Consider the following 222,806-nt stretch of genomic DNA (forward strand, 5'->3'; position numbering starts at 1 on the left):
GTGATTGAAGGCGTCAGTTTTGTTCTTTCCAAATATCCGAAATTGATCGTGCTCGAAGATGACATGCTGAGCGCCACTGATTTCCTCTTGTTTATGAACCAGGCGCTCGATATTTACGCCGAGCGGGCAGATATTTTCTCAGTAACCGGCTACACCCCGCCTATCGACGTTCCGGAAGGTTACCCGCATGACCTGTACCTGGTGCCGCGGGCGAGCTCCTGGGGCTGGGGAACCTGGGCACACAAATGGGCGAAAGCCGATTGGCAGGTACGCGATTTCCAAAGCCTGAAAAATAATCCGGAACAGCGAAATGCATTTAACCAGGGTGGCGATGACCTATGGCCTATGCTTGCCAAGCAACAAAAAGGTGTGATCAATTCGTGGGCCATACGCTGGACCTATTCACAGTTTCAGAACAATGCATATGGGCTCTATCCTGTTCATTCCAAAATCAAAAACATCGGAACGGATGGCAGCGGTACTAATTTCACATTCAAATCGGGAGAATACGGTCACGAAATGGCCGAGGGTGGAGTGCAAATGCCTGCCGACCTGCTGCCCGACGAAAAAATGATCCGCGCGTTCGGCGAATATTACCGTTTGCCATTTCTTTTAAAAATTAAAAACCGGGTCAAATACGGCATTTGACCTATCATGCATATGTACTGGCTTCGCTACCTGCTCAAAGAACCTTATCATGCCCTCGGCACAGCCCGGAACCGGGAATTTATGGCGTTGCTATTTAAATATGGCAACAGCGCCCGCTTCAAGCTGACGGACGTGGCCTTCGGAGAGTTCAAACTGAAAGTCCCCGATACGATGTCGTTTCTCTGGCAGCATAAGGAGATCTTTGCAGACGAGTTCTACTATTTTGAGACTAGTCAATCTCAGCCTGTCATTTTCGACTGTGGCGCGAATATTGGAATGAGCGTTCTGTATTTCAAAAAGTTGTTCCCCAAAGCCAGACTGCTTGCCTTCGAAGCAGAGCCGGCCATTGCCTCATTGCTGCGCCAGAACCTTGAAAACAATGGCGTGAACGATGTTGAGATCATCGACAAGGCGGTGTGGACGAATGAGGATGGCATTTGGTTCGGTAGTGAGTCGGCAGACTCGTCTTCCATTTATTCCACTGCGCAAAAGCGAAAAATCGATTCCATTCGCCTGAAAGACTATCTGGACAAGGAGAGCCGTATCGATTTCCTGAAAATTGACATTGAAGGTGCCGAGATCGACGTGCTGCATGATTGCCGTAGTTCGCTAGCGCATGTGCAGCATCTTTTCGTGGAATTCCACTCCTACATTGGCAATGCGCAGGGGTTGGCTGATGTCGTCAAAGTTTTTGAAGAAAACGGTTTCCGTTATTATGTGGACACCAACCAGCACCGGCTCCGCCCATTTGTGAACCATCGCTATCGTGGTAACGACGTGATGGATTTGCAGTTGAATATTTTCGGCTGGCGGGAATAAGCGGTCATTACAGCCTGGAATCGACCATATCTTGCGGCAATACCGACTTCAAATCGAATATCACCGAATCCGATGCGGTAAATTCGCTGAATTCCATTGTCTTGAACTCCTGATGTGCTACGGCGAGGATAACAGCTTCGTAGGTACCCGAGGGCTTGTCCAGCAATGCAATATTGTATTCGCCCAATACCTGTTCCCCCGACGCCCAGGGATCATGCACCTCTACTTGCATTCCAAAATCGGTAAGCTCGCGGTAGACATCGATTACGCGCGTGTTGCGGATATCGGGGCAATTTTCTTTGAACGTAATGCCGAGGATCAGCACGCGACTACCTTCGATTTTATGCCCTTTGCGAATCATAAGCTTCACCAGCTTGTTAGCGACAAATACGCCCATCATATCATTTACCCTACGGCCGGAAAGAATTACCTGCGGATAATACCCCAACGACTCCGCCTTATAAGCCAGATAATACGGATCGACGCCAATGCAATGCCCGCCGACAAGCCCGGGTTTGTATTTCAGGAAATTCCACTTCGTTGCAGCGGCTTCAAGCACTTCGGTAGTGTCGATATTCATCCGGTCAAAAATCAGTGCCAGCTCATTCACAAACGAGATATTAACATCCCGTTGGGCATTTTCGATCGCCTTCGACGCCTCCGCCACCTTAATGCTGGACGCCAGATGCGTACCTGCTTCGATCACAGATGCGTATAGCTGATCGACAAAACGGGCGGTTTCCGGTGTCGAGCCCGATGTTACTTTTTTAATTTTTGTGAAAGTATTGATCTTGTCCCCCGGATTGATGCGCTCCGGCGAATAACCACAAAAAAATCCTTCGTTGAATTTCAAACCGCTTTCACGTTCCAGTACAGGCACACAATCGTCCTCGGTACAGCCAGGATAAACCGTGGACTCATAGATCACCACATCCCCTTTTTTCAGCATTTGCCCGATCATTCCGCTGGCTTTCAGTAAATGGGTAAGATTAGGTTTTTTGTAATGATCCACCGGGGTAGGAACGGTTACGATAAACACATTGCATTCCTGCAACGCAACTTCCTCCCATGAAAATGTAAGGTTAACAGCCTCCCGCAGATCCTGACGTGATATTTCTTTGGTCGTATCATACGCATCTTTCAGCTCCTGAATACGCCTTTTATTAATGTCGAAGCCGGTTACGGGATACTTTTTACTGAAAGCCACAGCCAGTGGTAAACCGACATAGCCTAGTCCGATAACGGCAATTCTGACATCTGATCCAGGTAACATGGAAGGTACTTTGTTGAATGTTCGGCCATAAAACTAGGCATATTTCAGCCTACCAAAAAATTATCGACGAACGCGTTACCAAAGCGAAATGTGAGCGTATTTGTTTAAAGCGACATCTAAACTCACCTTCAAAAAATGGATCTATTGGTCATTCAAAACAAAGTGTTTTCAATTCGTGGATACAATGTCATGCTCGATTTCGACTTGGCAGAGCTATACGAAATCGAGACAAGAACCTTAAAACAGGCGGTCCGGAGAAACATAGAGAGATTCCCGCAAGACTTTATGTTCGAGCTGACTGCGAATGAGCTTGCGTCTTTAAGATCACAATTTGTGATCTTAAAGAAAGGCAGGGGTAATCATGTGAAGTATCTGCCTTTCGCCTTTACGGAACAGGGAGTCGCTATGCTCTCAAGTGTTCTCAACAGCTACAAGGCCATACAAGTGAACATCACAATCATGCGGGCCTTTGTGAACATACGGCAGCATTATCTTGATTCCAAGGAACTTAAAGAGCGAATCGAGAAACTGGAAACGGAAATGCAGGTAAAGTTCTCCGACATCCACCAGGCACTCAGCTACCTGCTGGAACCACCTCAAAAGGAAAGAAGGCAGGTCGGTTTTAAACAGAAATCATTAAAGTAAAATGCCCAAGGACGAAGTGCTCGATCTCTAAGGTCACAAATTGTGATCTTAGAGAAATCAGGAACCACCACACTAAGATCAATGTGCGTAGGGATTGGGTGGAAAAATATGCACCTGGAACCCCTCCTGCTGCATTGCCTTCATAACTTGTTCAGAAGGCAGCTTCTTGAAAATAACGGCACACAAGACCTGTGACGGCATGAGCGAAGCCTTCACAAGGAAATTATGAAACGCGAGCTTTCGCTTGATCTTCCTGAATGCCGCCGAGGAATCATCCGCCTTTTCACGGCCATAAGACGGATGATAGTAGTTATTGTTGATACCCTTGAACGCGACCGCCGGCAAGCCGATCCCATTCGCGAGCTTGTCCATCTCCCGCTCCGACAGTTTGAAAACATAATTCCCAACCGTTTCGAAAGAATACCTGTTTTTCCAGTATTTCTGCAACGCCTTGGTGTCGAAGCGATCAAAAATATTCCGTAATGCCAACAGGAAGGGCATTTTCGAGATCGGATCGTGGGGCTCTACCAGGATCACAGCCTCGCGCGCAACCCGTAGCATCTCGTATACGCCCAGGTACGGACGCGGGAAGTGATGATAAGCTTCCTTGCAAAAGACGTAATCGAAGCTATTGTCGGCAAATGTCAAATGCTCCACATTCTCGACCGCATATTTGTCAATGAACCCTCTTTCCTTCGACAAGGGCAAAAATGTGCCGGCAATATCGCTCGCAGTGGCATCCAACCCCTTTTTAAAAAAATGATTAGCATCGAAGCCGTAACCGTCCCCGACCGTCAGCCACGATTTCTTTTCGTTCACAAACGGATCTGTCAGTTCCAGCATGCGCTTATGAATCCAATGGTTGATGGTCTGATGCTCGTTGTCGTATTCCCACAGCTCTATGGCTTTATTTTTTGCTTCCGGAGTCGCATATTGCAACTCATACCATTCTGAATGCGCCTCGTGACTTTTCTTTTCGCTTGACATTTTCGGGTTACTGATTTTGCGATAAAGATAGTTTCATCGAATAAAAATTATTTAAAGACAGAACTATTAATTTTGCCCCTCTAAAATGAATATCCGACCAAAACACGAATTATCGATAGCGATCAAATGGTACTTCAACTAAGTACTTTTCATTGGGAAGGAGGCGCCGGGGTCGCTGCGGCAAGGCTGCATCAGGCATTACTCAATGCCGGGGTCGATTCGCATTTGATGGTTTCGGAAATTTCCCGGCCCGGTCCTCAAACCGCTGCCTGGGCAGATTCCGCCTGGAAATCCCGAAAGGCCAGGGTGAATTTCGTCATGGAAAGGCTCAGCTTTCTTCCTTACGAAAAGGACAAATCGGTGCGTTTTGCCTTTTCTCCCGCAGCAATCGGAGCCGATATTACCGATCATCCGTTAGTAAAGCAAGCTCGCATTATTCATTTGCATTGGATCAATTTCGGGTTTCTTTCCCTCAAATCACTTGAAAAACTGTTTGCGCTTGGGAAGCCGATCGTCTGGACGTTGCATGATATGTGGGCATTCACCGGCGGCTGCCATTATAACCGTGGTTGCGAGCGTTATCTTTCGCATTGCTGCTATTGCCCATATCTCAAAAAGCCGGGCGAATATGATATTGCCTTTGCTCAATTCGAGAAAAAACAAGGGCTCTATAAAAGCGCTCCGGTAACGTTCGTCTCCCCCAGCCGGTGGCTGGATGCCCTGGTTCAAAAAGCAGGGTTGACTAATGGAAAACCGTCACTGACAATCCCCAATTGCATAGATACAGATTTTTTCAAACCCGGAAACCGTAACGAAGCACGAAGGACATTCGGATTGCCGGCTGATAAAAAGTTGCTCCTTTTTGCCGGTGCCAACACACAAGACCCTCGCAAAGGATATACCTATTTCCAGAAAGCCATGCAGGATCCCAACCTCGCTGATACGGAAGTAGTGATCCTGGGAAAAGGTAAAGAAGAAGATTTCAGGAATATGCCGGTGAAAACGCATTTTCTGGGTAAAATCTCGGATGCGTACCAAATGGTACAAGCCTACAATGCAGCCGACATGCTTATAGTACCTTCGCTGGAAGATAACCTTCCCAACACCGTAATGGAGGCGATGTCATGCGGCACGCCCGCGGTAGGGTTCGATACAGGTGGTATTCCGGAAATGATAGGGCATTTGGAAAGCGGCTTCATAACCGCGCCGAAGTCCGCTTCCGCGCTTTCCGAAGGTATTCAATGGCTATTGAAAAATAATGTTGATGGCTCCGTTTCGGAAAATGCACGTAAAAAGGTCTTGCAAGATTATTCGGAAGCAGTCGTAGCCGCGCAGTATGCCCAACTTTATGATTCCCTGCTCCATGGACAATAGCCCGCTGCTGACGATCATTACCGTTACTTTTCAGGCCGAAAAATTTCTCGGCCGCACGCTCGACAGTGTAAAAAATGCTATATCCAACGTGCCGAACCCGGCGCGATTGGAATACCTGATTATAGATGGCGGTTCCAAAGACCAGACACTCGCGATTGCCGCGGAGTATCGCTTTGTCTCGAAGATCATATCCGAGAAGGATAAAGGACTCTACGACGCCATGAACAAAGGTTTGAGACTTGCCTCGGGAAAATATGTTTGGTTTTTGAATGCGGGAGATGAGGCCTTTGACGGTCAAACGTTAGAACACCTTTTAATCTCGCTCGAAACCGGCGCGGCAGTTTACTACAGTGACGCCATGATGGTTCGCGAGAACGGTACCGAGGTCGGCCTGCGCAGTCACTTTACACCTCACACTTTACCTGAAAACCTTCGCTGGCAAGATTTCGCATTAGGCATGAAAGTCTGCCACCAGGCATTCATCGCGAGAAAGGATATAGCGCCTTTCTATGAGTACGAGAATCTCAGCGCGGACATCGACTGGGAAATCGAATGCCTGAAACGGGCCGAAACCGTACAATTTCTGCCTTTCGTTCTTTGTCGTTACCTTTTGGGAGGCCTGTCCGTCAAAAATCACCGTCGCTCACTCACCGACCGGTACAAAGTGCTTAGAAAGCATTTTGGATTTGTACCAACGCTCTTCAATCACCTGCGGATATTCTGGCGGGGATATTGGTTCGCACGGAAAAACGGAAAATACTGGTAAGCGCACCTGCTATTCCCACGTAATCCACGACTTCGCATCCTTGGCGCTTACCATGTCGTACGTTTCGTCTGACGTTTGGATCAGGTAAAAACCGCTGGCATCATAAAGCAACTTCGCCGACTCGGCCGCCGCTCCGCCCTCCGGAATCTTGCCATAAGTACCCGCTGGCGAAAATATCGCACGCCCGTCAGCTGTAAATGTAGGCGGGGCCGGAGCATGCCCATAATCAAGGAAAATACTTTCTCCGTCGTAAAAAATAGGCGCAAACAAGTCGTTTCGGGCACTTACGCCAGGCTGATAAACATAAAATGCGTATATCGATTCATCCGATTTAAGGTCAGCTACTTTGAATGCGTCATCCACTCCATTGACGTGGAACCCTTTTGCTGACCGCCAGTCTCCGCCCGATTCGATAGGTGTCTGCCACCATCTTTTTGCTGCCGCCAGATCAACCGAAATCGGCTTGATCGCACTCACGACAGTTCCCGTGGCTCCTCCGCCGGAAAAACCCAACTGTGTCGCATTTCCATTCCAGGTAATGTTACTGAATCCCGTGATCGTCTGCGAGCCGTTCACCAGCGGGGACACGAACGCAACGCCCGTGGGCGTAAGGTAATAACTCGTTGTAAACGTCTTCGGCGTACTGCCATTCAGCCAGGTAAGTTTAACATTCCGGGACTTTTGGTTAACAGTGATTTCGTAGGTATTGGCTCCAAGTGTAACACGCTTGAAGTAAGGGATATACCTGGCAATGTTATGAAACAGTAAAGCCTTGGCCAGATCGCCATTCGTATAAGCCGTTGCCTGCGCCTGCGTTGCCTTGGTGAGTACCAGGCGGCTCTGGTTCTTGCGGCCGACGAAAGCTATCCGCTCCGAAGTTACCGAATCACCGTAAATGCTGAATTCAAAATCGGATTTAAGCCCTTCGCCAAGTGTACCGCCATTCACCTCGTTGTCGGGATCTGCCAGCACATGCAGGTAAGAGTAAGTGTCAAATATCAATGAAGGCGTTTGCAGGGCTGCCAACCTGAAACTACTTTCTTTGGGTTTTGCGGCTGAGGCATCCGAGAAATCGGAGAACATAGTCACCCGGTTTTTATCATCAAATTTGAAATAAAACCCATAACTACCCCCACCTCCCGGATACATAACCGCATTCCAACCATAGGGAGCTTCTATAAGCTGTTTTTCGTATGAAGCCAGTGCCGCATTCAGACGCACATCTGCCGACTCCTCAAAAACGGTGTCGTCCTTGTTTTCGCACGAGAAGAAAACAGTGGTCAGAAACAGCAGGTATAAAAATGATCTCTTCATCTGGCATTAAAAAAGTTTATTCATCGAAGTCCGCACTCTTTTCTGCAGACTGTAAAAATCAATTTTCCACGTGTTCTTGTAATAGGCTACAATAATAGCCTCTTTTTGCCGCAATGCGGCCTGCGCTTGCGCCTTTGTTACACCATGCGGACTGGTTCCCTCGGGAATGGAGTTAACCAGTTTCTCAAAACCGACTTTTCCTTCGGTTAGCATCATTGCGATCATCTCCACAAAATCTTCATCAAAGGCGGAGGAGCTGTAAGCGGTAATGAAACCATCGCGACGTGCGTCCGAATCACTCCAGTTGATCCAGTTTCCTCCCTGGTAATAGGATTTCGATATGTTCTTATATTCTACCGGATACAATACTGTTTGGTGCAAAATGTGTCCGAATTCGTGGTGGATCGTGTGCAGGAACCAGTCTTTTACAAAAGACGAATCTCTTCCGGGATCATATCCCGCCATTCCTTTAATCTTGAAAAGATTCACTCCGTACAAAATCACCTTCCGGCCGCCTTCCGCGGTACCGAGTGTAATCGACCCCTCCGAATTATACTCATTACTTCCTGAAAGGATAAAAGATTTGGGGGAATACTTGTTGTAAAACACTTTGCCTGCTTCCTCGACATATGGATTCGTCCAGGCCTTCCTGATCGTACTCAAAAGAGGTATCACCTGAGCTTCGTCGGGCGGCACCAGGTTTTTAGTAATATTGCCAAATTCAAACTGGTTCCATTTGTACTGGGCCGAAATGTTATATGGAACCACCAGACTATCATGGATCCACCGATCGATCGGACCTTCTACCCAGGTAGGACCGCCAATGCCGGGGATATCGTCTACTTCACCGATCGAGTCTTCCTTACAAGACGTTAGCGTCGTACTGCACAAAATGGCAGCGACGGCGTAGAATGCAAAATGTTTGAATATCATTTTCATGGTTAAATGGCTTTCTTATCTGGGGTTCTGTGCTATACCTGAAAGTGCCGCTGTTTGCGGAATTTGCAGCACCCTGCGATTATCACCGGCAGGAACCGTGATCACCGATCCGGCCTTGGTTGTATGACTAACGGGAGCATTATAGCGCTGAAGATCAAACCAGCGCATACCCTCCTGTAAAAACTCAATACGCTTGAAATCCAGCACGGTGTTGACAATGTTATTTCTGAGATTGCTGGATCCATAGTAACTCGACATACTACCAGCTGTAACCTTATGGGTTGCAGCATTATAGTTGGCTACACGCTTGCTGATATAGGTATTGAGGTCTGTCAGGCACGCTGCCGTATTGTTGAGATACGCATTGGCCTCGATCCGGTTGAAGAGCACCTCCTCCACCGTAAACAAAGGTAACATCACATAAGGAAGCCCGATCTCCGCATTCACCGATTCTCTAACAAAGTATTCGGTCAGTTTCGGGATGAAATAATTGTTGTCGCCCCGGTAGTAAAGCGGGAATACCCAGCTCGCATTGCCAGCGATTATTTGCTCGCTCTGTGAAATCTCCTGCCATTTGGTATAGGTCAATCCATACCGGTAGTTTGCTACGTAGCGCCCGAAATTCGATCCCGTTTCGGCCAATAGCAAATTGGCATTCTGAGTCGCGCGGGAATAGGTATTGAATAGCTCGGCCGGCGACATACTGGCATAAGTCGTGTTCCACGGGCGTAAATTTTCTCCGAAGTTATTGCTCGGGAAAGCCGCATTGGCATACTGCACTACCTTCTGATAATCCTTTTTCACCAGGTAGAACCGGCTGGCAAATGCATTTGCGGCCGCCAGGTTGAAATGGTACTTCGGCACCGTATAAGTTCCGTCGCTTATCAGCGGCAAACCCTCGAGTAAATCCTTTTCGATCATTTGGTATACACCGGCAACGGTACCGCGCTCGTATTGCTTGATCACCACATCCTCGGGCACAGTCACGTAAGGAATACCAGGACTGTCATTGGCTTGCTGCGCATCAAAAAATTTGCAGTAATAGTTGACCAGCATAAAATGGGCGTAAGCACGGGCCAGCAACGCCTCCCCTTTCTGGGCACTGTAATTTTCAGGATCGGCAACCTTGCTGATAATGTCCAGCGCTTCATTTGCTACTGAAACGGCACGATAACATTCGGCCCAGTAATTGTCCGGGGAATCCTGCACGTCCACAGTCGCTTCCACTACTTCGAAAAGGAAAGATCCCCGGTTGGTCTTGTCATCCTGTCCCACGCCTTTGTCACCCACATTGTCGCTCATTGTCTCTCCAAACACCACGTAACTACCCTGTGGGTACGCGGTGGTAAGCAGTTGAGAGACCTGCTTGGGCGTATTAATGGTCGCCCGGGTACTGTCCGGTTCCTTGGACAGGAAATCCTCGCAACCGGCAAGTGCCAGTAGCGGGAGGATCAGTGCAACTGTTTTTAATTTTTTGATGGTAACCATATCTTTAAGATGAATCATCCTCAAACCTTTATAATGTCAGTTTCAAAGCAACCGTAAACTGCTTCTGGATCGGCTGCGCAACCCCACCCGAATTGAAAAATTCCGGATCCTGCCCTTTCAGCTTCTTATCCGAATAGATCAGCCACGGATTAATCGACGACACCTGAATGCTCGCAGCCTTGAAACCATAGCGTGTAATCACCTGCAATGGCAGCTTGTAGGCCAGCGAAACCGACTTCAACCGTATAAAATCACCCTTCGCAACGCGCTCGGTGGAATAGTTGTAAATGTTGTAAGGATAGGTACCTTGCAAATATTGTTGTTCAAGCTGATCCGCGATGGAAGGCGTCGCTCCAAGCTTCTCGTCGCCCGGTAATACCCAACGATCCAGAAATTCCTTCGGCATAGCGTCTAGATCGCTAAATGAGCTTTTATACAATGGATTGAGACGAATTTTATTCCCTGCCTGATAGGTAAAGAACACATTCAGTGAAAGCCCTTTGTAGCTTAGCGTATTATTGAACCCGCCCGTAAACGGAGGATCAACCGGGCCTTCATATTTGAGGTACTGGATATTCTGGTCCTGCAAATACACATCCGAGCTCACTTCCCCGTTCTCGTTCAAAAAGATCGGCACACCGGTTTTGGGATTCAAAGCGCGGTAGTCGATCGAGAAAAGGCTGCGTACCGGCTTACCCTCCACATTGGCACCTTCGGCCTTCACGAGGTCGAATATCCCGGGGCTATTATTTACATTCGTAATGAGCGTATGTGAATACCCGAACGTAATGCGCGAACGAAAATCCCAATCACGGTTCTTAAACAGCACGCCGTCTACCGAAAAGTCGGCACCGTAGGATTCCATATCGGCATAGTTGGCGATTTTGTAAATCTGCCCTCCTATTCCGGACGTCTTGATCTGGTCAATCAGGTCGAAACTATTGCGTATGTAGGCATCAAGCGTAAAATTGATTCGGTTAGCAAACAAACCGACATCGAGACCGACGTTACCACTGTACAATTTTTCCCAGGTCAGCTCGGTATTTTGCAGCGATGCGAGCTGTATCGCCGATTCTTTTTCATCCGCATAAGGTCGGCGTGTGATGATGCTTTGTAGTAAAACGGCTGCATTGGTAGCGGGACCGGTATCGGCAGAAAGCCCATAGCTCAACCGCAGGCGCCCCATACTCAGCCATTTTATATTTTTGAAAAAATTCTCCCGATCGAAATTCCACGATCCCGCAATCGTGTACGTAGGCAGCCAGCGCGCGATAGCCGACTTTCCAAAGCGGTTCGAGCCGTCGTAGCGAACGTAACCGGTAAGGTTGTACTTTCCGTCCAACGTGTAACCAAGACTTCCATAGAATGCCGCAAAACGCTCATAGTCCATTTGCATTCCGTAATACTGGAAATTGGTTTCGATGGTTTGCTTTAAAATGCGATAATCTACGAAAGGAGTGCCGCCCTGGTCGTACTGGAAACCGTAGCCCGTATTGTTCGAATTCTGGCGGTTGGTAAATTTCACCTCCTGGCCCACCAGCGCATTCACTTCGTGTCTCTCTCCCAACTTCTGGTTGTAGCGAAGGTTGTTCCGAACGTTATAAAACAACATCTGATCCTCGTTGCGGTTATAAAAACCTCCGCTCGGCAAAACCACCACCGGGTACGCATTGGGCACGTCAGGGTCGGTATAAAGGTATTTGTTGGCTAGTGCGATCGTGGAATTATCCGCTGCACGATAGGCATTGGCCATGTTGCTGTGCTCGGTAATGGTATGCTCCCGGCCTGTTTGTATATAGCGTAATGCGCCCAGAAAATCATAGCTAAGGTTGTCCGTGATTTTGTATGAAAGATTTCCCTGTAACTTGATGTCGGCCAGAGTCAGGTTGATCTTGTTGTTAGCCAGTTCCGAAATAATATTGAAAGGGGCGAAATTTCTGCGAAAGAATTCGAGATTACCATTCTGATCGTAAGCCGTGAGCGTCCGGCTGGTATTCAATGCGTAGCTGAATGGGTTAATATCAAAATCACGGTCATACTTACCTTCTACCGGGTTGCTCCGGCGGCTCAACGAGCCGGGCGCTTGCTGCCTCCTTACCGACGCCAGCGTAGTAAGTCCAATGCTCAGGCGGTCAGAGAGCTGATAATTGTTATTAAAATTTAGTGTATACCTCTTGACCTTGTCCGCGATCGTCCAGCCATTATCATCCAGATAACTTACTGACGCATAAGAACTCGATTTTTCAGTTCCGAACGAGACACTCAGCGAATGTTCGTGGATAAAGTTTTGCTTAAACAGTACGTCGAACCAGTCGGTATTGGCCCTGGCGTAGCCCATCAGAAAATTCCGCTTCGCTTGGGTGGAGTTTTCCAATGGGAAATTACCCTGGTCGTCACCTGTCATCAGGTTGTACATTTTACCGTATACGCCATAATCCGGCTTCGAGAGTATACTGGTATTTAAATAGCCCTTTCTTTCCAATTCACCCAGCACCGACATTTGCTGCGCCGAGTTCATGATGTTGAAATTACGGTAAGAAGGCACGAGCTGCGTGCTGAAATTCCCGGAATAAGTAATCACCGGCTTGCCACTTTTCCCTTTTTTGGTTGTAATTACAATCACCCCGTTCATCGCGCGGGCCCCATACAATGCAGCAGCTGCGGCGTCTTTCAAGATGTCGAAAGTCTCTATATCGTTCGGGTTAAGCCCTGCCACAGCTGAGCCCAGCAATGTCGTAGGGTCGCCGCTGGAAAGCTGGTCGTTGGAGATATTCACAATGTCTTCCTGCACAACGCCATCGATCACCCAAAGTGGTTTGTTGGCACCATTCAATGAGGTAGCTCCGCGGATACGGATTTTGGGTGCGGCCCCGAAGGTACCGGAAACATTCTGGATCGAAACGCCCGCCGCGCGGCCTTCCAGCATCCGGCTGACGTCGGGCAGACCATCGATCTTTACGTCATCGGTTTTAAGCGTCACCGCCGAACCCGTGAATTTGTCCTTATTGATTTGCTGAAAACCGGTTACGACCACATCCTGCAAGCCTACCGCATCTTCCACAAGTTCGATCGTCAAACTCCGGGCTGCTTTCACCTCTTTGGGTAAGAAGCCGATCATGCTGATCACGAGTGTAGCATTGTCGGAAACGCCCTGCAACAGGAATTCACCCTTTTCATTGGTGACGGTACCTTTCTGCAAGCCTTTCACCCGAACAGTCGATCCGATCAACGGCTCGCCCGTGCTGCTTTTTACGACACCTTTCACGTCGATGTCGGCAGCAAACGCCAGGGAAGAAAACGGAGAAGCGAAAACGGACAGGAAGAAAATACCCAGGAGCAACGCAATAAGCCGACTCAGGCCACTGATCCGATAGAAAAGATTCATATAAATAAGTATAAGTCTAACCCCAAATAACTGTCCGTCCGCCCGAAGCGGGTTTAAAAATTAATAGATTCAATAATACGTATTATCGCCCGAAAAGCGAAAACAATCTACCACCAGCGGTGACAAAAATTAAAACGACGCGAATTGCGTAAAAACAAAAGAATATACTCAATACGCACAAAATCCCGATACTGTTGAAGTGCGTAGCGCGATTTTGACAAATTATCTCACTAAAAACACTGCAAAATCGCATTTTATTGTCTGGGAAACGCGATTTAAGCGGTTTTAGGAGACATCTTTTTTCTTTTCTGTCAAAACCGAAGTAATGCGGTTCAATTCGTCGACTTTCGAAGCAAAATCACCTTTCAGCATATCACGGACCGCTTTGAGTTGCTCCATCGCCGTGTCGAGGTTGTCGGGCAGCGCTTCGCCCAGGACCTCTTTGAGCCGTTTGGCGAATGTGGGCGACATTCCATTCGTGGAGATGGCTACTTTGAGATTGCCTTTTCTGACGACGGAGGACAGATAGAAATCGCAGATATCCGGTGTGTCGGCTACGTTAGCGAGTATATGACGGGCGCGGGCTGTTTCCGATATTCGCTTGTTCTCGGACTTATCGTTCGTAGCCACGATCACCAGATCTTTTTCCAGCAGGTCGTCATCCCCGAACTTCCGTACAATTAGATTTATTCGGGAATTGGCTGCTGCAATGTTTCTGATTTCCTCGCGGATTTCAGGCGCAACGAGCGTCACGCGCGCGAGCGGGGAGTTATCGAGAACGGCCGTAATTTTTTCCAAACCCACGTAGCCTCCGCCCACAATGAGCGTGTGCAGGTTTTCGAGTTTCAGGAATATCGGAAAGAGATTGTTCATTGATCAAATTTACACAAATAACCCATTCATAACGAAGACACGAATGCCTTTATAACTATTCCAACATCACACTTTTTCTATCTGCTTCTTTCCCCGTACCTTTGCACCATGATCGCGATTACGAACCTCAGCTATTTCCTGGGCGACCGTGCATTGTACGACGGCGCTTCACTACATATCAAGCCAAAACAAAAGATCGGGCTTATCGGACTAAACGGTACCGGCAAGTCCACCCTGTTACGCATGATCAATGGAGAATTCCAGCCCGACGGCGGCTCGATCTCCAAAGCTGGCGACTGTACGATCGGCTTCCTCAACCAGGATCTGCTTTCATACCAAACCGAAGATTCGATCCTTTCGGTGGCTATGCAAGCATTTGAAAGACAGAATGTTCTCCAAGTGCAAATGGATAAAATCCTGCACGACATGGAGCATAACTATACCGATGATCTCGTGGACAAGCTCGCCCGCGTGCAGGAAGAATTTGAAGCGCTGGACGGCTATTCGGTACAATCCAAGGCGGAGGCAATCCTGGAAGGTCTTGGCTTTTCGACTGCCGACCTGAACCTGCCGCTACGGCAATTCTCAGGGGGCTGGCGGATGCGTGTGATGCTTGCGAAACTGCTTTTGCAAAAACCATCGCTCCTGATGCTCGATGAGCCTACCAACCACTTGGACCTTCCTTCTATCCAATGGGTGGAAAAATACACACAAAACTATGAAGGAGCGGTGATCGTCGTTTCCCACGACCGCCAGTTCCTCGACAATACCATTGATACAACCGTAGAAGTTTCGGGAGGAAAGCTCAATTACTACGCTGGAAATTATTCCTATTACCTGGAAGAGAAGGCACTCCGTAATGATATTCAACGTGGCGCTTACGAAAACCAGCAGGCTAAAATCCGTCAGACGGAGCGTTTTATCGAGCGTTTTAAAGCCAAAGCTACCAAATCACGCCAGGTACAGAGCAGGGTGAAAGCTTTGGACAGAATGGATATAGTGGATGAGGTAATGGACGAGAATGCGAAAGTACACTTCCGTTTCCAGTTCACGACCCAGCCGGGCCGCCATGTTTTCCAGTTGGAAGATGCCTCCAAGGCCTACGGCGACAAGGTGATCCTCGACGCTACCAATATCAGCATGGAGCGCGGCGATAAGATCGCGCTGATCGGCGCCAACGGTCGGGGTAAATCTACCGTGCTCCGCATTGTAGCCGGTACCGAACCTATCGAAGGCAAACGAAGACTGGGACACAATGTATCGTTTACATTCTACGCTCAGCACCAGCTCGAATCCCTCAACGTTGCGCATAACCTCATCGAGGAATTGAAATATGCCAACCCTACCAAGACCGAAACCGAGTTACGGACCGTATTGGGTTGCTTCCTTTTCACAGGGGATGATGTTTTCAAGAAGATCAAAGTTCTTTCCGGTGGAGAGAAATCGCGGGTTGCATTGGCGAAGGTACTGCTTTCACAGGCCAATTTCCTGTTGCTCGATGAGCCTACCAACCACCTGGACATGCAATCCGTCAATATCCTGATCCAGGCGTTGCAACAATATGAAGGCAGCTACATTGTCGTTTCCCACGACCGCTATTTCGTGGAAAACATTGCGAACAAGATCTGGTATATTGAAGATCATCAGATCAAGGAATATCCTGGCACGTACGAGGAATATGAAATTTGGGTAGAAGAACGCGGATTGCAATCGGCGGTGAGTGAAAAAGTACAAGTCAGCAGCGCTCCGCCGCAAAAAAACCAGCCTGCCCCGGCTCAGAATAAAAACAATGGCAAACCCCAGTCGAACGAGGACGCCCAAAAGTTGAAAAAAGCGAGAAAACAGATCGAAGAGCTGGAAGACACCATCAATAATCTCGAAGTAAGGAAAGCGGAAACCGAAGGCAAACTAGCCGATCCGGCGATTTACAATGACTCCGTTGCATTGGCTGAAATGAACCGGTTTTACACAGATATCAAGCAAAAACTGGAACAGAGTACGGAAGATTGGGAAAACCTGATGCTGGAAGTGGAAGAACTTTCGGGGAAATAGAAGGAATGTGAAGGGAGCCGGGTGGCTCCCTTTTTACTATCCCAAATCTTCGGTCTGCGCGTAGATGTCTACCATTTTTAGCGTCAGCCCAATATGACCAATTTCAATGCTACCTTCGATGTCATAAGATTCAGAAGATAAAAACCAAATACCCTCACTACCTTTACGGTATACCCGTGCCCCGATCTCCTGAGAATCGATCAGGACGTACTCTACCAAGGATTTCAAGCCCTGATAGAAGTGGAATTTTTTCCCTTGATCGTAGCCTTCGGTGCTCGGAGAAAGGATTTCCACTATCACTGACGGATTAAGCAAAGTGTCTTTTCTCCCATCGAGAAGTTCGGGTTTACCACACACAATCAGGTAATCCGGGTACGTGTATAAGGTATTTTCAGGAATATGGACACGCATGTCCCCAGACAAACCGCGGCATTGTTTGCCTTTCAGAAAAGCACCCACTTCCACCGAGAGGTTTTCCTTAATCTGCGTATGATTAAGGCCGGCCCCGGCCATCGCAAAAATCTCTCCGCGATAGTACTCGCTTTTGTACTCCGCGGCGCGTTCCAGTTCAAGATATTCTTCCTGAGTGTACATTTTGATCGCTATTGCTGTCATGGTTCTAATCAAAAATAGTTAATAATGTTCAAATCACCTTTTCCAAACTCTATGTACCTTACCGTAAAAAGTATCGTTAGTCATTTAAAAATTCCGAAATGCGTTTAGTACAGCTGATAATCCTTTTTCTCGTTTGCACACACGCCTACGCGCAGCCGCAAGGGCTTCGCCTGGAAGATTTTATTTATCAGGACAAGATCAAAACCGTGCTGCTGTACCCGGCTCTCGATGATCCCGAAAACCCTACCCGTCTGCTCACACCCCCTATTACACCCCTGAATAATCCGGCACCGCTGGTACTCGAGTTCGACGACATGACCGGCCAGCCGGAGGGGTACCGCGCCAAGATCATCCATTGCAATGCCGATTGGACCAAATCCAACCTGAACGATATCGAGTTTACCTTCGAATTCAACGAGTATCCGATCAACAGATACGACCAGTCATTCAGTACCAAAGTACCTTACACGCATTACCGTTTGGAATTGCCCAAATTGAAGTTGCCGGGGAATTATGTAATCTATGTTTTTTCAGACCGGGACCGTAAACTAATGTTCAGCCGGCGGTTCATGCATTATCAACCGCGCGTCAACATTACGGCGAAGGCACGTTTCTCGCAGGGAATAGAGCAGCAGTTTTCGGATCAGCAAATCGACTTCTCGGTGGATTACAAAGGCTACCAGCTCAATGCCCCGCAAACAGATCTGAAAGTGGTGATCCGGAAGAACTTCCGCTGGGACCAGGCGAAAACCAATTACAAACCGACCAACGTGCGCCCGTTTGATCAGCTCCTGGAATACACATTTTTCGACCTTGAAAACACGTTCCAGGGCGGAAACGAATTCCGGTATTTCGACAGTCGATCGTTGACTGGCCGGGGCTACGGAGTTAATGAAATCGAACGGACCGATGCATTCACGAAACTATTTCTCTTCCCCGATAAGCCCCGTGCTCACGTACCGTATATACAAATCGATGATTTCAATGGCCAGTACATTGTGGACCAGCGGGAATCAGGGCGCGGAAGTGTAGAGGCCGACTATACGCCCGTTGTATTCACCTTGAAGACCGAGGAAGATCCTGGCGCGACATTTTATGTAAATGGTGCTTTCAACCTCTGGCAGCTTACCGATCATAATAAAATGACCTATGATGTCACCGCACAGGCATATCAGGTTGAAATGATGGTGAAACAGGGTGTTATTAACTACGACTACACCATGGTTAAAGCGAATCAGAAGCCTGACGAATCTTATATTGAAGGAAATTTTGCTGCTACCGAGAACGATTATGATATATTGATCTATCACCGTCCGCCCGCCAGCCGTGCCGACCTGCTCGTCGGTTACCGCACCGTAGAATGGAACCGGCGGCGTTAACTGTTTAACGTTATGAAATCATCAGCAAACAGCGTGTACCTCACATCTAACCTGTCGATTACTAACGACGAGAATTACATTGTCGATTGCCTGGTAGATCATGATGAAATGCCGGTCAATTTCGATGCGAACCATGTGATCAGTTTCTACGTACAAACTGATCTTTACCTGGTACTCTATTTCCCGCAACTGGATGACCGTGGTTTTCAAATGTACATTGTGGAGGATTTTTCGCAGAATATCGACGATCTGGTATTCCTACGAGAGATGTTCATGCAGCTGATCAATGAAGGGCACAATCCCGAGCTTTTAAAGAAGGCCCATTATAAAGTAGACACCATTCTGCATATGGCCAAAACGCTTCGCGCGGTGATCCATAAAGATGCGCCCGATTATTACGAGGATTGATATACAAAGCAAAAGAGCGGCACGTGGCCGCTCTTTTCATATCTGAATCATATTATCAAACACTACACATTGAAGCGGAAGTGCATAATGTCACCGTCTGCGACAACGTACTCTTTACCTTCCACAGCCATTTTACCGGCTTCCTTCACGGCAGGTTCCGTTTTATATTGTTCGTAATCGGCGATTTTGATCACCTCTGCACGGATGAAGCCCTTTTCGAAATCGCTGTGAATTACGCCCGCAGCTTGCGGCGCTTTCCAGCCTTTCACGATCGTCCATGCACGAACTTCTTTGACGCCGGCAGTAAAATAAGTAATGAGGTTCAAAAGCGCGTAAGACGCTTTGATGAGCTTGCTCAAACCCGATTCCTTCAACCCATATTCACGCAGGAACATTTCGTGCTCTTCCGGATCTTCGATTTCCGAGATCTGAGATTCGATAGCCGCACAAAGTACGATCACATCCGCTCCTTCGTGTTTTACAGCTTCTCTCAGTTTCTCGGAATATTCATTGCCGGTCAGCATGGAGCCTTCGTCCACGTTCGCCACATAAAGCACCGGCTTTGCTGTCAGCAGTTGCAGGTCGCCAATCACCGACTCTCTCGTTTCCGCATCGATTTCAACGGCTCTCGCATTCTTGCCCTCTTCCAGCGTCGATTTATATTTTTTCAGCCATTCCAGTTCGGCTTTCGCTTTGGCATCGCCGGCACGAGCACCTTTCTCGGTTTTCTGAATCTTCTTCTCGATCGATTCCAGGTCTTTGAGCTGTAACTCCGCATCGATAATCTCCTTATCGAATACCGGGTCAACGCGGCCTTCCACGTGTACGACATTATCGTCGGAGAAGCAGCGTACCACGTGCACGATCGCATCTACCTCACGAATGTTGGCCAAAAACTTGTTACCCAATCCCGCTCCCTGGCTAGCGCCTTTTACAAGGCCTGCAATGTCCACGAATTCGATGATCGTAGGGATCACTTTCTGAGGGCCCACCAGCTTGGTAAGGGTATCCAGGCGTTCGTCGGGAACGGTCACAACGCCCACATTGGGCTCTATGGTACAAAAAGGATAATTGGCAGCTTCGGCTTTGCCGGTAGAGATGGCATTAAAAAGGGTGGATTTCCCAACGTTCGGCAATCCGACAATCCCACATTGAAGACTCATATTTGAATGGTAAGCAGTGAATGGCGGCCGCATGCCCGATCAGTAATGCAAAGCATGCCCGCCTGCTGAATAATAATTTTCGCAAAATTACTATTTAGCAGGTACAAAAACCAAAAGCCTTCGTAATCAATTGCGAAGGCTTCTATTCAATATCTAAATTTCTTAATCCCACTTAAGGTCCGACTCCCCTACCACGTCTACCTCGTCTCCTTTGGATTCGAATTGTGAGAAGTCAACCTCTGGCATCAGTTCTGTCTTCACATGATCCACCGCTTCTTTCAATGCCTCCACGAACTTATCGAAGTCCTCCTTGTACAAAAACATCTTGTGTTTTTCGTAGGTAAATCCGTCCCCCTGAGGGTGGCGACGGCTTTCTGTGATGGTAAGATAGTAATCGTTAGATCGCGTTGAGCGAACATCGAAGAAGTAAGTCCTTTTTCCCGCCCTGACCCTTTTGGAGTAGATTTGCTCTCTGTCTTCCACTATGTTTAGTTTTAAATAGGTTTCCAAACGCTAAAATATAAAGTTTATTGCTGCTTCCAAAAAAACCGGAACATATTAGCAATTTGTTAGTTGTAGGTTACAAGCACGTCCACAGACAGTGCTCAAATTAAGTACAACTTTTGCTGGTTTGTTTAGATCTTTTTACTAGTTTTGAAATTCGTGGGTTTTAAAATTGACCTGAAACACCAAAGGAAGATATGAGATAAGGGACTTTTACCTTATTATGTTTCACCTAAATCCAGAAAAATGACTTATCGTCGGATTCTGATTCTCACCATTTTAGCGTTTGCCGCGCTGTTACCGGAAGCCATGGCTCAGGTAAAACTCGGCAAAACGGAAACCGGGGCCGCCTCCTACTACGCGGCGCGCTTCCACGGCAGGAAAACCTCATTCGGGGAAGTACATAAAAGCAGTGAACTGCTGGCCGCCCATCGGAGCTATCCGCTCAATACCATGCTCGAAGTGACGAATCTGGATAATGATGAAAAAGTGATCGTGAGAGTCAACGACCGTGGTCCGTTTTCAAGACATCGCGTAATCGATCTTAGTAAAGAAGCAGCCCGCCTGCTCGGCATTCTCGCCAAAGGCGTTGCCAATGTTTCGGTAAGGGTTGTAGGAATGGAAGGAATGGTGCTCTTGTCACCCAACGAAGAAATCGACCCGAAATCGGGCAAAGTCATTTCGATGAGAAGTAAGTAAGCCTTGATGCTAACATGAGTGTCCGCCAACTGGATCTGGCCAAAGTCAGAGAATTCGGGAACCTGGAATTTCTTGCAAAACAGTTGGTAGAAGGTTTCATCACCGGTCTCCACAAATCTCCTTTTCACGGCTTCTCCGTCGAGTTTGCCGAACATCAGCTTTACAACACAGGCGAATCCACCCGGAATATCGACTGGAAAGTTTTTGCCAAAACCGACCGGCTCTACGTCAAACGCTACGAGGAAGAAACCAATCTCCGCTGCCATATCTTGCTGGACACTTCGTCTTCGATGTATTATCCCCAAGACAATCACGGCAAAATGACGTTCAGCGTGATGGCCGCTGCAAGTCTTACCTATTTGCTCCAGCGGCAAAAAGACGCCGTCAGCCTATGCACTTTCTCGGAACAAATTGAAGTACAGACTGCTGTAAAATCCACGCCCTCGCATGTGCACAAGATCATGCTCGAACTGGAACAGCAACTGCAGGCCAATCGACCGCTGTTGAAAACTTCGGTGGCCGACGTCCTGCACCAGATCGCCGAAAAGATTCATAAGCGCTCACTGGTGGTTATTTTCAGCGATATGTTCGACAATATCGAGGAAGCCGACAAAATCTTTTCCGCATTGCAGCATTTACGGCACAATCTGCACGAAGTACTGCTTTTTCACGTCACAGATCGTAAAACGGAGGAAAATTTCGCATTCGAGAACCGGCCTTACGAGTTTGTGGACCTCGAAACGGGTGAAAAAATCAAAGTCCAGCCGGAGCAGGTACGTGAATCATACCAGCAGTTCGTAGGGGATTTTTACCAAAAACTGAAACTGAAATGCGGGCAATACAAGATCGACTTCATCGAAGCGGATATTGCCAAAGGCTTCGACCCTGTACTGCTCGCTTATTTAGTGAAGCACTCTAAAATGCGGTAGCACCCTATTGATTCAGGAAGAGCGACATAAATAGCTCGTCCAAATGCGCAACGGGTATCACTTCGATTTTCCCCCTTTTCAGATCCAGGCCCTTGCTGTTGTATTTTGAAATGTAAATTTTCTTGAAGCCCAGCTTTTCAGATTCTGAAATGCGGCTGTCGATGCGGTTTACAGCGCGGACTTCGCCTCCTAGCCCTACTTCTGCCGCAAAACATACCGATGGCGGAATGAATTTATCCTCATAAGAAGAAACCAGTGACGCTATCACAGCCAGATCAATCGCGGGATCCTCTACCTTCAAACCACCAGCGACATTCAGAAACACATCCTGCACACCCAGCCTGAAACCTCCCCGTTTTTCCAACACAGCCAGCAGCATCTGCAACCGTTTCGCGTCGAAACCTGTACTGCTCCGTTGTGGCGTTCCATAGGTTGCCACGCTCACAAGCGACTGGATTTCCACCAGCAACGGTCTGTTCCCTTCCATCATCGAACCGATCGCAATGCCGCTGACTGGCTCATCGCGCTGGGAAATCAGGATTTCCGAGGGATTACTCACTTGCCGTAGACCATTTCCCTGCATTTCATAAATACCTAGTTCCGAAGTGCTCCCAAAACGATTCTTCATCGTCCTCAGTATCCGGTAAGTATTATGGCGATCGCCTTCGAATTGGAGCACGGTATCTACCATATGTTCCAGTACTTTGGGGCCGGCAAGCGAACCATCTTTGGTAATATGCCCTATCAGGAACACCGGAACACCCATTTCCTTGGCATACTTCATAAACTCCGCCGTACACTCGCGTACCTGAGACACGCTACCCGCCCCCGACTCGATGTAGGTCGATTGCATGGTTTGTATCGAATCAACGATCAGGATTTCCGGCTGAAAATCCTCTATTTGCCTGAAAATATTTTGAGTTTGGGTATCTGTGAGAATAAAGCAATTGTCGCTTTTGGCGGCCATTCGCTCGGCCCGCATTTTGATCTGCGCCTCGGATTCTTCTCCGGAAACATACAATACTTTTTTGTTGGAAAGCGTCAATGCGATTTGCAGCATCAGGGTCGACTTCCCGATCCCCGGTTCGCCGCCGATCAGCACCAGGGAGCCTGGCACGATACCTCCGCCCAATACACGGTTCAGCTCTTCGTCGAATGTGCGGATTCGCGGCTCATTTTCGTAGACAATTTCGGCAATCGCCCGCGGGCGGCTGGCCAGATTCACCGATTTCCACGAAACCGCTGTTTTCTTGTCTTCCTTTTCAATAACTTCCTGAACAAAAGTATTCCATTCGCCGCACGACGGACATCTGCCGACCCATTTTGGCGAATTATACCCGCATTCCTGACAAAAATATGCCGTCTTGGCTTTGGCCATAATAGAATAGTCTAATTTATATCCCCTTGGTGACTAACGTAATTCAGACGATATTAATCCAATTTTTGCATGTTTTGGCCACAAAATCAAAAAAAATGTAGGATAGGTATAGTTTTTTGCAAATTGGCGTTATTAACCTGTTTTACTTAAAAAATCATATTATCCATGAACATCCTGACAAAAGTGGCCTGCGCCTGTTTGCTCTGCATTTTCGCATTCTCAAATGTGCAGGCCCAGAAGAAAGGTTTTGCGTTTGGTATTAAGGGAGGGGTGAATTTGTCGCGGCTTACCATGGGCGACGTTTTCACTACACGTTACGATGATAATGGAAACCCGTATCTCGGATATGATGGCAAAGAGGTTCGGGATAACCTGAAAGAAAGTTTCAACACTAGAACCGGCGCGGTGGGCGGAATCTGGATGCGCTTCGGCAAGACCATATTTGTCCAGCCGGAAGTACTCGTTTCGACGAAAGGAGGTTCGTTCAAAATAATCCAGAATGACCAGGAAACACCGGTTGAAAAAACAATTAATGTCAAATACAGCAATATCGACGTTCCGCTACTGATCGGCTTGAAAGGCGGTCCATTCCGCATTCTCGCCGGGCCCGTAACTTCATTCCGCATCGGCGACAACCAGCGGTTGCGTGACGCATTCAAGTATTACACATCCGATTTAAACAATGCCATGTCCGAAGCGACGTTCGGCTACCAACTTGGAGCAGGCTTGGATCTAGGCAATTTTAGTCTTGATGTAAGAAAAGAAGGCTCTTTTACCAACCTGGCCTCATTTCAGGTAAGCGGCCAGCCCGTCAACGGCGGCGCCTCGTTGAAGCAGAAAGTGAGTTCCTGGCAGGTGACGCTGGGACTGAAGTTATTCTAATTTTGAATGATTGAATGACCGAATAATTGTCATTGAGTCAGAAGTGGTCATAAATGCCAGAAAAACAACACCTGACTTATGACTATACCTGACTTTTATTCTTCAATCATTCAAAATTCGGCTTCGCCGCCTATAAACAAAACGAGCAGCCTTCGATCGAGCGATGGCTGCTGTTTTTATGAATAACCCACTAATTTAATTCACCAAAATGTCTTTATGCGCTGATTCGGATGAGGTTGGTATGATCCAGAAGACCAGATACCTCTTTGATTTTCCGGCGCGATACGACAACCTCTTTACCGCATGAAAGTTTCAGCATGCGATCGTCTTCAAGGCGTTCTACCACGTAGTCAGCATTAACAAGGTATGATTTGTGAACGCGGAGAAATTTAGCGCTCAACTGCTCTGCGAGAGATTTCAAAGTTTTCGAAACCAGGTACTTTTTCCCGTTGTTCGTATATATGAATGTGTAGTTTCCTTCACCTTCTAGGAAGGTGATTACGTCGGGTGTCAAAAAGATCGTTCTACCCATCGATTGTACCGAAATATAAGAACGGCCGTCGTTGTATGATCTGTCTGACAGGCTGGGGCGAGTAAAGCTGGGAAAATTTTTCATGGTAACTACGCTAATATTGTTGTGATTTCTTGTTTCAAAATTAGCACATCGCGTAGTGTTCAGAAAATACGTAAAAGTACGCGCCAATACATAACTAATTATAAATCAGCTGTTTAATATTTAGGTAATATATAAAATGACGTAAGCAAACTTAGTAAAATGCGTAATTTTACGTAGTCCCAAAAACGTGTACTTTTCCAATAAACCGACCCCAATAAACGTAACTACGCCATTTGGCATCCGCCTGCGAGCTAACTTTCGTTATCTTTGCAGGAATTTCGGGGTCCTCAAAAAGAGCCTCCCGCCGCAACAGGCGCGGCGCAAGTCACCAATAACAACAAGCTTTTATGATTACCGAGCGGGTAAAGGAGTTAGTTTCTGAAATCGAACAGGCAACAGTTAGCACCAAGGAGCAACTGGAAGCTTTCAGGTTGAAATATATCAGTAAGAAAGGCGCAGTAACCGAGCTTTTTGATAACCTCAAAAATATTCCGCAGGAAGACCGCCGGGCCGTCGGGCAGGAATTGAATACGCTCAAAAACCTGGCACAAATACGTTTTCAGGATTTTCAGACGGCGCTCGAAAATTCGGCAGACAGCAACCCTGAAATGCTGATCGACCTGACCTTGCCCGTAACACCCAACTTGCAGGGAAGCCTCCATCCGCTAACCATCGTTCGCCGGAGGATCATCGAGATTTTCGAACGCATGGGCTTCAATGTGTCGTACGGGCCGGAGATCGAGAAGGATTGGTACAACTTCAGCGCATTGAACTTCGCAGATAATCATCCGGCGCGTGAAATGCAGGACACCTTCTTTATTTCCAAGAGCGAAGGAGATGTGAAGGACGACGTCCTCCTGCGTACGCACACATCCAACGTGCAGGTGCGCCTGATGGAACGTCAGAAGCCACCGATCCGCTCTATTATGCCGGGGCGTGTGTTTCGAAATGAGGCCATTTCGGCACGTGCGCATTGCGTTTTCCACCAGGTTGAAGGCCTGTATGTGGATAAAAATGTGAGTTTCAAAGACCTGAAAGATACATTATACCACTTCGCGAAAGAAATGTTCGGGAAGGATTCTACGATCCGCCTTCGGCCTTCCTACTTTCCATTTACTGAGCCAAGCGCCGAAATCGACGTTTCATGCTTTATATGTAAAGGAAAGGGCTGCAATGTTTGCAAGCATACCGGCTGGGTTGAAATCGCAGGTTCGGGGATGGTCGACCCTAACGTACTGGAAAACTGCGGCATCGACAGTGAAGAATACACCGGTTTCGCATTCGGAATGGGCATCGAACGGATCACGATGCTCCGCTATGGTATCAACGACCTTCGATTGTTTACAGAAAACGACGTAAGGTTCCTGCGCCAGTTCGAAGGAGCCTGATCTGGAATATTTTAAAAGCAAACGCCCTGAAATGATCACATTTCAGGGCGTTTGCTTTTAAAAACTGTATCAAAATCTTGTTTCGAGATAATAAGGAAGCATTTTTTTCCAGGCCCACCATTCGTGAGGAATGTCGCTTCCCCAGATATCCAGCTCGTGTGGCACATTCTTCGAAGTCAGGATTGACGATATATGTTTCGAATAGTCGGGTACCTCATATGCGCCCGAACCTGTAACAAAATGAATGTGACGGCTATCGCGGTACATTTGCAGATGCCATTCGGCTTTCAGGTTCTGCAGATAATGCACCGGAGAGTTGAAATACACATTATCATCATAATAGCCGTCGGTATACACGCTCAGGTCATAACAGCCGCTCATGGCAATCACCCCATGAATAGAATCCGGATGTTTGAAAAACAGATTAGCGGCGTGCAAGGCGCCGAATGAGGCGCCAGCAGCGATGATCTCATTCGTCGGACTGGAATCCTCCTTTATGAACGGCACCACCTCTTTGATCACGTAATCGTTGAAAGCCTGATGCCGGACCGCTTTGTCGTAACCATGCATGTAGGGATTCAGCCAGCTTTCTGCATTGATGCTATTGATACAGTAAACTTTTACCTTTCCTGAATAAATATAAGGCTCAATAGCGTCGATTAACCCATTTCGTTCGTATTCCAGGTAATCCGATGCTGCGGTGGGAATCATCAGAAGTGCAACTCCATAATGTCCGTAAACAGCAATTTCCATTTCTTTGTTAAGCGCCGGACTGAACCATCCGGTTATATGGCGTTGCATTGTTGAATCATTTAAGTTACTGACTATTTCAATTCAGGCAGTTCAAACAAGGTTTATCAAAAAAATACATAAACCGCTACCATGAACAGACTGCCAGTAACTGTTAATGATAACTTAATACAATACCCAGGTGTCCTTTCCGCCACCACCCTGCGAGGAGTTCACCACAAGCGACCCTTTGCGCAACGCTACACGGGTAAGCCCGCCCGGGATTACGTTAATATCGTCGCCATATAATATGTAAGGCCGGAGGTCAACATGCCGTCCTTCCGCATGCCCTTCGACCATACAAGGCACTCTTGATAGAGAAATCGTTGGTTGAGCAATATAATTCCGTGGATTGTCTTTTATTTTCTGACGGAAAAGTTCATGCTCTTCTTCCGTCGCCTTGGGCCCGATGAGCATTCCGTAACCGCCAGCCTCATTGGCTTCTTTTACAACCAATTGTGAGATATTCTCAAGAACATAATTCATATCTTCCTCTTCTCCGCAGATGTAGGTTCTCACATTGGGGATAATCGCCTCTTCACCGAGATAATATTTGATGATACGCGGCACATAAGCATATACCACCTTGTCATCGGCCACCCCCGTTCCAGGCGCATTGGCCAATGCGACACGCCCTTTTTTGTACACTTCGAATATTCCGGGAATACCAATCAGCGAGTCCTCGCGGAACGACTCCGGATCCATGAAAGTATCGTCGATACGGCGATAGATCACATCGACGATCTGTAAACCGTTGGTCGTCCGCATTTTAACATATCCGTCCGATACCACCAGGTCGCGCGCGTCCACGAGCTCTACGCCCATTTGCTGTGCCAGATATGAATGCTCGAAATAAGCCGAGTTGTAAATTCCGGGCGTAAGCACGGCCACGGTCGGATTAGGACGGTCGGCGAGGTGTTGCAACATCTGCAACAGGCGCGTCGGATAGTCGGATACGGGCCTCACACCTGTGCGCGCGAGCACATCCGGGAAAATCTGTTTCGACAATTCCCTGTTTTCCAGCATGTAGGAAACCCCTGACGGGCAGCGCAGGTTATCTTCCAGCACCATAAACGTGCCATCGTCACCTTTGATCAGGTCTGTGCCGGTAATATGGCACCAGATACCTTTCGGTGGTTTCAGACCGATGCAGGGTTTGAGAAAGCACTTGCTCGACTCGATCAATTCCCGCGGGACCACGCCGTCATTCAATATATTCTGGTCATTGTAAACATCGTCAATAAACATGTTCAATGCCTTGATACGCTGTTTCAGCCCTTTTTCAAGCCATTCCCACTCCGCATTCGACAGCACCCGCGGAATAATATCGATCGGCATAATGCGCTCGGTACCTTCTCCTTCAGAATACACATTGAAAGTAATGCCCATCGATAACAGCGCACGTTCGGTAGCAAGCTGGCGATTGGTAAGGTCCTCGTGCGTGAGGTTTTCAAATTTATTCTTTAAATGCTCATAGCCCGGACGTATTTCGCCACCCGGAGTAAACATCTCATCGAAGAAATTTTCTATTTGATAATTAGAAAATGAAAAATTCATACAATTCAAAATTTGAATAAGTCAATACCGATAGTTCACAGAACAATATATGGTCAATGTATGAATTAACAAAACAAATACCAACAAGCACCTACACCCGACTTTATCTTTAATTTCCCGGAAAAAGCCAAAAGCGACCTAAATAGCTGACGGTGACAAGTTACCAAAGAGCAACCGTTTGCGCATTTCCTTCGTATTAAAATCATGCCGCCCAACGTTATGGAATATTCTTTACCCATTCAGTAAACTTTGTTGCAAGTCAATGCTGTTAGCGTTTTCTTTGTAACCAGATTAAATGTCGGCTCCCCCACCGAATCACGTTCCCTATGCAAAAAAGTTGGTTATCCATATTAGGACTGGTCTGCGGATTAACCATCAACGCCCAAGCCCAGCATTTGCCTGGCACGGCCATGAGCAATTTTGCCGGAACGAACGCATTGTATCATAATCCGGCTTTTGTGGCCGACAGTCGTTACAGCTTATATGTAAACCTCGTCGGCACTCAGTTTTACACCGCCAACAACCACGTCAAATACGAGGCGCCCTACTCCTTCCTGAGCCTGATCACAGGAACCGTGCCCGCCAAATACTATAATGAAAGAGGCATGTTGCTGTTCCCCCGCTCCTACCTGGGCGAAAAATTGAATGGCAACAAGAAGTACATGAACGCCGGCGGCGATACACGCCTGCCATCGATCATGTTCAATATGTTCAAGGGACGCGTCGGTGTCGGAATTTCATCACGGGCCCGTTATATCCTCAATACCACGCAGGTAACCGAGCCATTGGCCCGCCTCATCAGCAAAACCACGCAGCTCAAAGAGTTGCAGGAGCAGGTCTATGAACATCAGTCAGGTCAGTTGCATTTGAACGGCCTTGGCGAGATAGCCCTTACGCTGGGCGGTACGGTTTTCGATGATGAAACGGATTACCTCAAAGTAGGTTTCACGGTCAAAAGATTGATCGGCCTGTATAATGCCCATGCTATTATCGAAAATTCATCGTACGATATTCAGCCCGATCCCGCCTGGGAAAACAAGCGGCAGTATATCAGCGTCAATGAAATCAACGTACGCTATGCGCTTACGCGCGACGAAGGTTTTCAGAACGTCAAGCCATCGCCTGCCTGGCTCCTTGGCGGCGCACCTCCGGGAAGCGGCTGGGGCTTCGACCTAGGGGCTGTTTACGAATACCGGCCCGACGTTCACAAAGCTACTTATCGCGAAAGAGGCGAACGCAAACGCGACGCATCGAAAAACAAATACCTCTACCGGATAGCCGTTTCGCTGACGGATATCGGCCGCGTTCATTTCAAGAACCCGGCTTATATCCTGCAACAGGAAACCCACACGACAAACAAGGAATTCAGATACGACACATTCCAGAAGCTCAAAGGCTCCGAAGGCATTTTCAATGCGATCAACTCTTCGCTGGATGGTGGCCAGCCGATCGCGCCGAATTTCAAATCGGTATTGCCGATGGCATTCCAGGCTAGCGTGGATTATAATGTAAAACCGAATGTGTATGTCAATGGCCTTTGGGTGCAGAACCTCATTCCACAGGGTGCATTTGGTATGAAAGCGGAGTCTTACATCGGCGTTACCCCCCGCTACGAGCACAAATGGTACGAAATATCGGTCCCTTTGTCGCTCATGAACCGCTACCGCTCTCCGGCAATCGGGCTTGCCGGTCGCATTGGGCCGCTTTGGATCGGCACCGACCACCTTACCGGGCTTCTGAACATCGGTAACCCGAGGTCGTTCAACTTGTATTTCGGTATTTCCGGCGGCCTTTTCCGCAAACCACCCGAATCCCAAAACCAATGCTGGCCGCCGCGGGATTCATGGATTCGCCGCATTTTTTCTAAACGATAAATTCCGCTTCAACGTTATCAGGGGATATGGTACGATTTTCCCGACCATTCCTAAAAAACAAATCCATGAGAGAAATACAAAAGACCAGGGAAGAATGGCAGCAGGAACTGACAGGCCAGCAATGCTTCGTTCTGTTCGACAAGGGTACCGAGCGGCCATTTTCACATCCTTATAATGACAATAAGGAAGAAGGCACCTACGTATGCGCAGCATGCGGGACACCGCTTTTCAGTTCCGAGGCCAAATATGATTCAGGTTCGGGCTGGCCGAGCTTCTTTATGCCCGTAGCCAAAGAAAATGTGGAAGAAATTGTGGATAAAAGTCATGGCATGATCCGCACGGAAGTGGTTTGCAGAACCTGCGGCGGACACCTCGGGCACGTTTTCAACGACGGCCCCAAACCGACAGGACTTCGTTACTGCATGAACGGAGCTGCATTGAAATTTCACAAAGCTGAATAGAATAAATCTTAGAAAAAGCCGGATTGAATCATATCTATCCGGCTTTTCTTATCTTTGACACATTACGAACCAAAACGTTTGATGGAAGTTATCCGATCGTTTTTTAACACAATCAGAACGTTGTTCCGGACATTCCGGTCGCGTCTCTCCACACTCATCAACAGGATTGCTTATAAAATCACTTCGCTTGTAACCGGTAAACCCAAAGCCGACGAGCTTTTTCATTCCTACCGGCAAAATAAAGAGTCGGTGCGCAACTGGTGGGAAGCCCATGTGGATACCAGCTCTAAATATTACCGCCCGATCGTAACAGTCTGGAAGACGATCGTGTACGGTATCGTGGCATTTGCGCTCTACATTTTCTGTGTGGAAACCAACTTCCTCTGGCTAATGGGCAGTATGCCCAGCGTGGAAGATTTGCAAAACCCGAAAGTGGCGCAATCATCGGAAATCTACACGGCCGACGGCGTCATGATCGGCAAGTTTTATACCGAAAACCGGACACCAGTTCCCTACAAACAAATTTCTCCAAACCTCGTCAAAGCATTGATCGCTACCGAGGACGCACGTTTCTACCGGCACTCGGGCATCGATTATAAAGCCATGGCCAGCGTGGCCTGGGGTATTGTTACCGGTGCTACGGATCGCGGGGGAGGTAGTACCATTACGCAGCAGCTCGCCAAAAAGCTTTTCAAAACACGTAAGTCGGGGGCACGCGGGTTACTGGGCTATGTTCCCGGCCTCGGCACATTGATTTATAAAACCAAAGAATGGCTTACGGCCATTAAATTGGAAAGGAATTTTACCAAAGAAGAAATCCTGACCATGTATTTCAACACGGTCGATTACGGGAACAATACCTATGGAATTAACACCGCTGCCAAATCCTATTTCAGCAAATCTCCCGACAGCCTGAACGTACAGGAATCGGCGGTATTGGTAGGGCTTCAAAAAGCGACCACGACCTACAACCCGATCCGCAACATGAAGCGCTCGCTCGAACGTCGCAATGTGGTGATCGACCAGATGCGCAAATACGGCTACCTGAGCGCTAAACAGGCCGATTCAATCAGTGCGTTGCCGATTGAATTGAAAACCAAATTCGAAACACCTTACGACGGCAATGCCAATTATTTCAAGAATGCGGTAGTTGATTTTGTCAAAAAATGGGGGGACGAAAATGGTTATGACCTCTACACCGATGGCTTGAAAATCTACACTACCATCGACTCGCGCATGCAGGAAGACGCCGAAGAGGCCATGACTCAGAAAATGAAGCAGCTACAACGCGTTTTCGAAGACCACTGGCGTAATCAGAACCCATGGCGAGACGAGGACGGCAACGAAATCACCGACTTCCTCCCGACCGTTGTAAAACGTACCAGTAAGTACCGCGCATTGGCCGCTAAATTCCCGAACAATCCCGACAGTGTGACCTACTATCTCAACAAAAAGGACACAATGACCGTCTACGATTGGAAAAACAGCGGGGAAATGAAAAAATACTGGAGCTCCATGGACTCGCTTGATTATTACAAGCGTATCCTCCGGGCCGGCATGATGGCGATGAACCCGCAAACCGGGCAGATCAAGGCCTGGGTGGGTGGTTTGGACTACAATTATTTCAAATATGACGCGGTGAAGCAGGGCAAAAGACAGCCCGGTTCTACCTTCAAGCCGTTTGTATACACGACCGCAATCGACGATTCTTCATTCAATATGAATCCCTGCGACGAGATCGTAGACAAGCCATTTGAGAAGACCTACGAAGAAGACGGCGAAGAGAAGATATGGAAACCGCGGAACGCGACCGGAACTTACACCTACGCTCCTATGACGCTCCGCCGGGCATTGGCACAATCCATTAACTCGGTTACGGCAGAACTTACCGACCAGGTGGGCGCGGCAAATGTGGTCCGCTATGCCAAGAAAATGGGGATTACCACGCCATTGAAAGCGGTTCCGTCCATCGGCTTGGGACCATTCGACGTGTCGCTTTATGATATGGTTGCGGCTTATGGTGTGTTCGCTAACAATGGGACCTATACCCAACCTATTCTCGTAACCAAAATCGAGGATAGCAATGGCAAAGTAATCGAGGAGTTTCAGGCAGAGCACCGTCAGGCGATCCGTGAAGAATCGGCGTTCCTGATGCTTCAAATGCTGCGTGCAGGTGTGGAAGAAGGCGGTGGTACTTCGGGAAGCATCCGGTGGAGGTTCAATGTGACGCTGAACGGCAACGAGCTGGGCGGCAAAACCGGAACGACATCCAACAACTCCGATGGCTGGTTTATGTGCGTCACGCGCGACCTCGTGGTGGGCGCCTGGGTAGGCGGCGACGACCGCAGCATTCACTTCCGGACCACCAATCTCGGTGAGGGGGCCAAAACGGCTTTGCCACTCGTAGGGGCTTTCCTCGAAAAGGTCTATAAAGACAAATCCGTCGAACCGGGGCCATTCCCGAAGCCTAGCTTTAAAATATCCAAAACATACAACTGTCCTACGCAATGGGCACCGGCTGTGAGTGACTCGCTTGGAATAGAAGGCGACACTACGCCGGCCAAACAGAACGAAGAAGATGAATTCCTGATCGGCCCCCCGCCGATTCCTTTGGATACTGCGAAGAGGAATTGAATTTAAGCTGTAAGCTTTAGGCTATAAGCTATAAGCGCGTCAAGTTTACAGCTTATAGCCTAAAGCTTACAGCCTAAACATCTACAAAGTCCCAATCTTATGCACCTCCTTGTACTGTATCCGGTATAAATTCGCATAAGCGCCGTCTTTTTCGAGCAGTTGCTCATGGTTACCTTCCTCTATGATCCTCCCTTTGTCGACCACAATGATCTTGTCGGCCTCCTGGATGGTCGATAACCGGTGAGCGATCACAATGGCTGTTCGCCCGTGCATTAAGTTTTCGATCGCGTGCTGAATCAATTCTTCCGTTTCACTATCAACGGATGACGTGGCCTCATCGAGCACGATGATCTTCGGCTCGTGCACCATCGCGCGTACGAACGAAATGAGTTGTCGCTGCCCTACCGAAAGCGTCGCGCCGCGTTCCATCACATTATAGGTATAGCCACCCGGCAAGCGCTCGATAAAATCATGCACTCCCACGAGCTTCGCAGCTTCGACTATTTTTTCATGCGTAATGCTTTCGTCGCCAAGCCGGATGTTGTTTTCAATAGTATCCGAAAAAAGGAATACGTCCTGCAACACCACCCCGATATGTTTGCGCAATGCATTCAGCTCATAATCATGCACCTCAACGTCATCGACGTAGATATTCCCTTTGTTAATATCATAAAAACGGGTCAGCAGGTTAATTATCGAGGACTTCCCTGCACCAGTGGCGCCCACAAAGGCAATGGTCTCTCCCTCTTTTACTTTAAAATTAATATCCCTTAAAACGTACTCCTCCTCATTGTAAGCAAACCAAACGTTTTTGAACTCCACATTACCCTTAATGGATTCGGGCGCAAATGTGCCTTCATTGGAAGTATATTCGTCGCTATCGAGCAGTTTTAGAATGCGGTCGGTACTGACGATCCCCATTTGCAGCGTGTTGAAACGGTCGGCGAGTTGACGGATCGGGCGGAAGAAGAGGTTGATAAACATCACAAATGCCGTAACCGTACCAAATGTGATCTCGGCATCCAGTATCTGTTTCGAACCGTACCAGACGACCAGACCGGTACCCGCCGCGGCAATTACATCCGCAACCGGATAATACACCGAGTAATAAAGGATAGACCGGATGTTCGCATTGCGGTGCACCTTGTTGATCTCCCTGAACTTCTTATATTCAATATCCTCGCTACTGAAAATCTGCACGATTCCCATTCCCGTAATGTGCTCCTGCACGAATGCATTGAGATTGGAAACGGCGGCACGCACCTCGTTGAACGAGTCTTTGATCTTTTCCTTGAAAACATAAGTACAGAAAAGCATCAGCGGGATCATCGAAAGGCTGATAACCGAAAGCTTCCAGTCGGTGTAGAACATCACGGCGATGATCAATACCAGTTGCAGAATATCCCCCGCAATGGCAGCCATACCGTCGCTGAATACATTGGAAAGGGTTTCCACGTCGGAAATGGTCCGGGTTACGAGTCGGCCGATGGGGGTGTTATCAAAAAATTTAAGCCTTAAACCGATGATCTTCTGATACAGCTGCACCCGGATATCGCGGATAATGTACTGTCCCAGCCAGCCCGACATATACGTATTCCAGAATTGCGCCAACCCCTGGAACAACGTCACCACCAACATCACGATCAGCATTACCGTCAGCTGCGAATAATCCCCGTTCGCGATCGGTGTGTCGATGGTGTACCTGATCAGCAGGGGCGTCAACGGTGCCAGTACTGCATTGAGCAAAATAATGGCAATAAGCAGATAAAACTGCTTCTGATAAGGTCGAACGAATGTGTATAGACGCCTTAGGGTGGGAAGATCGAATATCTGGCCGCTTTTGGTTTCCTGGTTCACCGGGTAGCTATTAGGTAATACAGTGGTTGTCTTGGATCAACAAAGCAAAGGTAGAAAATGTCACAAAGGGGATAAAAAATCTACCAATCGACGCATATCTTTTTCAAATACACTACATTAACGTTTTAAAGCCTCGAACTAGTCAAAATGGAGCTGTTTCTAAGTTTATGCCTGGGAATTGGTCTGAGCGCGAGCTGCGGATTCAGGATATTCCTGCCCATGCTGGTCGCCAATATCGCCGCCATGAACGGCTGGATCACGCCGGGAGAACAGTTCGGGTGGTTAAGCACCTGGACCGCCTTCTTCGCGTTGGGCACGGCCACCTTACTGGAAATCGCCGGATACTACATTCCATTTGTGGACAACCTGCTCGACACCGTTGCGACACCGGCAGCCGTGGTCGCCGGCACGTTACTAACCACCTCATTTATCGAAATCGACAGCCCGATGTTACATTGGGGATTAGGACTGATCCTCGGCGGCGGCACAGCCGGGCTGGTGCAGGCGGGTACGGGTATTTTGCGACTTCTTTCGTCCAAAACAACGGCTGGTCTCGGTAATCCGGTGGTTTCTACGGCCGAGAATGTCGCGTCATTCGGCTTGTCGGGCCTGGCGGTATTTCTGCCGGTCATCGCATTGGCACTGGTAGTTCTGCTGGCCGCGTGGCTTTTGAAACGGTTAATGAATTTGAAAAAGTCTTGATGCATGGTTTTCGTGTCTGATGCAATCCCAGTCCATTCGCTTCCCAAAACGCCCAGCCAGGTACCCGCATTAAAGATTTTCAGATTTAAAAATAGTACTGACGTTCCGCAGGAAGGGCCGGTATCGCTACCCATTACCCCGCTCCCGACCGACGCCCCGCACCGGCATACGTACTACGAGATCCTTTTCATCGAAGAAGGTCAGGGTTTTCACGAAATCGACTTTCATTCTTATAACATCCAGGGAGCCGGTCTCCATTTCCTGACACCGGGACAGGTGCATTTACTTACGTTTTCGAGCTCTTTCCAGGGGTATATCGTCGCGTTTTCGGAGGATTTTTACACGTTCTATAACCCGATGAACCCGTCGCTCTCGCAGTTGCCGTTCTTTCAGCCAGCGCGCAGGCAGCCTATTATCACGCTGTCGGACGGCGACAAGCATTATTTTCACAACATCCTCGAAAACATGGTCACCGATCATTTGAGCGCGGAGACCGACCAGGCGCTGATCGGCAGGTATTTAGGACTGTTATTACAAAAATGTGCTTTCCTGACCCAGCACAATGCGCAGCCGGCTGAGTCGCCTGCCCTTTCCGTTCCCGAACTCGCAGGTCGCTTTCAGGAACTGGTGGAAAAGAATTTCAGGCAAATGCATGAAGTCCAGCAATATGCCAGCCAGCTATCGGTCACACCTGATTACCTGAGTAAAATCATCAAAAAACACCTCGGCATTTCCTGCCAGGAATACATTCTTGACAAGCTGCTGCTCGAAGCCAAACGGCTACTGGTATTCTCCAATCTAAGCAGTAAGGAAATTGCCTATCACATCCACATGGACGACCCGTCCTATTTCAGCCGCATCTTCAAAAAGAAAACCGGTCTCACCCCGAACGAGTATCGCGAGCATGTTCGGAAAAGTACCATTTAATAGCAAATTTGTACCTTGCTATCGCTTTTTGCTGCAAATATCTTTGTATTATCCAAAATTAAAATGGCTAAATAATACTATCGATATCAGTTATGCAGATAAAAAACGAACTGACCACTGCTTCACTCCAATCCAAACTCGACCGTTTCTGGGAGGTTTCCGGCGAAAAAATCAAACTCATCAATAAGGAGTACGACAATTCAAAAGGAACCCCGGTTTTCACCGTGAATGGCAAATACACCCTCCGCGGCTGGACGGAATGGACGCAGGGATTCCAGTATGGCGCGGAAGTATTGCAATTTGATGCTACCCGCAACGAAAGCTACCTCGCCAGCGCGCGCAAGAACACCCTAGATTTCATGGCCTCGCACGTAGGACATTTCGGTGTCCACGACCATGGTTTCAACAATGTAAGCACGTACGGCAACTTGCTGCGCCTGATGAATGAAGGTGTAATTGCGGAAAACGAATGGGAACGCAACTTCTATGAGATCGCGCTGAAAGTATCCGGAGCGGTACAGGCGCGCCGCTGGACGAGCATTAAAAATGGCCAGGGTTTCATCCATTCATTCAACGGGCCGCACTCGTTGTTTGTCGATACGATCCGCTCGGTGCGCGCATTGATGGTCTCGCACCTGCTCGGACACAGCTACATGGGGGAAAATGACCTGAAAACCAGCCTGCTCGAACGCGGGACGCTACATTCCATCGCTACGGCCAACTACTCGGTTTACTACGGCGAGGGCCGCGATAGCTACGACCTCTGGGGCCGTACCGCGCACGAAAGCGTGTTCAATACCAATGACGGCAACTACCGCTGCCCTAACTCGCAGCAGGGCTTCTCGGGCTTCACCACCTGGACGCGCGGCCTCGCGTGGGCGATGGTAGGTTTTGCCGAACAGCTCGAATCGCTTGCCAGCTTCTCCGACGCAGAACTGGCACCGCTGGGCGGCCGCGCCGAAATCGAGCGCATTTACCTCAAAGCAGCACAAGCTACCTGCGATTTTTACATTGACAATACAGCATCCGACGGCATTCCATACTGGGATACAGGCGCTCCACAAATTCATAAACTGGGCGATTACACTTCCAGAACTTCCGATCCTTACAACGAATTCGAACCGATCGACAGCTCGGCCGCAGCCATTGGCGCACAAGGGCTGCTCCGTTTGGGCAAATATCTGAACGACAAAGGCCAGAACGAAGCCGGAAACCGCTACTGGCAAGCCGGGCTCACAGCCGTGGATTCACTTTTTGCCGAGCCTTATCTCTCAACTGATCCTACCCATCAGGGATTGATACTGCACTCCATTTACCACCGTCCGAACGGCTGGGATAATGTACCTGCCGGGCAAAAAATTCCAAATGGCGAGTCGAGCATGTGGGGCGATTACCACGCAAGGGAAGTAGCGCTTTACCTGCACCGGATCAACAAGGGGCTGCCTTATTACTCGTACCTCGGCGCAGTGAAATAACATTATTGTCTGCCTTCGACCGCCCGGGGCGCCGCGCAGAAGAATTAACGTTACTGTCAGCCTGAGCGAAGTCGAAGGCTCTTGTGCAAACGCCTTCGACTCCGCTCAGGCTGAAAGTAACAAAGCACAATTACCTAAAACCAATAAGTAACCACAATAAATTGGAAAACATAACACTCGACCGGTGCTGTATCCACACCATTACAACCAAGCCCTGGGGACTTTCGGAGGCGGTGGAAAACTACGCTGCCGCCGGCGTAAAAGGCATTAGCGTCTGGCAGAATGCGACGGAAGGGATCGGGCCGCACCGCGCGGGTGAGGTCATCCGCGCTGCCGGGTTGGAAATTGTCTCTTACGTACGCGGCGGTTTTTTCCCGCATACGAGCAGCGCCGGGCGCGCGCAGGCGATCGATCATAACCGCAAGCTCCTCGGAGAAGCCGCAGCTTTGGGAGCGCCCATGATCGTACTGGTGTGCGGCGCTTCTCCTGATCAGCCGCTGGAAACGTCGCGCAACCAGATCCGCGAAGGCATTGCTGCCATTTTGCCGCTGGCAGAGAAACTGGGTGTCAAACTCGCGATCGAGCCATTGCACCCGATGTACGCCGCCGATCGCTCAGCCATTAACACCATGGCGCAAGCCAATGATATGGCAGAATATTTCAAGTCACCTTTCGTCGGAGTGGCGGTGGATGTCTACCATTTGTGGTGGGACGCCGACCTCGAAAGAGAGATCGCACGCTGCGGGGCGAATGGCAACCTGCTCGCCTACCACGTCTGCGACTGGAAAGTAAATACCATCGACTTTTTGAATGACCGCGGCTTAATGGGTGAAGGATGTATTGATTTGAAAAAGATCCGGGGCTGGGTGGAAGCTACGGGTTTCAACGGCTTTTGTGAAGTGGAGATTTTCTCGAACATCCATTGGGCAAAAGACCAGCATTTGTTCCTCAGCGAGATAACCGAATCGTTTGTCAGAACGGTGTAATCGCAAATGGAGCTAAGCTCTTGCTTCGTGCAAATTATTCGCAGGCCTCTGGCCGGCATCAGTAAGCGTAACGTAAATCAAGTCGGCCGGAGGCCTCCAACATAGCGGGCACGAAGCAGGAGCTTCGCGCCATTAAACAAAAACAACAATGACAACACATACCATTGGCATTATCATGAACGGCGTAACCGGCCGTATGGGTACCAACCAGCACTTGCTGCGTTCAATCAAAGCCATTATCGAGCAAGGCGGTGTAAAAATCTCTTCCGACGAAGTGATCATGCCCGACCCGATCCTGGTAGGGCGCAACGAGGCTAAGCTGCAAGCGCTTTGCAAGCAATCGGGTGTGCAGAAATATACCACCGACCTGGATTCGGTGATGTCCGATCCGCATTACCAGATCTATTTCGATGCGCAGGTAACCGGTCGCCGTGCAGCAGCTGTAAAAAAGGCTATCAAGGCCGGAAAACATATTTATTGTGAAAAACCGACCGGTACCACTACCGAAGAGGCATTGGAGTTGTATGAACTGGCCACCAAAGCCGGTTTGAAAAATGGTGTGGTGCAGGACAAACTCTGGCTTCCGGGCATGGTAAAGCTGAAAAGACTGATGGAAGCCGGTTTCTTCGGAAAGATTCTTTCGGTACGCGGCGAGTTTGGTTACTGGGTATTTGAAGGAACCAGCATTCCGGCGCAGCGCCCTTCATGGAACTACCGCAAGGAAGACGATGGCGGTATCATCGTGGATATGCTCTGTCACTGGCGCTACGTGCTGGATAATCTGTTTGGAAATGTAAAAGCCGTTTCCTGCCTGGGCGCCACACACATTCCCGAGCGCGTAGACGAGAATGGCAATACCTATAAATGTACTGCCGACGATGCCTGCTATGCTACATTCGAACTGGAAGGTGATGTAATCGCGCATTTCAACTCATCGTGGACGGTACGTGTGCGCCGCGACGACCTGCTCACATTGCAAGTGGACGGCACACATGGCTCGGCTGTGGCCGGTCTGCGTGATTGCTACATCCAGCATTACGGCAATACACCTAAACCTGTTTGGAACCCCGACATCGCTCAACCGATCCCGTTCTTCGACGGCTGGTCGAAAGTGCCTGAGCAGGAGATTTACGACAATGCATTCAAAGCGCAATGGGAGCTTTTCCTCAAACATATTGTAAAAGACGAGCCATTCCCCTGGGATTTGAAAGCAGGAGCGCGCGGTGTGCAGTTGGCCGAAAAAGGTCTTGAAAGCTGGGAAAAACGCCAATGGGTTGACGTACAAGAACTATGAAAAAGACCGCATTAATCACCGGCGGAAGCCGGGGTATCGGTTTTGGCATTGCCAAAGCCCTTGCCAAAGAAGGATATAACCTGGCCATCAATGGCGTTCGCGACGAAGCGGGCGCTGCTGATGCGCTCAACGAATTGCGCGAACTGGGCGCAGAAGTAGCCTATTGCCAGGGAAGCATCGCCAGCGCGACCGACCGGAAAGCCATTATCGAAAAGGCCTATTCTGTTTTCGGGCAGATCAACCTGCTCGTCAATAATGCAGGTATAGCGCCGCGTGTGAGGCTCGACATTCTCGAAACCACCGTCGAGAATTACCAGGAAGTAATGACGACCAACCTCGAAGGCCCATTCTTTTTTACCCAGGCCATCGGCAAACGCATGGCGGCGGCCAAGCAGGACAACCATGCATTTGAAGCAGCGATCATTTTCGTAACATCCATTTCTGCCACAGTAGCCTCGATCAATCGTGGAGAATATTGTATTTCAAAAGCCGGGCTCGCCATGACCAACCTGCTTTTTGCTGTGAGAATGGCTGAGTACAATATCCCGGTTTATGAAATCCGTCCGGGTATTATTTCCACCGACATGACTTCCAAGGTACAGGAGAAATACGATAACCTGTTCCAGAGCGGCATTGCATTGCAACCCCGTTGGGGCACGCCCGAGGACGTGGGCAAAGCCGTTGCGTCATTAACCAGAGGTGATTTCCCCTACTCCACCGGCCAGGTGATCGGCGTGGACGGCGGGATGCTGATTGACAGGCTGTAAGGTGGGTCAAGTATGTCAGGTATGGTCAGGCGTAGTCACTGATAGTCAAGTATTGTCAAGAAATTGTCAGGGGTTGTTAGAAAGAATATGTATTTCTCAAGTGACTACACTTGACCACACTTGACAATACCTGACAATAAATGACTACACCTGACTTGACAATTCAGCGGTAAAAAAAGAATTGATTGACATTTATATTAACCCCAAGCCGACGGCTGACAGCCGAAAGCCGAAGTAAAACCTAACCCTATGTCAACAACAACCAATAATCCCCAACCTTCGCTGCTTTCGCAGTTGTTGCAAATACCTGTAATAGTGGCTGCATTGGGCTACCTGGTCGACATGTACGACCTTTTTTTGTTCAGTGTGGTGCGGGTGCCGAGTCTGAAAGCGCTGAACGTCGCTGACGATCAGTTGCTGACCGAAGGCATCAGTTTATTGAATTACCAAATGGCTGGAATGCTGATCGGCGGCGTGTTGTGGGGAGTGATTGCGGATAAAAGGGGCCGGCTTTCCGTTCTTTTCGGGTCGATTATCATGTATTCACTGGCCAACATTGGCAACGGCTTTGTCACATCGCTTGATCAGTACGCCCTTCTTCGCTTTATTGCGGGTGTAGGGCTGGCAGGTGAGCTCGGAGCCGGTATTACCTTGGTAACAGAGGTATTACCCAAAGAGATACGCGGATATGGCACCACATTGGTGGCTACCCTCGGGGTTTTGGGGGCGATTTTAGCTTACTTCGTCGCCGATTTATTTGCGTGGCGCATCTCTTATTTTGTAGGAGGCGGAATGGGTTTGCTACTTTTGGTATTGCGTTTCAATGTATTTGAATCGGGCATGTTCAAACATGCAAAGGAACGCTCGGTGGACCGCGGAAATATTTTCATGATCCTCACCAACGGGAAACGCCTCGGCAAATACCTGATGGCGATCCTTGTCGGTCTGCCGATCTGGTTCGTAGTGGGAATTCTCATAACCTTTTCGCCCGAATTCGGGGCGGCTAAAGGCATTGAGGGTATCAACGCAGGCAAGGCGGTGATGCTGGCTTTTTCAGGGCAGGTTGGCGGAGATATCGTCAGTGGTTTACTCAGCCAGTATATGCGCAGCAGGAAAAAAGTGATCAGGCTGTTTATCATGCTATCGCTTGCAATGGTAATCGGGTATTTGCTTATTCCGATGCAAGATTTGTTCTCCTTCTACTTGATTTGTACCTTGCTCGGGTTCTGCAATGGTTATTGGACATTATTTATTACCATTGCGGCAGAATTGTTTGGTACAAACCTGCGCGCAACCGTCGCAACGACGGTGCCCAATTTCGTACGCGGTGCGACTATCCCGCTGGCGGCATTGTTTGTGAGTTTCAAACCTGACCTCGGAGTGATCCAGGCCGGGCTGGCAATAGGTATAGCAACAGCCGTAGTGGCGTTGATAGCCTTATATTTCCTGGAAGAGACATTTACAAAGGATATGGACTTTGTAGAAAAAGAATAGTTTCGGTTTTAGTTTTAGTTAAAAGCGGCCCCCACAGATGGAGGGCCGTTTTTTTTTAACAGTTATTAACACTTTCCCAAGCAACACTCCTGTCCTGCCTTACGTCTCTTGGTTACATTTTTGAAAAATAGCCATGAGATACCGTTCAATTGCTTATGCTGGGAATCAACCACTTGTCCCACCCGAAATTCCGCTCGTGTACTTTGATTCACATCGTACGCGAGCATGCTTTTACCTTTGTCGTGTTCTGGAAATAGAACAAAATTTATAGCCATAAAAATAAAACAGCCATGAAAACAACAGTTAAAACCTTCATCTGCGCGTTTGCGCTCTTAGCCGCTTCTTTCACAGCCCAGGCGGGAGACAAAGAAGCCAAAAAAGCTTCCACTTTCGGAACAGGCATTTACGCCACCAAAACCGGTAAAATCAATGTCCTCGTCGACAAAGGCGCCACCGATTCAAAAACAACATTACTGCTCAGAGATGCCGAAGGAGTCGTGGTGTACCGTGAGACCGTTTCGAAAGACCACAAAAAATTCGGACGTACCCTGAATCTCGATGCCATGGAGCCCGGCAAATACAAGCTGGAAATTATCAGCGGCAATGAAGTTCAAGCCAAAACGTTCGAACTGGCCGACCAAAAAGTAGAACGTATCCTAACAGTTAATTAAGGTTCAAATACATAAGTATCCGGAGCGGCGCCTCCCCAATGCGGGAGGTGCCGCTTTTTTTGTATCCAAAATAATTATCCAGTTACCTTTTTCAGAATCGGCGTATCAATAGAAAGTCCAAAAACCGAAAGTTCACTTTTTAGTAGAACTTTTATTAAATTGTAGTGTCGGCCGATGCATATCGAAGGTAAGAGGAAGCTTACGCAGCTTAAAAAGAAAAATCTTGGTAATAAGCGTTTAATACAGGCTGTTGATCAATTGATCGACGACCTGGGGGGAGACGCAATAACATCTGTTGATGAACTACTGAAAATCAGAAAAGACGCAGACCGGGTTCACAGCAAAGGGTTATACTTCTTCAACTTACATGTCCACAGAACCCTGATTTTTATACATATTGGAAGAAATCGGGCTGAGGTTTTATGGGCTGGGACACACGAAGAGTATGTAAGGACTTTCAAAAACAACACAAACACGATAGAAAAATGGTTCAGGGCAAACACCACTTCGAATTAAGCGAACCTAATATCAAAAAAATATTAGACGCAGGCCGGATTGAAACCGAACTTGAATGTGAACAGGTGACGCTAGCTAAACGGTATTTAACGCTACAAGAGGAAGATCAGCCGGATCTTGGCGTGACAATAGAAGCATTGAGTAACATGATAATAGAATTTGAGGCGAGATGTTGGTCAGATGAAAACCTGGTAAGTGATGCACAAATGGAAGAGAGCGAAGCCGCGGAAATTCAGGCTGAAAAGGAGTATGCATTCCTCTGGAAGCGAAATAAGCTGATTCTCGACAGACTTCAAGCTCTTTCGTTAAGACAAAAAGACCTTGCCCTTCTTTTAAACCACAGCAAATCGTACACCTCCGAATTGCTGAATGGCATCAGGCCGTTTTCCACCAATGATCTGAAGTTGATTCATTTACTATTCGAAATCCCGCTTAAAGATCTCATTATTAACATTCCCTCACAGGAAACTTTAAGCCGGTTGGAAACCGCGATAGCAAAAATTTCGTCAGTGAATCCAAAAGCCAGATTGCTGCAGGAAACGCTGGCGAACCGTCCGGTAGCAAAGGGGTTCCTGCCGGAAAACTGGGATGAGGAGGAAACAGAGCCGGAAGATCACGCCGTCGAGTTAACACTTTCAAATAAATGAGCTACAAAATTTCAAGGAGATCAAAGGCATAATGCACTTTTTGCCTTTTGAATATTCAACTGAAAATCACTCATCTATATGGATACCCGTCGAGATTTCCTGCAAAAACTATCACTAGGCATCGGCGCAACAGCGTTGAGCGATTTACCTGTTTCGGCACGTGAGCTATATTCCGGCCCAAAAGCAGACAAGCAATTGCGCGTCGCGCTGATGGGGCTGGGCAGCTATGCGACCCGCGTGGCCGAAGCGATGAAGGATTGCAAAATGGCAACGCTCGTCGGGGCAGTATCGGGCACGCCTTCGAAGCTCGAAACCTGGAAGCAGAAATATAATATCCCGGAGAAAAATACCTACAACTACGAAACGGTAGGCAACATCAAGGACAATCCCGATATCGACATTGTCTATGTTACCACGCCAAACTCCCTGCACCACAAGCATGTGCTGCAAATTGCCGCTGCGGGAAAACATGTGATCTGTGAAAAACCCGTTGCCGATAATGCAAAGCAAACGCGGGAGATGATCGCCGCTTGCAAAAAGGCCGGTGTGAAGTTTTACATTGGCTATCGGATGCACTTCGAGCCGCACACGCGTGAGCTTATACGTATGCGCGAGGCCGGTGAACTGGGCAAGATCATGCATGTGAACAACTATATGGGTTTCAAATCCGGCGACCCGAACCAATGGCGACTGAAAAAAGCCCTCGCAGGCGGTGGGGCGATGATGGACGTAGGTATTTATGCACTCAACGGCGCCCGCTACGCGACGGGCGAAGAGCCTGTATGGGTTACGGCGCAGGAAACCAAAACCGATCCGGTCAAGTTCAAAGAAGTCGACGAAACGATTATGTTCCAACTCGGCTTCCCCAGCGGCATCGTGGCCAGTTGCGGCACCACTTATGCATTCAATAACTATGAAAGGTTGTACGTCGTCGGAGAAAAGGGATTTGTGGAGCTAAGCCCTGCATTCGGTTACGGTCCTATCAAAGGCCGCACCCACCTCGGCCCGATGAACCAGCCTGTCGTCACACACCAAACGCTTCAAATGGATGGTATTGCCGACATTATTCTCAACAACAAACCCGATCCGAACGTGAGTGGCGAAGAAGGCTTGAAAGATATGATCGTCGTGGATGCCGTCTATGAATCCATTCGCAAAGGCGGAGCTAAAATTATGCTGGCTGGAAAATAATAGGTATGCATCGTCCCAACATTCTGGTCATTTGCGGCAAGAATAAGCGCCGCAGCCGTACGGCCGAATATATCTTTAAAAACGACCAACGCTTCAATATCCGGTCAGCCGGATTGAGCCCTCAGAGCAACCGGAAAATCTCTGAGGGCGACCTCAATTGGGCCGACATTACGCTGGTAATGGAAGGCGATCACAAATCCAAGATCCGGAAACTGTATGCTCATCTGGATTTGCCGCCCATTCAAGTGCTCGATATTCCGGATGAATACGAGTTTATGGATGAAGAGTTGATTGAAATCCTCACAACGAAAATCAATAGTCTGCGGGAAACGCATTTAGAGATCTGAGGTAATGGAGTCGCGCGACCTACAATAGCCCCGGTTCACCAAAAAACAGTAAAGCAGCCCCCTATCCCGACTTTAATAAACTGACCCGGGTCGAATCAATACCAGGTCCGATTTTACTATGCAAAAATCCAAAATCATTATTCCCATGCTGGCGGGCCTTACCGCGCTGTTTTTTCCTGTTTTACTATCCGCACAAATCATGGATTCGAAATCAATCGTCGCGCCCGGAGCGCAGGTCGAGAAGCTGGGCGATGGGTATAAATTCACCGAAGGACCTGTTCCTGATAAAGACGGCAATGTGTTTTTCACCGATCAGCCCAATAACAAAATTATCCGCTGGAATGCCGAAACGGGTGCATTCAGCACATTTTCCGATAAAGCGGGCCGCGCCAACGGCATGTATTTTGATAAAAAAGGGAATCTGATCGCCTGCTCAGACGAGGAAAACCAGGTTTGGTCATTCGACAAAAAGGGCAACCCGACAGTACTGGTAAAAGACTACGAAGGCAAGCTGCTGAATGGCCCCAACGATCTCTGGGTCGATCCCAAAGGCGGCATTTACCTCACCGACCCACTTTACAAACGCGATTACTGGAAACGTGATCCCGCCATGCAGCAAGACGGTCAGCACGTTTATTACCTCAGTCCCGATCGCAAAAAGTTCATCCGGGTAGATGAAAAGCTGAAAAAACCCAACGGCATTATCGGAACCGCCGACGGCAAGAAACTTTACGTAGCCGACATTGGTGACAATAAAACTTATGTTTACGATATCCAGAAAGACGGGACATTGGCCAATCGTCAGCTGTTCGTATCCAAAGGATCCGATGGCATGATCCTCGACGAGGAAGGCAACCTGTACATTACCGGTGACGGCGTGACGGTGTTCGACAAAACAGGCACCCAAATCGCCCATTTCCCGGTACATAAAGGATGGACAGCGAATGTGTGCTTTGGCGGCAAAAATCGTGATATGTTGTTTATCACGGCTGAAACGGCAGTTTACGGGTTGAAAATGAAGGTTAAGGGCGTAAAATAACTTGATCCCACTTCTGTAATGGCGGAGTTTCCAAGACACTGGGAATTCCGCCATTCTTTTTGTGCCGGGTGCAACGGTTTGGGGCTGGATATCGTCATGGTCAAATACAACTACTCCATACTAGATCACCAACCGACTCGTTACTCAAACTAACCGCAATTCCGTCTATGCGTCTGATTTTTACGGCCTTTCTTTTTCTCCTCTACAATATTTCCGTTGCACAGAACCGCGTTACGATCAGTGGTTTTGTGCGGGAAAAAGGCAGCCAGGAATTGCTTCCCGGAGTAAACGTGTACATCGACAATACACCTTACGGCGCAGTGACAAATACCTACGGATTTTACTCGCTCACACTGCCTGCATCCGATTCCGCGACGGTCTCGTTCTCATTTGTAGGCTATGAAAAGCAGCAGAAACGCGTAACGCCCCGGACGGATACCGAGCTCAATATTTTTCTTCCTACCATCACACAACTCGAAGAAGTGGTCGTGTCTGCGCGCAAGCAGGAGGATTACGTCAGCCGGACGGTACAAATGAGTAAAATAGAAATCCCGATCCAGCAATTGAAAAAGGTACCAGCATTTTTCGGTGAAAAGGACGTATTGCGTGTCCTGCAACTCATGCCGGGGGTGCAGAAAGGTACCGAAGGACAAACGGGCCTGTATGTGCGCGGCGGCGGGCCCGATCAAAACCTGATTATCCTCGACGATGCGGTGGTTTACAATGCCAACCACCTTTTTGGCTTCTTCTCGATCTTCAATTCGGACGCGTTAAGGAGTGTGGAACTAACCAAAGGCGGCTTTCCGGCACGATATGGTGGCCGGCTGTCGTCGGTGCTGGAAATGAATATGAAGGAAGGCAGTAAGGAAAAATTGCATGGTGAAGGCGGAATAGGTCTGATCTCCTCCCGGCTAACCCTCGAAGGGCCTATTTCGAAGGGTAAATCCTCTTTCCTGATCTCCGGCCGCCGTACGTACATCGATTTCCTGGCTGCACCGCTAATCGCCCGGCAGCAGCGGGGCGAGGACAGCCAGGTAAAACCCGGCTATTATTTTTATGATTTGAATGCCAAGATGAATTACGATCTCGGCAGCAAGGACAAACTTTACATCAGCGGCTATTTCGGTCGTGACAAGTTCCATGCTAATGAAAAGAGCAGCACTTCCGAAACCCGCGCCGGCCTCGACTGGGGCAATGCGACCGCGACAATGCGCTGGAATCACGTGCTAAACCAAAAACTGTTTGTCAATACTTCCTTCATTTTCAGCAATTTCAAATTCGGTGTTTCCAGTTATTCCAAAGAACTGAACAATGACGGTTCTCTGGACGATGAGTTCAGCCTTGAATACGATTCGCGTATCCGCGACCTGGGCGTGAAAACCGATTTTGATTTTTACCCCTCCTCCAAGCACGCGGTAAAATTCGGAGGACAGGCCACTTTTCACAAGTTCGTACCCTCCGCGCTCGCAATTGCGGGCACTTTTACAGATAACCCCATCGAACGATCGGTAAAACCGGTTTATTCGCTTGAAGCAGGACTTTACATCGAGGATACCTGGCAGGCATTGGACGCGCTGAAAGTCAATGCCGGGTTGCGGTTAAGTACATTTCAGACCGAGGTGAAGACTTACGTCCGTCCCGAGCCACGCATTTCTGCGGCGTTGCGTCTTGCCGAGAACCTTTCCTTCAAAGCATCGTATGCCCGCATGAACCAATACGTGCATTTGCTTTCCAACACAGGCCTGGGCCTTCCCACCGATCTTTGGGTACCCACCACCGCGAAGGTTGCGCCCCAGCAATCCGAACAAATAGCCGCAGGGCTGGCCAAAGACTTCGAACACCCCGCGCTCACGGTGACGCTCGAAGGTTATTATAAAAAAATGAACAATATCCTTAACTATAAGGAAGGCTCTTCGTTCCTGAGTATTAATGGAGAGAATGCCAATGAACTGAGCTGGGAGGATAATGTGACCGCCGGCAAGGGTTGGTCGTACGGTGGAGAGTTTCTCGTTCAGAAGAAAACCGGAAGGTTTTCCGGCTGGATCGGTTACACATTGTCGTGGACCTATTGGAAATTCCCGGAGCTGAATTTTGGCAAAACATTCTTCCCGCGCTACGATCGCCGCCACGACCTTTCGGTGGTAGGGATATATGAACTGAGTAAGAGAATTACACTTTCGGCTACCTGGGTGTACGGTACCGGCAATGCATTGACGCTTCCGGTGTCGAGCTATCGGGCGGCGACGGATAACTTTGTAACGCGCATCACATCGGACGGCAAGCCCGCTATTAGCTGGTTTGGCCCGACCGTTAGCGAGTACGGGCAAAAAAACAGCTTCCGTGCCGAACCGTTTCACAGAATGGACATTGCCATTCAATTACACAAAAGGAAAAAGCGGCACGAGCGCACGTGGGAGTTCGGCGTGTACAACGCATACAACCGCAGGAACCCCTTCTTCTACAACATCGACGAAGAAATCGTTATCCTTCCTAATGTGATGCCGGCTACGCCCGTTCCGAAATACACGCTGAAACGCTATTCCCTGTTTCCTATACTGCCCTATTTCAGCTATAACTTTAAATTCTAAAAGCGGCCATGTTCCTCAGATATATCATTTCTCTATTCCTTACAATGTTCCTGGCGGCATGCGAATCGCTTGTAACGGACGTCGATAAGGGCGACCTTCCGCAAGTAGATTCGAAACTGGTGGTGCAATGCTTTATCTCTCCGCAGGCCACACGCATTAATGTGGTTGTTACGGAATCAGTTCCGCTCTTTGCCGAGCCGGGTCTAAAGGGCGGGGTTATCCCGAATGCGGTCGTTAAATTATCCGATGGAACGCGGGAGGCTGTGATCCCGTTCGACACGGCTAACCAGCTCTATTCCGCCGATAAATCAGCCCTCACCATTTTACCGGGGAAAACCTATTTCCTCTCAGTTGTCAATGGCATCAGGTCGGTAAATGCAACCTGCACGGTACCGGCGATTGCCGTGGTGCCGACCACCTACAAAATCGATACGTCCTATTCCGGCAGTTTGTCCGCACGCGACACTTCCCTGACCGTTAAATACAACTGGAACGATATCGCCGCGCAAACCAATTATTACCGGGTCCGCGCGTCGCTCGATCTGGAATACAGCATTCCGGAAGAACTCTCCGGTAGCGGCGAGTTCAAAGAGAAGAGGATCAGAAACCGGTTCAACTTCAACTGGGACGATACGATCGGCCGGAACGATTTCCGGAACGACGTGAATCTGGACGGAGCTGAATTCAGTTCCCCGATCGGCCGCGTGAATCTTCCCGACCCGCTTAATTACAGCGCCAATGGCACCATATACACCTCGTATCCCAAAGCCAAAATCATTTCTATTACCATGGAGGTGTACAATGCCGACGAGCATTATTTCAAATATCACCGCTCGGTGCAGACACGGGGTGATTCGGATAATCCGTTTGTCGAGCCGTCGCTGATCTATACCAATATCGAAGGCGGCCTGGGATGTTTCGGTGCCTACAATTCGGGGCAATTGGTGTATCGTCCCAAATAATCCGGTTTCTATATCATTCCGTTTCTACAAAATCTGGCAAACTGAGGTCAAAGTACCTCAATATGTACACCGCCGGATTCGCATTTTCACAGCGGAAAACGACTGTTCCGTAAGGCATGCTTTTTTCCCGAATGATGATCAAAATCGCTATCAGTTGTTCACTCAATCAGATCATCCATCTTAAAAAATAAACACTATGGACTTGCAGGGAACAGACCAGGATAAGGTTAAGAAACCGCATCCTTCCAACAAAAACATGAGCGAGCCCGATACGCTCATCGAAACGCTTGAAGATTTGCAGGAGCAAGGCTATACCTATGATTTTAACCTAACGGCCCATGCCCTGGAAGTACATAAAGACGACGGCATCTGCCTGACGTTATCCCCCGAGGATTTCGATATTGTGCAGGTTTATCGTTTCGAAGGGATGACCAACCCTTCCGATATGTCGATTTTGTATGCTATCGAGTCTAAGGACGGGCTGAAAGGGACGCTCGTGAGCAGCTACGGCGTGTATGCCGACGCAATGTCCAATGAAATGATCAAGAAACTGGATACGCGAAGCTCGCTGATCGTCCATCCGGACGACGACGACATGGCACATTGATTTGCCTCATATTATGAACGTGGGAAAAATGTTGCTTTGACCGCCGGTAAGGCAACATTTTTTCATCAAAAGCGCACTGACTATGGAAATGATCGAACTGACCGAAAAACTCATTGAATCAGCCGAGCAACGGTCTGCCGGCCAACCCTACCCGCAATTTGTCAAAAACCTGAAAGCCATCGGGGTCGACAATTATGAAGTGAAGGTGAAGAACCACAAACGTACTTATACTTCCGTTAACGGAGAAAAGCTCATCATAGCTGGTGATTTACCTGAATTTGAATGCGCGGAGACATTCGAACTGGAAGAAGTGAAGGCTGCGATCAAACGCACCCAGGACGGGATTACCGATTACCCTACTTTCCTGCGCGAGATCGGCGCCGCAGGCATACACACGTACGTAGCCGATCTCACGGGCATGAAAGTGATTTATCAGGGTCCCAACTCCGAATATGAGTACGAAGAAATGATCCCCGAGGTTTAGAATACCCGGAGCCTGTCATGCATGGCTTCCAGCAGGTCATCGGTGAAATCGAGGTGCGTTACAAACCTGACAAGTCCTTTCCCGAACGTGACTGCCAGGATTCCGGCCTCGGCCAGGCGTTGTACATATTCCTTTTCCGAGATCCCGTCGTTGAGCCGGATGATGACGATATTGGTATCCACCGGAAAAACCTCGGTTACCTCCGCCCTGTCGGCAAAGAGCTCCCCGATTGTTCTGGCGCGGCGGTGGTCCTCCTTCAACCGATCGATGTGGTGATCGAGGGCATAAATGCCGGCCGCGGCCAGAAAACCTGCTTGCCGCCAGCCTCCGCCCATGACTTTCCGGAAACGGCGCGCTTCACGGATCAATTCGCGGGTACCGAGCAACAACGATCCAACCGGGCACCCAAGGCCTTTGGAAAGGCAAATGCTGATGCTGTCGAAGACCTGTCCATATTGTGCAGGCGTTTCGCCCGTTTCCACCAATGCATTGAAAAGCCTCGCGCCGTCCAGGTGTAGGGGAATATCCCGTTCACGGCAAACGTCCCGGATCGCTTCGATCTCCTTAAAATCATAGTAGCAGCCTCCACCCTTGTTCATAGTGTTTTCGAGTGAAACGAGCCTGGTTACAGTCGAATGTACGTCATTTTCAGGGCTGATTGCCTCGCTTACCTGTTGCGCCGAGATCCGCCCGCGGTCACCGTCGAGGAGTTTTACCGACGAAAATGAGTTGAGCATGATACCCCCTCCCTCGTACAGGTAAATGTGTGAATACTTGTCGCAGATCACGTCGCTGCCCGGGCGGGTATGCACGCGGATCGCCAACTGGTTGGTCATGGTGCCGGAAGGACAAAAGAGCGCATCTTCCATCCCGAAGAGGCTGGCAGCCTTTTCCTGCAATGCATTCACTGTCGGATCATCACCGAAAACGTCGTCGCCTACTTCGGCGCTCCACATGGCTTCCTGCATTTCCCGGGTGGGTTTAGTAATGGTGTCGCTGCGGAGGTCTATTTTCATTTCAAAAACATTCATGGGGCATTCGTTGCGATTTCGCGCCAAATTAATGCTTAATGCTGATTTCCGGACAGGTATTGCTTGGTTTAAACGGGTATATTGCAAGCAAATTCAAGCAATATGGAATTCGAAGAGTATCTGAAATCGAAAAAAATAGACGCAGAAGCTTTCAAAAAAGGTGATGTTTTGCGCTATCAGGAGTGGCACAGCCTGTTTGAAACGATGCATCCTGAAAGTTTCACCGCCCATAAGAAGTTCCTGATCAACGAGATCCGCCGGCGCTACCTTCTCAAAGAGGATTAACCCCGCATTTCCTCCATCAGTTTCATCAGTATCCCGACGGTTTTCTCGGTCTGTTCCTTGCTCGGCGTTGTGTCCCAATTACCCACAATGCCATTACTACCAATGTAAATGCCATCCTTGCGGGCAATGAAGTTGGCGCCCTGCGTGTACAACTTATAGTTCACGTCCCCCTGCGGAATAAGGCACGAAAGCTGGCCGGAAACGGGTGTGAGCTCCTGGTCGTTAAAAACCGGCTTCGCACCCAGGCCCATGCAGTTCACCACTACCTTTTCGGGTAATGCGTCGATGTCTTCGAGTTTTTTGATCTCATGGATTTTCACCTTTCCCCCGAACATCGTAAAATCCTGCAACTGGTGGCGCAGGTAAGTGGGGATATTAAACATGATATTGGTCCGCCGCGTCACGTGATCGGCCCTGAAAGGATGTTCTTTTTTTTCCAGCCTTACCCGCTCGGGTAACAAACCGTGTATTTCAAAATCTTCTCCACCAGCTCCCGGCGTATACACCGGTGCTTCTTTGAACACACCATATTCCTCGGCCCAGCTGGCGATATCGTTCATGCCCAGCAGAAACTGAAATCTCCGGAAAGAATAGCGTGTCGCTTCTTCCCATATTGCCTGAAACTCAGGCTTCGCGATCTTTTTATCACACACCCTCGAAGCCGGCGACCAGGTTCCCGTAGCCAGATTACTTGTCACATTAGGGGGCACATCTTTGGTATAAATCGTCACCTCACAACCGCTTTCCTGCAATAGCCTTGACGTCGCTATCCCGACCGTTCCGCAGCCCAGTACCGCTATTTTCTTCTCGCCGGTGGCCAGCACATTTTTCCGGGCAATATTTCCCGTGCCCCACGACAGCGACCAGCCGCTGCCGCCGTGCCCATAGTTGTGCACGATCGTTTTGTTCCCTAATTGCTCTACGTCCAACCGCGGGCCGGATGCGCGAAAGGGCCTCAAACCGACTGTTTCCTTCACAATGCGGTCCATCGAAAGGCGTAGTTTTGGTATCTGGTGATATCCCCGGCTGATGTGGAAATGCTTGTCAGGATACTTCAACTCGGTTCTCGGCGCGCAGGACGACGCCACAGCACCTAATGCAAAGCTGGCCGGAATGGCTTTTTCAAAGAAATTTCTGCGGTTCATTGGGTTGGGAGTGAATAGTAATGGAATTGTGGAATTTAGAAACCAACCGCTACGAATGCAAATTTTATATGGCTATCTTAAAAAATATCAAAACATTCTTTCTTGAAACACAATTTCCACCATTCGGCAGTCCACTCACTATGTCTGTCAGTTTTTGGTAATTGAAAAAGGCACATCAGCCACCTGCACACCCCATTCCTTATTCGGCTTATCCCCCATTTGCAACACCAGCGAGCCACCTTTCAAAAGCTCGCCATGCGTAATGTAAGTCCGCGTGAAGGGCTTCCCGTTCAGCATCGCCGACTGGATGTACCGGGCATCATCGGAAACACCTTTCGCTTTCACAGTAAACTTGCGGTTGTTGCCGGTCTCAATGGAAATTTCTTCGAAAACAGGGCTTCCAAGCACGTATTGATCCGTCCCTGGTGCTACGGGATAAAAGCCCATCATACTGAATGCCAACCAGGCCGACATCTGTCCGCCATCCTCATTACCGCTCAACCCACCCACACTGGTGTCATATTCGCTCCGGATAATGGTCCGCGTCCATTGCTGCGTCTTCCACGGTTGGCCGGCGAACGCGTAGAGGTAGGCAATCTGATGATTCGGCTCATTACCATGCCAGTAATGGCCCTGATCGAACAACGTATCGAGCTTGGCCGTGAAACGGTTTTTACCGCCCATGATCTTTTGCAACCCCGCAATGTCCTGCGGCACAAACCACGTGTATTGCGCTGGCGACCCTTCGGTAATGAAGCTTGCCCGCTTCGCAAAAGGATCAAATGGAGCAATCCAGCGCCCGTCGGCATATCGTCCGCGTGCATACCCTGTCGACGGATCGATCACATGCCGGTAATTGAGCGCCCGGTTGCGAAGCTGTTCGGCATCTTCCTTTTTTCCCAGGCTATTCGCCAGGGTCGACAGGCAAAAGTCGTCATATGCGTATTCGAGCGTGCGCGACACCTGCTCGCGCTTGTGGAATGCCTGCCAAACACTGTCTTCCAACGGCACGTAACCATATTGCAAATAGGATTTCAACGCCCGCCGGCCTTGTCCGGCCTCGTAACTTTTAGCATTCGTATTCACCTCGAAGGCATTTTTACGCAAAAACTGATAGGCGCTGTTCACATCAAAATTCCGCACATTCTTGGCATAAGCATCTGCAATGACCGACAATGCATGATCGCCCACCATGGCTGCCGTGTAATGATTCCAGCACGGAAAAATGGGCATCCAGCCTCCCTGCTCCGCTTTTTTCACCAGTGATTGCACCATATCACCCGCCCGCTTGGGTTCGAGCATTATTTCCAGAGGCATTGCGGCACGGAATGTATCCCACATGCTGAAATCGCAATAATAGTCGAACCCTTCGGCTTTTTGCAGCGGCGTTCCTCCTGCAAATGACGGATAGCTGCCGTCCACATCGGAAAAAAGCCTGGGTGAGAGCTTAGTCCTGTACAATGCACTGTAAAAAAGCGCTTTGTCATCCTCACTTCCGGCTACGTTTACCTTACCCAATGCTTCATTCCACGCTTCACGCGCCGATTTCCGGACAGCCTCAAATGTTTTAATTCCCAGCTCCTTTTCAAGATTTGCCCTGGCTCCTTCAATGCTTGTGAACGAAGTACCAATGCGGGCAGTAACCACCTGCTTTTCATCTCCAAACCCTACATAGGCCCCGAGTTTCTCCCGGTTTCCTTTGCCGGTAAGTATCCTGCCCATCGGTGTAATCGTGTCGCCCAGCCACACCCCCGACTGCATGAATTTCTTATCAAACTTGATAACAAAGTATCCACTGATCCCCGCCGGTTGTCCCGAGCCCTGGTAAATGCGATGAACAGGATTATAACCTACAATCTCCCCCCGCTCGCGAAGCACTTCCACGAAACCTTCCCCTTCGTCGCTGTTGGGCTCGATAATGATAAATGACTCTTCACCACTCTCGAACCTGAACCGCATCAGGGCGGTGCGCGCGAGCGCTGTTACCTCGGCATTAATCTGGTGGTCTTGCAGCCATACGCTGTAATAATCCGGCGCACTTTGCTCCTTTTCATGACTGAACAGACTGGCCCGTTTTTCAGGATTTGTAATGAGCTCGCCCGAAAGCGGCATCACCGTCACAGAACCGTAGTCCTGTACACATGAGCCATTCAGCCAATGCGTACCGCGGAAGCCCTGAAACTTGTTATCATTATAGTAAAACGGTGCAATGCATTTGGTTTCGGTAGCCCGCGTCTGCGGCGTCCATTGCGTCATACCATTCGGTACACCCACTGCCGGGATCGTCTGTCCTTTCAGTTCGCTGCCCGCTTCACTATGTGCTTTGGCACTCTCCGTTGCCGACGGCGCAGTACCAATCATTGTCGCCACGTAGTCGACGGGCATTTTTTGTGCATAGGATTGATTATCAACAAAAAAAGTCGACAATAACAGGAAACTGGCTGAGAGGAACGGTACGCGCATGGTTAGGCTTGTTATTAATTCAGGTCGGAAGATCGAAAAAATAATGGTATGTTAGGTCGATAGAATGTTGATATTCCACTGATCAGGACGATTTAAATCCAAATAACCCTATGAAAATCCATATCATCGACACCGGTTTTTTCAAGCTCGATGGCGGGGCCATGTTCGGCGTGGTCCCGAAAACACTTTGGCACAAACAGAACCCGGCCGATGAAAAAAACCTCTGCTCCTGGGCCATGCGATGTCTTCTCATCGAGGATGGTAACAAACTGATATTGGTCGATACCGGAATGGGGAACAAGCAGGACGACAAGTTTTTCGGGTTCTACGACCTGCACGGCGAAGCTACTTTACTTTCTTCGATCGCCGAAAAAGGTTTCAGCCCCGCCGATATTACCGATGTGTTCCTAACCCACCTGCATTTCGACCACGTCGGTGGCGCCGTGCAGTTCAGCCGTGACGGCTCCCGCCTCGAACCGACCTTTCCAAACGCCACATATTGGTCCAACGAAGCGCATTGGCAATGGGCTACCCATCCCAATCCGCGAGAAAAGGCTTCTTTTTTGAAAGAAAACATCCTTCCATTGCAGGAATCAGGGCAATTGCGCTTTATCGAAAATGGCCGGTCGCCCTTTGATGGCATCGGCCTGATCCACGTCGATGGGCATACCGAACAAATGATGCTGCCCGTTATCCAATACAAAAACCAGAAGATCATCTACTGCGCCGACCTGTTTCCTTCGTCCTACCACGTTCCCATCCCGTGGATCATGAGCTACGACATGCGGCCATTGCAAACGATCGACGAAAAACAGCGCGTGCTCCAACAGGCCGTCGACGAGCAATGCATCTTACTTTTCGAGCATGACCCTGTGTATGAGGCGGCATTGGTGGAGCAAACCGAGAAAGGAATCAGGATTCGGGAGCGGGGAATGCTGGGAGATTTTCTGGTTGAGTAAATGCGGCCATTTCATTATATTTGAATATGCAAGCGCTGGAAAACATATCATTCGATGAATTGATCAGCCTGATCAGAGGCCTATCGGACACTCAGCGTGCCCAATTGAAAGCCGAGATTAACCGAATGGAAAATGAAACTACCAGCGATTCACTCGACGAATTTCTACAGTCAGCCCCAACGTTCTCTGAAGATCAAATAAAAACGATTGAAGAAACCAGAAAGGCAATTGACCAATGGCGAAAGAACTAGTGCTTGTTGACACTTCCATTCTCATCGATTTTTTCCGCAAATCCGACAAAGCAAATTCCCGGCTGATGAAACTAACAACAGGGGGCTTCCGCTTTTGCATTTCGGCGGTTACAGAATTCGAAATTTACACCGGCACTACCCAAAATCAAATAGATTATTGGGAGGACTTTTTGCTCAGAACGCCGGTCTTGGCATTCGACAAAGAGGTCGCTCGCACGGCTGTCGACATCAACAAGGCCCTTAGGAAGCAAAGCAAATTAATCGACATGGCAGATCTTTTCATAGCCGCTACGGCAGTCCATTACAGCTTGCCGCTAATAACATTGAACGTGAAGCATTTCGAACGAGTCGATGAGTTAATACTTCTTCCCCAACCATGAAAACAGCACTAGTCCTTTCAGGTGGGGGTGCGCGTGGGATCGCGCATGTGGGCGTGGCGCAGGCATTGTGGGAGCGTGGTGTGCGTCCGGATGTGATCAGCGCGACCAGTTCGGGGGCGTTTGTCGGGGCTTTGCTGGCGTATGCTTATAAGCCGGGAGAAATCTTGAAAATCATCCGTGACACGAGTTTTTATCCGTATCTCAGGTTTGGGATCGGCGCCAATGGTTTGCTCCATATGCGGAAAATGGAGGATGTTTTCCGGAGATTCATTCCTGAAAACACATTTGAGTCACTGAAAACGCCACTGATAGTGACCGCGACCGACATTGTTTTGGGGGAAGAAGTACGTTTTCGCTCTGGCGAACTTGCATTACCTGTGCTCGCATCCTGCTGCATTCCGGGGCTTTTCAGCCCAATGCACTACAACGGCCACGACCTGGTGGATGGAGGCGTTTTGAACAACCTGCCCGTCGAGCCAATACTCGACGAAGCAGATTATATTATCGGAAGCCATTGTAATCCTTTTAATCTCGATAAACCGCTGAAACGCACCACCGAGATTATCTACCGGAGCCTCATCCTGGCGATGCATACCAAAACCAAAGCACGGTTCGCAAAATGCGACCTGCTTATCGAACCGCCTGCTTTGAGCAGTTTCAGCATTTTTGATTTTCGGAAGGCGGATCAGTTATTTGAGATTGGATACGCATTCGCCCAAACGCTCCTGAACGAGCGCAATATCCTATTTCCCTGATTCCGCCACCGCTTTATTGCTCAGCGTGCTCATCACCCATTCTCCGACCTGACGTCCTTGCTTCTGCCCGTTCTCAATCGCGTCCATAAAGTGGATACCACCGTAGAAACGCGAAATACCGGATTCTTCCGAGGCATGCAGAAATGATTTGAATGGGCGTGCTTTCAGGTTGAAACGTTCTTCCACGGTGTCGGTATAGGCAAAATTGTCACCGAAATAATGGGTAAGAATAACGGCCGCGGCTGTCGATATCACCGAATGCCCACTCAGGTACTCCGGAAACGGCGGGGTTTGGAGAAATGGCTTCCAGGTAGGGTCGATGTATTTGCGGATGGCCGTTTCTGGGCGAATGCGGTTGCTGCGGTATTTCTCGTCCCAGCAGGCCATAAAGCCGTCCATCAGTCCGATCGCCACCGAGGTATTGATCAGCATGGTTTTGGAGAAATCGGTTTTCGCTTTCCGACAAGCGATATCGGTGATGCCCATCCAGTGCGCGCCCGGGGAGATTTTCTTCATTCCTACCAATAAATGGCCTTTGTTTTCCAACGCAAACGGGTTGCAATCCCAGAACGCCGCGATTACCCGATGCTCTCCCGCTTTTTGATCGTCGTCGTAATTGCGTTTCATGAGTTTAAAAAACTCGGAATCTTTGGCTTCAGAGAACGCTACAGGCGGCGCGGGCTTGAACTGCGACGACGAATCCAGGGTGAATGGCCGTACCGTTTTGAAATAAGGCTCTACCGGCGGGAAATAGCCCGGAGGCGTCGGATACCAGGTACCCGGACCGCCGTGCGGCTCATAGCGAGGGAAGTTGCTGATCTTATTGTAACGGTCGGCTTTGGCATATTTCAAAATCTGCTTGCTGATCGCCAGCGCATATTCCTGCGACCCGGCTAATACCTCTTCCGTAAACCCGATTTTTTGGCAGGAATCGACCAGGCTCTGCTGGTATTTTTTGAGAAGCAAACCGCCGGAAGGCTGCATTTTCTTCGCGGTTTCAAGCATCGCCAGCGCCGCGGCAAGTTGATAGGAGTATTCAGCTACCCTGGGCTTTTCGATTTCCGGGAAGTCGTTCAATACGCCGTGCATGGTGGGATAAGCCTTATCATTGGCAGCCACCACTTCGTAGCCCGCCAGACATGCGTAGGAATAGAACCGAGCCCCAAGCGGCGGGTTCGTAACGTCATGCACCATTACGTCCGTCATTTGCTGCGTCACCTGACCAATCACCGTCGGATCGATCTCTTTTTTTGATTCATTTTTTTTGCAGGCTGTCCACGTGACTGCCAGCAGCATTCCCAGAAGGAGGTTACTGAACTTTACCAATTTGATATGCTTTTATTTCCTGTTGATTAATCCCGAATAGCAGTTTATTTCCGATCGGCAGCACGCTGCGTACATCGCCTTTCAACCCAAAACCCGATTTATCCTGATTGACGTATTCAAATTGCCCTTTGCCATTCCCTTGCAGCAGGATTCCGTAGTTGGCATCATACTTTCCGAAACGGAGCCGCGCTTTGCTGACATTGCCGCAAAGCAACAGATCCTTCTTGCCATCGCCATTGTAATCAAGCGAAGTGATGGTGTATACGGGCGATACCTGTGTCTGTAACGGCAGCGCCTTTTCAGAAAACTTCCCATTGCTATTCCTTTCGAAATAGGCCGTTTTCAGGTAATTCGCTTTGAGCTCCTGAGCGCCCTCGAGTTCTTCTTTGGTAAAGATCTCTTTCACCGTCGCGTCAGCGTAGCTTTTGTAATCCTGAAAACGGGTACGCATGATGCTCATTTGATCCAGCATTTCGTCGCGTGTTACGTAAGGATAGCTTTTGCCCTGAATGTAAAAGCTCATGATCGGGTCAATACTGCCATTATCGTCAAAATCCTTGTACACCATTTCCACCGGCTCGTTATCGCTCGCTTTGCATTGCGTATTGGTTCCCATATTGCCTATCACGAGGTCCTCCTTTCCGTCCCCGTTCAGGTCTTCTACGAGGATCTTGTTCCACCAGCCGTTGTAAGGCTTGTCAAAGTACTCGGCGGTTTTGTTTTCGAGCTTGCCATTGTTGTTGATCAACACGGTGACCGGCATCCACTCTCCTACCACGATCAGGTCGGCTTTTTTGTCTCCGTTCAGATCCGTCCAGGCCGCGTCGGTCACCAGGCCGATACGTTCCAGCTCCTTGGAAACACCGGCGGTCTGGTCGGTGAACTTGCCTTTGCCGTCATTAATCAGGATATAGCTGCGGGGCGTTTCGGGGTACCGGCCCGGAATCACCCGGCCGCCTACAAAAAGATCAGGTTTGGCGTCGCCATTGATGTCGGCCGTACGTACGCAGCTCGTACTCGTGAGCATAGCAGGCAATGCCCCCGAGGCTTTGGTAAAATTCCCTTTACCATCGTTGATATACAACCGGCTTTGCAACAACGGGTCCTCCGGCATAAAGCTCGCATAACCGCCGCTGGCTACGAAGAGATCCTGCGCGCCATCGCCATTCGCATCGAAAAATAATGCGTCCGTATCCTCACTTCGCTTGTCGGCCTCAAATGCGGGAACTGGTTTTACGGTAAATGTGCCGCCCTTTTGCTGAATGTACAACCTAGCCGCCTCTCCCGAGGTGCCCCCAATGAACACATCTTCCAGTCCATCCCCATTCACATCGCCTTTCCGCATACACGGGTTGGAGAATGAAATCGGGTTGATCAACAAGGGCTGACGCTTGAAATCATTCATTTTCACAGCCGGGCTCTTGAATGCGATCGGCGAGGCAACCGGCACAAATACAGGCGCGACCGCTTTCTCAGCCTTCGCTTTTTCTTTGGCATTCACCTCTGACAGCGCCAGCGTGGTATTTGTTTTGGGATTAATCACCTTTTCCTGCTTACCATTAAGCCAGGTTACCACCAGCGAATCGATGCCCACTTCCTTACCCAACCCGAAATGCAGCACCGGCGATACGCTCGACTGGTAACCGCGGGTCGGCATCTGTTCGAGGTATTGCTGCTGGCCTTTCTGGTAGATCGTCACTTTCGCACCAAGCCCCAGCGTGTTCTGGCCGGCTCCGGTCAGCTTCACTTTGAGGTAATTGTTTTTTAAATGCCTGTCCCCGTCGTTCTGGTAAATGAATGCAGGCTTGTTGATATTGTTCACGACCAGGTCGAGATCGCCGTCGTTATCCAGGTCGGCATAGGCCGCACCGCCGGAGTTGGAGATTTCTCCCAGGCCCCAGGTATCGGCAACGTTGGTAAATGTGAGGTCTTTTTTATTTTGAAAAAGATAGTTTTTCATGTTCGAGGACGGCATCTGATACACCAGTTGTAGCACGTCCTCCCGCTTCACCTGTCCTTCGATCCGTTTCAAATGATCGCCCATGAACTTCACAAAATCCATATTCGTAAAGTCGCGCAGGTTCCCGTTCGTAATGAAAAGGTCTTTCCAGCCATCATTGTCATAATCGGCAAATAGCGATGCCCAACTCCAGTCCGTATTCGAAACGCCGGAAAGTTGGCCGATTTCGGAAAATACGGGGTGTTTCGTGCCTTTGCCGAGGCCTTCATTCAGTTGCAGCATATTGCGCATATACTGGTGATGAAAGCCCATTTTGACATTAAAATCAAACAATTCGTAGTTGTCGAGGCCCGTCAGCAACTTCTGGCGACGGTTATCCTCGGGAAGCATATCGAGCGTGAAAATGTCGGGCAAGCCGTCGTTGTTGAAATCGGCGATGTCGTTCCCCATCGACGAATGCGACGTGTGGCCGATACTCGCGTCGAGCACATCGGTAAATGTGCCGTTGCCATTATTGATATATAAAAAATCCGGGACGGAGTAGTCGTTGGAAATGTACATATCCTGCCAGCCGTCCTGGTTAATGTCGGCAATGCCGATCCCCAGGCCGTAGCTCAGTTGCGAGCTATGAATGCCCGCTTTCTTAGTAATGTCTGTAAAATGGGGTGCGCCGTTTTGCGGATTGTTCCGGAACAGCCTGACGCCGGTTACCGGATCTTCCTTTCTGAGAATATCAGCCGTGCTCGCCTCGTCGAGGATCGGCAGGGCTTTGGGATTATGGTTGAGCAGGAACATATCGAGGTCCCCGTCTTTGTCGAAATCGAAAAAGGCGGCTTGCGTGCTGTTGCTTAAGACACCCAGGCCATATTGCTCCGCCATTTCCTCAAACTGCGGAATGCCCTGTGCATTATTTCCTTTGTTGATGAACAACTGGTCTTTCAGGCTCTCCGGCGAAACCGCTCCGGAGTAACAAACGTAAATATCGAGCTTACCATCCCCGTTTACATCGGCCATTGTTACGCCCGTCTTCCACGGGCGCTCGCGCCCACCTACCTGCGCAATGGCCGTGATATCCTCGAATACCATCTTACCCTTGTTCAGATACAGCTTATTAGGCACCATGTTGCCGGTGAAATAAATGTCGTCGAGCCCGTCGCCATTGAGATCGCCAACAGCCACTCCACCTCCGTTATAGAAGTATTCATACATCAACACATTGGTATTCAACCCCTCGGTCAATGTATTGGAGAAATCTACTTTTGTCTGTTCAGGGCTCAGCAGCGTAAAGAGCTTCGGGCCACCGGGCCCTTTCTTTTCTTCTTTGGAATCGGAGGATTTGTCACAACCGGAAAGTACCAGTCCAGCGATCAGAACAATGCTGCCTGCTTTCCAGGGCCATATTTGCTTCATGACAGGAATGAAGAGTTTTGAAGGAGTAAAAAAAGAAACTATGCCTTGTTAGCCAAGGCATAGTTTCAGTAAAATTAGTCAATAAAATATAACTATTTATCGTAACCCGGGTTTTGTACCAGTTTTGCGTTACGGTTGATTTCGTCGCGGCTGAACGGACGGAAGTACATCTTATCAACCCATGTACGGTTTTCGTGCGATTTTTCTTCCACCGGAGTGTAAGTATAGTCGTAAACCGTTGGATCGTAGTGATATGGCTCCTTCATCGACTTACCTGGCTTGAACTTACCGATTACGGTAATGTACTGCAACGAACGTCCCAATGTCGTAGCTGCGACCATCCAGCGGCGTGCATCGTGGTAACGCTGTTCTTCATAGGCCATTTCAATGCGTTTTTCGTGACGGAACGCCTCTTTCAAAGCAGCGCCTGAAACTTTCAGCGCAGGCATACCCGCACGGAAACGGATTTTGTTCAACAAGTCTAATGCAGTTGCTTCTTCACCCACTTCAATGCTCGCCTCGATATAGTTGAATACGTTCTCGGTAGCACGGAAGAACGGCCATGGAATGTTCTGGCGGTCGGTGTTGTCGTACAGCGACGGGTTCGGATCGATGAACTTACGCATGTAGTAACCGGTGCGGCTACCGTTCCAGTCTTCGATAGAGCTGCTACGGGTATCCAATCCTTTACGGTTGATCAACGCGCCTTTGTCGTCCAGGAGGTCATAAGCACCTGTCTGGATCTGGTTCGCAGGGTCTTTCGCATCCGAAGGACGTGGTTTCCATGTAGCACCGTCGTACATGATGGTTGCATAGAAACGTGGATCGCGATTTACGTACGGGTTCGCTTTATGCGTAGGGTTAGTCCATGAGAACGGTGTGCCGTCCATCATCTCATAATCGTCCACCAGCGTTCCGATCGGCGTGTTACCAGCCCAGTTGTGGTAGCCGTTAGGACCGTTGTTCAAACCGGTCTGACGCGCACCTTCGTTCTGGCTTGGCGTGAAATAGCGTCCGAAAATGATATCGTTCGCCGACGCATCCAGGGATTTGTCCGCACTGGCACCAGCCATCGCCAAAGAGATGTAGTTGATTCGGCCTTGTTCCTGAGTAACGGGAGCCGTCAGGTTCAGTTTATAGCCGGTACCACTTGCATCCAGTGCCGCTTTCGCAGCAGCTTGTGCAGCCACCCAACGGGCCTTACGGTCACCCGAGACATATCCCAGGAATTCAGGGTTCGGGAATGCAGCGATCACCGCCGATTTTGCCTTCGCTGTCGGGATGTCGTGCAGGTCGCTTGCAGCGTAAAGCAATACACGTGCCTTCAATGCGAGCGCGGCAGCTTTGTTAGCGCGTCCTTTGGCCGGGTTTTTACCGTCCAGCAACAATGCAGCACTGTCGGCATCACTTACGATTTGCTTCACGCAATCGTCGAAAGTGTTACGCTCTACGGAGTAATCTTCGTTCAATGCATACACTTTCTTGATCAGGGGAACACTACCATAATAGCGTACCAGCTGCTGATAGTAGTAAGCGCGCATGAAATATGCTTCTCCCCGCAGACGTGCCTTCAACGTTTCATCCGTAAACGTCGCGGCAGGCAGTTTGGAGATAGCAAGGTTTGCAGCACGAATGTACTGGTACATCTGGCTCCACCCGTAGGTAGCATCCACCCATCCGAGGTTGGAAGGGCTCAAACTGCCTTCGTTCACCGTATTGATGTTACGGCCTGTGTGGGTAAATACCGCTTCGTCGGTAAGGGAGGCAAGCATCTGCTCGCTGAACCCGCCCTGTTGCAAACCTGCGTAAATACCCGTCACAAAACTTTCTGACAAGGCACCGTCTCCCCATACCTGGTCAGCCGCGATTTCAGTAGGCGGCGTTACATCGAGGAAATCAGTGTCGCACGATGACAAACCTCCCGTCATCAATGCAGCAACCAACAAAAACTTATATGTCAATTTCATATTTCTTATTCGTTAAAATGCTAGACGTACACCTGCGCTGACAACTCTTGATTGCGGATAGTACTGACCACTGTTGGTAGTCGCTTCCGGATCCCAAACCTTGATTTTGTCGAAAGTCAACAGGTTCAATCCGTTCACATAGATTCTCAGGTTGCTCAAACCGATTTTTGAACCGATTTCCGATGGCAGGTTATACCCCAGTTCGATGTTTTTCAAACGCAGGTAGTTGTTGCTTTTCAGGAAGTAGTTGTTGATACCAGCCTGGCCTGTGTTGGTGTAGTAACGGTTGTTACGGTTGGTCAGACGTGGGTATTTGTCGGTCGGGTTGTCGATCGTCCAGCGGTGATCGAAGTCGTATTTCAGGTAGTTACCAATGTCACCGGATTCCGTCAGACCCACCAGTTGCAGACCACCCATAGCGCCCTGGAACAACATAGCCAGGTCGAACTGCTTGTAGCCGAGGTTGATCGAAGCACCGCCGGTGAACCATGGACGTTGTACTTTTTCGGAACGGATACGGTCGTCTCCATTGATTTTGCCGTCACCATTCACATCCTTGAACTTCATGTCACCCGGGCGAAGGTTACCTGTGATCGGGCTGTAATCCAGCTTGTTGGCATCGATTTCCTCCTGGCTCTTGAATGCACCGTCGAATTGGTACACAAGGAATGAGTTGTAAGGCATACCGGTAGTTCTCTGATAAGAAGGAGCACCCGGTGTTTCATCCCAGAACTTGATTTTGTTTTTAGCATAACCACCGTTCACGCTCACAGAGTAAGTAAAGTCTCCAGCATTGCCATCGTAGCTCACTTTGAACTCCCATCCTTTGTTTTGCAGCTTACCTAAGTTTTGAGGCGGAAGCTTGCCGTCGATACCTGCTGATGATGGAGTAGAACCTGTTTTCGGGATCAGGATTTTCGAACGGTTGTTTACGAAGTAGTCAAATTCGAATGACAGCTTGTCGTTCAGCAAGGTACCTTCGATACCAATGTTGGAGTTGTTGGCAACCTCCCAGGTAAAGGTAGGGTTAGCAACGCGGCTTTCGAGCAAAGTTTTGGCAACCTGGTCACCGATAATGTAGCTACCGAAGCCCATTGTGGATAGGTATTGGTATTCTGCCAATGTTTCTGTTCCGAGGAAGTAAGGCTCAGCCCCCATTTGTCCCCATGAACCGCGCAGTTTCACGTTGTTCACGTAGCGGGAAATGCCGTTTTTCCAGAAACCTTCCTCCGAAATACGCCATCCTGCAGATACCCCCGGGAAGAAACCTGAGCGACCTTGTGGCGGGAACACCCATGAATAATCTTTACGCCAAAGGAATTCAGCAAGGTATTTCTCTTTGTAGTTATAACCTGCACGGCCGTAGTAGCTCAAACGTGCTCTTTTGAAAAGATCGAAGTTGCTGATGTCCTGTTCGGCAGTACCACCCGCGAACAGCTGGTCAACAACCGGCGAGATGAAGTAACGGCGGAATGCATAGAAACCATCTCCATCCACTTTCTCACGCTGGATACCACCCATGACATTGAAGTTGTGACCATCGATGGATTTTTCGTAAGACACCTGGCCGGTCAGCTGAATGGACAATTCTTGTGAAGAGCTTTCTCTCAGACGCGGATCTTTGAAAGTCGAACGAACGGTTCCGGTCAGGAATGGCGTTTTACCATCTGCTTCGTAAGTCTTTTTGTCCCAGAAATAAAGGGTCCACGGAGTTTCGAAGTTTTTCTGACGGCGCATTTGCTTATCGATCGCAGCCATTGCATTCACTTTCAATCCCGGCACGCCTGGGATCAGGATTTCCAGACCTCCATTGGTTTGGACGTAATCTCTCTTGTCGTTGTTATAACCGGTTGTATTGGTAGTGATAACCGCAGGATTCTGACCGTTCTCGATATCGGGCCCGGGACGTCCGTCCGGCCAGATAGCGATTTCAGTCGGTTTACCGCGCATCAACATACGGAAGATAGCGCCTGCGCTGTTACCACCGCTGGGGAAGTGGCGGAACTCTTCGCGGAGCGTAAGACCGAGGTTTGCCGTTACATATTTGTTGATTTTTGTATCGAGGTTGATACGCATATCATATTGCTTGTAACCCGTTGCTGAGTTTACATAGTAACCGTCCTGATTGATGTGGCCGATCGAAGCAAGGTATTTCACGTTTTCGCTACCACCTGTCAATTGCAGGTTGTGGCGTTGCTGCGGAGCCCATTTGCGGATTACCGAGCCGTACCAGTCGGTGTTCGGGTGCAGGAAAGGGTCGGAACCATCACGGAATTTCTTCATATCATCCGGAGTAAACACTGCGTTGACCACGTTTCCGTTGTCAGGTCTGGTGTACGAACCGTTGGTGTTGAAACCCTGCAATGCACCTTGCCACTGTCCTACCGGCAGGTTGTCATAGATTTGCAATTCGTTACGGATTGTAGCGTACTCAGCTGCATTCGACATTTCCGGCGTACGCGTAGGTTGCGACACACCCAGGTTCATGTCATAAGAAAGTTGTGGCTTGCCCGTTTTACCGCGTTTGGTCGTGATAAGAATTACCCCGTTACCTGCGCGTGAGCCGTAGATCGCCGCTGCCGCATCTTTCAGTACCGAAATACTCTCGATATCGGCAGGGTTGATACGGTCGAGACCACCGGAACGGTTAGGAACACCGTCCACAACGATCAGCGCATTGCTGTTACCCAATGAGTTGGTACCGCGGATACGGATCGCAGAGCCGTCGTAACCGGGCTCACCGCTGGATTGTACCGCAGAAATACCAGGCAAACGTCCGCCCAGTGTGTTGGAAAGGTTGGCAGCCGGTGCTTTCTGAAGTTCTGTACCTTTTACAGCGGTCACCGAGCCGGTCAGGGTCGCCTTTTTAGCGGTACCATAACCTACCACGACTACTTCCTCCAAAGCTTTTGTATCAGCCAGTAGGATCACATCGACAATGCTTTTGCCGCCTACGGGGATCTCCTTCGTGAGGTAACCGATGAACGAGAACACGAGCGTGCCGTTTTTCTCGGCATTCACGGTGTAAAGTCCTTCATTGTCGGTCACTGTACCCGCGGTGGTTCCCTTCACGACAACGCTCACACCAGGCAGCGGCTGTCCCTGTTCGTCTTTGATCTTACCCTTGATGGTATTCTGGGCGAATGCACCCACGACCGTCACCAGGGCCAGACAAAGAGAAAAAACACTTCGTGATACAGCACGAGGCGTCCATCCAGTAGAAAATCTCATAGATTAATAGTTAGATTAAAAAATGTTGTAGTAAGAATGTTTGCTTAACCGTATAAGCACGGAACGTAGCGTCAGACGGTGATTTCCATTCCGAAAATCTGCCGTAGCGAGTCAGAAAAATTGTAGCCAGGAGAATTTTTACATACAGTAATTTTAGTGATTAGGGTGAGTAATTTCATCGATCAGAGTTCAGGACATCAAACAGTGTATATCATACACAATCTTATATGGATACTCCTGTTGTTTGTAGAAGAAGTACCATTGGATTTTATATACTCGTTTGATTGTACAAAAAGATATCAATTTTTTAACAAAAAAAAGGTTTCCCGATTAATGAATATGCATTCTTAAAAAATAACAATAAATAGTAGTACCAATCGAACAATTTTTATGAATTAGTTATATATAAGTTACAATAAATCACTCTTTTGTACATTATTATCTCCGAATTCCCATTTCTTGCTATATTCGTAGACGTTTCATTTACAAATTTCCCACCGATATCGAATGAAGTTCCCTTTACTCTCCCTCCTGCTTGTTGGCTTCTTATGCGGGTGTAAAAAACAGTCTTCGCCCACCGAGTATAACGCGAAAGCAGCCGATCCGCAGCTTTTCCATGAGACAGCGACGCATCTTACCGACGTGATTATTCACGATATATTCAAACCGCCCGTCGCAAGCCGCATATATGGCTATTCATTCCTTGCGGCATATGAAGCCCTTTCTCCGGGGAACAAAGACTACCAATCACTTGGAAATCAATTAATTAAATTCAACACCCCGCCCAAACCGGATACCACATTGGCCTATTGCTTTCCGCTGGCCAGTATCAAGGCATTTACTGTGGTGGGCCGGACGCTTACTTTCTCGGGCAATATGTGGGATGACTATGAAAAGGGCCTTTTCAAAAAATTTCAGGAAATGGGGATTCCCGAGGACGTATATGAACGCTCTATCGCATACGGTGATACGGTAGCGAAACATGTACTGACATATTCGGCCAAAGATCATTATAAAGAGATACGCGGTTACCGCTATACGGTGACCAATAAACCTGGCACATGGGTACCTACTCCACCCGCCTACGCAGACGCGTGCGAGCCGATGTGGAACACCGTCAGGACGTTCGCACTTGATTCTGTAACCCAGTTTCGCTGCCCGCCACCCGCACCTTACGACCTTGCCAAAAACAGCAAGTTCATGCAGCTCGCCATGGAAGTTTATAACACCGGCAACAACCTTACCGAAAAACAGAAAGAGACGGCGTATTTCTGGGACGACAACGCATTCGTAACCAATGTGGTGGGACATGCCATGTTTGCCAATAAAAAAATGACACCCGCAGGTCACTGGATGGCTATCGTGAGAACGGTGGCCACGGACAAAAAGCTGGACCTGATGCAATCGGTAGAGGCATATACGCTGGGAGCGCTTTCAATTTACGACGCATTCATCGCCTGCTGGGACGAGAAGTACCGCACAGTCCGCATCCGCCCCGAAACGGTAATCAACAGCAACTGGGACCCCAACTGGCGGCCATTCCTCGAAACGCCCGCATTCCCTGAATACGTCAGCGGGCACAGTTCGATTTCGGCAGCCTGCGGCGTCGTGCTCACGCATTTGGTGGGAGATAATGTAGCATTCACCGATACTACCGAGAAAAAATACGGGCACGGTGTAAAATCCTTCAAGTCATTTGAAGAAGCTTACTGGGATGCATCCATCAGCAGGGTCTACGGCGGTATCCACTACCGCGACGGCGTGGAGGAAGGAACACATCTGGGCCAGAAAATAGGGGAAAACATATGGCAAAGAGCGGTAACGCGCCGGAACCGGAACATTCTCGCTCAAAGCACTAAGCCCTAGGCATGCACATGATCGGCATTGTAATGCAGCCCGATGTTCTCGCGTCGGGCCATTGCCATTTTAATGACCAGGTACGACACCGAAATCATATTCCTCAGCTCGCATATAGCCACCGATACTTTTGATTCGCGGTACAGTTGCTCGTGTTCCTGATGCAGGAGTTCGAGGCGGTCGTAAGCGCGTTTGAGACGGCGGTCGGTGCGCACGATGCCCACGTAGTTGGACATGATACTGTTGAGCTCGCGGGTCATCTCGGTTACCAACACCTGCTCTTCAGGGTGCGTGGTGCCCGAATCATCCCACTCGGGGATATGCTGAGGTACAACCGCATTTTCGAAATTGGCAATCGTACTTTCATATGCCCGGTGTCCGAAAACGACGGCTTCCAGCAGGGAGTTGGATGCCAAACGATTGGAGCCGTGCAATCCCGTGCAGGAGCACTCTCCTACCGCGTACAGAAATTCAATGTTGGTCTTGCCCCATTCATTCACGCGCACACCCCCGCACATGTAATGCTGCGCAGGCACGACGGGAATCATATCTTTCCGCACATCGATGCCCTGTTTCAGGCAATATTCGGTGATGTTCGGGAAATGTTCGAGAAACTTGTCATAATCGCAATGCCGGACGTCGAGATAGACGTGGTCGACCCCGTTTTTCTTCATTTCGGAGTCAATAGCCCTCGCTACAATGTCGCGGGGCGCCAGCGAAAGGCGGCTGTCATAGTTTTCCATGAAAGTACTGCCGTCCGCCCTTTTTAATACACCTCCAAAACCGCGAACGGCTTCTGAAATCAGGAAGGATGGTTTCTCGCCGGGCTTGTAAAAGCTCGTGGGGTGGAATTGGATGAATTCCATATTATCGCAGATACCTTTCGCACGGTAGGCCATCGCAATACCATCGCCGGTTGCGATAGTGGGGTTGGTAGTACTTTGGTAAATATTACCAATGCCGCCGGTTGCGAGCAACGTCGTTTTGGCCAGAAACTTCTCCACTTCCCCCGTCTGTCGGTTCAGGACATAGGAGCCGAAACATTTGATATCTTCCCGGTAGCGATACACCGTTTCACCCAGATGGTGCTGGGTGATCAGTTCTACCGCGTAGTAATGGGTAAAAATCTGGATGCTTTTGTGCCGGTTTACCTCTTCCAGCAAAGCCCGCTCGATTTCCGCCCCGGTAATGTCTTTGAAATGCAGAATGCGGTGGTCGGAATGCCCGCCTTCCTTCGCGAGATCGTATTCTCCTCCCTTTTCCTTATCAAAGCGTGTCCCGTAATCGATCAATTCCTGAATACGCTCAGGCGCTTCCCGGACGACGATTTCAACGATATGCCTTTTATTGACCTCATCCCCCGCATCCATCGTGTCCTGAATATGCTTTTCAAACGAATCGGACTCCGCCCAGACAACCGCAATGCCACCCTGGGCATATTTGGTGTTGGTTTCATCAGCCTGCACCTTGGTGATGACGGCGATGGACACTTCCTGTTTCAATTCATCGAAATGGCGGGCTAATTTGGCTGCATAGCTAAGTCCGGCGATTCCCGAACCGATAATCAGAAAATCAAATTGGGGCATAATTTCAGGAATAGGGTTAAATCGGGTGTCAGATGCCTTTGCTCAGTTCCAGCATGCGTGCTACGGAATCGTAAGCTTTCAGGCGGATGTCCTCGGGTACAAAAATCTCGGGCTGCTCATAAAGAAGCGCGTTGTAGACCTTTTCGAGGGTATTCATTTTCATATAAGGGCATTCCGAACAAGCACACGTATTGTTGTCGGATCCCGGCGCCGGGATCAGCTTCTTATCCGGTACCGATTGTTTCATTTTATGCAAAATGCCTGCCTCGGTAGCAACGATAAATTTGTCGTGACTCGATTCTTTTACAAATTTCAAAAGGCCGGTCGTCGAGCTGACGAAATCCGCCTGTTTCAGGATATCCTCCTTGCATTCCGGGTGGGCGATCAGCAATGCATCCGGGTTTTCAGCGCGAAGCTGCGCGAGTTTCTCTCTTGAAATATCAATATGTACAATGCAGGCACCATCCCAAAGCACCATGTCCCGGCCGGTTTTGTGCGCTACGTAACGGCCCAGGTTCGCATCCGGTGCGAAAATAATCTTCTGGTCTTTCGGCAAGCTTTCCACGATCTGCAATGCATTCGAAGAAGTACAAACGATATCGGTCAGCGCCTTTATCTCCGCCGAGCAGTTGATGTAGCTGATCACGATATGGTCAGGATATTGTGCTTTGAACGCGGCAAACTTATCCGCCGGTGCGGAATCCGCCAGCGAGCAACCCGCATTCAGGTCGGGGATCACTACTTTTTTATTCGGGCTGAGAATTTTGGCCGTTTCGCCCATGAAGTGCACGCCGCAAAAAACGATCATGTCCGCATCGGTAGCGGCGGCCTGTTGCGAAAGACCCAGGCTGTCGCCGATGTAGTCGGCCAGGTCCTGGATTTCCCCGTCCACGTAATAATGCGCGAGAATGACCGCGTTCTTTTCCTTTTTCAGGCGGTTGATCTCCGCCACCAGATCGATATCTTCCGCGATCGCCTCCGTCACATAACCGTAGCGGTTAACCTGCGCTTCAATTGTAGTCATTATGGTGAATAATTGGCTTTTATTTAACACTAAAATCCATGCCGAATTTACGATATTAAACCAATGAAAAGCAAAGAAAGTGCGACGGCTACATTAAAACAAAAGCCGCCGGGAACGGTCCCGACGGCTTTTTGATGCTTGTATGAATGATAGTCCTACAATATCCAGCGGAAAAAAGCGTACAGCGTTCCTGCCAGCAACATGGTGACAGGCAATGTCAAAACCCACGCAATCACGATGTTACGGATCGTGCCACCTTGCAGGTTTTTCACCCCTTTGCTGGCTACCATTGAACCCGCAATACCGGATGAAAGTACGTGCGTGGTACTTACCGGAAGGCCCAGGTAAGACGACACCCCGATGGTACTCGCCGCCACTAACTCAGCGGAAGCACCCTGTGCGTAAGTTAAATGCTGCTTTCCGATCTTCTCCCCAATTGTTACCACAATCCGCTTCCAGCCTACCATTGTTCCAAGGCCGAGAGAAAGTGAAATCATGAGGATAACCCAGTCCGGCGCGTAGTCGGTGTATCTTCTGATGCCGTGCTCGCTGCCCGATTGTTTTTTCAGGAATGCGAGGTCGGTTGCATTCAGATTAGCCTGGCCGTTGTCGAGGATCGTCTTGATATTACGGCTCACCAGCAACAACGAACGACGTGCCTCCATACGGAGCTCTTTCGGCAGGCGGTGCTCAGGCAACGGGCTGTTGATCTGCGCCTGCAAATGGGTCAGTTCGGCTTTAATCGTATACAAATGTGCGCGGTCGGAGATCGACAGGCGGGATGAATCGATGCTGTTCACGGCCCGCTCGATACCCACAAGGTCGGTTTTCATTTCGACCGGGTCTTTGGAATTATCCAATGCAAAATGCGCAGGTACAATACCGATCAGGATGAGCATCACAAGCCCCACTCCTTTCTGCCCATCATTGGAACCGTGGAAGAAGCTTACCAATGTACAGGTAGTGATCAGAATGGCGCGGATCCAGATAGGCGGCGCTTCGTTTTTCTTAGGCTCGCTGAAAACAATCTCGCGGAGCGGCTTGGACAACGATCTTCTCAGAATAAACATAATAATGATCGCGAGCGCAAAACCGAAAATCGGCGAGGTCAGCAACGACATGAACAACTCTTGTGCTTTCGACCAGTTCACGCCGGTTCCCTGTGTATTTTCAGGCATTAATGTAAATGCAAGACCCACGCCGAGGATCGAACCGATGAGCGTGTGCGAGCTGGAACTCGGCAAACCGAAATACCAGGTCCCCAGGTTCCAGATGATGGCGCTGAAAAGTAGTGCGAAGACCATCGCGGCACTGTGGTAGACGTTCTGGTCGATCAGCAATTCCACCGGAAGCAGGTTCACAATCCCCATGGCCACGGCGATACCGCCAAAGAATACGCCACAGAAATTCATGAAACCCGACCATATTACCGCCACATTCGGTTTCAGGGAGTTGGTATAAATAACCGTCGCTACCGCGTTGGCGGTATCGTGGAAACCATTGACAAACTCGAACGCGCAGGCCGCTAAAATACTAAAAGCGAGGAGGAGAAAAATGTCGGTTTCAAGACCAAACATAAAAGAAGTTGATAGGTTGAATTATTGACGCAAAACTACTTATAAACGGCCGACCCAATGTTAAGAAATTGTTAAGTCAGGTTAATCTCAGTTTGTTTCTTTGTTAGCCAGCTGCCCGCAAGCGGCATCGATATCTTTCCCCCTGCTCCTTCTCACATGTACCGAAACGCCCCTGTCTTCCAGGAAAGCGGCAAACTTATCCAACCGGTCGGCTTCCGTATTTTTAAAATCAGCCTCGGCGATCGGGTTATATTCAATGATGTTCACACGTGCTGGAACACGCTTGCAAAACTCCCAAAGCTCTTTGGCATCCTGCAAAGTATCGTTGAAATTGTTGAAAACAATGTACTCGAAGGTAATGCGGTTGCCGGTTTTCTTATAAAAATAATTCAATGCTTCGGCCAGGTTGTCGAGCGAGTTCGATTCATTGATCGGCATGATCTGGTTACGCTTTTCATCATTCGCCGCGTGCAGCGACAATGCGAGGCGAAATCGTACCTCGTCATCTGCCAGCTTCGTGATCATCTTGGCAATGCCGGCCGTAGAAACGGTAATGCGTTTGGGTGACATATTGAGCCCTTCCGGTGAGGTAATATATTCAATCGATTTGAGCACGTTGGCATAATTCAGCAACGGCTCACCCATTCCCATATATACAATGTTGGTGAGCGGCGCGTTGAATGTGCTTTCGGCCTGGCGGGCGATTGCTACTACCTGGTCGTAAATTTCGCCGGCTTCGAGGTTGCGTTTCCGGTCCATGTAGCCTGTCGCGCAGAACTTGCACGTGAGCGAGCACCCTACCTGGCTGCTCACACATGCGGTCATGCGGTCGGTGGCGGGGATGAGCACGCCCTCGACAAGGTTACCATCAAAAAGTTTGAATGCGGATTTGATCGTGCCGTCGTTGCTGTGCTGCTTCTTGGCAACATCCAGCGAATGGATCACGAAATACTCGTTCATCAACTGGCGCGTGGCGAGCGAGAGGTTGGTCATTTCGTCGAATGAATGGGCTGATTTTTTCCAGATCCATTCATATATCTGTTTTGCCCTGAAAGCCTTCTCTCCGTGTTCGGTCATCCAGGTTTTGATCTGGTCGACATTGAGTTTACGGATGTCCTGCTTTTGCTGTATCGTGGTCATTTTCTGCTATAATCTGTCAAACACACAGGGCATTCAACTGTAAATTTTCTGCAAAGGTACTGAAAGTCAATAACGAATGCTTAACCGAGCCGGAAAATTGAAAGTTCAATCTTCGAGGTAATCGCGTTTCCATTCGCGGATAATGTCGGTTCCTTTGGGCATCAGCGACAATCCTTTGGTGATCACCGTAGGCGCTACCGGCACTACGAGCGGATACAAATAAGTATCATCCGTGCGGTGCGCGGGGATCTTCACACCAATCGCGTCCACGAGCCAGAAAAACACGCTGATACCGAAAACCCACGTAAAAACGCCCACCATCGCCCCGGCAAAACTGTCGAACGTACCGAGAATAGAGTACCGCAGCGACCGCCGGATGGTGTAGCCGAATTGATTCAATAAAAAAATAGTAGGAAAGAAAATCGCCGAAAAACCCACATAAGGCAGGATTTTCCGCGCGACACCTTCACTGAAATAGGGCGTGAGGACCTCCATCCCCAAGCCCAAAAATTTGAAACCCAAAACCATGGCTACTACCATGCCCAGAATCCCGATGATCTCGATCAGCAGGCCTTTGCGGTAACCATGTAATGCGCCCCATAGCAGGGGAAGAAGGATGAGAACATCCAGTAATTTCATGCGAGCAATCCCTTAACCAGCGCAGAAACGACGCGGCCCTCGGCCTGTCCGGCCAGTTCCTTGGTGGCTACGCCCATTACTTTGCCCATATCCGAAGGCCCGGAAGCGCCTACGCGTGCGATGATTTCCTGCAACTTGGCTTTCACCTCGTCCTCGCTCAATTGCTTCGGCAGGAACTGCTCAATAACCGCCAGCTCTGCTTCTTCTTTTTCCAGAAGGTCGGCGCGGCCTTGCGTTTTGTAAATATCGGCCGACTCGCGGCGTTGCTTTGCCGCCTTGGTAAGCAGTTTCAATTCATCCTCCGCAGAAAGTTCTCCGCTGGCGCCGCCCTTGGTTTCCTCCAACAAAATCAACGACTTAATGGCGCGCAATGCACGCAATGTATCCTGATCTTTGGCACGCATCGCGTCTTTGATACCGGATTCTACTTGTGTTTTTAGTGACATGGTAATGTTGAATGATTGAATGAGTGAATGAGTGAATGATTGAATGAGTGAATGTCAGAATTTTGACCGCGTCGCCGGAGCGATGAGTGAATGTTTGTTCTGTGAAAGTCAGGTATTGTCAATCGGTCATTTATTGTTTGAAAATTGATTTGGGCTAAAAATTAGCTTTGAAAGTGTTTTTAAGCACTCAAATGCTAAATTTGTGTCAGGCTGGCAAAGTTAGCAATTCACTTGAAAACTCGGTTCCCACCCGCCATCATTCACTCATTCACTCATTCACACATTCACTCATTACCACACACTCCCATTCAATCATTCAATCATTCAGTCATTCAATCATTCCAAACATGACCCGTCTTAGCGTCAACATCAACAAGATCGCCACCCTTCGTAACTCTCGTGGCGGTGACAATCCCAATGTATTGAAAGTGGCGCTGGACTGCGAGCGGTTCGGGGCACAGGGCATTACCGTACACCCCCGGCCCGACGAACGGCATATCCGTTACCAGGATGTATACGACCTCCGTGAGTTCGTTACGACCGAGTTTAATATCGAAGGCAACCCGTCGGAAAAGAAATTTGTGGAGCTGGTACTCGCCAGTAAGCCCGACCAGGTAACGCTCGTACCGGATGCATTGGGCGCGATCACTTCCAACGCAGGCTGGGATACGATTACCCACCGTGCACAACTCACCGATCTTGTAGGCACTTTCAAATCAGCCGGAATCCGGGTTTCTGTCTTCGTAGATCCGGATGAGGACATGGTGGAAGGTGCCAAAATCTGCGGCGCCGACCGTGTGGAACTCTACACCGAGCCATTTGCAGCCGGTTATTTTGAAAACCGTCAGAAAGCGGTTCTCCCATTCATCAAAGCTGCTGAAAAGGCCCGGGAAGTCGGCCTTGGCCTGAATGCGGGCCACGACCTCAGCCTCGATAACCTGCATTTCCTGAAACAAAGCATCCCATGGCTGGATGAAGTGTCCATCGGCCACGCATTGATTTGCGATGCATTATATATAGGATTGGAGAATACGATCCAAATGTATCTGCGGGAGTTGGAGTTGTAATGCGTAGCTGGCGCGGACGTCTACGTTCGCGCACGTTATTCGCAGGCCTCCGGCCGGCCAGTCTCGCGTGTCTGGCCGGCCGGAGGCCTGCGAATAGTCGGCACTAAGCAGGAGCTTCGCGCCAGCGCCTCGATTTTTACCACCCCGTCCTATACTCCCTCTTCACAAACCGGTTCGCCACATCAAAATTGGTGATCTTCATATTAGTACCATCCCACATCAATCGCTGGCGGCCCGGGAATGTAAAGCCTTTCCCATCCGCTTTCGCTTCGCGGTGCAGGTACGAGCGTACCGCCAGGTTACCCATCAGCACGATTTCCGTCAAAGGGCCCGACTGGTCGAACGAAGAACTCGTGTAAGCGCCATATCCTTTTTTACAAGCCTGCACAAACTGCTGCTGGTGCCCCGGCCAACCACCTTGCACCAAGGCACGCGGCTTGGTAGCGATCCGAACGTTTGCAAATTTCTTCTCCGGCCATAACCTCGGGTTTTCCCCGAACATTTCCGCGCTGATAATGCCCTTTGTACCAATAAATAACATTCCGCCATCCACGCTGCCGAAAACCGTCTTGTAGTCACAGCCATCGGGCAGTTGCGGGCGCATGCCGCCATCGTACCAATTCAGGTTGATTTCCTTTCCCGGTGTCTTGGAGGGGAATTTCAAATGGATATTCGCGGAAGGCGGTGCTACATCGTCGAAGAATGCCTGCTGAAAGAAATCGGCGTAGACAGAGCCGACGCTGCATTCTACCGAAGTTGGGTACCCGAGTTTCAATGCACGGAACGGCACGTCCAGGAAATGGCAGCCCATATCCCCCAATGCGCCGGTGCCGAAATCCCAGTAACCACGCCAGCGGAAAGGCATGTAGGCTTCGTGGTAGTCGCGTTTGGGCGCAGTACCGAGCCACAGGTCCCAGTCAACACCGGCAGGAACCGGTTGCGACTCTCCTTTGTCCTTGGGCGATTTCACTCCCTGCGGCCACACGGGACGGTCCGTCCACACTTCAATGGTATGCACATCGCCAATCGCCCCCGACTGTACGAGCGCTTCCGTGTTGCGCGTGCCGTCGCTGCTGCTTCCCTGGTTGCCCATTTGGGTGACTACTTTGTATTTTTTCGCTGCTTCCGTCAGCATCCTGGCCTCCCAAATATCCTTGGTTAAAGGCTTTTCCACATACACATGCTTCCCGAGTTCCATGGCGGCGATCGCTATGGGGTAATGCATATGGTCGGGCGTGGTGACGATGACGGCGTCGAACGTCTTGGCCTCCTTCTCGAACATCTTGCGGAAGTCCTTGTAATAAGGTGCGTTGGGGAATTGCTTGCGGTACTTTTCAGATTGACGGTCGTCGACATCGCAGAGCGCGACGATGTTTTCCGTACCATTATTATAGGCCTGTTTGATATTGAAGTCGGCCTTGCCGCCACAACCTACCGCCGCGATATTAAGCTTGTCGCTCGGAGGGGTAAAACCGCGTCCCAGCACGTGCCGCGGGACGATCATAAACCCGCCAGCCGCCAATGCGCCGGCCTTTATAAAATCCCTTCTTTTGGTGGTATTTCCGGATGCCTTCTCGTGGTTTTCCATGCCTGCGTGATCGTTTGTTGAAAACTGATGGTATACCAGAAAAAAAGGCACCCGGCCTGAAAGCCTACTATCGGCGTCCGAAGGTTTCTGCGATCTTCATCGCCACACCCATATCGCCGTCTATTTTCAATTTGCCGGTCATGAGCGCCATCATAGCGTTCAGGTCGCCGTCAATAAGTTTCAATGCATTTTTCACCGAAACTTCAAAGGTAGCATCGGCTTCCGCATCGGTGTTGGAAACGCTGTTGGGTACGGATTTACCATCGACAAACAGGACTCCTTCGTCGGTCACAAATTTGGCTGTGGCATCCAGTCCGCTATCGGTCCCCAGGATATTTGCAATGCGTTCAGTCAGAATTTGAAGGCTCATAAGTACTGTTTGTTAGAAAGTTTGAATTTAAATTGGATTAAAAAACGACAAATGTAGGCCGACTGGAAGAATATTCAAATGCCTTTGGTGTTTTCACCGAAAACGGCAAATTTTACATCCTTCATCAGAAACCCTGCTGATCTGTTACTAACTGAATGAGTGCACCTGTGAATCGCCCCACGTTCCTTACGATTTTGTGTTTTCTTACTTTCATGAGTGCTGTTTCAGGCCTTTGGACGCAATCCGAAAGGCTCTGGAACCCGGGTATTACTGCCGACAAAACCCGCGAAACGTTTGAGGCCGTCCGTGAAAACCTCGAACGCCAGGGTAACACCACCGAAGCGAAGACGATGGACAAAATGTTTGAGGCTGTAATTGAGCAGACTACCGCCGAAAATATCAAAACCGGCGCCATTATCATGCTCATTTTCGAATCACTTTCGCTGTACGCCGCTTACCTGATGTGGAACCTGCAACGGAGGGGTTATTACCTCTACCTGGGCGGCATGGCCGTTGCGTTTGCGGCGCCATTGCTAATGATCGGCGGCTGGATGGGTGTCATTACCGCCATGGCCGGCGTATTTTTCAGCATTTTCATGGCGATCCTCTACGCTTTCAATCTGAAACACATGTATTAAAGCCCCGCAACCATCCTCTTGCTCTCTCCGGCCCGCCGCGCAACGTCCGGATGTTACCAATAATTGTAAATAGGGATGTAAGGTCTTGCATTCCACAAAGAAAACTTTTTATTTTGCGCACTAATTTGAATCGAGAAAATGGCTTTAATTAACAAAATCAGAGAAAAATCCGGGATAGCCGTCACGGTTATCGCTATCAGTTTAATTCTTTTTATGGTTGGAGGCGATTTGCTGGGCCCTAATTCCCTTCTGGGCGGCAACAACAACCAAATCGTGGGAGAGATTGCCGGGAAAGAAATTAATATCAAAGATTTTCAAAGCCGGGTGGACGGGTTCCGTCAGAATTACGAGGCTCAGTCGGGCCGCAGCCTGAATGAAGGCGAGCTCGCTTCTTTGAGAGATCAGGCCTGGAACCAGTTCGTGGTGGACATTGCTTACAAAAAGCAATACGACAAGCTGGGGCTGACGGTAACTGACGAAGAACTGTACGACATGGTACAGGGAAACCACATCAGCCCATCGATTCTGCAAGCATTTTCAGATCCTACCACTGGCCGTTTCGACAAGAATGCGGTGGTTAACTACCTGAAAAACCTCAAAACCCTTCCGTTGGAGCAACAAAAATCCTGGGAGAATTTTGAAAAGAGCCTTCGGGAAGAACGTACCCGTGCGAAATATGAAAACATGCTTCGCCTCTCGACCTACACTCCCAAAGCACAAGCTGAAAAAGAGTACGTAGCGCAAAATACCAAAGCCAATCTCCGCTATCTGTACGTACCTTATTTCTCGGTTGTAGATACTACCATTAAAGTAACCGACGCGCAACTGCAGGAATACCTGAGCGCGCACAAGAAAGAATACAAAGGAACCGATACCCGCTCCATCGAGTACGTAACGTTCCCGGTTCAGCCTGCGAAAGACGACAGCGCGGCATTGTACACCGAGATCAAAGAACTCGCACGCGGCCTTGCCACTGCTCAAAGCGACTCTGCATTTGCCGCGATGAACAGCGACATCCCGACTCCGATCAACCAGTCGTACGCTACCATGAGCGACCAGTTGAAAGAAGCGGTGAAGACGTTCGTTCCGGGAGGTGTTTACGGACCTTACCGTGAAGGCAATACCTATTATATCTACAAATACGGAGGAACCCGTTCCGACACCGTTTCATCTGCCAAGGCAAGCCACATCCTGATCCGCGCTGAAAACCAGTCGGATTCCGCAAAAGCGGCTGCACGTGTAAAAGCAGAAGGTATCCTGGCACAAATCAAGGCGGGTGCTAACTTCGAAGCGTTGGCTGCTACTTCCAGCGCGGATCCCGGTTCGGCGCAACGCGGTGGTGACCTGGGCTACTTCCAGAACAACGGCGCCATGGTGAAACCATTTGAAGAAGCTGTATTCTCGGCAACCGCTCCCGGCCTGATCCCACGTCTGGTAGAAAGCCAGTTCGGTTTCCACATCATTAAAGTAACCGCTCCGAAATCGAATACACTGTACCGCATTGCCACTATTGGTAAGACCATCGCTCCAAGCCAGGCTACACGTGACGAAGCTTACAGAAAAGCAGATGAATTTGCGAACGCTGTAAAAAGCCGCGAGCAGTTCGAAGAAGCCGTTAAGAAAAACAAAGCGCTGGTTCTGGCCAATGCGAACCGCATTCCTGAATCTGCAACCAATATCAACGCCATCCAGAATGCACGTGACATCGTGAGATGGGCATTCAAGGACGATACCAAAACTTCCAACGTATCACCGGTGTTCGAAACTGAAGAACAATATGTTGTAGCTGTTCTGACTGGCAAATCGGATGCAAATGATGTGAAAGTGGATGACTTCCGCGACGAGTTGACTACCAAAGTGCGTAACCAGATCAAAGCAGAGCAAATCACTGCCAAGCTGAAAGGCGCAACCGGCTCACTGGAAGACATCGCGAAAAAATACGGCGCAGGTGCGTTGGTTGAGTCTGCCAACGATATTTCACTGGCAACCGGCTTCCTTACCAGCGCAGGTTTCGACCCTATCGCACTTGGAAAAGCATTCGGTTTGAAAGCAGGCCAAAAATCAGGTGTGTTCACCGGCGAAAATGGTGTGTTCATCGTGGAGCTTTCGAGCAAAACAGACGCGCCTAAGATCGCTGACTTTACCCAGTACAAAACACAGCTGACCCAATCCCTGGAAAGCCGGATGTCGTACCTGGTGAATGAAGCCATCCGTGAAAACGCGAAAATCGAAGACCACCGCGCGAAGTTCTTCTGATCAAAAACCGCTTAAAAACTTATCCCGAGAGGAGCAGAAATTAAATCTGCTCCTCTTTTTTATTGGCACTGCAAATTTTTCAGAAAAAAGTGATAGTATTGCAGTATGAAATGTCAATTTTACACTTATTAATTAAAACAGGGAAAAAGGAGGATGGAGGAAGGGAAAAAGCACTCCCCCTTTATGCCCCACCGGACTGTCTATTTAACCATTAGAAAACGATTAACTACATTAAAATGAGCATTCTACTCGGAGAACAGGAGTATTTTAAGGGTATCGGAAAGATCTCTTTCGAAGGCCCGGAAACCGACAACCCACTGGCTTACCGCTGGTATGACGAAAACCGTATTATCGCCGGCAAAACAATGAAAGACCACCTGCGCTTTGCGGTGGCTTACTGGCATACATTCTGCGGAGCCGGTCTGGACCCGTTCGGCGGACCTACGCTTTTCTACCCATGGGATAAAAAAGCGGATGCCGTTGATCGCGCAAAAGACAAAGCGGATGCTGCATTCGAGTTCATTACCAAGCTGGGTCTTCCTTACTATTGCTTCCACGATGTAGACGTAGTCGATTACGCCGACGACGTGCGTACCAACGAAAAGCGTTTACAAGCCCTGACTGCCTATTTGGGTGAAAAACAAAAAGCGTCGGGCGTGAAACTCCTTTGGGGAACTGCCAACCTTTTTGGTCACCACCGCTATATGAACGGCGCTTCCACTAACCCTGACTTCGACGTGGTGGCACACGCCGGCGCACAGGTCAAAATGGCTTTGGATGCTACCATCGCTCTTGGAGGTGAAAACTACGTGTTCTGGGGTGGTCGCGAAGGTTATATGAGCCTTTTGAACACCGACATGAAGCGCGAGCAGGAACACTTCGCACAAATGCTGAAAATATCGGTAGCCTATGCCCGTGCAAATGGCTTCAAAGGTAAGTTCTTCATCGAGCCGAAACCTTGCGAGCCTACAAAACACCAGTACGACTACGATGCAGCAACCGTAATCGGCTTCCTTCGTCAGCACGACCTGCTGGCCGATTTCAGCCTGAACCTCGAAGTGAACCACGCTACATTGGCTGGCCACACTTTCGAGCATGAATTGCAGGTAGCGGCCGACGCAGGCATCCTGGGATCGATCGACGCCAACCGCGGTGACTACCAGAACGGGTGGGATACCGACCAGTTTCCTAACGACATCGCCGAATGGACCCGCGCATTGCTCGTGATCCTGAATGCAGGCGGTCTGCAAGGTGGTGGTATCAACTTCGATGCAAAACGTCGCCGCAACTCAACCGACGTGGATGACGTATTCCACGCGCACATCGGCGGTATCGACACCGTGGCACGTGCATTGGTGATTGCCGACAAGATCATCCGGAACGGTGCATACGACGAAATCCGTAAAAACCGCTACGCAAGCTTCGACAGCGGTAAAGGAGCCGAATTCGAAAAAGGTGCATTGAGACTCGAAGACCTGTTCGACCTTGCAGCCACCAAAGGCGAACCAGCAACGACTTCCGGCAAACAGGAGTACCTCGAAAACCTGATCAACCGGTTCATCTGAGATTAACTTTCATGTTACCTCAATATTAATTTTCAAAAGCCATTGATGTATTTCAATGGCTTTTGCCATTCATGCAGGTACCTCGCCGTAACTTGCGTGAAATTAACCCAGCGCTTTCTGCCATGCATACCGGCCGCGCCAAGAAGTATTCGCCCTCCCCTATCCTGCCCGGCATTATGCTGCTTGCGGAGTGGCTCATTTCAATATCCTGCCTGTTTGTCCCAACCGCATTTGCCCAGGAGCCGGAACGGAACATTCCGGCAAGCCCGCAGAACCCGGATTCTTTGTTGATAGGCCTGAAAGCAAAATATAATGCGGCCGTCGGCAGGAATAATGACACGGAAGCCGCAGGTTATTTACAGCAAATAGGAAGGTTACTTTTTATTTCGGGACATTACCCGCAGTCGCTCGACTACTTGCTGCAAGCCGAAAAGATATTCCGCAACCGTGATCAGAAAAAGATGCTGGCCGGGAACCTCAACATGCTCGGGGAGCTGTACTACCGCACGCGCAGGCCACAACTAGCCCGGAAACAATACGACGAAGCATTGGTGATTTACCAAAACCTCCGGCAGGAATCCGGCAAGGCAGAGGTTTACGGGCGTATCGGGCATCTTTACGAAAAGCGCGAAATGTACGACAGCGCATTCCATTTCCAGCGCAAAGCCCTGCAATCCTATCAGCTCGACCGCCATACCGACGGCGCTGCGAAGATTTACGAAAACATCGGCAGCATTTACGAAGACCTCGAAAAATACGATTCGGCCTATTTCTATTTCAACAAAGCTTACGCGCTCAATACGCAAACGCATAACGCACGCGCGCAGGTGGAAGTGGTGAACAACCTGGGCGATGTGCTGCGAAAAACCGGGAAGTTCCGCGAGGGACTGACATACAGCTTCCAGAGTTTGCAACTCGCCCAAACCAGCGGCGAGCGGTACCAGATTTCGAGCGCCTACAATGATATTTCCAAAGCCTACAACCTCCTCGCACGCAATGATAGCGCATTCCATTACCTCACGCTGAGCCGCAGCCTGCTCAACGACATTTACTCCGAAGAAAGCAACAAGCAGCTCGCATTGCTGCAAACACTATACGAAATCGAGAAGAAGGATAATGAGATTGAACAGCTGACCCAGGCCAGGCGCATTGATACACTGATCTCCATCGCGACGGGTATCGTGGTCATACTGGTTATCGTCGTGGCTGCGTTGATCATCAGCCGGCAGCGCCTCAAAATCCGGAACGAGCAAAAACTCCGCGCACAGCACAAGCAAGTGTACGAAGCGCAAAACCAGCTGATGGAGGTTGAATTGAAAAATAAAAAGCTGGAAGAAGAACACCTCAAACAACAACTCGAAACCAAAACGCAGGAACTAAGCAGCTACACCCTGCACGTGATCCGCAAAAACCAGCTGCTGGAAGACCTCCGCGCCAAGCTCGACGAAATGATCAAAGACGACAAACGCGACCAGCGGAAACAGATCAAAGCGCTGTCTGAACAGATTGGCGAGGGTTTGCAGGATAACCAGCATTGGGAAGAGTTCCGGGGGATATTCGAGCAGGTACACCAGTCGTTTTTCGACCGCCTCCAACAGCAAACCGGTCCGCTCACGGCCAATGACCTCCGGCTGATCGCCCTGATCAAAATGAACCTTACTTCTACCGACATTGCCACGCTTCTCGGCATTTCGCAAGACAGCCTGCGCGTAATCCGCCACCGCCTGCGCAAGAAACTGAACCTCGCCGCGGGCGACAACCTTTCTGCTTTTATCCAGTCGATCTAGGCTGTTAATGATTTCTTAACAGTCGCGTAACGCAAACATAATGGCAACAACCTGGGGCTTAAACCACTGGACAACAGCGAGTTGACTACCCATCGCAACGCTTGTTGCCTTGATGTAACGCTCCGAAATACCCTGTTGCCCTTTTGTTAACGGGACTGATTTGGATCACTGACTTTGTTCTGCACACCTTCGCATCGCAAAAAAATACGACAGCCGACAGCCGACAGCCAATAACATATTGATGCGATGATCCGAATTTACCTGTATATCCTCCTGCTCCTATTCACATTCACCAGCCTCTATGCGGGGACGCTGAAAGGCAAGCTTATCGAAGCGGCCACCGGCGAGCCTGCATTGGGCGTGGTAATCTCTATTGAAGGCACCCAATTGCACGACATTTCGGGTCTCGATGGCTCATTCGCGATTCCTAATCTTCAAAAGGGCTACTACCGTCTCCATATCCGCCACATCTCCTATGCGCCCATGCAAAAGGAATTTGCGATTAATGGTAATGAGATAGTTCAAATGGAGCTTTCCCTGCAAGCCGCAGCCGGCCTGAAACTGGACGAAGTAGCTATTACCGGCAAGCGCGACGGCGCAAGCGACAACACCGCCCGGCTTATGGAACGCAATGCGAGCCAGGTGATGAATATCGTTTCCGGCAAAACCATCCAGATCTCCCCCGACCTCACCGTCGCAAACGTGATCCAGCGCATTTCTGGCATTTCCATTGAACGCAACAGCAATGGGGACGGCCAATACGCGATCCTGCGCGGCATGGACAAGCGGTACAATTACACCCTCGTGAACGGGGTGAAGATCCCCAGCCCGGATAACAAATACCGCTACGTCCCGCTGGATATCTTCCCCTCTGACCTCCTCGACCGCCTGGAAGTGTATAAGGCGTTGACGCCCGCCATGGAAGGCGACGCGATCGGCGGTGCGGTGAATATGGTCATGAAAGATGCGCCGGACAAGTTAACCTTCTCAGCCAATGTCTCCACCGGCTATAATGAGCTGTTCATAGACCGCAAGTTTATGGGCTATGATTTCAGAAGCATTCAATCCAAATCGCCCTATGAACTGAACGGCAACCAGTACAATGCCACTTCGGCCGATTTTTCGACGGCAGCCGTCAACTATAAACTCAAAACACCGGCACCCAATCTGCTGGGCAGCATTGCGATAGGCAACCGCTTCCTGCACGACAAGCTGGGTATCCTGCTTGCGGGAAGCTACCAGAATACCCACCGAGGAAGCAACAGCCTTTTCTTCGACTCGGAAGCGGTGGATACGCTGCGCGGTGAAGCGCTCACGAAAATGAGCGAACGCCGGTATTCGGAACAGCAGATCCGCTATGGCCTGCATTCGAAAATGGATTACCGTTTCAACGAGAAACACAAAATACAGTTCTACAATGCATTCATGAACCTGACCAATGTGCAGGTAAGGGATGTAAAATCTACCCAATTGACCATCGGCGGCTACGATCCGGTGGCCGGTAATGCGTCCCTCAGCTACTCCACCCGCTCGCGGTTGACCAAACAGCAGATATTCAACAGCACATTACAAGGCAAGCACCAGTTGCTCGACGCGCTCGCATTGCAATGGTCGGCCGTGTATTCCAAAGCCACCAACGAGGTTCCCGACAACATGACCGTGCCGCTAACCGGTATCAGGCAGAATTTCCAGGAAAGAAAAACGACGGTAGGCGATGCATCACGCCGTTGGGAGCATAATTCCGACCGTGACTGGTCGGGTTACCTCAATCTGATTTACAATACAACCATAGGCTCAACGCAGGTGGAATGGACGGCAGGTGGGTTATTCCGCGACAAATCGCGCTCTAATTTTTATAACAACTACCAGTTACGCCCGGCCGACCCGTTTGCGGAGTACGGAAAGGATTTTACCGACTATACCCATATCCGCTGGACAATCCAGAACCCCCGCGGCTCGGTAGGAAGTGCATTGACCTACGATGCTAGCGAACAAATCAAAGCCGGTTTTATACAATTTAAGGCCGAAACGAAGAACCTGGAAATACTCGGCGGCATCCGTGTGGAGAACACCGATCAGGGCTACACAATGCGTTTCTCGATTGGGGAAGACCGGCCTGACGGCAACCAGAAATACACCGATTTTCTGCCAAGCCTGCACCTCAAATACAAGCCGGAGGACCACATTAATCTCCGGGCCTCGTACTTCCGTTCGGTCAACCGCCCGGGCTTCTTCGAGATCGTCCCTTACCGTATCGTGAACGAAGAATATCAGGAACGCGGCAATCCCGACCTGAAACGCGCCATTGCGGACAATATCGACCTGCGCTACGAGCTCTTCCCCCGCGCTTCGGAGCAATTTATGGTGGGTGTTTTTTACAAAATGATCAAAGACCCGATCGAATACACGCTCCAACGCGACGCCATCCGTGGACAGGACATTTACTATTCACCCGGCAATTTCGGGAATGCGAAGAACTACGGTCTCGAAATCGACTATATCAAATACGTGAAGCAGTTCGGCATCAAAGCCAACTACACTTACACGCATTCGCGCATTACCACGCCCAAATCCAGGCGCATACGCAACGAGAACGGCGACCTGGAAACGATCAATGTGGATCAAACGCGGCCGCTTTACGGACAATCAGCGCATGTTGCCAACCTCTCGGTTCTCTATAAAAATCAGAAGAACGGCATCGATGCGCAGCTCGCAGGCGGCTACACGGGCGACCGTATCAACACGGTGTCGCAGTTCCTTGACAACGACCTCTGGCAAAAAGGATTTATTCAAATGGATGCCTCTGTTGAAAAAACCTTCCGCAATGGGCTCGGCGTGTTCCTGAAAGCCAACAATCTCCTCGACACGCCGATGGAAGTTTACATGAAAAATACCAGTGCTTCCAATGTCAACATCCCGAACCAGGACCTGCCGGGAAAAACGCTTATCCGCCGAGACCGTTACCAACGCTCCTACCTGCTTGGCGTACGCTATAAATTTTAATCAGTCATCAAAATTTTAAATCTCATGAACCAATCCAAAATGAAACAGCTATTCATGCTTTCAGCGCTCGCCGCATTCCTCATCACCGGTTGCAGCGACGACAAATCCGACCCAACGCCCGTAGATCCAAAACCAACCGAGGAATCGGTATCCGGCGAAGTTTCCGGCACCTGGACCAAAGGCAATACCTACAAAGTGACCGGTCACATTCAAATCCCGGAAGGCAAATCCCTCACGATCGAGGAAGGCGTAACGGTACTTTTCAGCGATTCGGTCATTAAGCCGGAAGTGGTAGTGAAAGGTAACCTGTACAGCCTCGGTACTGCCGCTGCGCCGGTGAAATTCACCGTGCCCGATGCATGGAAAACGGCCGATAACCTGTTTGGTAACCTTTGGGGCGGGCTCATCGCAGCACCGACATCGGCCGAGTTCGTCATGAACAACACCATTCTCGAATACGGCGGCGCGGTAACGACCGACGAATCACCGTCGGTCAAAGCAAAATTGTACAAAGCCGTTGCCGGCGAGCACGTACCGGTCATTTATTATCCCAATATCAATGGCAAGCTGGTGGTCATGAACAGCACCATTCGCAATTTCAATGAGGACGGCTTTTACATTGAGGGCGGAAAGGTGATCATTGCCAATAATACCTTCAACACGACCGGCGTATCGGGCGGCGATGCGATCAATATCAAATCGGGCGTGCAGGCCGATGTCGCATTCAATGTCGTTTACAGCCCTAATACCAACGCATTGAAGCTTTCTAATTCCGGCGACCGCTCGCCGCAGGCTTACATCGTAGGTTATAACAACACCATTATCAACGCCGGTTGGAGGAGACCTACCACCAAAGGCGGTTCCATCTGGCTCGAAAAAGGTGTTCGCGCGGATCTTTACAATAACCTCCTGGCTAACGATCGCTTTGGAATCAAAAAAGAAAATGTCGACAAGTCCGTGGATGACCGTTCGGTCATCAACAACACATTGTACTATGGTGCTACCGAAGAAGGCGTGAAGCAATTCCAGCCGTCGGTGGAGATCCTGAAAGGTACTAACGACCTCATTTCAGCGAAAGTGGGCGACAACGATCCTAAGTTCGTGAACTACCCATTAACTACCGATAACAAGAATGCTGCTTTCAATACCGCCTGGGATTTCCATTTGCAGGCAGGTTCACCAGCGTTGGGCAAAGGTAAAACTACCTTTACCCGCCTGTATGCCGAGGGTATTGTGATCAACGGCGTGACCTACAAATCGCCTGCGCCCGCCGATTATATCGGTGCATTTGGTACTAAGTAATTTTCATTTAAGTATACCTAGTGCAAAGGCATCGTCAGCCTGAGCGTAGTCGAAGGCATCTTGCGTAATGCCTTCGACTACGCTCAGGCTGACAATGCGGGCACGCGACACTCATATTCTAACACCAGTGAAAGCATTCATTCTCCCGGCCCTTGGGCTGGCTACAATGGTTGTGGCCTGCCAATCCGGTAACAACGCCCCTATCCATTCCGCCGTGGCCGACACCATCAGCTCGATCGTACAACCGGTGTTCGTCACCGATACGGTCGCCCACGACACCGACGATCCTGCGATCTGGATCAATCCCGCCGATCCGGCTCAAAGCCTCATCATTGGCACAGACAAAGACCAGGATGGCGGCCTGTACGTATTCGACCTGCAGGGTAAATTGCAGCGTGACAAAACAGTAACCGGCCTGAAACGCCCGGATAATGTAGACATCGAATACGGCCTCACGCTGGCGGGCAAGCCGGTGGATATCGCAGTTACCACTGAGCGTTTCACACACAAGCTCCGCATTTACAGCGTCCCGGACATGAAGCCGGTCGACAACGGCGGGATAGAAGTATTTGAGGGAGAAACCGGCGAGAATGTCAGGGATTTGATGGGTATTGCGCTTTACAAGAATAGAACCGGTAAAATATATGCGATCGTCGGTCGTAAATCGGGGCCTACCGACGGAACATACCTTTGGCAGTATCTGCTGGAAGACAATGGCAAAGGCCGGGTAAAAGCATCGCTCGTACGCAAGTTTGGTCAATACAGTGGTTTAAAGGAAATCGAAGCCATTGCCGTCGACGACCAGCTGGGCTACGTTTATTATTCCGATGAAGGCAAGGGCGTCCGCAAATACTACGCCGATCCTGAAAAGGGAAATGACGAGCTGGCGCTTTTCGCTATTAATGGATTTACCGAAGACCACGAAGGCATTTCAATTTACCAGCTCACCGACAGTACCGGCTATATCCTCGTGTCGGATCAGGGTGCCAATAGTTTTCAAATTTTTCCAAGAGAAGGAACGCCAGGCAAACCCAATGACCACCCGCTTTTAAGGAAAGTCACCGTTAAGGCGAGCCACAGCGACGGCTCGGATATTGTTTCCATTCCGCTCAATGCGCAATTCAAGAATGGCCTGTTCGTAGCCATGAGCGACGACAAAACGTTTCATCTCTACCGTTGGGAAGACATTGCCGGGAAGCATTTGAAATCCATAAGGTAACAGATGCAAAAAAGCCGCCGGAAAGTCCCGGCGGCTTTTTGATTACTATCTACTATTAAACTGTGTTTAATGATTAACCTGTTCTGCTAATATCCTTTGTTCTGGTCCAGATTCGTATTGTTGCGCACTTCGGCGGTCGGGATTGGGAAAAGCAGTTCACGCTCCGTCAAAGTAGGGCCGTAAGAGAATTTGTGACCAACGTAGTTCTCGAATTTCCTGGTAGTGACATTGAAAGCTTTCCGCAAACGAGCCATATCGAACCAGGTGATATTCTCGAAACACAGCTCATACCAGCGCTCCTTCCAAACAGCCTCCCGGAATGTATCCTTGGTAAGTCCCGCCAACGCGGGCAACTCCGCACGCGTACGAATCGCATTCACAGCCTCGTAAGCTTTGGCTGACGGCCCTCCTACCTCGTTGGAAGCCTCCGCGTACATCAAAAGGACATCTGCATAACGGATCACCGGCCAGTTCAAATCGCTGTTGGCAGTGCTCGTTTGGGCTACATTATCAAAATGTTTGTAAATAAAATAGCCACCGAGGTCCACCACTTTGTTACGATCCGATTCGTTGGTGAATTTGGTAAAGAAGAATTGCTTCTCCTTCGCGCGCAAATCGTTGGCTTCGTAAGACTTTACAAAATCGCCCGTTGCATAAATACCGCCCGTTTCATCGGAATAGGCGGAGATGTTCTTATTGTAAGGGATGATAGAAACCTGCCAGTTGGACGCGATCAGCCCAGTCTTGTACTGGATCATGAAAATATTTTCTTCAATATTCTTCTTGGCCGGGTTGTGCAGGTCGTCATATGTAGAAAACAGCTTGAATGCCTTCGAATCGATTACCTCCTCCGCTTTCTTCGCAGCGAGATCATAGTACGCCGCCCCTTTTTGCAATGGATAACCGGCCATGGTCAGATAAACTTTGGCCAATAGCGACTTCACCGCACCAAGCGTCACTTTACCGCTATTTTCGGTCATAGGCAACCCAGACGCTTCCGCCGTTTTCAAATCCTCTACGATCTGGGTATACACGGCCTCGGGGGTTGCCGCTTTCGGGCGCAGATCGTCCGATTGCAGATTCACCGGTGCAGTAATCAACGGAATATTCCCGAACATCTGAACCAACTGAAAATAGTAGAATGCGCGAAGGAAATATGCTTCGCCAAGCACTCTTTTCATTTCGGCGGCATCCATGGTGATGCCTGGAATCCTCGCAATCGAAAGGTTAGCCCCGGCAATCCCTTTGTAATATTGGGTCCAATAGGTCTGACCGTAGGTGTTATCCGACGTATTTCTCAAATCCTTGATAAAATAGCTGTTCACAGCCTGTCCAAGGTCCGTACCAGCCAATCCGGTAGCAAACTCGGGCATCATCCATGTTCCTCCACCAAAACCGCTTACCATAGGTTCGCGCAATGGCGTGTAGATTGCATTGACAGAACTCCGAGCGTGCGCCGGCTGAGTGAAGTAGTTTTCTTCGGTGAAATTACTGGGATCCGATTCGTCCAGGAAGTCGGAGCAGCTGGTCGCTCCAAATAAGCTCAATAATGCGAGCAAGCCGATTTTCTTTGATATGATTGTCATTGTGCTTTGCGTCTTTAATGTTATAAACCGATGTTCAGGCCGAGCATAAATACTCTTGGCTTAGGATAGTCGTACAAGCCAAAGCCCTGGTCGAATGGCGATCCGGAGTTGGACACCTCGGGGTCATAACCCTTGTATTTCGTTGCTACAAAGAAATTCTGAACGGATGCATAGGCTCTCAAACGTTCCAGTTTCATCTTCGAAGCAATATGCGACGGGAACACGTAAGCGAGTAACAGGTTGCGTCCGCGGATAAACGACGCGTCGGTTACCTTGTGGCTGTCGTTGTTGGTGGTGTAATAGGCGTTGATCGGGCGCACTTGCGCGATCGGGGTGTTCTGATTCGTTTCAGTCCACGCATTCAACACTGTTTTGTAGCTGTTTGCAATTCCCTGACGGTCCTCTGCGGAGTGGATACTCCGGTCGAGCACGTCGTTGCCGTACATGTATTGCAGGTCTACTGTCAATGACCACTGTTTGTAGTTGAACGTGTTCAGGAAGGTTCCGAAGCCATCAGGGATACCTTTACCGATGATTGTACGGTCATTATCGTTGATCGTGCCATCGTTGTTCAAGTCCGCGTATTTCACGTCGCCAGGCAACATATTATATTTCTTGGCCTGCTCGGCCTCCGCAGTCGACCATGTGCCTTGATGTACCCGTCCAAAGAACGAACCCACCGGCTCACCCACGCGGATCACCGTTGCGCCGGAGAAGATATCACTGCCACCCGAGAGCGCCAGTACTTTATTTTTGTTTACAGAAATATTAAATGTCGTGCTCCACGAGAAATCGCCGGCTTTGATATTGGTTGAGTTAATCGCGAATTCAACCCCTTTGTTTTCCATACTGCCAACGTTGGTGAAGATGCTGGTGTAGCCGCTGCTTGATGGTAGTGGTGCATCCAGCAACATTCTGTTCACTTTTCTGCGGTATAAATCGAGCTCAAAATTGATACGGTTCTGGAACAGGCCCAGTTCTATCCCCAAATCAACCTGCTGTGTTTTTTCCCATTGCAGGTTAGAGTTCGACATCCGGCCTACGCCGATACCGATGTTGCGGGTACCTCCGAAAATGACATCGGAGCTTGCCATCCCGGCCAATGCACGATAGGCCGGAATTTCGGAGTTACCGGTAGCACCGTAGCTCGTACGAAGTTTCAGGTTGGAAATCGTATTCGAGTTTTTAAGGAATTCCTCCTCGTTCACACGCCATGCCAATGCCGCGGACGGGAAGAATGCATAGCGGTTGGCCTCCCCGAATTTGGACGAACCATCCATACGACCGGTGAATGTCACCAGGTATTTGTTCATCAGGCTATAATTGATCCTTGCGAAATAGGAGTTAAGTCCATACGCTTCCGCTTTTGAAGTTGGAGCCACCGCGATGGCACCTGCCGCAAGGTTATTGTATTGGAAATAAGTATCCGTAAAGTTCTGGGCGCGGGCCTGGTTCTCGAAGCGGTCCACATGCTGCCACGACAAACCAACCATAGCGTTGATCGAATGTATTTTACCGAAATCCTTGAAATAGGTCAGGTAGTTTTCAAACTGCCAGGAATTGTACCGGTTGTTGAGCACCCACGCTTCGCCATTGCTGGTGATATATTGCAAGCCCGCGGCAGCGAAATAGTCGTTACGCTGGTTGATCACGTTCGCTCCTACTGTGGAGCGTAATTCCAGACCGTCAGCCAAACGGATGTTGGCGTACATATTACCCAACATAGTTTGGGTTTTTAAATAGAAAAGACGCTCGTTTACCACACGTAGCGGGCTGTCGCCTCCTTCCATACCCGGATAGTCGCGGTTACTGGCCCATTTGCCGTCAGGATATTTCACCGGAATGATGGGCAGAGCTTCCAGCACCTGGCGCATCGCGGTGATACCGCCACCCCCCAACTGGTCAATCTGCTTTTCGTTCTGATCGGTGTAGCCTAATGTACCACCCACCTTCAACCAGCTTTTAATTTGAGAGTCAAATACCAGGCGGCCCGAGAAGCGCTTCTGCCACGACTCCTTCACGATACCGTCTTCATTGCGATAGTTCAGGAATGCCCCAAAGCTACCCTTTTCGTTACCACCTGTCAAACCTAACTGGTGGTTCTGGGTAAATGCTTTCTGGAAAGCCTCTTTCTGCCAGTCGGTGTCATACAGTGGGTTACCGTTCGAATCGAAAAGCAGCGGGTTGGTCCGTTTCAGCTTGGGATCGGTGTATTTGGTACCGGTAGCCCAGCCCACGGGGTCGTACTTCGCCGCATTGGCATAAAGGGTTTCCTCCACTTGCAAGAATTCCTTCGAATTCAATACAGGCAATTTGCGTGGAGCTACACCTATGCTAAAATCGGTATCGTAAGTAACTTTTCCACCGCCGGATGTGCCGCGTTTGGTGGTAACAAGGATAACCCCGTTCGCACCACGTGCACCGTAAATCGCTGTCGAAGAAGCATCTTTCAATACCTCGATGGAAGCAATATCGTTCGGATTGAGGTAATCGATCGGTGTGCTGCCATTTTGCAGGTCTACCGCATTCAGGATCACACCATCGATCACGTAAAGAGGGTTGTTGGAAACACTGATAGAGCTGGCTCCACGAATGCGTATGTTGGCACGACCACCCGGGCGACCGGAGTTCGACGATACGTTTACCCCCGTAATGCGGCCCGAAAGCCCCTGGTTCAATGATGAAGCCGGGCGTTCCTGCAAAACTTCCGCTTTGAGAGTCCCGACAGCGCCGGTAAGGTCAGATTTTTTAACAGTACCGTAGCCCACCACCACAACTTCGTCGAGTGCATTCTCGTCGGGGGCCATTTTCACTGTAAATGCCGATTGGTTTCCCACTGTCACCTCCTGCGATTTGTAACCCACAAAACTGAAAACAAGCACCGGCTGGCCACCATCCGGGATTTCCAGGCTGAAATCGCCCGCAGCGCCGGTGGAAGTTCCGCGCTGCGTACCTTTCAGGACCACGCTCACGCCCGGGAGCGACGCCCCTTTTTCGTCCGATACCGTTCCTTTGATAGTCCTGTCAACGGCGGCCTGGGTTACCTGTGCCGGTGCGGTCAGGTTTTCCTGCGTCATCTGCCCCTCCGGCAGAGCCATCGCCTCGTCCTTGCTTTCCCTCACCGGCATCGCTTCCTTTGCTTTGCCTTCGGTTATAACGAATGTGTTCTTTCTGGTCTTTTTGTACTTCAAACCGTTCTGCCGCAGCAGCACATCGAGGTTTTTTTCGATTGGCTGATTCAAATCCAGATTGCTGGAAGCAACATTCACAGAACCTACCAGTCGGTCTTCGAAAATGATCTCGACCCCGTAATGTCTCTGAAGGTCTAGCAAAACATTTTTAAGCTTCATTTCCTGACCGAGCGAAGTATGTTGCTTGGCCGGCATCGACGCAAAGGCAATGACCTGTGAATGCACGATCCGGGAGGATTGTGTCATCAACACAATCCCGATCGCCACCCATTGCTTGGCTGATAGCGTTAGATTCATAATCAAGTGGTTTGGAATAATTAATTGTTCGTTAAAAGGATGCTGGCGCCATTTTGCTCAACCCGTAGATCAAGCACTTCCGAAATGGTTTTCAAAAGTTCGTCGGCGTTTTTAGTCTTAAAATTGCCAGTTATCGAGCGTTGGGCGATGTTGGAATCGGAGAGGCTAACTTTCTGGCCAAAATTTTCCTCGATCATCGCGAGTATTTCCTTTACAGGCGTTCCGTTGAACACATAGCGCTGCTCGGTCCAGGGAGCGAATGTTCTGACGTCCTGCTTTCGTTCGAGCTGCACCGCGCCTTCCTGATCGAGAAAGGCCAGGTCGCCCGGCTCCATCATGACCTCCCTGCGCCGGTTGTTCTGTGAATAGTCGATACGCACGCTACCGGATTTCAATGCCACTTTCGTGCCTCTCGGCCGGGCAAATACGGAAAATGTAGTCCCGAGTACTTCCACCTGAAATTGCTCGGATGTTTTCACGACAAAGCGCTTGTGGTCAATCGTGTGGCTTACCGAAAACTCTGCCTCGCCTTCCAGCGCCACTTCGCGCACGTCGCCCCAGAAACCCAGCCTCGGCACTTTCAGTTTGGAGTTCGAATTCAATGCTACGCGGCTTCCGTCTTCGAGGTACACATCGGTGGTCTGGCCGTAGGCTGTCTGGTACGATTTGTATTGTATCGGCTCACGAAACCACCAGCCGCAGCTCACGAGCAACGTTACCGATGCCGCTGCCATCCAAAACCGGTTGCTACGCCTGGCAAACCAGGAGGGAGTACGTTCCTCCTCCCCTTCCTCCTTCCTCCACTCTCCCTCTTGCTCCATCGTCGAATTCAGCCGGAGCAGTAAGTTTTCGAGCGCAATGTCCTGGTTGGGAACAAACTGGGGTGACTGGGTTTCATATTCCAGTAACCACCGGTGGAATGTCTCTGCGTTTTCCTTCCGCACAATCCATTCTTCCACGAGTTGCCTTTCGAGTGGGTTCGCGCGCCCACTCAGGTACTCGAAAAGCGTATATTTAGATATAGTTTTTTCCATTTCTGTTCGGTTTACAACGTTGACGGAGGCCCATCCGGATGGGCCGTCGACCCTCTGAGGTCATTTTTAGAGGATACTCAAAATGGTCAGGCAAAGCGAGATCATCCATTCCCCGTGAAGAGCGGAGCGCAGGTGTTTCAATGCCTTGGAGATGTGTACTTCTACGGTTTTGGGCGAGATATGCAGCTCGTCCGCTATCTCATGGTATTTTTTGTTCTCGAAGCGACTCAGCAAAAACACCTTCTGGCATTGCGTAGGCAGCCGGGCGATGACTTCGTTCACTTTCAGGAACAGGTTGTTATAATGAATTTCAGCATCAGGCTGCTGATGATAGGTCGAAATCGAATGCTCCTCATTCACCTCGAGGGTATCTGTCTTCCCGAACTCTCTGCGCATATACGTATAGCATTCATTACGCACAGAGCGGAACAGATAGCTGGTGTACGATGACGTGATGTTCTCATAGGCTTTTGTACGGTAAAACTGGAAGAACACCTCGCTCACCAGATCCTCGGCGATCTGTTTGGAATACACAAACCGTACCGCATGGCTGCAAAGTGGATTATAGTACCTTTTGAACAGTAATTCCAGGCCCTTCCCCGGATTTTGCTCAAAAGCCGATTTGAGGAAAGTAGCAGAATCAATCTCACTTACGGGGGCCTTGCCTTCGTGTGCAGGGGACACAAATGGCCCAGGGCGCTTCGTTTCCGGGTTAAGCAAAGGATCGTGCATCGAGTATCTGTTCGTATGTAATAATTAAAAGACTTTCTTGCACTTAAAATCCCTTACCCTTGATTTAAAAAAACTAAAACTTTTTTTAATCATATCTTAACCCATACTAACCAGATATTAAAAAAGCCGCTATCCTTGCGAATAGCGGCCTTTGTCAAAAGCTAGTTATTTTCGGTTACAAATTCTTGGCTTTCATCTGTTTCACAGCATAATCGGCCGCGCGGGCAGAGAGTGCCATATAGGTAAGCGAAGGGTTTTGCGTCGCCGTCGAAGTCATACATGCACCGTCGGTCACGAACACGTTTTTGCAATGGTGCAGCTGGTTCCACTTGTTCAGTAGCGACGTTTTGGGATCCTTACCCATGCGTACGCCACCCATTTCGTGAATATCGTTACCCGGATTGCGGTGGTTGTCGTTGGTTCGCACATTGGTGAAGCCCGCCTTGGTAAACATTTCGCTTACCTGCTCCATATAATCCTTGATCATCTTCTCGTCGTTATCATCATAATCGACCGAGATTCTCAGTTTTGGCATACCAAACGGGTCCTTTTCATTCTTGTCGAGCATCACATAGTTGCTCTCCTTGGGAATGGTTTCGCCCATCATGTGCGAGCCTACGCTCCAGTTGCCATATTTGGTTTCGTGCAATCCGGCTTTCAGCGATTCGCCCAGGCCGTTGCGGTCGTTATAAGTATTGCGGTTGGCTCCGAATCCGGCCGCATACCCGCGCAGGAAGTCGGTTTCCTGCTTGTAAACGTTACGGAAGCGCGGAATGTAGCCGCTATTAGGGCGGCGACCGTCGGTGGTCGAATCCAGGAACCCTTCGTATTCGCCTGATACCGTTGCCCGGTAGTTATGGAATGCCACATACTTACCCAACAGGCCATTGTCGTTGCCCAATCCGTTAGGGAAGCGGCTCGATACCGAGTTCAGCAGTACGAGGTTCGAGTTCAGCGCGGCTGCATTGAGGAAGATGATATTGGCATAAAACTCGATCATCTCCTTCGTGTTCGCGTCGATCACGCGCACACCCGAGGCTTTCTGCGTTTTGTCGTCGTAAATAATCGAATGTACCACAGAATGCGGGCGGAGCGTCATATTGCCTGTCTTCGCCGCCCAGGGGATGGTAGAAGCATTACTGCTGAAATACCCTCCGAACGGACATCCGCGTTCACACATCACGCGGTGCTGGCATTTCGCACGCCCCTGATCGAGGTGGATCTGCTGGGGTTCCGTAATATGCGCCGCGCGGCCGATGATAATATGCCGGTCCTTGTATTGTTTGGAAACTTGCTCCTTGAAATACTTCTCGACACAGTTCAGGTCGTGCGGGGGCAGGAACTCGCCATCGGGCAATGCATCGATGCCGTCCTTGTTACCGGTAATACCCGCGAATTTCTCTACGTGGCTGTACCAGGGCGCGAGGTCATCATAGCCGATAGGCCACTCCACGGCGAATTGATCACGTGCCGGTCCTTCAAAATCATATTTGCTCCAACGCTGTGTCTGCCGCGCCCAAAGCAGCGACTTTCCGCCGACCTGGTAGCCTCTCAACCAGTCGAAAGGCTTCTCCTGAATATAGGGGTGCTCATTATCCTTTGCAAAAAAGTGCATCGACGATTCCTTGAAGTTATAGCAACGTGCCGCGATCGGGTTGGCATCCGCAATTTCTTTTGGAAGTCGCTCACGGTGCTCGAACTCCCACGGCATCATATTCGTCGTGGGATAATCCTTGATATGCTGCACATCGCGCCCGCGTTCGAGCACAAGCGTTTTCAATCCTTTTTCGGTCAGCTCCTTGGCCGACCATCCGCCGCTGATCCCCGAGCCAATCACAATGGCATCATAGGTACGGGCTTTTTTACTATCGATATTAAAATTTGCCATAGTTCGGTTTGATGGAAATAGGGAGGAAAGGGAGGATGGAGGAAGGGGAAAAAGAATTCAAGTCATTGAGTCATTAGGTCATTGATTGCCCATCCTCCCTTTCCTCCATCCTCCCTTCCTCCTTCTATCCTTTTTTAACAGGTACACACCCATGGTAACGGGCGGGGATCATTTCATAATGGGTAATGTTGGTCATCACATATTCGGACGTCATGTAGCCCTGGATCGTGAGGTTTTTGACCATGCTGAAAAAGCCTTTCTGTGTCGCGTCGCTGCTTTTTTCGATATCCGACAGGATTTGCAGGCGCTGCTCCTTGCTCGCATCCACAAACGACTTGCCGAAACGCTGAATGCTTTGTTCATCGATATTCGAAACGCCGCTAGCCAGGCTCGCCTGCGCTTTGGAATCGTAACAATCCTTCACCATTTTCTGTACGAAATCTCCTACTCCCAGCTCTCCCGCTCCCGGCGTGTCGGTTTTGGGGATAATGGTTTCGACAATCATCGTCAGATTTTTGGATTGGTCTGCCGAAAGCAACCCGCTCTTCGCCACCGCACTCTTGTTCCAACCGGATGCCCAGGAAGGCAAACCCGCCATGGCGCCCATGGCCACAGCCATGCTTTTAAGCGCTACGCGTCTCTCCATTTTCGTTTTTGTTTAACGTGGTATTTTTAATGTTATCGTTTGTTCTTCTTTTGTCATTTGTCGTCAAGGGTTGCCAGGAGGTTGACATTTGTTGTCAAGCATTGTCATTGGTTGTCAGGAAGTTGTCATGAATTGTCGTTGATAGTCGGGAAGTTGTTAAGGATTGTTACTTATTGAAACAATTAGGATTTTGCTCTCTCCGACTACGCTTGACCATTCTCAATGACACCGGCCTATTCTTGGCCATACCTTAACATTCTTGACCATACATGACAATTCTTGACAACTTCCTGACCACAATTGACTATACCTGACCACACCTGACTACGCCTGACAATTCTTGACCACATCCGGCCAAAGGCGTCACTCTTCGAGAAAATCCAGATCGCGACCGTGTGTTTCAGGAATGGTGAGGATGCAGAAAATGCCGATCGCAAAACAGATCAGCCCTACCAATGCACCAGCCTGAATGACCGTGAAAGAACCTTTAAAAATAGCGAATAATGTAGTCATTCCCACCACGGTTCCGCGCACCATGTTGGGAACGGTCGTGGCGGCCGTGGCACGCAGGTTGGTACCGAACTGCTCCGCACCAATGGTCACGAACATCGCCCAGTAACCGATCCCGAAGCCCAGCAAAGTGGCAATGGTATAAAAAAGCGAGACCGATTTAATGTCCGCAAAAAGGTAAACCAGGCTGCATATCAATGTAAAAATCATCAGGTAAAAAACAGCCTTCTTGCGCGATTCGAGCCAGTGGCTGATGAACCCGCTGCAAAGGTCGCCCACCGAGAGACCTACATAGCACCACATAATGGAAAGGCCCGGCTTAATGGGCTCTTCGATCCCCAGCGCTTTTCCGAATTCGTTGCTGAATGTCGCCAGGATACCGATCACAAACCACGTAGGAAGTCCGATACCAATGCATCTGAGGTATCTTCCGAGCCTGTCTTTATTGGTAAACAATGCAAAAAAGTTACCTTTCTGGACATGCTCTTTTTCCTTGATATCTTTAAAAATACCCGATTCAAAAACACCGATCCGAAGCAAAAGCAGCGAAATGCCCAGCCCGCCACCGATGAAATAGGCATAGCGCCAGTCGAAAAACTCGACCGTGAAATAGGCCACCACGGCGCCCAGCAAACCAATGCCCGCCACGAGCGAGGTACCGATCGCGCGCAGGTGTTTGGGAAGGATTTCGGAAACCAGCGTGATACCCGCCCCCAGCTCACCCGCCAGACCGATACCGGCAATGAAGCGAAGCGATTTGTAAACGGTCACGTCCTGTACGAAGCCGCAGGCGATATTGGCGAGGGAATAAGTGATAATGGATCCGAAGAGCACGGAAAGGCGCCCCTTCTTATCCCCCAGCACACCCCACAATATCCCGCCGATGAGCAGCCCGGTCATTTGCCAGTTCAGAATACTGGCGCCGGTGACGGAAATGTCCGCTTCGGAAAGGCCTAATGCAGCCAGACTCGGCAGGCGCACGATCCCGAAAAGGAGCAAATCATAAATATCTACGAAGTAACCAAGGGCAGCGACAATTACGGGAGCACTGAAAAGGTAGGAAGCGTCTGAGCGCGTTGCTGTGACGGATGACATTTGGTTTTGTATGGGTTTCATCGGAATAACTTGCAATATTATGCAAATAGCCGGACATAAGCCCGGCTATTCGTTGGTAAATTATTAAAATTTAAATAGAAAGTTTTGTTTTACGACACATTCAGTTAAAACGACTTTCATAGCAAATGCCCGCTTACAGTTCCAACTTCTGCTTGTCTTTCAGCAGTTGCTCCTTCAATTTGGCATAATCCACGTCCTGCACCGCTACTTTTCCGTCGATCGCTTGCACAGCAGCTGTGGCCGCGCTCTGGCCGAGGATCATGAACACCGGCTCCATGCGGATAGACCCGTAGGCAATATGCGACGCCGAAACGCACACCGGCACCAGCAGGTTTTCGCATTCCGCTTTCCTGGGAACAATGGAGCCATAGGAAATGCTGTAAGGCGTTTTGGGATGCACGCCGATGTCCCCCTCATTTTGTACGAAACCATCCTCTTTTACGTAGCGCTGCGCATTATGCGCGTCGAGCGAATACGAACCCATGCCAACGGATTGCGCTACCGCTTTTTTACCCAGTGTCTCATTCTCGGTCATGACACTCAGCCCCAGCATCCGGCGTGCTTCGCGGACGTAAATCTGATGCGGCCAGCCGCCATTGTCTTTAAATTCGTCCTTGGGCAAGCCCCATTCACCTACTTTCGTGCGAACGTCAGCAGGAACCGCGGGATCGTTAGCCAAAAAGTACATCAGGCCTTTCTGATACAACTCATGCTCTTTGATAATCTCCTTGCGGCGTTCGTACGAAGCATCGGGATAGTCGTAGTTCTGACCGATAAAGTCCGTACTGAACGGGCCATGGTTATTGGTATCCGTTTTACGATTGGGAATGGGATCATATTTGTCGAAAGTTTCGGTCCAGCCTGCTTTGTACACCCGGGCGAGGAGCTCGTATTTGCCCGGGTCGTAACCTTCCGGTTTTGCAAACGGAATGCGGTTGTCGGGATGCGACGAGAGGCACATGCGGAAGCAATAGGCCTGAATCTTGTGGTCGCCTTCCCCATTCTTACCGATTTTCTCCGCCGTGACGTAAGGCAGCAAGCCGCTGTTCGGATCGCCTTCGACCTTGTAGGGGCTGATATTCTTGGCGAAATAATGCCTGTGCTGGAACACGCCCGCCTGGATACCGTTCCACTCCTCATTGTAAACACTGTTGGCCTCGCGGCCTACGTGGTATTTCACACCTGCAGCGGCCATCAGATCACCTTCGTAGGTGGCGTCGATAAACATTTTACCCTTGAATGTCTTGCCGCTCAAAGTTTTGAAAGAGGTAATCCGGCCTTTGCTTTTCTGCACACCGCTTTTGCCTCGGTCGAGCCATTCGTCGCGGTAGATTTTGATATTGTTTTCTTTCACAAAATCCTCAAAGACCTGTTCCGCTACGTGCGGCTCGAAAATCCACATCGTTCGCTCCGCACCGTCCATCGCCACTGTCCCCTGGCCTTTGTTACCATATTCTTCCTTTTTCTGCCAATGCCAACCGTCCGGCGTATCATAATGCAGGTAAACGCGATGGTAAAACTCACGCGCGAGCCCGCCGATCACGGATTTATTACCGGTATCGGTGAAGCCTAACCCGCCGGAGGAAAGACCGCCCAAATGCTTGTCAGGCGAGACTACGAGCACCGTTTTGCCCGATTTCACCACCTGCACCGCAGCCGTAACCGCCGCGCAGGTACCACCGTAAACGATGACGTCGGCCTCGTACGACTGCGCGGAAACAATTCGCGACATGGCCTGAGAAATGAGGATTGTGGCTAGTAAGAGTAATTTTTTCATTGAAATTTCATGTTGTGATTTTAAAATGTTGACCGCCGATTGTCAAATGGACAGGTGCCGCCCCTCAGGGGCTGGTTTCGGTCCTACATGCGCAGGGATGCAAACCGCCGGCAACCGTCAGCGGTCAGCCGTCGGCACAAACAGCACCGCATCGGCCGCAACCGCCCCTGACGCCCCTTCCGACGAAATATTCACCGAGCTCGCATTGCCTTTAGGGAAATTGAATTTTCCCGCATTGTACCATTCGCCCGAAGTTTGCCCTTCCACGACAATGTCTTTTTCAAGCACTGAAATGTTTTTGGTTTCGCTGCCCGCTTTCACCGAAAGCTTTATTTCCGAAGCTGGTTTGGCCACTTTTGGAAAATAAACGTAGATCTGATAGTTGCCCGGCGCTGCGATTTGAGGCGTAAAAGTCACCGAGCCGCCATTTTTGTCGTTTTCAGAAGTAGCCAGGAACGACGGGCCGTACCCGCCTTTTTTAACCGACTCCCAGTTTCCTTTCACGAAAACGTGCTGGCTATCCTCATTATCTACCAGGATTTCAGGGGTTTTACCATTTACCAGAGGGTCGGCTTTGAGCTTTGCCTGCAATTGGGCGATGTCGATCTGCTGCACGCTCTTCTTCGAATCGATGGCCATGACCGCCGCGATGGCTGATGATTGCGCAAGCACCATGAATACAGGTTCCATTCGAATGGAGCCGTAGGCAATATGTGTCGCGGAGAGGCACACCGGCACCAGCAAATTGGTACATTCCTTCTCTTTCGGTACCAGCGAGCCGTAGGCAATCGGGTAAGGCCCGAAGCCGCCGATCTCCACATTACCCTCGTTTTTGGCCATGCCATTAATCACAATGCGCTGAATGTTGTGCGAGTCCATCGTGTAGGCGGCCATTCCGACACCGTCCTTCACTACTTCCTTGCCTTCACAATTCGCCTGGGTCATTACGTAGCTGCCGACCATCCGCCGCGCTTCACGCACGTACAGCTGCGGCGACCAGTTGCCGGTCTCGACGTACTCATCTTTGGGATACCCCCATTTCAGCATTGCCTCGCGCAGCTCCGCAGGCACGCGCGGATCGTGACCAAAGAAATAGAGCAGCCCCTTGGTGTAGGTTTCGTGCGCTTTGATAATCTCTGCCCGCTTTTTGTAATCGGCATCCGGGTAATCGTGGTTCATGCCGATCATGTCGGTCGAGAAACCGTTACGATTGTTAATATCCGTTTTGTTGTTCGGCATTTTACTCCATATGAAGTAATCGTTCAGCGTTTTGCGCTCAGGCTGCTTCGCGATCAGGCGTGCGAGGAGTTCGAAATGGCTTACATCGTAACCTTCCGGCTTCGTAATCGGCACCATATTGTTCGGATCCGAAGTGAGGCAAATGCGGTAGTTATAAGCCTGCACCTTTTTGTCGCCCGTGCCGTTCGGTTCCAGTTTGGCAGGGGAAACGCCCCAGAGCAACCCGCTTTCAGGCTTTCCGGCAATTTTATAGGGATCGATGCCATCCGGCAGCTGATGCCCTTTCATGAGCTGCACACCGTCGATCGTCTCATTATAATCGCTGTTAGCTTCGCGGCCGACTGCGTAGGAAACACCTGCTTTCGCCATCAGGTCACCTTCATAGGTACAGTCGAGGAATACCTTTGCAGAAACCGTCTGATTGGTTTTAGCATCCGGTTTAATACTGTTTTCCAAAACAATGGATTTGATCTCCGCGCCCGATTTACTGGCACCGATCACCCGGCTTTGGTATACAACCTTAATCCCCGCCTCATCCAGGTACTGCTGCAAATAATGCTTGGCGACTTTGGGCTCGAATGTCCATTGCTCGAACTTGCCGTAATGCTTGCCAATGCGACGATAAAAGTCCCTCGACAGGCCCGTAATGGCATATTTGTTGCCGATATCCGTGTAGCCGAGGCCCCCGGAGGTCATACCGCCCAGGTGCCCGCCCGGCTCGATGAGTATGACGGATTTACCCATTCTCTTAGCCGTATAGGCCGCGATTACCCCGGCTGCTGTTGCGCCGTAAATGCAGATGTCCGCCTGCACCGATGCCTTTGCTGCCTCCGGTATCCCGATACCTGGTCGAAATCCTGACAACAGGAAGCCCTGCGCCAGGGAGCCCTGCGCCAGGAAGCCCTGCGCCAGGCACGCAAACAGACAAGCAAACCGTGCTATTGCTATCTTTTTTCTCATTGTTTTTGAAATGATTAAAATGCTCAATAACCCGGATTCTGATCTTTGGCGGTAATGGCCTTGTTATACAGAATCTCGGAATTCGGGATCGGCCATAGCATATGCTTTTCGGCGACGACAATGTTTTTTACTTCTAAAATGCGCTGCTTGGCTATTCCTAACCGTTTCAGGTCGTTCCAGCGCTTGCCTTCGTACATGGTTTCGTAGCCCCGCTCCTGCACCACCTTGTCGATGTAGGTTTGTGTTGTGGCAAAATCGGCGAGTTTGAAATCGACCGTTGAAGCTGCTTCGGCAGGCTTTCCGTAAGCGCGGCGATGCACCTTATTGAGGCTTTCGAGGCCGTCGGCAGTAGGCTTGCCATTCGCGCGGGCATCCGCTTCTGCGTGAAAAAGGAGCAGATCGGCGTAGCGGTACCAGGGGTAGTCGTTACCTGCGCCGGAGGTAGCCAGCGGGTCGCGGTACTTGCGGTACAGCATCGAAGTGGCACCCAACCCGATATCCACATTGTAAAGAATATGGTTTTTGCGCAAGTCTTTGAAATCCCAGTTTTTAATTACCGAATTGGAAACCGAATCGGTGTACTGTGCATACACGCCACCCGGGCCGTAGTAATTATACTGGCCAATTTTACGGTGCGCATAGCTCACCAGCCCGAAGCCTTGCTGACGGGAGTATTTAAAGTAGAAGATCTCCTCCGGCGTATTCACTACCTCCGGTCCGTAAATCTTCTGAAAATCCTCCGAAACGGTCACTGCTACCAGCGAATACTTCTTGGAATCGATCACCTCTTTTGCCTTCGCGCGCGATTCCTCCCATTTTTCGAGGTACAGGTACACTTCCGACAGCATGGTCTTCGCAGCCCATTTGGTAGGTCGCCCGATTTCGGAAGGATTGTCGGGAAGCCCGGCTTCTGCCGCCAGCGCATCGGCGACAATGAGCTTGTAAACATCCTCCACGCTTGACCGTGGAATGTCGGTCACCGTCATGTTTTCTTCCGTGCGCAGGGGCACGCCCGCCCAATTACGCACGAGTGCGAAATAGATGAGTGCCCGCATGTATTTGGCCTCCGCTACGAATGAAGCCTTTTCTGCGTCCGTCATACTCGTCCCTTTCGGTACGTTCGCGATGACCAGGTTCGCATTCCGGATCGATTGGTAAAAGTTGTCCCAAATCGTAGCCACGCGGTTAATGTTCGTGTTGTCAAGCCCCTGGTAGAGGCTCACGGCTGTTTGGGTACCTCTTGAATTACCATAATCGGCCAACCCTTCGAGCTGTGCGGGGTAGTTCGTCGACAATGCGGCGTCCAGGCGCATCGGCCCGTAGATTGCATTGACAGCCGCTTTGGCTTCCGCTGCGGTGTTATAAAAATTTTCGGAGGCCAGCGACTTGGGCTTCTCTTCCAGGATATCGGAGCAACCCACGCAAACCGCCGCGAAAAACAAAGTCGTGAATATCTTTTTCATATCAATCATTTCTTTAAACCGGTTGTAAAAACTGACCTTAAAAACCTACTCTAAGCCCCACAGTGGTAGTTTTCGCTACGGGATAGACATAGTGGTCCACGCCCTGCACGATGGAGTTGCCGCCTCCGTAAGAGTTTACTTCCGGGTCATACCACGAGTATTTGGTGAAGGTGATCAGGTTTTGGCCGCTCACATACAGCTGCCCGTATTTCATCCATTTGATATGCAGCTTGGAAACCGGCAGGTTATAGCTGAGCTGGATGTTCTTGAACCGCAGGTAAGAGCCATCTTCTACAAACCGGTTGGACATTTGCGCCTGTGAGGAAGTTTTGATGATCGGGTATTTCGCATTGGTATGCTCAGGTGTCCAATGGTCGAGATACACTTCCCGAGGCATGTTGAGCGCCTGGCCGTAGTCGTAACCCTGCCCCTGCGCACTCAGGTTGAAAATGTCGTTACCCTGCGATCCCTGGATGAAGAACGTCAGTTCGAAGTTTTTGAACGACATATTCGAGTTGAAGCCGTAGGTAAATTTCGGGTTCGGATTACCGATGATCTGCTTGTCGCCCGCGTCGCGGCTGCCGCTGTTATTGTAATCTTCATAAGCAATAAAACCCTTCTCGTCGTATCCTTTCTCCACATAACCATAGAATGACCCAAGCGGGTAACCCTCCCGGAGGATATTGACGTTGTCGTTCACCGCCGCCCCGATTGTACTGCCGAGAATGTCATTTCCCCCGTACAGCTTCACGACCCTGTTCCGGTTAATGGACAAATTGGTCGACACATTCCATTTGAACGCCCCTTCCAGCACGGCTGCATTGACACCGAACTCAAAACCTTTGTTTTGAATTTTTCCGATATTCTGAATTGTAAAAGTGTAGCCTAATGAAGATGGCAAGGCGACATTGTTCAGCAGATCGCGGGTATTTTTGATATAATAATCAGCTGTGACATTGACGCGATTGTTCCAAAGCCCGAGGTCGATACCAAAGTCGGTTTGGGCCGTAGTTTCCCATTTCAACGATCCTGCGAGCCGCGTACCAGGTGCATAGGATGTCATGAATGCATCACCAAACACGACCTGCCCCGAATTGAGCTGATTCAATGTGTAATAGGGCTGGATGGATGTGTTACCCGTTTCTCCGTAACCGGCTCTCAGTTTCAGGTCGGATATGAATGGGATATTTTTGATAAACTCCTCCTCTGACAAACGCCATGCCAGCGCACCGGAAGGGAAAAAGCCCCATTTCTGCCCTTCGCTGTACCGCGACGAGCCGTCCGCGCGGAAGCTGGCCGTAGCGAGTATCTTATTGTTGAAGGTGTAGTTGACGCGCGCCAGGTAGGAAAGCAGCGACCATTTCAGGTACGACGTGCTCGGAACACCCTGCGTAGCGGCTGCACCGATGTCGTAAGTTTCCTGGTTGTCGCTGATAAAGCCACTTCCCGTGGCCTTCAAACTGGTCTGCGTATAATTCTGATATGTGAAACCCGCGACGGCAGACACGCTGTGCTTGCCGAAATCTTTCAGATAACTAATGGTATTTTCACTCAAAATGCTACTGATACGCTGGGTTTCTACCGATGCGCTTCCCTTTGAATTGACATATTTGGTAGTCGTGTAGGCATCGGTACGGTCGTCTGTACTTTCGATCCCCGCCAGTGATTTGATCAGCAAACCCTTGACAGGCTCGAATGTAATCGCACCATTAGTCAGTATTTTGTTAGACTGTATAGCGTCCGATTGCTGGTAGAGAAAATTAAGCGGGTTGGTAATCACGTTGGAACCCCATGCGTACGCCTCAGCCAGTCTCGAATAGCTGCCATCGGGAAGTGTGGCGGGAATGGTCGGATAGCCGGAAAGCATAGCCGACATCAGCGTTCCTCCCCGGTTCCCTCTTTCTGAATTCTTACGGTCCGAATCGATACGACTCAAAAGCGAACTGAGATCAAATTTGAATTTCTTGCCGATATCAGAACTCAGGTTGATGCGTAACGCATTCCGCACGTAGTCACTGCCTATTACAATACCGTCCTGGCTGAAATTGCTCGCGGCCACCGAAAACCGTGTTTTTTCATTTCCACCGCTCACAGTCAGCGAATGGTTCTGGATCGGCGCTTTCTGGAATACCAGATCCTGCCAGTCGGTGCCTTTGCCGAAACCAGCTATCTGATCCGCTGTGAAATGCGGTGCAAGGCCGTCGTTTGCTGCTTGTTCGTTGTAAAAGTTGGCATATTCGGTCGCATTCATCAGGTCGAGCTTTTTGCGGATGGTTTGAACACCATAATAGCCGTCATAGTCCACACTGACGCGGCCTGCTTTTCCTTTTTTGGTCGTAATGAGCACGACGCCATTCGCTCCGCGCGAACCGTAAATAGCCGTTGCGGAAGCGTCTTTCAAAACTTCAATGGATTCAATATCCGCATTATTCAATAGCGTAGGATTCCCGGAATACGGAAAGCCGTCCACCACGTACAATGGCTCGTTACTTCCCTGAATGGAGTTGGTACCCCGCACGCGAACGCTGATGGAGCTACCCGGCGCACCTGTATTCTGTGACACATACACACCTGCCGCGCGGCCCGCGAGCGATTGCACGAGGTTGGTAGCCGGGTAAGCATTCAATTCCGTCGATTTGATGGACGCGACCGAGCCGGTAAGATCACTCTTCTTGACTACGCCATAGCCAATCACGACAATCTCCTGCAGGGATTTGTCTTCCAGCACCATACTGATCGTCAGGGCAGTCTGACTACCCAGCACGATCTCCTGGGATTTATAGCCTACAAAACTGAAAACCAACACCGAGTTAGGTGCGCTCGTTTCGGGAATTTCGAGCTGGAAGCTGCCATCCGGGTTGGTGGTCGTACCCGTTTGCGTTCCTTTCAGCACAATGCTAACGCCGGGCAATCCTGTGTTGGAATCACCGTCGAGCACTTTACCGGAAACCGTTCGTTTGGGCGCGTTCGCGGGTACGTTCTGCCCCGGCGCCGTTCCGGGTGCAGCGTTTTCGAGTCTTCTCAGGATGATGATCTTGCCGGAAACCTCGTAATCGAGTCCCAGCGGCGTCAGAATATGGTCCAGCGCTTCGTACAATGGTTTGTCTTTTAAGGAAACTGTCACTTTCCGGGCAGATTTGATCAGCTTGGAGCTGAACACGAAGCGTACATCCACCTGTTTTTCCACCTGGCTGAGTACCTTTTTGACTTCGCTGCCATTCGCCGTCACCGAAATTTTCTGGCTCAGAAGGGATTGCGCGCTACCTTCACGTGCGTAACCCGTGACGATAAACACCAAGGCAAGCATGAGTTGAGTAGCTGTCATTCGCATGGTCCACAGTAATACCTTACGGTACTTTAAAGGTTTTTTCATAGATTTGATTGTTTTGTAGAATAGGAAATTTGGCAAAACGATCCCTGCCTCCCGCTGGGGAGGGTAATGGCGACCAACCTGTCAGGGAATTTTCGGAGCCGGTGATGCGGGAACATTGCCGGCTCTTCTTTTTTAGGATAAGCTTTCTGTTTTTTCTATCGGGAGTTAAAGGGTTACGTGATTATTTCTGATTAATTCCTGCATCCTTTACTATGGATGATCACCTGGCCATCGACGATCTCATAGCTGGATTCCACGGCCTTGCATATGATATTAAGCTTGTCGTGAAGTGTCTGGTTATCGAGGCGTGCGGTAAGCGGGCAATCTTTCAATAATGCCTCGTCGTATAAAATATCGATGCCATAGGCCCTGGCGATCGTGTTGAAGACTTCGCTCGCAGGCGTGTCTTCAAATTCAAACTGGGGTATTTCGGCTTTGGCCACCACCATTTCAGGCTTTTCGACCAGCGTTTTCACCATTTTGACCTCGTTGCGCGCATAAATAATCTTCTGGTTCGGGGTGAGTACCACGCCCTGCAACTGCCTGTCGGCAACTTTCTCCTTCAAATGCGGGTCCGATTGCGCGAATACGGCGACTTTTCCGGTTTTCACTTCCACAGTCACTTCACGCGAATCGCCATAGGCTTTAATGCGAAAACTGGTACCCAACACTTTCGTCACCAAACCATTGGCATACACGAGAAAAGGATGCTCAGGGTCTCTGGCAATATCAAAAAATGCCTCTCCTTCCAGAAAAACCTCGCGGCGTTCTCCGTCAAGCCGCTCCGGATAGCGAATACGACCTTTCGGAGCGAGGCTTATTTTGCTGCCATCGCTTAATACAAGCTCGATGGTTTGGGAGGTTGAATTCGTCTTTTCCGTCAATGCCCCGTTATGCTTGATCATGCTATCCTGCTGGCCAAGTTCCGGCTTTTCTTCTCTTTTGATCATCACCGAATACACGGCCCAACCAAACAGCATGATCAAAGCCACCGAGGCTGCAAATTGCATCCAGGGAATGGAGAATGCCGGTACGAGTCGGCGCGGGGTCCGGGCGGAGTCCTCATTGGGCTCGGTTATCCGACCGACAGTTTGTTTTACCACCTGGTTAATCTCCACATCGTCGATCTCGGGTTCGTGCAAGCGAAGGGAAAGTACGATGGCCTTGGCCTGTTCCACTTTTTCAAGCATTTCAGGATTGGCGTCAATCCAGTCGTCCCAAAGCGCCTCGGTTTCGGAAGTAGGCGACAGCGTCCATTGACGGAAAAAATCGTCCCAGACAAAGTCTTCAACAGAAAAATCGTTGTAGCGGTCCATACCAGTTCATTGTGTCTAAATGAGTATAGACAAGGCCGGGCACCGGATACCAATAATTTTTAAATTATTTCTTCAGAAAAGAATAAAATATAGCAGAATGGCTGACGATGTGCGGATTAGAATAGAAAATGCAGCAGAAAAAATATAAGGAATTCAGCTTTCCAGTTTGTTTTCAAATGCCGGATAGCAATTTGCAGCAGGTTTGACACTGTCTGCGGCGACACCGCCATCACCTCCGCGATCTGTTCGCGGCTGAGTTCCTGAAAAAATTTGAGGTATACCACTTCCTTTTGCCGCCGGGGCAGTGCATTGATCAGCTTCTGCAAGTGATACGTGCGGGAATGGGTCGCTTCGTTGCGGATATAATCGTCTTCAACGGAAAACTCGATCTCGAAATAATCGTCCTCTTCCTGCAATGCCTCCCCGCCTACCCATGAGCGGGAGGACACCTGCCTGTGCATCAGGCGCCGGAGCGAAGCCATCAGATACGGCTTCACAGCTGCATCGGGATTGAGGTTATCCCTTTTTTCCCACAGTACCAGGAATAAGTCCTGAATGCTGTCCTTTACCAGTTCCCTGTCCTTGGAAAATTTGCTCCCATACCTGAACAGCAGGCGAAAATTATCGGACATCAACTTTTCGAACGCCCGTACCTCTCCCGCCAGGAAATCCTGCCAGAGCACGCGATCTTCCGGAAAAGGGGACGTTGAATTCATAACTTGTTGAAAGGGACGACTAAATAAGTCAAACTTAACCGCAAACTCAATTTATTTTACAAGATTAGTTTAATTGAATCAGGTTATCGTCCTATCCACACCATTACTCGATCATCACTTTAACTGTCTGTTTCTGACCGTTCTGATTTTGAAATTGCAAAACGTAAATACCGGATGCAGCCGGAGTCAGCGGTTTCAGGCTTACCTTATCCGGCGCTTCGATCACCGTTTTGGCGGGCAGCACCCTGCCATTTAAATCGATCAGACGAACGGAGGGGGCATTTACTCCTTTTGCAGAAAGTGTGATATGATCCCGTTTTGCCGGATTCGGGGCCACCATCGGATGGTCCTCAATCGGCGCAGGCTTTCCGTCGTCGATGGATATTTCATCGATGCGGATCTTTCCTACCCCATTACGGAAGCGCATCTCGAAGTTCGAAAGTTTCGTTTTGGAATAGGCCGACGCTCCGGGGTATGCTTTGGCCGCCCTGGCGACCGGTTCGTCGTCTACCCACAGATCGTAGGTCCCGGGCATCGCAGTTTCCTCTGCAGAAGTGGCATGAATCCGGTACATCAAAGGCTCTTCCGAGTTATTCAGAATCCACTTGAGGGTAACCAGTTTCTTTTCGGAATAAATTTTGCTCACCTGCCTCGTCTCCATATCTTTGATATTAAACCCGTCTTCCAGAAAGTTCACCGAGCATTTGGCGAACATTAATCCATTGCTGGGGAAGGAATTATTGACCGGGTTAAAATCTTCACCTACATAAAAATACATCGCATTCAATGCAGGTGCCTGAATACCCTCCACGCTGAATGTCATGCTAACGACCAACGTTTCGGGACTGGGAATAAAAGGCGTGGCGCGCATAGCACGTATAATGCCCCCCGTTGCCGAATCGAGCTGACTTCGGGTGAACTCCATGTAGCCTTTGTGAAATTTGTGGTAAGAGAGCGCAGGCGCCGTGAGAATGACGTGACTAAACTGGCCCGTATCGGGTTGGGGGTTGATCAGGCCGGTAGTTTGGCTGAAATCCTGGTGGAAGTAGGTTGTTTGCGCGCTGCCGGCAAATGATGCCAGCAGCGCGCAGGCGGAGGTAAAGTATTTTTTTAGCATAAACCGATTTGTAGTTTATGCATTTAGACGTGAGATGTCCGGAATGGTAACGCGATGTAGAACTTTTTTTTAATGACTTCTCCCAGCCTCCCGAACCTTTTCAAGTTCCGCGGCCATCGCCTTTACTTTCGCCGGATACTTGTCCGCCACATTGTTTTTCTCCCCAATATCTTTACTCAGATCATACAACTGAGGCTTGGGATTAGCACCGGTTTCTATATTGGTGAGCTCGGCAACTGCCTTGCCTTCCCGCGGTTCAATGTATTTCCAGTTTCCTTGCGTAATAGATAATGCGCCGCCCTGTTTGATCAGCCAGCTGCGGCCTGTCTGAGTTTTACCCAGCATCGCGTCCATTACATTAAAACTATCCACACCTTCTTCGCTTCCGGTTTTCTGCTGGAAGAAATGTGCGAAGGAAGCCATCATGTCGATCTGGCAAATCAATGCATCCGAAACCGTACCCGGCCTGATCGCCTGTGGCCAGCGCGCCAGCCAGGGCACCCGCGTACCACCCTCGAATGCGCTGTACTTTCCGCCTCGCAGCGGGCCGGCGGCACTGTGCCCTTTCGCCAGCTCTACGGCGTGGTCGGCATAGCCGTCGTCGAGTACCGGGCCGTTGTCGCTTGAAAAGATTACCAGTGTATTTTCTGCAATTTTGAGCTCATCGAGTTTCTTCAATATCTCTCCCACTGTCCAGTCCATTTGCAGGATCACATCACCGCGCAACCCCATTTTGCTTTTGCCTTTAAACTGCGTGCTCGGCATCCGGGGAACGTGGATGTCGTTCAGCGAGAAATAGAGGAAGAATGGACTTTTCCGGTTATCCTCAATGAATTGTTCCGCTTTGCTCAGAAACACATGCGCCACTTCCTCGTCGGTCCAGCGGGCCTGCTTGCCGCCCGTCATCCAGCCGATCCGGCCGATACCGTTCACGATGGTATTGTTATGCCCGTGATTCGGTGAAGCCGGGAGTTTCAGCAATTCGGGGTTTTCGAGCCCCGTCGGTTCATTGCCTATTTTTTTGGAATAATCCACTTCAATGGGATCGTTCGGATCGAGGTCCTGCACATCGTGATTTTCTACGAAAACCGTTGGAACACGGTCGGAGGTCGCAGGAAAAAAGAACGCATAGTCAAAACCGACTTCATTCGGGCCTTTGGTAATAGGCTTGTTCCAATTGATTTGCTTGTTGGTTTCGCCCAGGCCAAGATGCCACTTACCCACCGAGCCGGTTTTATAACCCGCATTTTGAAAAATGGCCGGTAAAGTCAGTTGATTCATCGGGATGATCAGCGACGCATCGCCCGGAAGTACACCGGTTCCCTTTTGCCTCCACGGATACTTACCTGTCATGAGCGCAAAGCGCGAGGGTGTACAGGTAGCCGAGCTCGCATGTGCATTGGTGAAGCGAATACCTTCCTTCGCCAGGCGATCAAGATTGGGCGTACTGATTTTCGTGGCGCCGTAAGCGCTCAGGTCACCATAACCGACGTCGTCGGCGTAAATGAAAATAACATTAGGTTTGGATTGCTTTTTCTGGGCTTTTACCGCGAATGGCAAAAGCATCGCCGCCGTCAATAGCCACGACGTCATTCGTGAGTACTTCAATTTCATAAGGTTGGGGTTAAGAATTCCGGCTGTGAAGATATTGATTCAGGTCGACTTTGCCGGTTGAAAAGCGAAAGTTTACCCTGGAAAGCATTTTTGAAAATAATGTAACCGCCTGATAAACGGATTTGGAGAGGGTGGGTTGAAATACGTAATGTTGTGATAATACACTGCTATGTTATGGATCAACCCGTTTACGATGTTAAAGTTCTTGAAGATGGTTGCCGTTTTGACTTTTTGAGTATTGGATACACAGCAACGCACAAAGCGATTCTTTACCAAGAGACGGAGATTCCTTTTTTATATTCCCTGACATTAGCAGAAGTACAATGGGATGGAAGGCTTTCGACGACTATTAACAATAGCAATGCGGACGTGAAGCCTACCATGGCAACTATATCTAAAACCATTGAAACTTTCACCGATGCGCATCCAAGAGCCGTCGTTGGCTTTATGGGAAATACCGATGCCAAAACCCGATTATTCAGAATTGCGATCACACGAGATCTTGACAAGTTTTTGGAAAAATACCTGATATGGGGAGTCAGAAGCGATAACGGCAGGCGCGAGCCGTTTAAACCCAATCAGCCTTATCAATATTTTTTCATCACCAGTCGATTTTCAACTTAAAAAGGACCAAAATGAAAGCACAAGCAAAGAAAACCCATGACTTTAAACCACAGCCACTCAAAGGCATATATGACAACTCAGAAGAACTTGGAAGAGATATGAGCCGGTTCCTCCTGGAGAGTTTATTGGGGTCGGTTTACAATCAATCAAGAAGCAAACAGATACAATAAGCCAAAACAGCCCGGAAATGCTTCCGGGCTGTTTCACGTTTTTATATTAAAACCTAGCTGCTCTTCTCGCTGGTCAACTTCTTAATCAAATCCACCTCAGCCTGCTTGTAGGGCGTTCCGTCTTTTCTGAAAATATCGTGAAACCACAAGTCGGGTTCTTTGGTATAGGTCTTTTTCCAGCTATCCCAAGGATAAATGGTTTGCGATTTGCCATCTACGAGGCCCCAATTGATGGCGCCTACGTTGTATTTTTGGGCAATCGGCAAAGATGTTTCGAAGAAGCTGCCGTTTCCGCGCGACATGTATTCGGTGCAAATCAAAGGGCGACCGTATGGTTCCAGCCATTTAATGCGTTTCTCGAATTCCTGCGCATTTTCGTAATTGTGGAATGTGATTACGTCCGATTGTTCGAGCTGCGCTTTTTCGATCGGTTTCAGCTTCTCAGGTGATGACCAGTCACCCGCCCATACGCCCGATGACAGCGGTTGAGAAGGATTCACCGAACGTGCCCATTCAAATGATTTTACCATGAGCGGCAATACGTAATCCACCTTGTTCGGCAATTCCACTTTACCGTAGGAGCTGTTATTGGTGTTATCCGGTTCATTCCAAATATCCCACATCAATACCCTGTCATCGTTCGCGAATGCGGCGACAGTGCCTTTCACGTATCTTTCCAGACGCGGATATTGCGTACTATCCTTCAATGCATTGAATCCCGGGTTTTGCACCCAGCCTGAGTTATGGACACCGGGCTTAGGATCGCGCTGCTTGCCCAGTTTCGGGAACGGGTCCCAGCAGGAATCAAACAAAACCAGTACCGGTTTGATATTGTGCTTTTTCGTGATGTTCAGGAATGTATCAAGGCGTTTGATAAACCCTGTGGAATCTTGCTGATAAAGCAGGTCGTGCAGGTATACGCGCATGGTGTTCATCCCGATGTTTTGCGCCCAGCCGAGCTCTTTATCGATCGTAGCGGTGTCGAAAGATTCCGCCTGGAACATTTCGAGCTGGTTGATAGCCGTGCTGGGGAGGAAATCGGCGCCTACGAGCCAGCCCTGTTTGGCATACCATTCCCTGGCTTGCTCCTTGGTCCATATTTCGCGACCGGCGGATTGCTCCTGTGCCGGGGCTTCCTCTTTTTTCTCGTCGGCTTTCTTGGCGCAGTTCTGCAACGTGAGGCAGGCCGCAACAGCCCAGATAGTCGTTTTTAACAATTTCATCAGGTGTTAGAATTGGTTTAGTTATTTAAAAAGCGGTGCAGGCCGGTTTTCTATGCTTGGCACTGCGTTGGAAATTTCGGGCCAGCCGTTTTTCCAGGTCAATTTATCCAGCATCAATACCCGACGGTTCGCGCCGCTCGATACCCTCGGCTCCGCCTTGCTAATGGCGTGGTACAAAAGCCAGTCGGTACCCGCGTCGTCGGTTATCCAGCGCGCATTATGCCCCGGCCCGGCATACACATCGTTTCCGTGGAGCAATAAGGTTCCGGTACCGCGATCTTTCAAATCCTTGCCCTCCTGATCCAGAAACGGCCCGAAAATGGATTTGGAACGCCCCATTCTCACATGATACTTACTCTTCTCAAATTCACAGCAACTTTCTTTCGACCCCAGAAAGTAGTAGTAATCTCCTTTCTTCTGGATCATCACCGCTTCGAAATCACCCGCAGCCACTTTGAATTTCTTTGAAAGATCGGGCACCGACTTACCGTCGGCGGACAATTCCACGCCATAAGTCCCCTGCGCAGGCTTATCGCTGAAACTGCCCCAGAAAACATACTTTTTACCATCGGCTTCGAGGTAAAACGGGTCAATGGAGTTGGGAACTTCGACGTCGGCGCTCGTAAATAGCTTTCCCTGGTCCACAAACGGGCCCGCCGGTGAATCGGCGATCGCCAGACCAACCCCCGGATTCACATCTCCCCAGGTCGAATAGGCGTAGTACATATGGTATTTACCGTTCACTTTGACCACGTCGGGTGCCCATATGCCCCCTTTTTCCTTCCAGGCAGGTTTAGTTGTGAATGCTTCGTTGACATAACCCCAATGCACGAGGTCTTTGGAACGGACAATGGGCACCAGTCGGGAACCGTTGCCATCGCCCCAGTCGTCCTGCGTACCGTAGGCGTAAAAGTATCCGTCGTCGCCTTTCACCACCGTTGGGTCGGCGAGAATGGGTTCAAAAACCGGATTTTTATATTCCTTGTCTCCCGGACCAGGGTTATGCTGCCCGGGGACATCCTGTCGGGGACAGGTCAGAATCAATGGCAACAGCAGTGATAAGAGTGGTCTGATCATTTCAGGTTTGGTTAATATCGTTATTCGAGCCAGATGATCTGGGTAAATGCGCCGTTGGCGGCCACATCCCAGAGTTCAACCCGCAGCCATTTCCGGCCTTTCAGGTTTTGGACAAATTTAAAACTCTTCTGACCGAACGCCTGTGTGTCGTTCAAATTAATAACGTCGTGAAAAACTTCCTTGCCATCACCGGAAATCACTTCTGCGCGGTTGAGCGGAAATGTCCATTGGGCATCGAGGCTGATCTCTACATTGCCTTTCGCATCCGGTCGGGCCGTTTCCCCTACCACCGCGTTATTTACTTTAAATGCTGGGATCAAAACCTCGCCGGTAGTCACGAAAAATTTCCCTCTCCGCATGGCATCCAGCACTGGCTGCCAGCCGTCTTCAAAGCGGGGAAGCTGGTCGAGTTGCAGGTAATTGACATTCAAATGCCCGTACAATTCGTAATTTGGCTCGATGCGGAACAGATCCGCCTCGGCCAGCACATTCTTTTTGTAGCCCCAGTTGGCCATATCGTCCATCAGGTCGAGCACGCGTTTGCCGAGTTTGGGTTGGGACAAATCCGCCGGCATGGCCTTCCAGGCGGCGCCGAGGAAATGATCGGATTGATAGAATGCCTCGTCCTTATGCTTGTCGGGGAACCCCGTCGAACCCTTCGTGCGCGCATGCGCCGTCCACGCGAGGCCGTTTTCCATTTCCAATAATTTCAGCATTTCGTCTTTGTTCCCAATGCGGTAAACTTTACCATATTCGGGATGGTCTTCCACAAAGGGTTGGTCCTTTTCCCGCGACATTAGCCAATAAACCGGTTTGGGAAAAATATTCATCCAATGTCCCCCGAAGAAGTTGTTCGGTTCCTCACCCGGCAACAACAAAAAGTTACCACCCGAAAGTCGTGCGCATTCTGCGAACATCATTTTCAGCTCCGGCCAACGCTTCGCCTCAGGTCCGCGCGGGCTACCCGGACCATGAAATTCGGCCAAATGCACGATGTTCACACCCGTATTCCGGAACGCCTTTACAAAACCCGGCATGTCCGGCAGCGGCTTACGCGTGAGCACGTCATCCACATGCTCCTGATGGAAATGGCTGGACATGGTGTAGTAACCCGGAAGCGGCTCATATTTATCCGAATGCGTAAATGCTTTCACATTTTCCAGCACTTTCCCGTCCTTCTCGCGGCTCAGTAAACAGAAGAAATTGTATCGCTGCTGCGTTCCCGGAGGCGCATTGAACCATGGTACCCACCGGCGGTCACCCAATAAATCATGACGGATACCGATGCCGAAACCCGGAAGCAGGTTACGATAATTCTCGCCGTACCAGATGTGTTCAAGATTATAGCAATTATCCAGCGGATAAAAGTACTGGTGTGGCGCGGGGAAAACGGCCAGATTACCTTCCTTGCCCTGGCCGATAATCGTCCGGTATTTCACGGCCATCATTTCAACGGTATCCATTTGGGTCACCGCCACATTTCGCATGAAGTCTTCGGTGTCCGCCCAGAAAAGCTTCTGCCAGGGCGTTTCCCGGGAAGTAAGGCCGATATCGTAGATCACCGCCAGCGAATCGACATTCGTCGACATCACCGCGGCCACGTTCATCAGCGGGCTACCATTATACAGCGTAAATTGAATCGCACCCGAGAATGGTCCGGCCTTCGCCCCGTTGACGGTAATTTCCGTGCGGGCGCCATTGCTGGCCACCTTCACGTCTGTTTTGTCGAGTTTTACGGCGTAGCTCTGGTATTTCAGGTAGGCGGTTTTATCAAAGAAAATATTCCAGCCATTCTGCGAAACCAGATCGCGCTTGCCCACGGTGAGGATAATGGCTGGATCCAGGTTGCGGGCGATGGTATACTGTTTTTCTTTTGTTCCAATGCCCAGGCTACCGATCAGCGGGTTCGATTTATTTAAATCAATGGAAACCTTCCCGGTTTCTGCATTGCCGGCGGGCCATTCGATATTCAGCATGGCCTCGTTTACGATCGCCTGAACGCCGCCTTTCTTGTCAAAACCTTTTAAATCGACGGGCAGCTGCGCATGCAGCACCGCGGGGACAATTAGCAGTAAGACAAGCAGTAAGTTACGCATTGATAGCAGCATGTGTTGGAACAAACATTTTTTGATAGAAGGCGAGTCCTTCTTCGGCGAGTTCATCGGCGCTGTTCGCCAATGGCCGCCAGATACAGGCCGCGCGTGCCAATTCTTTGGAGGGTTGTCCGAAGGTTTCGATCACCACCGCGCCGTCATAACCGATTTCAGTCAGCGCTTCCTGAATGCCCTGCCATTCCAAATGGCCGGTTCCCGGTGTACCGCGGTCGCTTTCATTGCCTTGTACATGACAAAGCAAATCTTTCCCGATTTTCCTGATCGAAGCGGGAATATCTTTTTCCTCAATATTGGAATGGAAGGTATCCAAAACGATTTTCAGGTTCGGGTTCCCCACCTCGTCCAGGATCGATAGCGCCTGATCCACCGTATTGATCATATCGGTTTCAAAGCGGTTCAGAGGCTCCAAACCGAGTGTTACCCCGCAATCCCCGGCAACTTGACTAACCTCTTTCAGAATATCCACACACCATTCACGCTCCTGCTTTTTCTGTTCTGCGGAAACAATGCGGGTCTTGCCCACTGCCGAATAAACCGGCCCGCCGAAAACAGGGCTACCCATTTGTTCTGCAATGCGGATGCAATCGATGATGTATTGTTTACCGGTCTGGCGAAATACCGGATCAGTACTGGAAATGTCCCGCTCCGGCCCGAATGCGCCACTGATAGTGATTTTCAGATCGAGGTCGCGGGCGGTGTCTTTAATGAGTTTCCAGTCGATAATGCGGGTATCTTCCACGGCTATTTCGATGATGTCATAACCCATGTTTTTGACCTTGGTAAGCAGGTCGATGTTGGCCGTCGAAAACGGTGATACCCAGATAAATGTGCTGGCTCCGAATAACATAAGGGTTCAGGATTAGCAAAAAGGGGGTGTATCAAGAAGCACAAAATCACATTTCGTTGTCACCCTGAGCGAAATCGAAGGACATTTGCATCACGCATTTGCCCTTCGACTTCGCTCAGGGTGACAGCTTAATTACATTTGATACACCCTCTTTTTTTGTTAGGACAAATTATGCTTCAAAACTCGGTACGTCCACACGAATGCCGCCTTTCATGGCCGACTCATGCGCACAAATACCTGCGCAGGTGTAGTTGGCAGCCAACGCGGCATCCACCGCCGAATCACGGCCTTCCACGATCGCCGCCACGAACTCCTGCACCAAATGCGGGTGCGAACCGCCGTGGCCCGCGCCCTGGAGGAACGACACGTGGTTCGGGTCGTCGATCTTCTCGCGCTTGGTGAAATGCTTGATCGGCTCGATCAACAGCTCATCCGTATCGGGCACATTGATCCGTGAAGCGTTTTCACCACCATCAAATATCACGTGCTCCTCGTCCTGCAACTGCTCCCATTCGAACGACATTTTGGTACCATACACATCGTAGCTCTCGCGGTACTGGCGCACCACATCGAACAAAGAGCGCGTAGCCTCGGCCACCACATCCGTACCTTTCAATGTAAATGTGGCAGTTTCGACCGCGAAAGGCGATCCGTAACGGCTCGCGAGGTCCTCGCTCAAGCGGCCCGATCCGTGGCAAACTACTGTTTCTGCGATGGTATTATTGATTTTCAAAAGCGGGGAAATGGCGTGCGTGCCGTTCAGCATCGGTGGGTAACCTTTCCAGTATTCGCCCCAACCTTCCATGCTCATATCCTGGATGTGTGAACCACGCACGAACTGAATACGACCCAGTTGACCGGTTTGCGCCAGGTTCAATCCGTACAGGAATTCACGGGTATAGAGCGCAGTTTCCATCATCATATACACTTTACCCGAGCGGCGTTTGGCTTCTACAATGGCTTTGCAATCCTCGACGGTCATCGCCATCGGAATGGTGCAGGCTGTGTGCTTGCCTGCATTCAGGGATGCCAGCGTCATACGTGCATGGTCAGGCACAGGCGTTACCACGTGTATCGCGTCCACGTCATCGCGCTTGGGAACATCTTCGAAATGCTCGAAAACCAGGTTAGGGTCGAGATTGAACTTGGCAGTCAGCTCGTCGCGGGTTTGTTTGCTGCGGGTGCAGATCCCTACCGCCTTGATGTTCGGGTGGCTTTGATAAATTGGGATAAACTCTTTCCCGAAACCCATACCCACGATAACTACTGTGATTTGCTTGTCGCTCATTGCTGTGTTGTTTAAAGCCCCCGGGTTGAAACCCGGGGTTAAGAAATGGATTGATTTTGCTTTGCTTTTTTGAGCCTATGGCTCTGAGTTTATTTGATCTCGATTATGATCTGAAATCTGATGCTACCAGATGTTTGATATTGAATTGCTCTTTTTGGCACAATTCTCTTAATATCAAATCTCTGTTTTCAAATTTTCCTTTTCTCAATTCTTTCTCTCAATTCTCTGTTCTCTGTTCTCTATTCTCTGTTCTCTGTTCTCTATTCTAAATTCTAAATTCTAAATTCTTCCCTTTTTCTCTGGATCCCCGGGTTGAAACCCGGGGCAATGGATTATTAGAGATTGATTTTGATCATTGGCGCCAGTTGGCGCATGCTGATGATCATCTTATCCTTTTGCCGTCGGTTTTAACCGACGGACAGAGTTAGTCAAAGAGCTTGTTTGAGCTTTGTTAGTCAGAGAGCTTGTTTGAGCTTTATTAGTCAAAAGCTTGCATGAGCATTACTAGCCAGAGAGCTTGTTGGAGCCCTTGCAAGAGCTTTTATTAGTTGGAGGCTCATTTGGGCATTGGCTGCTGTTATTTATTTCTCATTTACTTCCCAGCCGCCCACTGAACAGCATTTCTCAAAATAGTCTGATAAGGCTCAATGGTATGCGATTTGGCATCATGTCCCAATGCGATACCGACAATTCTCCCCTTGGGATATTTCACAATAAAAATGCTTGGAAAAACTTTGTCCGAGGTTTCAGCTTTGGCAGTTGCGAGCACCTCAATAGGCGTTCCGGCCGCATCAGGTTTGAAGTAGTACAACTCGTCGTCCAGCTTGAAGCTCGCCGGGACTCCCTTGGTTACCGGATGTTTTTGGGTAATGGTTACCTCAAACGGCCCGTACTTATCATGCCCCTTGGAGCCCCCGCCTACCAGCTTCTGGTTGTATTCCGGCCAGTCGGACCAGTTGTACCATAATGCGGGGTGTGCCAGTACCAGGCCCTTTCCAGCATCCACAAATGCGAAAATAGCTTCACGTGTGGCCTTGTCGGCGATGGGCTGGTTGTTGCTAAGGTAAAGCACATCGATGTCTTTCAGCTTGCCAAGGATTGTGGTCGGATCGCTGGTATATTCCACCGTCGCCAGACCGCCTTTTTGCAGCGTTTGCACATCCTCCTGCTTGTACCACCGGTCGAAATCGTGGGAAGAGCCACCGCCTACCAGCAGCACACGGATCGCCTTTTTCTTTTCCGGGCTTTCGGCCATCGCATTATGGGCGAACATGGCTAACAGAAGCAGTAGCGAGGCGATGGTTTTCAAAGTTGAACGAGCCATATTTAAGAGTTTATGAGTTTAAAGTTTATGAGTCTGGATATCCGGTTTTTGAATTTAGAATTTATCAGTTCTGACGCTCACGAGTCGCATATCTAACCTTCAACTCATGAACTTTAAACCGCTGCTGCAGGTCATCTGATCACCCGCAGCACGCCATTCATACCACGCCAGTGGCCCGGGAATGTGCACACGTAAGGATAATCGCCAGGTTCGTTCGGCACTGTGATTTCGAGCGAGACCGTCTCTCCCGTATTCACCAGCCTGGTCGAAAACAATACTTCCGGAATCTTGGGAACGTACTGCATTTCAGCAGCTTTTGGATTGGTGAGCAGTTCATCCGCAGCCTTACCTACTTTCTGCAAAGTGCCCGGTTTAATGATCAGCAGGTTGTGCTGCATTCCGTCCGGGTTTTCAAGGTTAATCACCACCTTCTGTCCAGCCTTTGCGGTAATCAGCTTTTTATCATATTGCATGATTTCCTTTTCCACTTTCAGCTCGATCACCGTCGCATTCGGATCCGCGGCTTTTGAGGCGGATTTCGCAGGTACCGCTGCATTGCTACCGCCTTCGTTCGGACGGTTCAGTTCCAACGACGCCTTTTGAAAATTCCCGGCAAAACCAAAGCGGCCTTCATATTCTCCGATCTTGTCCTCTCCTTCCATATCCTCGCCAGTACGTACCGAATTGCTCAGTGGCGCATTGAAAAGCATATGCGCTTTACCCGTAGCGGCTTCCTTTCCGTCAATTTCAATCCGGATATTACCTCCCTGTGTAAGACTTGCCACTACGTCAAACTTGTCGGGCAGCGGGGCGGTGGTAGCAGCCTGGCTCAGCATTCCATGCTGTTTCACGGCCATGATCAGCTTCCCGTCCTGAATATACAATGCATAACCGCCGTCCTTTCCACCATGGCCAACGATAAAGCCTTGCAATGCACGGTCACGACCTTTGGTGATAGTAGCGCGGATGATGATTTCTTTACCCGAAACATCCGGCGGGAATTGCAGCGTATTTCTTCGCCCTAACGGATAAATTTCTCTGCTCAATGCCTCCGTTACGAGCGCAGTCAATGCGGATGGTTGTGATTGCTTACCGGCAGCGGCCAAAAATCCTTTTTCGTGTTGGATAGCCGCTGCGAGAATGGCCCGTGAAAGCCAAGGATCTTTCGCATTCTGATCGTCGAGGGAAGCCTGGTAAACGGCCGCACCCGCTTTTTCGGAAGATGGCAGTTCCGCGATCGCTACAAAAACGCTGAGACGGGTATTCAGATTGGCATCTTTCATGCCTTTTTCGAGTATTTCAAAACTCTGTTCCTTCTTCGGCAACACACTTGCGGCGGCTTTACGCACTCCCGCAGCGGGGTGGCTCAAAGCCCTTCTTGCTACCTGTAACGCCTCCGCATTCGAGCCATCGAGCACCCCAAGGCCATGCAATGTCCACAATGCGTGTACCGCAGGGCTGTTCAAACCGATTTCATCGACTTTGGGATTATTGATGATCTTGTATAAATCCGGCAGCACCGACAATTTCTTCGATTCCACAAGCAAGCGCTGGGCGGTCATACGCCAAAACATGTTATCATTTCCCAATGCGGCTACCAGTCCCAGCAGGTCGTCCTTGGAGAGCTTCAATGCCGGCGATTTCTTGCCGTTTTTATAAACAATCCTGTAAACCCGGCCGTGATTGAGGTCGCGCATCGGGCTGCTGAATGCATTACCCGGGCCATGCGGCTGCTCTTCGAAAGGAAGAATGAATTTCGACGGCGATTGTGCCGGCACGAATACATTGTGCTGGATAATGAAGTTGTACCAGTCGGCCACCCATACGGCACCATCAGGGCCTACTTCGGCTTGTACAGGACCGAACCATTCGTCGGAGCTGGCCATGAAGTTCCAGCCGTCTTTTTCCTTGAAACCCGCGCCATCCGGTTCAAGAATAGCTTTATGTATCAAACGGATCGTCGGTTCCGTCACCAGCGCGACGCGGTTCCAGTACTCTTTCGGGTAATTCCGCGCCGTGTAAAAGTGATGCCCCGCGGCGGAAGTGAACCCTCCTACCACATCGACCTGCCGCAAATTGGGCGTTACAGCGTGCGCATCGTAGTGACCGTCGATCTTCTGAACGGCTTGTACGGATGGCTGCTCTTCACCCAAAGTGCGTTGCATGAGTCGCCCCGGCATGGAATAGAATGCACTGTGTGTGTTGTTGGCAGTTGAAAGAAAGACGTTATTATCCTCCGTCACCCCTAATCCCCAGGTATTATTGCTGCTGTTACCCAGGTATTCGAAGTTTTTCCCGTCCGGACTGAAATGATAAACACCTTGAGAGAAGTTCATTTTCTTCCCGTTGATCGTTCCGTTAAAGCCTGAGTAACCCAATACTCCCCATATCTTGTTATCAAAACCATATTGCAGGTTAGAAGGCCCGGCGTGCGTATCGTTCTTGCCCCAGCCCGTCATGATTACCTCACGAACATCGGCCACATCATCGCCATTGGTATCTTTCAGGAACACGAAGTCCGGCGCCATGGAGACGATAATACCACCATTGGAAAAGACCATGCTGGTAGGAATGTTCAACTTATCGGCGAAGACGGTGAACTTGTCGGCTCTGCCGTCGCCATTGGTATCCTCGCAAATCTTGATACGGTCATTGGAAGCGCCGTCGGTTTCCTTGAATGTGTTGGGATAATCAACAGACTCTACCACCCAGAGTCTGCCGCGTTCGTCCCACGACATCGCAATAGGGTTCGTGATGTCGGGCTCGGATGCAAAAAGCTGTATTTCAAAATCCGGCGGGATTTGCGTCAGCTTGTTGGATTCTGCCGGCGAAAGCGATTCCTGCATTTTGGGCACCACGTGACGTTTGGTATAATGAGAAATCGTGTCGGAATTATAAATATCAACCTCGGGCAGATTCAATGCAGCGATTTGCGCCTGCACATCATCGCCAATCGCCCATAGCACGCCGTTCCTGACCAGGTCGAGAAACCCTTTCTTGGTCCAGGTACTGTCCTCGTGGCCGTAGGCGGTGTAAAATACGCGGCCTTTGCCCTCGTTGCGCACCCATGTATAAGGCTCGTGTACATCGCCTTCCACGCGCTCGCCCAGAACCGTCTTGTCGGGATTCAGGTTTTTGTGGACGTAAGTTTCATCCCAGGTCTGAAAGTCGGTAATGCCTTTCATGACCTGGTGTTCCGGTTTTAGAATAGTGTTTTTAAATGAGCCTGTTTTATGGGAAGCAAACTGCCCGCCTATTGTCTTAATATACCAGGCCGAGTTGCGGAAACAACCCGATGCCGAATGGATCGGAATGAGTCCTTTTCCGCCTTCTACGAATGCTTTCATCGCACTTTCCTGCGACGGCGAGAGCGAATCGTGGTTGGCATAGATGATCAACCCGTCGTATTTTTGGAGGTTTTCGGGGTTGATATCGCTCGGATTGGTCGTATACGACATGTTAATGCCGCTCTTGAACAGCTTGATTGACAACCAGGGCGCATATTTACCCGAATCGTGGTGCTTGCTGTTGTGCCCCAGGAACAATACTTCCGCCCTGCGGCCCTTGGAAGCGCCGGCTTTGGGGGCCGGCCTTCCGGCGGCCGAACCCCGATTTGTACTCTTTGCACATGCCAGCGCCATGAGCCCGACAAGCAGGAGTGCAATGTAATTCCTCATTCAAATTGGTTTTAAAGAAACGTTTCGGTTTTAGTATTGGAATCAATCCTTACAAATTGACTTTCTGGACAGGCGAGAAAACCATGTCCTCCACATCTTTGATCTTCACACCTACCCGTGCGAACACGTAGTTCTGGGCAGGCGAAAGCGTAGGTACGTCGGCTGTGAGGTTGATGGCATTCAGGTCCTTGATGTCGGCCCCGGCAATGTCCGTCACAGCCACGTTGGTAGCGCGGGCCACGAAATCGGTTTTGTTTACATACAATGATACCCTTTCGATGTCTTTACCCTCGGTGCCTGTCAGGATTTTTTCGAGTTTGAGTGAAACATTCACCTTGCTCTCGCCGCCTGAAAACTGTGGTGTGCGGATCATGTAATAAGGCATTACCTCCACATCGAGTGCCTGATTGCCTGCCAGCTTTACAAACAGCGTGTCTTTGGCAGTAGCGTCTTGCACGATCGTTTTGAATGGCCCTCGGTTTTTGGGAAAAACCAGTTTGTAATTTCCATCAAACAAAAGCGCTGAATATGACCCATTCTGCGAAATAGGCGCGTCGATCGACGCCAGTTTTCCAAAACCCGGTTGCCAGAGTTGCAGGCGTACCTGCCCTTCCTCCACACCCACCGGCTCGCCTTTGTACACGATTTTGCCCGAAAGCATCGATTTAGGCTCGGTGTAGTTGTCCTTTTCGCATGCCGACAAGAGCGCAACCATCGCGACAAGCGGCATAATATGAAATCTGATCTTCATGATATCGTATCGTTTGAATGTGATGGCCTATTGGTTCGGGTTTCTGACGAGCTTCGGATTGTTGCTAATAATGGCGTCGTCGATGTAGGAATAGTAATTTCCCAACTGGAAGCGGTCGGCACCGGTTACCCGGCTGAGTTTAACCTGCTTGTAAATCCATTTCCCATTGTTAGGCGAGCCCGGATCGTAGATTTTGTACGACCATAGTCCCCAAGGCTGCGTATTGCGCTTGGTAGCTTTGCCCAGATCTTTCGAAAGTTCGGCCGCGGTGATGGCGTTGCCGTCCAGGATCTGGTGCGCAATACGCCATCTTTTCATATCAAACAAAAGGTGTCCTTCAAATGCGAACTCCACGCGGCGTTCATGCACGAGGCGATCGAAATTAATTTGAGATGCTTTCAGAGGCGTCACCAATCCGGCGCGGGCACGGACCTGGTTCATATAACCTGCTGCTTCCGTCGCTTGTCCCAATTCAAATGCGGCCTCTGCTGCATTCAAAAGCACTTCCGCAAAACGGTAACGAACGAGCCATACCTCGCTGTTCACACCGCGCTGACCTGAACCAACTACGGGATCGAGGTATTTACGGAGGTAGAAACCCGTTTGCGCAGTGAATTCAAAACCGTCGATAGGGCCGTCGAAACCAACGACTTGCTCAGGGACTGTTTTGCCGGGAAGCGTTTTTTGTGCACCGCGGTCGTCGCCGCTGATGATCGTGCCATTGGCGAGCTGGTAACCCGCCCAAATATCGACCTTACGACCTTTGAACGAGGTTCCCGGCAGCATAACCGTTCCGCCGAGGCGTGCGTCGCGGCCTGCGAAAATGTCGGTTTGCTCATTATAGTAGATCGGCGTGCCGTTCGCATTCGTTGTCGGGATCGGCGCGAAGGTATTGTCCAGTTTTTCAAATGCCTCCACCAGTTGCAGGGAAGGGTTAATTCGGCCACCTTCTTCTTCCTCTGCACCGTAGCGGGGCTGGTTCCAGCCGGTGAAGTAATGCACCTTTCCGCTTTGCAGTTTGAAATCCTCTACAAAAATGACTTCCGGGTTATTGGCTTTGTCATAGAAAATACTGGCAAAGTTTTCCGAGAGATCGGGCTTTTTGGTGTACAAGGCATAAGCCCCGGCGTTTCCTGAAATAATCTCCTTTGCAGCCGTGAGCGCTTTGGTATAGTAGCCGTTGGCCGCGTTCGCAGGAATGCCTACCTCACCTCCCGGTAACGACACCTGAGGGGTATTAGCTCCATATTTCGCAATGGAACCGGCATAAATTGCCGCTCTGACCTCCATAGCCAGTGCCGCAGCTTTGGTCGCACGCGATTTCTCGCCCGCATTCGCCGGGAGTTTGTCCTTGATTTCCTCAGCTTCTTTGATCACGAAATCATAGATTTCCGATTCCTTGGCACGCGGGTGTTGCAGGTACGACGGATCGCCGCTGAAATCGTACACCATCGGTTCCAGGATCAATGGCACGCCGCCCATTCTTTTCACGAGCTCGAAGTAGTAAGAGGCTCTCAAAAAGCGTGCTTCGGCCAGGTAACGTTCGCGAATGGCTGGTGCGAGTTTATCCGCCGCTGTACATTTCTGGATAAAGAGGTTCATTTCACGGATGTAGCCATAATCCCAGGCTCCCCAGGCTCCAAAACCCCAGCCGCTGTTCTGAAAGTTGCCATAACGGCCCGCTTCCGACCAGAATGCCTCATTGAAGTCACCGACGGTCATCCATCCCGGATAGTCGTTGATTGTTTTGAAAGTCGAGAAATCGACATAGCGGTTGTACAAATCCCCGAGCACGGACAATACCTGGCCTTCGTCGCTCCAGATCTGCTCCTCGGAAAGCTGCCCGGTAGGCGGTCGGTTCAGAAATTCGTCGTCGTTACAGCTCCAACCCAGCGTCAATACGGCAATCGATAGTATTTGAAATATCTTTTTCATGTTGAATTCCAATCGGTTTAAATAGACAGGTTGATACCTACGTTCACGAACTTGTTCTGCGGATACTGCAATCCATTGTCATCCTGGATTTCGGGATCAACGCCAAACTTCTTCAAGTTGTCGATAGAGAACAGGTTATAACCATTGATATAGAACCGGGCGCGCGACATTTTCAGCTTTTCCAGCACCGACTTCGGCAGTGAGTAACTGAGCTCGATCGTTCTTGCACGGATGTATTTCACATTATGCACCCAGAAAGTCGAGTTCCTGTTGTTGCTATGATCTTTGTCGTTGTAACGCAGCGCCGGATATTTGCCGGAAATCCACTGACTGTTCACATCGAATGGATCGGCCCGGTGCCATCTGTCAAGGAAAATGCTGTTCAATGCACCTTCGTTCTGGTATGGCCAACGCTGCTCGTAATTCTGGTTCCAGGTGTACATGCCGCCTCCCGAGAAGTCAGCCACGAAACCTATGCCTTTCCAGCTTACAGAGAAGTTCAATCCGAAGTTGACGTTCGGCTGGCCGGAGGCATTATACCCGATAGGTCGCTGATCATACCCGTCGATCACATTATCGCCATTGAGGTCTTTGTAGATCAAATCGCCCGGTAGCAAGGTACGGTTGCCTTGTCCATCGATGTTGACGGGGTATTCGGCAATCTGCTGCTGCGACTGGAACTGACCGATCGCTTCAAGTCCCCAGAAGATATTCGTGTAACGGTCCTCTCCCGAAGCGCGATAACGGTCCCACGAATTGTTGAAAATAGGCTTATAAGACGATATGAATTTGCTCCGAGAGAACGACACATTACCACCGATGGAGTAATTGATATTGCCCGCTTTACCGTTGTAGGTCAGCGCTCCTTCCCATCCCTGCTGCGAATCGCTGTTTACATTCTCGTCAGGCAGTGAGTAACCCAACTCGCTAGGCACGAGAATGTCATACTTACGGCCCAGCAATCCGGTGCGGAGGCGGTAGAAATAATCGACGCTACCGGTGATTTTAGTTCCAAGGAATGAGAAATCGGCACCGACATCCGTGATCTTACTTTTGAACCAGGAAATATTATTGATGATCTGGCCTTTGTCGCGGCTTGTAACCACTGCATTGCCACTCAAAATGACGTTGCCTTTGTTGTAATCGTAGCCAGGTAGGTAGGCATATGGGCTCAGTGGCTTGTTCGGGTCATTATTGAAGAGAATATTATCGTCCCCGAGAATACCGTACGAACCTCTGAATTTTAGGTCATCCAGGATGCTGCGTTCGCCAATGAGCTTTTTGAAGAAACCTTCTTCCGAAATTCTCCAGCCTACGGACGCCGACGGGAAGTAACCCACGCGACGGTCGGGAGCGAACTTCCAGGAAGCATCCCGACGCGCCGAAACTTCCAGGTAATATTTGCCCGCATAGTCGTAATTCACTCTACCGATATACCCTATACGTGCCAGCTCTGTATCGCTGTCATTGTAAGTATCTACCGTCGGGAAGTAGATCAGTGGTAGTGTATTCGTTTTAGGAACTGCGTGTACCCACTGGTCTTGCACGTGCTCGTCCTGCCACTCCGATACGAAGGTTGCCCCCACCGTGTGCTTGCCGAACGTATTGTTATAAGCCAGTTGACCCTGGTACACATTACGCATTACTTTTCGGGTACCGCGCTCACGCCATGGGTTGGTGCTACCACCAGTGACCGCGTAAGTGTCGTCGGTCGGGTTGTAGGTATAAGCCTTGTAGGTGTACTCGTGCCCGTTCATCACGCGGTCGGCGATGTAGTACGAATACATTCCTCTTGCACTCAGCCCTTTCACGCCGGGAATCTGGTATTCTGCCGAGAAGTTGGTTTGCAAAACACGCCAATATTCAGTCCAATAACCGCCCAGTTTTTTGTTGTTGTAGGCCCAGTTGGTTTCGTTATGCTTGATATCGTTCAGATATTCAGGATTGTCGTTCGCGTACGGACGCTCGAACGGGCGGTTGCGCAGGATCGCGAAACGAGGCAGCCAGTAGTCGTCACCACCGGGGATACCTGGCTGGTCACGCTTCTCGATCCGGCCGTTGATCTGAACGCCAAGTTTCAGACGGTCCGTGATTTTCGCATCCACATTACTTTGAATGTTGGTACGGTCAAATGTAAACTCGCGACCCAATACCGAGTTCTGGTGTAGCCTTGTAGCTGAAATGTAATAGTTAATCTTGTCTGAACCACCGGTCATATTCAGGTTCACCGAATTAAGCGGGGAGTTCTTTTGAACAATGAAATCTTTCCAGTTGAATGTCTGATAACCACGCTCGGTACCTACCCGGTACTTTTCGAGTTCAGCCTGGGTGATGGATGTTTTGCCGTACTGGTTCATTTCTGCTTCGGCCTTGCCCAGCATCCATTGGTATGAATCGTTCACGACATTCGGGAAGCGCGACCAGTTTTGCCAGCCCGTGTAGGCATCCAGGCTCACTGTGTTTTTCGCCCCCATTTTACCGCGTTTGGTCGTCACTACCACTACCCCGTTCGCCGCACGAACCCCGTAAATAGCAGCGGAAGCGTCTTTTAGTACAGAAATACTTTCAATATCATTAGGAGAAATGTTGTTGAACTGGCCTGCATCCTGCTGGATACCGTCGATCACAAACAGCGGGTTACCCATGTTACGAATCTGGATATTGGCGCTTGCACCAGGGCGGCCGTCCGGCATCCGGAAAGTTACACCAGGGATCTTGCCAGCCAATCCGGAGCTTACCGTAGACCCTCCATGCACGCGCTCAAGGTCCTTGCTCGTCACTGTCGCGATGGAACCTGTCAGCGATTCTTTTCTTTGCGTACCATAACCTACCACAACTACTTCTTCCAGCGCTTTGTCGTCAACTTTCAGGGTAATATCCAATGTGCTCTGCTCTGATGGCACTGCAATTTCCTGCGATAAAAAGCCTACAAAAGAGAATATCAACGTTTGCTCGCCATTAGGAACAGTCACCAAAAACCGGCCCTTCTCATCGGTCGAGGTGCCCGTTTGTGTGCCCTTTAAAACAACGCTTACCCCGGGCAGCCCCGTCCCGGACTCATCTTTAACGACGCCTGTAATGGCCTTGTCGACCATAGCAGAGGCATTGAACTCCACCACCGGAATTTCCTCGGAAACCGGTTCGGTAACAGGTGCAGCGTGGTCAGGTTTGATGACGATCAGGTCGCCCTTGACCCGGTAATTCAGTTCCAACGGTTTAAGCAAAGCATCTAAAACCGCCGATAATGAGCCATTTTTAACCTTAACGGAGGCTCGGCGATCCGATTGGATCAATTTTGAGCTAAATATAAATTTGGCATCGGTCTGCTCTTCCAGCTGCGAAAAGATCGCCTTGATATCCTCGTTCCGGATGTCAACGGTAACCTTCTGGCTCAATGCAGACTGAGCCCTCCCGTCGTTCGCCCACGTGATGCCTGCGAACAGGCCAGCCAGGATACATTGCATTAATGTGATTCGCATGAGCTTGATGAGAAAGTCTTCAGGTCGTCGAACTTTTTTCATATTTTTGAATGAATTTGTTGTTTAAGGAGATTATTCAACGAAATCTTCCCCGGCTCATCCATCGTCCAAATGGATGTGCAGTAATGTCCGTTACTGTTGGGGAACCCCGGATCAGTCATGCTGGAACATGGCTGGTCTTTTTTATTTTTTAGGCAATACGGTAGCGTTACGTCATAGGCGGCGTTCAGGGTAAAATGTTGATATGTGGTGTCAAAAACTACTTACATCCTTTTCCCAGGATCGTTATCTGGTTATCGGCCACTTCGTACTGCGCGTCCAGTGCATTGCAGATCACTTCGAGCTTTTCCTTCAAAGGCTGCCCGATCAAAGTTGCGTTCAGCGGGCAATTGCCCATCTTTTCCCGGTCGTAAACGATCCGGACATTGTAGGCGTTTTCCAGTATCCGGAACACCTCAGAAACCGGGGTTTCATCAAATACAAATTGTTGCTTTGAAACATCTTTGTCCGACGTCGCCGCCAATGCCGCAGGCAACGGAATAATCTTACCGCTCTCTTTTGAGAATGCGATCCGCTGATCATGATTGAGCGTCACGCCTTCCAGTTCAGGTTTGTCAAGCACCGCCTCCTTTTGGCTGTTATCCAGATTGTTAATGGAAAAAACCGAAACCGTACCCGTCCGCACTTCCACTTTAATGTCCTTGCTTTCCGAAGAAGCGTCGATCGTGAAACTGGTACCGAGTACCTTCGTCGCCAACCCGTAGCTGTACACCAGAAATGGCTTCTGTTTATTTTTTACAATTTCAAAAAACGCTTTTCCTGTCAAAGTGACTTCACGTCGTTTCTTGTTGGCTCCTTCCGAATAGCAAAGCCGGCCTCCGGGTTGAAGCACAACAGAGCTGCCGTCTTGCAGCAACACTGTCATTGGCTTATCGGTATCATTGTATTTCTGGATCGTATTGGACAGGTCAGCCTCCTCACGCACCGCTACCTGCTGCAATGACCCGTCGGCTTTTTTATAATAGAACCAGTAGCTCACCGAACCAATACTCAGGATTAATGCGGCCGACGCTGCCACACGCGCCCAGCGCCACCCCTGCCCGCGACTCGTTTTGAAAACGGCTTCCGGCTCTTGTTCCGGGGTTTTAGGCACCTCGTCATGCATATGGCTTTCGACGATGCTCCACATTCTGTCGCTCTGTTTTTGGGTGGGTTGGTGCCTTCCGGTGTCCTTTGCCAACAGAATGACGTACTCCCGTGCAGACTCAACGGTTTTGCGTTTCCCGGGGTGTTTTTCCAGGAAGGCCTGCCATTTGCGGTCGCTGAGTTCATCGGGATGCATTACCCAGGCGATAAACTCTTCATTTCTGATCAGCTCGGTCAGAGAATAAGGATCATGCTTCATGTTTCGCGGGATGCAGTTGTCGTCGTTCAATAGTACAGAGCGACGAAATGCGGGTTTGACCTCTCCAAAATGAAATTTTTTGAAGAAAAATTTTAAAATAATACTAACACCCAGAAAATCAGGGAGGAAATCAACAGGATTTCGCGGCTTTGGCGCAGGGATGTGAGTGCCTTGTAGATGAAATTACGGACAGACTTCTCATTAACATTCATGATCCCGGCTATTTCTTCAATGCTGAAATCGTCGAAATAGCGAAGTGTGAGTGCTTCCAGCTGTCGTTCGGGCAATTGCGCGAGCAGTTCCTGTATGCGTTGCGCACGCACCGACGATGATTCCGCCTCGATCAGGATCGCTTCTGAATGCGTATGATTAGCCGGGATATCCTCGTCATCGAGCTCGCTGATCTCTTCCATGGAAGGAAACTTGTCGAGCGCGACATGAATGCGCCGGCGCAATGCACGGTAGAGATAGAATTTGACAGAGGTAACGTTTTCCGTGAGGTTATGCCGCAGCCGCCAGATATCGATGAACACATCCTGAACAGCGTCTTCGACGAGCGAGGAATTGGTCGAAAGCTTGCTGCCGTAGTTGTAAAGTGTGCGGTGATATTTCTCAAAGATTGCGGTAAAGGCCTGCTCATCGCCCACGCGAATCCTTTGCCATAGATCATGATCTTTGGTTTCCCCCGTTGAGGTAGCGTTCTGAATCACCGCTTCTGTCTGTTTTCGTAAGAAAGCATAAAGCTAAAAATTTATCATTAAAATACCATTGGAGCTATCGGCTATCTTACTTCGGCTATCGGCCAGGTATGAAAAAAGCTGCCTTTTGGGTAGCTCCGGTGTTTTTGAAAGATATCAAAATGCTATAATTTCTCCTTGATTTCTCGTACAAAATCAATCGGAACACCAGCTAGGCGAGCGATTTGCTCTTCGCCAAATGTAGTTTCCCGGAGGAGGTTCCGGACGACGACTGTACTCCGTTCAAGATGCCCTTCCTCTTTCGCTTCCTCCCTTTCAATATATAAAACAGCTTCTTCAAATGTCATGGGTACAGGATCTGGATTAGTTGCTCTTTTTATTTCTTCAAGATACTCCCTGTTAAGCTCTTTGTTTCCCAACGGTATATAAAGTTTCAAAAAATCCATCAGTCTTCCAACTTTCCGCTTCGAAAACTCACGCTTTAACAGCCTCTTAGCCAGATCAATTTTCAAACGGGAGAGCTCGTTGGACGAAAACCGTTTGCTGTTTATCGCGAGCCTTACGACCAGAACAACCTGCGCGAACGGATTATCACTCGCCTCCAATTCCTCTTCCGACTGATCCAGGACTTTAAAACTATTAAACCGAAAATACAGGCTCGTCCCCAAACAGGCTTGCTCGAATTGGCCTGGCAGGAAATGCCTGCAATCGTCTGTCAGAATTGCGAATGCGGTGATCGGCTTGCGGTATTTATCCCAAATGCGATAGTAATAAGTAAACATCCGGTCGGTGAAGAATTCGTCGCGATAACCTTGTACTTCAATGTGCACGAGTAGCCAGGCTTCCGCGCCGGAGCGGCAATGCACTTTTACCAGCTTGTCCACATATTTAGATGTTAAGTCATCAGTATCCGCCGGAAAGAGCTGTTCGAGCTCCTGATCGAGGTATTCGAAACCTTTTTCAAAATCGAACAATGTCTCTGCATTGGGAAAGAAGAATTTCAGAAAATCGTCAAAAATATCTTCCAGTATCGATTTCCATAGAATGTCGTTATGCTTCATTTCAAAAAGAAAAAGGGTGCCCGAACATTTAGACGTTCAGGCACCCTTTTGGTAACGCTATTCTACAAGCTATTTTTTCAGAGCTTCCCGAGCTCGTGAATCAGCTTTTCGGTATCTTCCAAAGAGGTAGCAGGGAAGTTGGCGATGCGAAGCTGCGTAGCTTTGCCAGCGCCGTAACCGCTTCCTATTACCATGCCCTTTTCCTTGATTTTCTTGATAATGTCAGCCGAAGGCGCTTCGGTATCTGTGACGATCACCGTCTGCGAGCGTAATGCCTTCTCTTTCACAAACGGAGAGAAACCGCCCGTTTTCTCAATGAACTTGTAAAGCAAAGCAGCTTTATGTTCGGTCTCCTTACGAATATTCTGTACGCCGATACGATTGAAATCCTCCGCAATCTTACCCAGCAGGTAAATAAGCATCACATTCGGGGTCGCCGGGGTTTCGTTGTTCTGCGCATTCTTCCAAAGAGTCGGAAGGTCATTGTGCGCGCCGATGGAATAGGTGTTACGGATGTTCTTCGCTTTTTCAAGGCAACGCTCGCTTACGATCCACACACCCAAGCCGGCAGGAAGTCCAAATGCTTTTTGCACCGAGAAAAACGCCGTGTCGATAATGCTGTAATCCAGCTCCGGATAGGGTGCGGAAGAAACCATATCCACAGCAATGAACTTCGTCGGGTTCTTCTGTTTCAATTTATGAATCTCAGCCACCGGCATCTGCACGCCGGAACTGGTTTCGTTGTGCGTGGTAGCGATCAGTTCCGCATATTCCGGAACCTCCACTTCGCCGGCAACGAACCCTTCGCCCATCGGTTTTTCAAACTTGTGGGCATATTTGTTCAACGCATTCGAATAGTCGTAAAACTTCTTGGAAAACGAGCCATTCACGAGGTGGAAGCTTTCGAGTTCCACGGTACTGAACAGAATGCGTTCCCAAGCTTCCGAAGCCGAGCCCAGAAAAAGGATCGCGTGCGTGTCGGGCACGTTCAGGAGCGTACGCAGCTGATCTACGGTGAATTTGTGCAAATCACGGTATTGCTGGCTGCGGTGCGAAATCGATCCGAGTTGGTTTTCGACAAAAGTCTTCAAATGCTGCTCGAACGTCGGATACAAGGCAGCTGGTCCAGGAGTGAAAAAAGTTAATGACATTGGTGAGTTAAAAAAATAGGTGAATGAATCGCCGTGAAATGCAAATGGTCAGCTTTGAACCAGCTGACCATTCGAATCACTTTCTAGTATAGCATCCGGAAACGGATCGTTCCTTCCACCTCTTTCACTTCCTGGATAAATTCCTCCGTATAATCTTTGGCAATATCCACGATCACGTAGCCGATATGTTCGTTGGTTTTGAGATACTGACCGGTGATATTGATATTATTTTTGGCAAAAATCTGGTTCAGCTTCGCCAGCACGCCCGGTACGTTCGCGTGGATGTGCAGCAGACGGTGCGAGTCTTTCAGCTTCGGCAATTGTACTTCGGGGAAGTTGACGCTGCCGTAAGAGCTACCATTGTTCATGAATTCCAGCAATTTGGAAGGCACAAAATGACCGATATTCTCCTGCGCTTCCTCGGTGCTACCACCGATATGCGGAGTCAGGATCACATTCGGCAAGCCGAGCAGCTCGCTTTCAAACATTTCGTCGTTGGTCTTCGGCTCCTTAGGGAATACGTCCACACCCGCACCGGCTACTTTACCGCTCTTTACAGCATCAGCCAATGCTTTAATGTCGACCACGTGCCCGCGGGAGAGGTTCAGGAAAATCACACCGTCTTTCATCAGGTCAAACTCGCGTTTGCCGATCATATTGGTATTTTCCTTACGGCCATCCACGTGCAAGCTTAGCACATCGGAGATGGCCAGAAGCTCTTCCAGCGTATTCACTTTCTTCGCATTACCGATAGACAGTTTTTCAACCGCATCGTAGAAATACACGTCCATACCCAGCGCTTCTGCAACCACAGAAAGCTGCGTACCAATGCTGCCGTAACCTACCATACCCAATTTCTTGCCGCGAATCTCGAAGCTGCCGTTCGCAGACTTATCCCAGATACCTTTATGCATGGAATTGCTCTTGCCTACGATATTACGGATCAGCAAAATCATTTCACCCACGGCAAGTTCCACCACAGAGCGGGTGTTGCTGTAAGGTGCATTGAACACCGCGATACCTTTCCTGGCTGCCTCGTCGAGGTCGATCTGGTTGGTACCGATACAGAACGCACCGATCGCCATCAGACGGTTCGCATTTTCAAGAACACGTTTGGTAATAGTGGTTTTAGAACGGATACCGATAATGGATACGTCCTTGATACGCTCGCAAAGCTCGTCCTCGTCGAGGGCGCCTTTCACGAATTCCACATTGAAGCCTTCTTCTTCGAATGCCTTGCGCGCAACAGGGTGCACGTTTTCGAGGAGCAATACCTTGATGCGGCTCTTCGGATAAGACTGGCTTCTGCTGAATTTATTATCAAAAAGAAAATCGTCGAAAGAAGTAGCAATATGGTCTGCTACCGCCGTTACTTTCGGGCGCTCGACGTTCTCTGTAAATGCATAGAAACGATTGGCCAGGCCGGACGCCTTCAGTTCATAGTCCGTATAACCATCACCGATCGCGTACACGTCGCCCGACAGATTCAATGCAGAAAGGATCTTGATCTTTCCGCCGTCCATCGACAACACATTTTCCTCGTCGATCCCTACGATATTTCCCTCCTCGTCAAACACGAACTCGTTGGCATACACATGGTCGGCCAGGATACCGAGCTCGGTAGCTACGGGAACGATAAACTCTTTAAATCCGCTGGAAACGATAAAAATCTGCTCCGCGTTCTCCGTCAGAAACTGCGTGTTACGCTTGAACGAATCCGAAACCTTGGTTCTCAGGAAGGAAACCAGTTCTTCGATGTGCGAACGGCTTGCTTTCAGTAAGGCGATTCGCTGGCGCAGACCATCCGCAAACGACATTTCGCCATTCATACCCTTGTTGGTCAGATCAGAAATCTTCTGAACAATCTGATCACGCTCCGGATGGCCTTTAAGGGCGATCGCGGCTAATTCGTCGAGCCCTTCCACTTTCGTGAATGTGCTGTCAAAATCAATGATAATGTACGGTGCTGGATTGAGAGTTAATGTGGACATGAAACGGGAAATAACTGAAAAATGATCGAGTTAACGGAATTTTAATCGCTAAGGGTCCGACCTGTTTGAAACAGGCCACAAAATTACCAAAATCTATTGGTATATGTTGCTAACAAAATAATGTTTGGAACAGTTTTCTTCCTCGCCGAACTCCGGGCAGAATGTGAACGGCTAGTTGGAATTGGTCTGTGTGGTCAGGTGTGGTCATTAAATAGTCAGGCGATTGTCAGGTGTTGTTAGAGGCCGGTCAGGAATTGCAATGCGTATTTTTCCGACCAATAGAACTCGTCCGTGAGCCGTGCCGGACGGAAACCGCAGTGGCCGCCATCCTTCGTCGCCAGCAAGGTGACCGTTGAATGCGACCGCAGCACGTCAACCGGCAGGCTTTCGAACGGCACGATCGGGTCATTTTCGGCATTCACGATCGTCGTCGGTATCGCAATCGACGCTACGAAATACTTAGAGCTGCATTCGGCATAGTAATGATCTGCGTCATCGAAACCGTGAAGACGGGCTGTGTATATATCATCGAAATCGTAGAGCGTCTTCACCAGCTGATGATTATCAAGGCTTATCCTTTCGGGGAAAAACCTTGCCTTTTCCGCCACCTTTGGTTTTAATGTATTTAAAAAACGGCGCATGTAAATCTGGTTCCGGGGCTCGATAATGGCCAGACTGCACGCTTTCAGGTCCATCGGCACACTGAACACGATCGCATTTTTAATACGGTGATCAATAGCGACTCCCTGCTCACCCAGGTATTTCAAAGTCAGGTTTCCGCCCAAACTGAAACCAACCAGCCGCACATCGGAATAGCCTTTTGCAAATGCATATTTCACGACTGCGTCCAGGTCTTCGGTAGCCCCACTGTGGTAAAACCGGGCCGTCTGGTTCATTTCCCCACCGCAACTGCGAAAATTCCAGGCCAGACAGTCGAACCCATGGCGCGTCAGGAGTTTAACCATCCCCGTTATGTATTGCCGTGTACTGTTACCTTCCAGGCCGTGCGAAAGGATCACCACGGACTTCTTACCGGCAGTTTCGGCATACGACCAGTCCAGATTCAGGAAGTCGTCATCGGGAGTTACAATTTTTTCACGAAAATATTTTATACCATTTACCTGCCGGAACAGTGCCGGGTAAATACTCTGAAAATGCCCATTTGGAAGCCAATAGGGCGATATTTTGGATGATATTTGAACTAGCGGCATGGTGTAAAGCGCATTCTGATATTTTGGAATAATTCTAAGGTAAAGAAAGTTTAATGTTGTATATCTGCTTTTTATATCTAAATTTGGCCTCTACAAATAATAAGATCAATTCCAATGGCAGAAGGTACAGTTAAGTTTTTCAATGAATCAAAAGGATACGGATTCATTTCACCATCAAATGGAGAGAAAGACATTTTCGTTCACGTTTCAGGTCTTCAGGACGATATCCGTGAAAACGACAAAGTATCCTACGAGGTAGAAAATGGAAGAAAAGGCTTAAACGCAGTTAACGTTCGCGTAGTCTAAGTTTAGTCATAATAAGGACATTTCGAAAGCACGCCCCTCAAAGGCGTGCTTTTTTAATGCCTTATTTTTTATTCTTCGTCAAGGTTTCGTAGGCCTGCTGCGCTTCCTTATCCGACGGCTCGCTTTGCATGAACGAACGGCGCTCTCCCACATCCTTTACCCATCGGTAGATCCACGAAAAACCCCAGTTGCCATTATAATGCAATGGTAACCGGTAAGCGTCGTCGCTCAATGCTTCCGTCAGGCTTATCATCCGGTATTGCTTCTCCTTTAATTTTTTTATTAAAACCGGCAGATAATCGGTATTGAGTCGATTATCGTGGCAGAGATAAATCTGTTTCACCGGCTTGCCCGTTACTTTCAATGCTATTTTATCAAAATGATCGAAAAGTTTCAGGCTCAAATCGACATAACGGTTACCGATTGCTTTTGCTTCTTCGACTTTGCCTTCTTTCAATGCTTTTTCATAAAGCTGGGTAAAAAGCCAGTCCTCGCTTTCGACAGTGAATGGCGTTGAAATGTAATGATGCTCCGTCAGAAATGCGTGCATTCGCGCCTGCTCCGCACTGTCCTTTCCCATTCCATTGAAGGGAAAACGGAAGTATTCCAGCTTCTTTCCGGCATTCTCCGCCATTTTCCGCGTCAGCTCCTCGCCTTTCAAAACGTCTTCACTGAATGCCTCGAAACTTGTTTCACCATAATTCTCGTGCGAATAACTGTGATTCCCAACGGTTACGTAAGGTTTTGAAATCCAGCTTTCGAGCAGTTTTTTGTTTTGCTCAAAAGATTTATTCTGCTTCAAATGCCCTTCATTGATAAAAATCGCAACCGGCAGGCTCATCGAGTCCAGTTTTTTCAGCAAGCGTGATACGTTACCGTCCGCCACGTACAAATGAACATTCGGCACATCGTCGATGGTAATGGAGACGCTGCGCTCCTGCGCGTGGGCGTACAGTGCACATATGCATGCGAGCGCGGCTAAGATATGCCTCCTCATGCCTTGCCCGGAACGCGTTCCCGCGCCTGCCGTTCGATCATCCATTGCGGATACTCGGGTTTCAATGCGCTGATTTTGTTCAATTGATCCAGTTCTTCGGCGGTCAGTACCACGTTGGTGGCGGCGATATTGTCGGCCAGTTGTTCCGGCTTTTTGGCACCGATGATCACGCTCGTCACAGCTTTCTGGTGAAGTAACCACGCCAAAGCTATCTGCGCCACCGAAACCCCATGCGCTTGTGCGACAGGTTGAATGACATCGATAATGTCGTAGGCCTTCTCTTTATCCACCGGAGGAAAATCGAAGTTATCCCGCCGGTTTTCACCGCTGGATTCGCTGTTACGCGTATATTTTCCAGACAAAAATCCGCCCGCCAACGGACTCCAGGGCATCAATCCGAGGTTCTGGTCTTTCATCATCGGAATGAGCTCTCTTTCCAGGTCGCGGCCGGCGATGGTGTAGTAATGCTGACAGGCGACAAATTGAGTCCAGCCATTTTTCTCGGCAATGCCGTTGGCTTTCATAATCTGCCACGCCGCGTGGTTGCTCACGCCCAGGTAACACACTTTACCCGCGCGCACGACATCTTCAAGGCCACGCATCGTTTCTTCCAATGAAGTTTCCGCGTCTACGCCGTGAATGTAGAAGAGGTCAATATGGTCGGTACCGAGGCGGGCAAGGCTCTCATGCACCGAGTCCATGATGTGCAACCTCGATAGCCCTACCTGGTTTGCACCCGGCGCCATCCGGCCGCGCGCTTTCGTAGCGATAAAAACATCGCTTCGCTTCACACCAAGCGTCCTGAACGATTGCCCCAGTATTTCTTCGGATTTACCATAAGAATACACATTGGCCGTATCGAAAAAGTTGATCCCCGCATCCAGCGCCGTTTTCACCAATGCTGTCGCCTCATCCTGCTGCACTTTTCCAATCACTTCAAAATATCCATCGCCACCAAAAGTCATCGTACCGAAACAGAGCTCAGAAACGAGTACGCCGGTGTTGCCTAGAAAGTTGTATTTCATTTTAAGTTCAATGTTTATGAGTTTAAAGTTAATGAGTAAGGATTTAAGCAGAGTTCGTTCAACTCATAAACTCTGGACTCATAAACTCATTCAAACAAGTCCTCAGACCGTTCCAACATCAATATCGATGACTGCGGAACGATCACATATTTCTGCCCGTCGTATTCGAGATCGATGGCATTGCGCTGGAGGTAAATGGCCAGGTCGCCTTCCTTGGATTGGAGCGGCATATATTTCACTTTTTCTTCGGTCTCTTTCCAGGGCTCGTCTTCGGCGGCCACAGGGATAGGGTAACCCGGGCCAACCTTGATCACGTAGCCGGATTGCACCTGTTCCTTTTCGGTTACGGTTGGGGGCAGGTACAGACCGCTGTTGGTGCGGTCGCTGGGGCTTTTAGGGCGGATCAAAACGCGATCGCCCACTACGATCAGGCTTTTGAGCCTGTTGTCGGATGTTACTTCGTACATTGTAATAAATACTTAATCGGTAATAAGAACGTCAGGTAGTCCTTCAAAAATTAGGTAACAAATAAATGGGTACAAATGTTTACAGCGATCTCCTCCCTTTTTCAGAACTGGAAGTAGATGAACTGGTTTTCGGAAACGACGCCCAAAAAGTAATTCGCCAGCAGGATCAGCGGGAACAATATGAAGAATACGGTCGTGTTCCGTGTAGGGATTTTCAGATAATAATGCTCTTTGACGAGCAGGAAAATGATTAGTACTACGCAAAGCCACATTTCCACATGGTTAAGCGGGGTTTGCAATGGGTCCGACAATGAAAAGCCCGCCATTTTTTGCAGAATCAGGAATGACCGGCCCACGGGCGCCTTGTGGTTACGGAAGAACACCCAGGTAATGGTGACCAGCGCGAATGTCAAAACCATATTCAGGACATTCATGAATGCATTTTTCGGCATTTCAATGCCCACTTGTTTCAACCATTTGTCACGAAGCGAGGCAGCCACCTGATAAGAGCCGTGTAATGCTCCCCAGATCACGTAGTTCCAGCTCGCCCCATGCCAGAGCCCGCTTACGAGGAATACGATAAACTGGTTGCGGTATTTAATCCATTCACCTTTGCGGTTTCCGCCGAGGGGGATGTAGAGATAGTCTTTAAACCACGACGAGAGCGAAATGTGCCATCTACCCCAGAACTCCGAAATAGATTTAGAAATATAAGGCGTCCTGAAGTTGTCCATCAGCGTGAAACCCATCACACGGGCGGCCCCGATGGCAATATCCGAATACCCTGAAAAGTCGCAGTAAATCTGGAATGCAAAGAAGATGGTGGCTACGATGAGTGTCAGACCATTATGTCCGGCCGGATTGTCGTAAGCGGCATCTACGAGCATTACCAGCCTGTCGGCAATCACCATTTTCTTGAAAAAGCCGAAGGCCATTTGCATGAGCCCTTCCTTCACCTGCTCGAAATCGTATTTAAAAAACGAGTGGTACTGGAACAGCATGTTCTGCGGCCGCTCAATGGGGCCCGCTACAAGCTGCGGGTAAAACATCACATACAATGCGTAGATCCCGAAATGCTTTTCGGCCTTTTGGTTGCCCCGGTACACCTCGATCGTGTAGCTCATCGCCTGGAACGTGTGAAACGACAGACCTATCGGCAACAGCAACTTACCGCTCCCGGTCGTCATCCACTCGGCGATTGGAGCTGGTACAATGCGCGTAAATGCGGGGAACATCGGCCTTAAATGCAGGTTACTGAGAATTGTATTCACCGAATCCTGCACGAAATCGTAGTATTTAAAGAATGCGAGAATACCGATATTGGAAATCAGACTGATGACGAGCAACAGCTTTTTCTGCTTTTGCTCCTGCGATTTCTCAATCCAGATCCCGGCAAAATAATCGATAACGATGGTTCCAAACAGGATCAGGATGAAAACCGGTTTGAAAACCATATAGAAATAGCAGCTGGTGAGCAGCAAAAGCACCCAACGGCCGGTCCACGACAGGCTGAAATACGCCAGCGTGACTACTATAAAGAAAACTGCAAATTGAATCGAATGAAAATCCATCAGGTCAAATGTACTCCCGGTTGACTATTTCCTCTTTGATAATGAACAGGGGACGGTTTTTGGATTGAAAGAAAATCCGGAGCACATATTCTCCAATAATACCCAGTGCCAGCAATTGCACCCCGCTGAACAGGATGATAACGAACAGCAAGGCGGCAAAGCCCTCGATCACGTGAGCGAAAAATAACTTTTTAAGGACCACCGTCGCAAAATACAGCAACGAAATGACGATGGCCGACATGCCTACCCGGCTCATAAATTTGATCGGGAATTCACTGAAATTGAAGATTCCGTTGTAAGCCAGCCTGAAAAGCTGTTTAAAAGTGTATTTGGACTCTCCCGCGATGCGTGCGTCACGCTCGTACTCGTACCCGATCTGCTTGAAACCGATCCAGGAACGCATCCCGCGCAGGTAGCGGCTCTCCTCAGGCATTTTATTCAAAACATCGACCACTCTTCGGCTAATTAATGCGAAGTCACCGCTATCGAGCGGAATATCCACATAGGAAATGGTACGCAGGATCCGGTAAAACAAATGGTAGCCCATTCTTTTGACAAACCCCTCCTTCCGCTTCTTGCGAATGGCGTACACTACGTCATTTCCTTCCTGTAACAATTTGTAAAATTCCGGCAAAAGCTCCGGCGGGTCCTGCAAATCACCATCGATCACAAAGAGCGCTTCGGTGCCGCGTGCGGCGGAAATACCTGCTGTCAATGCAAGCTGGTGGCCATGGTTGCGTGATAGAAAAACACCGTGATATCGCTCGTCAGTCAATGCCACCTGCCTGATTTTAAGCGCCGTATCATCCTTACTCCCATCGTCGATCAAAACCACTTCAATAGAAAGCGGGCTGGAGTCCATTAACGCGTTGATACGCTGTACCAGTAGCGGGAACGTCTCAGATTCATTATATAGCGGCGCGACGATTGAAATTTGAGGAGTTTTCAATATGCTGAGTTTTTCAATGACCAATAGAGGCAAAAATACACCTTTCGGTCTATTATCGAAACATTCTGTTATTTAAGGTATTGTCACTTTTCCAAGAACACCCCCTTTGAGGACTGTTCCTTCCACATTCACGATTCCCAGATCGTACGTGCCGGGCAACAGGGATGAATGCGGTATTTCAATGTCAAATCCCTTGTCGTACTGCTTGAAAAAGTTACGGCCAGTGTACTTATGCGGCTCCATTTTGAAGAAATACAGGCGTTGTCCGTTGCGCACAAATGCATATTCGCCGTTGGAACGGGAAGGCGAGATCCTTCCTTCCGGATCGTTCAAATAAATACCCTTTTCGCGGTGTGTGACGGTTACCTGCCGTTCAACCGGGAATGCCATCGTGAGTGCATTCACCTGTCGACCGAGCTCGTTCCCTTCTTCCGGATATTTGTAAACACCGGCCTTAACCAGATGTTTCATCACATTATCCACATAGCGGGCGCCTTCCGAATAAGGTACGTGGCCCAGTCCAAACCCATTGTGTTCCTGGTTGTAACCATTCACGGTGTAATATTTCCGGCGCTCCGAAATAACCGGCAGATACGAGTAAATGGATACGCCCCAGATCACTAACCCGATCAATGCCGCTCCTTGCAAAGCCAATTTACGCAGGTTTTGATTTTGAGTTGAAACAACAAAAGACAAATAGGTAACAATCAGAAAAAGAGCCGGATATATCTTGTAATTACTAACAATCATTACAAAAAAACCGAACCGTGGGCGCAACAGCCCTATCACCAGCGCCTCCACCAGCAGAAAGCCGAAAATACCGAGTAGAAATGCATTCAGGTTCCCGGCGTTGTCTGTCAAAGCCACCGCGCGATTGCTTTTGAACCAACCCAACGTCCGCGCAAGCCAGGGGGTAAGTTGCCGCCAGAGCCAGATTACGACCCAAATCATGGCAATGAAAGCCATCAATACCGGCAATGCCGAACGGACGACGATATCTTTTTCCGGGAAGAAGTCAAACAACCCGCCAAGGAATGTAAAGAAGCCCAGCACCGACAAATGCGGATATTTGGCAAAATAAGCAAAGCTCGACTCGTTACCCTGCGCTGACATACCGTAGAAATACAATCCTACTGCCGCTGCACCCACGAAAATCCATACCAACAGTTGCTTGTACTGCGACCGAAGCAACAGCACCGCCACACCTGCCGGCCACACAAAAATCCCGCTGCTCATCGCGTACGTAGCGCACACACCCGCCAGCAATGCGCCCCCGAAGCGCTTGCCCGAGAGCAAAAACATCGAGAGTACCACAAAAAAAACCACCGGCTGATGCTGCCAGCCACATATCGCCCAAAGGAAAATCAAATGGTATTGGAGCTGGAACAGCAAAAATGGTACGGGCAGGAAATACCAGGCACTCAGACCGGAGCGCTTGAATGCACGCCAGAACACCGCCAGGGTGCCCAATGTAAAAAGCGCCGCAGCAATATGCAGGAATGTAAAGTTGAGATGCCCCGTGGCCCAATAGTAAACGAGTGTAGCCAACTTACCCACCACCATCCGGTGCTCGTTATTCGGCTGAAAAAGCAGTTTCAGACGTTCCGGAAATGAATCGCTGGTGATCCATTTGTGCAAAAAATCAGGGAACGGATCGAAATCGTCGTACCAGGGCAGGTTTACCGAGTAGTACAGGATCACTCCCATCCATAACACCACGGGTACTGCCGCTACCAGGAAGAAAAGCGGCTTTTTATTGCTGTTGTCCACCTTCGGTATCTTTCATGTAAATGGCTTCCTTCCCAAAATAACCCGCTGTGCATTTATTCCACCAGTGGGTAGGGTCAGTTTTAATGTCGTCGTCGAGGAAAATCGTCATCGGTTTCGAACGCACGGGCGGCAGGTACAATATCTCTTCCTGCGAATTCTTGATCAGGGCATAACGTTGGTACATCTCCTTGTCGAATGCCGCCGCTTTGCCTTTCAACAGATCGGTATACATCATTTTGACATTGCTGCTACGTATAAATGAAAGCGCTACCGACACCACCAATATCGCGCAAACGATGCCATACCGCACGGTTGTCAAGGTCAGGAACGTAATTTTTCTCCTTTTGAAATAATGAAAAAGCACTCCGATGACATAGAACCAGCCTATCAGGAAAAAGAAATACACACAGTTGATCACACGTGGTGTAGGCTCAATGCCCACCCCGTAATAGGAAGGGAATAATTGCGCCGACAGCACACCGATAAAAAGCAGTACCGCATACCAGACCGGGATCGAGAAGTAGTTACGCGCACCCTCCGATAGCCGTGAGAGCACAAAAAGCCAGGCCAGCGTAAAGAATATCAGAGGCGTCCGGAAAACCCAGTCGAAGCCCAGATATGCCAGTTTTTTAAATGAAGCAGTAACCGAAAAAGGAATATTTCCGCCCAGCGGGTTACCACCGATGCGTGCGGCATTACCTGGCGATGCAAAATAGAAATAGCAGGAAAGCGCCGTCACCACGGCCATCGAAAGCATAAATGCGTCGACTTTCCGGTGGAAAAGCACCCTGTAAGCCAGCCAGGCGCCTACAAGCAGCACCATGATCAACAGGTTTGTTTCACTGCTTCCAATCACCGCAAATATCAAAAAGCCGGAAAGTGCCCCTACAAACAGCTTCGCGGGCTGCGTGTCCTGGCGGTACCAGCGGAGCACGAGTACGATCCAGAGCAATGTAAGAATATTCGGCACCGTGTAGGTCACAAATGCCGCCATCCAGTAGAACGCTTCCGAAATACTCATCATTTTGAGGATGTACAGGAAGAAAACCACGCCTGCAAAACCCAAATGCGCTAATCGCGACAAAGTAGGTGTAAGGTGCCGGAACAGGCTGTACAATGCGAAAACCATTCCGAGCAGCAATATGACCGGCAATACTTTAAAACCAATAATAGAATGGAACAGCAGCGGACTCGTATGATTCAGGAGTATTCCGAAGTAGCGGCCGGTCCAGGTGGTATAGTAAAGCTTCATGGCTTCAAACCAGCCGATTTTAAATACGGTATCGATGTAACAGAAATCGTCCGCCGGCGACGGATGGTTGAAGTACGAAAGCGCCACCAATGGCACCAGTACGGTCAGCATCAGGAGGATGTTCATCCAGTTGCCAACAATCCGGTATTTTCTATAAAATCTATTCATTGACAATTTTTTCTATGATGTAGCGCGGACGGCCTTTAACTTCTTCATAAATCTTACCGATATATTCCCCGATCAGGCCAAGCGCCATCATATTAAATCCGCTGAAAAAAGTGAGTGGCAGCATCGTCGACGTCCACCCCGCTACTGTGTGACCAATCACATATGACGAAAGGATATACACCACGATCAGCATTGCGATAAAGAAATTGACAAACCCGAAATACAGCACGAGCCGCATCGGAAATGTGGAAAACGAGGTAATGCCGTTCCAGGCAAACAGTAGCATCTTGCTGAGCGGGTATTTGGTCTCCCCCGCTTCACGCTCGAGACGGCTGTAAAATACCTTTTCATTTTTGAAACCGATCATCGGCACAACGCCGCGAAGGAACATATTGATCTCCCGGAAGTTCCCAAGCTCTTTGAGTACCCGCTGGTCCATTAAGCGGAAATCGGCGTGGTTGAAAACTACCGGAACCCCCATTTTTTGCATTAACACATAAAAGCTCTCGGCTGTAAACCGTTTGAACCAGGTATCCGAGCTGCGGTCGCCGCGTACGCCGTACACAACCATAGCACCCTCGCGATGCTTTTCGATCATGGCGGTGATGGCATTGATATCGTCCTGCAAGTCGGCGTCAATCGTGATGAAGCAGTCGTAATCGTTCACATGCTGTTCCAAACCGGCCATAATGGCGCTCTGGTGACCGAAATTCCGCGAAAGGCCGACACCAATGATATTGGAATCCTTGCTGCAGATGTCCTCGATGATCGACCAGGTTTTATCCCGGCTGCCGTCATTCACAAGACAAATACGGCTGTCCTCAGCAATGAGGCCCTGCTCCTTGATGCCGTTGTAGTAGGTGTTTAATTTAGCGTACGTCCGGTACAAGATTGCTTCTTCATTGTAGCATGGTACGACTAAAAGTAAACGAGCTGGATTCATATGTCACCCTGTTGGTTGAATCGACAAAAATAGTAGTAATAAGTTAATATGCCCCTCTTTCCGCCCACCGGCAGCTCAATATGATCTATTTACCGGTTTCAACTATCTTACGGTTATTCTTCTTCATTACGGTTGTGGTCAGCAGCGGATACAGGATCACCGCCAGCAAAATCAGCAGCGTTCCCATGTAAAAACCCTGCGTCATCCGCTCTTTCTCTCCGAAAATAAAAAAGGCCAGCGCAATGCCATAAACCGGTTCCAGATTGATAGTCAGGTTGATGAGGTAGGCTGAAAATTGCTTCATCAGCTGGGTCGCCATCGTACTCGCATACACCGTGCATACGAGCGCGAGGAACAATATCCAGATCCAATCACCTGGCGCCGGGATGAATGGCGCCCCGCCGTTCCAGTTATTACTTTCGGAAATCCCGAGAAACAGCAACGAAAACAATGAAGCGGCCGACATTTCATAAAAAGTGATCACCCAGGCATCGATCCGCTGCACGAGGTGGCTATTGGCTACCGTAAAACTCGCCGCGAGCATCGCAGAGGCTATGGCGAGACCCAGGCCTAATGCATGGTCAAATTCAAATCTGAATACGACATACAAACCCGCGAATGCGAGAATGCCCAGTCCCACCTCGAGCGGACTAATTTTCCGTTTATTCACCAATGGTTCCAGAAGACTCGTCCAGAGCGAAGTCGTGGCCATTCCGGCCAGGCAAACCGAGGCCGTAGAAACCCTGGCCGATGCAAAAAACAGCATCCAATGTGCCGAAAGCAAAAATCCGACGCCCAATATCCTGGCCAGATCGCGGCCGGCAACCCAAAAGCTCTTTTTAAATAGCAATACCACAACACCCAGGCCGACGGCCGCGAAAAACGTCCGGTACAAAACCAATGCAACCGGCGAAATCGATACCATCAGCCCCACAATGGCCGTGAAGCCCCAGATCATCACCAGGAAATGCAAATGCAGGTAAGAGCGAACGGAAGTGGAGGAAAGCATACTACCTCGGTAATGTTTTGTAAAGCAGCACCCCGATCAGTGAAAATACGATATTAGGCAGCCACACGGCAAAAAGCGTATTGATCGTCCCCGCCTCGGCCACACCTTTGGATAACAAAAAGAAAAGGATGTAAATAAATGCCAGCATAAAACCCAGGGCAATCTGCCAACCTACCCCGCGACGGCTCTTTCGCGCCGAAACGATCACCCCGATCGCCGTCAGGATCAGGATCGCGAACGGTTGGGTGAAGCGGATATATTTTTCAATCAAATACACCTCCAAACCATCGGCACCACGGCTTTTCAACAGCTCGATGTAGGCGTTCAGCTCCGGTAGCGTAAATGTTTCGTAGAGGTTATAATCGCTTTCGAAATCTTTGGGCGAGAGGTTAATAGTCGTATCGATCTCCATTCCCCTGCTCAGCCGCTCGCCGAGACTATCGAGCGTCCGCACCTGGTAATTTTGAAGCGTCCATTTCTTCTTTTTCGGCTGCCAGACAATCTTCTCGGCATAAAACTTTTGAAGCAGTTTAGTGCCCTTGATCGTCTCCATCGTGAATTTATTCCCGGTCTGCGTCGTGGTGTTATAGCTTTCCAGATAGGCATACACGTCGGGCGCAATGGTAATATGCACGTTATGCCCGCTGAAATAGAATTCGTTTTTTACGTAAGTTTTTTCAAAACTGACGCGGATTTTATTGGCCTTCGGCAAAACCCATCCTACCTGAATGAATGTCAGGATCCCCAGCACAACCGCCCCGGCCATATAGGGCATCAGCATCCGAGTGAAGCTTATCCCGCTGCTCAGCATGGCGATAATCTCCGTACGCGCGGCAATGCGCGAGGTGAAGAACACCGTGGCGATGAATACCATCAGCGGACTGATGTAATTGATCCAGTAAGGGATCAGATTGAGGTAATAATCGATGATGATCTCCCTGAGCGGTGCTTTCTTGTCGAGAAAGTCGTCCACCTTTTCGGTATAGTCGATCATACAGATAATCAGTACGATGACGAACGCCACGAACACGTAGGTAATCAGGAAGTTTTTGATCAGGTACCGATCGAGGATTTTAAAGTTCATGGCTGGCTAGGATCTCATCGGCGCTGTACCAGCAGGTTTTTAGACACTTCGAGACTGATAAACAACGTCGGGCCGCCGTTAATCTGTACGGACGCCGACTTGTCATATTCATTAATTTCCTTCACCTCTATCACCGCACCGAGCGTAATCCCCGACCGATCAAGATGTTGCAGAAAAGAAGGCGCATGATCGAGTACTCCCATCATTAACACTTTTTCACCAACGTGCACATCGGTAAGGATCAGATAATCGGGTTCGGTAAGGTTTCCTTTCGCGTCAGGAATGGGGTCGCCATGCGGATCGAACTTCGGATGCCCTAGAAATGCATCGAGTTTTTCCACCAATACTTCCGACGGGACGTGTTCCAGCTCCTCGGCAATGTCATGTACCTCGTCCCAGCCGAAACCCAGCTTTTCAACCAGAAAAACTTCCCAGAGGCGATGCTTGCGGATCACCTTGATCGCCACCTTCTCGCCACTTTCCGTCAGTGTTACGCCCTGGTATTTTTTATAATGGATCAATCCCTTGTCTGCCAGCTTGCGCAGCATGTCCGTCACCGATGCCGCACGCGTAGACGTGCTCTCCGCGAGCGCATTCGTGCTCACCTCGACCCCGTCACGTCCGGAAAGCGCGTGGATGATCTTTAAGTAATTTTCTTCTGTGAAAGAATTCTGCATGCCTTGTAAGCCCCGGTTACCAATCTTAAATATCCGGCAAAAGTACGATTTACTATCTGTAAATTAAAAAATTTAGACTAACCTAAAAATATATTAAGAATTTCCTTATCTTTGTTTTCAGAGAACTAAATTGTTTATTTCGGAGACTAAGGAAATGATTGACGATTTAAAAATAGATAAGTCTTTGCAAGAGAAAACACCGGATCATAGCGGGCAACTTCGTTCGTTATCCGAAGTTCACTCCTCGATTTCGGTACCGGAAGGAGTTGGTTTCTGGAAAAAAATGGCCGCATTTGCCGGTCCGGGCCTGATGGTAGCGGTGGGCTACATCGATCCTGGCAACTGGGCCACCGATATTGAAGGCGGTTCGCGGTTTGGCTACACATTACTTTCCGTGATCCTGATATCGAACCTGTTTGCCATGCTTTTGCAGCATTTATCCCTCAAGCTCGGCATTGCTGCGGGCCGCGACCTAGCGCAAGCCTGCCGCGATTACTACTCGCGCCCGGTATCATTTATTCTCTGGATACTTTCCGAAATCGCCATCGCCGCCACCGACCTCGCCGAAGTGATCGGTTCCGCCATTGCACTGAACCTCCTTTTCGGCCTCCCTCTCCCCGTCGGCGTTGTGTTCACCGCATTCGACGTGCTGATTGTATTGTATTTCCAGCAAAAAGGGTTTCGCATTATTGAAAGCATTGTGGCCGGGTTGATGACCATTATCCTGCTGAGCTTTTTATACGAAATGATCGTTTCGCAGCCATCGCTGGCCGGTGTTATGGGTGGATTAGTCCCTAAAAAGGAAATCGTGACCGACCCGGGAATGCTTTATATTGCCATTGGTATCCTCGGGGCCACCGTGATGCCCCACAACCTTTACCTGCATTCGAGCATTGTTCAGACCCGTAATTTCAAAAAAGATGAAGCGGGCAAACGTTCCGCAATCCGCTTCGCAACCATCGATTCTACCGTTTCGCTGGCGCTGGCTTTCTTCATCAACGGCTCCATTCTTATCCTGGCCGCGTCGGCATTCCACGCCAACGGCCATTTCGAAATCGCCGATATCACCGACGCCTACCACCTGCTCGATCCCGTATTGGGCGTAAGCCTGGCCGGCATATTCTTCGCGCTTGCGTTACTCGCATCCGGACAGAGCTCCACGCTTACGGGTACCCTCGCAGGCCAGATCGTGATGGAAGGCTTCCTCAATATTCGTCTGAAACCCTGGATTCGCCGGCTGTTGACGCGCGGTATCGCCATTATTCCTGCGCTGATCGTCTCCTACCTGTACGGCGAGCGTGGTACGGCCGAATTGCTCGTACTCAGCCAGGTAATTCTTTCCCTGCAACTCAGCTTTGCCGTGGTACCACTGGTGTTCTTCACTTCGAACAGCAAAATCATGGGGCCGTTTGCCAATTCCAGGCTATTGAACGCTGTAAGCTGGGTTATTGCGTTGATTATTATTGGGTTGAATGGATTTTTGTTGTGGGGGACGCTTGTTTAACGCCCCTCACAACGCATTTCAATTTTCTTTCAGGAGCCTTTTAACCGTATACAACTCGTTCACTTTTAAACGACAAAACAGCGTTTGCACTCCGAATCCCAGCTTGCCTGAAGAGTATTTCCATCGTCCCTTTGAATGCGGGTTGTCAACCAACGTTTTCAACACCCTGCCGCTCTCATCCATAAGTTCAAGCTTGACGTGGCTCCCATCCTCTTTCACATTGAATTCAATCTGAAATTCCTCCTGAAAAGGATTTGGAAAAGTTGTCAATCCTAGCAATTCGTCCTCATTTACAACCGGCTCCTCTATCTCTGCCGCAATCCGGTTAGATGCGTAACAATGTACCCAGGTAGCTGCCGATATGTGCCAGTTGCCTTTGCTGTCTTTAATGAAGCATTTGATATCGGAGTAGCAACTTTCTGTCGTAAATGTGTTCGTATTCGCTCCTGCGATTGGACTGTTGATGCTCGAACCCCAGCGGTATTCGACGTACCCTGCCGGAGCTATCAGATATCGTTTGTTTCCATTGGTCGTATATGTAAGCTGAGGTACAAAGCCAGCAGAAATTCTGTTGCCGTTGTTTCCGATCGCATCAAACCATTTACCAGCGAGCCAGGTGAGAGCCCCGCTGTAATTTTCTTCGAAATGCGTACTGTCCCTTCGATACGTAATGCCTGCGATCGCTCCGCCACTTCCAACAATGTAATCCGTATCTGGTCCGCCAGTTGTCGATCCGCCAACCACAGCTCCTTGTCCAGAGCGAATCGTGTTATTTAATGGGCCATACTTACTGATAGTTGCTTTTGAAACTACCCAACTGAGAATATTGGGATTAATGGTAGCTCCGAAATCGGACCTGGACTTGTTGATCACGAATTGTAATTTGGTCTGATAGTCGGCGGCACTGCTTGCTTTGTAGTTTGCGGGCACGTTATTATCTGAGTCCGCTTCACCCTGATGCCAAAGCACCATTCTGACACCATAAAGCGATGCGTAGCAATTTAGTGTAGAGCGCAGCGGTGTGTATGGTTGTCCGTAGTAATCTGCCGGATTCACTGAACCTTGTTTGTAACCTAAACAAAATTGAGTCCCTCCGGTGTAAGGATTCGACGCAGCAAGCCCCTGCGCGCCCAAGTACCATTGCGTGATTGTGCTACCGCCTGACGCCGTGTTAAAAAAAGCTACCGGCATTCCACCATTTGCATCAGATATCTTCTTTCCAAGCACTGCGTAGCACCAAACGTTATTTCCAGTCGGACCAAGCCTATTGTACTGCTTAGCTACGTCTGTGAGCGGATACATTTCTCCGAAATTATCGAGCAGATTTTTTGTACAGTTATAATCTTCATTGATACCGACAATCCATTCCGGGAAACCTGCCGTTGCCGGCAATTTCCACCCTCCCATCGGCTCAAACTGTCCGCCTATTCCCTGGCCATTGGATTGTCCTGCAATGATAAAAACGTCCCCTACACCTACCTTGGAAGACGCATAAACAGCCCCGTTCAGCATAACCTCTACCAAATACCAACCTTTTGTCAGCGTCGTCGTGGTGTAAAACATACCATTACCAGCCATCGACAAGTTGATTGTGGCCCCTTGCACATTAGGATTCACACTTAATGTCTTGATCTTGTAGCTAATTGTGGTCCCAGGCACGATTGCACCGTTCGCCCCAGTTCCCCAAACCAATTGCCCGGCGATCGTGACTGTTGCCTGATTATTACCGTCCCGTTGAAGGACCGAGTTGTATTTTGGATAAGATAAACTAAGGTACTGCGCATGCACGATTTGTGACGTCAACGCAAGAATTGACAAAATAGTAGCCGATATATTTTTCATAAGATGTGTGTTTAAGGCACGCAGAGGTTCGATCCCGAAAACTATCCGGGAAAGCATCTGCATACATTGTTTCGTTTATTTTGAAGAAATAACCTCTATGAATTCGCTCACGTTGATCAGCGGGATTTTAGCATCGTATTTGAGGTTAATTGCCTTTACTACTTCGTTGGCTATCACAGCCTGGCCTAACGGAGTAGGATAAATGCCGTCGGACGAGAAAAAATTACCTTTGATTGATCCATCAATTTTTAGACCATTATCGGTAACGTAGACGCCGTCATTAATTCTTTTATAGATCGCATGAAGGTCTACGAGCGCCAGATTGTATTTATCCGCAAACTTTCGAACACTTGGATTGACAACTCTTTCAGGATCTGCAAACCACGCTTCTCCCTGGTCAATGATATCCATGTCGTTTATCTGTCCTTGAATGGGCTTTCCCTTTTCCGCAGTTCCAAATACCCCCTCTGTGTATTTAGTCGGTTTCAGATAAAATTCCTGCGTGTGGTTTGCGACAACCGCACTGTTTGTTATCCAATAAACCATAGATATCGAGGGGACCATTTTTTTCAAAACCTCAACATCATACCATTTCATGAACCCCCAATGCTTGAAATGCGGAATTGTGAAAACCACGCCCTTTTGCCCCTTACTCACTATTCCGTCCATCGCATATGTAGGTACGCTGGCGTAATTGGCTAGCGAAAACCTTTCATCAAGGCGCGGCTGATTAATAATCCAATTCGCAAAAGCATCATAGAAGTCCTCCATGATCACGAAATCATATTTTTGCTTCTGCTGAATCGATTTCAAAAGCGTGGTATCCTTCGTTATTTTGTAGGAACTGAAACGCGACGAATACGCCTGCGACTTACAATCGGGACAATACGGATAGCTGGCCCCGATCGTGCCGCCATTGGGGAATGCAAAATTGTGAATCAAGCCCGGGAAAGGTGTCATTTTGACCGGCTCCCCCGGTTCCAGATGCGCAAGATCGTTCGTCACTTCCAGCCAACGCGGGAAATCTCCATTCGGCTCTCCGTAGAGAAAGATGCCTGTGCCATTCGCCTCATCTTCATTGAGCAACGGTGTTTTGAAATCCGCAATTCCCATTTGCCGGGCAACCAGATTAGGATATGCAAATTGCTGAGCCTCTCTGTTGAGTCCACCATTGCTTACGCCGGCTGTAAGACCACCACCAAAGGAAACCACTACTGGCACCTCCCCGTTTTTTGTAATAGTCCCAAGGTACGGCTTCTCAAGCGGTCGCGAAAACCATCTACCGGCGTCGTATTTCGACTCGTAAGTGGTCGTTCCGGTAATAAACATCGGGTCAGAAATGGTGGGAAGCTGCGACGGCAAAAGACGTTCCGGCTCACCCGGTGTAGTCGGAGTCCCCGGCGGATCGTTCTGTTCGTCAACAGGCTCAACGGGTGGCGAGCCCTTCGGCGCGTCTTGCGCGCAGCTTACAAACAACAAAAACAGGCAGGCAACGCCCGTAAATACGTACTTCTTCATCAACTTGTTGATTAAAGTGAGAAATGATCGAGAAGTTGGGAACGTTGCCTACGGGAAAGAATATAGAGTCTGATAATAGAGGACCGTTAGTCAATCACCATCGCTAATATATAAAAATTATTTAATCAAGAATACATATAACTATTTTAATAACCACAGTTATCGGATCGAAAATTTAATGCTACCTTCAGGAACCTTTTTCTCCGCGGTTTCCTAACTTTCGCCGTTTTTCATAAAAGGTGGATGGAATCAAAACACAAAGTTGACAAGGTAACGGCCGCCGGGCTTCTGGTGGCGTTCGGCATTATATACGGTGACATCGGTACGTCGCCACTTTATGTAATGCAGGCGATTATCGGGAGCGAGGTAATATCCGAAGAAATTATCTACGGCGCATTATCCTGTATATTCTGGACACTCACGCTCCAAACAACCGTCAAATACGTTGTTTTGATCCTCCGGGCCGATAACCGGGGAGAAGGAGGTATTTTCGCCTTGTACGCATTGGTAAGGAAGCACGCCAAATGGCTGACTGTACCGGCCATTATCGGAGGAAGCACCCTTCTTGCCGACGGTATTATCACTCCACCCATTTCCGTTGCGTCCGCAGTAGAGGGTTTGAGACTGCTATACCCCAATATCCAAACCATTCCCATTGTGCTGGGTATTCTGACTGCGATTTTCTTGATCCAGGCATTCGGTACCAAAATCGTAGGGCGCACTTTCGGGCCTTTGATGGTAACCTGGTTTGTGATGCTTGGTGTCCTGGGGGTTTATCAGATTTTAGAACATCCCGGCATATTCAAAGCATTCAATCCGTTTTACGGCTATCAGTTGTTAACGAAGCACCCAGGCGGCTTCTGGATGCTTGGTGCGGTATTTCTTTGCACCACGGGCGCCGAGGCACTTTACACCGACTTGGGGCACTGTGGCAGAGGGAATATCCGCGTAAGCTGGATTTTCGTCAAATCATGTCTGATACTCAACTATTTCGGTCAGGGCGCCTGGCTGTTGTCCGAAACCGGCAATTTGTTGAGCGGACGCAAGCCTTTCTATGAAATCATGCCGGAATGGTGGCTTCTGCCCGGTATCGTCATTGCGACTTCGGCCGCCATCATAGCCAGTCAGGCGTTGATATCCGGATCATTTACACTCATTTCAGAAGCGATCAGGCTTAACTTCTGGCCGAAAGTCCGGCTTATCTATCCCAGTGATCAAAAAGGACAGCTCTATGTCCCCAGCATTAACTGGTTGCTATTGCTAGGCTGCGCAGCGGTTGTGCTATATTTCAAAGAGTCGGCCAATATGGAGGCCGCGTACGGGTTAGCGATCACCCTCACGATGATCATGACCACGATCCTGATGTCATATTACCTTTATGTCAAAAGGGTGAATTTGTGGATCGTCATCCTTTTTATGCTGCTATACCTTTCCATTGAAGGTGCTTTCCTCGGCGCTAACCTCCTGAAATTCACGCACGGAGGCTGGTTCACGATTATGGTAGGCACGTTGGTAGCGGGTTTGATGGCAGTATGGCTCAAAGCGTTTTACATCAAACTCAGGCTCACTGAATATACCAAGCTCGAAAAATACCTGCCCGCATTGCACGAGCTGAGCCGTGATATCAGTATTCCAAAGTACACCACCCACCTCGTTTTCATGACCAACGCCTCCCGCGCGACGGAAATCGAAACAAAGGTCATTTACTCTATTTTCCAAAAGCGCCCGAAACGTGCCGATGTGTACTGGTTCATTCACGTCGACATTATGGATGATCCTTATACCATGGAATACAAGGTGTTGTCCGATGAAGACCACCATGACAATGTCATCAAAATCAACTTCCGGCTAGGTTTCCGCGTCGATCAGCGGATCAATATGTTCTTCCGGAAAGTGGTCGAGGATATGGTTCTAAACAAGGAAGTGGACATTACCAGCCGGTACGAATCACTGAGCAAACAGAACATTACCGGTGATTTCCGTTTTGTGGTGCTGGAAAGGTTCCTTTCATTTGAAAACGACCTGCCGTTCCTGGAACAGCTGGTAATGAAAACCTATTTCTTTGTCAAGGATTTCACGACACCGGAAGACAAATGGTTCGGGCTCGACAGCAGTTCAGTCAAAATAGAGAAAGTACCGCTCATTATCCGGCCGGTCGAAAACGTCAAATTAAGGCGCGTTTTCCACTGATTACCGCGCTGAACATCTTTGAAAGGATCGATATTGCCAGTAACATTGCCGGTATCGATCCTTTTTCTTTTTCAAACTATTCCCTTTGCTAATCCAATGAATTTTCTCCGGCGCATCGCCATTCCCCTGTTGGTGCTTTTCACGCACGCCTTCGGCACTACGGCCCAGAACAAGGTCACCATCCCCATCGAAACCGCTCAAAATGCCCTTGTTTTACAAACCGATGCGGACAAACACTTGTCGATTATCTATTTTGGCAAAAAACTGACGCAGGTGTCAGAATATGATCTGGTAAGTTCCCAAAACCGCCAGCGCGACGGCAATGCCGGCATCTACAATTCGGCCTACACGCCGGCAGGTTCGTGGAACATCTCCGAGCCGGCTTTGCAGATTACACATGCGGACGGTAACAAATCGACAGACCTTGTTTATATCAATCACCAAACCACGCGCGAAGGCGATAATGTAGCGGTTACGAACATTCAGCTGAAAGATCCTGTGTATGCCGTAGAAGTGTCGTTGTTTTACAAAACCTATTCACGGGAGAATGTTGTGGAACAATGGAGCGTGATCAAAAGCGCGGAGAAGGGCGAGATCACATTGAACAAGTATGCTTCCGCAAACCTCTATTTCCCTGGCAAAGACTTCTATCTCACACATTACAATGGTACCTGGGCGCGCGAGATGAACCCGGAAGAAGAACAACTCACTGCCGGAATCCGCGTACTCGATTCCAAACTGGGTACACGCGCCAACCTCTTTCAGCCGCCCAGTTTCCAGCTTTCATTTGACAAACCTGCTTCCGAAACCGAAGGCAAAGTGCTGCTCGGCACGCTCGCGTGGTCGGGCAACTTCCGGATGGATTTCGAAGTGGACTCCTACCATAACCTCCGCCTGATCGCGGGCATTAACAACTATGCCTCCGAATATCCGCTGGCCTCCGGCAAGGATTTCAAAACCCCTTCATTCATTTACACGTTCTCCGAAAACGGAAAGGGCGAGGCCAGCCGGAACCTGCACAACTGGGCACGCAAATACCGCATTCTCGACGGCGAAGGCTCCCGCCTCACGCTGCTGAACAACTGGGAAGCCACTTATTTTGATTTTAATGAAGAAAAATTGTCGGGACTATTCAAAGACGGAAAGAAGCTGGGCGTAGATCTTTTCCTGCTCGACGACGGCTGGTTCGCCAACAAATACCCCCGTAACGACGACCGTGCAGGGCTTGGCGACTGGCAGGAAAACATCAAAAAACTCCCGCACGGCATAGGTTACCTGGTGAAAGAAGCCAAAAATGCGGGGATCAAATTCGGGATTTGGGTGGAACCGGAAATGGTAAATCCCAAAAGTGAGCTCTATGAGAAGCACCCCGACTGGGTGATCCGCCAACCACAGCGCCCGGAGCATTACATGCGTAATCAATTGCCCCTCGATTTGTCGAATCCGGAGGTTCAGAACTTTGTTTACGGCATTCTGGATAAGCTTTTCACCGAAAATCCCGAGATCGCTTATATTAAATGGGACTGTAATGCCATTACGTTCAATGCGCATTCGGCCTACCTCGAAAAGAGCAAGCAAAAGCAGTCGCAGCTGTATGTCGATTATGTAAAAGGCCTTTACAAAGTCCTCGAAAAACTCCGCGCCAAATACCCGAAAGTACCGATGATGCTCTGCTCCGGCGGCGGTGGCCGGGTGGATTACGAGGCTTTGAAATATTTTACCGAGTTCTGGCCGAGCGATAATACCGACCCGCTGGAACGCATTTTCATGCAATGGGAGTATTCCTACTTCTTTCCCGCGCTCGCGCAAAGCGCACACGTGACGGACTGGGGCAAGCAGCCCTTGAAATTCCGTACCGACGTTGCGATGATGGGCAAGCTCGGGTACGATATTGTGGTGAGTCATTTGAATGAAAAAGACCTGCAATTCGGTCAGCAATCCGTCGCCACTTACAATGCGATCAAAGACGTAATCTGGCAAGGCGATTTATACCGCCTCATAGATCCGAAGAAAAACGACTTCGCATCCCTGCTTTTCGCAACCAAAAGCAAGGACCGGGCTATTGTATTCTCCTATTTGGTGAGCAATCGCAACGGTGCAGGTTCCGACATTGCCGTTCGTTTGCAAGGACTGGACGCCGGCAAAAAATACAAAGTACGGGAGCTGAACCTTTATCCCGACACCAAATCGCCCATCAAAGAGAATCAGGTCTATTCAGGAGATTTTCTGATGACAGCCGGTTTCAATCCTGTTGTGAATTCAAGACGGGCCAGTGTGATTTTGGAGGTCTTGGAGGAGAAATAAGAATCAATTTTAGCAATATTTTTCTTAGATCAACAAATTTGTTAATTTAGTATATTTCAATCTATATTATTTAAACAAATTTGTCGATCTATGACAAAATCGATCAAACTCAAACCCATATCCAAAGAGCTCGTATTAAGCAGGCTCCGATTCGAAAATCCCTGGTGGGTCTCAGGCAAAATCGATCCTGAATATGAGGATATGCACCCCCGGCTGTACTTCGGGCTCCTGCATCAGTTGGTGGCTGAAACCAGCGTAAAAAGGGCGGTTGTGTTAATGGGCCCCAGAAGGGTCGGCAAAACCGTTATGATGCACCATAGCGCTCAGAAATTGCTGAATGATGGTATTAACCCCAAAAAAATCGCATTCATCAGCATCGACAACCCTATCTATCTGTATATGGGTTTGGACCAGCTCTTTTCGCTTGTGCGCAAAGCGGTCGCTGACGACAACCTTGACAACTGGTATCTGTTCTTTGACGAAATCCAGTATCTCAGAGATTGGGAAGTACATTTAAAGGTGATGGTGGACAGTTATCCCCATACCAAAATCATTGTTTCCGGCTCAGCCGCTGCTGCTTTGCGGCTCAAAAGCAATGAAAGCGGCGCAGGCAGGTTCACAGAATTCATGCTTCCTCCACTGACATTTCATGAATATATTCAGTTAAAGAAATTCGACCATCTGATTCGCCCTTCGTCCATCGCCTGGAACGGCAACGTGAACAAATTCTTCACGAGCAGCCATTTAACAGAGCTTAACAAGCATTTCATCGATTACATCAACTTCGGAGGTTATCCCGAGGTGATATTTTCGGAAACCATTCAGGCCAATCCCGGGAGATATATCAAAAGCGACATTGTTGACAAAGTACTATTGCGCGACCTGCCCAGCCTTTACGGCATTCAGGATGTACAGGAACTCAATGCATTCTTCACAACGCTTGCATATTACAGCGGAAACGAAGTTTCGCTGGACGTACTTTCAAAAAGCAGCGGTATCGACAAGAACCTTTTGAAAAAATACCTGGAATACCTGGAAGCCGCATTTCTTGTGAGAGTTGTCCACCGGGTCGACGATACCGCTAAAAAATTCCAGCGCGCCAATTTCTACAAGGTTTTCCTGACCAATCCTTCGCTGCGCAGCGCCTTATTCGCCCCCCTCGAAGCTACCGACGATTTGTTTGGAAGCATGGTCGAGACCGCCATCTTTTCCCAATGGATACACCGCTATTGGTTCACGCCCTGGTACGCGCGCTGGACTAACGGAAAATTCCAGGGTGAAGTGGATATGATCGGCCTGGACAACAAATCGCTGAAACCCGCGTGGGCGGTGGAAGTGAAGTGGAGCAACAGGTATTACGAAAGGCCTGAGGAGTTAAAAAGCGTGCTACAATTTTGTGAAAAGAACAACTTGAAATCAGCCCTTGTCACAACTATTGACAAGGAAGGGACGATAGAAAAAAATGGCATAACGCTTAACTTCGTCCCTTCCGCTATTTACGCTTATATCGTGGGCGTGAACACGCTGGAAATACGCGGCAAATTGTGATTATTTCAAATAAACCCCTTCCTCTTCCGCACGACTTAAAACGACCTCCACATGCTCAGTAAGCGTGGTACTCAACGAATACCCCACGTAATCGGCATGAATCGGGAATTTGTGGTGACTGCGATCGACTATCACGGCTACCTGAACTTTTTTCATCGGTACTTTCAGGAACGGCTCCAATGCAAATGCGAGCGTACGGCCCGTATTGAGCACGTCGTCCGCGACGATCACCACCTGATTTTCGACATTCAATTCGCGATCGAACAGGATCGGACTTTGCTGGTGGATGTTTTTGTCGAAACGGAGCTCGATCAGCTGTGCGTCAAGCGGGGAAATTTCTGTGAGCTCGGCTACCAGTCTTTTGGCAAAGGCAAAACCTTCGCCGGCGATTCCTGCGATGATAATGCCCTTTTCCTCAAAATTCTGCTCATATATTTCAAAAGCGATCCGGCGTATTTTCTGGCCCGTTTGGTGGGCACTCAAAATCTGACGCCTGGATACCTTGCTGTTCTGGGTCATTGCGGGTATTGGTAAGTTAAAATCCTAGCAGCGGTAAAAATAGCAAACCGTCATGCCACTTCATAGCGCCGCGAAATTCTTTAACCAATTCGCAAAAGTCAATTCATGAAGCGGCAATTCCAGGCTCACAATACCCATTTCCACTTTCGCCTGCCCAATACGCTCCGTTCGGATTTCCATTAATGCCTTTTCATAAGGCTTAGGGAACTCCGGATGCGCCTGTATCGCGACCATATTTTCGCCGACCTTAAACATCCCGATCGGGCAATCCTGCGACTCGGCCAGCAGCTTACTATCGGGCGGCAGTTCCATTACCTGGTCCTGGCACATCATCAAGAGATTGAATGATTGCCGAGCCGGCACCATCCATTCTTCCTGGCTCAATACCTGGAAGTTATGTACGCCTACGCACCAGCCCACGGCCGATTTCTCCACCTTTCCGCCCAATGCTTCCGCCAGCATCTGATGCCCGAAGCAAATACCCAGGTACTTTTTCCCGGAATCCCGGATTTCACGTACGAGCTCCTTCAACCGATGAATCCACGGCTCGTCATCATAAACCGAATATTTGGAACCTGTGCAAACGTACACCTCGCACTCATCCGCCGAAGCCGGAAAATGCCCGTTGCAAACATCATAAAACGTGAACTCCCAGTCAGGCGCAACCTGTGAAAACAAAGCCGGGAACATTTCCCGGTAATCTCCCGCGATCGGCAACAGCTCTTCACGTACATGGTCGCATTCCAGCAATCCGACTTTTGTCATACTATATTTTACTTGTTATCAAAAAGCTGGTTCAGTTCAATGGTAAACTCGGGTAGTGTAACCGAGGTCAGCGCCTGACCCACGGTATACGGTTTCAATCCAATGAATTTACCTTCTTCAATTAGTACATACACGAAAACCACTTCATCATTCGGCTCAACCAGCCAATATTCCTTCACACCAGATTCCTCATACACGTCAAACTTGTTGTCCATTTCCTTTCTGGTATTGCCCGGAGAAAGTATCTCAATAATCCAGTCCGGCGCGCCGAGACAGCCTTTTTCATCTATTTTAGTCGGATCGCAAATCACTGAAATATCAGGCTGGACAACTGTGAGAATTTCCTTATCAGATTGAACATCAAACCTCGAAAGTCTCACATCGAACGGACCGGCAAAAACCTGGCAATCTCTGTATTTGAGCAATTGCCATATTTCGGATAAAAGCAACGCTGAAATTCGCTGATGTCTCGTAGCAGGTGCGGGCGACATTTTGAAGATCTTTCCTTTAATCAGTTCAAGGCGCTCTTCAAACTCCCATTTTAAATAGTCTGCATAGCTGTACGTACCATTCAAATCCAGTGTGTCGATGCTCTTCATATCTCAAATTGACTAGTTTCAAATAAAGATAACCCAACAAACCAAGTTACCCTATTTTCAAATGAAAAGACTTGGGCCGCGTCAATGCCTCGTAACCTACCACCGACAATGTACAGCCACGTCCCGAATTCTTCACGCCCGTCCACGCCAGTGCGGGGTCGAGGTAATCGCAGCGGTTCATGAACCAGGTGCCGGTTTCGACTCGCTCGCCGATTTGTAATGCCGCGTCGACATCCGAAGTCCAGATGGAAGCGGTAAGACCGTACTGACTATCGTTCATCAGCCGAATAGCCTCTTCATCGCTGGCGACCGGCATAATACCTACTACCGGCGCGAAAGTTTCCTCCGTCATAATGTCCATCGAATGATTGACATTCACGAGCACCTGCGGTGCCAGGTAGGGCGTCCCCGACTGGTGCGCCGGAAACAATGCCGGGTCGATCAATGCGGTAGCTCCTTGTGCCACAGCGTCATCAATCTGTTTCTGGGCAAAGCTCGCCGCTGATGTTCTCACCATCGGCCCCAAGGTCGTTTCAGCATCACGCGGATCACCAAGCACATATGTTTTGGTCAGTTCTTCAAAACCCTTGATAAAATCATCATAAACGGCCTGATGCACATAAATGCGCTCGATTCCGCAGCACGACTGACCGGAATTGAAGAAAGAACCGTCCACCAGGTTTTCAACCGCGTCGGCCAGGTTCGCATCCGCGCGCACGTACGCGGGATCTTTCCCGCCCAATTCGAGCCCGCCAACGATGAACCGCTCATTAATCGCCTTCTGCACCGCATGACCACCTTCTACCGAGCCGGTAAATGCCACATAATCGATCCGCATGTCGCCTATCACTTGGGCTACCTGATCATGACTTAAATGCAGATATTGAAATACACCCTCCGGCAAACCCGCGTATTCGAATGCTGCCGCATAGCGCTCGGCGCAAAGGGGCGTCTGCTGCGCGTGCTTCAAAATCACTGCATTACCCGACATGATGGCCGGTATCACGGAGTTTACAGATGTCAGGTAAGGATAATTCCATGGCGCCACCACGAACACCACGCCCAGCGGTTCTCTTTTTACAAATCTTTTGAAACCCGGAATTTCATCGACTTCCACATCCGCCAGCGCTTTTTCCGCCACCGAAATCATATAATTAGCCCGCTCCTGGAAGCCGCGACGGATCTCATTCGCCGTGTAGCGAACAGGCCGCCCCATTTGCCAGGTGAGTTCCAGACCGATTTCCTCCGCATTATTCAGGAAATATTCGACCGCCTTCCGACAAATCGTCTCGCGCTCTGCCAGCGTCGTTTTTTTCCATTCCTTCTGCGCGGCTACCGCTTTTTCCAAAGCAGCCTCCACGGCCTGTGCGTTCGCCAGTTCGCGCTCCACATACACAGAGCCATCGATCGGACTTATTGTTTTTTGAGTCATTTTTTGAAAGGGAGAAAAGGAGGAATGGAGTAAAGGGAGGATGAAGAAGGAAGAAAAATCAATCAATGACCTAATGACTCAATGATTTAAACTTTCTTCCCCTTCCTCCTTCTTCCCTTTCCTCCTTCCTCCATTAAAGAGGTGTTACATAAGCCGAGGTAATACCGCCGTCGACCAGGAAGTCGGTGCCGGTAACGAAAGAGGCCTCGTCTGAGGCAAGGAACAATGCGGCGTAAGCCATTTCCTTCGCTTCGCCGAAACGGCCCATCGGGATGTGTACCAGCCGGCGTTGTTTCTTTTCTTCGGTATTCAAAAACTTCATCAGCAACTCCGTGCGCAGCGGGCCCGGGCACAATGCGTTCACACGGATATTCTCCCGCGCGTGGATGACCGCGAGCTCGCGTGTGAGCGCGAGCACCGCCCCCTTGCTTGCAGTGTAAGCAACCTGCGGCGTAGCAGCACCCAAAATAGCCACAAATGAAGCCGTATTAATGATAGAACCGCCACCTGCGCGCTTCAATGCCGGTATACCATATTTACAACCCAGGAAAACACCCTTCGCGTTGATATTCATCGTCAGGTCCCAGATCGCCTCCTCCGTAGTGACGGCATTATCGTCGTCGCTATGCATGATACCCGCATTATTGAAAAGGATATTCAGCTTGCCGAATTTTTCTTCGGTAAATGCCACCGCGGCTTCGCAGTCAGCCGCTTTGGAAACATCCGAATGCAAAAAGTAAGCCTCTCCGCCGTTTTTCACAATCTCATCGACGGTCTCCTGACCGGCAGCGTCGTTCACATCCGTAACGACGATCTTAGCCCCTTCTTTGGCAAATAAAATAGCAGTTTCACGACCGATTCCGCCGCTTCCACCTGTAATAAGCGCGACCTTGTTCTCTAAGCGCATGGGTTTGATTGGTTATGTTTTTTGGATAGTAACGAGTGATTAAATCTGTTCAAAATACCGCTTCCGCTCCCAGTCTGTCACGGAGGTATCATACGCCCGCTGCTCGGTTTTGAAAAAATGCGTGTAATGCTCCACCACTTCCTCTCCGAATGCCGCTTTGGCAAAAGGGCTATTCTCAAACAATGCAATGGATTCCGCGAGTGTGTAAGGTACGCGTGGCAAATGTGCAGCAGCGTAAATATCGCCGATAAAGCATTCGGGCGGCTCAATGCGATTGCGGATCCCGTCGAGGCCTGACGCCAGCGACGCCGCAAATGCAAGATAGGGGTTGCAATCCGCACCTGGAATGCGGCATTCGATGCGCAGGCTGGAACCGCTTCCTACCACCCTGAAACCCGCCGTGCGGTTGTCGTAACTCCACGCAAGCCGCGTAGGTGCCCACGAGCCGTCGACAAACCGTTTGTAGGAATTAACCGTCGGCGCATAGAATGGCATTACATCCGGCACGTGTTTGATCCAGCCGCCAAGGAACCAGCGGAAAATATCCGAGCCCTTAACGGGCCCGAACTGCTGATCGCCGTCGAAGATATTCTTTCCGTCTTTCCACAAGCTCATGTGAATATGGCTACTGGAACCGGCCTGATCGGTCGCGAATTTCGCCATGAATGTCACGGAAAGGCCCATTGCATCCGCAACTTCCTTCATGCACTGCTTGTACACGATGTGGTTGTCGGCCATGGAAAGCACATCCGCATATTTCACATTCAGCTCGTGTTGCCCCAAACCCCATTCACCTTTGGAAGTTTCGACAGCAATGCCGGAGTTTTTCAAATGCCTGCGGACGGCCGAAGTATATTTTTCGTTCCGGGTCCCTTGCATGATGTGGTAATCTTCAAGGTAATATCCCGCAGGACTCAGATTCTGGTAGTTCTGCTGAAATGCCTGTTTATAACTGTTTTCGAGCAGATAATACTCCAATTCGGAAGCAGCAAAGCATTCCACCCCATCGCCTGCCAGCGAAGCCAGTTGTTTTTTCAACAACGATCTCGGCGCTATCGACTCCAACTGATGCGATTTGTCGTTATGTACATCGCAAATCACCAATGCGGTTTTGTCGAGCCAGTCGGCGATGCGCAGGGTAGCGAGGTCGGGCACCAAATGAAAATCCCCGTAGCCGAGCTCCCAGTTGGCATAACGATAGCCCGGTACCGGCTCCATGGCCATATCGGTCGTGAGCAGGTAATTGCAGCCGTGCGTGCCCGATTTGGAAACCGAATCGAGGAAATAGTCGGCATCCACACGCTTGCCCATGAGCCGGCCGTAATGGTCCGTAAATGCAACAACAATGGTTTCAATCTCCCCTCCCCCAATCTTGCCCGAAAGTTCATCCAGCGTCAGAAATCCTTTTTTACTCATTAGAAAGGGTTGGTTTAGCGCAGTTTATTTTATCGCAACTTGTCTACTTTGGCATTCATTGGAAATTTCAGCACCACCTTTTTACCGGAAGCTTTTTCCAGCATGGGCGTCAGTATTTTTTGGGCATTCTCCTTAGTCTGGTCGAGAATACCCATGTCGAGGGCCGATTGCTGGATTTGCTTTTCGGCTTGCTTGTAAGCCTCCTGCACCAGCTTCGCCTCGTCGGTAAAGGCATATTCAGTATTATAAACTTTTGACTTACTATGGTCTATTTTAAAAACACACAACTCGGGCTCGGGCATGTTGATCACCAACGTTTCTGCATCGGAGGTAATGTCTTCCATAGAAATTTTAGCCAGATCCACACAGCCAATAGCCTCCCCCTGCACGATCAGGATCGCTTTCGCATTCGGTAGCCACATTTTTGCGATTTCCTGTTCCACCACATCTTTAAAGTTGTATTTCACAACTTCAAGTTTGCCCATGGAGCTGACCTCCTGCAAAACCACGGTGTGCATCGCCTCCACCTTATCCTCCCCGCCAAGCCATTCGGGCAACCAGCTTCCGGTCTTGAAACCCGACCATAAGGCGTTAATCCCGGCCAAAAGCAAAATCAATACGAGCAGCCGCACCAGCCACGATATGATACGCATACATTATTTTTTAAGTACAAAATCTTTCGCGGCTTCCGGCTCCCTGGCCATCCGCTGGGCTATAATGCTGGCGGCTATCAGCTGCAATGCGTGATAAAGCATAATCGGCAGGAGCATTAAACCGGCCTCCGGGCCTGCGAACAGCACTTTGGACATCACCGCACCTTGTACCAGCGATTTTTTGGAACCACAAAACACCGCGGTAACTTTATCCTCCCGGTTGAAATGCAGCAACCCGCCAATGAATGTCAGCAGGAAATAGATCCCGAAAAACAGCGCGAGCATTCCTATCCCTAAAAATACAATTTCTTTTATTCCGAGCGAATCGAACAGGTGCTCACCGAACGATTCGCAAAAAGAAGTGTACACGATCAGCAAAATCGACGACTGGTCGAAATAGCGTATACACTTTTTATGGCGCTCGGCGTAATGGCCCCAGCGGCTATTCAGGGCAATTCCGGCGAATACCGGAAATAGTACTTGCATGGCCAGCTTTCCGACTACCGAAAGGAGATCAAAATGTCCGGGCCCCGAATCCAGCACGAGGCCCATCCATAATGGCGTGATAAAAACACCGATCAGACTGGAAATGCTCGCATTGAATATCGCCGCAGGAATATTGCCGCGTGCAATCGACACCATTACCACCGACGATGAAACGGTGGAAGGCAGGACGGTCAGGAAGAAGATCGCCAGCCACATCACCTGCCCTTCTTCGCTCTGAAAAAATGGCCTGAATGCGAGCGCTAATACGGGGAAAAGTACAAATGTCGACAAATGCACCATCACGTGCAGCCGCCAGTTCACGAGCCCGGCTTTCAGCTTTTCGGGACTGAGCCGAAGGCCATAAAAGAAGAATATGACTGAAACCGCATAGGTCGAGACGGTGGAGAGGTGCAGCGGGCTATCCTTCATACCCGGCGCAGGCCAGAGCCAGGCAAGCAGGATCATACTGAGCAATGCGAGCATAAAACCGTCCAAACCGGCTTTTTTTGCAGTATCAATGAATTTACGCATATAAAAAATCAACATCACCCGACAGAAGCGACGGGAAACTGACGTTTACAAGAAAATGGAAAACTGTCAGAAATAAAACCCGGTGTGTCCATTAATAGTGTCAATTGTTTCAAAATGCTATTTCGGGTAAATGAGGGGCGCGCGCCACTTTCCCCAATAATATCAGGAACAGCCAATACCTGCAAACGCATTTCCTGATAACTACAACCGACTATCTGTCCGCAACAATACCTGACCACTAATGACAACTCCTGACAAAATACTTTTGACGATCGTCCTCACAATCATGAGCGTTTTACCCTCAACGGCACAGTACAAACTCGTCTGGGCCGATGAATTCGACTACGATGGCGCGCCCGACCCGAATGTATGGCAGCCCGAAAAAGGCTTCACCCGAAACCACGAAGACCAATGGTACCAGGGCGATAATGCCTATTGCAAAGGAGGTTATCTGATCATCGAAGCCAAAAAGGAACGGGTCAAAAACCCTAACTACAAACCGGGTAGCAGCAATTGGAAAGAAAGCCGGGAATACGCCGAATACACCTCAGCCAGCATGATCACACGCGGCAAAAAGAGCTTTCAGTACGGCCGCTTCGAAATGCGTGCCAAAATCGATACCCGCTCAGGTATCTGGCCGGCATTCTGGACGCTGGGCGATAGGGGTGAATGGCCGGACAATGGCGAAATAGATATCATGGAATTTTACAGGGGAATGTTGCTGGCAAATCTCGCCTGGGGCTCCAATGAGCGCTACAAGCCTATCTGGAATACCAACAAAAAGCAGATCAGCACCTTCAATGACCCGGACTGGTCGTCCAAGTTCCACGTATGGCGGATGGATTGGGACGAAAACTCGATCAAAATATATGTCGACGATATGCTGATGGCCTCACAGGATCAGGCCAAGGCCATTAATGCCAAAAACAACGACATTACGCCTTTCAAGCAGCCCCATTACATTCTGCTGGGAATGGCATTAGGAGGAGATAACGGCGGCGATCTGTCCCAAACAGATTTCCCCGCCCGCTTTGAAGTGGATTATGTGAGGGTTTACCAGAAACAGTGAGACTTCGGCGGTCAGCTATCGGCTGGCGGCCATTGCTCCCGCGCCTCGTCAAATCGCCGGTTTCATCGAAGGAACACTTTTTCTGACCCTTTTCGGTGTTTTCTTCCTTCTCCCCCACCAGATCACAAAGCCAGTTACGGGCAAAGAAGCGCAAATCAGACTGGCGCAGAACATGAGTATCTTGCCCGGTAAACCCAGGATTGCCCCTGTATGGATGTCGTAATTCATACGGCGCAATGTCTGCGCGAAGTTTGCCTCGCTGTATTTGCCGGTATACGGCCCTTCCGCCTTAATCTTTTTGACCGAATATTGGTCAAAATAGTGATAATCCACATTGTAATAGGTGCCTTCCCGGAAGTTCACATACGAGAATATCGACTCAGCCTTTTCGGTTGGAAAGGATATATTGAGGGTTGAATATTTGGGATATTCCTTTTGCAACTGGAACCAGGCTTTGTCCACAGCCTGCATCGGGCCGGTTACCTGCGCGGTCGAAACAGTGTCGGAAAGCGGGTTATAATACATATCCGATCCCTTTCCGCCGGTAACAGTATAAAGCCCCTGCGAAAACCACTGAAAGCCCCAAACCAGGCCGGTTACAGCCAGTATCACACCGATGGACATGACGTAGAAACCCAATACATTATGCAGGTCATAATTTTTACGTCGCCAAGCCGCATTCCATTTGATCGAAAAGCGTTGTTTCGCGGCCGATTTATTTTTGGGCCACCATAACACCATTCCGCTGATCATCATAAAAAAGAAAACCAGCGTCGCCGAGGCTACTACCGTCTGCCCGTATTTCTCCGGTAGCCAGAGATAATAGTGCCCATGGAGGATGAAGTGGAAGAAATCGTCGTCCTCATTCCAGATGTGCTCCACTTTCCCGGTGTATTGATTGATATAGACGACGTAATAATATTCCGGATCGAGATTGTAAAAACCGACCTGCGCATTGCGGTCGGGTGTATCGTAGAGTACCCCTTTGGCTACTTTGCCAGGCAGCGCCTTTTTGGCAATTTCGGCAAGTTGCGAGGGAGGTAATACCTTGCCGTCGGTCGGACCTTTTACAAACATGTAAGGCTGTGTAATGCTTTTGATTTCCTGCTCAAATGCCAGTATACAACCCGTGATGGAAATAATAAACACCATAATGCCTGAGACAAGCCCCAGGTACAGATGTAGTTTTCCAATCCATTTTTTCATCGATCCTCCGCTGGTTATCTTATTTAGACTCAATTAAGACTGCTAAGATAAGGCGAACGATGTGAACGACCAAAAAGGATGAAAGCGGGGATGGAGAAAGGGAAGAATGGAGGAAAGGGAGGAAGATGCTTTAACGGGGTGGCGCGAAGGTGAACCTTCGTGACTTGTATTCGCAGGCCTCCGGCCGGTCAATACTGTAAGGCACGATTACCGTATTGACCGGCCGGAGGCCTGCGAATAATGCGTACAAATCAGGAGATTTGCGCAAGCTTGTACTAAAAATCGTAGCGGTAAATCCCTTCCACTTTCGTGGTCGGCGGCATGTGCGCGAGGGTTTTCAACTGCCCGTCGTGCAGGCCGAATACCCAGCCGTGCAAATGCAGTTCCTGCCCCTGATGCCACGCGCCTTGTACAATGCTCGTCTGCGCGAGGTTATGCACCTGTTGGATCACATTGAGTTCAACGAGCCGGTCGAAGCGCTTTTTCTCGTCTTCGATCGCATCCAGCTCGGTTGCGAATTTGTCGTATACATCCTTGATATTATGCAGCCAGCGATTAATCAGCCCCAGGTCCTTGTGCATCATGGACGCTTTTACACCACCGCATTGGTAATGTCCTACTACCAGGATATGCCTCACTTTCAACACTTCCACGGCGTATTGCAGCACGCTGAGCATATTCATATCCGTATGCACCACAAGGTTGGCCACATTCCGGTGTACAAACATTTCGCCCGGTTGCGAGCCTGTGAGATCCTCGGCAGGTACACGGCTATCCGAACATCCGATCCAGAGGAAATCTGGTTGCTGATCCTTCGCCAGGTTGTCAAAATACGTTTCGTCCACTTCGAGCTGGCGGGCTGCCCAGGATTTGTTGGCGGTTAACAGGCGGTTAATAAGTTCCATTTTGTGATTGATGGTTGAAGTACCAAAATAATACAATCTCTCTCAGATTCATTCAAAAGCGTACATCCTTTTAGCGGAAAAAAATCCGTAATTTTGCACTCTTAAAATCCGGAGAGGGTTATAAGTAGTGCTATTTACATGATCGGCCAGGGCAAATGCCCGACGCTAACAACCCATATGAAATACAACGAATATAAAAATCTGAGTTACCCGCAAATCGGGGACGAAGTACTGAAATTCTGGAAAGATCAAAAAATCTTTGAAGCATCGGTTGAAACCCGCGAGGGCGCTCCTACATTCACATTCTTTGAAGGACCGCCTTCCGCCAATGGTACACCCGGCATTCACCACGTGATGGCACGGGCGATCAAGGATATTTTCTGCCGTTACAAGACATTGCAGGGATTTCAGGTGAAGCGTAAAGGCGGATGGGACACGCACGGTCTGCCGGTGGAATTGCAGGTTGAAAAGGAATTGGGCATTATCAAGGACGATATCGGGAAGAAGATCTCGGTAGCGGATTATAACGAGAAATGCCGCCAGACGGTCATGAAATTCACCGACCAGTGGAATGACCTGACCGAGAAAATGGGTTACTGGGTTGACCTCGACGATCCTTATATTACTTACAAAAGCGAATACATCGAAAGCCTCTGGTACTTGCTGAAAAAGCTGTACGACAAAGGCTTGCTATACAAAGGCTATACGATCCAGCCCTATTCTCCCGCCGCCGGAACGGGCCTTTCATCGCACGAGCTGAATATGCCCGGCACATACAAAGACGTGAAGGACACGACCATCGTGGCGATGTTCAAGGTGAAAGGTGCCGCCAAATGGGAAGCGCTGGCCGGTTCTGCCGATCTCGACATCCGCATTCTCGCATGGACGACTACGCCGTGGACGCTTCCGGCGAACTCCGCATTGACCGTGGGCGGCAATATCGATTATGTATTGGTTAAAACCTTCAATCCTTACACGCACGAGCCCGTTGCGGTTGTGCTGGCGAAGGATCTGGTAGGTAAATATTTCTCCGAAAAAGGTCACGACGGCGATTTCGAAGGCTATGCGGCCAGCGATAAAAAGGTGCTTCCGTGGACGGTTTTAAATGAATTCAAAGGAAAGAGCCTTGAAGGGATCGAATACGAGCAATTGCTGCCGTACATTCAACCGGAGACACCTGCATTCCGTGTTATCCTTGGCGACTTCGTAACGACCGAGGACGGTACCGGGGTGGTACACACCTCTCCTACGTTCGGTGCGGACGACTTTAGGGTAGCACAAGCGAACGGTATCCCGGCCATTATGGTGAAAGACGAGAACGGCAAAGAAGTGCCTATCGTCGACCGTCAGGGCCGTTTTGTGAAAGAGATTACCGACTACGCCGGCCGTTTTGTAAAACCTGAATATTACTCGCAGGCCGAGCAGGACGATCCTGAGTTCCGCCCTACCGACGTGCTCATTGCCATCAAACTCAAAGAAGAAGGTAAAGCATTTAAAGTAGAAAAATACGAACACCCTTACCCGCATTGCTGGCGGACAGACAAACCGGTGCTTTACTACCCGCTCGACAGCTGGTTTATCCGCACTACCGCGGTGAAAGACCGGTTAGTGGAATTGAACAAAAACATCAACTGGAAACCCGAAAGCACCGGTACAGGCCGCTTTGGCAACTGGCTCGAAAACCTGGTGGATTGGAACCTGTCGCGCTCTCGTTACTGGGGCACCCCGTTGCCGATCTGGCGCAATGATTACGGTGACGAAGTGTGCATCGGTTCAATTGAAGAACTGAAAGACAAGCTGGAAGAAGCCATTATTTCTGGTCATTTGACCCGTGAACAGGCATTGCATAACTCGGATTACCTGCAAAAACTCGAACACGGCGATTACGACCTGCACCGCCCGTATGTGGACGATGTGGTATTGGTAGGCAAAACCGGCCACATCATGCACCGCGAACCGGACCTGATCGACGTGTGGTTTGACTCGGGCGCGATGCCGTATGCACAATGGCATTACCCGTTTGAAAATCAGGAAATATTCAACCAGGCATATCCCGCCGACTTCATTTCGGAAGGTGTAGACCAAACCCGCGGCTGGTTCTTCACGCTCCACGCTATTGCGGGCATGCTGTTCGATTCGGTTGCATTTAAAAATGTGGTTTCAACCGGCCTGGTACTCGACAAGAATGGCAACAAAATGTCGAAACGCCTCGGCAATGCCGTGGACCCGTTTGCGACATTGGCGCAGTACGGCCCGGACGCGACGCGCTGGTACATGATTACCAATGCAGAGCCGTGGGATAACCTGAAGTTCAACATCGACGGTATCGGTGAGGTGCAGCGCAAGTTCTTCGGAACGTTGGTTAATACTTACAATTTCTTCGCATTGTACGCGAACCTGGATGGTTACGAGTTCCACGAAGCGAATTCAGTGCCCATTGAAAAACGCACCGAGCTCGACCGCTGGATCCTTTCGAAACTGAATACGTTGATCAAGGAGGTAGGCGAGCAATTCGACGACTACAACCCGACCAAAGCCGGCCGCCTCGTACAGGACTTCGTGACCGACCAGCTTTCGAACTGGTACATTCGCCTCAACCGTCGTCGTTTCTGGAACCCGTCGGCGGAGCAGGGAGCCGGTTTGACAGACGACAAAGCGGCTGCTTACGAGACATTGCATCACTGTCTGGTAACCGTATCGCAATTGATGTCACCCATCGCTCCATTCTTTGGGGAATGGCTGTATAAAAACCTGACAGACAGCGACCGAGAAGCGTCGATCCGGCACGATGCGCCTTTCAAATATGAATCGGTACACCTTACTTTCTGGCCAAAAATCGAGGCGGAAGTAGTAGATGCCGACCTGGAAGAAGCGATGGACCTCGCCCAACGCATCAGCTCGCTCGTACACTCGATCCGGAAAGGACATAAGCTGAAAGTACGTCAGCCGTTGTCCAAAATCCTGATCCCGGTTTTGAGCGACAAAACCAAACGCCAGATCGAGCAGGTCGCTTACATTATCCTTTCCGAGGTGAATGTAAAAAGCATCGAGTTCGTGCACGACGACAGCGGCATTCTGAAAAAGAAAATCAAGCCCAACTTCAAAACGCTCGGACCGAAATTCGGACCGAAAATGAAGGAAGTAGCGGCGGCCATTTCCGCAATGGACGAAACACAAATTCGTGAAATCGAAGCTAGCAGTGCCATTACACTAACGGCAGCCAGCGGCCCGATTGAAATCGCATTGACGGACGTGGAAATCATCGCAGAAGACGTTCCGGGATGGCTCGTAGCGAGTGAAAACGGCCTCACTGTTGCGCTCGACATCACCGTAACCGAAGACCTCCGCCTCGAAGGTATCGCCCGCGATTTCGTCAACCGCGTGCAAAACCTGCGCAAAGACAGCGGCTTTGAAGTGACCGACAAGATCCGTATTACCCTACAAAACAACGACGGCCTGCTCGCCAGCGCAGTAACCGCCAACAAAGACTACATCTGCCAGGAAGTGCAAGCCCTGGATCTCGACCTCGTCGGCGATCTCAATGGCGAAGCAACAGAGATCGAGATGGATGAGTTTTTGTTGAAGGTGAAGATTGAGGTGGTGTAGATGGGGCAATACGCGACATATCACTATGATGGAAATCTTGAAAACACCCGCTTCCAGTTTCAAAGTGTAGGGAAGCGGGGTGTTTTTGAAAAAGTTGTGTATTTCACTTTTTTAACTGAGGACATGCATAATTTGTCGCTGGTTGACTTTGATCCAGCGACAAAAGAGTACAATGATATGTCGGTAACAGACAATGGTGATATGCCAGAAATACTAGCTACGGTAATAGCAATTATTCACGAATTCTTTAATTCTCACCCGGACCAAAAAATTTATTTCAGAGGAAGCACTCCAACTAGGACGCGCTTATATCAAATTGCTATTTCAAAAGTCTACGATCAAGACAACTCGGATTTGTTTATTAAAGGGTATTTAGACGAAGATTGGGTTCCTTTCGAACCCAATGTAAATTTTCACGGTTTTTTAGTTGAGAAAAAGTTTTAATTTTATAGAAAACAGTTTCCCAAGCGATGAAAGCTTTAGACAAAAAGCCAGCCAAAACTGGAAATTTCACATACAATCCCGATTTGGACAATCTGCCGATCCCCCAAATTGTCCTTGAAAAGACAGAGCGCGCTCGTCAATTTTTTGAAAAGCACCCTCTTCCCGAACACATGCGTAGAAGGAAATAACTCCCTATGCAACTCCAAACCTCCACTGCCCTCATTACCGGTGGCGCTTCCGGCCTTGGAGAAGCGACAGTGCGTCTATTTGTAAATCAAGGGGCAAAGGTTACCGTTCTCGATTTGAATGAAACAGCCGGGCAAATACTCGAAAGTGAGTTCCCCGATCAAATCAAATTCATTAAAACAGACGTTACCAGCGAAAGCGAAGTCCAGCGTGCGTTGGACCTAGCGTTGGAACTGTTTGGCAGCATTCAAATCGTAGTGAATTGTGCGGGCATCGCACCCGCACGTAAAATCGTGGGCAAGGCCGATGGCATTTACGGTCCGCATTCCTTTGAGCTTTTTGAGAAGACGATCCGCATCAATCTGATAGGGACATTCAATGTGATGCGGTTGGCTGCATTTGTGATGGAGAAAAACGAGGCAAATGTCGAAGGCGAACGTGGGGTGATCATCAATACGGCATCAGTAGCGGCTTACGATGGGCAAATGGGCCAGGTAGCCTATGCGGCCAGCAAAGGCGGCATCGTGAGCATGACACTGCCCGTCGCACGTGATCTCGCAAAATCCGGCATTCGGGTGATGGCCATTGCACCGGGATTGTTTGAAACTCCACTGTTAATGGGACTTCCCGAAGAAGCCCGTGTTTCCCTGGGACAACAAATTCCATTTCCATCACGCCTCGGAAAACCTTCGGAATATGCGTTGCTGGCCAAATCTATTGTGGAAAATCCGATGCTAAACGGCGAAGTGATCCGCCTGGATGGCGCGATCAGAATGGCTCCCAGATAGGTAAACCGGCGGAATTATGAAAGGACACTACTTTTTCAAATGGCTATTCCTGACGGTACTATCCGTCAGCGCCCTTCATTTCCGCGAAAACAGCAGCATCGGGCATTACAGGACAGAGCAGATCTCTTCCGGACTGAGCACGGCCCGGAAGCGCATTCCTGGTTTCGAGTATTGCCAAAAGCTTTCCAAAGTTCGTCCCACAGATTTTGTTTACCCCAAAAACACACAGTATAACAGACTTACCGACCTCTCCAACTCCCTGGCGAACTCTGTTTCTCAATATCCTGAGTTGCTACTTCGCCTGCCATTGACTGCATTTCACATTCGAAATCAGCATTTCCGGAGCCGTACGCTTCTTTCCGACGATCATTCCATTTTCCTCTCGTAATCCAACCTCCCACTTCATGCGAGGTTTGTAACGATGCGTAAAAAGCGCATCCGGGCTTTGCTAGGCACAGCTTGATTACTTCATTTAAAGTCAAATGGAAAATGGGAATCAAACGAACGGCTTTCTTCCTGCGGAAATGGCTTCTGCGAATGGCCATTTCATTTATGCTCGGGTTTTCGAATGCCATTAATCAGGACACGAAGAGCATCGGCGATACTTCTTTCAAAATAGAAGAAACAACCAGAAAATAGACAATATCCGGGAATCAGACCAAACTGATTCCCAGCTTCCTATAAATATCAAACTCCTCATTGTCGGACTCTTTATCCGTAACAATCACTGATAACCGCTCCGTCCGGCAAACATAGTATGCTTCCGCAGTGCCCAGCTTTTCAGTTGTGGCCAATGCGATCACCTCCTTGGAAGATTCGATCATAGTCCGCTTAACCTCACTTTCTTCAAAATCGGGGCCGGTTACTCCGAGATCTGCGTGAATGCTGCAAATACCCAGCAGACAAATATCCGCCCTGAACTTCTTGAAGAACTGAATAGCATCATTACCGATCGTCACGAACGAATCTTTCAGCAGGCGCCCCCCTGCAAACAAAACTTCAACGTGCTCGTGCTCTTCGAGAATGGAGACAATCGGAAAACTGTTGGTGATAACCGTCAATTTCAGATCCTTGGGAAGCATTTGGGCAATCAGCATCGCCGAAGTGCCGCCATCGAAGATCACTACCTGGCCGTCTTTTAGAAACTGTAATGCTTTTTTTGCAATAATTTGCTTCTGGTCGTTATCATATTTGATTCTGTCGCGGAAATGGTGCGGACCCGGAGAATGCGGAACTGCACCTCCACGCACGGATTTGAGCAAGCCCTGATCGGCCAACTCCTTGATATCCCTCCTTACAGTATCCTCAGACACATTCAAAAGCGTACTCAGATGCCCCAAATAGACTTTCTGCTCATGCCCCAACTGATCCAGTATGATCTGGAAACGTTCTTCTTTTAACATTGGTATCCCGATTATACCTGCAAATTTAACAAACATTTTAAATTTAATATTGCAAAATATTGCACAATACATTTACATTTGTTGCAAATAATTGCAAATACTAATTACCTACATCATGAGAAAATCGATTGCGGTGGATATGGACAATGTCATCGTCGACATTGAGACTAACTGGATCAATCACTACGCAGAGGCATTCGGCGTGACAGTTACCAAGGAAGCCATGCATGGTATTCCCGAAGATCAGGCCTTCCCCGACCCCCTGGCTGCACGGAGCCTCCTCTACAAACCCGGTTTTTTCCGTTACGCACCGCTGATCCCTGGTGCGCAGGAGGCCATTATTAAATTGCAGGAAAATTACGATGTCTACATCGTCTCAGCTGCAATGGAATTTCCGAATTCCCTACCCGAAAAGTACGACTGGCTGGCCGAACACTTCCCATCTATCCATTGGAGAAACATCATTTTCTGCGGTGACAAAAGCGTCATCAACACCGATTATCTGATCGATGACCATTTCAAAAATCTGGATTTTCACAAAGGCAAGCCTATTCTCTTCACCGCAGGTCATAACCGGGGTGTCGAGAGGCATACACGGGTGAATAGCTGGGAGGAAGTGCTGGAATTGCTGGTACAGTTGGAAGAGACTCAGCAAGTCACTGAATAATCCTGATGATCGTCTGAGTAACATCATTGATCGTTTTTATTCCAACTAATCCTGCCTTTCGAATAACGATATTTCCGTCCGCTGTGAATAGACGTGTCGGTCTGATAAAACTGTCTACCGGAAGAGAACCGTTCAGAAAATCTGCTTTTAGCAATGGGATTGCGTAGATATCCCTGGAGTTTTGCGAAGTTATTTGGCATAATAGCAAATCGTCGCCCGGCAAATTGGCGAGCACCAGCGCTGGGCGCCGCTTCGAGCCGGATAAGTCAGAGAATGGAAAGGGAATAACTACAACTTCGCCTTTTACAAATTTTGCCATGCTTCATCTTCTTCATCGGTCAGCCAATCTTTTGCAAGAGATTTCTGGCTGGCATAGTGTGTCAATGTGTGATCCTGTTCAACGCCCTCCTCTGTGGGCTCTTCGACCGTAAACGCAATCACCTCAACCTGCTTCCCGATAAATGAAGCAGGTATTTCCAGCGAAATGTTGGTATTTTCCGGTCTTATCAGCGCCCTGATCATGAGATAGTTGAATAACGTTTGATAAATTTAAACAATTACCTTGCATTTCACAATCCGATCACGCGCGTCATCCTTCCTCCTGCACCCGTGCCTTCAATTGCATCAATTCATCCCGCAGCCTTGCAGCTTCGAGGAAGTCGAGGTCCTTCGCGGCGGCTTCCATTTTTCGTTGCGTCTCGGCCATAAGTTTCTGCAAATCGGTTTTGCCCATGTACTGAACAACCGGGTCGGCTGCAATGCGGACTTCTTCCGGTTCGACGTATACTTTGCGAACTTTGGAATCGGCCACGGAAGTCTGCTCCATAATGGCCTCTTTCGATTTGCGGACGGTTTTCGGCGTGATTCCGTTGGCAAGGTTATAATCCATTTGAATGCTCCGGCGACGGTTTGTTTCGTCTATCGCCAGTTGCATGGAGCCGGTAATGGTATCGGCATACATAATCACTTTTCCGCGGTCGTTACGTGCGGCGCGGCCGATCGTCTGGATCATGGAACGCGTATCGCGCAGGAAACCCTCTTTGTCGGCGTCCATAATGGCGACTAGCGATACTTCGGGCAAGTCGAGGCCCTCCCGCAGGAGGTTGACACCCACCAGCACATCAAAAATACCAAGGCGTAGTTCGCGCAATATCTCGACTCGGTCCAGCGCCTTCACTTCCGAGTGAATGTAGCGGCATTTGATGCCCACACGGTCGAGGTACTTGCTGAGCTCCTCGGCCATGCGTTTGGTCAGCGTGGTGACCAGAATCCGGTCGCCGAGCTTAATCCGTTCGGTTATTTCTTCCAACAGATCGTCGATCTGGTTCAAGCTTGGTCTTACTTCGATTTCCGGGTCTAACAGTCCGGTAGGACGGATAATTTGTTCCACTACCACACCTTCCGATTTTCTCAACTCGTAGTCTGCAGGGGTAGCACTCACAAAAATGGTCTGCGGTGTCATGTCCTCGAACTCCTGGAATGTGAGCGGGCGGTTGTCCAGCGCCGATGGCAAACGGAAACCATATTCGACCAGCGCCTCTTTACGCGAGCGGTCGCCGCCCCACATCGCGCGGATCTGCGGCATCGTTACATGGCTTTCGTCGACTACCATCAGGAAATCCTCGGGAAAATAGTCGAGCAGGCAGAATGGCCGTTGCCCTGGCATCCGGCGGTCGAAATATCTTGAATAATTCTCAATACCCGAGCAGTAACCCAGCTCTCGCATCATTTCCATATCGAACTCGGTGCGTTCTTTCACGCGCTCAGCTTCGGCAAGCCTTCCTTCCGCGATAAAGTACTTGATCTGCGTTTGAAGGTCATCCTGTATTTCTTTGATAGATTGATTCAAAACGTCGCGCCCTGTCACGAAAAGGTTGGCCGGAAATATGGCAATCGCTTTTTCAGAAGACAACTTCTTGCCGGTTTCCGGCTCGATCCGCTGAATTTCTTCGATTTCGTCTCCAAAAAAGATAAAACGGTAAGCGAAATCGGCATAACCCGGAAACACATCTACCGTATCACCTTTCACACGGAAAGTACCGCGGTTGAATTCTACTTCCGTCCGGCTATAAAGAATTTCCACCAGTCTGAAAAGGAACTGGTTGCGGCTCACAATATCCCCCAACTTGGCGCTAACAATGCTCTTTTTGTATTCCAAAGGGTTTCCTGCGCCATAAATACACGAAACCGACGCCACCACGATCACATCCCGACGCCCACTCATAAGCGACGAAACCGTGTGCAAACGCAGCTTTTCGATCTCCTGATTGATCATCAGGTCCTTTTCAATGTAGGTATTGGTACTGGAAATGAATGCTTCCGGCTGGTAATAGTCGTAGTAGCTGATAAAGTACTCGACGGCATTGGTAGGGAAAAATTGCTTGAACTCACCGTAAAGTTGGGCTGCAAGTGTCTTGTTGTGGCTCAATACGAGGGTCGGCTTGTTCACACGCGACACCACATTGGCCACTGTAAATGTCTTCCCCGAACCCGTTACTCCGAGCAAAGTCTGGGCGGGTTCCCCGTTTTCGATGCCTTGTACTAGTTGCTTGATTGCCTCCGGCTGATCGCCCGTCGGCTGGTATTGTGACGTGAGTTCGAAGTTCATAGTAAGTTGAAGAGCAATAACAGAGAAACGCATTTCAAAGATAGATTAGTTTCTTTGAAATGCGTTTCACAGATTGCAGCGGGAAGATCGCCCCGGACAGGTTTCCTATGCTTGCTTTTGCAAAAGCTCCTGCGCGTTTTCCACCGCCTTTTTCTCTTTCCAATGCTGCCAGTCGAGACCGAGCAGCTTGGTCATGCTCTTATCCACAAACTGGTGGCGAACGAGGTTCATACCGCCGCGGACAGCTGTAAATATCGAGTTATTCGCACGCAACGCGAGGCTGAAACCACCGTCGACATAGCGGATATAATGCCACCAGAGTGAAGGAATGAAGATTGTTTCACCATGGTAAAGGATTGTTTCGTAACCGGTAGCACCCTTCAATGCAGGAAATTTCTCGTAATTGGGGTTCAGCGGATCCACCTTGCTCATCACCGTGAACGGGTGGTGGTACAAGCGGCGGCTTTCCTCCGGAGAGAACAAAATCAACTGCTTACGGGTCTGGAACTGCGTCAGGAACACGTTCGAGCAGTCCATGTCGTAGTGCAGGTTGGTAATAGACCCCTCACCTCCGAAAAATACATATTTATAGGACTTCAAAAAGCCGTCCATGATCGTCGGGAAACGGATGTCTTCCGCCAGTTCGGGAATCTTCTTGAAAATATCAAAGAGAAAAATGCGAAGATCGGTAGGGCCTTTTTCAATGAGGCTCAGATAATCGCCGAACTTCATCGTCTTGGCGATCTGGAAATATTTGTCAGCGTCGTGAATGTGGTTGTCTACCAATGGGACATCCAGGTTGCCGTGGTTTTCCCGGAGCCAGTCGAAGGTCCATTTCTGAACCGCAGGCCAATCTTTTGCCAGGTCGGTAAACACCACCGGGCGGCTTGGTTTTAAGTAATTTTCGATGAATTCTTCGCGCGTAAGTCCGGTGCGCTTCTCTATTGGCACTAATTTCATAGCAAGAAACTGAGTAGGTAATCAACTATTTATGGAATACCGTTACATTTTCAACTATAACGGGGAGGATAACGGCCAGAGTTTTAAAACCCTTCAAAATATCCGGTCAAATGTATTAAACAGATTTCAAAAATATAAATTTCGCAAAATATAATAAAAGTATATCCTTAATCCAGATAGACTAAATAGGTTACGCATGAAATATTTCACGATACTTCCCCCGGCTGACCTTGCGCGCTACGTCCGATTCTTCTGGGTGCTGGAACACAATCTGGGCGATAACGAGCCCTACTTTCACAAGACCATGGCCGACGGCTGCGCCGAAATGGTGTTCCATTTCAAAGGCCGGTTCGACGAAATCCTGAAAACCAACGAGTCGGAGCTTTCCTTCCGCTCGGGCATTCACGGCCAATCGCAGTCCTTCCGCCGTTTTCGCATCGGCGAAGATTTCGGGATTTTCGGCGTATACCTCTACCCTTTTGCGGTACCGGCACTTTTCGGGATTCCTGCTGTGGAGCTAAGCAACCAGATGCCCGACCTCTCCACATTTTTGGGCCATGCGGGAACCGAGCTCGAAGAGCGCATCATGCTCGCCGCAGACCACCCGGAACGCATTCACATCGTTTCAGAATTTCTGAGAAAACGCATCCGCAGCCATGAGGTGCACGAGCCGGCTGTCTTTTCGGTGATCGGCAGTGTGATCCGCTCCAATGGGTTGGCTAAAATCCCGGACCTGGCGGCACAAAGTTTCCTGTCAACCCGGCAATTTGAACGAAAATTCCTCGCATTCTCCGGTTTCACGCCGAAGCTGTTCAGCCGGATCATCCGGTTTCATTCCGCCCTCAATGAATATGGTAACAAGGAAAAATCCCTGACTGAGATCGCCTACGAATGCGGCTATTACGACCAGTCACATTTCATCCATGATTTCAAAGCATTTTCTGGCGACCATCCCAAGACCTACTTTTCAGGCAATGCGGAAGGGATGGGTTACCGCGACGTATGATGTCGTTTTTTTCCAATTTCCGGGCTGATGCTCCGGCTACTTTTGTTTAAACCAAAAGCAAAAAAAGACATGAGCAATGTAAAAATTCCGAACGGTCACCAGGCCGTGATCCCTTACCTGATGCTGGACGGCGCAGCGCGGTTCAGGGAATTTACCACTAAAGTATTCGACGGCACTATTTCCGCCACCCATTACCAGGAAGATGCGCCCGAGATGATCAAACATTCCGAAGTTTCCATCAGCGGCAGTGTCATCATGTTCTGCGACGCACGTCCCGAATGGCCTGCTCAACCCGCCAATCTGTTCGTATATGTAGAAAATGCGGATACCAGCTATGAAAAAGCGCTGCAAGCAGGCGGGACAAGCGTTATGCCCCCGGCCGATCAGGACTACGGCAGAAGCTGCGGTGTGTCCGATCCATGCGGTAATACCTGGTGGATCACATCGGTCATATGATCGGAATGCCGTCTTAATACCTATATTTAAGGCATTAAGACGGCATTTTCCCATGATCAACTATAACAACAAAGTATTCGTCCCATTGTCCAATTCCGAAAATGGTGAGGTGGATCCGGGCATGCAATTTGTATACCAACAAGCAGGCAATATCGTTACATCATCGTACGCAGGCGGGCGCATTCGCAGCGGACACCTGATCGCCCTCGTCGACGAGCACGGAAACCTGGATATGCGTTACCACCAGGTGAACGACAAGGGCGAGATCACAACGGGCATTTGCAAATCAACGCCCGAGCAACTTCCGAACGGCAAAATCCGTATGCATGAAAAATGGCAATGGACTTCCGGCGACCGTTCGGAAGGCGAGTCGTTGCTGGAAGAATTGTGATATTTCATCCAAACTGAAACTGAAATGCGATTCCAACTTACACTGTGGATTATCCTTGCTTCTTTCGCAGGCCAGGTAACCGCCCAAACTTCCAAAATCGTTTCCGGCTCCACCAAGTTCAGCGTTAAGTTCATTCTCGGCACTTGCGACGGCACATTCGATGCGCCGCGTGGCGAGGCTATTTTTAATGAGAAAAATCCGGAAAGTGCTTCATTCGACGTCCGGATCGCGGCTAATACTTTCAAAACCAACAACAACTCGCGGGATAAGGATATGAAGAGCAGCAAGTATTTCTGGGTCGAGAAATATCCCGATATCCATTTCAAATCTGCCAAAGTCGAAAAGAAGGGAGATAAGTACCAGGCTACGGGTACCTTGACCATGCGCGATGTTTCCAAAACCGTGAGCCTGCCCTTCGACGCCAAAAAGAATGCCGACGGCGGCTATTCCCTTACCAGCTCCTTCGATATCAATCGCCTCGATTACAAAATCGGCGAGAAAGACTGGAAGCTGAAAGATATCGTGACAGTCAATCTGCAGGCGACCATCAAGTAATCTGGAAGAGTGACGCTTTGGTCAGAAATGGTCAGGTGTAGTCACCTGTTCCCGATCATTTTTTAGGACTTCCCTTTTCGTTCACAAAAATTATTTCATTTTAATTGTAATTAGTCTAAATAATATTTTCATTTGCAATTATAATTAGTCTAAATTAAATTTTTGTGAGGTATTGCTTCGCCATTTCTTTGATATTGTTGGTTATCAGTAGGCTGATGGCGCAGGAAGGCAATGGTACTACTACGCCGGGGAAAGACTCCGCGGTGTTACCGGATACGGCACATTCCCTGAACGAGGTCGTAATCACAGGGCAATCCGAACCACAATCGTTACGGAACTCCGTGTATCAGGTTCGCACGATCGACAGCGAGCGCATCCGCCTGCGGGGCGCCACCAATTTGCAAACGATCCTCAATACGGAGCTCGGGATACGGTTTTCCAACGATCTTACATTAGGTACGAGCGATATTCAGCTCATGGGTATGTCGGGCCAGGGAGTTAAAATCCTCCTGGATGGCATCCCGATGGTCGATCGCGGCAGCACGCGCGAAAGCCTGGGCCAGATCGATATCAATACGATCGAACGTATCGAGATAGTCGAGGGGCCGATGTCGGTAATGTACGGTACCGACGCACTGGCGGGGGTAATCAATATCATTACCAAAAAGGGTCATAGCGGCAACTCACTGTCCGTCAATGCCAGGATACAGGAGGAAACCGCCGGCGACGAATACGATGCATTAACCCAAAAAGGCACGCATAACCAGGGAGTAGGCCTTACCTGGCAAAATGAGCATTTACAATTCTCGGGCAATGTAACGAGAAATGACTTCGGTGGCTGGCAAGGCGCTTCCACCGGCCGCGAAAAAGATTGGATGCCCAAAGATCAGATGCTTTATACCGCCGGCACCCGCATTACCGGTAAGCGGTGGAACCTTTGGTACCGCTTCAACGGCGCTGACGAAACCATTAAAGACCTGGGTAACCGGAACCCCAATACGGGCATCGCGTCCGATCAGGATTACATCACCAAGCGCTGGTTCCACCAGGTACAATCCGAAATCAGGCCGAATGAAAAGCTGAGTATGACTGCCGTAGGCTCTTACACCGACTATTCCCGCAGGACCCTCAGCACAAATATCGATATCAACGACCACCGTACACTTTCTCTCGAACCCGGCTCACAGGATAAATCGATTTTTAAAACCGCATTTTTCCGGGGAACGGCCTTTTACAAAGCCGGCGACAACCTTTCAATATTGGTGGGAGTTGATTTTTCGAACAACAACGCCTCCGGAGCCCGCATCAATAGCTCCCCTACTATCAACGAATATGCGCTGTTTCTGGCCCCCGAGATCCGCTTCGGGCAGTTTTTCAAACTCACGCCAGGTTTGCGGTTCCTGAAAAACTCGGTCTACGACGCGCCTCCGGTGATCCCGTCGCTGAATGGCAAGCTCACTTTGAGCAAATCACTGGATTTCCGGTTCGGGTATGCGCGTGGCTTCCGCTCGCCCGCATTACGCGAGCTGTATTTCGATTTTCACGACGCCTCGCATTCTATTAACGGGAACGTCAATCTTAAAGCGGAATATTCCAACAGCTTCAATTCATTCCTCGTGTGGCAGGCCGTCAGCCGTGAGGTACTACGCATCAGCTCTACCCTCGGCGGTTTTTACAATATATTTCACGATCTGATCGACACCGGCATCGATCCGAACGACCGCACGCAAACCACCTATTTGAATATCCATTTGTTCAAAACCACCGGTTTTTCGCTTGAAAACAAGCTGTTCTGGAAAAATCTGCAAGCTACCGTCGGCGCCACTTACATTGGCCGCTACAACGAATTTTCGGAAACCCCCGAAGATTTCGGCCCCCTCCCGGAATTTGTATGGTCCGCGGAAATCAATGCAAACTTGCTGTACACATTCAAAAAGGCCGGAGCAAGCATTAACCTCTTTTACAAATACTCCGGCAAACGCCCTGTGTACGAAACCACCGACCAGGTGAATATACATCTCGCCGAAACCGAAGGATTTCATATGGCCGACCTGACCGCCAGCAAGACGTTGGGCAAGTACGTCAGCCTGCTGGGCGGTATCAAAAACGTTTTCGACGTCACCAACCTGCGCAATACCTCCACCGACACTGGCGGCGCACATAGCACGGGCGGCCCGGTTCCCATGTCGTTCGGCCGGTCCTATTTCCTCGGCCTCAGTTTTCAATGGACAAAGCATTAACAATCAAATACCCTTTCATTATAACTCCAATAATCATGAAGAAAATAGTCCGGTCGCTATTACTGGTTGCATTCCTGGGAACATTCAACGCGTGCAGCGACGACGAACCACCTCTGCCGGATAACCTGGCGGCTTTTGAAGCCACCGAAAAGGGCTTTGAAGGTGAAGAAACCGAGATCAAAATCGCGCTTACCAGAGCGGTAGATGCTGCAACGGCCGTTTCGGTAACATTAACCCCGACGCAGCTTACTTACGACACCGAGTTCACCACCACACCTGCGGCAGCAAATGGCATCATCACATTATCGGTTCCTGCCGGACAGTCATCTGTTTCTTTCAAAGTGAACAAGAAATCGGGTGTGCTGCTGGATGGCGACGAGAGCATTGCATTCAAAATTACTTCGGTGGGCAGTCCGGTGCTGGTTGGCACCAATTCCGGGTTGAAGCTGAGTTTCAAAGCGATCATTTCCGAAGGTACCAACATTCAGTTGAATGGCATTGCAGGTTCCGAAGCCGGCAGCAGCGCCGCCAATTCGGTATTCCTCGACCTTAGTTCCAACCAGCAAACGCCTGTTCTTCGGAGTAGCTGGGACCTCGGGTTTTACAACGGTTCCGATTTCCGTGTAACCATCAACGGCACCAACGGCGCATCGGCATTGGTTATCAATAAAACGGATATCAACGCGGTTTCCGACAAGGACTTTAAAGCCGATTCGTTGGCTGTCGGGCAGGGCGCAGGCAAGCTGTCCCTCGTAGACGATGCCACCGGCGATCTCAACAAAACAGTGATTGCCGCGGTTTCTGCCACAGACGCGGACAATAAAGTGTATATTCTCAACCGTAAAGGTGGATCGATGGACGTTCTGCCGGTGGCGGATCTATACAAAATACGCATTTTGCGCAAAGCTTCCGGCTATACATTACAGTATGCGAAAGTGAATGAAACCACTTTCAAAACCCTGGACATTACCAAAGACGCAGCCTACAACTTCGAATTTGTTTCCCTCGAAAAAGGCGCAACCGTCGATGTGGAGCCAGCCAAAGAGCGCTGGGACCTGAAATGGGGTTATAGCATGTATTTCACCAATTTCGGTACGGGGCTAATCCCTTACGGCTTCTCCGACCTGGTATTCACCAACAACCTTGGCGGCGTGGAAGCTGCGGAAGTACTCACTTCTACTGCCACTTACGATGCATTTGCGGAAAGCAATCTTGCAGGCATCACATTTAGCAAAGCAGCGGACGTGATCGGCTCTAAATGGCGTGTTACGCAAGGTACTATTGGTGTCAAAACCGACCGTTTCTACCTTATTAAAGATCCGGCCGGCAACATTTATAAGTTGAAATTCATCAGTTTCCACGCCAGCGACGGTGGCGAGCGCGGCAAGCCTAAATTGGAATACAAGCTTGTTAAAAAAGGAGCCTAAGGTTTAAAACTCTCGAATTATGCTATTGAAATCCATTATCCTTACGGCCTGCACTTTGGTGGCTACAAAGGAAATGACGAACCTCATTCCCAAAACGCCCTGGGTAGCACCCATCAAAACTGAAATCGCAGTGGTTAAAGATTTGAACGCAAACACCAAGTCTTACATTTATTTCAGCCTGGTTACCGGCAAGGAAGTCCCTGCCGCCGACGCCAAGACAAAAAACTGGGACATCGCATTCAGCAAAACCACGATTGCCACCAACAGCGGCACCAGCGGACCGGGCGAGGGCGGGGCGATCGTTCTGGAAAAACCCTTTGACCAGGTAAGCGAAGCCCCAAAAGACGGGTACAAAACCGACGGAGACGCTGGTTACGCCATTCCGGGCGGCAGCGGCAATAGCTGGTACAAATACGATATGAGCGTCCACGCGATTCTGCCGATCCCGGGCAGAACGCTGTTGATCAAAACTGCGACCGGTAAAGTCGCTAAGGTGGAAATCATCAGCTATTACAAAGGCGCACCGGAAGATGTACCTACGGAAGAATCGAGCTACTACACTTTCAGATACACGATCGCGGGTGAGGACGGGAAGTTTTAATCCCTACCCCTGGAATGCAAAAGATCCCGGAGTGATCCGGGATCTTTCTGTTATCTGACGTATTTCCAGTTTCGCACCTTTCCTTCCGCCAACCATTCCAGCGCCTGCGCAATGCGCTTTTCACGCGTGGCTTCGGTTTTAGCATCTTCGAACCACTCCACATATTCCTTTTTATTGGAATAACTGAATCCTTCAAAAACCTTCTTTGCCGCCGCATGATCCGCCAGGGCCTCGGTAACATAGGCCGGAACGACCAGCTCTTTGGGTTCCTGGGGTTTATTCTCCTTTTTCAATTTCACACCGCTGTCGATCAGGCGCATGGCTTCGAGGATAAACCCGCGCAGGTGTTCCTCTGCCGGCAAGTCTTCGATACCTGTAATTTTCCCGAGACTTCCCATTCCCACCCGCTCGCCGTTCACTGCGAGCAGATTGTCCGGGTCGCTGAGACGCGATTCCAGCCAGAAGCCGAACGAACAATGCTGTTTGAAAGAGGCCATGCTGCATAGGATGCTTCCCTTGTATTCAAAATGGGGAAAGCTCCATTTCATGGTTTCTTTCGCGTCCGGGCACGTCTCGTGCACGAGCGCGCGCAGGTATTCGAGTATAGGAATCGCAAAGCTGGCGGATTTGACTATGTAAGCGTCAATGCGCGGGTCGGTACGGCTCATTGTTTTTCGAGAATTCCTTTCAGATTGGTCAGGCCGTCCTGGAAATCTTTTCCGACAGATTCATCCATATTTAAAAAGGGAAGCATGACGTTCATAGGGATCGGCATTTTACCTGTAAAGCCCCAACGGACACGGGTGGACGTCGAGTCGATGCCCTCCGTGATCATATAAGCATCGCTGGTACTCTCAAACGGTTTGAGGAAGCGCAACTGGGTGTCGATCCGCTGTCCTTCTTCAATTTTGGTAATTTCCTGCTCCCCTTTCCCAACATCGTCGTTGCCGTCCCACTTCGAAACGAAACCAACGGTACCGTCCGTGCCGGAGAAGGTTTTGACCATCTTGGGGTCTTTACGTCCCCATACACTCCAGTCATTCTGTTTTTTGAGGGATTTCAGGTATTCAAAAACCTCAGCTTTGGGTTTGTTCACAACGATTTCACGCTCGACGGCGTAGTCTTTCGGCATGATGAAAGCGGCAATCAGGACCAGCGCAATGAGTCCCAGGATAATGTAGAGCACTTTTTTCATAAAGGGGGTACTTTTTGGTGAATAATTAAACCTGTACTTGACTTCATCAAGATCTTCGATCAACTCGGTATTCGTCATTCCGGCTTTTTCCAGCACGCGGATAGACGCGATGTTGTTGACATTCACAAATGCGATTACATCCCTTGCCTTCAATACATTTTTCGAGAATCGGATCAGCCCCGTGGCAATTTCGGTGGCTACTCCCCGCCCCCAGAACTCCTCCATGACCCGGTACCCGATCTCAATCGCCGAACCGATCCTATCCAGCTTGGCAGCTCCTATCAGCTCCCCCGAATGCCTGTCCTCGATCAGATATCTGCCCAGGTACGTGTCCATGCCATATTCTTCCAGGAAACCTTTGAGCATATCGTCCGACTCCTCGCGGGTAAGCGAATAGCCTGTGACATACTTCATCACATTGGCATTATTACTCAGTCTGAAATACTTGTCGCCGTCTCCGGCCGTCATTTTGGTCAGTACAAAATGTTCGGTATAAATAGGTGTAACGACCATTGTAAGCTGCATTGAGCGTTTCGCGGGAACCGGATCGGCTTGTTAATATACACTTTTAATCAGAAAAGTAACTTCATTTTCGAGCTTCAATTTTCATGAGGTTAAGTTCTCTGTTTGAGCGGAAAAACACAAGTTTGAGCCCGATTATTCAAAATCGCCTTTCAGCAGGTAAAAGGCATATTTGCATTCATTACCAGTCGAATATTTCCTGTTAACGTTCATTAACTTTCATAGTCAAATACTATACTGATTATCAACACATTGCATATTGTTTTAAATTGACGGGGGAAGGAATCGGGGGCGTATTGAAAATCTGTAAATTTCCCAGAAAAATTTTTTGAAACAATTTTTGATCGCCGGTACTTTGTTGCTCACAATCATCAACAAACGTATCAATTATGAACCGTTCCTCCAATTTTGAAAAGAGCTTTTCCAGTTCGTTCTTTTCGATCCTTTTAAGTAGCTGACCCAAGCGAGCCGACGCTCATTTTCCTATTTAAAGCGGGTCTGTAACTATTTCATTCTCGCTCTAATTCGGCAGGCATTCAGATGAGGTTTCGGCCTCTATTCAGTACTAATTTTTGCAGTTTGATGAAGGTGACAATTAGGGGCGGTTTAACTGCCCTTAAATTGTTGCCCGATAAAATCAGCTGCGTCCATTCATCAACAAACTTCAAACTATGCAACGAGGAAAAGCGCCTGAGCGGGTTAAAGAACCACTAGCGCCACGGATTCAAAGAGAAATTGAGCGTCAAGCTCGGGTCGATCGGCTTTTATACGATCAGAGCCCAATCATTCACCAACTACTGAGGGCGCGTCCCGGCCAAAAGCTCCTGATCGAGGTAGAGCCTTTGGTCCAGAGCGATAATACTTGCGTCGCTGGGAATCTAACCGTAAAGGATGGACCAAACAAAAAGGTGTTTTCTGATCTCATATTCAGGATCCACGGCGTGTCCGAGTATAACCCATGAGCAACGTCAAGCGCAACACCCCTGGGAAATTCTATTGTTCTGACGCCGAAGAGCTGATTGAATACTTTAAAACTGCGGTCCTTCCGACGGAGCCCATTTGGCTTGATAAATGCACCAGGGCGCTCAATTGCCGTAAAATGGTTGATAATAGTCTAGTCAATTTGGAAATCTACAAAGGACGACACCGATTCGAGGAGCCTATTATAATCAGGCTTCGAAAACTCAAAGCGTATATAGAGCAAAGTGGAAAAAGTACTACGGAGTAGGACAAAGGCAGAGGTAGATAAAATCAGGAATAGCCGGGCTTGGCGAAACAGGACCAGGCCGGAGCAGCTGAGGCGATTCCCTCAATGCCAACGATGCGAGAAAAAGGGCATACTGAAAGGAGCTAAGGAGGTGGACCACATCATTCCTTTGGAACAGGGCGGAGAGCCTCTTGACTTCAAGAACCTGCAAAGCCTATGCTTTGCGTGTCACGTAAAAAAGAGTGCCGAGGAGAATCGGCTGCGTAAATCGACAAAAATTGTTGAATGACGCGAGGACGATCATTTCAATCGCAAGGAAATAAAATAAGAAACATATGAAACCGTCATTGATCCGCCTAAGCTCCGATGAAATTCGTCTGGTTTACGACGAGGAGTTGATGAGGAAAGTTGCCCATGACCTCATAGTATCCTATCGTAATTTGCAATTTGAATTGGTCTGTGGCACGTTGGAGGCCGCTGAGAAATCCATTAAGGAGTACTGTCGAGCCATCGGAAGATCGCTTGTTTTAACAGCTGATGCCCGAATTGTTAATGCTTATCTAGCGAACCGCGGCAGAGATCCGAAAAATGCGCGATTGCAGAGAGTGGCGCGACAGGGTGCGTCCGCAGCAGCTGCTCGACTTTCCATACTGTCCGATTTGCGACAGAAGAGGGCGTTTAATCCAATGGGGGCAGGTAAACAACGAAACAAAATCAAACAGCATGGAGTCCAAGAGCGAAATCGCTAAGAGAATACTCGAAACCCAAGGAGTTAACGCCGCGAGGGAATACTTAGGATTTCCGCCGCTCCCTCCTCAGGGAAGAACAATAAGGGAAGGCGGCAAGGAGCCGCAAATCAGCGCTCCCAAGACAAAGCCGATTTTCACCAAGCGGGAATGGACGGGATTGAAGTACACTCTAATCGGATCATTTTTCTTGATTGGGATGGCAGTAATACCGGAATGCATAATGAGAGGAGAGACGTGGTGGTCGATTATCATCGGATGGTTATCCGTTTCATTCGGGCTTACCTCCTTTTTGGCTTTCATCACTTATGCAGCAAACAAAACCTTTGAGGTACCGGACGATGCTGAATAGGGGCAATTGAACTACAATTAACAAACAGATAGATATCGAACATGGAGAATCACCATAGAGTAATTGTCGGCGCTATTTATAATTGTCCCTGGACTGGTATGGTCACCGGCGCTATGATACAGAGCTGGGCAAGACGAGCCGAGTTAAATCAGCCAATGTTAGAGGAGGATCTGAGGGTAATGTATGCGTTGATGACCTACTACAAGCAGCACTTTCCGGAAGTTTATTCTAAGTACAGGGATTCGGAAGAGTGTCTAAAACACCTTCCTGAGAATTTCAGGTAATAGGAATCGCATTAAATCATTTCATCAACAAACTATAACAGTCATGTCCGAATTTAAAGAAGTAAAGAAGCTGGAAGGCATTAACAATCGTATCCAGTGGATGAAACATAAGTACCCCGACTTTAAGGTAGAGGATCGATTCCTACCATACCTGCAATGCGCAGAAGAGAATACCCCACTCTCCGGAGGAGAGACAGACGAGGACACTTGGGTTCCAGTGGCAAGTGTACAAGATCTTAAAGATCTCCTCCCTATTACCCATGAATTATGGATTGTCCCTGACGCACCCAATCATTGGGATGAAGTTGAAAGGGATGTTAAGGGAGGCGTTACTTTCGCATTCTACTGGCAAGAGGGCGCTCTGTGCTGGGAACGATGATCCCTCATCAATATGCGGATCAAAAAGGCCGTTTCCAGCGTCCTGAGGCCGATTTCTGAGCTTGTAGTAGTCCTACTACGGGGGAGGGGTCAAAAGTCTGAACCAAACCCCTTGGCAACGCTCGCAACCGTCAGACATATACCGTGTCAAAATTCAAGGGAGGGGGTATGTTCCCTTCCCTGTAAAATTCATCAACAAAATGTCAGCTGGAAGACCTAGCAAGCCGACCGCTTTGAAGAAGCTGGAAGGCACTTATAGACAAGACCGAGCCGTCGCAAATGAGATGATGCCATCAAATTTAGACTACGCCCCTACTCCTCCGAGCTTTCTGAATGCCGCGGCAAAAAAAGAATGGAAGAGTGTTTGCGAAGAGCTCATTGAACTCCAAATGTTACACCGGGTTGACCTCGGCTTGTTAGCAGCCTATTGTTCTGAAATGGCAAACTACATCAATGCAGTCAGGGAGCTAAAAAAGAAAGGCGAAGTGCTGACTATCAAGCGAGAGGATGGCAGTGAATACTCAATGCCATCGCCTTGGGTAGCAATTAAAAATAGCTATTTGAAGAATGCCCAGGCAATCGCAAGTCAGTTTGGTTTTACTCCGTCTGCCAGAACAAAAATAAACGGTGGTCGGAAAGGAGAAGGAGATCCTTTTGACGAAATGCTAAATATGGACGATGAATAAACTCGAAACAGCTTTGCAATACGCAGAGGATGTTCGAGACGGAAAGATTCTTGTCAACAAATACATTAGACTTGCCATTGAGCGGCATTTCAGGGATTTAGAAAATGCAGAGGTAAAGGGATGGTATTTTTCTGATAAAGCAGCTCAAAAGGCACTAAGGTTCTTTGATTTTCTTGTTCTAACGAAAGGTGTTACCAAGGCAAATGTTCCTAAGGAGCAGATTAACCGAGACGGAACTATTCGATTTCAGCTCGCGCCCTGGCAGGCATTCATGATCGCATCAATTTTCGGTTGGAAGAAAACGGCCAACAAAAAGCGCCGTTTTACTGAGGCGTACATCGAAATTCCTAAAAAAAATGGGAAGTCCACGATTGCCTCCGGGATTGCGAACTTAATGTTGATCGCAGACCGGGAGGCGGGACCGGAAGTTTACTTCGGCGCTTACACCCGAGATCAGGCCGGAATTTGCTTTGAAGAGGCTGTTGCCCAAATTAAAGACAGTCGTTGGCTTAAAGAGCGAGCTACCATTTTAAAAAATACGGTAACCGTCGCGAAGACCCGGGCAAAAATGATGGCAGTGAGCCATGATGCAGACAACACTGAGGGCAAGAATGGACACTGCACGATCATCGATGAATATCACGTGCATAAGTCAGACAAGGTGAAAGACTCTCTATCGACAGGACAATCTGCTCGCGAACAGCCTTTGCAGTTCGTTATTACGACAGCCGGCTATAACCTGCAAGGTCCCTGCTATAAGCACAGGGGCATCTGCATCGATATGCTGGAAAGGAAACATGAACTCGATGAGGTATTTGTCTTGATTTATGGAATTGACGAAGATGATGACTGGAAGGATGAGCGGAATTGGATAAAGGCAAATCCGACCATCGGAATAACCACCAAAATAGAAAAATTGCGTTCAGAGTTTGCAATGGCACTCCGCTCTGGAACAAAGGAGGTGGATTTTAAAACAAAGCGTTTGAATCGCTGGGTTAAAGCTGAAAAGACTTGGATTCCTGACGAAGTTTGGAATCTAGGAGCCGATTCAGATTTTGTGCCGCCGCGAGGTGCAGTATGTTATGGAGGAATTGATTTAGGCCGCACCAATGACATTTCCTCATTCGCGCTGTTTTTTCCTGCACACAATTATTTGATGGTTAAACATTATGTCGCCGAACGGGCGGCCGAATACGCTGCCACTGAGGGCATTGATTATACAGATTGGATCCGTGACGGTCATTTAGTAGCGACACCAGGTAAAACAACCGACTACGAATACATTCTTGATGACATTTTTGCGAGTGCGGATGAATGGGAGATCAATTTTATTGGCTTTGACCCTTATGGCGCACAAATGTTTCGTGATCGATTGTCCGATGCAATGGGTACCATTTACGCCCCAGAGAAAGGCGACGACGGTAAGTTAAAATGGAGCCATCACGAAAAAGTCCAGGCATTTCGTCAGGGTGCGCTTTCGTTAGGCCCTCCCACTGCATTGTTCGAGGAATTGGCAACGAAAGAGACTATTAAGCACGATGCAAATCCGGTGACTGCGTGGATGCTAGGGAACGTTGCTCTCGACACCGACCATGCCGGCAATATTAGGCCGAGCAAATCTAAGAGTAAGAACAAAATCGATGGCATTGTTGCCAGTGTTATGGCAATTGGGATGTACTCGAAATGGCATCATCTCCTGACATCTAAAAAGAAAATAGCCGTATGGTGATAAGCAATAATGATTTGACGCTGACTCGTGAAGGGTTTATCAAGCTGTTCGAGGCTCTAAAAAAACAGGGTTTGACGGCGAAAATGGCGTTTGACAAGGTTTTGGAGATGTGTGATGAGCAGGGGTATCGGCACCGTTTTTCCTCCTTCGAATCATTCAAGGAGTCATATTATAGAAATCCGTAAAAAAGTAAGGATTCCTTACTACTTGTTATTTTTTAATCACTCAACTTTGTATCAAATCTTATCGTTTTGGGAAATCTTCTGATAGACTGGTTTAGCAGGATAGTCGGACGATCATCAGGGGCAGAGGTTCGCAACGTTTCCAGCGAGCCAACTGCATCATTATCGGATGATGTCTCTCTCGCAAAACTGATCGGCTTCGACCGAATATACGCGCGGGCTAATAGTCGCACCGCAATGGGGATTTCCACATTCTTTGGATGTGTGAGACTTATTGTCAATTTGACATCGTCAACGCCTATTGGAGTTTATAAGTATTTGCCAGGCGGAGGGAGTGAGCCAAGGCCAGATCATCAGCTTGATTATCTGCTATCTGTAAGAACAAATCCGCAAATGGCTCCGATCATCGCAATCGCAACGCTAGTGATTAATTTTAAGGTGCATGGGAGCGCAATTGCAAAAATAGTTCGCGATAACAATAGAAGACCGATTGCGATTTTCCCGATTCCTACTCAGAATGTGAATTTTGTTGAGGATCCTACGACGGGCGTTTACTTCTATCAAATAACAACGAATGGGGTGAATGAGGTCTTATCGGAAGATGATATAATTCATATTAAAGACCTGGGTTTCGACGGACGTATAGGCACCTCCGTTATAGATTGGCAGTCCGCAGTAATAAAACTTGACGCTCTGACTCATAAGTTTGCTGAAAACTACTACGAAAAAGGCACTTTTATAGGGGGATTCCTAGAAACTCCGCTAGCTGCCGATGAGGAAGATGCTGCAAAGGAGTATAAAAAACGGGTTGTTGAGTCTCTGAGTGGCAAAGATGGGGGGTTGGGTCTCGCGATTCTAGGTCCCGGCATTAAATGGCACGCAGTTTCGCGCACACCACTCGAATCGCAGTTGGTCGAGATATTCAACAAGTCTGACAAGGATATTGCCAAGATGTTTGGGGTTCCTCTTTCTCTTGTCGGGGACACAGAAAAGCAGACATCTTGGGGTAATGGAGTTGAGCAAATGTTCATCGGGTTGACTAGAACCGTAATTATGCCTATTGCAGTTCAGATGGAGCAAGAAATTCGCTATAAATGCTTCCGAACTGACGAGATAAAGGCTGGTTGGTACATAAAATTCAATTTTAGAGGATTGCTTAGAGGCGATTCTGCTCAGTTTGGAAACTATGTCAGATCGATGGTCAATTCGGGCATTTACAACATAGATGAGGTCCGTGCTCTTGAAGAGTTGCCGCCGCTTCCAGATGGTGTTGGAAGTCGCAATATGGTTCAAGGAGCGATGGTTCCAATCGAGCTACTTGAATATTTCATAATGTCAAAAAACAAGCAAACGAACAGTGGAAAAACGGATAATTCCGCAGGCCAATAGCGAAGTCCGTGCATTTACGGGCGATGATGGCGTAGAGCATATTACCGGGAAAGGAATTGTATTTGAGCAACGGTCATACCTCCTCGGAGGATGGTTTTATGAAGAAATCGTGAGCGGAGCGGCCGATAAAGCTAAAACTGATATGATGGTTTCTTGCTTTAACCACGATTTAAACTACGTCCTGGGTAATTATGAAAATCGGACAATGTCGATTGACATCACTCCTACCCATGTTGAATACGATGTAATCGCTCCGACAACAACAATCATTCAGGAGTTGGTGGGCGCTCCTATCAAGAGACGGGACGTACGAGGTAGCTCTTTTTGGTTTGATGTTGTCGAGAAGGAGGACGAATGGATCGAGTTGCCAGGAGGTTTTTGGCTGCGTCGAGTACATATCATCGACACAATCTATGAAATGGGTCCGGTCACGATGGCGGCTTATCCGCAGACCACAACAGAAGTGGCAAAGCGATCATTCGATCAGTTCGAAAAAGAGCGAAAAGCAGGAGAGGCTCGCAGCTTAAAGCAGCTTGCTAATATGAAAATGAGGCTTTTGAAGCTGAGATAATAAAGACTTTTCATCAATAAACTTAAAAACCAAAATCAATATCATGGCAAAGTCCGTAAAGGAACTACGTGATCTGTATGCTCAAAAAATGGAAGCGGCCGAGGCTGCTTCAAAAGTGGGCGATGCAGAAAAAAGAGATTTGACGGCAGATGAGTTTTCGGCTTTCGAGAAATTGGAAGGCGAAGCTCAAAGTATCAAGCGTGAGCTCGACCAAGCTGAAAAATTGGAGAGATTTGCCCAGCAGCGAGCAGCCGCTAATGCCGCCGCTGGTGGTGGTGTGCCTGGTAACAAGCACACCTCAGATGGCGATCAGCGCGATCTTGGCACGTTCAGCCTAGCAAAAGTAGTTTTGCGAAAGCTGGATGGCGAGCGTGTTGACGGCGTTGAGGCGGAGGTTCTTGCGGAGGGTGTCAAAGAGGCTCAAACGCGCGGCCTAGCGCCGAAAGGCAACATTGTGATCCCTTACGGAATTTTCGCACAAAACGCGGAAGGTCGCGATTTGATTCAAGAGCGAGTTGCTGCACGCAGGGATCTGACAGCAACCGGCGGTACCGGGGGTGATCAAGGAGGCTTGACTATTCAAACGTCTATCGGAAGGTTGTTTGAGGCGCTTTTCAACAAAGTTGTACTCCAAAGTATGGGTGCTACATTCCTGCCAAACCTGACTGGTAATTTGGATCTTCCTCGCCTTGTAAAAGGAACCGACCCTGCATTTAAAACTGAAACAGGGGCAGCTGATGAAGTGAGCCCGACTTTGGTTAAGTCTTCGCTCATTCCGCATCGCCTACCGACCTTTGTCGAAGTGACAAGCCAATTGCTACGCCAATCTGAGTACAACATTAACCAAGTACTTATTCGCTATCTGATCAATGCTCTATCCTCGATTGTCGATAAGGCAGGAATTAGTGGACCAGGTATTGGTAACCAGCCGCTAGGAATCTTGAACACTCCCGGAATTGGTGCCATTTATGCGGGTGGTGCTGCATCCGGGGCAACAAACGTGAATGGCGCGGCGCCAGTTTGGGCCGATTTCCCAAATATGTATCGTGAGATTGCGGTAGACAATGCTGACGTTCAAAATATGGGTTACCTGGTCAATCCGCTTATGGTTGCTAAGCTTCAAACCACTGAAAAGTCGGCCAATACGGCGGTATTCATTATGCCAGAGGGCGCCAAAACCATCAACGGTATGCGTGCGGGCGTTACAAATAATGTTCCGTCAGATTTGGTAAAAGGCAGCTCGACGGATCTATCCGCAGGTATCTTTGGGAATTTCCAGGATTTGTGGATGGCAACATGGGGTGGACTGGAATTGTTAGTCAACCCGTATTCTCGTGATACGGAAGGTATCACTCGCATCAATGCTGCTATGTTTGCTGATAGTGCAGTTGTTCGCCCTGAATCTTTCTCGGCGGGCAAAGATTTCAAAGTTTAATTTTTGTGAAGGCCTCCGGGCCTTCACAAATGATTTCACCATAAATATCCAAATCAATGAAAATCAAATTCATTAAGCCACATTTCAAATATTCGTATTTCCCCGGTGACACTGCCGATCTCGATGACGAAGTTGCTGAAAAGCTGGTCGAAGGAGGGTACGCTTTCGCTGCGAAATCTGCCGAAAAAGGCACAAAAGAGAAACAGGCCGATCCGCCAAAATAAGCCAAAATGTCACAACTTACTTATCCTTTCATAGCCACCAGGTATACCGACGAAATCGTGTCCTTAGCAGAGGCGCGAGAATGGTTGCGAGTTGATATTGGTGGCTATGAGGATGATGACAATACAATTATAGCGCTAATTCAAAGTGCGATAGATTACGTAGAGAAGAAATGTAATCTATCCTTGGGCGTGTCTGACTATGAATGGCACACATTTTCGCTTCCATGCGCAATGCGAGATACCTATTTTGTTCGAAGTATCACCAGCATCCAAGAGAAGACAAGTTCTGGTTTGGTTGCAATCGACCCATCCAATTATGAATTAGTGCCGGCAAGTAAGCGCAGGCATTTGATTCTATGGAAAAATGGCTATTTCAATAACGGATCGGGTTTTCTTGTGAAGTTCAAAGCAGGTTTCGACGAGGACGAGGTGCCTCCTACCCTTTTGATGGCAATTCGGGCCCTTATAGCTGGTTGGTTTGACGGCCGGGAGGATGCAATTAACGAAAAGAAAACATTGAGCGACAAGCTCATTGCAACATACAGAATAGGCTATGCGGGATAGAATAGAACGAAGGCGAGGTGCAGGCATCTATGATCGAAGAATCCAAGTTTTGGAGCCAATCATTGCTCCTAATGAATACAACGAGGAGCAATTAGCCTATCAGGTCAAATATGATAGGTTTCCTGCTGGGATTTTGTCGGGACTATCGGGAGATAACGAATCGCTTGATGGTAGACTCGTTCAGTCAACCTCCCGAGTCGATTGGCAACTTCGTTTTGTTTCGAACATTGGCATAAGAACTTCTTGGAGAATTAAGGACTTGCTTTCTGGGCTAACCTATGAAGTTATTGCGCCAATTCAGGAAGTAGGTCGTCGGGAGGCTTGGCTAATAAAAACTCAGATCGTTGGATGAGTATCAAAGTCAATACGTCGGAACTTGAAAAGTTGGCTCGTGGCCTAGAAACGTACAAGTCAATTTTGCCTAGGTCTGTTGCCGACTCTGCTTTAAAACGTTCCGCACGACCAATGCTTTTGTCAGCTCGTCGATTAGCTCCTCAGGGAGATAGATTAAAAGACGCGCGAGCTGGTGCGACTCGTCGGGATTTGCGAATTAAAGCAGTTAGGCCGGTAGGCGATGAAAATTCCCGTGTGCTGGTCGGAGTTTCGAAAAGCAAGGGGAAGGTTGGGCGAAGAACAAACCTAATTACTCGCGGGTTTACCGACCGCGGCGGACGATTCCACCGGGCGAGGGACTTTTTGAAAGATGCTTACGACTATACGATCGAGATTGTGCGAGACAATTACGGAAGAGAAGTATTGTCCTCGTTCAAAAAATGGGCACGTAAAAACTTGCCGAAAAGTAGATTCTAATGATCACAAGAGCCTTTATACAAAAACTTCTTGCAACGTCATTCGTGACCTCGCTGGTTGGAACACGTATATATCCAAACGTTATAAAAGAAAACGCTACGCTGCCGGCAGTTTATGTATTTGCCGATGGCATGGAGGATCAGGGCTGTTACGATCCAGAATCTACAAAAAATGGTTCTGTGGAGATCGGCGTTTACGCCAATTCCTATGCTGACGCATCCAATGTAATGTCTGCCATTAGAATGGCCCTGGACAAATTCAGTGGGGTGATTTCAGGAGTCGGAATCGTCATAATGAGCGCCCAGGAGGTTGCCGATGGGTTTGACGATAAGCAAAAGGCTCACATAAAAGTTGTCGAGTATTCGGCACTTGCAGAGGCGAGATAATTCATCAACAAACAATAATAGATCATGCCAGAAAGAATTGTATCCACCGTCCGGGGTAACGAGACAACCATGGCGGTAGACAAGGCCGATAACGACAATTTTGTTGTAATCAAATGCGCCACGGACATCAATATGTCCAGCGAGCTCGAACAGCTGGAAGCCAACTGCTACGGCGGGAATGAGATCCTGATTTCCGGTAACGATCCGATACCGGCATTTACGCTGAACGGGATTGTGAAAGAGTATCCTACCGTCGAAAAAGCGACAAACGTTTCCGGTAACGACCTGGAAGACTGGCACCTTTCGAAGGAGCCCAAGGAATTTAAGTATGCCCGTGGCATGACTGGTGACCGCGTGCGTAGTTTTACCGGGTTTGTTTCGGCGTATGGCGAGGCAGGTACCGCAAACGGACTTCAAACGTACAGTGCCACGATTTCGGCAATGAAAAAAATCACCATTTCCGCTGCGCCTTAGCATCGGCTCATTTCATCAACAAGCTAGCGAGGTTCAGCGATGGACCTCGCTCAAACTAAATCATCATGGCTAAGAAATTGACGACAAAGGTTCAACAAGAACCCGAGAAGCTTGATGTTATCAAGGCTCCAACAAAATTTAACATTCAGCTGGGAGACAAATTGTTCACCGTCTCTTTCGGTACGAGCACGTTTCTACGCATCAAGGAGGAGCGGCCTGATCTTCCTTCCAGCTTCGACTTACTGGAATCGATAATCCCTATCGAGGCAATCCCATTCCTTATTCACTGCGGAGTCAAACCGGAAGATCGGACATGGAAAAACTATGCAGAACTTCTTGAATTATATGACGAGTGCGAGGATATGGAGGCAATTTCCAAAGTGCTGCCTGGGTATTTGGCCGGCTCTGGCTCTGTCCTAAAAAAGTTAACTCCCGCACTCGCCGCAGTCGAAGCGCTAAACCAAAAAGGAGCGAAGTAAAATTCGATCCTGACGATTGGTACCGTGGCGCGGGACTGATGGGCCTGGCACCTTCTGAATTGGAAGTGATAACCCCGTACCAATTTACCCTACTGCGGGAGGGATTTAATGAGCGGCAGAAAATCGAGTCTGACAGGGCAAAGTATATAGCCTACTGGGTGTATAAAATGGCTGGGAAGGTCGTGGAGAATCCCGTTTCGGTGGAGCAATTCCTAAATCCAAATGGCTCTGATGCTTCTATCGATTTGGAAAAATACATAGAAGAAAAATTCACGCCAGAGGCAATGGAGCAATACGACAGACTATTTAATCCGAAAAAATATGCAACCTGATATTGGGGCGGCTAACATACGGGTAACATCAACAATCCAGGGACTGCTTGATGGTATGAAGCATGCATCTGCGGCGGTTCGTTCCACTGTATTTGAAATCAACAACAAGCTTACCGACAGTTACAAGCGAGCAGCCAAAGAGCAGGCAGTTTTCAGGGGCGGACTATCGAAATTAAGTGGAGACCTGACCGAGATTAGCAAGAAAATGGCTATCGTCGGCGGACTCCCCGCGCTTTTTGCGGCCGGAAAAGCTTTCAAGGACTACGCTGAACTTCAGAAACTTCAACGCGGGCTCGAACGTTACGGTGAGTCTATTCAAAATGTGCGAGAGCTGGCAAAACTTCCAAATATCGGGATTTTTGACGGTGCGAAGGCCTTAATCGGCATGAAGGCAATGAAGCTCAATAGCGACCTAGCTACCCGGTCATTGAAGGCCTTTGCCAATGCCATCACTGACGCAGGCGGCTCGGCGGTAGACCTGGAACCGGCGTTGATCAACCTGAACCAGTTTGTTCGAGGCCGACACATTAACCAGGTCGATCTACGGCAGCTGGCTACCCGCATGCCGCAAACCAACGATGCTATGGAGGCTGCATTCGGAACGCAAGACGTTGAAAAGCTGAACGCGAAGATGAAGAGCATCGGCGTCACTGCCTTCATTGATAAATTTGTTACCGAGCTTGAAAAAATACCTTTCGCAGGCGGAGGAGCCGCGAACGCAATGGAGCAGCTGAGCGACGCCACTACGTTCGCATCGGCGGCATTGGGTGAAGGGGCAGACAACGCGTTTGATATCACAGGAAAGATATCCGGATTGACCACGATCTTGGACAACCTTACATCGAACTTTCAAGCCCTGACCCCTGAGGCGCAGAAATCAATCTTTACCCTTGGCGCCTTGGCCGTCGGTATGCCGGTTTTGATCGGATCCGTCGGAGGGTTAATCAAGCTCCTTCCCCTTCTTGCGACCGGTTTCGGCGCAATTACTGGCCCTATTGCTGCGACCATCGCGGTTGTTGGCGTAGCTGCGGCCGCCATCATCACCAATTGGGATTCAGTTAAGAAATTTCTGACGGACTCTACCTGGTGGACAACACTCACCGGCCTTGGAAGCTCGGCGCTCGGGATCATGATGGAATCCTTCAAAGTTGTTCTTAACCTGATTCAGGGCGATTGGAGCAACATGTGGAAGGCGCTCGTGAATATGGGCAAGAATGCGGCCAATGCAATTGTTGATACAATTGGAGGGATTGCAAAAGGCGCGATCGGGCTATTCGGCACATTCAACGAAGCGTTAGGATTCAATGCCATCGGCCAGGGGGCGAGCTCGGCTGTGAAGTACATTGATGGACTTACTCAAAAGTTCAGGTTTGAGGTTCCGGACTCATTTGCTGTTGCTGGAAAGGCAATTAGTGGAGTCAAAAAGGCAGTAGGCGATCTTACTGGTGATGCGGGTAAAGTTGGGCCCACGATTGGAGGTGTCACAAAGGCGGTCAAAGAGCTATCGGATGTAGCGAAGCAAGCTGAAATCATTAACGGCCTTGGACAGTGGTGGAAAGATCAAAACAGTTTAAAGCAAGCGATTGCAGGATACAAGGAGCTCGTCGGTGTCACGGCTAATCTAAATGGCGAATTGCTGAAACTGAGCAAGCCCGAGTCTATGCAACTCGGCAACAGTTTGCAGAATGGGAAAGACCAGGCAAAAGCCTACGGAGCAGCCTTGATGGATTCCAGGCTCAAAGCGACTCAGGATGCCATTGCAAGGTCTTCTGCAAAATATTTCGGGGCTGGTAACCTACAACTCGATGCCGCAGTTGACCTGAATTCGATGTTTGGATCTGTGTTTGATCTGGATTCGGCCAAGGAGTATTTCAAGGGCTTTGCGAAAGCTGCCGACGAATCGCTCACTCAGTATGCAGACAGGCTGCGTATGATCCTGGGCGTAACAGCTCAATTCAAGGATGCGTTCGGGTCGGCGTTCAATCTGGAAGATGCGAAAAAGTTCTTTAAAGAGCTTCCCAAGGCTGCAAACGTGTCGGGTGAGAAGTATTCGGAATCGACTCAGAGAATGGCAGCCGCCACGGTCCAGCTGAACCAGGCTTTTAATGATGCATTCAAAGATGCGGCCCGGGATGCGGCTGTTTCGTCTGGGGAATTGATCGGTAACCTGATGACTGGCGCGGGAGGGATCGAGGATTTCGGAAAGCGCGTGCTTGGTACTTTGTCAAGCCTGCTCAAAGATATGGGTAAGGCGTTGATCGCATCGGGTACCGCAGGTATAGCACTGAAACTGTTCGCGAAAGTCCCAGCCGCAGCAGTAGCGGCCGGTATTGCTCTTGTTGCCCTTGGTCAGGCCACCCAAAACAAAGTGAATAACCAGGTAGGCAAGTCGATACCCAAATTCGCGACTGGTGCCGCGGTATATGGTCCGACAACTGCCATTGTCGGGGATAACCCTAACGCTCGTCACAATCCGGAGCTTATCGCACCGGCGTCGAAGGTGGACCACTACATCGAGAAAAGCATCAAGAAACACGGAGGCGGCGGTGACGGCGGAAGCAATGTTTTTATACCAGATGTGAAGCTTCGCGGCGAGGACATTTATATCTCTTTCAAGCGAATGGAGAAAAGGAACAAGGCAATTTACGGAGGATAATGGGATTAAAATATTTCACCCAGTATCGGGATTCTTTCGGGGATACAAGGGAGGTCAGGCTTTATAAAGACGGATTCGATGGAGAGCCCGTCGAGTGGATCAGTGAGCGTGGCGCGGTTCGGTATACAAGGGGAGGATCTGACGGGTTCTTCCCTGATCAGCCCATTATTGCCTCGCAAGCTCAAATTGGACTGATCTTAAAGCAGCGCTACGATCTAACTGAATTTGCGACGAACAGGAAAACGTTCTATGTTGAAATTGTAGATACAGTATTCAACCGCGTCATATGGAGCGGGTGGATTGAGCCTTGGGACGCTCGGCACAACTACCAGAAACCACCATACGTGGTTAATCTCACGGCCAGTTGCGGATTAGCCCACCTTTCGAAAAAGAAGTACGCAAACCCCAACACTACCTTCAAGAAAACCGGGTTGCAGATTATCCAGGACTGCCTGGCCGTGATTGGTCGAGAGGACCTTCCCATTCGGCTTTCGACCCACATGTATGAGAATAAATTTACAGGAGATAGTAGGTTAGGACTCACCTCGTTTGAGGAAAACACATTCAGGTATTATGATGATAATGGGGAAGCGCTCCATTGCGACGTCATCGTGAACAATATCTTGAACCACTTTGACGCTGAGATAACTCAGTGGAATAATATGTGGGTGATAGTTTCCATTGTTGATAAGTCTACGGCTTTTGATACCTCATATCTTGACCTTTCCTCATCGCCACACCCAATGGCATGGCCCGGGACATTTTCAGTAAATGGCGATATTTCCAAGTCGCTTGATGGTGGACAGATCAGGATTTTGCCACCGATCAATAAATACCGGACCGAGATCGATTTCGGTCAGCAAATGCCGTTTTTCGAGAATGGCAACATGATCATTTGGAATGAGGCGGGACTCGTCGGGTGGGATTTTTCGCACATGCCGAAAGGCAACCCTGGATGGGAGCAATACGGCCTTGGCGGGGAGAGTAACAAATCCATTTTAAAAGTCAATGGCAAGGCTCCGCAGCCGTATCGGAAGCGCAAGAAAGTCGGCCTGTTCAAAAAGCTGACCAACCAAGCAATCAATATCGCGATTGCGGGAACTGGCGCGGTCGGAGCGCTCTTCAATAAACCTGTACTCAAAGGCTCATGGTATGACGTTGAGCCATCGGAGTGGATTGAAAGCCCGGGAGGGACGATTTCAAAGGCCGACAAAAGCGTAACTATAACCTTCGATTACGAGACTGAGGCATTTTCGTCCGACATACTGTTAGCTATTCGAGTCCCGGTTACATTGCCTGATGGGTCGGTTCGCAATTTCTGGGTAGACTCGAATTCACGTCCTGCACAGGCTGGAAGCGACAAGACGAATTGGAGCTTGGACACCAATTACCACATCATTCGCGTGCCGCCGATTGATCGTGGAAGCTTGATCAATAAAGGTGAGATTAACGCTTCCGGTAATCCGAACTACCCAGCCGCGAGCGCGCCAAACTGGACCTGGGCAATTACGGGAGTTCCCGCGGGTGAATATCGAAAAATCGGTGGAGTTAATGGGGTGATCGTTGAAAATGGCGACTTGGTGATTGCCCGGGTAGCTAATGCAGGCGGAACGCAGGAGGCCGTTGGTGGCAACTTCGAAGTGGTCAGTGTCCGAAATAATACTAAACAGGGTATTTTTAGTTGTACGGTGGCGCTCAGTAGCACATTTCTTACAACGAACCTTAGCGTTCCCTATCCAGATAAAGTCTACGTCCGCTTTTACAAAATGGCGGACGACGAAGGCAAGCCTGGGGATTGGTACAAGATTTATAATTTGAAGGGTGAACTGGAAGGTTTTGTTGCGTCTAATGAGTCGTCAAAATATGCAACCACGTTGGAGCGCGGGGATGTAACAGACGAAGAGGCCGACACGATTAGTCTGATAAGCGGAGACTTCACGCCGTGGTATGTTGGAGCGTGGACACGTCCAGGTAGCAACGAAGTTACTTCTTCGTGGAGGCGCAGGCCAAATCTGAATGAGGCGCTTTCGATTTACCGGGCAATGATGAAAGACCGGCTTTGCATGACCACGAAGCCGCTAACTGTTTTTGAAGGGAAGATATTCCTTTTGCCTGGCGACGGATATGTGCATTATCTACACAGGCTCTATTTTGAAGATCAGGACAAATATTTCCGCATCGTCCGCTTTTCTTATGATGACTCCCAAAAGGAGGCTGATGTTACTGCGGTCGAAATTCGGTACGAGGAAATTCCAGATTCTGAATTAAAGCAAGACTCATACATCCCGGGATCAAGGCAACTAAACACAGTACCTGGCCAGGGTGATGGAATTTACCCAAGTAAGCAAGATAGTACGAATGGCCGGCTCAATGCCGAAGATATGCCGCTGACCGGCGAGGAGATCCTTGAAGCCGTGCAGGCGGTAGGCAGGACTGGCGCACTGTTCGAGGATATCACGCCGTTGACCTATGTTGCCGCGGTTGAAAGCGAGGATTCTATCGATCTGCATGATTTCATTTCTGAGGCGTTCACGGAATATGAGGAGGATCTGGACGCGGAGGATAAAACCGACTTTTCGACACTCATTTTCAAGGTTGTTTCAAAGCCAACTTGGATTTCCGCGATCGATGTGGAGAACCTGGTGGTGACTGCAACCGCGCTTGCTCCGAAGTCGGGCTCGTTCTTCGTTGACTTTGAGGCATACGATCCGATGGATTCCGAGAATGCGATCCCTATCCGCGTGCCGGTCCTGGTCGAGGAGAATGAGGATTACGTCGAGACCTGGCCGCCAGAGTTTGAGCCGTTCCCGGTTTTAAACTTCGTGCTGGATAAGCTGACGACAACCGGCTTTGATTTTCGGGACTACATGCCCGACGGTCATAAGCTTTTGACGTACCGGTTTTTCTCTGTTCCGGAATGGGTTACAGCTCGCAGCGTGGTGAATGACGACTTCTCGATCACTGGCACACCTACCATTATTGAAAGGCGGACGATCACGGTTCAAATATGGGATGGAGTGGCAGAGCACCGCCCGTATACCGATGAGATCACATTGCAGGTAATCGAGGCGACGGAGATCACTGTCGAGCTTATGGATACTTCCGCAGGCGACGCCAAAATTGGCGACTTACCAGGTGCATTCGAAGTGTTGGCGCAATGGGATACACCCATTAGTGTGAAAGGCCTGCACGACCGAGTTTTGATTAAAATAACTGGCGGCGGCGACCTGGGTACGGAACTGGATGTTACCAAAAACTTCCCGCTATCCAATCCAGTTACAGAGGGCATTTACAGGCCATTCGCCGATACAAGCGGAACAACTGCCGGCGTAGGTCAATACACGATCGAGGTAACGGCATTCCTTGGAGAGAACGAAACCGTTCAGCCTTTCGACCTGACTCTTTACGATGAGGAGTATTTGGCGAAAATGAAAAAATTTCTTGTCAAGGGCTTTGATTATGTCGGGGAGATCATGCCAGACGGTGCTACATCATTTGTGTATCCGGGGCCGGTGAACGCGCGCGCCGAGATCCACGATATCGACTTCGACGAAATTTACATTTCGCTCGAAAAGGATGGTGAGGTAATCGGCGAACAACACATTCCCGACGTCAATCCGACGCTTGCATGGTGGTTCGAAGTGTTCGAGGAAAATACAGAATTGGAAGCTGGCGTATATACATTTCCGGTACGCTTGCTGAAAGATGGGGTAGAGGTTTTCAAGCGGACAGTTAAGTTCACCATCGAGAGCAAGGATGCCGAGCCGAAGCCGCTGCTTTCGCTAGCCACTTTCGCGCCGGGGACAACCAACGCAACGATTATCACGGAGAGCATTCCTTTGAAGGGCGCTGAGTATGACCTTGTCCCTTGGACGCTGGTATTTAATGGATTTGGACCGGGTGTGGAATGTGTTACAGGCGAATGGGAATTGGACTTTTTGCGTGGTGGAGCATTCGCTGAGGTAGAAATTGAGAAATTTACAGGATATCCTCAAAAGTTTGCATACACCACTGGTAGATCCCTTATCTTTGGCAACAAATCATCTTTGAAAATTGGGGACATTCACCAGGCGCCATCCCGCGTACTGGCGAAGTTTATCGGCCGTGATGCTGACGGAAAGATCGTGGGCATCGCCCAGGCTGATTTTAGCTTTCGCGTTGCGCTGGATCCAGAAGATTATTCAGGCCTTCGGTTCTTGACCATCGATCATGTAAATGGCGGCGAAATGACGCTGCTTGATGCCAATGTTCCTAAAACCGGGCGTCAATATGCTATGCCTCCTGACGGGTTCTGGTGGACGGTATCCGCCCGAAGATTCGGCGGGCAGGAGTTCGACGGGGTAAAGGTAAAGCTTTCCAAGGTAGTCGGCGGAATCGAACAACCTGCATGGGTTTTTGGCTCGGACTACCTCATTTATCACAACGTTGGGAGTGTAGTTACGGAGCTTACAGACGACGATAAGGCCTACATCTTCGGTATGGATACGGACGCGGACGGGATCCGTGTAGTATTCCGCGTTGGCGACGATGTTGAAATGCCGCTCGACGGGACGGCAGGTCTTGGATTCTGGAAGATTACAATGATCGCTTACCTGGCTACGGTCGAGGTTGCGACGCTTTCGGCGACTATTGAGCTGATCGAGGACGTAGAGCCGCCTATTAAAGATTGCTGCGCATGCGACTGCGAGGGAGAGGCCTCTGAGCAATTGGAATTCCCGTTTACCACACCAGCTGAGGAGTGGATTGTAAACCACAACTTGAATAAGAAGCCAGACCCTCTAATTCTGATCGGCGGCAAGAAGGTGATGTCTGACGTGCAGTATATCGATAACGATGTATTTAAAATTATTCATACCAAGCCACAAACTGGTTCTGTGTTAATTATATCATAATCAACAAACTAAGATGGAAATTTACAATAACCTTGATATGCAGCAGAACCAGATTATAAATGTGGTTCTGCACTCGCAATCAACTCCGCCGGGGAGTCCAGCAAACGGGCAAATCTGGCACAACTCTACCAGCAATATTATCAGCTATTATCGTCTGTCAGACTCGACCTGGGTTCCTCTCGGTTCGGGTACGGTTGTAGGTGGTGATGGCTTGTTGGAGAGCACCGCTGGCGGCATCGTTACATTGTCCGTTAATGTTGACAATACGACCCTGGCAATAACTTCCGATGTGGTTGGCGTGAAGGACGGCGGGATTACAGCGATAAAACTCGCCACTGATGCAGTCACTACCCTGAAAATTCTCAATCAGGCGGTAACATTCGCGAAGATGCAAAACATCAACGCAATGACTGTTATCGGGCGGACTGCCGCTGGCGCTGGCGTCGCGTCCGAGATCACCTTGATTAATGACAATACGCTTGCCACGGCCACTGGTACAAACATTGCTACGGCTGGTTCAGTAAAGGCCTACATTGATTCTTTGGTAGGTGCTGTTGGCACACTTGTCGGCGCTTTCAATGCTTCGACGAGCACCAATTATCCGGGTAGCGCCGCGATTAAAAAAGGATCATATTGGTATGTGTCCGTTGCCGGGACGGTCCAAGGCACAGCTTTCAACGTAGGCGATGTTTTAATTGCCAATAAAGACAACCCTTCGACTACATTGGCGGCAGACTGGATTTTCCTTGAAACAAACCGCGACCAGGCAACTGCTACCGTTTTGGGCTTAGTAATGCTGGCGACTGCTGCTGAGGTGCAAACCGGAACAGATGCCGTTAAGGTAATTACCCCGGCGACACTCAGCGCACGAACCGCAACAGAAACTCGTACCGGTTTGATCGAAATTGCGACACAGGCGGAAACCGATGCAGGTACCGACGACACTCGCGGGATCACTCCGTTGAAACTGGCTACCTACGTGGCGGCGAGAATTGCCGGCGGAGCGTATGCGGCAACGATCGGGGACGGAACAGCTACGGCCTACACTGTCACCCACAACCTGAATACGCTCGATGTTGTGGTGGAAATCCGGAAAGTCTCTGACAACTCATCCGTCATAGTGGACAATCGCGCATCTACGGTCAATGCCGTGATTGTAACCTTCGCCAAGGCTCCCGCAGCTGGTGCATTCCGTGTGATCATTAAAAAGTAAGTAATGGATTTTTTAAGCGACGCATATTTCGATAATGCCCTCACTGCCGCCTCCAAGATCCGGGCGGCGACCAGCTACGTTATGCTTGCCGTTGGGGTGGCAAACAGTGCATACTCCAATGGTGCAATGGAAGCGTACACCCCACCGGGAGCGTATGCCGCTGGCGCGCGCCCTGGCTACGGCTTCCATGCGTCGGGAAGTTTCGGAACCTACCTGTATGCGCAAGCCGCGTCCGATCTCAGGTTGAGGACCGATGCAGGCCTTGATTACACGTTATGGCATTCGGGAAACGCTCGTAGCGATGCCCAGAACGACACGCGTTACTCTCAGCTCGGGCACACTCACGCAATTTCCGAAGTTACAGGCTTACAGGCTGCGCTCGATGCGAAAACCGGAGGTAGCGGCACGCCTGGCCGCTATGCAAAGTTTGCAACGAACACCACTTTTGCAGATAGCCTTTTAAGTGAGTCCGGCATAAGTATAACCGCCAACGGAGGTGTGTTTGTTTCGGATGTTGCTCACAATTCAAACGTACGCGGCTACGGGTTATGGGCTTCGGGTTTTGCCCGTTGGTCTTTGGGTAAAGCGGGCACTGAATCGGGTTCAGACTCAGGATCTGACTTTGTTTTGTGGGCTTATAACGATGGTGGTACATTCCTACGTGAGGCGCTTCGCATTTCTCGGGCGTCTGGCAATGCGACATTTTCGGGGACTATCGCGGTCAGCGGTGGCAATTCGACACAATGGAACTCGGCCTTTGGGTGGGGAAACCACGCGGGGCTCTACGTTCCGGTATCCCGCACCGTATCGGCCGGAACTGGTCTGACTGGCGGGGGAGCATTGTCGGCAAATATTTCGCTTGCTTTCGATAGCGCGTACGGCGACGGGAGGTATGCCGCATTATCCCATACCCATACAATTGCCAACGTAACGGGTTTGCAGGCTGCGCTCGATGCAAAGGTGGCGGGAAGCGCCACGGCGGGAAGGCTCCCTAAAATGGCGACTGGTTCAACGATAACTGACAGCCTGCTGAGTGAATCCGGCATAAGTATAGCTGCCAACGGAGGTATTTTTGCTTCCGATACGCCAACGAACACTAACGTTCGCGGATACACAATTTTAAATGGTGGTCAAACGCGCTGGACATTCGGCAAAGCGGGGACAGAATCTGGATCGGATTCCGGCTCAGATTTCACTTTGTGGAGTTTTAATGACGCCGCGTCATTTTTGAGAGAGCCGTTGCGGATTTCGCGAGCGACCGGTAACGCGACATTTTCAGGATCGATCACGGCAAGCGGCGGTAATTCAGGAAACTGGAATACGGCTTACAGCTGGGGCAATCATGCTGCTGCCGGATATGTTCCGTCTGCCCGCACGATCACAATCAACGGCTCCACTTTTGACCTTTCCGCGAATCGATCGTGGACTGTTGCGGGCGGTGTTGGAGGATCAGGCACGACAGGATTTGTTACAAAATGGAATGGCGCAAATTTGGAGGATAGTTCGATCGATGATTCTGATACCTCCTTTATCAAAACGTCCAAAGGGGCAACTATTGGGCAGGGCGGTTCTCGTTGGCATTTCTCCCTCTATCCTTCTACTGGTGGCGCCATGCTGTACTGGAATGACCCTTCTGCAACAGCAGGGTATGTTGCACAGGCTGATGCTTCTGGACTTCACATTGTAGGGTTGAGCATAGGGTATCATATGTCCATGCTGTCAAATCAGAATGTTCAGATTTACAAGCAGCTAAACATGCAGGTGTCAACTGGAACGGCTCCATTTCAGATTTTTAGCACCACGATGAACCCGAATCTGAATGCCGACATGGTGGATGGGTTGCACGCCTCAAATTTGGTCCAAACGACCAGAACCCTCACTATCAACGGCACTACGTTCGATCTTTCCTCAAACCGAACTTGGACGATTTCGGCAGGCATTGGCGGTAGCGCTACGGCGGGAAGGCTCCCTAAAATGGCGACGAGCTCAACGATAACGGATAGTATTCTCAGCGAGAGCGGTATCGGCATTATCGCAAATGGAGGCGTATTTGTTTCGGACGTAGCTCATAATAGTAATGTTCGGGGTTATTCGCTTTGGGCTTCTGGCCTCAATCGTTGGGTTTTCGGTAAGGCCGGAACTGAATCGGGTTCAGACTCAGGATCTGACTTTGTGCTGTGGTCCTATAATGACGCCGGCACATTTGTCCGTGAGCCATTCCGCGTTTCCCGCGCGACGGGCAATGTAACGTTCACAGGAACCGTGTCAGCGGGTAGCTTTGCGGTTGGCACGAATACAAGCTCGCAGTGGACTCAGGCGTTCAGCTGGGGTAATCACGCTTCTGCCGGTTACGCAACTCTTTCATATTTAACGACCAACTACTACACCAAGGCCAGCATCGATGGAATGGTTTCCGGTTATGTGCCGGATAGCAGAATGGTGCTAGGCCAGGGAAGTATTCAGGGAGGTGGAAATCTTGGCATAAACCGGTATTTAAACCTATACGGGGACCAAGACAACCCAGGCGCAAATAAATATTATGGTACCGATGGCTCTGGCGGCAAAGGCTGGTATAGCCTTCCTACGGGCGGAGGCAGTGGATATGTCCCCGAATCGCGTGTAATTACAATTAATGGAGTTGCGCAGGATCTATCATTGAATAGGTCTTGGACGATTTCTGCCGGAATTTCAGGCAGCGGATCGCTGAATATGTTCACCAAATGGTCCGGCTCTGGCTCAGTCACCACTGCTGAGATGTACGAAGTTTCCAACACCATTTACATCGGATCGAGCGGAAACCGTCGCCACTTGGTAGTTCAGGGTTCACTCGTGCCGCTTCAAATGACCGCATCAGAAAGGGCGAGCTATTCGCCGGGTTTTTTCGGGGCGCTCGTATATCAAACAGACGGTACCGAGGGATTTTACAGAAGCAAAGACAATGGGTCAGGTGGTGTCACCTGGGTATTTGTAGGATAATCAATTTTTTCATCAATAAACTAAATCACAAAAAACAATGGAGACCAGCTACAAAAAGGCTTTCAGATTCGTCGATGTTGCACAAGTTCTGATCAAAGAATCCAATGAGAAAGACACGAAGTTCATCGCGGCACTGAACACCGTGATCGAGCAAATCGATGAACAGCGCGAAGGCTACGGGAAAAAGCTTGTAAAAATCCAACGCAAGCATGCTGCTGAGGATAAATTCGGTTGCATTCTTCGTGACGATCACGGCAATTATCGCTACAAAAGGGATCAGGAAGAGGCGATGGAGGAAAAGATTGAAGAGCTTTTTAACCATGAAACAAGCGTAGAATTTGAGCCTGAATACGTCGATAAGGAGTCCATTCCTGCGAGTGTCCCGAAGCACGTCCGCAAGTGGCTTGTAGGCTTTGTCATCGAACCAGTCGAGGAAGAGCCAACGCCTGCCAAAAAGTTATTGAATTCTTTACCAACAACAAACAATACAACCAATGAAAAATAACAACATCGCGGCGCTGGTGGAAACAGAAACACCGGCGCCAACCACTGCTCCGCAGTTCCAATTTGACTATGCGAGCATCAACTTTTCAGTAACTGGCCGCGAGGTCAGCACGGGTGAGCCCAAGGCTTTTTCATTCAATGATTCGGCCAGTCTGAATTTCAATGATGAGAATGAGCTGAACAGAACACTGAACGACAAGGGCTTTTTGCTTGAAGTAGTTCCCGCCCTCGTGCGGAGAGCTTTGCAGTCGTACGATTCGGAGAACGAAAAGGCGAAGCAGTTGAAACAAGCGCTCGGCGCATTGCTTCAATAATACAAAACTCATTTCATCAACAACTAAAAACCATTTCATGAAAAATTTGCTTTTGGCGGTACTCCTGGCGTTTTGCCAGGTAGTAACCGCGCAATCGATCGATCAGGTTATCGATAACAAAATCAAGGCATCGGAGGCCCGGCAAAAAGCCTATGCGGATAGCCTTTTCAAGAAAGGAAACGGCGGGGTTGATCCCAAACCCGAAGTCCCAAAGGGGGATAGTTGCACGCGCGGCCCGGTGCCGAACGATGTTTACAATATCACTCAGAGCGGCGCGACCGTCCTTTTCGATGGTGAGGGAGTATTCGGATGGGATTTCTCGATCCTTCAAAGTGGGATCGTAAAGGTTACCGGCAATTCTGGAAAGGAGAAGCTGACAAAGAATACCGTTCCGATTTCCTATGCTCTGGCGCCAGGTGAATACGTGTTGGCTTTAAAGGGTAATACCTGTTTGAGCAAAGTATATACGCGTACGTTCACCGTTCCAAAGCCCACAGGCGAGAATGGAAACGGTAGTAATGGCGGGAACAATGGCCCACCCCCTGTAAATACCGGCGAGCGCGGCATAACAATGAACCTGACCGGTTACGGCTTTGATGTTTCAGCGCCGACAGGTATCAGCAAAGAATGGCTTGAACGCATTGAGGCATTCCTGAACCTCACGCATAACGGCAAAAAGTTCCGCGGCATCGACGCTATCCGGGTCAATATGAAGTGGTACAGCTACGAACCGAAGGAGGGAGTATTCCGAGATGATAAGCTTCTCGATGTTATCAATTATTGCAAGCGCAATGGCATTAAGTTGAGCGTTGCCCTGATACCTTGGCGCGTAATTGGCGATGGAATGCTCGACCGTTCCGAATGGCTGGAACAGTTACCGGATCCGTTCTGGAAACCCTCCGACGAGGAGCCAACTCAGGATCTCGTCTGGCACGCAGAGGGTCGCTTACCTTCCATCGAGAAAACATACATGCCGAGCCTGCATAGTAAAATCGGGCAGCAAAAGTTCAAGAATGCCGCGCGTCATTTGGCCGAGTTCATGGCCAAATACCCGGAATACGTCGATTACATTGCGACGGCAACCAGCCCGGGCGAGGAGTACGAAACCAATATTCAACGCGCGACCAACAACCAGATTCTCCTAACCGGTTACGGGCAGGCTGATTTGAATGCCTGGCGTGAATATTCGGGAGGATTGTCCGTGCCCTATCCCGCGCAGAACAATGAAGAGCATATTGCCTACCTGTTCAATAATTCAGACGCGGGAAGGAAATGGTACGAGTTCAGAACGAAAGGACTGAAAGACTTTCACGCCGCATTTGTGCAGGGAGTCCGGGAAGGCGGAAAAGGCAAAGTAAGGTCGATGGGTATGTACGCCGGCGTTGGCGCTCCGTCTGGAACATGGACCGGCCTTTACAAGCTCAATGAGATTTTCAGCGCTGGTACCGGTGATCAGCCTGATTTGATCTATTCGAGTGAAGGCGACGCCGGGAGCCAGAATAGCAAGCTGATGGCGACCGACTTGAATGCGGCCACATTCCCAGGATCCGGCTACGCTATCGAATTTGACCCTAACGACGTTTCGGTAGATCAGGACTGGCAAACGAGCGTAGAGGAAGACGTGAACGGCGATATTCTCTACTTCTGGGCTGCTCCATTCTTTCGGCGTGGCGGCGAGATCGTTCATTTCGCCATGTCCTTTTACGCGCCAAAAATCAATGCACAGCTGGGCTCCGCGATTTACCGGCTGCGATCTGAATTCATCGACGGCGATTCCGGTATGACAGGCATTGCTCAGGGCGAAGGCTTTACTTTCCCGATTACCACATACGCAGGCCTGCAAGGATACCGAGAAATCTATTCAGGGCGCGGAGGAGGTGTCAACAAGGTTGTCAAAATCTTACTGAAATGAGGCTCAACCACTGGAAGATCATCGCGGGGCTACTGGCGATTATCCTGGCTCTCGCATGCATCCTTTGGTATCAGGGCTTCCGGCAGCCTACGCCAAACCCGAACGCGCCGGATTTCGCCGACACGATCCGGGAGAACCAGCGCCGGGCCGATCAGTACGCCGATACGATCAAAAAACATCATCCAGATTATGAAAACAAACTTGAAGGGTATCGTAAAAGCGC

The 222,806-nt window shown here is 49.4% G+C and carries 180 protein-coding genes (1 of these 180 running past the window's edge); 89 read left to right on the plus strand and 91 right to left on the minus strand.

The genetic code is table 11. From position 1 onward, the window contains the following. Both J7619_RS15145 and J7619_RS15150 read left to right on the plus strand, forming a co-directional pair. A protein-coding gene (locus J7619_RS15145) for a glycosyltransferase (protein WP_291199813.1) crosses the window boundary here: on the plus strand, positions 1–648 show its 3' portion. 255 nt of this gene lie to the left of the window's left edge; only the last 648 of its 903 coding nucleotides appear in the window; the start codon falls outside the window, past its left edge; it ends in the stop codon at positions 646–648. A gap of 12 nt (positions 649–660) precedes the next feature. After that, a complete protein-coding gene (locus J7619_RS15150) occupies positions 661–1,467 on the plus strand; it encodes an FkbM family methyltransferase (RefSeq protein WP_291199816.1) in 807 nt (268 codons plus the stop codon). Between the two features lie 7 nt (positions 1,468–1,474). Here the strand turns inward: J7619_RS15150 and J7619_RS15155 are convergent, their stop codons facing one another. Further along, the gene (locus J7619_RS15155; protein ID WP_291199819.1) at positions 1,475–2,740 is read right to left on the minus strand and encodes a nucleotide sugar dehydrogenase; all 1,266 of its coding nucleotides are present in this window, start codon (positions 2,738–2,740) and stop codon (positions 1,475–1,477) included. A gap of 135 nt (positions 2,741–2,875) precedes the next feature. On the opposite strand from J7619_RS15155, the gene J7619_RS15160 reads away from it, so the two are divergent. After that, positions 2,876–3,385: an ORF6N domain-containing protein gene (locus J7619_RS15160; RefSeq protein WP_291199822.1), complete on the plus strand. Its 510-nt coding sequence runs from the start codon at positions 2,876–2,878 to the stop codon at positions 3,383–3,385. A 78-nt stretch (positions 3,386–3,463) separates the two neighbouring features. On the opposite strand, the gene J7619_RS15165 is transcribed toward J7619_RS15160, so the two are convergent. Then, positions 3,464–4,372: a class I SAM-dependent methyltransferase gene (locus tag J7619_RS15165; protein ID WP_291199825.1), complete on the minus strand. Its 909-nt coding sequence runs from the start codon at positions 4,370–4,372 to the stop codon at positions 3,464–3,466. Positions 4,373–4,498: 126 nt separating this feature from the next. On the opposite strand from J7619_RS15165, the gene J7619_RS15170 reads away from it, so the two are divergent. Together J7619_RS15170 and J7619_RS15175 are read left to right on the plus strand one after the other, a co-directional pair. Continuing rightward, complete coding sequence (locus J7619_RS15170) at positions 4,499–5,746, plus strand: glycosyltransferase family 4 protein (RefSeq protein ID WP_291199828.1); 1,248 nt, start codon at positions 4,499–4,501, stop codon at positions 5,744–5,746. Continuing rightward, positions 5,736–6,512, plus strand: a complete 777-nt coding sequence (locus J7619_RS15175) for a glycosyltransferase family 2 protein (RefSeq protein ID WP_291199830.1) — start codon at positions 5,736–5,738, stop codon at positions 6,510–6,512. Before J7619_RS15170 ends, J7619_RS15175 begins: the two co-directional genes overlap by 11 nt. A gap of 9 nt (positions 6,513–6,521) precedes the next feature. Here the strand turns inward: J7619_RS15175 and J7619_RS15180 are convergent, their stop codons facing one another. From J7619_RS15180 to J7619_RS15200, 5 genes are all read right to left on the minus strand, one after another. Further along, the gene (locus J7619_RS15180; RefSeq protein ID WP_291199834.1) at positions 6,522–7,826 is read right to left on the minus strand and encodes a DUF4302 domain-containing protein; all 1,305 of its coding nucleotides are present in this window, start codon (positions 7,824–7,826) and stop codon (positions 6,522–6,524) included. A 6-nt stretch (positions 7,827–7,832) separates the two neighbouring features. Next, positions 7,833–8,765, minus strand: a complete 933-nt coding sequence (locus J7619_RS15185) for a putative zinc-binding metallopeptidase (protein WP_291199837.1) — start codon at positions 8,763–8,765, stop codon at positions 7,833–7,835. A 15-nt stretch (positions 8,766–8,780) separates the two neighbouring features. Beyond that, a complete protein-coding gene (locus tag J7619_RS15190; protein WP_291199840.1) occupies positions 8,781–10,253 on the minus strand; it encodes a RagB/SusD family nutrient uptake outer membrane protein in 1,473 nt (490 codons plus the stop codon). Positions 10,254–10,281: 28 nt separating this feature from the next. After that, complete coding sequence (locus J7619_RS15195) at positions 10,282–13,638, minus strand: SusC/RagA family TonB-linked outer membrane protein (RefSeq protein WP_291199843.1); 3,357 nt, start codon at positions 13,636–13,638, stop codon at positions 10,282–10,284. A gap of 285 nt (positions 13,639–13,923) precedes the next feature. Then, the gene (locus J7619_RS15200; protein ID WP_291199846.1) at positions 13,924–14,511 is read right to left on the minus strand and encodes a bifunctional precorrin-2 dehydrogenase/sirohydrochlorin ferrochelatase; all 588 of its coding nucleotides are present in this window, start codon (positions 14,509–14,511) and stop codon (positions 13,924–13,926) included. Between the two features lie 108 nt (positions 14,512–14,619). Here J7619_RS15200 and J7619_RS15205 point away from each other — a divergent pair, with 108 nt between their 5' ends. Then, complete coding sequence (locus J7619_RS15205; RefSeq protein ID WP_291199849.1) at positions 14,620–16,563, plus strand: ABC-F family ATP-binding cassette domain-containing protein; 1,944 nt, start codon at positions 14,620–14,622, stop codon at positions 16,561–16,563. 36 nt (positions 16,564–16,599) lie between these two features. Here J7619_RS15205 and J7619_RS15210 read toward each other — a convergent pair whose 3' ends face one another. Further along, positions 16,600–17,178 (minus strand): Uma2 family endonuclease, encoded by a 579-nt coding sequence (locus tag J7619_RS15210; RefSeq protein ID WP_291199852.1) that lies wholly within the window; start codon positions 17,176–17,178, stop codon positions 16,600–16,602. Between the two features lie 98 nt (positions 17,179–17,276). Between J7619_RS15210 and J7619_RS15215 the strand changes: the two genes are divergently transcribed. Together J7619_RS15215 and J7619_RS15220 are read left to right on the plus strand one after the other, a co-directional pair. Continuing rightward, entirely contained in the window at positions 17,277–18,557 is a 1,281-nt protein-coding gene (locus J7619_RS15215; protein ID WP_291199855.1) for a DUF5103 domain-containing protein, read from the plus strand. A gap of 12 nt (positions 18,558–18,569) precedes the next feature. Beyond that, complete coding sequence (locus J7619_RS15220; protein ID WP_291199858.1) at positions 18,570–18,965, plus strand: hypothetical protein; 396 nt, start codon at positions 18,570–18,572, stop codon at positions 18,963–18,965. Positions 18,966–19,027: 62 nt separating this feature from the next. Here the strand turns inward: J7619_RS15220 and ychF are convergent, their stop codons facing one another. Further along, positions 19,028–20,128 (minus strand): redox-regulated ATPase YchF, encoded by a 1,101-nt coding sequence (gene ychF / locus J7619_RS15225; RefSeq protein ID WP_291199861.1) that lies wholly within the window; start codon positions 20,126–20,128, stop codon positions 19,028–19,030. Positions 20,129–20,290: 162 nt separating this feature from the next. Next, positions 20,291–20,638 carry a DUF3276 family protein gene (locus J7619_RS15230; RefSeq protein ID WP_019942161.1) on the minus strand — a complete coding sequence of 116 codons (348 nt, stop codon included), beginning with the start codon at positions 20,636–20,638 and terminating at the stop codon, positions 20,291–20,293. A gap of 240 nt (positions 20,639–20,878) precedes the next feature. On the opposite strand from J7619_RS15230, the gene J7619_RS15235 reads away from it, so the two are divergent. Together J7619_RS15235 and J7619_RS15240 are read left to right on the plus strand one after the other, a co-directional pair. Next, positions 20,879–21,331, plus strand: coding sequence for a septal ring lytic transglycosylase RlpA family protein (locus J7619_RS15235; RefSeq protein ID WP_291199872.1), 453 nt, complete (start codon positions 20,879–20,881; stop codon positions 21,329–21,331). A gap of 14 nt (positions 21,332–21,345) precedes the next feature. Then, a complete protein-coding gene (locus tag J7619_RS15240; protein WP_291199875.1) occupies positions 21,346–22,260 on the plus strand; it encodes a DUF58 domain-containing protein in 915 nt (304 codons plus the stop codon). A gap of 4 nt (positions 22,261–22,264) precedes the next feature. Here the strand turns inward: J7619_RS15240 and radA are convergent, their stop codons facing one another. Beyond that, complete coding sequence (radA, locus tag J7619_RS15245) at positions 22,265–23,638, minus strand: DNA repair protein RadA (RefSeq protein WP_291199878.1); 1,374 nt, start codon at positions 23,636–23,638, stop codon at positions 22,265–22,267. 165 nt (positions 23,639–23,803) lie between these two features. Between radA and J7619_RS15250 the strand changes: the two genes are divergently transcribed. After that, positions 23,804–24,520 carry a porin family protein gene (locus J7619_RS15250; RefSeq protein ID WP_291199881.1) on the plus strand — a complete coding sequence of 239 codons (717 nt, stop codon included), beginning with the start codon at positions 23,804–23,806 and terminating at the stop codon, positions 24,518–24,520. 214 nt (positions 24,521–24,734) lie between these two features. On the opposite strand, the gene J7619_RS15255 is transcribed toward J7619_RS15250, so the two are convergent. Further along, entirely contained in the window at positions 24,735–25,136 is a 402-nt protein-coding gene (locus tag J7619_RS15255; protein WP_291199884.1) for a LytTR family DNA-binding domain-containing protein, read from the minus strand. A gap of 347 nt (positions 25,137–25,483) precedes the next feature. Here J7619_RS15255 and pheS point away from each other — a divergent pair, with 347 nt between their 5' ends. Beyond that, entirely contained in the window at positions 25,484–26,524 is a 1,041-nt protein-coding gene (pheS, locus tag J7619_RS15260; RefSeq protein WP_291199887.1) for a phenylalanine--tRNA ligase subunit alpha, read from the plus strand. Positions 26,525–26,593: 69 nt separating this feature from the next. Here the strand turns inward: pheS and J7619_RS15265 are convergent, their stop codons facing one another. After that, positions 26,594–27,325 (minus strand): esterase family protein, encoded by a 732-nt coding sequence (locus J7619_RS15265; RefSeq protein WP_291199890.1) that lies wholly within the window; start codon positions 27,323–27,325, stop codon positions 26,594–26,596. Positions 27,326–27,439: 114 nt separating this feature from the next. Next, complete coding sequence (locus tag J7619_RS15270; RefSeq protein WP_291199893.1) at positions 27,440–28,870, minus strand: circularly permuted type 2 ATP-grasp protein; 1,431 nt, start codon at positions 28,868–28,870, stop codon at positions 27,440–27,442. A gap of 326 nt (positions 28,871–29,196) precedes the next feature. Between J7619_RS15270 and J7619_RS15275 the strand changes: the two genes are divergently transcribed. The 3 genes from J7619_RS15275 to J7619_RS15285 all read left to right on the plus strand — a co-directional run bounded on the left by J7619_RS15275 (position 29,197) and on the right by J7619_RS15285 (position 33,839). Next, entirely contained in the window at positions 29,197–30,744 is a 1,548-nt protein-coding gene (locus J7619_RS15275; RefSeq protein WP_291199896.1) for a DUF5723 family protein, read from the plus strand. A 65-nt stretch (positions 30,745–30,809) separates the two neighbouring features. Then, entirely contained in the window at positions 30,810–31,205 is a 396-nt protein-coding gene (msrB, locus tag J7619_RS15280; protein ID WP_291199899.1) for a peptide-methionine (R)-S-oxide reductase MsrB, read from the plus strand. 81 nt (positions 31,206–31,286) lie between these two features. Next, on the plus strand, positions 31,287–33,839 hold the full coding sequence (locus tag J7619_RS15285) for a penicillin-binding protein 1A (RefSeq protein ID WP_291199901.1): 2,553 nt from the start codon (positions 31,287–31,289) through the stop codon (positions 33,837–33,839). 81 nt (positions 33,840–33,920) lie between these two features. Here J7619_RS15285 and J7619_RS15290 read toward each other — a convergent pair whose 3' ends face one another. Further along, on the minus strand, positions 33,921–35,696 hold the full coding sequence (locus J7619_RS15290; RefSeq protein ID WP_291199904.1) for an ABC transporter ATP-binding protein: 1,776 nt from the start codon (positions 35,694–35,696) through the stop codon (positions 33,921–33,923). 147 nt (positions 35,697–35,843) lie between these two features. Between J7619_RS15290 and J7619_RS15295 the strand changes: the two genes are divergently transcribed. The 17 genes from J7619_RS15295 to J7619_RS15375 all read left to right on the plus strand — a co-directional run bounded on the left by J7619_RS15295 (position 35,844) and on the right by J7619_RS15375 (position 52,393). Further along, a complete protein-coding gene (locus J7619_RS15295; RefSeq protein ID WP_291199907.1) occupies positions 35,844–36,398 on the plus strand; it encodes a DUF4126 domain-containing protein in 555 nt (184 codons plus the stop codon). A 3-nt stretch (positions 36,399–36,401) separates the two neighbouring features. Beyond that, positions 36,402–37,325 carry an AraC family transcriptional regulator gene (locus J7619_RS15300; protein WP_291199910.1) on the plus strand — a complete coding sequence of 308 codons (924 nt, stop codon included), beginning with the start codon at positions 36,402–36,404 and terminating at the stop codon, positions 37,323–37,325. A gap of 92 nt (positions 37,326–37,417) precedes the next feature. Then, positions 37,418–38,800 carry a glycosyl hydrolase gene (locus J7619_RS15305; RefSeq protein WP_291199913.1) on the plus strand — a complete coding sequence of 461 codons (1,383 nt, stop codon included), beginning with the start codon at positions 37,418–37,420 and terminating at the stop codon, positions 38,798–38,800. Between the two features lie 161 nt (positions 38,801–38,961). After that, a complete protein-coding gene (locus tag J7619_RS15310; RefSeq protein ID WP_291199917.1) occupies positions 38,962–39,786 on the plus strand; it encodes a sugar phosphate isomerase/epimerase in 825 nt (274 codons plus the stop codon). Positions 39,787–39,934: 148 nt separating this feature from the next. Next, complete coding sequence (locus J7619_RS15315) at positions 39,935–41,080, plus strand: Gfo/Idh/MocA family protein (protein ID WP_291199920.1); 1,146 nt, start codon at positions 39,935–39,937, stop codon at positions 41,078–41,080. Beyond that, positions 41,077–41,847, plus strand: coding sequence for a 3-ketoacyl-ACP reductase (locus tag J7619_RS15320; protein WP_291199923.1), 771 nt, complete (start codon positions 41,077–41,079; stop codon positions 41,845–41,847). Before J7619_RS15315 ends, J7619_RS15320 begins: the two co-directional genes overlap by 4 nt. A gap of 249 nt (positions 41,848–42,096) precedes the next feature. Then, positions 42,097–43,341 carry an MFS transporter gene (locus J7619_RS15325; protein WP_291199926.1) on the plus strand — a complete coding sequence of 415 codons (1,245 nt, stop codon included), beginning with the start codon at positions 42,097–42,099 and terminating at the stop codon, positions 43,339–43,341. Positions 43,342–43,631: 290 nt separating this feature from the next. Beyond that, entirely contained in the window at positions 43,632–44,012 is a 381-nt protein-coding gene (locus J7619_RS15330; RefSeq protein WP_291199929.1) for a DUF3244 domain-containing protein, read from the plus strand. 174 nt (positions 44,013–44,186) lie between these two features. After that, positions 44,187–44,528: a type II toxin-antitoxin system HigB family toxin gene (locus J7619_RS15335; RefSeq protein WP_291199932.1), complete on the plus strand. Its 342-nt coding sequence runs from the start codon at positions 44,187–44,189 to the stop codon at positions 44,526–44,528. Continuing rightward, on the plus strand, positions 44,498–45,175 hold the full coding sequence (locus J7619_RS15340; protein ID WP_291199935.1) for a hypothetical protein: 678 nt from the start codon (positions 44,498–44,500) through the stop codon (positions 45,173–45,175). Before J7619_RS15335 ends, J7619_RS15340 begins: the two co-directional genes overlap by 31 nt. A 78-nt stretch (positions 45,176–45,253) precedes the next feature. Then, positions 45,254–46,366 (plus strand): Gfo/Idh/MocA family protein, encoded by a 1,113-nt coding sequence (locus tag J7619_RS15345; protein WP_291199938.1) that lies wholly within the window; start codon positions 45,254–45,256, stop codon positions 46,364–46,366. 5 nt (positions 46,367–46,371) lie between these two features. Continuing rightward, positions 46,372–46,713 (plus strand): low molecular weight protein tyrosine phosphatase family protein, encoded by a 342-nt coding sequence (locus J7619_RS15350; protein WP_291199941.1) that lies wholly within the window; start codon positions 46,372–46,374, stop codon positions 46,711–46,713. A gap of 118 nt (positions 46,714–46,831) precedes the next feature. Further along, positions 46,832–47,752, plus strand: a complete 921-nt coding sequence (locus tag J7619_RS15355) for an SMP-30/gluconolactonase/LRE family protein (protein WP_291199945.1) — start codon at positions 46,832–46,834, stop codon at positions 47,750–47,752. Between the two features lie 167 nt (positions 47,753–47,919). Next, positions 47,920–50,340 carry a TonB-dependent receptor gene (locus tag J7619_RS15360; RefSeq protein ID WP_291199948.1) on the plus strand — a complete coding sequence of 807 codons (2,421 nt, stop codon included), beginning with the start codon at positions 47,920–47,922 and terminating at the stop codon, positions 50,338–50,340. Positions 50,341–50,348: 8 nt separating this feature from the next. Next, positions 50,349–51,302: a DUF4249 domain-containing protein gene (locus J7619_RS15365; protein WP_291199951.1), complete on the plus strand. Its 954-nt coding sequence runs from the start codon at positions 50,349–50,351 to the stop codon at positions 51,300–51,302. 196 nt (positions 51,303–51,498) lie between these two features. Further along, positions 51,499–51,909 (plus strand): hypothetical protein, encoded by a 411-nt coding sequence (locus tag J7619_RS15370; RefSeq protein WP_291199954.1) that lies wholly within the window; start codon positions 51,499–51,501, stop codon positions 51,907–51,909. 82 nt (positions 51,910–51,991) lie between these two features. Beyond that, positions 51,992–52,393 (plus strand): DUF1398 domain-containing protein, encoded by a 402-nt coding sequence (locus J7619_RS15375; protein ID WP_291199958.1) that lies wholly within the window; start codon positions 51,992–51,994, stop codon positions 52,391–52,393. Here J7619_RS15375 and J7619_RS15380 read toward each other — a convergent pair. Then, positions 52,390–53,409, minus strand: coding sequence for a low specificity L-threonine aldolase (locus tag J7619_RS15380; RefSeq protein WP_291199961.1), 1,020 nt, complete (start codon positions 53,407–53,409; stop codon positions 52,390–52,392). The two genes, J7619_RS15375 and J7619_RS15380, sit on opposite strands and share 4 nt — an antisense overlap. A 117-nt stretch (positions 53,410–53,526) precedes the next feature. Here J7619_RS15380 and J7619_RS15385 point away from each other — a divergent pair, with 117 nt between their 5' ends. After that, positions 53,527–53,709 carry a hypothetical protein gene (locus tag J7619_RS15385; protein ID WP_291199964.1) on the plus strand — a complete coding sequence of 61 codons (183 nt, stop codon included), beginning with the start codon at positions 53,527–53,529 and terminating at the stop codon, positions 53,707–53,709. On the opposite strand, the gene J7619_RS15390 is transcribed toward J7619_RS15385, so the two are convergent. Together J7619_RS15390 and J7619_RS15395 are read right to left on the minus strand one after the other, a co-directional pair. Next, a complete protein-coding gene (locus tag J7619_RS15390; protein ID WP_291199968.1) occupies positions 53,706–54,854 on the minus strand; it encodes an FAD-dependent oxidoreductase in 1,149 nt (382 codons plus the stop codon). The genes J7619_RS15385 and J7619_RS15390 overlap by 4 nt on opposite strands. Positions 54,855–55,001: 147 nt before the next feature. Next, positions 55,002–57,317, minus strand: a complete 2,316-nt coding sequence (locus tag J7619_RS15395) for a GH92 family glycosyl hydrolase (RefSeq protein WP_291199972.1) — start codon at positions 57,315–57,317, stop codon at positions 55,002–55,004. 110 nt (positions 57,318–57,427) lie between these two features. Here J7619_RS15395 and J7619_RS15400 point away from each other — a divergent pair, with 110 nt between their 5' ends. Genes J7619_RS15400 through J7619_RS15415 form a run of 4 tightly spaced genes read left to right on the plus strand, consistent with a single transcriptional unit; the run spans position 57,428 to position 59,662 of the window. After that, the gene (locus J7619_RS15400) at positions 57,428–58,276 is read left to right on the plus strand and encodes an MBL fold metallo-hydrolase (RefSeq protein ID WP_291199975.1); all 849 of its coding nucleotides are present in this window, start codon (positions 57,428–57,430) and stop codon (positions 58,274–58,276) included. 26 nt (positions 58,277–58,302) lie between these two features. Then, positions 58,303–58,527 carry a hypothetical protein gene (locus tag J7619_RS15405; RefSeq protein ID WP_291199977.1) on the plus strand — a complete coding sequence of 75 codons (225 nt, stop codon included), beginning with the start codon at positions 58,303–58,305 and terminating at the stop codon, positions 58,525–58,527. Continuing rightward, positions 58,512–58,907 (plus strand): type II toxin-antitoxin system VapC family toxin, encoded by a 396-nt coding sequence (locus J7619_RS15410; protein ID WP_291199979.1) that lies wholly within the window; start codon positions 58,512–58,514, stop codon positions 58,905–58,907. Before J7619_RS15405 ends, J7619_RS15410 begins: the two co-directional genes overlap by 16 nt. Then, positions 58,904–59,662, plus strand: a complete 759-nt coding sequence (locus J7619_RS15415; RefSeq protein WP_291199981.1) for a patatin-like phospholipase family protein — start codon at positions 58,904–58,906, stop codon at positions 59,660–59,662. The genes J7619_RS15410 and J7619_RS15415 overlap by 4 nt, the downstream gene beginning before the upstream one ends. Here J7619_RS15415 and J7619_RS15420 read toward each other — a convergent pair. The 4 genes from J7619_RS15420 to J7619_RS15435 form a co-directional block, all read right to left on the minus strand. Continuing rightward, a complete protein-coding gene (locus tag J7619_RS15420; RefSeq protein WP_409012735.1) occupies positions 59,651–60,958 on the minus strand; it encodes a vanadium-dependent haloperoxidase in 1,308 nt (435 codons plus the stop codon). The genes J7619_RS15415 and J7619_RS15420 overlap by 12 nt on opposite strands. Before the next feature lie 13 nt (positions 60,959–60,971). Continuing rightward, entirely contained in the window at positions 60,972–64,358 is a 3,387-nt protein-coding gene (locus J7619_RS15425) for a VCBS repeat-containing protein (protein ID WP_291199987.1), read from the minus strand. A gap of 92 nt (positions 64,359–64,450) precedes the next feature. Then, positions 64,451–66,325: a RagB/SusD family nutrient uptake outer membrane protein gene (locus tag J7619_RS15430; RefSeq protein WP_291199989.1), complete on the minus strand. Its 1,875-nt coding sequence runs from the start codon at positions 66,323–66,325 to the stop codon at positions 64,451–64,453. 12 nt (positions 66,326–66,337) lie between these two features. After that, the gene (locus J7619_RS15435) at positions 66,338–69,556 is read right to left on the minus strand and encodes a TonB-dependent receptor (protein ID WP_291199992.1); all 3,219 of its coding nucleotides are present in this window, start codon (positions 69,554–69,556) and stop codon (positions 66,338–66,340) included. Between the two features lie 507 nt (positions 69,557–70,063). Between J7619_RS15435 and J7619_RS15440 the strand changes: the two genes are divergently transcribed. Next, positions 70,064–71,422, plus strand: a complete 1,359-nt coding sequence (locus J7619_RS15440) for a vanadium-dependent haloperoxidase (protein ID WP_291199994.1) — start codon at positions 70,064–70,066, stop codon at positions 71,420–71,422. Here J7619_RS15440 and nadB read toward each other — a convergent pair. The 6 genes from nadB to J7619_RS15470 form a co-directional block, all read right to left on the minus strand. Beyond that, positions 71,419–72,999 carry an L-aspartate oxidase gene (gene nadB, locus J7619_RS15445; RefSeq protein ID WP_291199997.1) on the minus strand — a complete coding sequence of 527 codons (1,581 nt, stop codon included), beginning with the start codon at positions 72,997–72,999 and terminating at the stop codon, positions 71,419–71,421. The genes J7619_RS15440 and nadB overlap by 4 nt on opposite strands. A 28-nt stretch (positions 73,000–73,027) precedes the next feature. Beyond that, positions 73,028–74,023, minus strand: a complete 996-nt coding sequence (nadA, locus tag J7619_RS15450; RefSeq protein ID WP_223402658.1) for a quinolinate synthase NadA — start codon at positions 74,021–74,023, stop codon at positions 73,028–73,030. 155 nt (positions 74,024–74,178) lie between these two features. Continuing rightward, the gene (locus J7619_RS15455) at positions 74,179–75,600 is read right to left on the minus strand and encodes an inorganic phosphate transporter (RefSeq protein WP_291200000.1); all 1,422 of its coding nucleotides are present in this window, start codon (positions 75,598–75,600) and stop codon (positions 74,179–74,181) included. Positions 75,601–75,687: 87 nt separating this feature from the next. Then, on the minus strand, positions 75,688–76,740 hold the full coding sequence (rlmN, locus tag J7619_RS15460; protein WP_291200003.1) for a 23S rRNA (adenine(2503)-C(2))-methyltransferase RlmN: 1,053 nt from the start codon (positions 76,738–76,740) through the stop codon (positions 75,688–75,690). Between the two features lie 105 nt (positions 76,741–76,845). Further along, on the minus strand, positions 76,846–77,379 hold the full coding sequence (locus J7619_RS15465) for a CvpA family protein (RefSeq protein ID WP_291200004.1): 534 nt from the start codon (positions 77,377–77,379) through the stop codon (positions 76,846–76,848). After that, positions 77,376–77,825, minus strand: a complete 450-nt coding sequence (locus J7619_RS15470) for a GatB/YqeY domain-containing protein (protein ID WP_291200007.1) — start codon at positions 77,823–77,825, stop codon at positions 77,376–77,378. The genes J7619_RS15465 and J7619_RS15470 overlap by 4 nt, the downstream gene beginning before the upstream one ends. 347 nt (positions 77,826–78,172) lie before the next feature. Between J7619_RS15470 and J7619_RS15475 the strand changes: the two genes are divergently transcribed. Then, entirely contained in the window at positions 78,173–78,892 is a 720-nt protein-coding gene (locus J7619_RS15475) for a pyridoxine 5'-phosphate synthase (protein ID WP_291200010.1), read from the plus strand. 136 nt (positions 78,893–79,028) lie between these two features. Here the strand turns inward: J7619_RS15475 and J7619_RS15480 are convergent, their stop codons facing one another. Together J7619_RS15480 and J7619_RS15485 are read right to left on the minus strand one after the other, a co-directional pair. Beyond that, positions 79,029–80,480, minus strand: coding sequence for a Gfo/Idh/MocA family protein (locus tag J7619_RS15480; protein WP_291200012.1), 1,452 nt, complete (start codon positions 80,478–80,480; stop codon positions 79,029–79,031). Between the two features lie 67 nt (positions 80,481–80,547). After that, a complete protein-coding gene (locus tag J7619_RS15485; protein WP_291200014.1) occupies positions 80,548–80,850 on the minus strand; it encodes an SCP2 sterol-binding domain-containing protein in 303 nt (100 codons plus the stop codon). A gap of 212 nt (positions 80,851–81,062) precedes the next feature. Between J7619_RS15485 and J7619_RS15490 the strand changes: the two genes are divergently transcribed. The 7 genes from J7619_RS15490 (at position 81,063) to J7619_RS15520 (ending at position 92,620) form a co-directional block, all read left to right on the plus strand. Then, positions 81,063–81,488 carry a hypothetical protein gene (locus J7619_RS15490; protein ID WP_291200017.1) on the plus strand — a complete coding sequence of 142 codons (426 nt, stop codon included), beginning with the start codon at positions 81,063–81,065 and terminating at the stop codon, positions 81,486–81,488. 138 nt (positions 81,489–81,626) lie between these two features. Then, positions 81,627–83,744, plus strand: a complete 2,118-nt coding sequence (locus J7619_RS15495) for a peptidylprolyl isomerase (protein WP_291200019.1) — start codon at positions 81,627–81,629, stop codon at positions 83,742–83,744. Between the two features lie 236 nt (positions 83,745–83,980). Further along, positions 83,981–85,309 (plus strand): xylose isomerase, encoded by a 1,329-nt coding sequence (gene xylA / locus J7619_RS15500; protein ID WP_291200021.1) that lies wholly within the window; start codon positions 83,981–83,983, stop codon positions 85,307–85,309. Between the two features lie 71 nt (positions 85,310–85,380). Continuing rightward, positions 85,381–87,096, plus strand: a complete 1,716-nt coding sequence (locus J7619_RS15505; RefSeq protein WP_291200024.1) for a tetratricopeptide repeat protein — start codon at positions 85,381–85,383, stop codon at positions 87,094–87,096. Between the two features lie 246 nt (positions 87,097–87,342). Beyond that, on the plus strand, positions 87,343–90,099 hold the full coding sequence (locus J7619_RS15510; RefSeq protein WP_291200027.1) for a TonB-dependent receptor: 2,757 nt from the start codon (positions 87,343–87,345) through the stop codon (positions 90,097–90,099). 39 nt (positions 90,100–90,138) lie between these two features. Continuing rightward, positions 90,139–91,401 carry a right-handed parallel beta-helix repeat-containing protein gene (locus J7619_RS15515; RefSeq protein WP_291200030.1) on the plus strand — a complete coding sequence of 421 codons (1,263 nt, stop codon included), beginning with the start codon at positions 90,139–90,141 and terminating at the stop codon, positions 91,399–91,401. Positions 91,402–91,528: 127 nt separating this feature from the next. Then, a complete protein-coding gene (locus tag J7619_RS15520) occupies positions 91,529–92,620 on the plus strand; it encodes a phytase (RefSeq protein WP_291200033.1) in 1,092 nt (363 codons plus the stop codon). 86 nt (positions 92,621–92,706) lie between these two features. Here J7619_RS15520 and J7619_RS15525 read toward each other — a convergent pair whose 3' ends face one another. The 15 genes from J7619_RS15525 to J7619_RS15595 all read right to left on the minus strand — a co-directional run bounded on the left by J7619_RS15525 (position 92,707) and on the right by J7619_RS15595 (position 117,195). Then, a complete protein-coding gene (locus J7619_RS15525) occupies positions 92,707–94,206 on the minus strand; it encodes a RagB/SusD family nutrient uptake outer membrane protein (protein ID WP_291200036.1) in 1,500 nt (499 codons plus the stop codon). A gap of 20 nt (positions 94,207–94,226) precedes the next feature. Further along, complete coding sequence (locus tag J7619_RS15530; RefSeq protein WP_291200039.1) at positions 94,227–97,694, minus strand: SusC/RagA family TonB-linked outer membrane protein; 3,468 nt, start codon at positions 97,692–97,694, stop codon at positions 94,227–94,229. A gap of 20 nt (positions 97,695–97,714) precedes the next feature. After that, positions 97,715–98,728, minus strand: coding sequence for a FecR family protein (locus J7619_RS15535; RefSeq protein WP_291200041.1), 1,014 nt, complete (start codon positions 98,726–98,728; stop codon positions 97,715–97,717). 66 nt (positions 98,729–98,794) lie between these two features. Then, positions 98,795–99,460, minus strand: coding sequence for an RNA polymerase sigma-70 factor (locus tag J7619_RS15540; protein WP_291200044.1), 666 nt, complete (start codon positions 99,458–99,460; stop codon positions 98,795–98,797). A 175-nt stretch (positions 99,461–99,635) separates the two neighbouring features. Beyond that, positions 99,636–101,348: a GMC oxidoreductase gene (locus J7619_RS15545; protein WP_291200047.1), complete on the minus strand. Its 1,713-nt coding sequence runs from the start codon at positions 101,346–101,348 to the stop codon at positions 99,636–99,638. Positions 101,349–101,472: 124 nt separating this feature from the next. Then, positions 101,473–101,994, minus strand: coding sequence for a gluconate 2-dehydrogenase subunit 3 family protein (locus tag J7619_RS15550; protein ID WP_291200050.1), 522 nt, complete (start codon positions 101,992–101,994; stop codon positions 101,473–101,475). A gap of 363 nt (positions 101,995–102,357) precedes the next feature. Then, positions 102,358–103,599, minus strand: coding sequence for an MFS transporter (locus tag J7619_RS15555; RefSeq protein ID WP_291200054.1), 1,242 nt, complete (start codon positions 103,597–103,599; stop codon positions 102,358–102,360). 154 nt (positions 103,600–103,753) lie between these two features. Then, a complete protein-coding gene (locus tag J7619_RS15560) occupies positions 103,754–105,397 on the minus strand; it encodes an FAD-dependent oxidoreductase (protein ID WP_291200057.1) in 1,644 nt (547 codons plus the stop codon). A 117-nt stretch (positions 105,398–105,514) separates the two neighbouring features. Beyond that, positions 105,515–107,596, minus strand: a complete 2,082-nt coding sequence (locus J7619_RS15565; RefSeq protein ID WP_291200060.1) for an FAD-dependent oxidoreductase — start codon at positions 107,594–107,596, stop codon at positions 105,515–105,517. A 23-nt stretch (positions 107,597–107,619) separates the two neighbouring features. Then, a complete protein-coding gene (locus J7619_RS15570) occupies positions 107,620–109,059 on the minus strand; it encodes a RagB/SusD family nutrient uptake outer membrane protein (RefSeq protein WP_291200063.1) in 1,440 nt (479 codons plus the stop codon). Between the two features lie 37 nt (positions 109,060–109,096). Continuing rightward, on the minus strand, positions 109,097–112,432 hold the full coding sequence (locus tag J7619_RS15575) for a TonB-dependent receptor (RefSeq protein ID WP_310589807.1): 3,336 nt from the start codon (positions 112,430–112,432) through the stop codon (positions 109,097–109,099). A 191-nt stretch (positions 112,433–112,623) separates the two neighbouring features. Beyond that, complete coding sequence (locus J7619_RS15580; RefSeq protein WP_291200066.1) at positions 112,624–113,748, minus strand: FecR family protein; 1,125 nt, start codon at positions 113,746–113,748, stop codon at positions 112,624–112,626. Positions 113,749–113,864: 116 nt separating this feature from the next. After that, positions 113,865–114,464 carry an RNA polymerase sigma factor gene (locus tag J7619_RS15585; RefSeq protein WP_291200069.1) on the minus strand — a complete coding sequence of 200 codons (600 nt, stop codon included), beginning with the start codon at positions 114,462–114,464 and terminating at the stop codon, positions 113,865–113,867. Between the two features lie 103 nt (positions 114,465–114,567). Then, complete coding sequence (locus tag J7619_RS15590; protein ID WP_291200072.1) at positions 114,568–115,581, minus strand: T9SS type A sorting domain-containing protein; 1,014 nt, start codon at positions 115,579–115,581, stop codon at positions 114,568–114,570. Positions 115,582–115,650: 69 nt separating this feature from the next. Then, entirely contained in the window at positions 115,651–117,195 is a 1,545-nt protein-coding gene (locus tag J7619_RS15595; RefSeq protein ID WP_291200074.1) for an arylsulfatase, read from the minus strand. A 174-nt stretch (positions 117,196–117,369) separates the two neighbouring features. Here J7619_RS15595 and J7619_RS15600 point away from each other — a divergent pair, with 174 nt between their 5' ends. Beyond that, entirely contained in the window at positions 117,370–117,819 is a 450-nt protein-coding gene (locus tag J7619_RS15600; RefSeq protein ID WP_291200076.1) for a DUF6934 family protein, read from the plus strand. A gap of 223 nt (positions 117,820–118,042) precedes the next feature. Here the strand turns inward: J7619_RS15600 and J7619_RS15605 are convergent, their stop codons facing one another. From J7619_RS15605 to J7619_RS15680, 16 genes are all read right to left on the minus strand, one after another. After that, positions 118,043–119,212, minus strand: a complete 1,170-nt coding sequence (locus J7619_RS15605; RefSeq protein WP_291200079.1) for a cellulase family glycosylhydrolase — start codon at positions 119,210–119,212, stop codon at positions 118,043–118,045. A 21-nt stretch (positions 119,213–119,233) separates the two neighbouring features. Then, a complete protein-coding gene (locus tag J7619_RS15610; RefSeq protein WP_291200082.1) occupies positions 119,234–120,289 on the minus strand; it encodes a family 43 glycosylhydrolase in 1,056 nt (351 codons plus the stop codon). A 20-nt stretch (positions 120,290–120,309) separates the two neighbouring features. Next, positions 120,310–122,385, minus strand: coding sequence for a hypothetical protein (locus J7619_RS15615; protein ID WP_291200085.1), 2,076 nt, complete (start codon positions 122,383–122,385; stop codon positions 120,310–120,312). Further along, entirely contained in the window at positions 122,378–123,250 is an 873-nt protein-coding gene (locus J7619_RS15620; protein WP_291200088.1) for a sugar phosphate isomerase/epimerase, read from the minus strand. The genes J7619_RS15615 and J7619_RS15620 overlap by 8 nt, the downstream gene beginning before the upstream one ends. A gap of 169 nt (positions 123,251–123,419) precedes the next feature. Continuing rightward, positions 123,420–124,538: a Gfo/Idh/MocA family protein gene (locus tag J7619_RS15625; RefSeq protein ID WP_291200091.1), complete on the minus strand. Its 1,119-nt coding sequence runs from the start codon at positions 124,536–124,538 to the stop codon at positions 123,420–123,422. Positions 124,539–125,130: 592 nt separating this feature from the next. After that, positions 125,131–125,862: a ThuA domain-containing protein gene (locus J7619_RS15630; RefSeq protein WP_291200094.1), complete on the minus strand. Its 732-nt coding sequence runs from the start codon at positions 125,860–125,862 to the stop codon at positions 125,131–125,133. A gap of 131 nt (positions 125,863–125,993) precedes the next feature. After that, positions 125,994–129,539 (minus strand): PVC-type heme-binding CxxCH protein, encoded by a 3,546-nt coding sequence (locus J7619_RS15635; RefSeq protein ID WP_291200097.1) that lies wholly within the window; start codon positions 129,537–129,539, stop codon positions 125,994–125,996. A gap of 49 nt (positions 129,540–129,588) precedes the next feature. After that, the gene (locus tag J7619_RS15640; RefSeq protein WP_291200100.1) at positions 129,589–130,290 is read right to left on the minus strand and encodes a DUF3823 domain-containing protein; all 702 of its coding nucleotides are present in this window, start codon (positions 130,288–130,290) and stop codon (positions 129,589–129,591) included. A 27-nt stretch (positions 130,291–130,317) separates the two neighbouring features. Continuing rightward, positions 130,318–132,225, minus strand: coding sequence for a RagB/SusD family nutrient uptake outer membrane protein (locus J7619_RS15645; protein WP_291200103.1), 1,908 nt, complete (start codon positions 132,223–132,225; stop codon positions 130,318–130,320). A 17-nt stretch (positions 132,226–132,242) separates the two neighbouring features. Then, positions 132,243–135,746, minus strand: a complete 3,504-nt coding sequence (locus J7619_RS15650) for a TonB-dependent receptor (protein ID WP_291200104.1) — start codon at positions 135,744–135,746, stop codon at positions 132,243–132,245. A gap of 217 nt (positions 135,747–135,963) precedes the next feature. Next, the gene (locus J7619_RS15655; RefSeq protein ID WP_291200107.1) at positions 135,964–137,109 is read right to left on the minus strand and encodes a FecR family protein; all 1,146 of its coding nucleotides are present in this window, start codon (positions 137,107–137,109) and stop codon (positions 135,964–135,966) included. Positions 137,110–137,201: 92 nt separating this feature from the next. Next, positions 137,202–137,819 carry an RNA polymerase sigma factor gene (locus J7619_RS15660; protein ID WP_291200110.1) on the minus strand — a complete coding sequence of 206 codons (618 nt, stop codon included), beginning with the start codon at positions 137,817–137,819 and terminating at the stop codon, positions 137,202–137,204. Positions 137,820–137,971: 152 nt separating this feature from the next. Beyond that, positions 137,972–138,868: an Rpn family recombination-promoting nuclease/putative transposase gene (locus J7619_RS15665; protein WP_291200114.1), complete on the minus strand. Its 897-nt coding sequence runs from the start codon at positions 138,866–138,868 to the stop codon at positions 137,972–137,974. Between the two features lie 77 nt (positions 138,869–138,945). After that, the gene (locus tag J7619_RS15670; RefSeq protein WP_291200117.1) at positions 138,946–140,019 is read right to left on the minus strand and encodes an aminotransferase class V-fold PLP-dependent enzyme; all 1,074 of its coding nucleotides are present in this window, start codon (positions 140,017–140,019) and stop codon (positions 138,946–138,948) included. An 83-nt stretch (positions 140,020–140,102) separates the two neighbouring features. Then, on the minus strand, positions 140,103–142,010 hold the full coding sequence (serA, locus tag J7619_RS15675; protein WP_291200119.1) for a phosphoglycerate dehydrogenase: 1,908 nt from the start codon (positions 142,008–142,010) through the stop codon (positions 140,103–140,105). A 236-nt stretch (positions 142,011–142,246) separates the two neighbouring features. After that, positions 142,247–143,221, minus strand: coding sequence for a YheT family hydrolase (locus J7619_RS15680; RefSeq protein ID WP_291200121.1), 975 nt, complete (start codon positions 143,219–143,221; stop codon positions 142,247–142,249). Between the two features lie 114 nt (positions 143,222–143,335). Here J7619_RS15680 and J7619_RS15685 point away from each other — a divergent pair, with 114 nt between their 5' ends. After that, on the plus strand, positions 143,336–143,527 hold the full coding sequence (locus J7619_RS15685; RefSeq protein ID WP_090155325.1) for a cold-shock protein: 192 nt from the start codon (positions 143,336–143,338) through the stop codon (positions 143,525–143,527). Between the two features lie 61 nt (positions 143,528–143,588). On the opposite strand, the gene J7619_RS15690 is transcribed toward J7619_RS15685, so the two are convergent. The 11 genes from J7619_RS15690 to J7619_RS15740 all read right to left on the minus strand — a co-directional run bounded on the left by J7619_RS15690 (position 143,589) and on the right by J7619_RS15740 (position 155,439). Then, positions 143,589–144,569: a polysaccharide deacetylase family protein gene (locus tag J7619_RS15690; RefSeq protein WP_291200127.1), complete on the minus strand. Its 981-nt coding sequence runs from the start codon at positions 144,567–144,569 to the stop codon at positions 143,589–143,591. Continuing rightward, positions 144,521–145,549: an aldo/keto reductase gene (locus J7619_RS15695; protein WP_291200130.1), complete on the minus strand. Its 1,029-nt coding sequence runs from the start codon at positions 145,547–145,549 to the stop codon at positions 144,521–144,523. Before J7619_RS15695 ends, J7619_RS15690 begins: the two co-directional genes overlap by 49 nt. Positions 145,550–145,635: 86 nt before the next feature. Then, positions 145,636–146,016: a co-chaperone GroES family protein gene (locus tag J7619_RS15700; RefSeq protein ID WP_291200133.1), complete on the minus strand. Its 381-nt coding sequence runs from the start codon at positions 146,014–146,016 to the stop codon at positions 145,636–145,638. Between the two features lie 101 nt (positions 146,017–146,117). Further along, positions 146,118–147,587: an MBOAT family protein gene (locus tag J7619_RS15705; RefSeq protein ID WP_291200136.1), complete on the minus strand. Its 1,470-nt coding sequence runs from the start codon at positions 147,585–147,587 to the stop codon at positions 146,118–146,120. Positions 147,588–147,591: 4 nt separating this feature from the next. Next, positions 147,592–148,536 carry a glycosyltransferase family 2 protein gene (locus J7619_RS15710; RefSeq protein ID WP_291200139.1) on the minus strand — a complete coding sequence of 315 codons (945 nt, stop codon included), beginning with the start codon at positions 148,534–148,536 and terminating at the stop codon, positions 147,592–147,594. Positions 148,537–148,608: 72 nt separating this feature from the next. Further along, positions 148,609–150,306 (minus strand): hypothetical protein, encoded by a 1,698-nt coding sequence (locus tag J7619_RS15715; protein WP_291200142.1) that lies wholly within the window; start codon positions 150,304–150,306, stop codon positions 148,609–148,611. Continuing rightward, positions 150,290–151,726, minus strand: coding sequence for a DUF6056 family protein (locus J7619_RS15720; protein ID WP_291200145.1), 1,437 nt, complete (start codon positions 151,724–151,726; stop codon positions 150,290–150,292). The genes J7619_RS15715 and J7619_RS15720 overlap by 17 nt, the downstream gene beginning before the upstream one ends. Next, complete coding sequence (locus J7619_RS15725; RefSeq protein WP_291200148.1) at positions 151,719–152,669, minus strand: glycosyltransferase family 2 protein; 951 nt, start codon at positions 152,667–152,669, stop codon at positions 151,719–151,721. Before J7619_RS15725 ends, J7619_RS15720 begins: the two co-directional genes overlap by 8 nt. Positions 152,670–152,754: 85 nt before the next feature. Continuing rightward, positions 152,755–153,678, minus strand: coding sequence for a DMT family transporter (locus J7619_RS15730; RefSeq protein WP_291200151.1), 924 nt, complete (start codon positions 153,676–153,678; stop codon positions 152,755–152,757). Position 153,679: 1 nt separating this feature from the next. Beyond that, positions 153,680–154,762, minus strand: a complete 1,083-nt coding sequence (locus tag J7619_RS15735) for an LptF/LptG family permease (protein WP_291200154.1) — start codon at positions 154,760–154,762, stop codon at positions 153,680–153,682. A gap of 14 nt (positions 154,763–154,776) precedes the next feature. Further along, positions 154,777–155,439, minus strand: a complete 663-nt coding sequence (locus tag J7619_RS15740; protein WP_106597815.1) for a metal-dependent transcriptional regulator — start codon at positions 155,437–155,439, stop codon at positions 154,777–154,779. Between the two features lie 154 nt (positions 155,440–155,593). Here J7619_RS15740 and J7619_RS15745 point away from each other — a divergent pair, with 154 nt between their 5' ends. Beyond that, entirely contained in the window at positions 155,594–156,943 is a 1,350-nt protein-coding gene (locus tag J7619_RS15745) for an Nramp family divalent metal transporter (RefSeq protein WP_291200158.1), read from the plus strand. Positions 156,944–156,961: 18 nt separating this feature from the next. Here J7619_RS15745 and J7619_RS15750 read toward each other — a convergent pair whose 3' ends face one another. Together J7619_RS15750 and J7619_RS15755 are read right to left on the minus strand one after the other, a co-directional pair. Then, positions 156,962–158,785, minus strand: a complete 1,824-nt coding sequence (locus J7619_RS15750; RefSeq protein WP_291200161.1) for a sialate O-acetylesterase — start codon at positions 158,783–158,785, stop codon at positions 156,962–156,964. Positions 158,786–158,860: 75 nt separating this feature from the next. Then, positions 158,861–160,303, minus strand: a complete 1,443-nt coding sequence (locus J7619_RS15755) for a hypothetical protein (RefSeq protein WP_291200164.1) — start codon at positions 160,301–160,303, stop codon at positions 158,861–158,863. Between the two features lie 243 nt (positions 160,304–160,546). Here J7619_RS15755 and J7619_RS15760 point away from each other — a divergent pair, with 243 nt between their 5' ends. The 3 genes from J7619_RS15760 to J7619_RS15770 all read left to right on the plus strand — a co-directional run bounded on the left by J7619_RS15760 (position 160,547) and on the right by J7619_RS15770 (position 166,345). Next, positions 160,547–162,493 (plus strand): KUP/HAK/KT family potassium transporter, encoded by a 1,947-nt coding sequence (locus J7619_RS15760; protein ID WP_291200167.1) that lies wholly within the window; start codon positions 160,547–160,549, stop codon positions 162,491–162,493. Between the two features lie 96 nt (positions 162,494–162,589). After that, positions 162,590–164,797 carry an alpha-galactosidase gene (locus J7619_RS15765; protein ID WP_291200169.1) on the plus strand — a complete coding sequence of 736 codons (2,208 nt, stop codon included), beginning with the start codon at positions 162,590–162,592 and terminating at the stop codon, positions 164,795–164,797. 90 nt (positions 164,798–164,887) lie between these two features. Next, positions 164,888–166,345 (plus strand): ATP-binding protein, encoded by a 1,458-nt coding sequence (locus J7619_RS15770; protein WP_291200171.1) that lies wholly within the window; start codon positions 164,888–164,890, stop codon positions 166,343–166,345. Here J7619_RS15770 and J7619_RS15775 read toward each other — a convergent pair whose 3' ends face one another. The 8 genes from J7619_RS15775 to J7619_RS15810 form a co-directional block, all read right to left on the minus strand. Next, positions 166,346–166,864, minus strand: coding sequence for a phosphoribosyltransferase family protein (locus J7619_RS15775; protein ID WP_291200174.1), 519 nt, complete (start codon positions 166,862–166,864; stop codon positions 166,346–166,348). It abuts the gene before it with no gap. A 60-nt stretch (positions 166,865–166,924) separates the two neighbouring features. After that, positions 166,925–167,629 carry a glutamine amidotransferase-related protein gene (locus tag J7619_RS15780; RefSeq protein ID WP_291200177.1) on the minus strand — a complete coding sequence of 235 codons (705 nt, stop codon included), beginning with the start codon at positions 167,627–167,629 and terminating at the stop codon, positions 166,925–166,927. An 8-nt stretch (positions 167,630–167,637) separates the two neighbouring features. Beyond that, entirely contained in the window at positions 167,638–168,228 is a 591-nt protein-coding gene (locus J7619_RS15785) for a Uma2 family endonuclease (protein ID WP_291200180.1), read from the minus strand. Positions 168,229–168,274: 46 nt separating this feature from the next. After that, complete coding sequence (locus J7619_RS15790) at positions 168,275–169,660, minus strand: aldehyde dehydrogenase family protein (RefSeq protein ID WP_291200183.1); 1,386 nt, start codon at positions 169,658–169,660, stop codon at positions 168,275–168,277. A gap of 133 nt (positions 169,661–169,793) precedes the next feature. After that, positions 169,794–170,567 carry a glucose 1-dehydrogenase gene (locus J7619_RS15795; protein WP_106597807.1) on the minus strand — a complete coding sequence of 258 codons (774 nt, stop codon included), beginning with the start codon at positions 170,565–170,567 and terminating at the stop codon, positions 169,794–169,796. Positions 170,568–170,606: 39 nt separating this feature from the next. Continuing rightward, on the minus strand, positions 170,607–171,983 hold the full coding sequence (locus J7619_RS15800) for a glutamine synthetase family protein (RefSeq protein ID WP_291200186.1): 1,377 nt from the start codon (positions 171,981–171,983) through the stop codon (positions 170,607–170,609). A 29-nt stretch (positions 171,984–172,012) separates the two neighbouring features. After that, positions 172,013–172,636 carry a DUF4230 domain-containing protein gene (locus tag J7619_RS15805; RefSeq protein WP_291200189.1) on the minus strand — a complete coding sequence of 208 codons (624 nt, stop codon included), beginning with the start codon at positions 172,634–172,636 and terminating at the stop codon, positions 172,013–172,015. Positions 172,637–172,639: 3 nt separating this feature from the next. After that, positions 172,640–173,653, minus strand: a complete 1,014-nt coding sequence (locus tag J7619_RS15810) for a bile acid:sodium symporter family protein (protein ID WP_291200192.1) — start codon at positions 173,651–173,653, stop codon at positions 172,640–172,642. Positions 173,654–173,894: 241 nt separating this feature from the next. Between J7619_RS15810 and J7619_RS15815 the strand changes: the two genes are divergently transcribed. Then, a complete protein-coding gene (locus J7619_RS15815; RefSeq protein ID WP_291200197.1) occupies positions 173,895–174,722 on the plus strand; it encodes a glycoside hydrolase family 16 protein in 828 nt (275 codons plus the stop codon). Between the two features lie 48 nt (positions 174,723–174,770). Here the strand turns inward: J7619_RS15815 and J7619_RS15820 are convergent, their stop codons facing one another. Both J7619_RS15820 and can read right to left on the minus strand, forming a co-directional pair. After that, the gene (locus tag J7619_RS15820) at positions 174,771–175,928 is read right to left on the minus strand and encodes a PepSY domain-containing protein (protein ID WP_291200200.1); all 1,158 of its coding nucleotides are present in this window, start codon (positions 175,926–175,928) and stop codon (positions 174,771–174,773) included. 275 nt (positions 175,929–176,203) lie between these two features. Continuing rightward, a complete protein-coding gene (gene can / locus J7619_RS15825) occupies positions 176,204–176,833 on the minus strand; it encodes a carbonate dehydratase (protein WP_291200203.1) in 630 nt (209 codons plus the stop codon). Positions 176,834–177,010: 177 nt separating this feature from the next. Here can and ileS point away from each other — a divergent pair, with 177 nt between their 5' ends. From ileS to J7619_RS15850, 5 genes are all read left to right on the plus strand, one after another. Then, on the plus strand, positions 177,011–180,439 hold the full coding sequence (gene ileS / locus J7619_RS15830; protein WP_291200207.1) for an isoleucine--tRNA ligase: 3,429 nt from the start codon (positions 177,011–177,013) through the stop codon (positions 180,437–180,439). Beyond that, positions 180,440–180,883: a DUF6934 family protein gene (locus J7619_RS15835; protein WP_291200210.1), complete on the plus strand. Its 444-nt coding sequence runs from the start codon at positions 180,440–180,442 to the stop codon at positions 180,881–180,883. Between the two features lie 194 nt (positions 180,884–181,077). Beyond that, on the plus strand, positions 181,078–181,857 hold the full coding sequence (locus J7619_RS15840; RefSeq protein WP_291200212.1) for a 3-hydroxyacyl-CoA dehydrogenase: 780 nt from the start codon (positions 181,078–181,080) through the stop codon (positions 181,855–181,857). A 16-nt stretch (positions 181,858–181,873) separates the two neighbouring features. Beyond that, a complete protein-coding gene (locus tag J7619_RS15845; protein ID WP_291200215.1) occupies positions 181,874–182,245 on the plus strand; it encodes a hypothetical protein in 372 nt (123 codons plus the stop codon). Positions 182,246–182,346: 101 nt separating this feature from the next. Continuing rightward, a complete protein-coding gene (locus J7619_RS15850) occupies positions 182,347–182,496 on the plus strand; it encodes a hypothetical protein (protein WP_291200218.1) in 150 nt (49 codons plus the stop codon). Positions 182,497–182,510: 14 nt separating this feature from the next. On the opposite strand, the gene J7619_RS15855 is transcribed toward J7619_RS15850, so the two are convergent. Next, positions 182,511–183,260, minus strand: coding sequence for a DeoR/GlpR family DNA-binding transcription regulator (locus J7619_RS15855; protein ID WP_291200221.1), 750 nt, complete (start codon positions 183,258–183,260; stop codon positions 182,511–182,513). A 115-nt stretch (positions 183,261–183,375) separates the two neighbouring features. Here J7619_RS15855 and J7619_RS15860 point away from each other — a divergent pair, with 115 nt between their 5' ends. Then, positions 183,376–183,927, plus strand: a complete 552-nt coding sequence (locus J7619_RS15860; protein ID WP_291200225.1) for a 5' nucleotidase, NT5C type — start codon at positions 183,376–183,378, stop codon at positions 183,925–183,927. On the opposite strand, the gene J7619_RS15865 is transcribed toward J7619_RS15860, so the two are convergent. The 4 genes from J7619_RS15865 to J7619_RS15880 form a co-directional block, all read right to left on the minus strand. Next, positions 183,917–184,246 carry a type II toxin-antitoxin system PemK/MazF family toxin gene (locus tag J7619_RS15865; RefSeq protein WP_291200228.1) on the minus strand — a complete coding sequence of 110 codons (330 nt, stop codon included), beginning with the start codon at positions 184,244–184,246 and terminating at the stop codon, positions 183,917–183,919. The two genes, J7619_RS15860 and J7619_RS15865, sit on opposite strands and share 11 nt — an antisense overlap. Next, on the minus strand, positions 184,231–184,449 hold the full coding sequence (locus J7619_RS15870) for a hypothetical protein (RefSeq protein ID WP_291200231.1): 219 nt from the start codon (positions 184,447–184,449) through the stop codon (positions 184,231–184,233). Before J7619_RS15870 ends, J7619_RS15865 begins: the two co-directional genes overlap by 16 nt. 67 nt (positions 184,450–184,516) lie before the next feature. After that, entirely contained in the window at positions 184,517–186,535 is a 2,019-nt protein-coding gene (gene uvrB, locus J7619_RS15875) for an excinuclease ABC subunit UvrB (RefSeq protein WP_291200234.1), read from the minus strand. A 105-nt stretch (positions 186,536–186,640) separates the two neighbouring features. Next, the gene (locus J7619_RS15880) at positions 186,641–187,495 is read right to left on the minus strand and encodes a cupin-like domain-containing protein (protein WP_291200237.1); all 855 of its coding nucleotides are present in this window, start codon (positions 187,493–187,495) and stop codon (positions 186,641–186,643) included. Positions 187,496–187,691: 196 nt separating this feature from the next. Between J7619_RS15880 and J7619_RS15885 the strand changes: the two genes are divergently transcribed. The 7 genes from J7619_RS15885 (at position 187,692) to J7619_RS15915 (ending at position 194,171) form a co-directional block, all read left to right on the plus strand. Further along, positions 187,692–188,501, plus strand: coding sequence for a helix-turn-helix domain-containing protein (locus J7619_RS15885; protein ID WP_291200240.1), 810 nt, complete (start codon positions 187,692–187,694; stop codon positions 188,499–188,501). Positions 188,502–188,570: 69 nt separating this feature from the next. Then, a complete protein-coding gene (locus J7619_RS15890) occupies positions 188,571–188,957 on the plus strand; it encodes a glyoxalase/bleomycin resistance/extradiol dioxygenase family protein (RefSeq protein ID WP_291200243.1) in 387 nt (128 codons plus the stop codon). Between the two features lie 52 nt (positions 188,958–189,009). Next, a complete protein-coding gene (locus J7619_RS15895) occupies positions 189,010–189,348 on the plus strand; it encodes a n-acetylglutamate synthase (RefSeq protein ID WP_291200246.1) in 339 nt (112 codons plus the stop codon). A 24-nt stretch (positions 189,349–189,372) separates the two neighbouring features. Further along, a complete protein-coding gene (locus J7619_RS15900; protein ID WP_291200249.1) occupies positions 189,373–189,903 on the plus strand; it encodes a YceI family protein in 531 nt (176 codons plus the stop codon). A 215-nt stretch (positions 189,904–190,118) separates the two neighbouring features. Beyond that, positions 190,119–192,143 (plus strand): TonB-dependent siderophore receptor, encoded by a 2,025-nt coding sequence (locus J7619_RS15905; RefSeq protein WP_291200253.1) that lies wholly within the window; start codon positions 190,119–190,121, stop codon positions 192,141–192,143. Positions 192,144–192,178: 35 nt separating this feature from the next. Beyond that, positions 192,179–193,570: an HmuY family protein gene (locus tag J7619_RS15910; RefSeq protein ID WP_291200257.1), complete on the plus strand. Its 1,392-nt coding sequence runs from the start codon at positions 192,179–192,181 to the stop codon at positions 193,568–193,570. A gap of 19 nt (positions 193,571–193,589) precedes the next feature. Then, positions 193,590–194,171 (plus strand): HmuY family protein, encoded by a 582-nt coding sequence (locus tag J7619_RS15915; protein WP_291200260.1) that lies wholly within the window; start codon positions 193,590–193,592, stop codon positions 194,169–194,171. Positions 194,172–194,221: 50 nt separating this feature from the next. Here J7619_RS15915 and J7619_RS15920 read toward each other — a convergent pair whose 3' ends face one another. After that, on the minus strand, positions 194,222–194,839 hold the full coding sequence (locus J7619_RS15920; RefSeq protein ID WP_291200263.1) for a YdeI family protein: 618 nt from the start codon (positions 194,837–194,839) through the stop codon (positions 194,222–194,224). Then, positions 194,836–195,891, minus strand: a complete 1,056-nt coding sequence (locus tag J7619_RS15925; RefSeq protein WP_291200266.1) for a GNAT family N-acetyltransferase — start codon at positions 195,889–195,891, stop codon at positions 194,836–194,838. The genes J7619_RS15920 and J7619_RS15925 overlap by 4 nt, the downstream gene beginning before the upstream one ends. A 955-nt stretch (positions 195,892–196,846) precedes the next feature. Between J7619_RS15925 and J7619_RS32255 the strand changes: the two genes are divergently transcribed. The 23 genes from J7619_RS32255 to J7619_RS16030 all read left to right on the plus strand — a co-directional run. Next, a complete protein-coding gene (locus J7619_RS32255; protein ID WP_409012732.1) occupies positions 196,847–197,116 on the plus strand; it encodes a DUF6965 family protein in 270 nt (89 codons plus the stop codon). Continuing rightward, positions 197,094–197,384 carry an HNH endonuclease signature motif containing protein gene (locus J7619_RS32260; RefSeq protein WP_409012733.1) on the plus strand — a complete coding sequence of 97 codons (291 nt, stop codon included), beginning with the start codon at positions 197,094–197,096 and terminating at the stop codon, positions 197,382–197,384. Before J7619_RS32255 ends, J7619_RS32260 begins: the two co-directional genes overlap by 23 nt. A 434-nt stretch (positions 197,385–197,818) precedes the next feature. Then, positions 197,819–198,193: a hypothetical protein gene (locus J7619_RS15930; protein WP_291200269.1), complete on the plus strand. Its 375-nt coding sequence runs from the start codon at positions 197,819–197,821 to the stop codon at positions 198,191–198,193. A 327-nt stretch (positions 198,194–198,520) separates the two neighbouring features. Next, a complete protein-coding gene (locus J7619_RS15935) occupies positions 198,521–198,856 on the plus strand; it encodes a hypothetical protein (RefSeq protein ID WP_291200272.1) in 336 nt (111 codons plus the stop codon). Between the two features lie 232 nt (positions 198,857–199,088). Beyond that, the gene (locus tag J7619_RS15940; protein ID WP_291200275.1) at positions 199,089–199,541 is read left to right on the plus strand and encodes a phage terminase small subunit P27 family; all 453 of its coding nucleotides are present in this window, start codon (positions 199,089–199,091) and stop codon (positions 199,539–199,541) included. Beyond that, positions 199,534–201,270, plus strand: coding sequence for a terminase large subunit (locus tag J7619_RS15945; RefSeq protein ID WP_291200278.1), 1,737 nt, complete (start codon positions 199,534–199,536; stop codon positions 201,268–201,270). The genes J7619_RS15940 and J7619_RS15945 overlap by 8 nt, the downstream gene beginning before the upstream one ends. Before the next feature lie 251 nt (positions 201,271–201,521). Continuing rightward, positions 201,522–202,841 carry a phage portal protein gene (locus J7619_RS15950; protein WP_291200281.1) on the plus strand — a complete coding sequence of 440 codons (1,320 nt, stop codon included), beginning with the start codon at positions 201,522–201,524 and terminating at the stop codon, positions 202,839–202,841. Next, entirely contained in the window at positions 202,810–203,412 is a 603-nt protein-coding gene (locus J7619_RS15955; protein ID WP_291200284.1) for an HK97 family phage prohead protease, read from the plus strand. Before J7619_RS15950 ends, J7619_RS15955 begins: the two co-directional genes overlap by 32 nt. Before the next feature lie 43 nt (positions 203,413–203,455). Further along, on the plus strand, positions 203,456–204,847 hold the full coding sequence (locus J7619_RS15960; protein ID WP_291200288.1) for a phage major capsid protein: 1,392 nt from the start codon (positions 203,456–203,458) through the stop codon (positions 204,845–204,847). A 56-nt stretch (positions 204,848–204,903) separates the two neighbouring features. After that, positions 204,904–205,071, plus strand: coding sequence for a hypothetical protein (locus J7619_RS15965; protein ID WP_291200291.1), 168 nt, complete (start codon positions 204,904–204,906; stop codon positions 205,069–205,071). A 6-nt stretch (positions 205,072–205,077) separates the two neighbouring features. Beyond that, positions 205,078–205,635, plus strand: coding sequence for a phage head-tail connector protein (locus J7619_RS15970; protein ID WP_291200293.1), 558 nt, complete (start codon positions 205,078–205,080; stop codon positions 205,633–205,635). An 809-nt stretch (positions 205,636–206,444) separates the two neighbouring features. Further along, a complete protein-coding gene (locus J7619_RS15975; protein WP_291200296.1) occupies positions 206,445–206,831 on the plus strand; it encodes a DUF3168 domain-containing protein in 387 nt (128 codons plus the stop codon). 24 nt (positions 206,832–206,855) lie between these two features. Further along, positions 206,856–207,305, plus strand: a complete 450-nt coding sequence (locus J7619_RS15980; protein ID WP_291200299.1) for a hypothetical protein — start codon at positions 206,856–206,858, stop codon at positions 207,303–207,305. A 65-nt stretch (positions 207,306–207,370) separates the two neighbouring features. Continuing rightward, positions 207,371–207,784 (plus strand): hypothetical protein, encoded by a 414-nt coding sequence (locus tag J7619_RS15985; protein ID WP_291200302.1) that lies wholly within the window; start codon positions 207,371–207,373, stop codon positions 207,782–207,784. Positions 207,785–207,822: 38 nt separating this feature from the next. Beyond that, positions 207,823–208,116 carry a hypothetical protein gene (locus J7619_RS15990; protein WP_291200305.1) on the plus strand — a complete coding sequence of 98 codons (294 nt, stop codon included), beginning with the start codon at positions 207,823–207,825 and terminating at the stop codon, positions 208,114–208,116. Then, a complete protein-coding gene (locus tag J7619_RS15995) occupies positions 208,106–210,772 on the plus strand; it encodes a hypothetical protein (protein WP_291200308.1) in 2,667 nt (888 codons plus the stop codon). The genes J7619_RS15990 and J7619_RS15995 overlap by 11 nt, the downstream gene beginning before the upstream one ends. After that, positions 210,772–215,664, plus strand: coding sequence for a hypothetical protein (locus J7619_RS16000; protein ID WP_291200311.1), 4,893 nt, complete (start codon positions 210,772–210,774; stop codon positions 215,662–215,664). The genes J7619_RS15995 and J7619_RS16000 overlap by 1 nt, the downstream gene beginning before the upstream one ends. 13 nt (positions 215,665–215,677) lie before the next feature. Beyond that, the gene (locus J7619_RS16005) at positions 215,678–216,877 is read left to right on the plus strand and encodes a hypothetical protein (RefSeq protein WP_291200314.1); all 1,200 of its coding nucleotides are present in this window, start codon (positions 215,678–215,680) and stop codon (positions 216,875–216,877) included. 3 nt (positions 216,878–216,880) lie between these two features. Beyond that, positions 216,881–219,853, plus strand: a complete 2,973-nt coding sequence (locus tag J7619_RS16010) for a hypothetical protein (RefSeq protein ID WP_291200317.1) — start codon at positions 216,881–216,883, stop codon at positions 219,851–219,853. Positions 219,854–219,890: 37 nt separating this feature from the next. Next, the gene (locus tag J7619_RS16015; protein WP_291200319.1) at positions 219,891–220,358 is read left to right on the plus strand and encodes a hypothetical protein; all 468 of its coding nucleotides are present in this window, start codon (positions 219,891–219,893) and stop codon (positions 220,356–220,358) included. After that, positions 220,348–220,671 (plus strand): hypothetical protein, encoded by a 324-nt coding sequence (locus tag J7619_RS16020; RefSeq protein WP_291200321.1) that lies wholly within the window; start codon positions 220,348–220,350, stop codon positions 220,669–220,671. The genes J7619_RS16015 and J7619_RS16020 overlap by 11 nt, the downstream gene beginning before the upstream one ends. Positions 220,672–220,708: 37 nt before the next feature. After that, positions 220,709–222,583: a hypothetical protein gene (locus J7619_RS16025; RefSeq protein WP_291200324.1), complete on the plus strand. Its 1,875-nt coding sequence runs from the start codon at positions 220,709–220,711 to the stop codon at positions 222,581–222,583. Next, on the plus strand, positions 222,580–222,806 hold a 227-nt coding region (locus J7619_RS16030), incomplete at its 3' end, for a hypothetical protein (protein ID WP_291200327.1). The genes J7619_RS16025 and J7619_RS16030, both read left to right, overlap by 4 nt.

It is taken from the genome of Dyadobacter sp., assembly GCF_017744695.1.
Taxonomy (GTDB): domain Bacteria; phylum Bacteroidota; class Bacteroidia; order Cytophagales; family Spirosomataceae; genus Dyadobacter.

Bases quoted from the DNA above. Each gene is read 5' to 3' on its own strand.
- J7619_RS15880 (WP_291200237.1), bottom strand. From the start codon at position 187,495: ATGAAATTAGTGCCAATAGAGAAGCGCACCGGACTTACGCGCGAAGAA.
- J7619_RS15910 (WP_291200257.1), top strand. From the start codon at position 192,179: ATGAAGAAAATAGTCCGGTCGCTATTACTGGTTGCATTCCTGGGAACA.
- J7619_RS16010 (WP_291200317.1), top strand. From the start codon at position 216,881: ATGGATTTTTTAAGCGACGCATATTTCGATAATGCCCTCACTGCCGCC.
- J7619_RS15720 (WP_291200145.1), bottom strand. From the start codon at position 151,726: ATGAATAGATTTTATAGAAAATACCGGATTGTTGGCAACTGGATGAAC.
- J7619_RS15860 (WP_291200225.1), top strand. From the start codon at position 183,376: ATGAGAAAATCGATTGCGGTGGATATGGACAATGTCATCGTCGACATT.
- J7619_RS15705 (WP_291200136.1), bottom strand. From the start codon at position 147,587: ATGGATTTTCATTCGATTCAATTTGCAGTTTTCTTTATAGTAGTCACG.
- J7619_RS15685 (WP_090155325.1), top strand. From the start codon at position 143,336: ATGGCAGAAGGTACAGTTAAGTTTTTCAATGAATCAAAAGGATACGGA.
- J7619_RS15530 (WP_291200039.1), bottom strand. From the start codon at position 97,694: ATGAATCTAACGCTATCAGCCAAGCAATGGGTGGCGATCGGGATTGTG.
- J7619_RS15870 (WP_291200231.1), bottom strand. From the start codon at position 184,449: ATGATCAGGGCGCTGATAAGACCGGAAAATACCAACATTTCGCTGGAA.
- J7619_RS15275 (WP_291199896.1), top strand. From the start codon at position 29,197: ATGCAAAAAAGTTGGTTATCCATATTAGGACTGGTCTGCGGATTAACC.
- J7619_RS15670 (WP_291200117.1), bottom strand. From the start codon at position 140,019: ATGTCATTAACTTTTTTCACTCCTGGACCAGCTGCCTTGTATCCGACG.
- J7619_RS15555 (WP_291200054.1), bottom strand. From the start codon at position 103,599: ATGTCATCCGTCACAGCAACGCGCTCAGACGCTTCCTACCTTTTCAGT.
- J7619_RS15885 (WP_291200240.1), top strand. From the start codon at position 187,692: ATGAAATATTTCACGATACTTCCCCCGGCTGACCTTGCGCGCTACGTC.
- J7619_RS15990 (WP_291200305.1), top strand. From the start codon at position 207,823: ATGGGCCTGGCACCTTCTGAATTGGAAGTGATAACCCCGTACCAATTT.
- msrB (WP_291199899.1), top strand. From the start codon at position 30,810: ATGAGAGAAATACAAAAGACCAGGGAAGAATGGCAGCAGGAACTGACA.
- J7619_RS15210 (WP_291199852.1), bottom strand. From the start codon at position 17,178: ATGACAGCAATAGCGATCAAAATGTACACTCAGGAAGAATATCTTGAA.
- J7619_RS15795 (WP_106597807.1), bottom strand. From the start codon at position 170,567: ATGCGCTTAGAGAACAAGGTCGCGCTTATTACAGGTGGAAGCGGCGGA.
- J7619_RS15945 (WP_291200278.1), top strand. From the start codon at position 199,534: ATGAATAAACTCGAAACAGCTTTGCAATACGCAGAGGATGTTCGAGAC.
- J7619_RS15585 (WP_291200069.1), bottom strand. From the start codon at position 114,464: ATGAATTCAACGTCCCCTTTTCCGGAAGATCGCGTGCTCTGGCAGGAT.
- J7619_RS15360 (WP_291199948.1), top strand. From the start codon at position 47,920: ATGCGTCTGATTTTTACGGCCTTTCTTTTTCTCCTCTACAATATTTCC.
- J7619_RS15595 (WP_291200074.1), bottom strand. From the start codon at position 117,195: ATGAAATTGAAGTACTCACGAATGACGTCGTGGCTATTGACGGCGGCG.
- J7619_RS15295 (WP_291199907.1), top strand. From the start codon at position 35,844: ATGGAGCTGTTTCTAAGTTTATGCCTGGGAATTGGTCTGAGCGCGAGC.
- J7619_RS15625 (WP_291200091.1), bottom strand. From the start codon at position 124,538: ATGAGCGACAAGCAAATCACAGTAGTTATCGTGGGTATGGGTTTCGGG.
- J7619_RS15490 (WP_291200017.1), top strand. From the start codon at position 81,063: ATGAGTGCTGTTTCAGGCCTTTGGACGCAATCCGAAAGGCTCTGGAAC.
- J7619_RS15820 (WP_291200200.1), bottom strand. From the start codon at position 175,928: ATGAAAAAATGGATTGGAAAACTACATCTGTACCTGGGGCTTGTCTCA.
- J7619_RS15330 (WP_291199929.1), top strand. From the start codon at position 43,632: ATGAAAACAACAGTTAAAACCTTCATCTGCGCGTTTGCGCTCTTAGCC.
- J7619_RS15300 (WP_291199910.1), top strand. From the start codon at position 36,402: ATGGTTTTCGTGTCTGATGCAATCCCAGTCCATTCGCTTCCCAAAACG.
- J7619_RS15485 (WP_291200014.1), bottom strand. From the start codon at position 80,850: ATGAGCCTTCAAATTCTGACTGAACGCATTGCAAATATCCTGGGGACC.
- J7619_RS15995 (WP_291200308.1), top strand. From the start codon at position 208,106: ATGCAACCTGATATTGGGGCGGCTAACATACGGGTAACATCAACAATC.
- J7619_RS15970 (WP_291200293.1), top strand. From the start codon at position 205,078: ATGTCACAACTTACTTATCCTTTCATAGCCACCAGGTATACCGACGAA.
- pheS (WP_291199887.1), top strand. From the start codon at position 25,484: ATGATTACCGAGCGGGTAAAGGAGTTAGTTTCTGAAATCGAACAGGCA.
- J7619_RS15205 (WP_291199849.1), top strand. From the start codon at position 14,620: ATGATCGCGATTACGAACCTCAGCTATTTCCTGGGCGACCGTGCATTG.
- J7619_RS15890 (WP_291200243.1), top strand. From the start codon at position 188,571: ATGAGCAATGTAAAAATTCCGAACGGTCACCAGGCCGTGATCCCTTAC.
- can (WP_291200203.1), bottom strand. From the start codon at position 176,833: ATGGAACTTATTAACCGCCTGTTAACCGCCAACAAATCCTGGGCAGCC.
- J7619_RS15375 (WP_291199958.1), top strand. From the start codon at position 51,992: ATGGAAATGATCGAACTGACCGAAAAACTCATTGAATCAGCCGAGCAA.
- J7619_RS15400 (WP_291199975.1), top strand. From the start codon at position 57,428: ATGAAAATCCATATCATCGACACCGGTTTTTTCAAGCTCGATGGCGGG.
- J7619_RS15570 (WP_291200063.1), bottom strand. From the start codon at position 109,059: ATGAAAAAGATATTCACGACTTTGTTTTTCGCGGCGGTTTGCGTGGGT.
- nadA (WP_223402658.1), bottom strand. From the start codon at position 74,023: ATGACTACAATTGAAGCGCAGGTTAACCGCTACGGTTATGTGACGGAG.
- J7619_RS15600 (WP_291200076.1), top strand. From the start codon at position 117,370: ATGGATCAACCCGTTTACGATGTTAAAGTTCTTGAAGATGGTTGCCGT.
- J7619_RS15690 (WP_291200127.1), bottom strand. From the start codon at position 144,569: ATGGATGATCGAACGGCAGGCGCGGGAACGCGTTCCGGGCAAGGCATG.
- J7619_RS15305 (WP_291199913.1), top strand. From the start codon at position 37,418: ATGCAGATAAAAAACGAACTGACCACTGCTTCACTCCAATCCAAACTC.
- J7619_RS15250 (WP_291199881.1), top strand. From the start codon at position 23,804: ATGAACATCCTGACAAAAGTGGCCTGCGCCTGTTTGCTCTGCATTTTC.
- J7619_RS15900 (WP_291200249.1), top strand. From the start codon at position 189,373: ATGCGATTCCAACTTACACTGTGGATTATCCTTGCTTCTTTCGCAGGC.
- J7619_RS15495 (WP_291200019.1), top strand. From the start codon at position 81,627: ATGGCTTTAATTAACAAAATCAGAGAAAAATCCGGGATAGCCGTCACG.
- J7619_RS15180 (WP_291199834.1), bottom strand. From the start codon at position 7,826: ATGAAGAGATCATTTTTATACCTGCTGTTTCTGACCACTGTTTTCTTC.
- J7619_RS15755 (WP_291200164.1), bottom strand. From the start codon at position 160,303: ATGAAGAAGTACGTATTTACGGGCGTTGCCTGCCTGTTTTTGTTGTTT.
- J7619_RS15560 (WP_291200057.1), bottom strand. From the start codon at position 105,397: ATGAAAAAATTACTCTTACTAGCCACAATCCTCATTTCTCAGGCCATG.
- J7619_RS15680 (WP_291200121.1), bottom strand. From the start codon at position 143,221: ATGCCGCTAGTTCAAATATCATCCAAAATATCGCCCTATTGGCTTCCA.
- J7619_RS15935 (WP_291200272.1), top strand. From the start codon at position 198,521: ATGTCCGAATTTAAAGAAGTAAAGAAGCTGGAAGGCATTAACAATCGT.
- J7619_RS15265 (WP_291199890.1), bottom strand. From the start codon at position 27,325: ATGCAACGCCATATAACCGGATGGTTCAGTCCGGCGCTTAACAAAGAA.
- J7619_RS15425 (WP_291199987.1), bottom strand. From the start codon at position 64,358: ATGAAGCAAATATGGCCCTGGAAAGCAGGCAGCATTGTTCTGATCGCT.
- J7619_RS15370 (WP_291199954.1), top strand. From the start codon at position 51,499: ATGGACTTGCAGGGAACAGACCAGGATAAGGTTAAGAAACCGCATCCT.
- J7619_RS15800 (WP_291200186.1), bottom strand. From the start codon at position 171,983: ATGAGTAAAAAAGGATTTCTGACGCTGGATGAACTTTCGGGCAAGATT.
- J7619_RS15760 (WP_291200167.1), top strand. From the start codon at position 160,547: ATGGAATCAAAACACAAAGTTGACAAGGTAACGGCCGCCGGGCTTCTG.
- J7619_RS15185 (WP_291199837.1), bottom strand. From the start codon at position 8,765: ATGAAAATGATATTCAAACATTTTGCATTCTACGCCGTCGCTGCCATT.
- J7619_RS15815 (WP_291200197.1), top strand. From the start codon at position 173,895: ATGACAACTCCTGACAAAATACTTTTGACGATCGTCCTCACAATCATG.
- J7619_RS15545 (WP_291200047.1), bottom strand. From the start codon at position 101,348: ATGGCAAATTTTAATATCGATAGTAAAAAAGCCCGTACCTATGATGCC.
- J7619_RS15610 (WP_291200082.1), bottom strand. From the start codon at position 120,289: ATGATCAGACCACTCTTATCACTGCTGTTGCCATTGATTCTGACCTGT.
- J7619_RS15505 (WP_291200024.1), top strand. From the start codon at position 85,381: ATGCAGGTACCTCGCCGTAACTTGCGTGAAATTAACCCAGCGCTTTCT.
- J7619_RS15640 (WP_291200100.1), bottom strand. From the start codon at position 130,290: ATGAAGATCAGATTTCATATTATGCCGCTTGTCGCGATGGTTGCGCTC.
- J7619_RS15730 (WP_291200151.1), bottom strand. From the start codon at position 153,678: ATGCTTTCCTCCACTTCCGTTCGCTCTTACCTGCATTTGCATTTCCTG.
- J7619_RS15350 (WP_291199941.1), top strand. From the start codon at position 46,372: ATGCATCGTCCCAACATTCTGGTCATTTGCGGCAAGAATAAGCGCCGC.
- J7619_RS15810 (WP_291200192.1), bottom strand. From the start codon at position 173,653: ATGCGTAAATTCATTGATACTGCAAAAAAAGCCGGTTTGGACGGTTTT.
- J7619_RS15535 (WP_291200041.1), bottom strand. From the start codon at position 98,728: ATGGAAAAAACTATATCTAAATATACGCTTTTCGAGTACCTGAGTGGG.
- J7619_RS15220 (WP_291199858.1), top strand. From the start codon at position 18,570: ATGAAATCATCAGCAAACAGCGTGTACCTCACATCTAACCTGTCGATT.
- J7619_RS15855 (WP_291200221.1), bottom strand. From the start codon at position 183,260: ATGTTAAAAGAAGAACGTTTCCAGATCATACTGGATCAGTTGGGGCAT.
- J7619_RS15155 (WP_291199819.1), bottom strand. From the start codon at position 2,740: ATGTTACCTGGATCAGATGTCAGAATTGCCGTTATCGGACTAGGCTAT.
- J7619_RS15455 (WP_291200000.1), bottom strand. From the start codon at position 75,600: ATGTTTGGTCTTGAAACCGACATTTTTCTCCTCCTCGCTTTTAGTATT.
- uvrB (WP_291200234.1), bottom strand. From the start codon at position 186,535: ATGAACTTCGAACTCACGTCACAATACCAGCCGACGGGCGATCAGCCG.
- J7619_RS15285 (WP_291199901.1), top strand. From the start codon at position 31,287: ATGGAAGTTATCCGATCGTTTTTTAACACAATCAGAACGTTGTTCCGG.
- J7619_RS15850 (WP_291200218.1), top strand. From the start codon at position 182,347: ATGGGAATCAAACGAACGGCTTTCTTCCTGCGGAAATGGCTTCTGCGA.
- J7619_RS15340 (WP_291199935.1), top strand. From the start codon at position 44,498: ATGGTTCAGGGCAAACACCACTTCGAATTAAGCGAACCTAATATCAAA.
- J7619_RS15365 (WP_291199951.1), top strand. From the start codon at position 50,349: ATGTTCCTCAGATATATCATTTCTCTATTCCTTACAATGTTCCTGGCG.
- J7619_RS15320 (WP_291199923.1), top strand. From the start codon at position 41,077: ATGAAAAAGACCGCATTAATCACCGGCGGAAGCCGGGGTATCGGTTTT.
- J7619_RS15695 (WP_291200130.1), bottom strand. From the start codon at position 145,549: ATGAAATACAACTTTCTAGGCAACACCGGCGTACTCGTTTCTGAGCTC.
- J7619_RS15395 (WP_291199972.1), bottom strand. From the start codon at position 57,317: ATGCGCGTACCGTTCCTCTCAGCCAGTTTCCTGTTATTGTCGACTTTT.
- J7619_RS15590 (WP_291200072.1), bottom strand. From the start codon at position 115,581: ATGCTAAAAAAATACTTTACCTCCGCCTGCGCGCTGCTGGCATCATTT.
- J7619_RS15240 (WP_291199875.1), top strand. From the start codon at position 21,346: ATGAGTGTCCGCCAACTGGATCTGGCCAAAGTCAGAGAATTCGGGAAC.
- J7619_RS15200 (WP_291199846.1), bottom strand. From the start codon at position 14,511: ATGAACAATCTCTTTCCGATATTCCTGAAACTCGAAAACCTGCACACG.
- J7619_RS15550 (WP_291200050.1), bottom strand. From the start codon at position 101,994: ATGGAGAGACGCGTAGCGCTTAAAAGCATGGCTGTGGCCATGGGCGCC.
- ychF (WP_291199861.1), bottom strand. From the start codon at position 20,128: ATGAGTCTTCAATGTGGGATTGTCGGATTGCCGAACGTTGGGAAATCC.
- J7619_RS15475 (WP_291200010.1), top strand. From the start codon at position 78,173: ATGACCCGTCTTAGCGTCAACATCAACAAGATCGCCACCCTTCGTAAC.
- J7619_RS15215 (WP_291199855.1), top strand. From the start codon at position 17,277: ATGCGTTTAGTACAGCTGATAATCCTTTTTCTCGTTTGCACACACGCC.
- radA (WP_291199878.1), bottom strand. From the start codon at position 23,638: ATGGCCAAAGCCAAGACGGCATATTTTTGTCAGGAATGCGGGTATAAT.
- J7619_RS15565 (WP_291200060.1), bottom strand. From the start codon at position 107,596: ATGAGAAAAAAGATAGCAATAGCACGGTTTGCTTGTCTGTTTGCGTGC.
- J7619_RS15540 (WP_291200044.1), bottom strand. From the start codon at position 99,460: ATGCACGATCCTTTGCTTAACCCGGAAACGAAGCGCCCTGGGCCATTT.
- rlmN (WP_291200003.1), bottom strand. From the start codon at position 76,740: ATGACCACGATACAGCAAAAGCAGGACATCCGTAAACTCAATGTCGAC.
- J7619_RS15780 (WP_291200177.1), bottom strand. From the start codon at position 167,629: ATGACAAAAGTCGGATTGCTGGAATGCGACCATGTACGTGAAGAGCTG.
- J7619_RS15440 (WP_291199994.1), top strand. From the start codon at position 70,064: ATGAAGTTCCCTTTACTCTCCCTCCTGCTTGTTGGCTTCTTATGCGGG.
- J7619_RS15750 (WP_291200161.1), bottom strand. From the start codon at position 158,785: ATGAAAAATATATCGGCTACTATTTTGTCAATTCTTGCGTTGACGTCA.
- J7619_RS15920 (WP_291200263.1), bottom strand. From the start codon at position 194,839: ATGAGCCGTACCGACCCGCGCATTGACGCTTACATAGTCAAATCCGCC.
- J7619_RS15930 (WP_291200269.1), top strand. From the start codon at position 197,819: ATGGAGTCCAAGAGCGAAATCGCTAAGAGAATACTCGAAACCCAAGGA.
- J7619_RS15160 (WP_291199822.1), top strand. From the start codon at position 2,876: ATGGATCTATTGGTCATTCAAAACAAAGTGTTTTCAATTCGTGGATAC.
- J7619_RS15575 (WP_310589807.1), bottom strand. From the start codon at position 112,432: ATGAAAAAACCTTTAAAGTACCGTAAGGTATTACTGTGGACCATGCGA.
- J7619_RS15835 (WP_291200210.1), top strand. From the start codon at position 180,440: ATGGGGCAATACGCGACATATCACTATGATGGAAATCTTGAAAACACC.
- J7619_RS15790 (WP_291200183.1), bottom strand. From the start codon at position 169,660: ATGACTCAAAAAACAATAAGTCCGATCGATGGCTCTGTGTATGTGGAG.
- J7619_RS15735 (WP_291200154.1), bottom strand. From the start codon at position 154,762: ATGAACTTTAAAATCCTCGATCGGTACCTGATCAAAAACTTCCTGATT.
- J7619_RS15480 (WP_291200012.1), bottom strand. From the start codon at position 80,480: ATGGAAAACCACGAGAAGGCATCCGGAAATACCACCAAAAGAAGGGAT.
- serA (WP_291200119.1), bottom strand. From the start codon at position 142,010: ATGTCCACATTAACTCTCAATCCAGCACCGTACATTATCATTGATTTT.
- J7619_RS16020 (WP_291200321.1), top strand. From the start codon at position 220,348: ATGAAAAATAACAACATCGCGGCGCTGGTGGAAACAGAAACACCGGCG.
- J7619_RS15195 (WP_291199843.1), bottom strand. From the start codon at position 13,638: ATGAATCTTTTCTATCGGATCAGTGGCCTGAGTCGGCTTATTGCGTTG.
- J7619_RS15325 (WP_291199926.1), top strand. From the start codon at position 42,097: ATGTCAACAACAACCAATAATCCCCAACCTTCGCTGCTTTCGCAGTTG.
- J7619_RS15745 (WP_291200158.1), top strand. From the start codon at position 155,594: ATGATTGACGATTTAAAAATAGATAAGTCTTTGCAAGAGAAAACACCG.
- J7619_RS15635 (WP_291200097.1), bottom strand. From the start codon at position 129,539: ATGAGGAATTACATTGCACTCCTGCTTGTCGGGCTCATGGCGCTGGCA.
- nadB (WP_291199997.1), bottom strand. From the start codon at position 72,999: ATGCCCCAATTTGATTTTCTGATTATCGGTTCGGGAATCGCCGGACTT.
- J7619_RS15525 (WP_291200036.1), bottom strand. From the start codon at position 94,206: ATGACAATCATATCAAAGAAAATCGGCTTGCTCGCATTATTGAGCTTA.
- J7619_RS15515 (WP_291200030.1), top strand. From the start codon at position 90,139: ATGAAACAGCTATTCATGCTTTCAGCGCTCGCCGCATTCCTCATCACC.
- J7619_RS15645 (WP_291200103.1), bottom strand. From the start codon at position 132,225: ATGAAAAAGATATTTCAAATACTATCGATTGCCGTATTGACGCTGGGT.
- J7619_RS15965 (WP_291200291.1), top strand. From the start codon at position 204,904: ATGAAAATCAAATTCATTAAGCCACATTTCAAATATTCGTATTTCCCC.
- J7619_RS15700 (WP_291200133.1), bottom strand. From the start codon at position 146,016: ATGTACGAAGTAACATCCGACAACAGGCTCAAAAGCCTGATCGTAGTG.
- J7619_RS15335 (WP_291199932.1), top strand. From the start codon at position 44,187: ATGCATATCGAAGGTAAGAGGAAGCTTACGCAGCTTAAAAAGAAAAAT.
- J7619_RS15985 (WP_291200302.1), top strand. From the start codon at position 207,371: ATGGCTAAGAAATTGACGACAAAGGTTCAACAAGAACCCGAGAAGCTT.
- J7619_RS15845 (WP_291200215.1), top strand. From the start codon at position 181,874: ATGAAAGGACACTACTTTTTCAAATGGCTATTCCTGACGGTACTATCC.
- J7619_RS15355 (WP_291199945.1), top strand. From the start codon at position 46,832: ATGCAAAAATCCAAAATCATTATTCCCATGCTGGCGGGCCTTACCGCG.
- J7619_RS15865 (WP_291200228.1), bottom strand. From the start codon at position 184,246: ATGGCAAAATTTGTAAAAGGCGAAGTTGTAGTTATTCCCTTTCCATTC.
- J7619_RS15390 (WP_291199968.1), bottom strand. From the start codon at position 54,854: ATGAACCGCAGAAATTTCTTTGAAAAAGCCATTCCGGCCAGCTTTGCA.
- J7619_RS15740 (WP_106597815.1), bottom strand. From the start codon at position 155,439: ATGCAGAATTCTTTCACAGAAGAAAATTACTTAAAGATCATCCACGCG.
- J7619_RS15785 (WP_291200180.1), bottom strand. From the start codon at position 168,228: ATGAAGAGCATCGACACACTGGATTTGAATGGTACGTACAGCTATGCA.
- J7619_RS15770 (WP_291200171.1), top strand. From the start codon at position 164,888: ATGACAAAATCGATCAAACTCAAACCCATATCCAAAGAGCTCGTATTA.
- J7619_RS15165 (WP_291199825.1), bottom strand. From the start codon at position 4,372: ATGTCAAGCGAAAAGAAAAGTCACGAGGCGCATTCAGAATGGTATGAG.
- J7619_RS15895 (WP_291200246.1), top strand. From the start codon at position 189,010: ATGATCAACTATAACAACAAAGTATTCGTCCCATTGTCCAATTCCGAA.
- J7619_RS15255 (WP_291199884.1), bottom strand. From the start codon at position 25,136: ATGAAAAATTTTCCCAGCTTTACTCGCCCCAGCCTGTCAGACAGATCA.
- J7619_RS15405 (WP_291199977.1), top strand. From the start codon at position 58,303: ATGCAAGCGCTGGAAAACATATCATTCGATGAATTGATCAGCCTGATC.
- J7619_RS15420 (WP_409012735.1), bottom strand. From the start codon at position 60,958: ATGCTGCTGGCAGTCACGTGGACAGCCTGCAAAAAAAATGAATCAAAA.
- J7619_RS15235 (WP_291199872.1), top strand. From the start codon at position 20,879: ATGACTTATCGTCGGATTCTGATTCTCACCATTTTAGCGTTTGCCGCG.
- xylA (WP_291200021.1), top strand. From the start codon at position 83,981: ATGAGCATTCTACTCGGAGAACAGGAGTATTTTAAGGGTATCGGAAAG.
- J7619_RS15345 (WP_291199938.1), top strand. From the start codon at position 45,254: ATGGATACCCGTCGAGATTTCCTGCAAAAACTATCACTAGGCATCGGC.
- J7619_RS15605 (WP_291200079.1), bottom strand. From the start codon at position 119,212: ATGAAATTGTTAAAAACGACTATCTGGGCTGTTGCGGCCTGCCTCACG.
- J7619_RS15805 (WP_291200189.1), bottom strand. From the start codon at position 172,636: ATGCGTATCATATCGTGGCTGGTGCGGCTGCTCGTATTGATTTTGCTT.
- J7619_RS15775 (WP_291200174.1), bottom strand. From the start codon at position 166,864: ATGACCCAGAACAGCAAGGTATCCAGGCGTCAGATTTTGAGTGCCCAC.
- J7619_RS16015 (WP_291200319.1), top strand. From the start codon at position 219,891: ATGGAGACCAGCTACAAAAAGGCTTTCAGATTCGTCGATGTTGCACAA.
- J7619_RS15465 (WP_291200004.1), bottom strand. From the start codon at position 77,379: ATGAAATTACTGGATGTTCTCATCCTTCTTCCCCTGCTATGGGGCGCA.
- J7619_RS15665 (WP_291200114.1), bottom strand. From the start codon at position 138,868: ATGAAGCATAACGACATTCTATGGAAATCGATACTGGAAGATATTTTT.
- J7619_RS16005 (WP_291200314.1), top strand. From the start codon at position 215,678: ATGGAAATTTACAATAACCTTGATATGCAGCAGAACCAGATTATAAAT.
- J7619_RS15650 (WP_291200104.1), bottom strand. From the start codon at position 135,746: ATGAAAAAAGTTCGACGACCTGAAGACTTTCTCATCAAGCTCATGCGA.
- J7619_RS15385 (WP_291199964.1), top strand. From the start codon at position 53,527: ATGGAATTCGAAGAGTATCTGAAATCGAAAAAAATAGACGCAGAAGCT.
- J7619_RS32255 (WP_409012732.1), top strand. From the start codon at position 196,847: ATGAGCAACGTCAAGCGCAACACCCCTGGGAAATTCTATTGTTCTGAC.
- J7619_RS15960 (WP_291200288.1), top strand. From the start codon at position 203,456: ATGGCAAAGTCCGTAAAGGAACTACGTGATCTGTATGCTCAAAAAATG.
- J7619_RS15315 (WP_291199920.1), top strand. From the start codon at position 39,935: ATGACAACACATACCATTGGCATTATCATGAACGGCGTAACCGGCCGT.
- J7619_RS16025 (WP_291200324.1), top strand. From the start codon at position 220,709: ATGAAAAATTTGCTTTTGGCGGTACTCCTGGCGTTTTGCCAGGTAGTA.
- J7619_RS15170 (WP_291199828.1), top strand. From the start codon at position 4,499: ATGGTACTTCAACTAAGTACTTTTCATTGGGAAGGAGGCGCCGGGGTC.
- J7619_RS15840 (WP_291200212.1), top strand. From the start codon at position 181,078: ATGCAACTCCAAACCTCCACTGCCCTCATTACCGGTGGCGCTTCCGGC.
- J7619_RS15470 (WP_291200007.1), bottom strand. From the start codon at position 77,825: ATGTCACTAAAAACACAAGTAGAATCCGGTATCAAAGACGCGATGCGT.
- J7619_RS15765 (WP_291200169.1), top strand. From the start codon at position 162,590: ATGAATTTTCTCCGGCGCATCGCCATTCCCCTGTTGGTGCTTTTCACG.
- J7619_RS15430 (WP_291199989.1), bottom strand. From the start codon at position 66,325: ATGAAATTGACATATAAGTTTTTGTTGGTTGCTGCATTGATGACGGGA.
- J7619_RS15175 (WP_291199830.1), top strand. From the start codon at position 5,736: ATGGACAATAGCCCGCTGCTGACGATCATTACCGTTACTTTTCAGGCC.
- J7619_RS15615 (WP_291200085.1), bottom strand. From the start codon at position 122,385: ATGCGTAACTTACTGCTTGTCTTACTGCTAATTGTCCCCGCGGTGCTG.
- J7619_RS15410 (WP_291199979.1), top strand. From the start codon at position 58,512: ATGGCGAAAGAACTAGTGCTTGTTGACACTTCCATTCTCATCGATTTT.
- J7619_RS15905 (WP_291200253.1), top strand. From the start codon at position 190,119: ATGGCGCAGGAAGGCAATGGTACTACTACGCCGGGGAAAGACTCCGCG.
- J7619_RS15380 (WP_291199961.1), bottom strand. From the start codon at position 53,409: ATGAAAATAGACCTCCGCAGCGACACCATTACTAAACCCACCCGGGAA.
- J7619_RS15915 (WP_291200260.1), top strand. From the start codon at position 193,590: ATGCTATTGAAATCCATTATCCTTACGGCCTGCACTTTGGTGGCTACA.
- J7619_RS15975 (WP_291200296.1), top strand. From the start codon at position 206,445: ATGATCACAAGAGCCTTTATACAAAAACTTCTTGCAACGTCATTCGTG.
- J7619_RS15725 (WP_291200148.1), bottom strand. From the start codon at position 152,669: ATGAATCCAGCTCGTTTACTTTTAGTCGTACCATGCTACAATGAAGAA.
- J7619_RS16000 (WP_291200311.1), top strand. From the start codon at position 210,772: ATGGGATTAAAATATTTCACCCAGTATCGGGATTCTTTCGGGGATACA.
- ileS (WP_291200207.1), top strand. From the start codon at position 177,011: ATGAAATACAACGAATATAAAAATCTGAGTTACCCGCAAATCGGGGAC.
- J7619_RS15415 (WP_291199981.1), top strand. From the start codon at position 58,904: ATGAAAACAGCACTAGTCCTTTCAGGTGGGGGTGCGCGTGGGATCGCG.
- J7619_RS15435 (WP_291199992.1), bottom strand. From the start codon at position 69,556: ATGAGATTTTCTACTGGATGGACGCCTCGTGCTGTATCACGAAGTGTT.
- J7619_RS15925 (WP_291200266.1), bottom strand. From the start codon at position 195,891: ATGCAGCTTACAATGGTCGTTACACCTATTTATACCGAACATTTTGTA.
- J7619_RS15655 (WP_291200107.1), bottom strand. From the start codon at position 137,109: ATGAAGCATGATCCTTATTCTCTGACCGAGCTGATCAGAAATGAAGAG.
- J7619_RS15510 (WP_291200027.1), top strand. From the start codon at position 87,343: ATGATCCGAATTTACCTGTATATCCTCCTGCTCCTATTCACATTCACC.
- J7619_RS15580 (WP_291200066.1), bottom strand. From the start codon at position 113,748: ATGGACCGCTACAACGATTTTTCTGTTGAAGACTTTGTCTGGGACGAT.
- J7619_RS15620 (WP_291200088.1), bottom strand. From the start codon at position 123,250: ATGTTATTCGGAGCCAGCACATTTATCTGGGTATCACCGTTTTCGACG.
- J7619_RS15980 (WP_291200299.1), top strand. From the start codon at position 206,856: ATGCCAGAAAGAATTGTATCCACCGTCCGGGGTAACGAGACAACCATG.
- J7619_RS15190 (WP_291199840.1), bottom strand. From the start codon at position 10,253: ATGGTTACCATCAAAAAATTAAAAACAGTTGCACTGATCCTCCCGCTA.
- J7619_RS15630 (WP_291200094.1), bottom strand. From the start codon at position 125,862: ATGGCTCGTTCAACTTTGAAAACCATCGCCTCGCTACTGCTTCTGTTA.
- J7619_RS15150 (WP_291199816.1), top strand. From the start codon at position 661: ATGTACTGGCTTCGCTACCTGCTCAAAGAACCTTATCATGCCCTCGGC.
- J7619_RS15270 (WP_291199893.1), bottom strand. From the start codon at position 28,870: ATGAATTTTTCATTTTCTAATTATCAAATAGAAAATTTCTTCGATGAG.